The sequence below is a fragment of the Mucilaginibacter sp. 21P genome, assembly GCF_019331605.1.
GTDB lineage: Bacteria > Bacteroidota > Bacteroidia > Sphingobacteriales > Sphingobacteriaceae > Mucilaginibacter > Mucilaginibacter achroorhodeus.
The window spans coordinates 1,958,999-2,189,684 of the sequence record NZ_CP063061.1; the positions used below are offsets into that span (position 1 = coordinate 1,958,999).

Here is a 230,686-nt window from a genome sequence, read left to right on the forward strand (position 1 = left end):
CCTCGTTATAAGCCTCGCCATTTTTAAATGCCGTAGGCTGGTGTTCATAATCGGTTTCTATAAACTTCAGTACATCGCTAAAGGATAATGCACTTTGTTTGATATCGTTTAGCAAGGTTTTTATTTGTTCTTTCATGTTGCTCATGTTATCAAGTACGTTACCACAAATATTCACAAAGTTGGGCAACTTGCCTAAAGCAATTTTAACATGACCAGATTTAATAAGAATAAGAGCCTATTTATTTGGGAATTTCTTTCTTAACAAATTTCTTGTAAAGATATTCTGCATAGCCCACACTTACGTAATCAGGGAACTTCCAGGTAGGGTAATATTTTCTTTGGATGTATTTAACTATGGTGAAGAATATAACGCCTAAAGCAAGCAAAGCAGCGAGGCCGAAAACAATTAATCCAAATATTGAAATAAGGTTCATTTTGTGGGGTTGTAATATTAAACGAATATATGATTTATAGCTGATTCAATAAAGCCGTAAACTATTAAATATCGATCTACCAGAACTGAAAATTTGGCAGTTGAAACCTATGGAAATGCGGATCCGATTATATCACGTAAACCAAAATCAGTTCCGCGCGTTGTTGATTTAAATTAAACGTTATGAAAAATCCATTCAAAAAAGAAGACAATCACGGTATACTAATATCAGGTCTCCTTATAGGAGCAATGTTTGCAGGTGCTATTACTTACTTATACATCAAAAAGAAAAGTGAGTTGCAAGAAGCCGGCGAAGATATTAAAGAGCATGCAAAAGACTATCTAAAGAAAAAGGCTGGTAAATTAAAGAAACACAAAAGCGACATTAGCGATCTGGTATAGATGAATTATAGCTGCTTGGACAATGCGCTTGTTCAATAACTGAAACAAAAAAGCCTTTAATCTTTCGACTAAAGGCTTTTGCTTTTTTGGTGGTGCCAGCTGGAATCGAACCAGCGACACAAGGATTTTCAGTCCTTTGCTCTACCAACTGAGCTATGGCACCATCATCCCGTTTGGGGTCTGCAAATGTAGCGTTTTTTTCAGTTTTTAAAATTTTTTTTTCAAAATAGGGCAACTGCGGCATATCTGCTGTTGATTATCAGTGCATTAATTTAAAAAAGCTTTTTGTCAAGCTAAATCATCTGCATCTAAAACATTTCATACCTTGTAACATTAAAACAAATAACTATTTTCGTTATTAAAATACTATGCATGCATAATAAATTATGATCGGACAAGCTATCTTTTTTATCATATTGGCCGCTGCAGTTTACCTCTTCTGGAAAAATGCAGCTAAGATCCGTCGTAATATTTTATTGGGAAGGGATGCAGATTTTAGTGATCGTCCGGCTGAACGCTGGGCAACCATGGCGCGTGTAGCTCTCGGTCAAAGTAAAATGACCAAGCGCCCCGTAGCGGCCATCCTTCACTTGTTTGTGTATGTAGGCTTTGTGATCATCAATATAGAGGTATTGGAGATATTGATAGATGGCCTGTTTGGTTCGCACCGGGTATTTTCCAAACCGTTGGGAAGCTTTTATGGCTTGCTTATAGGCAGCTTTGAGGTATTGGCGTTATTGGTACTGGTAGCATGCTTAATTTTCCTGGTGAGGCGTAATGTATTAAAGTTAAAGCGTTTCACCGGGCAGGAAATGACCGCGTGGCCAAAATCTGATGCTAACTATATCCTGATTACGGAAGTATTGTTAATGGCGGCTTTCTTGACCATGAATGCTGCCGACTATAAGTTACAGGCGTTGCATTACGGCCATTATTTACAAGCCGGCAATTTCCCTGTAAGTGAGTTTATAGCGCCTTTGCTGCCATCGCAAGCAAGTGCCTTGGTTGTTGCAGAGCGTGTTTGCTGGTGGTTTCACATTGTAGGCATATTAGCTTTTTTAAATTACCTGCCTTACTCAAAGCATTTCCACATTTTGCTGGCTTTCCCAAATACGTATTATTCCAGGCTTAAGCCTAAAGGACAATTCACTAATATGGCTTCGGTAACCAACGAGGTAAAGGCCATGCTTGATCCGTCTTTTGTACCCGAGCCTGCTGATGTAAGCCGCTTTGGCGCCAAGGACGTGACCGACCTCACCTGGAAAAACCTGATGGATGCCTATACCTGTACTGAGTGCGGGCGTTGCACGTCGGTTTGCCCGGCAAATATCACTGGTAAAAAGCTATCTCCACGTAAGATCATGATGGATACCCGCGATAGGGTCACCGAAGTTGGTAACAACATAGACAAGCACGGAAAGGATTTTACCGACGAAAATACTTTGCTGGATAACTACATTACCAGAGAGGAATTATGGGCCTGTACAACCTGTAATGCCTGCGTAGAGGCTTGTCCGGTTAACATCAACCCATTGGAGATAATTACCGAAATGCGGAGGTATATAGTAATGGAAGAATCACAGGCGCCTGCAAGTTTAAACAACATGTTTGGCAATATGGAAAACAATGGTGCTCCTTGGAAGTACAGCCAGGCAGATAGATTGAATTGGGCGGAAAAAAGTTAGTTAATGATCCAGATTTGATGGATCATAAAAAGGAATTAATGGATCAAGAAACAGAGGCTTTTAAAGCCATATATAAAACATTTGTGGAAAAGGCCGCAGCCAACCGGTCGGTATGGGGATTGAAAGGTAAAGGCGGCTGGGCAAATGCAGAGGCAAGTGGCGATGCTGATGCAGTTATCCCGTTTTGGAATGACCGAGCCCAGGCTAAAGCTTGTGCACGTGATGACTGGAAAGGTTTTCTGCCGACTGAGATATTTTTAGCAGATTTTTTGGAGAATTGGTGCATTGAAATGGCAGAGAATGATACGCAGGCAGGGATCAATTGGAATGCACAAATGCAGGGAGTAGAAGTTGATGCTATTGACCTGGCGATGGATATCTTAAATCGGTTGAATGAAGTTAATTCGGGCATTACATTTTCCGGCTACAGCAGCATTAAAGAATTTATAAGCAGCATTAGCGAAGAATAAAAGCTTATGGAACAAAGGATAACTACAATGGCCGAAATGGCTGCCGAAGGCAAACAACCTGAGATACTGTTTTGGGTTGGCTGTGCCGGTAGTTTTGATGAACGTGCGCAACGCATAACCCGCGACATTTGTAAGATACTACAGCATGTAGGCATTAGTTTCGCGGTTTTAGGTACAGAAGAAGGCTGCACCGGCGACCCTGCCAAACGTGCCGGTAACGAGTTTTTGTTCCAGATGCAAGCCATGACCAACATACAGGTGCTGGATGGCTACAACATTAAAAAGATTGTTACCGGTTGCCCGCACTGTTTCAATACCATCCGCAATGAGTATCCTGCTCTAGGCGGCAATTATGAAGTGATACATCACTCGCAATTGATACAGCAACTCATAGACGATGGCAAGTTAAAAGCCGAAGGCGGCGAGAGCTTTAAAGGCCGTAAGATTACTTTTCATGATCCCTGTTACCTTGGTAGGGGCAATGATGTTTACGAAGCCCCCCGCCGTGCTTTGGAAATTTTAGATGCCGACCTTGTTGAAATGAAACGTTGCAAAAGCAACGGACTTTGCTGTGGAGCCGGTGGCGCACAAATGTTTAAAGAACCTGAGCCGGGTAAAAAGGACATCAACGATGAACGAATGAAGGATGTGTTAGAAGCAAAAGCCAACGTTATCGCATCAGGCTGCCCTTTCTGCATGACCATGCTTACCGATGGCGTAAAACACATGGAAAAGGAGCAGGAAATAAAAGTGCTCGATATCGCCGAGATCACGGTTAAGGCGAACGGCCTGTAAGCTATTTGATCCAAACGGTAACAATGCCGTTTTTGGCATTTGGGCCGTACAGTTCTTGCGGCACCGGATGTTTGCTATAATAAATGTCTGTTATATTTTCCGGTTTAACCGCTGATAACCTCGTAAAACAATCTGTTTGAAGAACTGGTTGCCCGTTGATTAAAAGTATCGGTTCTTTGGAGACAATTCCGTTTTTAGCGGCTTCAGGCTTTGTATATTTAGCTAATGCTGTTTTCAAAGTTGATTGTTTTATAAATTTGTTCTGCTCACCTTTTTTTAAAATCAATACCGTAATTTTTCCAGGGTTATTTGTAGAAGGCATTAGTTCTTCATTCCAAAAAGGATCGATAGTTAGCAGGTCAGTGCCTTTGATCAATGCCAGGTCGCTGTTTAATTTTATAGAGTCTTTAGGCTCATACATTATTTTATTAAATGCGTAGCCTGATATCTTTCCGGGCTTATAAGCAGTATCACATTTTAATAACCAGCTATCAATTTGTTGCTTGGTTATATTTTGTGCTTCAGTAACTGTTGCAAAACAAATGAGAAAGACAATCAAAATATATCTCATGGATTTTTTCCTTTAAGAAATGTCAACGCTTCTTTTAAACTGTCCAGCCTTTTTGGCGACAGTTTCTTCACGGGTATATCCCACTGGGTAACCATGGAGTCGAGGTCGCCGGCAGGGTCTTCAAAGGTTTGATAGATGATATCGTCTGTAACGGTTTTAAATTCGATAGTATCCGTATTGGCTGTTCCCGGCTTAAAGTTAAGGGCATCCATGCGGTTTATCCTGAATGAGAAATACTCCTGTTTACCCTGTTGATAAGTTTTTCGTAACCGGATAAAATGATCCGGTGTAAGGTTGATCTCAAACTTTTTAATATTGGGATCAACTGAGGGGTCATACGTCTCGTTGAGGAAGCGATTGCCCCATGCCGTCCATTCCTGGTCGTCCATTAAACCTTTAAAGCTGCATAATAACAGGCAAATAGCCAATAGCGCAATACCCGGGCGAATTTTCAAAACAGGTTTTACAATTGATGCTCGCATGACAACTTAAACTGTTCTTAAGTTAAAAAATCAAGTAAATTTGTTCCATGGAATTTTCTTCACATTCACGGGTTTGGATCTACCAATCGGACAGGGAATTAACAGCATTAGAGGCGCAGGAAGCGCAGGTTTTGTTAGACAACTTTACCCGCAGTTGGACAGCACACAATAACCAGTTATTAGCCAAGGCCGAAATTAGATACAACCGTTTTTTGATTTTGTTTGTGGATGAAAGCCAGGCAGGTGCAAGTGGTTGTTCAATAGATAAATCTGTTCATTTTATAAAGCAGTTGGAACAGCACTTCGGCATTAATTTATTTGATCGATTTAATTTGGCTTACCGTGATGGCGATGTCATCAGATCAGTTCCGAGGCAACAATTTGAGAACTTGATTAAAGAGGCAAAGATCAAGGGCGACACCATCGTATTTAATAATCTTGTGCAAACCCTTGCAGACCTGCGCACAAAATGGGAAGTTCCATTTAACGAAAGCTGGCATGTACAGCTATTTGGAAGCTTGTCGTAAATTTAACCATTGGTTTACGTTTTCATAAATGGCAAATAAAAGTTAATGATTAGATAATATCTATAGCAATTAATTAGTGTGTAGGATGTTATCTTTAATCAATTATTAACCTTTAATCTTTTTTATCATGAAAAAAGCCATTTTATTATGCAGTGTGATGTTTATGTTTTGCTTTGCGGTTAAAGCACAAACGAATTTCGCCAACGCTCAGGCAAAAGAATCTGTTGCTTCAAGCATCAATGCAAAACCAGACGTAAATGCTGTTAAACCAATTATGTACAATTTAACAGTGCAAAACAATACTGGCGGCGGCACCTTTCAATTTCAACTCGTTCCGCAATTCTCCGGCGGTACAAATGCCTCTTTTAATTTTACAACATCGCAAACCATCAGCGTAGTGGGTGGGGTTTATAGTGTGTACTTACGTGGGCCGGGCTCAACTTACAGGTTCGCTTATCAAATTTGTGCTACCTTTGGCAGCATTACAGGGCAATATGCTACATTCAATAATGTCAACATTTGCTCAGATAATGGTGTCATCTCTGTAAACTAATCCAATTTAGCGTCAAATAAAACAAAATGTCCCCGCGTGACCTTATGATCCGCGGGGATTTTTATTAAAGTAGTTTTTTGTATTAAGGCGTGGCCTTTGCGAACTTTCTTTATAATTCAGTGTTTAAAGATCATGTTTATTATTGATTTACATTATACTGCGCCGCTGGAGGAATTAGATAAGCATATGGCTGCGCACGTTAGTTACCTTGATAAATATTACAAGGCCGACGTATTTTTAATGAGCGGCAGGAAAGTGCCACGTACTGGTGGTGTAATTATAGCCCAGGCAGATTCAAAAGAAATTTTAGAAAAGATAATTGCTGAAGATCCGTTTCATAAACACAATCTTGCGGAATTTTCGATAACAGAATTTAACGCGTCTAAAAGCCATCCGGTCATAAACGGTATAATCAGGTAATGTTCTTTTAAAACTCCAGCGGTCCTAACCTTCGCATGTTTTTTAATATCAGGTACTGCCGGTGTTTTAGATAGCGGGTAGGGTTGGTGGCGCTCCAACGCAGCGGGCTTGGGAATATAACTGCAATAGCAGCTGCCTGCCGTTTGGTTAACTGTGATGCTGGCTTATGAAAGTAGGATTGAGATGCTGCATCCACACCATATATACCATCGCCCATTTCAATAACATTGAGATATACTTCCATAATCCGCTTCTTGCCCCAAAAAGCCTCTATCAACACGGTAAACCATGCCTCAAGTCCCTTGCGCACAAAAGAGCGCCCCGGCCAAAGGAAAACATTCTTGGCTGTTTGTTGCGTTATGGTGCTGCCACCAATCAGCTTTTTGCTTTTTGAGTTTTTCTCTATCGCCTTTTCTATCGCATGAAAATCAAAACCATGGTTCTCTAAAAACGTCTGATCTTCGGCAGCAACGGCAGCGCGTTTCATAGGGTCAGCAATTTGGTCAAAGTCCACCCATTTTTTGTCTATCTTCCACTCCAGGCCGCGGCCTTTGCGTTCAAAGCCCCGCTGTATCATTAACCAGGTAACCGGAGGATTCACAAAACGGTACAAAATCACGAAAAACAGGCTTGAGCCCACAAACAAAATAAAAACAAGTTTAACAACACGTAACACCAGTTTTAAGATGCCATTACGGTGAATGCCTGTGGTCTTGCTTTTTTTGCGGGGTTGCGCTTTTTTAGCCATTTAAGATGTAAATGTAAGGTAAATAAAAAAGGAGCAGGGCAAATGCCAAACTCCTTTTTTAAAATTCTAAATCCTAAGTTCTAAACTCTAAAAGAGCAGGAACCGGGATATTATAATTATTCAGCTACTACTTCAAAAGGTACCTGAACTTTTACTTCTTTATGCAGGTTTACGTTAGCAACGTACTCGCCCAATACTTTTGGCTCTTGGTCAAAAGTGATACGGCGACGATCGACGTCAAAACCTTCTTTTTTCAATGCATCAGCAACCTGTATGGTATTGATAGCACCAAAAATTTTACCGCTTTCGCCTGCTTTAGCGCCGATAGTAAGTTTTACACCTTCTAATTTAGCAGCAATAGCATCAGCATCTTTGCGGATCTTTTCTTGTTTAAACTGAGCTTGTTTGATGTTCTCAGCCAAAACTTTACGTGCACTTTCAGTAGCTAATATAGCGTAACCTTTAGGGATAAGAAAGTTGCGGCCGTAACCCGGCTTTACATTCACTACATCGTCTTTATCGCCGAGGTTTTTTACGTCTTGTTTTAAAATAACTTCCATTTGTTTACCTCCTTGATTATTTTAATGAGTCTGTAACATAAGGTAATAAACCGATGTGGCGCGCGCGTTTAACGGCCTGTGCCACTTTACGCTGAAACTTCAATGAAGTACCTGTTAAACGGCGAGGTAATACTTTACCCTGGTCGTTAACAAATTTTAAAAGGAAGTTAGCGTCTTTGTAATCGATGTATTTGATACCGTTCTTTTTAAAACGGCAGTATTTTTTACGGTTATCCTCCACTTTTGGAGCAGTAACGTATTTAATTTGGTCGTTTGCCATTAGTTGTTCTCCTCCGCTTTAGCTGCAGGTTTTTTGTTGAAAGCACCGCTGCGTTTTTTCTCGTTGTAAGCAATGGCATGTTTATCCAAAGCAATAGTTAAGAAACGCAGAACGCGCTCATCACGTCTGAATTCAACCTCCAATTTGTTAATTAAATCACCCGGAGCCTTGTATTCAGTTAAGTGATAGTACCCTGTAGTTTTCTTTTGAATTGGGTACGCTAATTTTCTCAAACCCCAATTGTCTTCTTGGACAATTTCGGCTCCGCCATCAGTTAAGATCTTTGTGAATTTGGCAATTGCCTCTTTCGCAACGTCTTCTGAAAGCAACGGGGTTAGAACGATCACGGTTTCGTACTGTTGCATTATAAATTGATTTTTAATTATTTACCCGGTATATCGGGGCTGCAAATGTACAAAGAATAAATTTATTTTCAAAGACATTTACTCGCTTAAATTACCGTAAACAACAGCATATTAAGGCATATAATATTTATCTGTATTATATATATGTTACATCCTTCGCATGGCATGTTATTTGTCGTTCTCAAATCAAATAACATCGCCATGAATTACTGCTATCAACCCCATGCGTTCAACGCTTTAGAATATGCAATTTTATTAATGCAAGCCCCAGGCGCCGATGACGACGGCGATGGTTCTGATAACCTTGCCGACGAATTAAATCTGAACACCCCCGACGAAAGCCTGCCAAAAGAGGGCTGTTGGGATGATGAGGAAGACGAGGATTTTGAAGACCAAACCGAGTGGCGTAACGACTTGAAGGAGATACGCGTTGGAGACGATGTGAATGAGCCTGACCCTGAAGATGCTGACCATTTACCGGATGACGACCTTCAATAAGCTTCACTTTGCCGGCCTTTAAATACTGATTTAGCCTTTCAGCTTAGCCATTTTCTTGCTACCTTAGTGCCTGTGGATAATTTTATTGTTTCGGCACGTAAATATCGCCCGGCAACGTTTGAAACCGTTGTTGGTCAGCAACATATAACCAATACGTTAAAAAACGCTATCAGGAATAATCAGCTGGCACAGGCATTTTTATTCTGCGGGCCACGTGGGGTGGGTAAAACAACATGCGCGCGTATCCTGGCAAAAACCATCAACTGTACCAATTTACAGCCAAATGGTGAAGCTTGTGGCGAGTGCGATAGCTGCCGTGCTTTCCAGAACGGCAATTCTTTTAACGTACACGAGCTTGATGCTGCATCAAATAACTCGGTTGACGATATCCGCAGCCTGATCGATCAGGTTCGTATACCGCCACAGGCAGCACGCTACAAGGTTTATATTATTGATGAGGTGCACATGCTGTCTCAGGCAGCGTTCAACGCTTTCCTGAAAACGCTTGAGGAACCACCTAATTATGCCATATTTATATTAGCTACAACCGAGAAGCATAAAATACTGCCAACCATACTTTCCCGATGCCAAATCTTTGATTTTAACCGCATCAGGGTAGAGGATATGTCGGGGCACCTTGCCAATATCGCCAACAAAGAAAACATCTCTTATGAGGATGACGGCTTACACATCATCGCCCAAAAAGCGGATGGCGGTTTAAGGGATGCGTTATCGATGTTCGATCAGATAGTTAGCTTCTCCGGTGCCAATGTTACTTATAAAGCCGTAATAGATAATCTTAACATCCTCGATTACGATTACTACTTTAATATAACCGATAGATTATTACAAGAAGACAGCGCTCAAACGCTATTGTTATTTGATGAGATATTATCAAAGGGCTTTGACGGAGCGCATTTCATTTCAGGTCTGTCAGAACACCTTCGGAATTTGTTAGTGGGTAAAGATACCTCTACTATTAAATTGCTCGAGGTAAGCGAAACCATCAAGGCGCGTTATCTGCAGCAATCTCAGGCGGCGTCGGCATCGTTCCTGTTATCGGCCATGAATATTGCCAACCAATGCGAGATAGGTTATAAGCAGAGTAAGAACCAGCGGCTACAGGTTGAGCTGGCGTTGCTGAAAATGAGCAACCTGCAATCCGTGTTTAACCTGGCAAGTATGCCGGCCGGTAATGCAGCTGCTCCCAACGGAGAGTTAAAAAAAAAACCTGATACCTCATTAAATCAGTCACCGCCGCAATCCAAAATAAATGACGATGTTGCTATAGTTCGCGATACTCCTGTAAGTTACAATACAGGTAAAATATCGCAGTCGGCGCCTGTCACTTCTGCTCCGGTAAGCGCTACACCGTCGTTAAGCGCCAAACCTGTTGCAGTCAAAGAACCTGCTGCAGAGAAAGTAAACAGCTTTGTGCCAAACATAAATATTCCGACTTCTTCCATTAAGATACCTAAGTTTAATGAATTGGGTAAAATAGTAGAAGAGGAAGCTAAGGAAGAAGAAGATCCGTATCTAAAGGGTGAGGACAAAGAAGCCTTTACGCAAGATCAGTTTCTGCAAAGCTGGAGTAATTACGCGGCCAAGATAAAAGCCGATGGTAAAGCCATGAGCCTTGTTACCATATTTACTGCCAACGCTCCAAAACATATCAACAAGGAAATTTACGAGATCGTTGTATCAAACAAAGTACAGGAGGCAGCCTTTAAAGAAGAGCGCCCATATTTGCTCAATTACCTGCGTACCACCCTTAGAAATTTTGATATTGAAGTAAATGTAAGGGTGGAGGAAACTACTGCTGTGCGTAAACCTTATACCTCGTTAGAGAAATTTCAGTACCTGGCTGCAAAGAACCCCCAATTGTTAGAATTAAGGAGCAGGTTTAACCTTGATTTCGATTGATCAAGTGTAGATTGAGTAAACAAGTATAGACTAAATAAAAAGGACGGCTTATCGGGCCGTCCTTTTTACCTGGTATTGATTATTTCTCTGGTGTATCATTTTTAGGATAGCCTTCCTCGTCCAGGTCATCCCTGTCATCTTCGGGCGTGTGAGCTAATGCTTCGTCGCGCGGGTTTAGCTCAACTATCTTACCACTGTCAATATGCATTCCTAATGATTCTGCATCCGTTTCTAACGAACGGTCGGCATCGTATTCACCTTTGGTATCATACGGGTTAGCTTCGTCATATGTAGAATCGATATCCTCACCATTATTGGCGGTAGTATCGTACGGGTCCGGGTGATCGTAATCTTCGTTATCGCCCTTTATATCGTATTCATAACTGTTAGATTGTTCATCGTAGTTAAGGTTCTCATCATCTACAATGTCATCATTTTCACCTTCAAGGGGTGTGTTCCTATCTTCAGGGTCGGTTACAAAATCGTCATTTGGCTCGGTGGTATTCATAGGTTTAAATGTTTATAAAACAGTAACCAAAATCCTGCCAAAAACGGTTCTTATAAAGTTTTACGATATGAGGTTACGCCGCCAAGCGCAAATTTTAGGTTGATACTGATCTGCGACCACACATCCTTGCTTTTGCCAGCTGTGAAGCCATCCAAATTATCGGTAAGGTCAAAATTTAGTTGATAACCAACATCTATCTTAAATGAAGGCTGGCTGTATTGGTTAAAGAATTTAAACTCGTAACCTATGCGGGCGGGTATGTATAGCTCGTTGCTTTTATTGAGACCGCCAGAATAAAACGGGTCGCCGTTGGGATATTGAAGTTTCTGCGAAACGCGATTGATGTCTTTCATATTGTTAAGCACGTAACCCACACCAGTAGAAAGGTAAAGGTTTTTCAATCCCGCCATAATGCCGCCGCCACTGTAATCTATAATTTCGCCGGCTTGCAGCTGCCCTCTAAAAACCAAAGCTGTGTAAGAGTTTTTAAAATATCTGCCCGTGGTAGACAGTTTATCACCACCTTCTAAAGTACCTGCCTGAACTTCAAAAATGTAATTGGCATAAGGTGTTTGATTAAAATTGAAACTAACGGCAGCAGAAGGAGTGCCTTTGGTTGTTTGTGCATCGCCGTAAACAGTGTTGTAAGCCCCACCCAAGCCTAAATCATACTGGGCATAATCATAACCTATCTGGGCTTTAGCAGCCAAAGAGATAACCGCAAATGCCAGTGTTAAAAAAGTACCTTTAATGAACAATTTGGTCATAATGAACAATAAACTGCATTAGGGAGCACAGATTGAATGTAAAGGTAACAGCCTCATTTTAAAAAACAACTTTTTGTAATTAGTTGAGGGTATAAATCTTTGCAAATAAAAAAATATGTATGTTTGAAACCGTTAAAATAAAATCATAACAAGCGATGTCGAAAATTAAAGTAGCAAATCCGGTTGTTGAACTGGACGGTGATGAAATGACCCGCATCATCTGGAAGTTTATAAAAGACAAATTAATAATACCATACCTTGACGTTGATATTAAGTACTATGACCTTGGTATCGAGTATCGCGACGAAACAGATGACCAGGTAACCGTAGATGCTGCTAACGCTATACTGCAATATGGTGTAGGTATCAAATGTGCTACCATTACGCCTGATGAGCAACGCGTACAAGAGTTTGGCTTAAAACAAATGTGGAAGTCACCTAATGGTACTATCCGTAATATATTGGACGGTACTGTTTTCCGTGAGCCTATTGTAATGAGCAATGTACCACGTTTGGTTCCAAACTGGACAGCGCCTATCTGCATTGGCCGCCACGCTTTTGGCGACCAGTATCGTGCTACCGATTTCTTGACTAAAGGAAAAGGCAAACTTACCGTAACCTTTACACCAGAGGATGGCGGCGAACCGCAATCTTTTGAGGTATTTAACTTTAAGGGAGATGGCGTTGCTTTAACTATGTACAACACCGACGAATCTATCAAAGGTTTTGCGCACGCATGTTTTAACCAGGCTTTAATGAAAGGCTGGCCTTTATACTTGTCTACCAAAAACACCATCCTTAAAAAATACGATGGCCGTTTTAAAGACATTTTTGAAGAGATCTACCAAAACGATTACAAAGCTAAATTTGACGCTGCCGGCATTACTTACGAGCACCGCTTAATTGATGACATGGTTGCATCGGCCCTTAAATGGAACGGTAACTTTGTTTGGGCTTGTAAAAACTACGATGGCGACGTACAGTCTGACACCGTAGCCCAAGGCTTTGGTTCATTAGGTTTAATGACCTCTACTTTGGTTACACCAAACGGCGAAGTTATGGAAGCAGAAGCAGCACACGGTACAGTTACCCGTCACTACCGCGAGCACCAGGCAGGCCGCCCAACTTCAACCAACCCAATTGCATCTATATTTGCTTGGACACGTGGTTTAGAGTTCCGTGGTAAACTGGATGGTAACCAGGAGCTGATAGATTTTTGCCACGCTTTAGAGCAGGTTTGTATTGAAACTGTTGAGAGCGGTAAAATGACGAAAGACCTTGCTATTACCATTAAACCAAAGGTTGAGCATGGAACAGATTACCTGTATACCGAGGAGTTTTTAGAAGCTATCGACGAAAACCTGAAAAAGAAATTGGGTAAGTAATTATCTGATGCTTTCTTAAATACAAAGCCCGGTTTGTACTGCAAACCGGGCTTTTTTATTGTTATTATGGTAAGTTAACTTATACTTCACCATCATCATCCGAAGGCACTTCCGGTGCTGTTAATCTTGCTACGAACATCGTGTCTGCCTTTCGATCGTACCCTTTCAACACCTGCTGTTCTTCCAGTTGCAGGCCAAGCTCTTTGATCAAGTATTTAACAGCGTCCTCATTCTCGGCTTTTAGGGCCGAACAGGTGATATATATCAATGGTTTGCCGGGTTTAAGATGTTTGGCAACGTTTTTAGCAATACCCTGCTGCAATCGTTTAAAAAAATCTGCCTTGTGCAACTCAAACTGGCTGATCATTTCCGGCGTACGGCCCCACGTGCCCGAACCGCTGCAAGGGGCATCGAGGATGATACCGTCAAAAGCGTAATTGTACAATAGCTGTTCGTTGTTTTGCATTAGGTCCATTACCTTTTTCTGGTATTTCATCAATCCCGCTTGCTGGAAACGTTCGTCGAGATTGGAAAGGATAGATTCCCTGATATCAGATACTACCAGCTTTATATCTGGCTGCAGGCTGTGGAGTAAGAGCGATTTGCCGCCCGATGCCGCACAGGCATCCCACCAGCTATCCCATTTGTTAGGCTTAAAGAAATGCGCCGTTTGTTGCGATGACAAGTCCTGTATCTCAAACCAATGCTGCTTAGGAAATATCACATCCAGGCGTGTACCGTTTGGCAACGATAGGCAATTGTCGCCTTCATCCTTAAACTTCACGTTGGCTTTGGTCAGCTCAGCCTTTACCTGTTGCTCAAAGCCTTTGGTTAAACGGATAAAAAGATCCGGCTGTACAAAAAAAGACTTCAGAAAGGCTTGTTTGTCAATCCCATCTGATAGTTCTTTACTCCACGGGAAAACATCTTCCAGCTTAAAATCAGGGTACGTAGTTTTAACCAGTGCTATCTTTTCGTCTATATTAAATGCTATACACGCTGCCCAATCGGGTTTAAAATGCTGCAGAAAAGAGTTGGTTTGTGTGTTGCACAAAAACTCGGCAACCATCAGTCTGTCTTCAGGCGGCAGTTTTGGCAACGCGCGGCCCAGCCTGAAATGATTATAGACCAACCGGCCTGCAACCTTGCGGTCAGTAGAGCCCATTTGCTTGTTCTGGCGATAGAAACCCGGTAAAAACTTACTTAAAGGCGTATCTGCCGGATACTCACTCATTATCCGCTGAAACGTCTTTAGTTGATTTACCGCTTTCATTTAACCTTTTTCAGATAAAAATTTTCGTATCGTAGTATATCGACATGCGTATTTACCCAACCCTGGCCCGGAATATTTTTAAAGTGGAAGCTGTTGTGCAATCCGGTGAAATCTTCAAGATCTGGTTTGCGCATATCTTCTCCTTCTGCCAGCATGCGTGCAAAATACAAACCCTCATCAAACCCTTTTATGGCAAAGTCTGTGGGCTCTGCATGGTAAGCATGGCGATAGCTACGTAGAAAAGCGCTTGTTTCGCCACTTTTATAATCAACCTTGTCTGATGATGTAATGTGCGTATGCAAGCGCTGCAAAAGTGCTGGTTTTAAAAATGCAAATTTTTCCCAGTTGGGATGACCGATAACTGTAACAGGAAACTTTTTCGAAAGTGTATCTAATGAGCGCAGCGTTACCATCAAAAAAGCCTGTTTGGTAGATGGTACTAAAAAGATGTTTTGCTCGGCTGCCGAAAGGTTTTTAACTATCTTCGTTAAGTTGCCCCTGCTAATGGTTGTAGTTATAACTTGTATCTTGCGCTTGCTTAAGCTATCGATGGTGCGTTTAAAAGGCGAACTATAAGCCTTTTCATCACTGAAACCCGAAGTTAAAATAAATACCTTTTTTGGCTTTAGCTGCTTTGCTACATACTCCGCAGCACCTTTTGCATGGTACTCAAGCGGCGGCGTCATAGTAACCAGATTTTGATTTCTGAACGTTTCCGGTGCAGCAGGCGAAAGTGGAGATACAATTGCTTTACCCGGTGCCGTTAACGATGAACTGAAAGCTTTGATATCCTCCGGAAAAACGGGGCCTACTATCAGGTCGCTTGCTTTAACCTGCGGGTTTAAGCCCAGGCTGTGTGCCTGTGCCATATCGTCCTTAGTATCAAATACCTGGAGTTTGAAATTTGCACCTTCAGAGGCTGCAGAATCGAGGGCCAGCTTAAAGCCCTGGTAGTATTCTACAGACATGTTGGCCGACCGCAATTTAACCGCTGTGTAGCTTTGCCCTGCGGCTGCATAATTAAGCCCTAAAGGCAATATGAGCGAAATAACGGAAGCTTTTGCCGCAGGCGGTTTGGCCTGCGGCTGCTCCGGAGCTTTTTCGGTTTTATCCTGGGGTTGTTCAGTTCCTGTTTTGGCGGGTTTAGATACAGGGTTCACCTTGGGCGAACATGCACCAATTACCACAGCTAAAACAAATAATAACCACTTATTCCCACTCAATAGTGGCCGGTGGTTTCGAACTGATGTCATATACTACCCGGTTTATTCCTTTTACGTTGTTGATAATCTCGTTTGAGATCTTGGCCAGCAGGTCATAAGGCAAATGGCACCAATCGGCCGTCATACCATCTAATGATTCTACTGCGCGCAGGCATATCACGTTCTCGTAGGTACGTTCATCACCCATAACGCCTACCGATTGTACCGGTAAGTAAATGGCGCCTGCTTGCCAAACTTTATCATAAACACCCGCCGATCGTAAATTGTTGATGTAAATCGCATCAGCTTGCTGCAAAATGTCAACCTTCTCCGGCGTAATGTCGCCCAATATCCTGATAGCCAAGCCGGGGCCAGGGAAAGGATGGCGGCCTAATATATTCTGATCGATACCTAAAGCGGCACCTACCTTGCGTACTTCGTCTTTAAACAGGGTATTAAGCGGTTCAACTACCTTCAGCTTCATAAAATCAGGCAGGCCGCCTACATTATGGTGCGATTTGATGGTAGCCGATGGGCCTTTAACAGAAACAGACTCGATAACATCAGGATAAATGGTACCCTGGCCAAGCCAGCTTACGCCTTGTATCTCTTGCGCAGCATCGTCGAATACTTCGATAAATACTCGGCCAATGGCTTTACGTTTCTTTTCAGGATCGGTTAAACCGGCCAGCGCATCGTAAAAACGTTGCTTGGCATCAATACCCTTAACGTTAAGGCCCATGTGCTGGTAAGAGTCTAATACGGATTGAAACTCATCTTTACGCAGCAAGCCGTTATCAACAAATATACAATGCAGGTTAGCGCCAATTGCCTGGTGCAGTAACACTGCAGCAACAGATGAATCTACACCGCCTGACAGGCCTAATACTACTTTATCATCGCCCAGTTTTGCTTTCAGTTCGGCAATGGTGGTTTCTATAAAAGAATCTGGCGTCCAATCCTGTGCGCAACCGCAAATATCAACCAAAAAGTTTTGGAGAATTTGTTTGCCATCAGTGCTGTGGGTAACCTCGGGGTGAAACTGGATACCGTAAGTTTTGGTATCGGTAATATGGTAAGCCGCAACCTTCACATTATCGGTGCTGGCAATAATTTCAAAATCAGTTGCAATGCGCGCAATGGTATCCCCATGCGACATCCAAACCTGTGAGCCTTGTGGTACATCTTTAAACAGGATAGTATCCGGCTTGATGTAATCCAGGTTGGCTCTGCCGTATTCGCGGGTGCTTGATGCTAACACTTCGCCGCCGTTGAAATGGGCAACGTACTGTGCACCATAGCAAACGCCTAAAATAGGAAGGTTTTTGTGATGCTTAGCAAACTCAAAATGAGGCGCATCGTCCTGGCGAACAGAATAAGGGCTGCCCGAAAGGATGATACCTTTTACGCTGCCGTCTACTTCAGGAAATTTATTGAAAGGGTGGATCTCACAGTAAATATTGAGCTCCCTGACACGGCGCGCGATGAGTTGGGTAAATTGCGAGCCAAAGTCAAGAATAAGGATTTTTTCTTGCATGGGCAAAGATACCCTTGCAAAGTCAAAATTCAAAAGTAAAAAGTCAAAAGGTTTTCAGTGGCTTATATCGTCATGAAACCTATAGCAAATATTAGCCAGGTTAGCTATTTGAAGGTCTTACACCCGCATACTCGCATATTTTTTTTTTTATCTCGTCGGGGTTAAGCACATAATCAGGATGGTCATTGGCTATCAGTGTTTTCGGTAAGGATGGAAATTCCGCGGTTATCGGGTCTTGAACGATCACCAAACCTTTCTGGTCTTCAATAGCTTTAGCACCCTGCAGGCCGTCGGTACCGGTGCCTGATAGGATAACTCCAACACTTTTATCAGCAACTACTTTGGCCAGGCTAAAGAAAAGTGTATCGATGGTGTGATTGATCTTGTCGCTAACGTTTCGATCCTCAACCTGCAAAAAGCGGCCATCTAATTTATATTGCATGCCGCTTGCCATTACGTAGAGGTTGCCCGGCTCAATGTATTCAATGGTTTCAACTACAACAACCTTCATTTTGGTATTGCGCTCAACCAGTTTGCCAAGGTTGCTTGGCGTACCCGCAGGTAAATGCTGGTTTAGGATGACTGCCGCGTTGGTACCTGCCGGTATGCTGCTTACAACTTTCACTAATGGGTCAAGCCCACCTGCCGAAGCACCAATGCCGATCACATAAAAGTCGTAGTAGTTCATAAAATGGGCGTTTTATGATAATAACCAAAGCGCTGGAAAATTGTTAAGAAATTAAAAATTCAACCCCACCCTCAACCCGTTCTTCACATTACCTTCGCCGGTATTGAATGATGTGCCGTACATCACCCTTAACCCAAAATTGGTTTGGAAGCCGAAGCCCAGTTCGGTGTAGTTTTTAAGCGCAGGGGTGGTTAAGTAGTTTACATCTACAATCTCCTGTAATTTGAGTTTGCGCAACAGCGGAATTTTATTGATAAAAAGGCCTGTGAAGTTTTGTTCCACGTGTGCTTCCAGGTATTTGTCGCTTGTGCTGTAACCATAATAGTTTAGCAGCATAAATTTATCTATACCAACCCTATAAGCAGTTATTTGGCTTCCGGAGAATTGGCGCGCATCCATATAATAAATGTTTTTTGTATCAAAGAATTTACCGGCACCTACCCAAAACGAGAATTTACCATAGTAACCAACAGGGATATCGCTTTTCGTAACATCTGCGGAAATAAGGCTGTAATCGGCATCAGAACCTATAACGTTTTTAATTGCTTTAGTGAAGCTCACGCCAATGGTTGGATACTTTGATGGCAGGTAACGCCTCCCGGTGGGGTAGGTCTCGTAATGATTGCTAAAATCATAGGTGCTACGCAAGGTAACCTTAAACGACTGATTGTTCTCGAACAACGGAACATCGGCATCCGGGACAAACGGATTGTTCGATGTAAAATCGTTGCCCTTTGGATGAAATAAACTGTAATCCGCCGTATTGTTTAACCACTTGCGGTTTGCCCACTCTGCCGATGCACTGGCTTGCCAGCCACCATAGATCCGGGTGCTAAGCGTTGCCGATGCAAACTGTTTCTGGTAAAGTTTCTTATAGTTTTGACGATACAGAAGAGTATGTATCGTATTCACAAAAGCCGACATAGGCTCGCGGTCGTTGAGGTCGGCTATGGTAGAGCCTCCTGATAAATTTAAAGTAACCCGGCCAACAGGAACCACCAAACCGCCATACGCATTAAATAACTTGTTTGAAAAACCATAGCGCACGTTACCATACACTGCAAAACGGCGATTATTAAGACTGTCTATCAACTTGCTGAATGTAATGCCGTAATTAAGTGATAAACCTTCTACCGTATTATACTGAACCGCGCTCAACAAAGAGTTGGTAGTGAAGTACTCGTGTTTAAAACGGTTGCGGTGAAAGTAGCCCCGCAGCACCAGCCGCGTAATGTTAACCTTGTTGTTTTCTTTGTCTATCGAATCCAGGTATTCCTTTGATTCGCGTTTGGCGGCAAGCACCTCCTTCTTTTTGTAATCAGTCCGCTCCTCGTCGGTTAGCGGGATAGGGCGTTGTTGCTGCCAGTATGTTGAATCGAGCTTGTTAACGCCTTTGCTGATGCGCAATACCTCTTTAAACTGGCTTTTATCTAACTGCGGGTTTACTTCGTAGTCCTTGTATAACGATACAAAGTAACCCGCAAATTTAAAGCCCATAAAACCACCGTTAAACTCAAATTTCATGGACGCCGGCATCCAAACTTTATTGCTTACAGGCACGTATTGCTCATCCACCCGCAGGGTATCAACAAAGTTGATGTTGGCTTTTTTGGTAATGTAAAGCGATAAACTTTGCAGGCGCCAGCTGTCTTCCAAAATGTAAATGTATCCGCTAAAGCACGGGTTGTTAAGGTTACGCGGCATCACCTGTATTTTGTTAACGGTCTCGCCGTTTTCTATCGTAGCACCAATCAGTTTGTATTTATAATAACTCAGTGCGTTATCTGCAATGGGCGAGATCACGGGGCGGTTACTAAGGCCTTCCCAGTTTTGCAGGTTCTCATAAAAATTCACCCTTATATCGCCGGCGCGGTTAAAACTAAATGCCTGGTTACGGCCTGATACTTTTGATGAGATCATTTCCTCGTGCACCTTATCAGGCTTCATAAAGCTTAATTTTGACTGCGACTCTGATAGGTAAATGATACCCCTTCGGTTGGAGTCGAGGCCGTTTTGGAGGGCAAACTTTTGTACATCAAACCCAAGGAATTTTTTCGGGGCATCCAGCAAACGCTGCAAACCTTTTATGTATACCTCGCAGGTGTAGGCGTTCACTTCGTTAAGATAGGTCTTGCGTTTTTTGATCGCCTTACGGATGATGTCGTAAGCAGGGTCTTCACCACCTGCTTTTATCGATACCTCATTTAGTTGATACTGCTCTGTTTTTAAACTGACATCGATCTTCGCGTCTGCCAGCAGGTTAACGTTGCGGCTTACCTGTTTGTAACCTACAGCTTTAAATAATACTTCGTATTGGCCTTTAGTTAAGTTCATGGTATATCCTCCGTCACTATTGGCAGAGGTGCCTTTTGTTGTATTGCGAACATAAACCGATGCGAAGGGGATAGGTTTCCCGGCATCATCCGTTACTTTGCCACTAAGCACAAGCGTTTGTGCTAAACCCGGAAGTGTAAGTAGCGATAATATGAAGATCAGGTATTTTCTCATGAAAGAGTTTAAGCAGCGCTAATATGGGCTTTATTGTTTGTAACGTTTAGACGCCGGCTGTTAATATTTGTTAAAAATTAAGGCGTACTTTTTAGTACGCCTTAATGTCTCAATACGTTATTGCCATTTGTCAATAACCATCGGGTCTTCCCGCAAGAACTCGTCTGTTAGAACAAGTTAATTAAGAATCTTTTCTATTCGTTCCAATTCCTCTCCCGAGAAATTAATATTATCCAGGGCTTTCAGCGAATCGGCTAACTGCTCGGGTTTGCTGGCGCCGATAAGTACCGATGTTACGCGCTCATCCTTAAGCAGCCAGGCCAGGGCCATTTGGGCAAGGGTTTGTCCGCGTTCGGTTGCTAAAGTATTCAGCTGTTTTACTTTGGCAACTACTTCCTCTGTGACTTGTCCTTCCTGTAAAAAGCCGGTTGACTTTGCTGCCCGCGAATCTTCAGGAATGCCGTGCAGGTATTTATTGGTCAGTAAACCTTGCGCCAATGGTGAGAATGGTATACAGCCAACACCATTTTCGCCTAAAACATTAAGCAAAACTTCTTCAGGCTCACGAACAAACATGGAGTATTTAGGCTGATGAATTAAACAAGGTGTCCCCATATCCTTCAGCATCGCAATGGCTTTTGCAGCTTCTGCAGCAGGATAGTTAGATATACCTGCGTAAAGTGCCTTACCCTGCCTAACCATCAGATCAAGCGCCGCCATGGTTTCTTCCAGTGGGGTTTCAGGATCAGGTCGGTGGTGGTAAAAGATGTCTACATAATCCAGACCCATACGCTTAAGACTTTGGTCCAGACTGGCAACAAGGTATTTCTTTGAACCCCAATCGCCGTAAGGACCATCCCACATCGTATAGCCTGCTTTGCTACTGATGATCATCTCATCCCGGTAGCCGCGAAAATCATCTTTCAATATCTTGCCGAAATTCTCCTCTGCGCTGCCCGGCGGCGGACCGTAATTGTTAGCCAAGTCAAAGTGCGTTATGCCGCTATCAAAAGCGAGATGCAATATCTTGCGGAAGTTTTCCTTCACATCCACATGGCCGAAGTTGTGCCACAGGCCTAATGAGATTTCGGGTAGTTTAACACCGCTTTTGCCGCAACGGCGGTAACGCATTTTGTTATATCGTTCTGATGATGGTTGGTAGGTCATGAGCTTTGGTTTTGGGCTAAAGTAAGATTTTGAAATGGGATACAAAAGCTGTCAGTCTGAGCTTGTCGAAGACCTGTAAAAGCGATGAGTGGTTCGACAGGCTCACCATGACAGCTCCTTTTTGTCATGCTGAAGAACGAAGCATCTTTCAGCTCTTATAACTATTGAAAGATTCTTCGCTGTCCATCAGAATGACAAATTAGAAGAATTCAGACAACCTCCGCCACCACAAAAGTACTGCCGCCAACAAACACCAGGTCATGATCTCCGGCGGCTTGTTGCGCTGCCCGGAAAGCTGATTTTACAGAGGGGTGGATTTCTCCACGAAGATCAAATGCTGCGGTTTGTTCTTGCAAAATTTCAGCATCCAGTCCGCGTGGGATATCTGGTTTGCAAAAATAGTAGGTAGCATCTTTTGGAAGCATGCTGAGTACTTTGCTGCTGTCCTTATCGTTTACCATGCCTATTACAAAATGCAGGTGATTGTATTGTACAGCTGCTATATTTTTCATCACCTCCTGTATGCCATCGGGGTTGTGCCCGGTGTCGCAAATGGTGAGTGGACGGGTGCTTAGCGTTTCCCAACGGCCATGCAGGCCGGTAAGCGTTTTCACTTGTTTTAGCGCTGTTGCAATATGCTCATCAGTGATGTTAAACCCTTGCTTGCGAAGTTCATCAACAGCGGTTAAAACCGTTTTAACGTTTTTAAGCTGGTAGGTGCCGGTAAGATCAAGCTGGAAGTTGAAAGGCTGAAGTTCCGGGTCGGACGTTTCCAAAGACACTTCAAGCAGGGCACTATCTTCTGACTTTTTACTTTTTACTTTTGGCTTAGCCTCGGATGCGAAAGAGATCTTGCTTCCTTCTTTACGAGCTTTGTCGATGAACACGTCTGCAACCTCAGACTGATGTTCGCCAATAATCACGGGTATCCCTGGTTTGATAATCCCTGCTTTTTCCCCTGCGATCAATTCAAGGGTATTACCCAGCATATTCATATGGTCCCAGCCTATATTCGTTATCACCGACAGGAGGGGAGTAATGATGTTGGTAGAGTCTAACCTGCCGCCCAGTCCAACTTCCACAACTGCTATATCAACCTTCTCTTTCGCGAAAACATCAAAGGCCAAAGCAACGGTCATCTCAAAAAAGGAAGGCTGTATCTGCTTAAATGCTGCCTGATTGGCCGCAACAAAATCAATAACGGTTTGCTCGCTTATCATTTGCCCGTTTACACGGATGCGTTCCCTAAAGTCGCGCAGGTGAGGTGAGGTGTAAAGACCTGTTTTATAACCTGCAACCTGCAGAATTGCGGCGAGCATGTGGGATGTTGAGCCCTTGCCGTTTGTGCCGCCAATATGAACGCTTTTAAATTTGTGCTGAGGGTTATCGAGCAGTTCGCAAAGTGCTATAGTGTTCGTCAGGTCCTTTTTAAAAGCAGATGCACCGTCGCGCGTAAACATCGGCAACTGGGTGTACAGGTAATCGAGTGTCTCGGTGTAGTTCATGGTCGATGATCCATAGCTATGGATGACAATGCAAACTTAAGATAAAATCAGGATGATTACTGGCGTTTAAATACGAAGGTTTGGCGATAAGTTTGCGTTTCACTTACGTTGGCCGATGGACTAACTTTGGCGTTCTTAACCGCTTGGATACACTTGTCAACAACGTCGCCATCTATAATGGTTGAGCCACGGCCAACGCCTGCATATACAACATTTCCATCTCCGTCTATCCTGAACTCGATAACAACTTTACCTTCGGTATTGGTTACATTGGGTTTGGCGGGCGGGCGTAAAAAGTTTCGTGCCGTTAATGAGTTACCGCCGTTACCGGAGCCCGTTCCGTTGTAGTTATCAGTAAGTGTGGTACCGGTTGTTTTTCCCTGGTTCCCCGGCGTGCTTCCTGTACCATCACCTTCGCCTGTACCGTTGTTGGTTTTACCCTTGTACAAAGCATTTTGGTTAACGGCAGGTTTGGCTTCGGTTTTAGTGGGTGTTGTGGCAATCGTTTTACTTGGCGCCTTCGAGTTGGCGGTTACTTCGGGTGCATCTTCGTTATTTTGAGTAACAACGTTCTTATCACTTTGGTCTGCCTCAACCTTTTGTTCGGTAGGTGGGGCAGGAGTAACTTTATCAGGTTGGCTTTTGTTAGCTTTTTCAGCTACAGATGGTTCTTCTGTACTGGTATAGTCACTGCCCATTCCTTCATCAACAGTACCGTAGTTTACAAGGATGCCACCCGTGCCATCTTCTTCCTTAACCGGCATCTGGAAAACAATGAAATAGCATAATGCCATTACAATGCCCAGTATTATGCCTGTTGCAGCAAATGCTTTCGGATAATTATTTTCTTCCCTGTATTGCATTGGTTTTAGTAGTTGGTATTTAGTATCAAGTATAAAGACCAAATTGTGTCTAAATACTCGATACTAAATACTTGGCTCTTATTACGCTTTAGGCTCGGTGGCCAGTACCATTTTAATATTTAACTTTTGAGCTATATCCATCACAGCTACCACATCTTGTATAGCCACAGTGCGGTCAACGTACAATACAATTGTCAGCTCTGATGCCAGGCTCTTGTATGATTGCAAGGTAGGCTGCAACTGATCTACCGGCACCTGTTTTTTATCAATGGTATAAACCAGATTTTTATCGATAGATACGTTGATGGTTTTTTTAGATACCGATTGCCCGCTCGATGATTTCGGCAGCATCAGTTTCACTACGTTAGGATTAGTAACGGTTGATGCAATAAGGAAAAACAACAGCAGGAAGAACATAATATCGTTCATGGCCGAGGTGTGTACCTCTGCTGATGCGCCCCTGTTTCTTTTTCTTAAATTCATTTGCTTGGCTCTTCTAACAGATCAATAAACTCAATGGCATCGGTCTCCAGTTTCAATATCACCTTATCAACCATCATGTTAAGGATATGATAGCATACATAAGCGATGATACCAACAAAAAGGCCGGCTGCGGATGTCACCATCTTTACATATAAACCACCTGATATAACGCCCATGGAGATGTTGTCTGTTTTGGATATATCGTAAAAGATCTTGATTACACCGGCAATGGTACCCAGGAACCCGAACATGGGCGCTATACCGGCAACAATACCGATGATACCAATGTTCTTTTCCAGTTTTGATACCTCAAGCTTGCCAACGTTTTCAATTGCGCCTTCAATATCCTTAATCGGGCGACCGATACGCAGTAAACCTTTCTCCAGCATGCGGCCAAGCGGCGAGTTGCTGTTACGGCAAATAGCGATAGCTGATTGTAAATTGCCAGACAATACGCTGCTGCGCACCTGCTGCATCACATGCGATTCGTCTTTTGATGCCTTGCGGATGGTAAAGTAACGTTCAAAAAATATTACAAGGCCCAAAACAGCCAGGATACCAATTGGTATCATTACCCAACCCCCTTTTATCAGCAGGTCGCCAAATCGTAATTCTTCATCAGGTATTTTAGCTACTTGCTGTGCTGCAGCCTGGTGTGCGGTATCAATCAATTTAGAGGCAGTATCCGTAACCTGCATTAATAACGTCATAGTTTTGGTTTAATTTCTAAAGTGTAAATGTCTTTATTAACCTTCTTGTTAGCTATCATCGACTTACGGACCTCTTCGGCCTCTTTACGTGTTTTGTAAGTCCCGAGGCTAACTTTTTTGCGTTTGCCCGGTGCGTCGCTAACAATGTGGGCTTCTATTCCCAATCTTTTGTAATTGGCAATTGCCGTATTGGCTTCTTTGTCATCTTTAAACGAGCCACCCATTATCTCATAACGTGGTCCTGTTGTAGATTCTTTTGTTTCAGTTGCGTTATTTTCGGCAGGTTCTTCTTTATTTACAACCGTGCTATCAGCTTTTTTCGGTAGCCCTGTTTCTATATCAGGTTGCACGGCGCGCTTCATGGTATCGGCAGATGATTCGGAAGTAGTATCTTCCGGGCTAACCGCCACAACTTTAGCATTAATAACTGTGTCCTTGGTTTTTGATTTGACTGCTGTTTTTACCGATGCAAAGTTGAAGACGTTTGGATTGAACCGGTAAACGAGGAATACGGCCAGCGCAAAAAATAGTAATATGCTAATGATAAATATCCAATTTCCTCTTCGCTTGCGGCTGCGTTCCTCACGTGACATCTGGGCTTCGTACTCTTCGTCGCTTTGATATTGTAGCTCTTCAGCATTATCAGGGTAACCTTCAGGTGCTACCGCAAAGGTCTCGGGTTCAGTGTAAGCAAAAGGAGCGGCGGTTTCTACAGGTGTTGCTGTTGGCGCAAAAACATTTTCGTGTTTTGGTGCGCTGCCTATCCTGTTTAAAGCAACGGGCTCATAACCAAAAAAATTTGGATCGGTACCTTGCTCGTTGTTGGCACTAAAAAACAAACGGCCCTGCTCTATGTAAAACCAACCCAAATCGGCCAATGCAGCTTCTTCTGTTTGAGCTTGCAGTTTAAGGCCGTTGATGTATTTTTCAGTAAAATATTTAGCAGAAGCTACCGATATCTTCTTTTTATCGGCAATATGCTGCGCCAGCGAATCATCATCAATAATCTGAGGATCAAACTGTACGCTGTAAGTAGGCGGGTAAAATTTACCATCAGCCTCATTATAATAACCGTTAACCCGGGTATGCGCAAAATATCCCAAACCTGGTACGCTTACCTCGCCTTTTTGCGCCAGCAGTTCGCTTATATAATTGCCTACATCCATTCGCTAAAAGTACGTATAATTATAAAACCTCAAAACGACTAAAATGCATAGCCTACACCACCAAATATGTTAAATCCGTAAGCAGGATAGTACACCCATGTTTTGTTACCTGCATTTAAGATATTGTTGGCTTGTACAAATACCGATAGTTGCTTGTTTACTTTATAAGTTGCGCCGCCACTCAGATCAGTAAAGGATGGTATTTGTGTGTAAAGCGGATTAGTTGCTGTGCTTCCTGTTAACTGCAACGGATCTTGCGTGCTACCACGGAACATCAACGAGCCATTGATATCAACTTTATCATTTATATGGATAGTTGTACCTGCAGTTAGTACAAACTTAGGCAGGTTCCATGGTTGCGCTTCGCTGGCCATTTTGTAATCTTTAACCTCAATACGCCCATACAGGTTAAAATCGTCGCTTGCTTTGTAATCCAGTTCGCCGTTAAAGCCGCTAACGCGTGCATCTCCATTATCATATATCACCTGGAACTTGTTTCCCTCTGCAGCAAAGTTGTTAACAAACAGTGGCAGGTTCTTGATACTGTTACGGAAAATTGCTGCTTTAAACGCAAGGCCCGGCGCAAGAGTACCTTTTAAGCCCAGTGTAATATCAAGCTTATCAACAGAGTTAACGAGATTAATATTTTGGCCCAGGAACGGGTTGATGTTGGTGTAATCAAGCAAAGATGCTTTGTTGACGTCACCTTTAGCCTCTGCAAACAAACGCACGTATTTTGGTACTACCTGTACTTCTAACTTTGCTGCCGGGAAGATGTAAAAACGAGATGAAAAACCAAACTCCTTGGCAAGGTTAACACCGGCTTCTATCTTGTAATTATCTCCCTGGAACTTAATATAAGGGTTTGCCCTTAAGATGCTGTTGTTGTTAGAGTACAAGCTATCTTTTTGAGTACCTACATCTATTGATGCTGCCAGGCCTGCATAAAACTGTTTAACCGTTTTGTTAAGGAAACCGCTTAATACAATATTGTTTTCACGCGCGTTAAAGGCGTTGCTAAATACGTAACCTTTAATTTTTGCTGCATAGGTAAGCGGGTTTTCCTCATCCTTAAAGTTTTTTGAGATCTCGCCCTCGCCACCAAATGTGTTGAAAGTCTGTTTTTGAGGATCAAAATCAGGGCGAGGATTATTATCATCAAACCCGTAAAAATAAGTAGCGTGGCGCTTGTAGTTAAGCCTGCCGCTAAGCGTTATGTCTTCCGTAACGCTTTTGCCAAATACGCCGACTTCCTGGCGCGCATCGCTTTGTTTCTCTATGCTGCCCGATTGTGCAAAGTGTTTTACAAAACCACCTACCTGCAAAGCTTCATCGCGGCCATTGCTAAAGTAACCTTCGGCAATACTGGTTTTCATGCTTCCCAAACCTGCTTTAACATAATTGTTCAGCAGCATAGAATCCTGCTCCGCAGGTCTTTTCATAGCATCCAGTTGGCGAATATTGTTGTCCTGAGATAGTTTCCTATCTATTGGGGCATAAGCAAGCGGTGCCTTGTAGGGCTGCTTGTCTTCCAGGTCCGGGTTACGACGGATCTTTACGGCCTCGGCCAATACTGGCTTGTAAGATGTTGTTACTACAATTTCCTCTGCAAGGCTGGCCTCGTTGTTAGGGTTATCGGTGTTACTTGCTTTTTTAGTGGTGTCGGCACTAATTTTTGATGCAGCATCGCCCAGGTTTTTTGCATTGGCTTTTTGTTGTGCCGCTGTTTTGGTTGATGCCTTTGGTGTGGCTGCTCTTTTTACCGGCTGTTTAACCACCGTTTTTTTAGTGGTGGTCTTGGTGGTTTTTTTCTCCGTCTTTTTCTTTGTTTGCGCGTTGGCAGAGGCAAAGAAAAATACCGTTAATAAGGTAAGCAGTGTAATTTTATATCCTGATCTCATTGCTTGTCTCTCCGTTTATTGTTCTTTGGTCTCTTGTTGTTTTTGTTCAGTAGCTGGCTCTGTTGACGGTTTTTCCTCGGCAGGTTTGGCTTCTGCAGGTTTTTCCTCAGCAGGGGCGCCTTGTTGGGTGGTATCCGGCTGCGTTTCTATCTGCTGCCCGCCCTTGCCCGGTGCCAGTTTGTTTAATTTGGCCTTGGCTGTTGGCAGTACATCATCATTGCCCTTATAGTTGTCTATGATGCTCTGTAAGGTTGCCTTTGCCTGGTAGTTGTCTTTCAAAGCCACATAATCATCAGCTAATAAGATGTAGGTTTTAGCTACCCAATAATCATAGTTTGATAACTCTTTAACCAATTCAAACGCTGTTTTTTGTGATGCCTTGTATTTGCCTTGCAAGTACTCGATGTTAGCGATGTTGTACTTAGCTTCGGCAGCGGCAACGGTTTTGGTATTGCTAATGGTATAGTTAAACTCTTTTATGGCTGCGGCAGTATCTGCAAGTTGTAGTTGTGCCCTACCTGCATATAAACCTGTACGGAATTTATCCTCCTGTGCAGACTTCTCGTAACCACGCACCAACTGCACATACTTTAATACATCGTTTGGCTGATTGATCTGCGCGTAACAAACCAATAGGTTGTTTATGGCAAAGCTGTAGTCGGCTTTGTATTCTGAATTGGTTTCCAGTCTCTTCAGGAACACGATAGCATCGTTATACTTCTTCTGATTCATGTACAACTTAGCCATGCTGATAAGCGATTTTTCGCTGTAAGCACTTGTCCAGTCGTTAAGGATCACATTGTAGTCGGTAACGGCTTCATCGGTTTTGCCTAAGTTGGCTAAGCCCTGCGCACGTATAAAGCGCGCCTGTTTCTCGTAGATCTGTTTTTTAGGGAACTTATCAAAATATGCATTAACCGCATTAACGGTTCCTTGCCAGTCGCCCTTCATGTAAAGATTGTTGGCAGCAGTTATCATAATGCTCTCCTGCTCGGCACTGGTGTAATTACCGATAGAGGTTGAATTAGCATAGTTAAGGAAAGAAGAAGCGTCGCCTTTATCGGTGTATATCTTCTCAACCTGTTTTAATGATTGTTTTGCCTCGTCTGATGATGAGTAATCTGATACCACTTTCTTAAACGCATCAATAGCTGCATCATCATGGTTTGCATTATACTCTATCAAACCAATGGTGGTATAAGCACGCGGAACATAGCTGCTGTGCGGATACTTTTGTATCATCGCATTCAGATCGGCTTTGGCACGTTCACCATCATTTTTAAGGAAGTAGGCGTAAGCGATCTCAAAGGCTGCATCATCTGCATAGTCAGAATTAGGGAACTGCGTTAAGAGGCTGTTAAGCGTACTGATACGTGCGTCATAATTGCCTTGCAAACCCTGAATGATACCGCGCTGAAACAAGGCATATTCCTGGCCCTGACTGTGGCGTGCGATGATCTTATCATAATACGTAAGCGCCTGCCCATAGCTCTTCATACCGAAATAGCTGTCACCTAAACGGCTTATCGCATCGTTCTCGGTGTTTTGATCGGTAGGGCCGCCATCTAAAAATTTCTCAAAATAAGTGGCTGCCTTGCGGTATTGCTCATCATAAAAGGCAGAGTAGGCAAGGGCATAGTAAGCATAATTGGTCAAGCCCGTTTCTTTGGATTCAGGCATGCTTAGGAATTGCTCAAAATTCTCAACCGATTCTGTGTACTTCCGCACCTCAAACATCGATTCGGCCATCCAGTAATGCGTAAGTGCTTCTATTTTGGTATCAATAGGATTTTTTAGCGAACGCAAGAAAACACCGATAGCATTTTCAAAGGCACGTTCGTTATAAAACTCCAAACCGCGATAGTAGGTAACCTTTTGGTAGGCTATCAGCGCGCTTTCAGATTTATTAGGAATAGGCTCCAGAATATCAATAGCCTCTTTGTAATTCTTAGAATTTAATAATGCTTCGCCTAATAATACCTTTACCTCATCGCGGCGTACCGAGCGCGGGTAGTTTTTTAAGTACTGGCGGGTTGCCACCAATGCATCGTTATTAAAATCCAACTCGTAAGACAGCTTGGCATATTGGTACAACGCATCTTCCTGCAACTGACCATCAAAGTTTAACCTCGATGCTGTGAAGAACGCATTGCGGGCGCCTTGCTTGTTATTCATTTTCAGGTAAACATCTCCTAAAGTATAGCTTCCGCTTTGGCTGTAGTTATCGTTTTGCGCAACCAGGTTGGTTAGTACCGATGCTGCTTTGCCGTAATTGCCCACTTTATAATAAGCATAACCTATCTGGTAGCTGTCCTGCGTGTTTTGGGTTTGGCCTTTGTCCTGCTCCTCAAAACGGCTGTAGTATTCAACTGCTTTATCATAGTTACCCTTAGCAAAATACGATGCACCGATGATGCGAAGCATCTCCGTTTCATGCTGTTGCTTGGTGCTGTTAATGATTGGGATGGCGTAGTTGAGCACATCGTCATAGCGTTTATCTAAAAAGTAAACGGCTGTGATGTAATATGGATAGCTGGCCTCATATTTCTTAGAGTTTTTTAAACGCTCAAAATTAGCCAGTGCCAGGTGATAATCTTTGTTAAGATATGCGATGTAGGCAAAGTAATAAACGGCGTCGTCTGTGTAGGCTGATCTTTTATTCTTTACCTCGCTAAACAGCAATTGCGCGTTCTTATAATCATTGATAACAAAGTAAGCGTAACCCTTACGGAATTTATACTCTGTATTTTGAGAACCGGTAAGGTCGCCGGCATCTACTTTATTAAACCATGTTAACGCTTCGGTGTACTTGCCTTGCTTAAAGTATGATTTACCCACCTGGAAATATGCTGCCTTAGCCAGCGGGTTCTCCGGGTGCTCTTTTATAAAGCGGGCAAACATGCTTTGGGCGTCATCATTATCCAGTTCAAGTGCACAAAGCGCCTCGTAATATTGGGCGTTCTCTTTTAGCAGCGATATCTCCGATTCGAATTTTGACTGTGATGTAGTAGTTATCTTGGTTTGCTCAACAAGGCGGTATTGCTCTGCCGCAGAAGCATACTTGCCCATGGCCATCAAATTGTTCGCGGTTTGATAAGTGCGATTAATATGAAAAGAAGGACTTTGCTGTGCGAGCGCTGGCAGGGCTAAAAATACCGGGGCAATGAAGGCGACGTATTTAAGTTTTATCATAGAGCGCAATTATAGTGGTGCTAAATTAGCGTAATCGCAAAAATGCAATCCACATAAGTAATTAACAAGTGTGGAAAAGCACTTTTTTTAAACGATGCTTGTTGTACTAATGGTATGCCTGTTGAAAACTTTAATGTAAATGCCTGTAGATAAGGGTTTAGAGGCTAAGATCGGCTTATGTCATTATCACGTAATAGCAAAATTTAGGCAGTAATAATGACCAAATATATAACGTTTAGTTAAGCCATGATAAAAAAGTTATCAATATTTATTGGCTTTACAATAATTTCTATGCCCGTATTGAGCTGTTTTGCACAGCAACAAAACACAGCATTGATCGATCTGAAAACCAATCCTTCAATCGTAAAACCAAATCAATTTTACATTAAGGAGGTTATAGACAGCCGAAAAAACAAATCTGCTTTAGGGAAAATGCAACCCTATAAGGGTGGAACAACTACGCTTCCCTACAATACCAATTTAAAAGGCGGTAGTGCTGCACTTTCTGCTTTTGTTGCCAACAGCGTTTATGCCGATAAAGAGCAAAGATCAATCATCCTTACCATCAATGAGCTATCGGTAAATGAAGAACCATTAACTATCGGAGCCGTAAAGGGAAATATAAAGATATCATTGTCTTTTGCGTTGCAGGGTACATATTCGGACATTGATCTTACCAGTTATACCTCATCTACAACATTTCAACGGCCTGCCGGATCGCCGCAGCAAATTGAGCCGATCTTAAGCAAAACGATCACCAACGGACTGATCTTCTTTGATAACTGGATGAACAATAACGCAGGTGATAATATCAAATTGGCAACGGCCGTAAAACTGTCTTTTGCTAACTATCAGGACAAAACAGAGGGAGATACGATCTATTACAGACCTGATAGACCTTTAACGTGGGATGATTTTACAGGCCAGCCATCCAAAAGTTTAAAGCATGCCGCAGAGGTTTTCTCTTACATTGGCTATGACCAGGATATTGATCTGAAAAATGGAGTAGTGTATGTGAAGATAAGTCTTAAACCCTGGGTGGCTAAAAGCGCATCGTGGGTGAAGCCCGGGCAACAAAATAATTATGCGCTAAACCACGAGCAAAGGCATTTTGATATAACCCGTTTGGTAGCTGAGCATTTTAAAAAAAGATTATCTGATTTAAAACTGGCGCCTGACACTTTTGAGGGTGAAATAAATATGGCTTATTTAGACGCCTTGAGGGAACTGAATACTCTACAAAAACAATACGATACTGAAACGGTACATGCAAGAGATTCAGGTGAACAACAGCGTTGGAATGACCGTATAGATAAAGAATTGATATCAGCAGGGATAAAATCGTAATTTGTTAAGCAGCTCTTAAACTAAGCTGTTTTTCTATTGTTCCAAGCAGATCATTAATGTCAAATGGTTTAGCCACAAACTCGTCAGGTCCATCTTCTCCGTTTATGGTGTTACCGGAATTGTGACTGGCAGATATCATCACAACAGGTATGTTATGGGTTTGCTCAAGCTTCTTTAATTGCTTACAAAGGTCACGGCCATCGCAATTACCTAACATTACATCAAGTAAAATTAAATCCGGATTATTTTCATTTACGGCATCCATAAATTTATTACCGTCTGATAAAGTGTCTACTTTATAGCCCGAATCTTCCAGAATAAACTGCAAAATGTCTAAAATATCGTTATCATCATCAACGGCCAAAATACGCCACATAACTGTGCTAATTAAATATCTGATAGTATCTTACTAATACATAACAACTATGTCAATAGTTGTACCAAATAATTTAATTTAGATTAGTCTTTACGTTTAACAATATAGCGTGCCTTTTTGCAATTGGCGCAAAAATACTTTTTCACCGGAAGAAAAAACAGCAGATTTTTAACGATCCAGCTTCTGTGAAGCTGATGATGGAACAGGTTGCCGCACTTTGGGCAATAGGTACTGGGGGATTTAGCAGTATGGCTCAAGTTCTAAAAATAAATAAATAAACGGTCACCGCAACTTACGGTGTTGATCAGCAAATAGTTTTTAGTAACAAATTTTAACAGTTGAATGTATCACAATAATTGGTTTGCTAAAGGAATAAATTCAAAGGTTCAAAGTTACATTTTGTTAATAATTAGTAAATGTAAAGATGTTGTTATAAAGTAAAAGCAGGGCAATTTGTACTTTGCCGCTGCTTTTAACTTATTAGTAACCAATTAGTAACCAATTAGTAACCAAATATTTGTTTTATATCTGGCTTATTTAGCTCTCCGTATTTCTTCAGGTCGTCATCAGATATGCGTTTGTCTGAAGCTACCACGCAGTAAGTGTAAGGCTTGCCTTTTAATTCGGCATCATGGAAGGCATTTAGCTCCGCGAAGCCTAATTTACCGGCTGTTTCAAAAGTGGTTTTGCGAATATCATAGTCAAGGCCTTTGCGTTGTGCGGCAAGGTATGAGAACAAGATTCCTTCCTGAGTGATACGTTCTGTTTCAATAGACTTCACGATGTTCTCGCGGGCCGCTTTAAACGCCTCCCCAGACTCCGGCATGGTGTTCAAAAGCTCGTTCATTGCTGCGATGGCTTCGTTCATTTTATCTGCTTGTGTGCCTACATAGCCTACAAAAATGTCGTTATCTTCTTTTTTTTGTGCTTGTGCATAGTTGGCGTAAGTAGAGTAAGCTAACGCTTTTGACTCGCGGATATTCTGGAATACAATGGAACTTATGCCTCCACCAAAATAACCGTTAAACAACTCGATAGTTGGGGTTTTAGCAGGTGAGTATGTTGCCTCGTTACGCACCCACTGTATCTCGGCCTGCACCATATCAAAATTGGCAAACAGTACCATATTCTTACTTTGGTTTACACGGGTAAACTGTTTTTTCAACGGATAAGCAGTGAACGATGCAGGCGTCTTATGCAATTGCGATAAAGTAGTGCCTGCCTGCGTAGCGGTTTGCGGTCCGTAGTAAAGAATTGTGTGCTTATAACCAGTAAGGCTATGCAATATATTTACAAGCTGATCGGCCGTAACCGCATCTATTTCCTCATCTGATAACGTGTAATTGAAGGGATTGTCAGCGCCGTATTGTGCGTAACTGACAAGGCCCTGCATTATGGCGCTTTTGTTTAGCTTAAAGTTTTCGCGTGATTTTTTCATCCTCGCCTTTAAGCTGGCTAATGCTGCCTCGTTAGGCTTGCAATTGGCCAGTACGTTCTCAACCAAAGTTACAGACGGACTAAAGTTTTCCTGCAAACCGCTAATGATAACATGCGACAGATCTGTGCTGGTGTTTACGCTGAATGACGTAGCCAGTTTATAGAAAGACTTGCTTACTTCCTCGGCACTCATTTTATCGGTACCCAAAAACTGCAGGTATTGTGCAGCCATTGGTAGCAACTTATTGTTCCAGCTGCCCATATCAAAGCGGTAATAAAGGCGGAAAATACTGTTGTCTTTATTTTGTACGGCTAACACATCAACGTTTCCGGATCTGGCGCGTTGTATATCGCGGTCAAAATTTAACCAAACAGGTTTTACCGGGTTTGCAGGCATGGCGTTTATCATCTGCACGTAAGGCGATTGTTTGCCGGCATTAACCTCAACCGGGGTAATAGGCGGTTTATCAACTTTGATCACGTTTTTATCTGCACCCTGGCGTTTGTAAACTACTACGTAGTTGTTATCATGCAAATATTTGTTGGCAAAAGCCATAATATCAGCTTTGGTGATCTTTGATAATTCGGCAATGGTTGCAACGTCTGTTCTCCAATCAACACCTGATGTAAAATCGTCCATTAAGTTGCTGGCACGTTGTACATAGCTTTCATCCTGCTCAATTTTGCTTTTCTTGTAATTGTTGGTGATGGATGGGATAAGATCATCAGAGAAATCGCCTTTTTTCAGCTTATCAATTTCGCCCAGCATCAATGTTTTTACGTCATCTAATGACTGGCCTTTGGCAGGTGTAGCGCGTAAGGTAAGTAAGCTGTAATCTTTCAGGATATCGGCAGAAGCAGAGCCGCTTAACAGTTTTTGTTTTTTAGTAAGATCAAGATCTATTAAGCCAGCCTTCCCATTAGCTAATATGCTGCCCACCAGGTTAAGAATGCGTGCATCACGTGTGCTGGCACCAGGGAAACGGAAAGCAATGGTAAGGTTCTCCGGATTTGGGCCGTAAACCTCGCGGGTAATAGGGCTGGTGATAGGCGCCTCTGGTGCAAATTTATATGGCGGTACCGGTTTGTTCTTCATGTAAGCGAAGTTTTTAGCCACTTTGGCTATCATCACATCCGGGTTAAAATCTCCTGAAAGAATAACGCCCATGTTGTTTGGTACATAGTAATCGTAATAATATTTACGAATGGCTTTTAGCGATGGGTTTTTTAAATGCTCTATGGTGCCGATGGTAGTTTGCTTACCGTAATTATTGTTGGGGAACATAGCAGCAAACAAAGCTTCCTGCACTTTGCGTGGATCACTGTCAAGCCCGCGGTTTTTCTCTTCGTAAACTGCCTCTAACTCGGTATGAAAGATGCGCAGCACCGGTGCGCGGAAACGCTCGGCCTGCATGGTTAAAAACTTATCAATTGATGAACTTGGAATATCTTCGGTATATACAGTTTGTTCAAATGAGGTAAAAGCGTTACTGTTTTGTCCGCCCATACCGGTCATCATTTTATCGTACTCATTGGCGATAGCAAATTTTGCCGCCTCGCCTGATGTTTTGTCTATCTGTTTGTAGATCTCTTTGCGTTTAGCTTCATCCTTTGTAGAGTTGTATTGCTCGTACAGGTCGTCGATCTTATTTAACAAAGGCTTTTCTTTAGTCCAGTCCAGCGTTCCGTATTTATCGGTACCCTTAAACATCATGTGTTCCAGGTAGTGGGCAAGGCCTGTATGGTCTGCAGGGTCGGTCTTGCTGCCCGCCTTAACTGCAATATAGGCTTGTACACGTGGTTGTTTTTCTGTTGGACTTAAGATAACTGTAAGGCCATTTTTTAAGGTGTAAAAACGAGAGTGGGTTGGGTCGCCGGTTACGTATTTATAGGTGTATGCGCCGGATTTGCCGGTTTTCCAAACGTACGGGCCCTGCGCTTTTAACGTACCTGCCGAAAGGCCAGTTAAAAGCAGCATGATTGAAAGTTTAATTTTCATTTTAAGAGTTTAGGTAATAAATATAGGAAAGCAATAACTGTAAATGCAAAGTATATAAAAACAAAAGAGCCTTGCAGTAATGCAAGGCTCTTCTATAAATTATTCCCTAATGATTTAGCTCCAAAGGTTAGCAGGGTAAGTACCGTTCTCAACCAGTTCAGAGATACTGGCCTGCACAATAGGCTTATCTTCTTTATAAGTTACGCCAAACCATTTATTTGAAGTGGGTATCACTTTGAAAGATGCGACACCGTTTTTGATCAAATCATCTGCAACAAGCGGAATAAAGAATTCTGCTTTAGGATTGCTCTTGTTAGCTTCAACAAATTTTCTGAATAACTCTTCGCTTTGTTTGAAAACAGCAGGAGTAAAGCCCCAGAAATTCATTGACACGCGAGTATCGTTACTTAGCGGATGCTCGCCGGTAGCGTCTTTATAAGCAACAGAACCATCTTCCTTAAAGTATACTTCGGTACGTTCATTAACTTCGGTCATATTGCCGTTTTCGTCAACGGCACACACGCCGCGAGATACGGTACCATAGTCAGATAGCGTTTTATCAATTTGATAACCCATCAGAGAGTATTTGTCATCAGCTACCTCAGTGGTAAGGAACTTAGCCATTTTTTCAAATGCTTCGTAACCATAAAAATCGTCGGCATTGATTACGCAAAACGGCTCATGTACTTGTTTATGGGCTGCTAACACCGCATGTGCAGTACCCCATGGTTTAGCGCGCTCAATTTGTTCGGTAATGCCAAATGGTGTTAGGTCGAAGTTTTGAAACACGTAGTCGATCTCCACACGGCCTTTCAGTTTAGGCTCAAATATGGCTTTGAATGAATCGGCAAATTCTTCGCGAATAATGAAGCTCACCTTACCGAAACCAGCTTTAATGGCATCGTATATTGAATAATCGATGATGGTTTCGCCATTAGGGCCAAAGCCGTCAACTTGTTTCATGCTGCCGTAACGGCTGGCCATACCTGCGGCCAAAATTAATAATGTTGGTTTCATTGTAAAATGTAGGGTATAAGTGTTTTGCAAATACACAAAGTTGATTTGTGTACAAATGTTTTTAATTATTTGATATACCTGAAATCCTGTCCGTTCTGTATGTTAAGCAGTGATTCGTAAATAAGGCGGATCACATTATCTACGTCATCTTTATGGATCATTTCGACAGTAGTATGCATGTAGCGCAGTGGTAACGATATCAATGCCGATGGCACACCATCGTTTGAGTAAGCAAATGCATCGGTATCGGTACCTGTTGAACGTGATGAAGCCTGGCGCTGGAAAGGTATGTTAGCTTTTTGCGCCGACTCGATCAGTAATTTATTTAAGTTATTCTGCACAGCAGGTGCGTAAGAGATCACAGGGCCCTTACCACAACTAAGGTCGCCCTGAACGATCTTGTTGATCATCGGGGTGCCGGTATCATGGGTAACATCCGTTACGATGGCCACATTAGGTTTAATACGGTGAGCGATCATTTCGGCACCACGCAAACCAATCTCCTCCTGTACGGCGTTTACAATGTATAAGCCGAAAGGTAGTTTAACGTTGTTCTCTTTCAGCAAACGCGCAACCTCGGCTATCATAAAACCACCTGCTCGGTTATCCAGTGCGCGGCCAACATAATAGCGGTTGTTCAACACCATAAACTCATCCTCGTAAGTAATTACACAACCTACATGGATGCCTAAGGCTTCTACTTCTTCTTTGCTGGTGCAGCCGCAATCAAGGAAAATATTTTTAAGAGTTGGCGCTTCTTCCTTTTCGCCGCCCAAACGGGTATGGATAGCCGGCCAGCCAAATACTGCTTTTACAATGCCGTTATCAGTGTGGATGTCAACTCTTTTTGATGGTGCTATTTGGTGATCTGAACCACCATTGCGAATAACGTAAATTAAACCATCACTGGTAATGTAGTTTACGAACCAGGATATCTCATCGGCGTGTGCCTCAATCACTACCTTGTATTCAGCCTCGGGATTGATGATACCAACGGCTGTACCGTAGTTATCAACGTAATGGTCGTCTATGTAAGGTTTCAGGTAATCTAACCAGATCTCCTGACCTTTCCACTCAAAGCCGGTAGGTGAGGGGTTGTTTATGTATTTCTCAAAAAATGCTAATGATGCTTCGTTTACAACAACGGGTTTTTGTTGTTCAACTTCAGTTTTCTTTTTTGCCATGGGCTGGAAAATTCTATAATTAAAAGCTATCGGGGGAATAGCGTGGGGCAAATATATAACAATGCAAATGATATGCAAGAAATGTTATTTTGACAGTTTTAAAGTTTATCTTTTATTTAACATACACTTCATATTGATACATCACCTTTGCAGCGTTAATTTTAAGATAATTAGTTAGTCAGTTTAGTATTAAAAGGTCAGTTTGCGCAAGGCAGGCTGACTTTTTGTTTTTAATCAACTTTGCAGCAATTTTTCCATTACGACATAGTCGACACCCTTTTTGCTAAATTGTGCACCCGTTTGCGTGAAATTATATTTTTCGTAAAAGCCAATGGCCGAGGTACGTGCATTGCACCAAAGGCGTTCGGCATGCTCTTCAGTAGCAAAGCCCGTAATGTAATTTAATAAGTCTTTACCAATGCCTTTACCCTGATAAGCCTCATCAACCGCCAGCTTGCGGAATTGCCAGTCGTTGAGGTTTTTGAACAGCGATACCACACCTACCAGTTTATTATCTGTAAACGCCCCAAAGTGATAACCTTGTTCATCCTCGGGCATTTCCATATTGAATTTATACTCGCCGGGGTAGAGCACATCGCGGCGCAGCTGCCAGGTTAGGTGCGGGGTTATTTGTTCGATAGAGATCATTCTTTAGAGGTAAAAGCTGAAAAGATAAAGGTAAAAGTTTTTCCCAATTCCCTCCCTCGGGAGGGGTGTGTAGGGCATAGCGCAAAGGCAGGGAGGGGTTTATTAAAGCGACTACTCGCAAAAACCCCTCCCTGCACCCTCCCAAGGGAGGGAATCGCACAGGCCTTACGTCTTTAACCTTTCAACCTCACAAGGGTATATTCCCATGCTTTTTCCTCGGGTTATTCACTACCTTATTTTCCAGCATTTTAAAGGCCTGGATAAGTTTACTACGCGTTTCTGATGGTTCAATTACCTCATCAATAAAACCACGTTCGGCAGCGCGGTAGGGGTTGGCGAAGATGTTGGCATATTGCTCTTCCTTTTCGCGCCATTTGGCTTCGGGGTCTTCGGCAGAAGTTATTTCGCGTTTAAAAATAATCTCGGCAGCACCCTTGGCACCCATTACGGCTATCTCGGCAGTAGGCCAGGCGAAGTTCATGTCCGCGCCAATGTGTTTTGAGTTCATTACATCATAAGCGCCGCCGTATGCCTTGCGAGTGATCACCGTAATGCGTGGTACTGTTGCCTCGCAGAAGGCGTAAAGCAGTTTGGCTCCGTTGGTAATAATGGCGTTCCATTCCTGGTCGGTGCCCGGTAAAAATCCCGGCACATCCTCAAATACAAGTAATGGGATATTGAAGCTATCACAGAAGCGCACAAAACGTGCGCCCTTCGTTGATGAGTTGATATCCAGCACGCCCGCCAGAAACATAGGCTGATTAGCCACAATGCCAATGCTCCGACCAGCCAATCGCGCAAAACCCACCACAATGTTCTCGGCAAAGTCTTTATGCACCTCCAAAAAAGTCCCTGCATCTATCACCTGCTCTATCACTTCACGTATATCATAAGGCTGCGAAGCATTTTCAGGCAGTGCATTATTTAATGAAGTACGGGTTTCATCCTTAGCATCATAAGGCAGGGATGGTGCGCGGTCTTCGCAGTTCTGCGGCATGTAGCTTAGCAGTTGTTTGATATGTTGTATGGCGGCTATTTCGTTGGCGCAGGCAAAATGCGTTACGCCACTTTTGGTAGCGTGGGTATGTGCTCCGCCCAATTCTTCAGAGGTTACCTGCTCATGTGTTACGGTCTTAACAACGTTAGGGCCGGTAACAAACATATAAGAAGTGTTCTCTACCATTAAAATAAAATCGGTAATAGCAGGAGAGTACACCGCGCCGCCCGCACAAGGGCCCATAATAGCCGATATCTGCGGCACTACGCCGCTTGCCATGGTATTAAGGTAAAATATATCGGCATAACCCCCTAAGGATACCACGCCTTCCTGGATGCGTGCACCGCCGGAATCATTAAGGCCAATAACCGGCGCACCGTTTTTCATGGCCAGGTCCATTATCTTGCAGATCTTTTCGGCATGTGTTTCAGAAAGCGACCCTCCAAAAACGGTAAAATCCTGCGAGAAAACATAAACTAACCGGCCGTTTATGTTACCATAGCCGGTTACCACGCCATCGCCCGGATACTTTTCTTTTTCCATCCCAAAATCAGTAGAACGGTGCGATACAAACATGCCTATCTCCTGGAAACTGCCTTCATCCAGTAAAAAATGAAGCCGTTCGCGGGCGGTAAGTTTGCCCTTTTTGTGCTGTGCTTCAATGCGGGTTGCGCCGCCGCCTTGCAGTGCCTGTTTGCGTTTTTGTTGTAATGTATCCAGCTTTTTGTTCACGATGATGTAATTGGTGATGGCTAAAATTAGGTATTTAAATATAAAATAAGGTTGATTGGCATTGTATGTTTTGGCATTGCCAAATTATGTTATATTTGTGAAGCATGAAACGCAGGACATATAAACACGCAGTTGCGGCATTGTTCCTTGGCATCTTTGTAGTAAAGATGTTCATATCCATTGCGCCTGTGTATTTATCTCTTGATAATAAGCATGTAAGGGCGGTTATTATGCAATTAGAGCATGAGACCAAAAATGAGAAAGAAGACCCCGAAAAGGATGCCTTTAAAGAAAAGAAGGCCTTTGACGAGAACTTTGTATATCTCAATATCTACCGCCCGATTGTTTTAGAGAACAATATCCTGCATAGCCAGGAGCGGTCTCTTTACCAGCAGGTTTATCATCCTGTTGTGCCAACGCCACCACCCAACGCTTAATCTTTTTTAGCCGGATAACAAGTATCCGGTGATTGGCCGCATAAGCTTTTTTGCTTTTGTTGCCGCGCTCTTTTGCTGTATTTCTGCAGCCGGTATTAATCATTACAGTTGAACTTTTTATTTGATCTATTATGCAAACTAAGCAAGGTGGCACCCCTGTGGGCGATCTTAATTTTAGAAAATATTTTTTGGCTAAAAACCTTAAAAAAGATATGCCTGCCGGGATAGTAGTGTTTTTGGTTGCGCTGCCTTTGTGTTTGGGTATAGCACTCGCATCCGGTGCACCATTGTTCTCAGGGCTTTTAGCCGGCATAATAGGCGGTATAGTGGTAGGTACTTTAAGCGGTTCTCAGTTAAGCGTTGCAGGCCCGGCCGCGGGTTTAACGGTTATCGTTTTAAACTCCATAGCAAAATTAGGTTCGTTTGAAGCCTTTTTGCTGGCCATTATGTTGGCCGGTGCTATGCAGATCATATTAGGATTGGTAAAAGCCGGAACCATAGGTAACTATTTTCCATCGTCGGTGATAGAGGGAATGTTGGCAGCCATCGGGATTATTCTGATCATGAAGCAGTTTCCGCATGCTGTTGGTTATGATAAAGATTTTGAAGGAGATGAAGGTTTTAGCCAGGTGGATAGAGAGAATACCTTTTCGGGGATCCTGTTCGCCTTAAGGAAAATAAATTATGGGGCGGTTGTTATCGCTGCGGTATCGTTGGCGATAATGATTTACTGGCCCCGCATAAAGAAATTTGCTGTTATTCCTGCACCGCTGCTGGTCGTAGTTGTGGGTACTACGCTGGCGGCGGCTTTTGCAGGGACCGGTTTTGCGCTTTTAGATAAGCAATATGTACAGATACCGGTAGTGGGCAGCACTACTGAATTTTTCGGCCTGTTTAAGTCGCCGAATTTTGATGGAATAAGGGACAAGGAAGTTTGGATTGTAGCGGCAACCATTGCCATTGTAGCCAGCCTGGAAACATTGCTCAGTTTGGAGGCCGTGGATAAGATAGACCCTATTAAAAGAGTATCGCCTACAAACCGCGAACTGATTGCCCAGGGTGCCGGCAACTTAGTGAGCGGTTTTTTGGGCGGTTTACCCATGACAGCCGTTATTGTACGCTCGTCTGCTAACGTAGGTGCCGGTGCGCGCACCAAAATGAGCGCCATTTTCCACGGCTTTTTGTTGCTGGTATGCCTGCTTGCTATTCCATCGTTACTTAATAAAATACCTTTATCATGCCTTGCGGCGATATTGCTTACTGTTGGCTACAAGCTTGCGCGTGTAAGCCTGTTTAAACATATCTGGCATAAGGGTTTGGATCAGTTTATACCGTTTGTGGTAACAATTGTAGCCGTAATTCTTACCGACCTGCTTAAAGGCGTAGGTATAGGCATGCTGGTAGGGGTGTTCTACATATTGCGCACCAATATGCGTAACCCCTATTTCTATACAATTGGGCGCAACGGCGGAAAAGAGGCCATCACCATAAAACTCGCTGAAGAGGTGTCGTTCCTTAACAAAGCTGCTATACAGGTAACCCTAACCAATTTACCTACCGGCACTGATGTGATCATAGACGGATCGAACTCAAGATATATTGACCCTGATGTACTGGAGATAATCCATAATTACCGCCATAACGCTTATACAAAGGGCATTGTAGTCCAACTTAGAGATATTAAAGAGCGTTACGATGTGCCGCCTTTAAAAGACCTGGTTTACAAACCGGAACCAATTGCGCAAACAGTAAACTAACATATCCTGCATCTATCAAAAAAGGCCGACCCGGAAACGGATTGGCCTTTTGTTTTTTGTGTCAATTTGGGCTTTTCGAACTTTTGCACGCGAGCAGAGTGGTTCGACAGGCTCACCACGACAGGTGGAAACAAAAGAGCCGATCCTTATGGATCGGCTCTTTATCCTGATTCTTGTCTTCCTGGATCTCTTCAGATCACTTAGCTAAGAACGGATACCTGTAATCTTTTGGTGGATCAAATGTTTCTTTGATGGTACGCGGAGATACCCAACGTAACAGGTTGATCATTGAACCGGCTTTATCATTTGTACCGGAGCCTCTTGCACCACCAAATGGCTGCTGACCAACAACGGCACCTGTAGGCTTATCGTTGATGTAAAAGTTACCTGCAGCGTTGCGTAAGCGTTGTGTTGCCTGTGCAATGGCGTAACGGTCTTGCGAGATGATTGAACCGGTAAGCGCGTATATAGATGTTGTATCTATCACATCCATTATCTGCTCAAACTGGTCGTCCTCATAAACATAAACCGTAAGTACCGGGCCAAAAAGCTCCTCGCACATGGTTACGTATTTAGGGTCATCAACTCTTAAAAGAGTTGGTTGTACAAACCAGCCTTTGCTTTTATCATAATTACCACCGGCAACTACTTCAACACCTGCATCTGTTTTAGCGGCATCGATGTATTTAGCCAGTTTATCAAACGATACTTCGCTGATAACGGCATTTACGAAATTCTCAAAATCTTCGGTAGGGCCCATTTTAAAAGTAGCCATTTCGCGTACCATGTGCTCTTTTACAGCAGGCCATAAGCTTGCAGGCACGTATGCACGTGATGCGGCAGAACATTTTTGTCCCTGGTATTCATAAGCACCACGGAGCATCGCAACGGCAACTACATCAGCATCGGCACTTGGATGTGCAAGTACAAAATCTTTACCCCCCGTTTCGCCAACAATGCGCGGGTAGGTTTTGTATTTGTGGATGTTTGCACCTATCTCGCCCCAGATGTGTTGGAACACTTTGGTAGAGCCGGTGAAGTGAATACCAGCAAAGTCAGGGTGGCTGAATACTACATCACCAACTTCCGGGCCATCAGCATAGATCAGGTTGATCACACCGGCAGGCAAACCTGCTTCTTTAAATATCTGCATGATCACATTAGCAGCGTAAACTTGCGTATCTGCAGGTTTCCAAACCACTACGTTACCCATCATGGCAGCAGATGCCGGTAAGTTGCCTGCAATTGCTGTAAAGTTGAAAGGTGTAAGCGCAAAAACGAAACCTTCGAGCGGGCGTTGCTCAAGGCGGTTCCAGATACCTTTACCGGAGATAGGTGGCTGTTGCTCGTATATCTCGGTCATGTACTGCACGTTAAAGCGCAGGAAATCGATCAGCTCGCACGCAGAGTCGATCTCGGCCTGGTAAGCATTTTTGCTTTGGCCAAGCATGGTAGCTGCATTAATAATGTAGCGGTAAGGGCCTGCAATTAATTCGGCTGCTTTTAAGAAAATTGCCGCACGTTGTTCCCATGGCAGGTTCTCCCAATCGGCTTTGGCAGCTAACGCAGCATCAATGGCGGCAGTAACATGGCTTTTATCACCATAATGGAAAGTACCTAAAAGGTGCTGATGATCATGTGGCGGGCGAAGCTCCTTTAAATTACCGGTGCGTACTTCCTGGTCACCAATATACATAGGTATATCAACTTGTTGGGCGCGAGCTTTTTCAAGCGCAGCTTTTAGCGCGGCACGTTCGGGGCTGTTTGGGCCATAGTTTAAAACAGGCTCGTTAACAGGTGCAGGAACGTTAAAAAATCCTTTTAACATAGACGAATTATTTGAGACCGCAAAGATAGGGCTTTTGAAGGGGAAGTGGTAATTAGCTGTTACGCAAATTAAGATTGTGACGGCAGAGTGATGTGGCTAACATAGAATAGCAATGATGAAGGATTACTTAATTAAGCTTGTTATAAAAATCGAATATTTTTTTTACATCTTGCTCATTATTATATTCAAGCTGCTCATTATCGGCGTAAGCGCTAATTTCGGCATGCTTATCTGCCAATGCAGCAAGTATGGCTGTTTTATCCAGTTTTATTTTAGATATCTTCTGATCCTTAAAAAGATAGTAGTGTTTAACCGAAGTGTACTCTCCGCTCGTTGAGGCCCTATCTTCTTGCACTACTTTTAGGTATTGACGGTGATGTTCAAGCAACATTGTTTTACCGCCTGCTATTACCTCATAATAAGTTTTTTGATTGGAGCCATCAAATTTTGGAAACCCGTTTGCAAAAACACGTTCTCTTCCTGCATTTACCATAAAAACCTTCACATTATCTTTAAATTTCTGTGGTTCATCAGTTCTATTGTAAGAAAAAGTGAGCAGATTGTTTTTTAGGTCGAACTTAAGGAAAAGATTTTTGTAGGTTTCGCCATTATCAAAGGTAACCTGCCCCGGCATCCAATCGTCGTAAATCTCAGTTGTTCCTTTAATTTTGGTAATATCGTTATTGCTTATAGGCCTTCCCAACGGATCAATAACAGGGGTAGCCGAATTTGATCCGTAACGAGCGGTGTTGGACCAAGCCTGCGCCGATACAAGTTTGCAGATGACTAATAAAGCTAAAGTGATGACCGATTTTTTCATGACAGATATATCTTCATACTAAGTTAATAAATGTTTATTTAATTATATGTTAAAGTGATAATTAAGGCAACTAACCAATACCATGAGCTAAAAGTGCAGTAATTGATTGTCCATGGAGTTTTTTAGTATTCAGTCGAACTGACAAAATCCTGTCAGCGTTCACGGTGTTCACGAGCGTTCATGGCGTGAACGTGAACACTTGCACACCCAATTGCCAAAAATGTTTATACTTGCAGCATGTCTGATGATGCTGTTGTAAAACGACTGAAGGTTATTGTTAAAGAACATGGCGGGCAACTTGCCCTTGCCAACGCTATCGGCGTGGATCAGGGTTTCATCAGCAAAGTGATCAACAGAAAGCAGGACGTGAGTTATTACCTCATCCGCAAGCTGTGCTTCCAGTTAAAATACTCGCCCGAGTGGCTGATACTGGGTACCGGCGATAAAATGATCCACAAGCAAGACTCGGCCAAACTCATTACCGAGATACAGATGCTGCGTACCGAGGTAGACATTCTGCATGCCCGTATGCGCGCTTACGAGCTTGAATTAGAAGAAATAAAGGGTGCAACACCTAATTCGCAGCAACAGGCTGGCTAACAAAAACTTTCGCTTTAGTATTAACATAGACTTAATATTAAGTGCCTTTTTTGGTAACAAACCAGTAACATTCAACTAACATCGCGGTAATAGTTTTGCGGTATTAAATTAATACACGTGAAAAAAATAATTTACGCTATTAGCACGCTAATGGTTGTTGCATTATTGTTTGGTGACGCCTATGCCCAAACAACCGGTAAGATCACCGGCAAGGTGATCGATCAGAAAACGAGCGAGACCCTTATCGGTGCTACCGTTAGTATTGAAGGCACTACAACCGGTGCCGCAACTGATGTGGATGGTAAATACACCATCGCCGGCCTTAAACCGGGCAAGTACACTATCCTGGTACGTTACATTGGTTACCAAACCAAATCAATCTCTGATGTTGAGGTAAAAGCAGGCGATGTAACCAATCTTGACATTGCCGCCGCGGCATCTCAATCAACTGCATTAAAAGAGGTAGTTGTAAAAGCAACTTACAGGCAAGCCTCCGTAGCATCATTGTATGCAGTACAAAAGAACAGCATATCTATTTCAGATGGTATCTCATCAGAGATCATTAAACGTTCACCAGACCGTAACACTGCCGATGTTTTAAAACGCGTAAGTGGTGCTACCGTACAGGATAACAAATTTGTGGTTATCCGTGGTTTAAGTGACCGTTATAATTCTGCTCTTTTAGACGGTGCTCCACTGCCAAGCACAGAGAATAACCGTAAGGCTTTCTCATTTGACATTGTGCCATCAAACCTGGTTGAGAACCTTACCATCACCAAAACGGCTACGCCTGATAATCCGGGTGATTTTGCAGGTGGTTTGATCCATATCCAAACCAAAGATCTGCCGGATCAGAACTTTATCACGTTTGGCATCGCAGGAGGCTACAACACAGCTTCAACCGGTAAAGACTTTATCAGTGGCCCGCGTAATGCTTCTGATTACTTTGGTTTTGATAACGGTAAACGCCAGTTACCAAACGGCTTTGCTTCAACTGAGCAAATATCTAACGGTTTATCAGACCAGGTTAATAACGCCAACCTGCGCGCGTTACCTAACGACTGGAACCGCTATGTGAATACAGCATTGCCAACACAGAATTATCAATTCTCTATCGGCCGCGTGCATGATGGTAAAGAAAGCGGTAACCGTTTCGGTGCTATCCTTGCACTCACCTATCGTAACCAGCAAAACATTTACAGCGATATCAAACGCGAATTTTACGGCTACGACTATACTGATAATAACTACAAATTCAGCACAAATATTGGTGCGTTGTTAAACCTTGGTTATACTTTCGGTAAGAATAAGATCACTTTTAAGAACGTTTACAACAGGATCTACGACGATCAGTACCTTGGCCGCACCGGTCATAACAACTCTGGTTTTGATGTAAACTACTACGCTTTTGACCTTCAGCAAAAAGCTTTACTAAAATCGAGTCTTGAAGGTAACCATCCGATAGGTGAAAAGGGTGCGAAGATAAACTGGGAATTGAGCTATGGTAATATCCTTAATGACCAGCCGGGTCAGCGCAAAGCACTTTATACCAGGGCAGAGGGTACAAACGATCCTTTCCTGGCGCAGCTAACCTCACTTACCAAGGAAAACTCAACGCTTTTTGGTAAGCTAAAAGAGGACTCTTACTCAGCTGCTGTAAACTACAGCATGCCGGTTAAGTTATTCAACCAGTCTACATTTAAGGCAGGTGCATTAACGCTTTACCGTACCAGGACTTACGATGTTCGCTTTGTTGGTCCGCTGTTTAGCCAGGCTGTTCAAAGTGACCCGGATAGGTTGAACGAGATCGCAAGCCGCCCGCTTAGCACTTTGTTCTCAACTGACCTGATCAACCAGGGTGTATATAGATTAAATGAGGTTGCATTGATCCCTTCGGATTCATACTCTGCCAATGCGCGTACTAACGCTGGTTATTTGATGCTTGACAACAAGCTTACAGCCAAATTGCGCTTTGTGTGGGGTGCACGTGTTGAGCAGTTTAATACCAATGTAACGCCAAACAGCTACCAAAACCCGGGCGACAACGTTCACCAGGACTACACAGATGTGTTACCATCAGCAAATCTTACTTACAACCTTACCGAAAAGATCAATTTGCGTGCATCATACTCACGAACATTGGCAAGGCCGGAGTTTAGGGAGTTGGCAACATCATCCTATTTCGATTATGAGTTGTTGGCATTCCAGCAGGGTACTCCCACGCTTAAACGTACCAAGATCGATAACTTTGATGTTCGTTTTGAGTTGTTTCCATCTGCCGGTCAAATATTATCGGTATCAGGTTTCTACAAAAAGTTCCATAATGCAATTGAGGCATTTAATAATGATGCAACATCAACCCGTATCATCACTTACTTTAATAGTGATAAAGCAAACGTTTATGGTGTAGAGTTAGAAGCACGCAAGTCGCTTGATTTTATTTCCCCAACTAACGCTCTAAAAAATACCACGGTTTACGCTAACGTATCTATCGCCAAATCAACTGCGAAGAACCCGGTAAACTCGGGCTTAAATCTCAAGTTTGATGAGCGCCCGCTAATAGGCCAGGCTCCCTACGTAATTAATGCTGGCTTAACACACACATTCCTTAATAACAAGATGACGTTTAATGCATTGTACAACCGCGTAGGCCCAAGACTCAACTTGGCAGCAGGCGGTCAGTATGCAAACGTATATGATGTTCCGCGTAACGTGATTGATGCTCAATTAGGTTTAAAAGTACTTAAAGGTAAAGGCGAAGTGAAGATAAACGCAGGTGATATCCTTAACCAGCGCTATACTTTCTTCTTCGATCAAAACAACAACAAAAAGTATGACGCGGGCGATTACACGCAAAGCAGCTACCGCGTAGGTGCTACGTATACCGCATCATTTACCTACACCTTGTAATGTTAATACAGGGTTAATAAACACCGATGTTATTTAACACAGGTTTAAACAGCAGGTAATCTTCAGTTCAAACCATTGGGGTTACTTTGGATATTAAATTAAATTAAATCGAGCATGAAAAAAGTTTTATTACTTGCCATACTTAGCGCGAGTATCTTTGTAACCAGCTGTTCTAAAAATACAGTTGATACCACCGGCGGCGGTGGTGGCGGTACAACCCAACCAACTGACGGTGTTGTTACTGTTTCTGGCGATATCACTGCAAACACTACCTGGACAAAAGACAAAATTTACCTTCTAAAAGGTAACGTGTTTGTAACCAACAACTCAACTTTAAAAATTGAAGCCGGTACTATCATTAAAGGTGATAAATCTACCAAAGGTGCTTTGATCATCACCCGTGGTGCAAAGATAGATGCGCAAGGTACTGCTGATGCACCTATCGTATTCACCTCAAATGCCGCTGCCGGTGGCCGTTCACAAGGCGACTGGGGTGGTGTTATCCTTTTAGGTAAAGCGCCTAACAACCTGGGTACTTCAATCGCTATTGAAGGTATTTCTGATGCTACCGATAAAGGTAAACACGGCGGTACAGATGCTGCTGACAACTCTGGTACAATGAAATATGTACGTATCGAGTATGCCGGTATCCCATTGAGCCCGGATAACGAGATCAACGGTTTAACCTTTGGCAGCGTTGGTTCTGGTACTACTATCGACTACATTGAAGTTTACCGTTCTGGTGACGATGCTTACGAATGGTTTGGTGGTACGGTAAACGCTAAACACCTTTTAGCTATCGATACCTGGGATGATGATTTTGATACAGACAATGGTTTCTCTGGTAAAGTACAATTCGGTTTAGCTCAGCGTTTAGCTGCCACTGCAGATGTATCTGGTTCAAATGGTTTTGAGTCTGATAACAACAGCACCGGTACTAACGATGCCCCACAAACAAATGCTATATTCTCTAACATGACCATCTTAGGTCCAAAAGAGACTTCTTCTTTCAGCTCTATTAATGCTAATTTCCAGCATGGTGCTCAGATCCGCCGTAACTCAGCGATAAGCATCTTCAATTCTGTAATTGTTGGTTACACAGAGGGTGTATTCTATGATGATGCTTTACCTTCTGGTGGTACAGCTAATTCATCTGCTAACTTAGCTGCGGGTCGTTCAGTATTTGCTTACAACATTGTTGCCGGTAGCAACAGCAAAGGCAATCAGATCAAAGCTACTGGTAGCGCTTTAGCCGCAGTTACCGCGTTATTAAACCCTGCTCAAGGATCATTAAATACGTTTGATGCTAATCTTTACGGTGCAGGTATCTATGCTGATCCTTACAAGTTTTCATCGGATCTTGCTCCTTCTGCAAGAGCCGGCGTACCTAACTTTACACAAATCGCTAATTCCCCAGCTTTAACTGGCGCTAACTTCGCTAATGCTAAACTTTCGGGTTTTGAACAAGTAAGTTACAAAGGTGCATTTGGTACTACAGATTGGACATCTGGTTGGGCAAGCTACAACCCACAAGTGTTACCTTACACTACACCAGGTGCTGTTAAATAATTAACAACGAGGTTTACAATTTGATATAAAATCGCCCTTGCATTGCAAGGGCGATTTTGCTTTAAAGCAATTTGACTACCTGTTATAAGGGTATTCGTTTATCCAGTTAAAGCCCCTGTTGATAAGCCTGAATTTCTTAAGGTCTATCTTTTTCAGCCTTATCTCTAACGAATCTGAGCGCTTAAGTCCTTTAAGCAAAAGTTCGTCTTTCTTAGGTATGCTGTAGGTGAATATGCCTTTGTTTAAACTATCTGTGTAAGGAGCCATGAGAACGGTATGCTTGACGGTATCCAGTTTCCAATCATAACGCCTGATGGTATCATCCATAAATGTTACTCTTGCCCCGCCACTGTAAGATAGGATTAACTTATTCCATCTCGTGGTGTCAGTTGCAAGCGGCGGTACGGTATCATGGTTGCGTATAAAGGTCTCTACCTGGTAAATGCCGTACAATGGTGGTTTGGGAGCACTATCTCCGTATTGGCTCATCGCCTGTATGTCGCTTACCAAGTTACCTGCAAGTACGTAAACTATCAGCAAATATTTTATTACAGTGGTGGAAATGTTAACCCAGCGTTTCTTAAAGGTATGAGGTGTAAGATTAGCAGGTGCGGCGGGTTTATTGAGGATAAAGAAGTTGATGAGCCTTACTGCATCCTTAAACAGCAGGAATAAACACATCAGCGTTAACATCGTTGAAAGCAGCTTTACGGGTACGTCAAAGGCATAATTGATAGCCATAATATTGGCGGCAACAACCAGCCCAAGTAAAGCACCAAGAGTTGAGGTACGCCTGAAAAATAAAAGCAAACCACAAGTGATTTCCCCAAGCCCTGTAAAAATATTGAAGCCGTAGGAGTAGCCCATATAGGTCCAGGCTAATCCCATTGGCGACATATCGCCAACAGGTTCCAGTAAACGGTTAAGATCTGGCGATGGAAATTGTAATTTGATAACTTTTACAAACCCGTAAGTGAGCATGGTGATGGCCACGTAATAACGTACAACCACAGTGAGCCAGTAAAAAAGCTTGTTGTAGTTTCGCACCTTGCGATCGGCTACGCTCCAAATAATGGTGGCAACCAAGGCCAATACAAAAATGAGCAGCATGATCACATAATCATAGGTAGTATCTCCGCTGCCATTGGTAAAAACTGTAATTGGCTTCGCGAGGTGAAGGATGTTATTTCCTATCCAAACCACCAGGCTATGAAATGGTGTAATATATTGCTCAAACAATACATTGATGTAAGGCAATACACCGTTTGGGTTAAAAAAAATATACAAAAGAAAGAACACCAGGAAAAAGCGCAGGGCAATTTTACGGGCAGCCGACCAGTAAACAGGTTCGTCAGTGGTTGTCATAAATAGTGGGTTTGGTTATTCTAAAATAGTATTTATCCATTTAAAAGGAAATCGATTTGTATTGCATTTGAAATGGATTATTCAAATTAATAAGTAATGACAGATTGTTTTCCCAGTCTTGATAATGGAAGTAATCCTCAAGATCATCCTATAGCCTCTTGAGCAAGTAAGAATTTTGCATTTTTTGGCAAATGCTTAACTTACGTTCACCAATTTAAAGCTATGGCGAACGTTAATTTCAACAAACTATCTGATAATACCTTTGATGCCATTGTAATTGGCTCTGGTATAAGCGGTGGCTGGGCTGCTAAAGAGCTGTGCGAACATGGCCTTAAAACGCTTGTTTTGGAGCGCGGTAAGGATGTAGTACATTTAAAGGACTACCCAACGGCCACTAAAAACCCATGGGACTTTCCGCACCGCGGGCGTTTGCCATTGGAAGTTAAAAAAGAAAATCCGGTTGTAGACCGTTGCTATGCTTTTAGTGAAGCCACCGAGCATTTCTTTGTGAAAGATAAGGAGCACCCCTACGTGCAAGATAAGCCATTTGATTGGATCCGCGGTTACCAGGTTGGCGGTAAATCATTGTTGTGGGCCAGGCAAACGCAACGCTGGAGCAAATTTGATTTTGAAGGGCCTGCCCGCGATGGTTTTGCTGTTGACTGGCCGATAAGGTATGATGACCTTGCCCCTTGGTATAGCCACGTTGAACGTTTTGCCGGTATCAGCGGTAATCTCGACGGCCTGGAAACCCTGCCTGATGGGGAGTTTTTACCTGCCTGGACAATGAATGTTGTTGAGAAGGAGATACAGAAACGTATTATGGCCAACTACAAAGACCGTAATGTAATCATTGGCCGGTGTGCGCATCTAACCCAGCCTAAAGAGATACATCTGCAGCAGGGCAGAGGCCAATGCCAGGCGCGCAGTTTATGCGAGCGTGGATGTCCGTTTGGTGGGTATTTTAGCTCCAATTCATCTACCATTCCCTGGGCGGCTAAAACCGGTAATTTAACCTTACGGCCTGATTCTGTTGTGCATTCTATCATTTATGATGAACAGAAGCAAAAGGCAATAGGCGTGCGTGTGGTAGATGCTCACACGGGCAAGGCTATAGAATATTTCGCGCGCATCATATTTGTTAACGGTGCAACCTTAAACAGTAACCTTATTTTGCTTAATTCTACCTCAACCCGTTTCGCTAACGGCTTGGGTAATGATCACGATCAGCTGGGTAAATACATCGCGTTTCATAATTACCGCGGCTCGTTAACTGCTGATTTTGACGGGCCGATGGACAGCTACTATTACGGCCGAAGGCCAACTGCGGTAATGATGCCTAACTTCAGAAACGTTCACAAACAGGAGACCGATTTTTTACGGGGATATATGGTTTTCTATACCGCTACGCGCGCAGGTTGGGGCCACCAAACGGACGGCGCTCAAATAGGTGCAGACTTTAAGCAAAATATCAGCGAGGCTGGTCCGTGGGGGATTTATATGATGATGCAGGGCGAGACCATCCCTAAGGCCAGCAACTTTGTGCAACTAAGCAAAACGCTAAAGGATAAATGGGGCGTGCCGCAACTACAGATATCGGTTGATTATGATGATAACGACATTAAGTCGCTCAAAGACTTTTTACAGCAAGGAGCGGAAATGCTGGACAAAGCCGGCTGCAAGGATATCGCCACCAACGATAGCAAACAAGCACCCGGATTGGACATCCATGAAGTGGGCGGCGTCCGCATGGGGCATGATCCTAAAACATCTATGCTCAACAAATGGAACCAGCTACATGCATGCAAAAATGTGTTTGTAACCGATGGCGCCTGCATGACCTCGACCGGCACTCAAAACCCGTCGCTTACCTTCATGGCGCTTACTGCCCGTGCTTCAGATTATGCGGTTAAAGCGTTGAAGAAAGGCGAAGTATAAGCACGTAGATTAGCCCTTCGACAAGCTCAGGGTGACAATAATTGTTCAGCTCCCTCCTTGGGGAGCGGTGCGATAGACAGTACGCAAAGGCGGGGAGAGGCTTATGTAAGCTTGGTTACTTCCAGTCATTTACCGCTTCACCCAGGTCATAAACCGGCACTTCTGATGTAACAGCGCTGATAATACCCACCGCCGCCGCAGAACGGTAACCCGCTGCGCAGTGAACTAATATCGGCTTATCGGCAGGTATCTCGTTCACGCGTTCCCTAAGTTCCGGTAGTGGAATGGTCAAAGCATTGGCAAATAGCTTTCCTGATTTTATCTCGGCCCAGTTGCGAACGTCAATAATGGTGTAGGCATTAGGATTAGCCTTAAATTCTTCCAGATTAAGTATGGCGGATTTTTCTGTAGCAGTTGGAGGTGTTAACACAGCGGCTTTAATATTATGCTCGTAACCAATTTTTGCTGCCTTAGCAATAGCGGTATCTAAAGCGGCATCATCACTTCCTATCAGATAAAATTGTTCTTCCGGGCCCACAATAGAACCCAGCCAGGTTTCAAACTTTTCTGCATCCTGCAAATTATATGAGCCTTTAACATGGCCATTGCGATAAGCCTCGCGGTTGCGTGTATCTATGATAATAGCATCACTTATATCGGCAGGTTGTTGTCTGTTTACTTTAGCAACACTTTCTGCGTAGGCCGCGGCGCCGATCTTATTCAGTTCAACATCATAGCCAAAGTATTTTGGCATAAATGGCTGGTCGGCCATTAAGGTTTGCACAAATGCGAGTTCGTCCATCAACTGCAGTGCATAATTCTCGCGCAATTCTTTCCCTATGGTACTGTGCAGATCGGGGCTCATGCTTTTACCGCAAAGTGAGCCCGGGCCATGAGCGGGATAAACCTTTACATCGGCAGGCAGGGTCATTAATTTTTCGCGGGTACTGTGATACATCTGGCGGGCCAGTTCTTCTTTCTTGGCGGTGATGTTGCCAACTGATTCGCGCAGATCGGGTCTGCCAACATCGCCTGCAAAAAGCGTATCGCCTGTAAATATGGCGCATTCTTTACCATTCTCGTTCTCAACCAAAATACAAATAGAATCTGGTGAGTGTCCCGGTGTGTTTATTGCTTTAAGATTGATGTCTTCCAGTTTTATTTCGTCGCCCTCGTCAAAAGTTTGATGTGGGTAACCTGCACCGGCAAGTTTGCTCACGTAAATATCAGCACCAGTTGTGTGGTGTATCTCCAGATGTGAGCTCACAAAATCAGCGTGTGGATGCGTCTCGATAACACCAACTATTTCTGACTCATGCAGGTTAGCGAAATCATAATATGGTTGTGGATTACGAGCAGGATCAATAACGATCATTTTTCCGCTGCGAACAATGGCGTACGAGGCATGTGCCAGGCCTTTATCGTAAAACTGGTGAATTATCATAATGAAATCAGTGCCGCAAAGATAGGGTTTTACTAATAAGTGAAACTGCCCAATTGTTGTGAAGCGGTAAGATTATTGACGCGTAAATTTTAATTTAGCCAAATATTGTTAAGTATTGCGAACGTACCATTTGTTAGAGGGAAAATTATTTGGTGGTATACCATTCCGCAGATATTGTTAATGCTCTTGTTGCTTTTGGGCTTCTCCCAATTTGCGGCAGACGGATTTGAATTTATATACGCTTTTATAGCTTATTGGGCGATACTTTATTTAATGAGATGGCTTATTGCTACTGAACATCGAAAGGGCATCGCAGCACTTAAGAAAAATAAATACGAGAGGGCCTTGGATCACTTTAATAAAAGCGTTGCCTATTTTGAGCATAATGCCTGGATAGATAAGTACCGGTATATTACGATGTTCAGCTCGTCAAGAATGGGTTATCGTGAAATGGGGCTTTGCAACATTGCTTTCACGCTTAGTCAAATAGGCCGCGGGGCAGAGGCAAAGGAACTGTACAGAAAGATTCTTTCAGAATATCCGGACAATGGCATTGCCATTGCGTCCCTAAAAATGATGGCAGCAATTTAAAAGAGCAAACCGTGGTATTTGTGCCGGATGAGTGTTGAGGTTTTTGTTAACAAAGTCTTCAAAGTTTTATATCACCAGGGTAGCGTTATCCAAATATTTATTATTGTTACAATTTAAAACGAATGTAAGCTAAAGCTATATATCCGAACTGTATTCTATATTCTTGACTGATAAACCTGCAATATCAATTTTTGCTGTACTGCGTTTACTTGTGTTCTCAATTTTATCAGTGTAGAATATATATGCATAAATGGTGAATCTATTTTTGCCTGATCCTGACATAGTGGTGAAGCCTGTATTGAAATATTTGAAGTCTCCGTGGCTGAATAACCCTGGACATTTATAATTCACATAAATGCAGCCCTTTGATTCCAATAGTGGTTTGATATAACATTTTATTGCCTTATTGATTAATAAATGAATCAACAGGATATTTCCTGCAACGACAAAGGCAAACATAAGCAAGACCATGATGACAAAAGTTATAATATTATCAGGAGGCATGATTCTGAAATTCTCTTAATCAGACTGAAATTTGGAAAATATTTTTAAAAAAGCAAAGCCCGGCGTATGCCGGGCTTTGCAAGACTAAGCTCTAATCTCTAATCTCTAAAATTACCACACCTTTATCCTGTCTTCAGGCTTCTTAAACATTTTATCGCCGGGTTTAACATCAAAGGCAGCATACCATGCATCCATATTGGTAATAGGCGCATTGGTACGGAACTGCTCCGGTGAGTGCGGGTCTGTCAAAATACGTTGTGCAGCAGCCTCTGGGCGTTGTGAACCTCTCCAAACCTGTGCCCATGATAAGAAGAAGCGCTGGTCAGGCGTAAAGCCATCTATTTTGTTGTTCGACTGGCCTTGCTTTGTTTTCTTAAATGCTTCGTAAGCGATGTTTAAACCGCCAAGGTCGGCAAGGTTTTCACCAAGGGTAAGTTTACCGTTCACGTGCATGGTATCTAATACCGTAAAGGCATTGTATTGGTTCTCAACCTGTGTAGCGCGTACTTTAAATTTATCGGCATCCTCTTTCGTCCACCAATCGCGAAGCGTACCGTCGGCATCATACTGGCGTCCCTGGTCGTCAAAACCGTGGGTCATTTCGTGGCCGATAACTGCACCGATACCCCCGTAGTTAACCGCGTCATCCGCCTTAAAATCAAAAAACGGGAACTGCAGTATACCTGCCGGGAATGCGATCTCATTTGTGGTTGGGTTGTAATATGCATTAACCGTAGGTGGTGTCATACCCCAACGGGTTTTATCAACCGGTTTGCCCAGGCGGGTTACGTTAAAATTATAGCGCCACATAGAAAGGCGTTTAAGGTTGCCCGCATAATCATTACGGTTGATCACTACGCCATTGTAAGTTTCCCATTTATCAGGGTAACCTATTTTAACGGTGAAAGCATTAAGTTTGGTTAACGCTTTGGCTTTAGTAGCATCACTCATCCAGTCGAGGCGTTTAATGCGGTCGCCAAGGGTTATCTTCAAATTATTTACCAGGTCAAGCATGTACTTCTTGGCAGCAGGTGTAAAGTATTTCTCTACGTAAAGCTGGCCAAGCAATTCGCCCAGGCTACCATCAACAAGGCCGCTCATGCGCTCGTTGCGAGGGGTTTCTACTTTTTGGCCGCTTAGCGCGCTACTGTAAGCAAAGCTTGCTTTTACAAAGGGCGAGCTTAATGATGAAGCCGCACCTTTAAGTACATTCCATTTTAAATAGGTTTTCCAGTCTTCAACAGAAGTTGAAGCCAGCATGCCATCAATATCTTTAAAGAATGCGGGTTGACCAACCAGTATGGTATCCTGCCCGGTCACCTTCATCATTGGTAATAATTTAACCCAATTAAGGTGCGGGGTTGTTTTGCTGAAATCGGCAACCGAAAATTTGTTGTAGGTAACGTTAGGGTCGCGCATGGCAACACGGCTCAACTGAGATGCAGCCAGTTTTTTCTCGATATCAAAAACTGTTGCAGCATTTTTGGCCGCCGTTTCCTGCGGAGTACCGGTTAAGGCAAATAAGGTAGTTATGTAAGTTTTTAGCGCGTCCTGGATCTTTTTTGAACGTGCATCGTCCTTTAAGTAATTATCCCTATCCGGTAGGCTGGTGCCGCCCTGGCGTAATTGGGTAATGTAATTATCTACATGTTTGGAGTCCTGGCCAACGCCAAAACCAAACAACGGACTGCCCACACCATTCACACGCTCGTAAACTAATTCATTGATAACGCCATTTAAATCGCTGATCTTATCTATTCTTTGCAGATCGGCTTTTATTGGCGAGTATCCTTTTTTCTCAATAGCCAGGCTATCCATGCCACTGGCATAAAGGTCTCCAACACGTTGTTTTAAGCTGCCTTTAGGCTGCTTAGGGTTCTTACTCACTTCGGAAAGTAAGCTTAGCAGTCGGTCGGTATTGTCTTGTCTTAAGATATTAAAACTTCCCCAGCGGGTTTCCTTTGCAGGTATTGCATTCTGTTTTAGCCATCCGCCGTTGGCGTACTCAAAAAAATCGTCGCCCGGCTTAACAGACGGGTCCATGTTGGCAGGATCAATAAATTTCTTAGGCGGTTCGGCTGTTGTTTTGCCTTTTACAGGCTTATCGCCGTTTGATGCGTATACGCTGGCCGAAATGCATAGCGCGCCTGCCAGCATCAATTTTGAAAACTTTAACTTCATAATTAAATCAGTAAAAAGCTAAAGTTAAAAATTTAATGCGCGCAAAGGCAACTACAAAGCGGACGGGGGGCTTTATCGATTAAACCAGTTGATTACCACTGATAATCGTGACATCTTGATAATAGCTGCCAGAAAGCGGTTTACAGGCAAAGTTCTCATTTTTTGATGTGCTTATAAGGCTATAAACGCCGGTATGTAAAATTATTGTTGCGAAAATTTATTTATGACGCTTCTAAGATAGTGAGTGGAAACTGCGAATGATGAGTAGTGTTTATCTCAACTTTTAGAATTGGGTGGAATGATGTTTTCAAATAAAATTATTCCCGTTGGCGGCTGCCAACGGATTTGTTATTTTTGCGGGCTATGAGTATTGCAAAGACCTATTCACCTGCAGAAGCCGAAGAAAAATGGTACCAGTATTGGTTAGATAAAAAATTCTTCCGTTCTGTGCCAGACGAGCGCGAGCCGTACACCATTGTTATACCGCCGCCAAACGTTACCGGCGTGCTTCACATGGGTCACATGCTTAACAATACCATACAGGACGTGCTGATACGCCGTGCCCGCATGAAAGGTAAGAATGCCTGCTGGGTACCGGGTACAGACCATGCCAGCATCGCTACTGAAGCAAAAGTAGTAGCCATGCTTAAGGAACAGGGAATCAGCAAAAAAGACCTTACCCGCGAGCAGTTCCTTGCCCATGCCTATGATTGGAAGAACAAGTACGGCGGTATCATATTGGAGCAACTTAAGAAGTTAGGCGCCTCATGCGATTGGGACCGCACCAAATTTACTATGGATGAGGACATGAGCGAAGCCGTTATCGACTACTTTGTTCACCTCCACAAGCAAGGCCTTATTTACCGTGGTGTACGCATGATCAACTGGGATCCGCAAGGCAAAACAGCCGTAAGCGATGAGGAGGTTTTGCGTAAAGAGGTAAATCAGAAGCTTTATTATATCAAGTATCAAGTAGCAAGTATCGAGAATCAAGACGAAAATCAGTCTAACGACTCGATACTTGATACTAAATACTTAACCATTGCCACCACTCGCCCTGAAACTATAATGGCTGATGCTGCAATATGTATCAATCCTAATGATGAGCGTTATACCCATCTTCATGGCAAAACGGTTTTCATCCCGCTTATTAACCGCGAGATAACAGTCATATTAGATGAATATGTGACTATGGATTTTGGTACCGGTTGTTTGAAAGTTACACCGGCACATGACTTAAATGACTACGAGCTTGGCCAGCGCCATAATCTGCCTGTTATCGATATTTTAAATGACGATGGTACGCTTAACGAGAGAGCACAGATATTGGTCGGCGAAGATCGCTTTGCTGCCCGCAAGAAAATTGCTGTAATGCTTGAGGAAGCCGGCGCACTGGTAAAAACCGAAGACAATATTTCGCAGATCGGCGTATCAGAACGTACCTCGGCAGTTATTGAGCCAAAGCTTTCTATGCAGTGGTTCTGTAAAATGAAAGAGTTGGCACAGCCTGCTTTGGCGTACGTTTTAAACGGCGATGTAAAACTTATCCCGGAGAAATTCATCAACACCTACCGCCACTGGATGGAGAACGTGCGCGACTGGAATATCAGTCGCCAGTTGTGGTGGGGGCAACAGATACCGGCTTACTACCTGCCAACCGGTGAGTATGTGGTAGCTAAAACCAAAGAATTGGCTTTGGCAGAGGCGCAAAAACTGAATGCTTCATATACCATAGATGACCTTACCCAGGACGAGGATGTATTGGATACGTGGTTCTCATCGGGCTTGTGGCCAATCTCGGTTTTTGATGGTGTACGTAACCCTGATAACCCCGAGATAAACTATTACTACCCAACAAACGACCTGGTTACAGCACCGGAGATATTGTTCTTTTGGGTGGCACGTATGATCATGGCAGGCCATGAGCTACGCCAGCAAAAGCCGTTCAATAACGTTTATCTGACAGGTATCGTTCGCGATAAGCTGGGCCGCAAAATGTCAAAATCATTGGGGAACTCTCCTGATCCGCTTGATCTGATGGCTAAGTACAGTGCCGATGGTGTGCGTGTTGGCATGCTGCTTTGCTCGCCCGCAGGTAACGATCTGATGTTTGACGAGAAATATTGTGAACAGGGTAGTGCCTTCGGCAACAAAATATGGAATGCTTTTAAACTGGTAAAAGGATGGGAAGCTGATGATAGCATCCAGGCGGATAATTCGGTAGCTATCGAATGGTTCCAGAGCCGCTTTAATCAGGCGTTGGTAGAGATCGAGGAGAACTTTAGCCAGTACCGCTTATCAGAAGCTTTAATGGCTTCTTACAAATTGGTTTGGGACGACTTCTGCTCATCGTACCTGGAGATGGTTAAACCCCCATACCAAACGGATGTTGAAAGGCAGAAAATTGACACAGCATCGTACAACGCAACTGTTAGTTTTTTTGAAAATATCCTTAAGGTGCTTCACCCATACATGCCGTTCCTTACCGAGGAATTATGGCACGATGAGATCTTTGGTGAGCGTGATGAGCTTGAGTGTTGCATTGTTGCCCAACTTCCATTAATCGGGGAGATTAATACCCAACTGGTAGGGGAGATGGACGTGGTGCAGCAGGTAATTGCGCAGGTTAGGAATATTCGTAATAGCAAAGGTTTATCACCAAAAGAAACATTGCCGCTTGCTGTTAAGGTAAATTCGGCCATTGATTATCAGCAATATAGCGCCATTATTAAACACATAGCCAATATAACTGAGCTTGGTTTTGTGAACGAGGCTATTGCCGGAGCTGCAAATTTTGTAGCTGGCACCGATGAGTTCTTTGTTACGTTGAATATTGAGATAGACGTAGAGGCCGAAAAAGAGCGATTGGAGAAGGAGAGAGAGTATTTAACAGGTTTCTTAAGATCGGTAGATGCCAAGCTGGCTAATGAGCGCTTTGTGTCAAATGCAAAGCCGGAAGTAGTTGAAAATGAGCGTAAGAAGAAAGCTGATGCTGAGGCTAAGCTTAAGATTGTTGAAGAAAACTTAAAAGGATTGGCAAATTAATTGTAATGTTTAGCCGCACAGGTAACCTATAGCAGCTTATTGCGTATTAGGCTTTATTTGTTATATTAGTTTTCTTAACCGCGGCCAGGCCTTGAATTTTTTTAATCTTTCAATAAATAAGATCATAACGGACGAGATGTCGTTTCTCGACAAGGCTCGCATCCGTATGCTATACTACGGGTTTTTATTATCCATAGTAGGTCTTGGTGCACTCTTCCTTAGCGTTTATCTGCAGAACCTTAAGGTGATGACAGCTACTTGTGGCGGTGTGCTCATTGCAGTTGTAGCCTTATTTAAATATTTAACTTTCAAGCCTCACTGGCGTATTATATCCCATTTAACATTAATTATTGGTACGCTGATAAACTTGTCCAGCGTTTTTGTTATCCTCCAGGATGTAAACGTTATCACCATCCAGATCATCATTCTCATTATAGTATTCAGCTTTTACATGCTCGGGCAAAACTGGGGGATGTTTTACTCGCTGCTTAACCTGCTGCCGGTGTTGCTGTTTATGGTGATGAAGTATGACCACAATTACTACATAGCCTGGAAACCCGAACGTGCCGATGAAGCCACGGATATTATAGCAGCCTGCGTAAACTTCATTCTTATCATCTTTATCAATAGCCACTTTTACAATACTTTTATAGCCAATATTAAGCAGCTAAAGGATACCGGCGAACAGCAGGCCGCTTTAAACGTGAAATTTGAAAAGGCGATAGAAAAGGCAGAAAAATCATCACAGGCGCAGTCGGAGTTTTTGTCTACCATGTCACATGAGATACGTACGCCGTTGAATGCGGTGATAGGTATGAGCAACTTGCTGTTGATGAATAATCCCCGTGCAGATCAAAGTGAAAACCTGGAGATATTAAAGTTCTCGGCCAATAACCTGCTCGCCATTGTGAATGACGTGCTTGATTTTAATAAGATAGAATCGGGTAAGATCGTGTTTGAACAGATCAAATTTAACTTGGTTGATCTGATGCAAAACATCTGTGGCGGGCAAAGCATTAAGGCGCAGGAGAAGGGATTGCTTTTTAAACTTGATGTTGATAGTACATTGCGCCGCAAGCTTGTTTTTGGCGACCCTACGCGCTTAACGCAGATAATCTTTAACCTGGTTAGCAACGCCATAAAATTTACGGCACAAGGCAATATTTGGGTGAGGGTAACCTGTGTTGAAGACAGGCACAACAATATCACAGTAAGGTTTTCTGTAAAGGACACCGGTATTGGTATTAAGCCTGATAATTTAGAGAACATATTTGAACCCTTCACTCAGGAATCGGTAACTACTACCCGCCAATACGGGGGTACCGGTTTAGGTTTAGCGATAGTAAAGCGCCTGTTAGAGTTGCAGAACCTGCAGATGAGCGTAAACAGCGTATTTGGGCAGGGATCTGAATTTTCATTCAATATGGAATTCCCCGTATCTACAGAAGCCTATAATCCACCGAGGGAGGCGGCGCCGAGTGCCAGAACGACTGAGGTTTTTGCAGAAAGGCAATCACATAGTGAACAGCCATCTGTTTCGGAACCTGTCTCATTACCATCGGAGCCTACAGGTTTACGTGTTTTAGTTGCCGAAGACAATCCGGTTAACGTAATGCTAATGAAAAAGCTTTTCTCAAAGTGGAATATTATACCAACCATTGCTGAAAATGGCGAACGTGCGGTAGAGATAGTTCAATACGGTAATTTTGATGTGATCTTGATGGACTTGCAAATGCCGATTATGAACGGATTTGATGCTTCAAGGGAGATCCGTAAGATGACCGATCCTGCTAAGTCAGGCATTCCTATTATTGCCCTTACTGCATCGGCTTTGTTTGATATAAGAGAACAGGTTACCGCCGCCGGCATGAACGATTATGTGGCCAAGCCGTTCAAACCGGATGACCTGATGGAGAAGATCCAAAACCTGGTGGCTATCACGGTTAAATAGTATTGTATACCGGTAATTCTGCTAAAAATCTATAACTGTCTGTCTCGTGCTCAATTTTGCAGTAATAGTGCTGCAAACCATTACTTACAGCCATTAAAGCAACCTTGTGCACCATGTTGTAACGGGCAGCTTGGTTAAACGTAGCTTGTGTAATGTTTACCGATGGGGCTTTGCATTCTACAAGCAGTACCCTTTCTCCGGCAGAGTTGAAAACTACGATGTCCGTACGTTTGGATAGGCCGTTGAGTTTTAAGCCGCCTTCCAGTTTTATTAAGCTTTTTGGATAACCTTTTTCTTTAATAAGGTACTGTACAAAGTGCTGCCTCACCCATTCTTCGGGTGTAAGAATGATCTGTTTTTTACGCAACTCATCAAAAATGCTCAGCTTGCCATTGTCATCGGTTAGCTTAAAAGGGTATGGCGGAAGGTTGAGCGGAATTAACATCGAGTCAAAAGTAAAAAGTTAAAAGTCAAAAGTTCCCGGCTTTTATCCACAATGTAATGCCTTTTTACTATTTACTTTTTACTTTTGACATACCCATGGCTACAGCGCAGGATATCATCAAAGATCTTAAGAACAGTAAATTTAAGCCGCTATACCTGCTGCATGGCGAAGAACCGTATTATATAGACCTGATAGGTAACTATATTGAACGGAATGTACTTTCTGATGCCGAAAAAGGGTTTAATCAAACCATTTTGTACGGCAAAGATACCGACGTGATGACGGCCATAAATGCCGCCAAGCGTTACCCCATGATGAGCGATTACCAGGTGGTGATTGTTAAAGAGGCCCAGGATATGAAATGGGGCCGCGATGATGACGACAAGAAAAGCATCAACCCATTATTGGCATATCTTGAGGCGCCACTACCCAGCACCATTTTGGTTTTTTGCTACAAATACGGAAAGTTTGATAAACGGAAGAAAACGTTTAAGGCAATAGAAAAGAATGGGTTGGTATTTGAATCAGCTGGTTTGTATGACAATAAGATCCCCGGTTGGATTGAGGAATACTCGAACGATAAAAAATACAAAATTGCCCCGCAGGCAAGTGCTATACTGGCGGAGTATTTAGGTAATGACCTTTCTAAGATCGCTAACGAGCTCGACAAACTGATGCTTAATATCCCCCAGGGGCAAGAGATCTCGTTAAAAGATGTCCAGGATAACATTGGCATCAGCAAAGAATACAATGTATTTGAACTACAGTCAGCTCTGATCAGGAAAGATGCTTACAAGGCTAACCAGATCGTAAATTATTTTGAGGCCAACCCTAAAGCCAACCCAATAGTGTTGGTGTTGGGTAACCTCAATAACTTTTTCAGTAAGGTATTGGCCTACCACTACGTGAGAGATAAAGCTAATGCGGCTAAAGAATTAGGGGTAAGTCCGTACTTTTTAAAAGATTACGAGCAGGCCGCCAGGGGTTACAACCTCGCCAAAACCTTCCAGGTGATCAGCTGCCTCCGCGAGTACGACCTCAAAAGCAAAGGCCTCGATTCAAACACAGACCACGGCGGCTTAATGAAAGAGCTGGTTTACAAAATAATGCACTAAAGTACTATCCTCAGTACGGATGCACAGGTAGTGTAAAGTAAAAGCGGCTACCTTCATTGATCTTGCTTTTTACCCTTATCTCGCCATTTTGGGCAGTAATGAAATCCTTAGCTATTGCAAGCCCCAACCCGGTACCTGATATCCTTGAATCTTCGCCCGGAACTTTGAAATAGCGCTCAAATAAGCGGGATAAGTAATTTTCTTTAATACCCTCTCCATGGTCTCTTACAGAAAATTCAAGCACGTACTCAGCAGTTTTTGCAACGGCTAATTCTATCGTACTTTTGTTTGGACTATACTTTATGGCGTTGGTTAACAGGTTAATAAGCACCCACGCCGTTTTGTCCGGATCAGCCCATATCTGTGGTAGATCTTGCGGACAGTCTATCTTCAAGGCAATGTCCTTTTGCTCTGCCAACAACCTTACGCTTTTTTGAGCATAGTTAACAATACTGATAGGGTCTGTAGCAGTAAAGTTCAGCAACAACTTGCCGGTTTGCACCTGCCCCATGTCCAGCAGTTCAGAAGTTATTTTAAGCAGCCTGTCACTATCCTCCTCAATGTTATCTATTAATTCTTTCTGAAATTCGGTAATTGCCCCATACCTGTCGTTCTGCAGTAGCGCAGTACTCATTTTAATAGAGCCTATCGGGGTTTTCAATTCGTGGGATATGGTTGCTATGAAATTGGTCTTCGCTTCATCCAGGTGATAAAAACGTGTGATATTTTTAAGCAGTACAAAGTGGCCTATTTTGCTTTGTCCGTTCTTATTAGCCGGCAGGTGTATCTCAAAAAATTCGCGCGTAAAGTAGGTTTGCTCTCCGTCCAGTTCAAGCTTAAGGTCATAAATAGCATTTTCTGAGTGAATGAGTTTAGATATAACCTCGTTCCATTGTGCTATCTCTTTTAATTGCTTTCCTTTTATTTCTTCTTCCGTGACCGCTAAAAGTTTAATTGCCATAGGGTTGGCAAATATTATCCGTTCTTGCTCATCAAATCCTATGATCGCGTCGGTAACATTTTGCACAAGGGTTTCCACGCGTAGTTGTTCAAATTTTATGCTTTGCAGGTTGCCATCCTCGTAATCGCGCAGTTTGGTGACCATTTCATTGAATGACCGGCCCAGGCTTTGGAACTCGCTATTATCAGGGAAATGAACGTTCACCTCATAGTTTTTTCGGGAGATCTCACTAAATGCATTTATAAACCTGTTGATTGGCTGGCTGATATAGTTGGGAAACCTGAAAAGGAATAGAATCGTGATCAGCAAACTTACTGCTCCCAGTATACTCATGTTAAGCATCGCATTGTTGGCATCGATATTGGCTTTAGCGTTACGCTGGTATATAGCTTTCAAATTTACCGTGGAAATATGATAGACGGCCGCTTTCATCCTCGCCCTGTAAACAGCTTTTTTTAAGGGATCGTAGCTATACTTTTTAAACCCAATAAAGTTTGCAAACAGCGAGTCGGCGTATTCCTGTTCGTGCGGTTCTGTTATATTATTGTTCTCGTTGATGATGTTTTGCTGAATTATTTCCTGTTGTACATCATTTGGTATATCTGGCAGATCAAGGGCTTCATTGATATTCTTTACGAAAATGAGCGACTCGTAATTATCGCGTAGTATCGCTTTATCATCCTCAGCAATTTTTTTCAAATTCAGTACTGAAAGTATCGAGATAAGGGCAGTAAGTGTAAAGATCACCCCAAACCCTATGCGAAGTAGATTTTTAATTGTCATTTACCCGGAACTTGTGATAGGCGGGCTTTACAATGCCAGTGCCAGAGCTTTCGCGTTAGGCTCACAGACCGGATTACGGCCTGCGAATGCAGAATAAGAAATTTTTTACTGTTTTGGCCGAGTTGCTTAGTGCAGCATCTTTTTCATTTTGACAAAGTATTTTCCCAAAATGATAAGGTGACGCTGTTGGCCAACTTTGCTAAAAAGGTTAAATCATACGCTAACAGCCTGTTTATGCCGGCTTACAAAACAAGGCATATTTTTAGCTGCGCGCGAGGGCGATGGCAGATAATATCTTAATAATAGAAGATGAGGGCAAGTTTAGAGACCTGCTTGCGCGTATCATAGAAAATGAAGGGTTTAATGTTTATAAAGCGCCAAATGCTGCGGCTGGTTTAAAGCTGCTTAGCGAAAATGAGGTATCGGTGGTAATAAGTGACGTGAAACTACCTGATGCAAGCGGAGTTGAACTGGTAAAAAAAATAAAAGATCGGTTTGAAAGGGTGGAAGTTGTTGTGCTAACTGCCTTTGGTTCTATAAAGGACTGCGTTAAGGCGGTTAAAAACGGCGCTTTCGATTACATCATGAAAGGAGATGATAACGCTCGTATAGTTCCCATTGTTAAAAGTGCAGCAGAAAAATCAAGGCTGGTTATGCAGGCTAAGCCCCTGAAAAAGCAGATATCACAAGAGTATACCTTCGATTACATTATTGGCAACTCTCCTGCAACAAAACAAGCCGTAGCCATGGCCCAACAGGTTGCGGCAACCACCACTACTGTATTACTTTTGGGCGAGACAGGCACCGGCAAAGAGGTATTTGCCCAAGCCCTGCATAAAGCCAGCCCGCGGCATGATAAACCTTTTGTGGCAGTCAATTGCAGCTCGTTTTCCGGCGACCTGTTAAAGAGCGAACTCTTTGGCCATGTGGCTGGCTCTTTCACCGGCGCATTAAAAGACAAGAAAGGGCTTTTTGAGGAGGCTGATGGAGGCATACTTTTCCTGGATGAAATAGGGGAAATGAATCTGGAACTGCAAGCTCAATTGCTGCGTGTATTGGAGAATGGAGTTTTTAATCGTGTTGGCGAGGCGCGTACCACCAAAGTTAACACCCGTATTATTGCGGCTACTAACAGGAAACTTAAGAATGAGGCCATCAACGGTAAGTTCCGGCTCGACCTGTATTACCGGCTTGCGGTTTACACTATACAGCTGCCGCCACTACGCCAACGGGGTGAAGACATTAAAGCCCTTACTGAATATTTTGCGAACCAATTTGCCGTATTGTTTAATAAGCCTGTTCCGCAGATCAGCTCTAATTTGTTGAAATGTTTAAGTGAACATCTATGGCCGGGTAACATACGCGAGCTAAGAAATCTGATGGAACGTTTAATGATCATCAACAGCGGCGAGGAATTAACAACCGCATCATTACCGTCAGATTTTTTTGAGGAAACTTTAGCAGAGCAGCGTGATTCGTTTGATTTAAACGACCTTGAGACACGGTACATTCGTAAGGCCCTTTATCAAACCAATGGTAATAAAAAAGAGGCTGCTCAATTGCTTGGTATAAGCCTTTCTACCCTCTATCGCAAAATGGAAGAATACCACATCTAAGATTCTCAATCTGATAAATATTTTCTCATTCTAAAAAATTTAAGGCGATAAATTAGAATTTTATAATTATTATTTAACTGAAAATCAGTGTAATAACACATCTCTTAAAGTTTGGCATCTGCGTAGCATAGCCCGCATCAGATAGTTGATCTATCGCTACTAACAGATTTAAAATTTAAGCGATTAAACATGAAAAAATTTTTTACCGCACTTACAATTGCGCTTACCTGTGCTTCTATTAACACAATGGCTCAAACGGCCAGTGAAACAAAACCAGAGCAAAAAGACTCGACGAAAAAGAAACTTGAGATCCCTGCAGATGCTGAACCTTTAAACTATGCCGATTTCTCCTGGATCAACGGCCAAAACCGCCAGAAATCAAAGTTGCTGGATAATAAATATTTCACGGGCGACTTTACCTTCGACATGAACTATACCCGCTCTAACCATAACCCTATTGATAATACGGTTACCGGTTCTACAGCACTTGCCAGGAATGGTGAAGCAGAAGTATCGTTCGTAGGCATAGGTGGTGATTTTCATTACGACAATGTACGCGGCCGTATCATGACGCAGTTTGGTACCCGTTCAACCGTTGTACCACGTAACGACTATAGTGGCTACCGCGGTCAGTATGACCTGCCTGATGCTTACAGATACTTAAGCGAGGCTTATGGTGGTTACCACTTTAATGCATGGCATGGTATTAACGTAGATATGGGTATCTTCATGTCGTACATTGGTATGTACTCCTACAATAACTTTGAAAACTGGAGTTATCAGCCTTCTTACACGTCAGACAACACACCATGGTTTTTTAACGGTATAAGGGTTCAGGCTTTCCCATCGGTAACTACCAAGGTTGAGTTATGGATCATCAACGGATGGCAATCTTATGGCATGTTTAATAAAATGCCCGGCATTGGCTTCTCGGTTAATACAAGGCCAAGCCCTACTTTCTCGTTCGTGAGCAACAACTACTTTGGTACGGATGTGGCAGGTGCACCCGGTGTTAAACGTTATCACACAGATAACTCTATTCAGCATTTATATTTTGATGCAGCAAATAAAAGTACATCAGGTATAAAACGCGCAGCATTTACCCTCACAGCCGATTTTGGTTTCCAGAATGGTACAGCTCCGGGCGGCGTAGTTTACTCTGCTTTTGGTAAAAATGCCTCAAACTTTATCAGCGCTATGGCATACAACCGCTTATGGTTTGGTAAGGATATGAAATGGGGATGGACACTTGGCGGCGGCTTTATGAGTAACCCAAGCCGCTACCTGGCGTTAGTGCCTCCGGGCCAGGCTACAGATTCTTTCCTGGCGGCATCAACCCCGGGTGCTAAAATGGCCGGCTGGGATGCATCATCTTGTATAGATTATAACCCCAACCAGTTCCTTACCGTGCGTTTCGAACTTGTACACAGGTTCATGAATGTTCCTTATTTTAATGGCCATGGTGGTGTTACCAGTCCTTCTGGCTACCAAACCAATCCGGCCACATCGTTCAACCCAAACTCTTACATCCCCGCCGATGCGTCTTTTACACCAGACCTTGTTAAATCAGAGAACAGGTTTATCATCGCATTAATGACACGTTTTTAATCACAATTTTTAAAGATCATGAAAAATTTACAGAATGTATTTTGCAGCATGATGCTCATAGTTGCATGCACGCTGATGTCTACAAAGGTCAAAGCCCAGTCAACATCCGGCATTTACCTGTCGGCAGATGATTTCGTTAACCATAAATTGAGCTATACTACGGAAGCAGAGACGCATCACATCAGGTTCAACGGATTATTTGACTGGTCAACCATCAAGATAGACGAAAACGGGAAGCCTGTGCACCTCCGTAAAACCGAAATTTTTGGTTACAGGCTAAACGGCACCGATTACCGATTTTTCAAGAACACCGCCTACAAAATAATTGCCGATAAGGGTATTTATCTATATGCCGCTTATCAACTGGAGCCGGGCACACGTGGAATGAAAAGAGTTGAAGATTTTTACTTTAGCCAAAAACCGGACACCACTATAAGGCCGTTGACCCTGACTAATTTGGAGACAAGCTTCCAAAATGATACGCAGTTTTTGTACGCGCTTGAGGGCTTCTTCAGATCGGATAAACAACTCGCCGATTACGACAACAAGCTGCACGAGTATAAATTAGAGTATATATACGGGCAAACTGTTAAGTAAAAAGCTGTAACATGTTACGTTAAGAGCTGATCTGTTTAAACGCATCAGCTCTTTTAAGTTAAAGACCGTTTTAACTGTTTCATGATATTGCTTATTTTGCCCCCGCATTCATAGCATGCCATGAATGTATTTATTTGAAGATATACATGAATCATTGGTTAGTAAAATCGGAACCGTTTAAATATAGCTGGGAGAAATTTAACCAGGAAGGCCGTACTTTTTGGGATGGCGTACGCAATTACCAGGCGCGTAACAACCTGCGCGGCATGAAGGTGGGCGATTTAGTTTTTTGGTACCATAGCAACGAGGGTAAAGAAATTGTTGGTATTGCCCGCGTGGTAAAAGAAGCGTACCAGGACCCCACAACTGATGATACCAACTGGGTGGTTGTTGATCTTGAACCTGTACAGAGCCTTAAAAAGCCGGTTACGCTTGAACAAATTAAAGCCGACGAACAGCTTAAAGATATTGGCCTGGTAAGGCAGGGACGCCTTTCGGTAATGGCTGTAACCCGCGAGGAATTTGACAGGATATTGGAATTGGCAGGGGAATAAATAAAAGGGCATATCGGTAGATATGCCTTAGTGTTTTATAAAAGCCTCTTCAAAATCCTCTTTATCAAACCTGGCCCCTCATAAATAAAACCGGTATATAACTGTACCAATGATGCACCTGCGTTAAGTTTCTCTAATGCATCTTCGGCAGAATGGATTCCACCTACGCCAATAATTGGGAAAGCTCCATTTGATGCTTTGTGTAAATAGCTGATAACCTCTGTAGAACGCTTGGTAACAGGTTTGCCGCTTAGTCCGCCGGTTTCATCTTTATGCGCAGAAACTAAACTATCTCGACTGATGGTAGTATTGGTCGCAATAATGCCAGCAATACCTGTTTGCTTTACAATGTCTGCGATATCATCTAATTGCGAATTGGTAAGGTCAGGGGCTATCTTCAATAGTATGGGCCTGCTGATGCCATTTTTGCTGTTACGTTGCTGCAGTGTGTTCAGGATGTTCATCAGCGGTTCTTTCTCCTGCAATTCGCGTAGTCCGGGGGTGTTTGGCGAGCTTACATTCACTACAAAATAGTCAACCACATCAAAAAGCCTGTCGAAGCACTTAATGTAGTCGTTAACGGCTTCCTCATTAGGCGTTACTTTGTTTTTGCCGATGTTGCCACCGATGACCAACGCTTGCTCGCCCTTTTTTAAACTGTTACGGTATGTGGCAATGCGTTGCGCTGCTACATCGACGCCAAGGTTATTAAAGCCCATTCGATTGATAAGCGCGCTATCCGCCGGCAGGCGAAACATACGTGGTTTTGGATTGCCGGGCTGGGGTAGGGGTGTAACGGTACCAACCTCACTAAAGCCGAAACCAAGGTTTCCCATTTCGGCTATCATTTCGGCATTTTTATCAAAACCGGCTGCCAAACCCACAGGGTTTTTAAACTTTAAACCGAACACTTCGCGTTCCAGGCGCTTGTCATCAATCGTCCACATGGCTTTGCTAAGCGCTTTGCCTCCGGGGAATTTATTAAAGCGTTTAAGGTTACGGGTAACAAAGTAGTGGATGTTCTCAGGGTCGAACTTAAATAACAGCGGTTTGATCAATTGATACATGCCGCGAAGTTAGTTATTTAGGTTTTAGGGTTAAAGGCAAAAGGTTAAGGGTTTTAAATGAATGCTTTATATCAAGGCCTTCCGCATTTTACTTTTAAGCTTTCGCCTTTGGCCATTTACCTTTATCCTTTCACCTCTCCCCCCAAAACCGTATCTTTGCGCCCGAAATGATAGCTATAAATAACCTTACGTTTGAGATTGGTGCGCGCGCCCTTTATGATGAAGCTAACTGGCATATAAAACCAGGCGAAAAGATCGGGTTGATAGGTGCAAACGGTACCGGTAAAACCACCCTACTAAAGATCATAGTAGGCGATTACAAGCCAACATCGGGCACTATATCAATGGCCAAGGACCTTACCATGGGTTACCTTAACCAGGACCTGCTATCATACTCGTCTGATAAAAATATTGTGCATGTTGCCATGGAAGCCTTCGAGCGCCAAAACCAACTGCATGATGAAATAGAGAACCTGCTTAAAAAGTTGGAGACCGATTACAGCGAGGATCTGTTAAACAAACTGAGCGACAAGCAACACGAGTTTGAACTGCTTGATGGTTATAATATTGAATACAAGGCGCACGAGATATTGGCGGGTTTAGGTTTTAGCGAGGCAGATTGCCAGCGTAAGCTAAGTACTTTTTCGGGCGGATGGCGTATGCGGGTGATGTTAGCAAAGATACTTTTACAGGCACCTGATATCCTGCTGCTGGATGAGCCTACCAACCACCTTGACTTACCTTCGATTCAATGGCTGGAAGATTACCTGAAATCTTTTGAAGGTGCCATCGTTATCGTATCGCACGATAGATGGTTCTTGGATAAGGTGATCAACCGCACGGTTGAATCGCGCAAAGGTAAGCTTACGGTCTATGCCGGTAATTATAGCTTCTACCTGGAAGAAAAGGAAATGCGCTCGGAAATACAGCGCGGCGAGTTTAAGAACCAGCAAGCGAAAATACGCCAGGAAGAACGTTTGATAGAACGTTTCCGCGCCAAGGCTTCCAAAGCAAAAATGGCGCAGTCGCGTATTAAAATGCTCGATAAAATGGAGCGTGTTGAGGATGTGGATGATGATAATCCTGAGGTAAACTTTAGCTTTAAATTCAGCAAGCAATCTGGAAGACACGTGGTAACTTTAGAACATATCACAAAAAAATATCCGGGTATTGATATTCTTGACGATGCTGAGGCAATTATAGAAAAAGGCGACAAAATTGCTTTGATCGGTGCTAACGGTAAAGGTAAATCTACCTTATTGCGCATAGTAGCAGGTGCCGATCAGGATTTTACCGGTACAGCACAAACCGGCCATAACGTTACCCAGACTTTCTTTGCGCAGCACCAGTTAGAGAGCTTGCACCTGGAGAACCAGATATTGCAGGAGCTGCAATCTTTTGCACCAAAACATACGGATACCGAGCTTCGTTCAATATTGGGTTCGTTCCTGTTTACAGGCGATGATGTTTTCAAGAAGATCAAAGTACTATCGGGAGGAGAGAAATCGCGTGTGGCGCTTGCAAAGGCGCTTACTGCCGATGCTAACTTCCTAGTATTGGATGAGCCTACCAACCACTTGGATATGGCATCGGTTAACATACTTATACAAGCCCTGCAGCAATATGAAGGTACAGTGATCGTGGTATCGCACGATAGGTATTTCCTGGATAATGTTGCCAACAAGATTTGGTTTATTGAAGATCAAAAGATAAAACAATATCCGGGCACTTACCAGGAATATGATGAGTGGAACGCAAAGCGCAAACTGGAGCCAAAAGCAGCACCTTTACCTCAACCTAAAAAAGAAGAAAAAAAGCCTGAACCGGTTAAGCAACCAACCGACAATAAAGCTCAGCAACTAAAAAAAATGAATCAGGACCTGTCTAAATTGGAAGAGCAGGTTAGTGCATTGGAGAAAGAAGTGAAAAGCCTGGAAACGCAATTAGCAAACAACGACGTGTACAATCAGGTAGATAAACTTCAGCAACTTACTGATAAGTATCAGCTGAAGAAGCTGGAGATGCGAGAGCAGCAGGCCCGTTGGGAGGCACTTGCCGAGCAGATAATGGAACTGGAAGGCTAATCAAAAATATGACGAAGGGCGGTTGCATAGCAACTGCCTTTTGTTTTTAGTAGTATGAAGATACACATCATGGGCGCATCGTGTGCCGGCTCAACTACTCTGGGAAAAGCTTTAGCCAGCCGTTTAGCATATCCTTACTTTGATACAGACAATTACTTTTGGCTGCCTTCTGATATTCCTTACACTCAAAAGCGTGAACCGGCAGAAAGAAAGGCCATGCTGCTTGCAGATTTTGAGGAAAACGAAAATGCCATAGTTGGCGGCTCGTTGGTAAGTTGGGATGATAGCTGGCTAACAAAGTTTGATCTGGTGGTTTTTCTCCGCATTCCACACGGTGTACGTATGCAGCGACTGGATGCGAGAGAAGTGGAACGTTACGGCGATCAAATTTACACCAACCCGGTGCGGGTGCAACTTTATAAAGACTTTAGGGAATGGGCTAAAGGTTATGACGATAACACCACCAATGGCCGCAACTTAAATGTGCACCTGCAATGGCTTGATCGTTTTCAATGCCCGATATTAAAGATAGAGGGTGATACGACAGTGGAGGAGCGGATTGATAGGGTTTTAAAGGCGATTAAACAGTTGCGATAAATTATTTAGACGTGTCAGTCTCAGCTTGTAGAAGACTTTACAAGCGATCAATCGTTCGGTAAGTTTACAATGACTATATTACTACAGTAGCGCTCGTCCAAATTAATTCCGCTCCACGGCGTTTTGTTCCTATCTTGCAATAATGAAAAGTTTGTTAAGCGGTATTCTCGTCTTTTTTTGTTTGGCGGCTAATGCCCAAACTCCTCCATTCGAGAACAACGTTTACCGGCACGAGATAAAAAGTGTGGAGTTTTATAATTCAAAAAAAGCTTCATCATTTCCTATTATAACGTTAGGCAGCGATGAAACGGTAACCTTAGGATTCGATGACCTTAGCGGCGGAACGCGCACATTTAACTATACCCTGCAGCATTGCGACGCTAACTGGCAGCCATCAAAAATTACAAGCGCAGAATACCTGGAAAGCTACACGGATGACCGGATCATCGATTACATCTATTCGTCTGCCACCTACCAAAAATACACGCACTATCAACTTAAATTACCCAATCAGAACATTATCCCTAAAGTATCGGGCAACTATATCCTAAAGGTTTACGAGGATGGCGATCAGCAAAAGATGATACTAACCCGCAGGCTATATGTAGTTGCGCAAAAGGTTGCTGTTGCTGCCACGGTTCAATCATCGAACAAAGTCTTGCTTAGGCGTACCAACCAAAAGGTGAATTTTACAGTTGATTGCTCGGGCTTGCAGGTGCAAAACCCGCGTACAGAAGTAAGGGTACTGTTGATGCAAAATGCACGGCCGGGAACGGCGTTGTTGAACAACACACCTACTTACATCCGCGGTACGCAATTGGTTTACAACGATGTTGACATCAACGATTTTGCCGGCCGTAACGAGTTCAGGCATTTTGATACCCGCACGCTTAAGCTTAACTCAGAACGGATATCAAAGATTTACAAGGACACTGCAAACACGGTTATGCTTTTAGGCGACCCTAATCGCAACTTGCCGGATTATACACTGCTTTACGATAACGATGGCAAGTTCTTTATCCTGAACCAGGATGGTACCGACCCTCGCCGTGACGCTGATTACGCCTACATGTATTTCAGCTTGGCTGCGAACAAAACCCCCACCGATGGAACGGCTTACATAGTAGGCCAGTTTAACGATTATCAACTTGATGATAGGAGCAGATTGCAATATGACGATAGCGGCCGTTGGTACACACACCTGCAATTAAAACAGGGCGTGTACGATTATGAGTATGTTTGGGTTGATAACGCTACTCAAAAACCGGATGATACAACGCTTGAGGGTAACTACTTTGAAACAGAGAACGAATACCAGATGCTGGTGTATTACCGCCAGGTTGGGTCGCGATATGAGCAGTTAGTTGGGTACGGTCAACTAAACAGCGCTAAACAGTAGTTGCTATGTTAGCATAGTTTTTTGCTGGTTAAAGCCTATCTTTGCGGCATGAAAGGAAAATCGCCGAAAGATTCGCATACCATTATGAATGAGCTGGTATTGCCCAATGATACCAATACGCTTAATAATTTAATGGGTGGGCGCTTGCTACATTTCATGGATATTGCAGCCGCCATTTCTGCGCAAAAACACTGCAACCGTATTGTGGTAACCGCATCGGTTGATAATGTATCCTTTCATCATCCCATCAAATTAGGTGATGTAATTACTATCGAAGCCCGTGTTTCGCGCGCTTTTACTACGTCTGTAGAGGTTAGGCTTGATGTGTATGCCGAGAACATCCCATCAGGCACCAAAGTTAAAAGCAATGATGCCTACTATACTTTTGTAGCCTTGGATCAAAATGGCCGCGCTATACCGGTGCCTGCGCTGATACCCGAAAGTCCTGAAGAAACGGAGCTTTTTGAAGGTGCATTGCGCCGCCGCCAGTTGCGTTTGGTTTTGGCCGGTAAAATGAAAGCTGACGATGCCACAGAACTTAAGGCACTATTCTTTGCTACAGAACAGAAATAGACCTCAAACATCCCCGTCTTTTATACGATTATATTTTTATGGATAAGCGCATTAAAGTACAACAGGGTGATATTACTAAATTAAAGGTTGATGTCATTGTAAATGCCGCCAATACCAGCTTGCTGGGCGGTGGCGGTGTGGATGGCGCTATTCACCGTGCGGGTGGCAAACAAATACTTGATGAGTGTATAGCCATCAGGAATAAGCAGGGTGGCTGCCCAACCGGCGAAGCTGTGATAACTACCGGCGGTAAACTGCCTGCTAAATATGTGATACACACGGTTGGCCCGGTTTGGAACGGCGGCAATCGTAATGAGCGGCAATTACTGGCTAATTGTTATTTAAACAGTTTAGCTATTGCTGTAGGTAAGAATATTAAAACCATTGCCTTCCCCAATATCAGTACGGGTATCTATCATTTTCCTAAACCAGAGGCTGCGGAGATAGCCGTTAAAACGGTTAATGATTTCCTGCAGGCTAACCAAAGCATTGAAGAAATAATATTCATCTGCTTTGATGACGAGAATTACCGGTTATATGAAAATTTGCTGGCATAAAAAAAAGCGTACTGATGTTTCAGCACGCTTTAAGCTTTTCTTTGAGAAAGAAGGTTAGTTTGCAGCAGCAGCTTTAGCTAAAACCTCATTGTTTTTATCAATTTGGTTGCCTTTTTTCTGTGCAGAACGGCTGCCTAACTCAATGTTAGTAGCCAGTTTTAAGAACTGAACTTCTAAACGAGAAGTAGTTTTGTTTCTTCTATCTTTTCTTTTTAAACGAGTAACGCCCATGACTTTAATTTTAAATATTTTGTAAACCTTGAGGTCGGAAGCGGATTCGAACCGCTGTACGAGGTTTTGCAGACCTCTGCCTAGCCACTCGGCCATCCGACCATTTTTCAGGACTGCAAAAATAGTAATTATTTACTTCTAATCAATTTTATTTAAAGGTTTTTGCAGCAAGTTGTGAACAACATATCGCTGCAGCTATGGCAACATTCAAAGATTCGGCCTGGCCAATGCGTGGAATCGTAATGGCTTTTGTGATTAGCGCCTGTATATCAGGCCTTATGCCGTTGCCTTCATTCCCTAACAATACCAAACCTTCGCCACCAAATTGCGTGGTATAAATGTTATCGCCGTTTAATAATGTTCCAAAAACCGGCAGATCTGCGTACGTTATAAACTTTTTCAGATCAGTATAAGTAACATTAACGCGGGCCAGCGAACCCATAGTAGCCTGTACCACCTTAGGGTTGTAAACATCAACGGTATCTTCCGAACAAATAATATCAGTAATACCAAACCAGTCTGCCGTGCGTATAATGGTGCCCATATTACCGGGGTCCTGCACACCGTCCAGTACAAGGCTAAATTTGCTTTTTAATGCGGATGCATCAACAACATCATTAACCGGCATTTTTACAGTGGCCAGCGCATCTGCAGGCGTTTTTAAAGCACTTATTTTCCCGAGTTCTGTCAAAGAAATCTCATGAGAGTTTATTTTTCGGGATAAATTGAGCAATTTTGAAGCTACATCAGCCGTATGATAAATGGTTTGGATCTGGTAGCCGGATTGTGCAAATTCTACAATGGATTTGTAGCCTTCTACAATGAACAAACCATGTTCTCGACGAAACTTTTTTTGTTGTAACGAGTTTAGTAAACTGATTTGAGATTTTGAAAGCATATACCCCTGTAACTTTACGTTTTGCAATATTAAATATTTTAGTGCTGATAATTGCGTCGGGATGCAGCGTTACGCGCGGTATTCGCCAGGATCAGGCTATCGTACGCAAAGTTGTTATTAAGGGTGTTGATAAGGAGTTCAAAGATCTTGCCTTTAACTATGTTGATAAAGAGCAGCAGCCTAATAACTGGTTAAACCTGCAGATCTATTACACCTTCAGTAAAAAAGGCAAGCGCAACATTGGTGAAGCACCAGCCATTTTAGATTCTAATCTTGTAGAGTTTTCGCGGGACCAGATCCAGAAGTTCCTGGTGAACAAAGGCTATCTGAAAGCCAAGGTTGTTGACTCTATTGCCATCAAAAAACGCAAGGCCACGCTTTATTTTACTGCCCAGGAAGGCCCTTTGTTTCACGTCCGCAATTATCGTGACAGCATTTTTGATCCTAAAGTACAGCAGATATACCGCGATACCCGGAAAAATTACACGCACGTAAAGCCCGGCAGTCGTTATGATACGGATAGTCTGGCTTATGACCGCGACCAGTTTTTCCAGGTGATGAAACAGCACGGTTATTATGATTTCTATCGGCAGTACATTACCTACCTACCCGATACCAGTTGGGGTAAAAGCGTTGCTGATGTGGTGATCATGATAGATAACCCGCCCGGTAAAAAAGAACATCCTATCTACACGATGAACAACACGCTAATAACGATTGCCAGGAGCAATGGGCGTACCAACGGTAAAGCCGATACGATCCAGGTTGATTCGCAGTTCAGGTTTGTTGACTTCTCGGGCAGGTTTAAGCCTCGCACGGTAACGGATTATGTTTTCCAAAAAAAGGGGGATAAGTACAGCCTGGAGACACAGATGCTTACTACATCGAGGCTATCAGAATTAAACGTTTTCCGTAACGTACCCAACCCAACATACGAGAAGCTGCCAGATAGCACCAACAGGCTTAACAGTAAAATAGATATTGTACCGCTAAAGCGAATGACCGACCGACTGGAGGCGGAGTTTTTGTTTAACGGTGGCCGATATGGTTATAACCTGGGCAATACCTTCACCAACCGGAATATATTTAAGCAGGCGGCAGCTTTGCAGCTGAAACTGAACTGGAGTATATTGTTCGACAATGGATCCGGCACTAAAGGTATCCAAAATCAGGATTTTAGGGTAGGTGCAAGCGTTATCTATCCGCGGTTATTGCTGCCATTCAGCTTCCCTAACCTGGCTAAGTTTGGGGTGCCGCATACTACGTTCTCGTCAAACTTCCAGTTATTCTACCAGAAAGATCTGGTGGAGCGCCGCAGTTTTATCAACTCGGTTACTTACGACTTTTTTGAGACCTTCCGTAAGCAGCACTCTATTACGCCTATCAGCATCGAGTTCTCTAACGGAACTATAGATCCGCTTGCCCGCAACCTGCTGCTGAGCCAAAACAGGTATTCATACGTTTATTTGATTGGCCGTACAACATTTACATCTGCAACACAATACACTTTCCAGTACAACGCCATTGAGCTTAACTCGTTCAAGAATTTCATCTACTTTAGAGGCAACCTGGATATTGGTGGTAACTTTTTATCACTGCTAAGTAACCTTGCAGGTACCAAGCGCGATAGTTTGGGCCAGCGTACCATATTTGGATATACATTCTCCCAATATGCCAAAACAGAGGTAGATCTGCGTATTTACCGTAGTCTGGGTGGGGAAAAGCAGTTCATCTTCCGCATTAACCCAGGAGTAGGGGTGCCCTATGGCAACAGCAATCAGCTAATATTTGAGAAGAACTTTTATGCTGGTGGTGCCAACGATATGCGGGCGTGGTTGCCACGAAATCTTGGTCCGGGCCAGTTTAACCGTGCAAGCTATGGCACAGGCGCCGTGGCAGATACCACACGTGCCAGATTGAAGTTCCTTGATCAGTTTGGTGAAGTTAAAATAGTTGCCAATGCCGAATACCGCTATAAACTGGCCGACAACTTCTTTGGCTCCAAACTTAAAGGCGCGTTTTTTATGGATGCCGGTAACGTTTGGCGCTTACACAAAGAAGCAGATAATCCTAACGGAGAATTCAGGTTTAACAATATATGGCAGGGTACGGCAATAGGCATAGGTACAGGCCTTCGTTTCGACCTTGGTTTCTTTATCTTCAGGCTGGATGCCGCGTTTAAATTTAAAGATCCACAATTCCAGGGCTCAGATCAATGGGTATTTATTAAGCACTTTGATGAGGTATTTGGGAACGGGCCATTTAAGCAAAAATACCTGCTGGACAATAAAACCGGCGTAGACCCGAGCAGCGGGAAGATCATTGGCGATGGCTATTCATTTATGCAACTCAACTTCGGTATCGGGTTACCATTCTAAGTTAATTAGATAAGGACGTAATGAGTGAATGAGTGATTTCGAATTATCGATTCATTTGTTAAATGGGTGAAGCAACAATAATATTAATGTGTTTTTGACCACTGACCACTGACCACTGACCACTGACCACTCACGAAAACATTCCCTTTAATCCATCTAAAATGCTCTGGAAAAATGTTGGGACACTTAGGCCACTGCTGTGATTGAAATAAAGGAATACGCAGAATACTACAATTGCGATAATGATAAGGCGCTTAAACATATAGCCAATAAGTACCAGGGCCAGCGGTATGGCAAGTAATACTATCCAGCTTATTTTTACAAGTGATAGTTTACCATCGTGCCGGTAAACGTAATAAAGCGTTGAGTGGGTGCCATCATCATTTTGATGGCGAGAGTAAACAAAGCTCGATTTCTCTATCTTATGGCGATAAAAAGCAGTGCCTTTATCAAACTTAAGCTCCTCTGTAAAACCGTTGATAGTAAAAGTAAAGATGCCGTTCACGTTTTCCTGGATAACGCCTGCAGTGTCTACTGCAACAAAAGCGATCTCATCTGTAGCAAAAGGATTTTCTTTCACCACAAAATTATCAATGGCAATTTTATCGGCGTAGCAAAAGCCGGTGACACATAATAGCAAACAGATAAGCAGCAGTTTTTTCATTGCACAACAAAATTATCGTCGGCAATAAATGTAACTCGTTTTTCTATTTGTTAAAAATATAAATACTGAGGTTAAGCAAAGTAGCAAAGCTTACCCAAAGGAAGTAAGGTATAAGTAAGTATGCGGCAGGCTTACTGAAGCGGTTAAACCAGCTTATGTTTAGAATGATAATGACCAACAGTGCTATTATAACAAGGAGGCCTCCCAATATTTGATGAAACTCAAAGAATACTATAGACCATGAGAAATTAAAGAGCAGTTGCAGAGTATAGATAACTGTGGCTGTTTTGTAAGTAACAGATCTATCGCGCTTTTTCCATACCAGGTAAGCAGCTATCGCTATCAGGATATATAACAACGTCCACGCTATCGGGAAAACGAAATTGGGTGGTGTAAATGTGGGTTTTTTTAAAGTTTGGTACCATCCCTCTATCTCCGGGCGGGTAAAAAATGAAGCTGTAAAGCCTATAGCAAGCGTAATGATCAGGCTGATCAAAAGCGGAATAAATTGAAATTTGCCTGATGGTTTTTCTTCAACCATGTTTTTAGTGGGGGTATTACGTTAAGCTAAGTTAGCAGCTTAACTTATTTGTGCAAAATGGTATAACGCAAAAAGCCGGATGTTGTGTCCGGCTTTTTACGTTATTTGCTATTTTTATAGGTTACCCCTTGCTTCCTGTTCACGTTCAATGGCTTCAAACAGTGCTTTAAAGTTCCCGGCTCCGAATGATTTTGCACCTTTGCGCTGTATGATCTCAAAGAAAAGCGTTGGCCGGTCTTCAACAGGTTTGGTGAATATCTGTAGCAGATAACCTTCATCATCACGGTCAACCAGGATGCCCAGTTGTTTCAACGGTCCGAGGTCTTCGTCAATATGCCCTACGCGGTCTATAAGGTCATCGTAATAAGTGGTTGGTACGGTCAGGAATTCTATACCGCGACTTTGCAGATCGGTAACGGTTTTAACAATATCCTGCGTAGCCAACGCCAGGTGCTGTACACCCTCACCCTCGTAAAACTCAAGATATTCTTCTATCTGGCTTTTCTTTTTACCCTCAGCCGGTTCATTTATCGGGAATTTAACGTAACCGTTTCCGTTACTCATTACCTTGCTCATCAATGCAGAATATTCGGTGGAGATCATCTTATCATCGAAAGTAAGAATGTTGCGGAAGCCCATTACATCTTCATAAAAGTCTACCCATTGGTTCATTTTATGCCAGCCAACGTTGCCTACACAATGGTCCACATAAAGTAAACCGGTTTCGGTAGGATGGTAGTTGGTTTTAAGTTCCACATAGCCGGGTAAAAATGCACCTTTGTAATTCTTGCGTTCCACAAAAAGGTGAACAGTATCGCCATATAATTTGATGCCGCTGGTGCGCACTTCGCCAAATTCATCTTTAATGACCTGTGGCTGCAGGTAGGCTTCTGCACCACGACTTGTAGTTTGCTCAAAAGCATCAAAAGCATCATCCACCCAAAGTGCAAGGGCCTTTACGCCATCGCCGTGTTTTTTGATGTGCTCGCTGATAGGATGGTCTGAATGCAGGGGAGTAGTTAACATTAGACGGATCTTACCTTGTTGCAGAACATAAGAGGCACGGTCGCGCATGCCTGTCTCGGGGCCGGCATACGCCAGGTCCTGAAAGCCAAATGCGGTTTTATAAAAGTGAGCAGCCTGTTTGGCATTACCCACGTAAAACTCAACATAGTCGGTACCGTTAAGCGGCAAAAAATCTGTTGAGGTAGTTTTTTTATCTATTGTTAGTGTTTCCATTGTTTTTAATGAGTGAATTAGTGAAGGATCGAATGAGTGAATGTTTGATTCCTGACTCTTCTAAGAAATCCAGCTTTTATAATAATCTCCGTCTTCAATATTTACGGCATCGTCCGTTAGCATCAACGGGCGAAAGGGGTCTATCATTACGGCCAGTTCTTCTGTTGATTCTTTGCCGATAGATTTCTCAACCGAGCCTGGTGCCGGCCCGTGCGGGATGCCACCTGGGTGCAGGGTTATCTGACCTTTAACTACATGCTTGCGGCTCATAAAATCGCCGTCAACGTAGTAGAGTACCTCGTCGCTGTCTACATTGCTGTGATTGTATGGGGCAGGGATTGATAACGGGTGATAATCAAACTTGCGCGGCACAAATGAGCAGATCACAAAGTTGTGTCCCTCAAAGGTCTGATGCACGGGCGGTGGTTGATGCACACGGCCGGTTATCGGTTCAAAATCATGTATTGAGAACGCCCACGGGTAGTGAAAGCCGTCCCATCCCACAAAATCAAAAGGATGCGTGCCGTAAATGTAAGGGTAAATAAGGCCTTGCTTTTTTATAAGGATTTTAAAGTCGCCTTTTTCATCGTGCGTTTCAAGGTCGGTAGGGCGTTTAATATCGCGCTCGCAGTAGGGGGCATGCTCCATTAGCTGGCCGTACTGGTTGCGGTAACGTTTAGGCGTGCGGATAGGGCTGAAGCTCTCCACAATAAACAAGCGGTTCTGCTCGCCATCAAACTCCATCTGGTAAATAGTGCCGCGCGGTATCACCAGGTAGTCACCATATTCAAATTTAAGCTTACCGAAACCTGTTTTTAGCGTGCCGGTACCCTCATGTATAAAGATCACCTCATCAGCCTGGCTGTTCTTGTAGAAATAATCTGTCATACTTTTGCGCGGGGCAGCGAGAGATATATGCAAGTCGTTGTTTACCAGCACAGGTTTGCGGCTTTGCAGGTAATCATCTTCCGGCTTAATGTTAAAACCTATCAGGCTGGTATGCTTCAGGTGCTTCTCGCGGGCAATCTTCGGCTCAACAGAGTAGGGCTCGCCCAATTCTTTCACAATTGTAGGCGGGTAGGCATGGTAAACCAGCGAGTACAAGCTCGAAAAGCCTTCCGTTGAAACCAGTTCTTCGGCATATAAAGTACCGTCGGGTTTACGGAATTGGGTATGCCGCTTATGCGGGATGTTCCCTAATGTATGGTAAATTGGCATTATAAATTGGTTTAAATGTTGGAATGTTGAAGGTTATAAAGTTGTAAAGCTTTACCCTAACAAATTAGTAATCAAACATTTGAAATTAGAGATGGTTTTTGACAGACAGCCGGAATAACATTCCAACCTTTCAACGTTAAAACCTTACAACAGCGGCGTTAGAATTGCGCCAAAACAATTTTCGCAAGCACAGCATCCCTAAACATGGCAGACCTGCTCATTGAGGTGAGGCCAAGGGAAAAATAGAATTGTTTGCTGATGCTCATCATAAGATAAACGAAATTAAGCCGAATATATTTAATATGCAAGCATAGTTTTTTATCCAACAAAAACAAAAATCATTAGTTTTGGCGCATACCAATTAGCCACCTTATGAAATTAGTATCCTATAAAACCGAAGACAGAGAACATCTTGGTGTTTATGTAAACGGACATATTTATAACCTTAACTCGTGCGACAAGCTTATTCCTGACAACATGAACGAGTTTTTATGGGGTGGCGAGGAATTAATGGAACATGCTAAACGTGTTAACGAGGATATCAAAAGTGGCAAGTTAGAAGCCAAAGAAGAGCTTTTTTACGAGCTGCAGGCACCTGTGCCCCACCCAACATCATGCCGCGACGGGTACGCCTTTAGGCAGCACGTAGCCGCCGCACGCCGCAACCGTAAGGTGGAGATGATAGCTGAGTTTGACCAGTACCCCATCTTTTATTTCACCAACCACAATGCTGTACAAGGCCCAGGCGAAATAGAATGTATGCCAGATCATTTCGAGAAGCTTGATTTTGAACTGGAAGTTGCCGTTGTGCTGAACAAAAAAGGCCGCAACATTACCGCTGCAGAGGCAGATAGCTACATAGCAGGTTACATGATCATGAATGATATGAGCGCCCGCACCTTGCAAATGGAAGAAATGCTGTTGAACCTCGGCCCGGCTAAGGGTAAGGATTTTTCTACCGTGATTGGCCCCTGGTTAGTAACGCCTGATGAATTAGAGCGATACAAAGTACCAGCAAAAGAAGGCCATACCGGCGCCAGCTATGACCTGGAGATGAAATGCCATGTAAACGGCGAGCAGGTAAGCCTCGGTAACATGAAAGATATGGACTGGACGTTTGCCGAGATCATAGAACGCTGCGCCTACGGCTGCGACGTTTTGCCCGGCGATGTTATCGGCTCGGGTACGGTAGGTACCGGCTGTTTTCTGGAACTGAACGGCACCGGCCTGTTAAACGATGCCAATTATCAAACGCAATGGCTGCAACCTAACGACTTGGTTGAAATGGAAATTACCGGATTGGGAGTGCTGGGGAATATTATTAAACAGGCTGATAGTGAGTTTTCGATTTTAAAGTTGAAGAAGTAATTAGGATAATATAAACCCATGTCATTGCGAGCGATAGCGCGGCAATCTCATCGCGTTTGTATGAACGCGATGAGATTGCCACGTCGCTACGCTTCTCGCAATGACATGACTTGAATATAAGTGCTGTCCATGCTAACCCTCGAAACAAAAGATCTCACCCCGCTCCAGATCCAAAGCTACCTTAACCATGCGGTGGCGCCACGGCCCATTTGCCTGGCATCAACCGTGGATAAGGATGGCAATGTGAATTTGAGTCCGTTTAGCTTTTTTAATCTGTTTAGCGTGAACCCGCCGGTGTGCGTGTTCTCAGCATCGCGAAGGGTGAGGGATAACACCACCAAACACACGCTGGAAAATATAAAAGAAGTGCCTGAGTGCGTGATCAATATCGTTAGTTACGATATGGTACAGCAAGTGTCGCTTTCAAGTGTGGAATATCCTGCCGGGGTAAATGAGTTTACCAAAGCAGGATTAACAGAACAACCTTCGCAATTGGTAAAGCCGCCACGCGTGGCCGAATCTCCGGTACAATTGGAGTGTGTAATTAAAGATGTTATCGCCTTAGGTGATGGCCCAGGCGCGGGCAATCTTATTATTGCCGAAGTGAAAATGATCCACATTAAAGAGGAGATATTGAACGAGGCCGGTACCACTATCGACCAAACCAAAACTGACCTGGTAGCCCGCCTTGGTGCCGACTGGTATTGCCGCGTTAACGCTGCTAACCTTTTTGAAGTGGCCAAACCTGTGCGTACTATCGGGATAGGGGTAGATAACATCCCATCGTCTATCAGAAATTCGAGAATACTTACAGGTAACAACCTTGGTCAGCTGGGTAATGTGGAAGCTTTCCCTGTTGCTGATGCCATTGATGAATACGCCCAACGCGACGAGATCAAAGAAATATTTGATGCGACTATTGGCGATAATCACACCCGCGAGCTTCAACTGCACCTGCATGCCAAACGACTGCTTGAAAATGGTAAGGTTAATGAAGCCTGGATGGTATTGCTGGCTGAGTAAGGTAAGATCGATTATGACATTGCTGAAGATCCATTCTTACACTTGTGATTCGACGGTCTTACTATCACAAAACAAAAAATCCTGTCATTCTGAGCGGTAGCGAAGAATCTATTATACACCGTGAAAAGTTGCCCGTTAGATGCTTCCCTACGTTCAGCATGACAAAGGAGATAAGTGCCGGAAAATTATATCCCCAACACTTGTTTCAATTTTACATAACCGGTTTTACTGACCGGAATCTTAGCGCCTGATTTTAGAATAGCCAGGTGACTATCTTTTTCGTACGGATCTAAACGGGTTATCTGCGAAATAGCTACAATGTAGGAGCGGTGGACGCGCACAAATTGCCTTGGGTCGAGGGTTTTCTCGAAGAAGGCCATTGTTTTGTTTTTGAGGAAAGCGCCCTCGGGGGTTATCACACTTACGTAGTCGTCATCAGCTTGCAAGTATTCAACATCCTGTACGGCAATGATCTTAACCTTGGTTCCGGTTTTAACCACGATACGCTCGTTTTGTGCCGGCGATTGCGCGGCTGCTTCTAACAAGGTCTCCGTATTTTTAGCAATGTTATTATTTGCTGGTGTTATGGCTAAAAACTTCTCTATCGCTTTATTGAAACGCTCTTTGCTGAATGGTTTTAATAAGTAATCTACTGCATGTGCTTCAAAGGCTTTAATAGCGTACTCATCAAAAGCGGTAGCGAAAATTACCGCAGGCGGGTTATCAACCAGTTCCAGCATCTCAAAGCCGTTTATCTTGGGCATTTGTACATCCAGGAACACCAGATCCGGTTGCAGTTGTTGTATGGCTTTTAGGCCTTCAAAACCATCACCGCACTCTTGTAGTACCTCAATCTGGCCTTTAAATTCCTGCAAATATTCTAATACAACCATCCGTGCCAATGGCTCGTCGTCAATAATTAAAGCGCGTGTCATAACTGCGGTACTTTTATAATGGTTGTAAATATATTATCATTTGCGTGAGTTTCCATCAGATCGTTACGTGCAAATATCAAATAAAGCCTGCGCTGTACCCCGCTTAACCCAAAACCGGTACCCTTCCGCGGTCGTGAAGTTTTTGGATCATAAGGGTTTTGTATCATAATAATGAGGTATTGTTCCTCAACCTCTGCACGTACGCTAATAGTAACCGCATCAGTAGTATCGTATAAACCGAATTTGATGGCATTCTCTACCAAAGGCTGTAAAAGTAACGATGGTAATTTGGCTTCGCCACAAGCCTTATCGCAGCTTATCTCCGTTTGCAAACGGTGACCAAAACGTACTTTCTCAATCTCCAGGTACAAATTTAAGTGAGAGAGCTCGTCGCTAAGCGGAACAAGTAACTGATCGTCTTTTTTTAGCGTACCACGTAAAAAGTCTGATAACTGGTGTATCATAGTGCGCGCCAGTTCGGGCTTAAAACCGATAAGTGCGCTGATAGAGTTTAAGCTGTTAAATAAAAAATGCGGCTGTAATTGCTGGCGAAGGTTGTAAAGCTCGGCATCGCGGGCAAGTTTTTCGGCCTCGGTTTTACGTAGCTCGGTGCGTTTGTTATCTAACTGGGTATAGAATAATGCGCTTATCATGGCCATCCAGCCCAGAGCCAAAAACGTAGTGAAGAAGCGGATAACCAGCGATTGCTGCAGGAAGTTGAAATAAACCTGCCCCATATCAAACAGAGGCAAAATATAGCGGCAACCTGCAACACAGGCAATTGAAAGGGCGGCACACCATATGAACAGGTAAAAGTAGCTTTCTTTGTCCGGCTGATAGTAACGCAGGTTATTATTGATAAGCCAGCAGGCTATGGCAAGCAGTACCGCGCTTAGCAAGGCATCTACTGCCGATGGCATCCATAAAAAACCGAAACTGTGGATGATGTAACCTTGCAAAGCAGCCCAAACCACCCCGCATATAGCAAAGGCAATTACTAATTTTGATTGTGATATTGGTGATGTAGCCAAAACCTTGATTTTAAAAGTTTAGTTGCGTACGCCTAATAAAGCGCTTTTATGATGTGCCCATTTAATGTACAGATCAGGATCGGGCGTTTCATGTATATTGTAATATAATTCTGCTCCGTCTGTTGGGCTGCCTATTGCGTTAAGTTCGGCCACATCAATGAATTGCCACTTAACAGTTTGCTTTTGCATGTTCAAAAAACTGTCCTGATTGGCATGACCTATACTACTGGCTTTCTCAAAGGCCTGCAGTTCATTATCGGCATTTATCAGCCTTAGCTGTTCATCAAACTGCGCGCTGTGATCGCCGCCGCCACTTATTACCCTGAAGATCAGTTTTGCTACGTACCAGTTCATGTTGATTGTATTTTAATTTTTGTTAAGCCCCCTCTAAATCTCCCCCGGAAGAGAGACTTTTAATAAAAGCCCCTCTCCCTCGAAGAGGGTTGGGGAGAGGCCTTTTACTTAGTAACTCCTGATGTCAATACCGGCGAATAGCGATACGCCTTTTAGTATCAATACTTTATCCATATTTGGTTGGCCGGTTTTAACGCGTTTGTCGTCAACGCCTGCAAAAACGGCTGCCAAGTCTGGAATCACATGCCAATTAGCCGGCACGATCAGTTTTGTGCCACCGAAAACCTGGGTAATATCAACCACTACCCGGCCATTGATGTCGGCCTGGGTAAAATCTATCTCTGTGCCCCCAAAAATGTTGGTTATATCGCCACCTCTGAAATTTTTCGACAGTACAGTTTTGTTTACACCGCCAAAAATTGAGGTAGAATCCAGGTAGTCGTCATGTGATGGCGGGGGCATTGTGCCTACAGGATCAACCGGCGGTACGTTTGTATCAGCACTGGTAAATTGTGCGTCGGTAAAATCAGCAAGCGGTTTTTCAGCGGTGGCTTCTACTGGCACATCAGTACGATATTTTTTGTCCCAGTAGTCGGTATCATACTTAGAAGTATTCTTGCTACTTTTCTTAGACATTATCCAGAAACCTAAACCTATTATAGCTAAAGGCCATACAAAGCCATCGGCATTGTGGATATTCTCGGTGACGAGAAATATAACACCGAGACCCATTAAAATTACGCCAGATGATTTTTGGAAGTTGTTGCGTGCACCAATTACCAGCCCCCAAAATATTAACCACAGCGGCCACAGGTCGATATAGTCGGGGATGAAAAAAATACCTAATTGCCTTAGCAAAAGGTATGCACCTACGATTAGCAGGATGGCTCCAAGCATCACTTTGCTTTTAGAGCGGTCGGGTGAATTATTTATATTGTTGAACATGGCTGTCTTTCTTTTAAATCTTAACCAAATCTAAACTAACCTTACAGATTAGCAAACCCAATATTGGCAACATCATTAAAGATGTCGGTAAAAGCGGATGAATTGTCGGTGAAAAATTTGTGGAAATATTAGAGCATAAAAAAGGGGAACGTTTATCATTCCCCATAGCTCTATTTTGACAATGTTAAATGCTTGGCTCCTGCTGACTTAAACAATGAAAACTCCCCAAACCCCAGATAATATCTGTTGAATCGATACCGACTACTTTCCTGTTGGAGAAGCAGCTTTGGATGATATCGAGTGCCTTGTCATCGTTCTTTGAGCGGAACGTTGGTACCACTACAGATTTATTGGCGATGTAAAAGTTAGCATAAGATGCCGGCAAACGCTGGTCTTCGTAAATAACGGGATCCGGCATTGGCAGCTCAACAATGTTTAATTGTTTGCCGTTTAGCAAACGCATGGTTTTAAGGGTTTGTAGGTTCTCCTGCAGTATGTGGTAGTTCTCGTCGTTCTTGTTTTCTTCGATAACGGTAACTACGGTATCGGTATTTACAAAACGGGTAATATCATCAATGTGGCCGTCGGTATCGTCGCCGATAATGCCATCGCCCAGCCAAAGTACCTGTTCAACACCGTAGTATTTTTGCAGATAACCTTCAATTTGCTGCTGGTTAAGATGCGGGTTACGGTTCTTATTCAGCAAACATGCAGTAGTAGTTAAAACCGTGCCTGCACCGTTAAATTCAACCGAGCCGCCTTCCATCACAATACCCGGATGGTAAACCGGTAAGCCAAAGTGTTGCGAAATTTTGGTAGGGATAACATCATCCAGATCATAGGGAGGATATTTATCGCCCCAGGCATTGTAACCCCAGTCCACGATCACTTTTTTCTTCTCCTCGTAGTTCACTAAAAACGCCGGACCGTGGTCGCGGCACCAGGCATCATTGGTAGGGAAGTGGTAAAACTCAACCTTGCTCAAATCGGCACCAACTTCTTGCAGTTGCGCTTTGGCGAAAGCTTCCATCTGTGCATCGGCTACGTTGATGCGAACAAGCTGACCTTCTGCCACTACTTTAATAAACTCGCAGTATTTAGGGTATATCAAGTCAATTTTGCCCGGCCACGAAGCCTCTTTATGCGGCCAGCTAAGCCACATGGCGGTTTGCGGTGCCCATTCGGCAGGGAAGTGGAAGTTACGTAAGTCCGTAAAGTTCATGGTTGATAGTTCATTGTTCATGGCAGGGCAATATAAAAATATGTCATTGCGAGAAGCGTAGCGACGTGGCAATCTCGTCGTGTTCAATATGCAAGCGACGAGATTGCCACGCTATCGCTCGCAATGACATGATAAACAAATTAGTCGTTATCCAAAAGTCTCTTCGTAATAGGCTGATAAGAATCTATACGACGGTCACGCAAAAACGGCCAATGGCTGCGGTAGTAGTCTGACTTATTCAAGTCAAGCTCTTTCACGATAACTTCTTCCTCATCGACTGTGGTTTGGTGCATGATCTCGCCGAACGGATCGGCAAAGAAAGAACCGCCCCAGAATTTAACGCCGGCTTCTTCGCCCACACGGTTAACGCTTACCACGTGCACGCCATTGGCAACTGCGTGGCTGCGCTGTATGGTTTGCCATGCGTTGTACTGTTTGGTGTTGGTAGCTTCATCCTGCGTTGTAGCCCAACCAATTGCGGTAGGGTAAAATAAGATCTCGGCACCCATCAATGCGGTGATGCGGGCCGCTTCCGGGTACCACTGATCCCAGCAGATCAATACCCCTATTGTAGCAAATTTGGTTTTGAAAACTTTGTAACCCAGGTCGCCCGGCGTAAAGTAAAATTTCTCGTAAAAACCCGGATCATCAGGAATGTGCATTTTACGGTACTTGCCAAGGTAGGCACCATCTGCATCTAAAACAGCGGTAGTGTTATGGTAAACACCCTGCGCGCGTTTCTCAAACAATGAGGCAATGATCACCACACCTAATTCGGCTGCTACCGCCGACAAAGCATCTGTTGACGGGCCGGGAATAGCCTCGGCCAGCGCAAAGTTGTCGTAATCCTCAACATCGCAAAAATAAAGCGACGTAAACAGTTCCTGTAAACAAACTATCTGGGCACCTTTGGCAGCAGCCTCGCGTACTTTAACAATAGCTTTATCAAGGTTTTCCTGTTTGTTTGCGGTGCAGCTCATCTGCACAATACCTACTTGTACCTTACCCATAGCGTTTATGAAATTTGGCGCAAAAATACGTATTTCTTTAGGGATTTCACCGATTATGTACGATGATTACACCGACTTTAAATAATGATTACATTGGGTTGATTTTCCAATTTATAGGGCTTTACTCACGTTGTAACCCCGTTAAAATCTGTGAAATCATTTTAAAGCAATCGGTGTAATCAGCAAAAAAACATAGCTTTGCATCCGCATGAAAGACTTAGCACAAGCCGAGGAAGAAGAAGCACAGGAACTGGTTGCCCCCAAAACGTGGAAGCAGCGTTTGTGGAGCATCACCAAAGTGTTGCTCAAATTCATTGTAACAGGCGTTCTGTTGTACTTTGTGTTTAGAAAGGTACCATTAGAGAAGGTCAAATATCGCTTGCTGCATGCCAATTATTGGTGGATGCTGGCGGCATTGGTAAGCTTTTTCGCATCGATGGTTATTTCTTCATGGCGGTTATCAAGCTTCTTTAAATCCATCAAATTGAAGCTCGACCCAAGGTTTAACTTTCGCTTATATCTTTTAGGCTTGTTCTACAACTTCTTGCTGCCGGGTGGTATTGGCGGCGATGGTTATAAGATATATCTGCTTCATAAAAACTATAAACTACCGGCCAAAAAGGTATTCTGGGCCATTATGTTTGATAGGCTCAGCGGATTGTGGGCGATCGGTTTGATCATTATCGCGCTAATATTTTTGATCCCGCAGATCGATATCCATATCGGTATCCCACTAAGCATCTTTGTTGTAGCATCAGCCATATATTATTTTATTGCCTACAAATTCTTTAAAGAATACACCCGGTACTTTTGGCAGGCGCACTTAAAGGCTATTGGTGTACAAAGTTTGCAGGTAATTGCCATCGTATTTGTGATGATAGGGCAGGATTTCACCGGCAAATATTCTCCGTATTTGCTTTCTTTCCTCATATCGGCTTTGGCCACCATTATCCCTATCAGTATAGGCGGCGCAGGCATCCGCGAAACGGTTTTCCTGCAATTGACCAAGGTTTTCCCAATGGACGAGAGCCTTGCTACTTTTCTGCCGGGCACGTTTTACATCATTTCGTTGCTTGTAGCACTATTGGGTGTATATTATGTTATCCGCCCAAGCCGTTTAGAAGAAGGTTTGCCAAAAATGGAAGAACCGGTAGATAGCGAAACTGAAAATTCAAAATAAAATTCCTTAAATAGATTCTGAAATAGAATGATAATCGGTTTGTTGGCTCTTGGCCAACCTATTGCTTAGTTTTACGTTTTGTTAGTAACCAGCAAAACCAAAATGAGCCGATTTAATGATTTTAACAATCCGCAGGTTGCTGCGCTGCCTGCCCATTTAAAGCAGTTTATAGTAGATCAGCATTACGAGCACTATACACCGGTAGACCATGCCGTATGGCGCTACGTAATGCGCCAGAACTACAGCTACCTAAAGGACGTGGCTTACTACCCATACATACCCGGTTTGCAAAAAGCAGGATTAACCATTGAGAAGATACCAAGCCTGCAGGAAATGAATGATGCTTTGGGTAAAATTGGCTGGGGCGCTGTTACGGTGGATGGCTTTATTCCGCCGGCGGCATTTATGGAATACCAGGCTTACCGTGTGCTGGTTATTGCGGCAGACATACGCCAGCTAAATCACATAGAATATACCCCAGCTCCGGATATCATACACGAATCCGCAGGGCATGCGCCGATAATTGCCGATAAAGATTACCATAACTATTTAAGCTACTTTGGTTCAATAGGGGCTAAGGCGATGTTCAGCGCGCAGGATTTTGAATTGTATGAGGCTATCCGCGCATTATCTATTCTTAAAGAAATGCCCAATGCCGATGCCGAAGCCATTAAAAAAGCGGAGGAACGTGTAGACTGGCAACAAGCCAACATGGGCGAGCCTTCTGAGATGGCACTGCTTAGTCGCCTGCACTGGTGGACGGTTGAGTATGGTTTAATAGGCTCTTTGGATGATCCCAAAATCTACGGTGCCGGTTTGTTATCTTCTATTGGCGAAAGTGCCAGTTGCATGAAAGATAATGTGACCAAACTACATTATACCATCGATGCGGTTAAATATCCTTACGATATAACTAAAACGCAGCCGCAACTTTTTGTAACGCCAACCTTCCAAAACCTGATAGATGTGCTGGAGCAATTTGCCGATAGCATGTCTTTCCGTAGGGGCGGTATTTATGGCATGCAAAAAGCTATCGATAGTAAAAATACCTGTACGGCTGTTTATAGTTCTGGCTTGCAGGTATCGGGTACCTTTACCGATGTGATGATCGAAAACGGTTCGCCGGCTTTCATCAAAACAACCGGCCCATCTGCGTTGGCTTTTAATAATAAACAATTAAAAGGCCACGGCAGGGATTATCATAAAGATGGTTTCAGTTCGCCGGTTGGTTTGCTTAAAGGGTATGATAAACCTTTAGAAGATTTTTCTACCGATGAACTTACAACTGCAGGTATAGGAAAAGGCAGAGAAGCGAAGCTGGAGTATAAAAGCGGCATTGCCGTGTCCGGGAAGATCAAGAATATTCATACTGATGGTGGCAAAACCCAGCTCATCACTTTTACTAACTGTACAGTGATTGATGAGAAGGGCGCAATACTTTTTGACCCTGCATGGGGCGATTATGATATGGCGGTGGGCGAGCGCATTGTTTCTGTATTCTGCGGTGCGGCAGACAAGGATGCCTTTTTAGAGGTGGCGCTTAAATCGCAAACCAATACGCACCATACCGAATATGATTCCCGCACTCGTGAATTGCATAAGCTTTACCAGCAGGTGCGCAATCGTCGGCAAACGGGGGGCGATCTGGGATTTTTAGGAAACGTGTGGATGATGCTTCAAAAATATCACCATGACGACTGGCTGTGTGCGCTGGAAATATTGGAATTACTGGAACACGAGAACGCCGAACCGGCACTTGCTGCGGAGATTCGGCAATTTTTAATTGCAAAGGCAGCCAGCCAACCCGAGTACAGAAAATTGATTGACGACGGCCTGTATCTGATAGCCAACCCGATAGAAGAGAAGTTGGTGGTTTAGGATATTTGTGCTAATTTAGAGTTATGACAACGCTGATTGTGAAAGTAGATGATGAACGTACCGAGTCTCTCAAAAAAATATTGAGTGAAATACCGTATGTGCATGAGGTTGAAGAAGAGCGAAGCCAAGACCAGTTTCAAGAACCATCTGAACAATATCAGCGTGTAAAAGCAATTTTAGACAAGGCGAAAGGCAAAAACCTTTTCAACGACATAAAAGATCCGTCCGAATGGCAGCGTGAAATCAGAAAGGAATGGGATCGTGATTTTTGATACGAATATTCTTATTTATTTATCGAATTACACTTTATCCCCCGAAAAACTCTTTCTTAAACACGCATCAATTTCTGTTATCACCAAAATAGAAGCTTTGGGCTTTGCCTTCAAAAATGCGGAAGAGCATGACTTAATTGTAAAACTTTGCAACGAGCTTTCAATTATCCACTTGAACGATGCCATTGTAGAGGCCACCATTAATATCCGCCGCGCTAATCGAATCAAGTTACCAGATGCAGTCATCTACGCTACTGCATTGGTTCAACAGCAACCTTTGTTAACACACAATGTTGCCGATTTTAAATCTATAGATAATAAAGTTGAATTAATTGATCCTTTTGCTCTATGAACATATTAATTACCGGAGCCAGCAGTGGTGTTGGGTTTGAAGCCGTTATTGAATTGATTACATCCGGCAAGCATAAGGTTATCGCCTTAGCTCGTTCTCAGGATAAGCTCACCCGGTTAATGGAGATCTCCCAAAGCATTAACCCCGACTGCCAGCTGTTTGCCATAGCTTTTGATATTGTACACGATGAATATGCCGGGCTGCAGCAGTTTATCAACCAAAATTTTGATGGTAAAATAGATGCACTTATCAATAACGCCGGTGTTTTGATTAACAAGCCATTTATGGAGTTGCAGGAAACGGACTTTGTAGAGATGCTGCAAAGCAATTACTTAGGCCATGTTCGTGTGATACAAAACCTGCTGCAGTTTATGGGGCAAGGCTCGCACATTCTAAACATCGGCAGCATGGGCGGTTTCCAGGGAAGTTCAAAGTTCAATGGGTTATCGGCTTACTCAGCATCTAAATCGGCCCTGCATACCCTTACCGAATGCCTGGCGCAGGAGTTTGCAGATAAAGGCATCAAAGTAAACTGTCTTGCCTTAGGCTCGGCTCAAACGGAAATGTTAGAGCAGGCTTTTCCGGGGTACGAGTCGCCGGTGATGGCTTTTGAAATGGGTAAGTACATTGCTGATTTCGCTATTGGCGGGCATAAATTCTTCAACGGCAAGATATTGCCTGTAGCCTTAACCACGCCTTAAACGGGCACTCCGTTAAAGAGTAGTCCTGTGAAAACAAGCCCCGTTGTTCATTTGTAAGTAAATATGCCTTTGCGTTACGGTTTATGACAAACCACTGAACGCGGGGCGTGTTATGTTGACCATATTTGGCAAAAAACAAAAGAACAATGGCTAATCTATTTTCGCCCCTCAAAATAAAAAATATCGAGTTAAAGAACCGCGTAGTGGTATCGCCTATGTGCCAGTACAGTAGTACTGATGGTTTTGCCAATAACTGGCACCTGGTGCATTTAGGCAGTTTTGCTACCGGAGGCGCAAGTTTGATCATTACAGAGGCTACCGCTGTATCTCCGGAAGGGCGCATCTCCTTTGCCGACTTAGGTATCTGGAAGGATGAACACATCGATAAGCTTAAAGAGATCACTTCTTTTATTGAAGAACACGGTGCATTTGCAGGAGTACAATTGGCACATGCAGGTCGTAAAGCCAGTCATGAACAGCCATGGAACGGTGACAAACAAATTTTACCTGACCATGCAAATGGTTGGGAAACTGTTGCGCCGAGTGCTATTCCCTTTAAAACTGAAGAAGTTGCGCCGAAGGAACTGGATAAAGCAGGGATCGAAAAAGTGATCGCTGATTTTAAATCGGCTGCTGAACGGTCACTGAAAGCTGGTTTCAAGGTAATAGAGATCCATGCCGCCCATGGTTATCTCATCAACCAATTTTTATCCCCTTTAAGTAATCAACGTACTGATGAATACGGTGGTTCCCTGGAAAACCGTTCAAGGCTTTTGCTGCAGGTAGTTGATGCTATTAACGAAGTTTGGCCTGCCGATCTGCCTCTATTTGTTCGCATATCCGCATCTGAATGGGTTGACGGCGGGTGGACAATCGACGATTCTATTGCTTTGGCAAAACTCCTGAAGCCTAAAAATGTTGATTTGATAGACTGCTCAAGCGGTGGTAATACAGCCGGTGCGCGCATAGCCGTTAAACCTGGTTACCAGGTTGAATTTGCTGAAGAGGTAAAAGAAAACGCTGATATATTGACCGGTGCGGTTGGTTTAATAACCGAACCTAAACAGGCAGACGAGATCATCAAGAACGGTCAGGCTGATGTGGTGTTATTAGCGCGTGAAATGCTGCGCGACCCGCATTTTGCTTTAAGGGCAGCACATCAATTGGGCTATGAAGTGAAATGGCCGGTGCAGTATGAAAGAGCCAAATGGTAACATCGTAAAGGTGACTCACCCGGTCATTGCTTCGCTTGACCACCCTCTCTTCGCTGCGCGAAAAGAGGACTTTTCTAAACCCTCTTTGCGAAGCAGAGAGGGTCGACCAGCGCAGAAAAGTCGAGGTGAGTAAAACGGTAACAGTTTATTTATTTTGAATATCAATACAACACATTATTTTAGTATAAACTCATAAAAAACAAATCAAATGAAACGTACAGCAAATGCACACTGGAATGGCAATTTAAAAAGCGGTAAAGGTGAAATAACAACTCAAAGCACAACTTTAAACAATACTCAATATTCCTTTAAAACACGCTTTGAAGAAGGCGTTGGTACCAACCCGGAAGAGCTGATAGCGGCTGCCCATGCAGGCTGTTTTACCATGGCGGTAAGTGCAGCGCTTACGCAAAAAGGTATTGAAGCCGGCGACCTGGCAACGGAAGCCACACTTGATCTGGATATGCAAGCACTTGAGATAAAAGGTATTCACCTGGAGCTTAAAGCATCAAAAATTGAAGGTGTTGATGAAGCGCAGTTTAAAGAAGTCGCAGAAGGTGCTAAAGCCGGCTGTATCGTTTCTAAAGCGCTTAGCGTGCCAATCACTTTAAACGTTACTTACGCGTAATTAAAGCGTATTAATATTTTAGACAGCGATGGCCAAAACCATCGCTGTCTTGTTTTGAAAGTATTTGTAAATAGATTTCTATGTTTAACTCATCCCGCTCGCGGTTTTCGCTTACTTTGTTTTTTGCGCTGGTAATAACCGGATTTTTGATCTTCCTGTTCTTTTATATCAAGCATGAATTTAACACAACGCGAACCGAGATCACTGAAGATGCCATGGTATCTAAAATAGTAAATATGGGCAAGCTTGAGCTGGTTAAATACGCCATGAAGGATGTTGTTGAAAAAAAAGAACTGCATATGATACTGCCCGATTCGCGGGTGCTGTTTGTAGCGGTAGGTGACGTAACCGCTTGTATCGACCTGACCAAGGTGCGCAAGGATGATATCATACAAACCAAAGACACCGTTACGGTAAGCCTGCCACAACCGGAGATCTGCTATGTGAAACTGGATCACCAGAAATCACGAGTATATGATGTATCGGGAGTTTGGTTTGCCGATAAAAGCAAAACTATGGTTGAGGACGTGTATAAAATTGCCGAAAAGAAAATGCTGGCCACCGCAACCGAGATGAACCTTTTAGGTAAGGCACGCGAGAACGCAGGTACTATTTTTAAGCCGTTCCTGGAAAATGTATCAGGCAAAGCGGTTTTGATCAGGTTTAAATAGTATTCGTTTAACTAAAAATTTAATTTAAGGGTTAATTGTAATAAATTAGGGGCATCAACATCTAAATGTTATCATTTAAATTTTTATGACCTCTAAAATTACTAAACTATTAACCCTTGCTGCTGCGGGCTTATTCGGCTCGTTTTGCGCAGTTGCCCAGCCAAGGCTTTCCGAAGGTTACTTCTGGAAAAAGCTACCCAACGGACTGGAAGTTGTTGTGATAGAAAACAGCAAAGTGCCGCTTACAACCATTGAAATGGCTGTTAAGAACGGTGCATACACAGAAGGCCCCGAGTACAGTGGCCTTTCGCACCTCTTTGAGCACATGTTCTTCAAAGCCAACAAAGATTATCCTACACAGGAAAAATTTTTGAAACGCACACAGGAACTCGGTGCAATCTGGAATGGCACCACCAGTGTTGAGCGTGTGAATTATTATTTCACCGTCGGTAAGGACAGCCTCAACGCCGGCCTAAAACTGATGAACGCCTCTATCCGTTTCCCAATCTATCGTGAAGAAGATATGCAGAAAGAACGCCCTGTGGTTGATGGCGAGTTTCAACGTAACGAAAGCAGCCCGGGCTTCCAGTTATATTACGATGTAAATAAAAATCTTTGGGGCGATCTCATCACCCGCAAAATGCCTATTGGTATACACGAGGTTATCAACTCTGCTACGCCGGAGAAAATGATGATCATCAAAAATAAATACTACTTCCCTAACAATAGCTTACTTACTATTTGTGGTGATGTAAAGCACGAAGACGCCTTTAAAAAAGCAGAGCAGATCTTTGGCGACTGGCAAAGCAGCGGTTTCGATCCGCATGTAAAATATCCTATTCCGCCGTTTAAGCCGCTGGATAAGAGCGTAGCGTTTGTTAAGGAAATGTCTATTGCCCGCACGCCAATGATCATGATTGATTGGCAAGGCCCGGCGTACATGACTGATTCAGCATCAACCGTTGCTGCCGATGTGTTTTCAACCATTACCGGTTTAAACTCATCAAAATTGCAACAAGCTTTGGTTGATAAAGGATTGGCATCGTCAGTAAGCTTTAGCTACAATACGTCTCACTACACCGGCCCTATCTCTTTATTTGTGGTGCCAAACCCAAACAAGCTTAACGAATGTTACGAGGAGATCAAGAATCAGATGAGTATTTGGGGCAGGCCGGATTATTACACAGATGAACAATTGGCTGATGCAAAAGCTATTTTGCTACGCGATCATAGTCGCGCTATGGAAAAACCATCATCAATTCCATCTCAACTAAGCTACCAGTGGTGCAGCACGTCGTTAAATTACTATACCGATCTAACAGATAACTACCAGAAAATTACCCGTGCTGACATCGCCAAATACATGAACACTTATGTAGTTGGTAAGCCTATGGTTGCTGGTATCATTTTAACGCCTGAAGCCAGCAAGGCTGCCAATGTGCAATCATTTTTTGTGGTTAAATAATCTAAACTGAACATCAAGATGAAAAAATATATATACCTGTTATTGCTTGCCGCTGCCACTACCGGCGCAAGCCCTGCCTTTGCCCAGCAAAAGGCTTACGAAATGACGGTTGACGGCGTAAAGGTTATGGTACAGCCCAGCGGTAACGATATTGTAGAGATACAAACCGTTATTAAAGGTGGCGTACAAAACTACCCTGCCGATAAGGCCGGTATTGAGGCTATGGCTATGAATGCCCTTAGCGAGTGCGGTACACTTAAGCGTGATAAAAACGATTTTAAGAACCAACTGGATAAAATCAGCGCTGCCGTGTATGGTATGGCAGTTAAAAATTATTCGGTGATAAAGGTAAACTGCATCAAGAGCGACCTTCCTAAAGCATGGCCGCTTTATGTAGAGGCTATTACAATGCCTAAGTTTGATGTTAAAGAATTTGAACGCATCAAACAAGACCAGATCAACAATCTTAAATCGCAGGATTCTGACCCGGATTATGCTATCGATCAATACGCTGATAAAGTAGCTTTCGCCGGCAGGGACTATGCAAAAAATCCTAACGGTACGCCTGAAACTATAAAGGCACTTACCGCTGAGGAAACTAAGAAATATTATCAGTCAATTTTAACCAGGTCTCGCATGGTTATCGTGGTGGTGGCTGATCTTGACCGTGCCGACATAGAAGCAAAAATTAAAGGATTGCTTAGCTCCATTAAACAGGGAGCACCTTACGAGATGAAAAAATCATTCTTCAGGGTGTATAAAAACACATTTTCGGCCGAGAACCGCGAGCTGGCAACTAATTATGTTGAAGGTGTAACCAGCGGCCCGGCACCGGGTACGCCTGATTTTGATGCCTTTAACGTGGCCATGCGCATTTTTGCTGATAAACACTTCCTGGATGTGCGCACCAACAACGGCTTATCGTACGCCCCATCTGCTTGGTTCAGTGTGGGTTCTACTTCGGTAGCTAAATTCTCGGTATCAACCACGCAGCCCGATAAATACATAGCTGTGTTTGACAAACTGGTCGACCGTATCAAAAACAATGGCTTTGATGCTGCTGACGTAGCCAACATGAAAGTTACCTACCTTACCGGTTTTTACTATAAAAACGAGACCAATACCGCACAGGCAGGTTCATTGGTAGCTAACGAGGTATTGCACAACAACTGGAGGCGCTCATTAACGCTTGCCGATGACGTTAAGAAATTAACGCCAACACAAGTAAGCGATGCTTTCCGAAAGTACATTGGTAACATCATCTGGGTTTACCAGGGCGATACCAAAAAGGTGAACCCGATACTTTTTACCAATGGAACGCTTAAAAAAGCGGACAACCCGGTTAATCATTAAAGTTCTGATAAAAGATATTGGACGAAAGAAAAATGACTCGACAAAGCAAAGGCCTCAACTTAATGTTGAGGCCTTTGCTTTGTTACTATAATTTGAAATCTCTTTATCCTTTGTCTTTCACCTCTGATATTATTGCAGCTTTTCTCCTGCTTCGCCATATCTCTACCACTTGTTTGGTTGGCACATTATCGCCAAGCAATTTACCCCAGGGCTTAAGAGGTTCTATACGATCAAATACAATTTTTAATACGGCAACAAAAGGGATGGATAGGAACATCCCTGAAATGCCCCATAATTGATTACCCAACAGCACCACCACTATAGACATTAATGCGTTTATCTGCACTTTTGAAGATACAATACGCGGCACCAGGATATTATTATCGATAAACTGTATAACGATGTATGCGATAACTACTCCTAATTGGGTAGAGTATCCATCTTTGGTAACTGTAGCCATTAATACAGGTAGCGCTATGGCAATAATGCCACCTAAATAGGGGATAAGGTTAAGGATAGCCCCTATACAACCGATAAGGATACCATACTTAACGCCAAGCAGCATTAAGGCAGCAGAATTCATGGCCGCTACAATGATCATCTCTATTAACAGGCCTACGATATAGCTTTGTATAGCGGTTTTAGTTTCGGTAAGTACTTCGCTTACTTTTTTAGAGTTTTCTTCGGCAAAAACCTCGTACAGAAAGTTGAGGATGAGTGTTTTGTAAAAAAGCATCAAAAATATATAAACCGGCAACAGGAAAACTACAGATAGTATGCCCAGTACGCTATTGAGCGTTTTGCCTACCATGGCCTGGCTGCTGTTCAAAGCATCCTTGATCATTTGTTCCTGCTTAGCAAGCGTAACGCCAAATGAGCTCTGTATCCAGTTTTTAAGATCAGCGGTAATACTCTCAAACTTTTTTTGAAGCATAGGCAGAGAATCACCAAATTGTACGATCTGGGTAGACAGGAAATAAAATACCAGCAACACTGATAAGATCATGATAAGCATGGCTATGACAATGGAAAGCACCTTAGGTACTTTCAACTGCTGCAATTTGTTGCAAAGCGGATTAAGCAGTATAGAGAGGAAAACAGCAAAAGCAAGCGGCACCAGTATCTCGCCCAAGATATTCAGTGCATAAACCACCAATATTAAACCGAATAATACGGCAGTGGCCTGGATGTAAAAAGGTTGATCTTTAATTTTTATGGACATGTAGAGGTAGATATACCCAGAAAAGAAGTTAAAGACCTTAAATGTTTGATATATAATCAACTTTTAAATAACCGCCAATTTGTAACTTTACCGTTTTAATACATATCCCTTATAAAAAGTGCTTAGCATCCTTAAGAAAGAAATTACAACTTACCTCAGTTCGTTAGTAGCGTATATTACCATTGGCGTGTTCTTACTGGTGCTTGGCTTGTTCCTTTGGGTATTTCCGGACACCAGCATTCTGGCCTATGGCTACGCCGGTTTAGATAGTTTGTTCAGCACTGCGCCTTACCTTTTTATGTTCCTGGTGCCGGCCATAACCATGCGCTCGTTAGCAGAAGAACGTAAGGAGGGTACTTTTGAACTGCTGCTTACCCGCCCGCTCACCAATTTCCAGATCGTGTTAGGTAAGTACCTGGCAGGGGTGGTCATCGTTCTGTTCGCATTGGTACCTACATTGGTTTATTATTTCAGTGTGTCAACATTGGGCACGCCGCAGGGGAATATTGATACTGGTGCGGTTATAGGCTCTTACATAGGTTTGTTTTTATTAGGCGCTGTTTTCACGGCGATAGGCGTTTTTGCCTCATCGGTAAGTAAAACGCAGGTAATAGCCTTTACCATTGCTGTTTTCCTATGCTTCTTCTTTTATAGCGGCTTCGATTCGTTAAGTACCATCCTTTCATTGCAAAACCTCGGCCTGCAAAATTTAGGCATTACCGAGCATTATAATTCTATAAGTCGGGGTGTGTTAGATACGCGCGATCTGATGTATTTCCTGGTACTGATAGCCCTTTTCATCTGGCTTACACTTTACGTACTGCACCGCCAGCTAAAAAGGAAATTTGTGAATACGGCATTTCTAACTGTATTTGGAGGAGTGCTTGCACTTACCTTATTATCTACAAAGTATTTTAGCCGGTTTGATTTCACTAAGGAGAAACGTTTCACTATATCGCCTATCAGCCGCAACATCATGCAAAAATTGCCCGGCACGGTTAAGGTAACAGTGTTTTTGCAAGGTGATAACTTTCCTGGTGGGATGAAGCGTCTTCAAACTTCGGTAAAAGATATGCTGAGCGACCTGCAAGCGTATAGCAATAATAACGATCTGCAATTTGAATTTATCGAACCGTTAAGCGGCCTTAACCAGGAGCAGCAAAACCAAAAACTTGATGAGTTGCAGCGAAAAGGTATAGAGCCCCAAAACCTGAGCGTTAAAACAGATGATGGCGTATCTCAAAAACTGATCATACCATTTGCGTTGGTGAGCTATAGCAACAAAAGCGTACCCGTTAAGCTGTTGGAAACGCAAAGCAATGTAAATCTGAGCCCGGATGAGGTGCTGAACAATTCTATTCAAAATTTGGAGTACGCATTTACATCGGCTATAAAAAAAGTAACCAATGGCGGCATGCAACGCATTGGTTTTACCGAGGGCCACAACGAATTGAAAGACCGTGAGCTAAACGGTGCCATGCAAAGCTTGAGTGACGGCTATTTGGTAGGCCGTGTAAACCTGGCAACTATACCTTTTGATAGTTTAACCAAGATAAGTTTGCTGGTTATCCCCAAACCCGACAAAGCATTTACCGAAGCAGAAAAATTTAAGCTCGATCAGTTTATTATGCGCGGCGGTCGCGTGCTATGGGCAATTGACCAGGTGAGCGCCGAATTGGATAGCCTGCGCAATAAAGGCGAAGACCAATTGGCATTTAACAAGCAACTGAATTTAGACGATCAGCTTTTTAATTATGGCGTGCGCATCAATTATGACCTGCTGGCCGATATGAATTGCTCGCAGATACCCGTGACCACCGGCAACGCAGGTGGGCAGCCGCAGATACAAATGCTGCCATGGTTGTTTAACCCGGTTTTTTTGCCATTTGCAAAGCATCCTATCGTAAAAAACCTGGATGGCATCAGCAGCCAGTTTGCAAGCACCATTGATGTGGTGGGTGCTAAAAATATAAAGGCGACGGTGCTATTGACCTCTTCGCCTTATAATAAAAAATTGAACGCACCTCACATGTTGTCGCTACGGTCTTTAGAGCAGGAGCCTGATCCTAAAGAGTTTCAAAGTCAGCCGAAAATAACGGGCGTTTTACTTGAAGGTGAGTTTATTTCTGATTTCAGGAACCGCCCGGTGCCGGAGGGGATCACCGATAAGGTACAACCATTGCAGCAAAGTAAACCCACCAAAATGATCGTTCTAAGCGACGGCGATATCCTGCGTAATCAGGTAAGTGCCGATGGCTCGCCATTTCCGCTGGGTTATGACCGTTACACCCACCAAACTTATGGTAATAAAAACCTGCTGCTTAACATAGCCGATTACATGACGGACGACTCCGGCCTTATCACTTTAAGGTCTAAAGAGATACAGATGCGGCTTCTGAACCGTGCCCGCATTCGCCAGGAAAAGTTGTTCTGGCAGTTGGTTAATAACATAGTGCCGATAGCCTTAGTGTTGATATTTGCTATTTTTCAACATTATCTGCGCAGGCGAAAGTATGCTCATTAAATTTTTTACTTTTGGTAGCACCTTACACCTCAAGTCACCCTGTCAAATTAAGGGTTGATGACAGGCACGAGAGGCCAAGATACTTTAGAAAGAATAAGATAAACGTTATATCATATGAGATTTATTGTTTCCACATCAACACTACTCAAACAGTTACAGTCGGTAAGTGGCGCGCTGAGCAACAGTACCGTATTGCCTATACTGGAGAACTTTTTGTTTGAGATCAAAGACGGGAACTTGACTATTTCTGCTACCGACCTGCAAACCAGCATGACCACCTCGCTTGCGGTAGAAGCGAAAGAGAACGGCCGTATTGCAATTCCATCACGCATACTGTTAGATACGCTTAAATCTTTACCGGAGCAGCCTGTAGCTTTTTCGGTTGATGACAGCACTTTTGCTATCGAGATAAGCGCTGGTGACGGTAAATATAAACTCAGCGGAGAAAACGGCGAAGATTTCCCGAAGATCCCGGTTGTTGAAAATGCCTCATCGGTAAACCTGCCGGCTTCTGTTTTAGGCGAGGCTATTAACAAAACCATATTTGCGGTAAGTAACGATGAACTGCGCCCAGCCATGACGGGTGTATTTTGCCAGTTAACCACATCATCACTAACATTTGTGGCTACCGATGCGCACAAACTGGTGCGCTACCGCCGTAAAGATGCCAAAGCAGAAAGCACAACATCTTTTATCCTGCCTAAAAAGGCTTTAACATTGTTAAAATCAGCTTTACCGGCCGATGATGTTAACGTTTCAGTAGAATATAACAATACCAGTGCCTTCTTCAAATTTGGTAATATCAACCTGGTTTGTCGTTTAATTGATGAGCGTTACCCTGATTATGAGGCGGTTATTCCTAAGGAAAACCCAAATAAGTTGGCTATAGATCGGTTGGCTTTCCTGGGCTCGTTGAGCCGTGTGGCTATCTACGCCAACAAAACCACCCACCAGGTGCGTTTAAAGATAAGTGGCAGTGAGTTGAATATTTCATCAGAAGATATCGATTTCGCTAACGAAGCCCATGAGCGTTTGTCTTGCCAATATGAAGGCGACGACCTGGAAATCGGCTTTAACGCGCGTTTCCTGATAGAGATGCTTAAGAACTTAAATTGTGAGGAAGTATCGCTTGAAATGTCGACCCCTAACCGGGCCGGTTTATTACTGCCACAAGGCGGCGACGAGAATGAAGATATATTAATGCTGGTGATGCCGGTTATGCTGAATAGCTATGCGTAGTTAGTTAATTGGTTAATCAGAGATTAGTGATTAGGTATTTGATTCGACAAGAAAATTGATCTCTAATCACTAAAAAAAGTCCGGCTCCAACCGGACTTTTTTGTAACCACCATATAACATTTGTTGCTATTATTGAGTTATATAGCATCTGCTTTTGATGATGAAATTAAACCGGACACTTATTGCTGTAATTGTTGCCATAAGCGCTTTTATTACTGCCTGTAAAAAGGGGGATGATAGCACAGGTATAAGACAAACAACAACCGTTAACCTGGTAAATGCTACGGTGGACACGGTAAATGTTTACGTGAACGGCAGCAGGGTTAATACCACAAACTTTTTGTATCCATTAGGTTCTTCCGGGCCTATCAATACATTGGTTGGCCTGCAAAATTACCAGGCACGCAAGGCTGGCCGGCCCGATGTGCTTTTTAATGTACCCTTAGCTTTAGATAGTGGCAAACGCTATTCTTTTTATATAGCCGGTAATTCGGCCGAACAGGCTTTTGCATTTGTAGATACATTAAGCAGTGCTGCAAAAGACACCTTATTGGTACGCGTTGCGCATACCTCTCCAAGTGTGGGGAATGTAGACGTTACTGTGGGTGATACCCTGGCTTTCACAAATATCAGCTTTAAATCTATTTCCCCTTATTTCGCAACAGGATCGGGCAGTCGCAGGCATATACGAATTTATAAAGCAGGTATCGCGCATAGCGCGGCTTCGTTGATAAGTGACGACATTTGGCTTTTAACGCCAAGGCGGGCATATACAATATTCCTGAGAAGTAATTTAACTACCAGCCCAACAACTAACGCAACTGGGCTTACCCTTAACGATAACTAACAGGCATGGCAAATAAAAACAAAAGCAGTTTAATGGTTTACCTGCTCCTATGTGTGGTAGGTGTTATGGTGCTTCCGTTGCTAAGCTCGTGCGGTAAAGAAAACGGTGTTTCAAGTTCAAATAACAATGCACGGTTTATCATTGCTAACCTAAGTCCGGATGTACAACCGATAAAATTATATACACGGTTTACTCCACAAAGTAGCGCCGTTTACAGTTATCCAAGCATTTCAAGTTATAGCTTAATAAATGTGGCTGATACGCCACTTCAAATACGTAATGTACAATCTGCTACCAACCTTAATCCCACCAACCTGCTTACTTTAAACCGTAGTTTAGTAAGAGGCGTCCCATTTACCCTGTTTATAATGGGTTTAAAGGTTGATAGTTCACTAACGTATGTTCTAACTGCTGACACTACCTCAGAGCCGGCAAATGGCAGGGGGAAAATAAGGTTTGTTAATGGCATCTTCAATATACCATCAGGACTTAACCTCACACTGAATGATACGGCTGCATTTAAACAGATCCCATTTAAGGGCACAACTAAGTTTGTTGAGGTAACGGCCGGCAGTTACAACATCAATATCGTGGCAAGTAACAATCCCACACAAGCTATCAGGACGCTTACAAATTTTACCATCCTTGATGGTAAGTCGTATACTATTTTTAGCTACGGCCGCTCAAGCAGCACGTCTGATACCGCTTCCTACGGTATCAATACCATTTTAAACACGTTGCCGGTAAATACAACTTATTAATTGGCTTACAGCTTTATCTTTATATTTTTGCACCAAAATTTTAAGCTTTGGAAGTAATACACAGCATCATCGATTTTATTCTGCATATTGATAAACATCTCTCGCAGATCATCAGCCAATACCAAAGCTGGACCTACCTCATCCTCTTTGTAATTATATTTGCGGAGACCGGTTTTGTGGTAACCCCATTTCTTCCCGGCGATTCGTTACTGTTTGCTGCAGGTGCTTTAATAGCTGGTGGCGCAACAGGCATGGATGTAAATTTGCTTTGCGTTATTTTGATAATTGCCGCAGTTTTAGGCAATACTGTTAATTATTTGTTAGGTAAATATCTGGGTGCCCGTGTATTTAAAGAAGAAAACAAAATACTTAAGCTAAGCTACTATTTAAAAACCAAGGCCTTCTTTGATAAGCATGGTGGTAAGGCCGTTATTTTTAGTCGTTTTGTGCCGATCATACGCACCATTGCACCGTTTGTTGCAGGGGTAGGGCATATGCCATTTGGCCGTTACACCGTTTACAATATTGCGGGAGGCGTTTCTTGGGTAATCATCTTCTTGTATGGTGGTTACCTGTTTGGTAATGTAGAGATCATTAAAAAGAACTTCTCGCTGGTGGCTATCATCATCATCCTGGTATCATTGCTTCCGCCGATATTTGCTTACATCAAAAGCAGGGTTAGCAAACCGGAGAAAGTGAATGCAAAATAAGCACTAAGGTTTGATGGCCACCTTACCTGCTTTATACAAAGCTTCCTCATTGTCAATTTTCAGCCTTTCATCTTTGCTTAGGGGCTTTTGAATTAACTTATTCAAGTCTGGTTGGCCTGCATCAACCCAGGCTGAAAACCAAAAGCTGCCAACGCTGAGTATGGATGCCCTCATCTGCCGCTGCACCATTCCGCGTAACAATTTGTGATAGGCCCTGCTGTAAGCAACCGAGTAAACTTTTACTTTTCTGTTGCCGCGCTGCTCTATTACATACTTCTGCAACGGCAGGAAGGTTTTATTCAGCATGCGCTCCACGCGCAGTACCGTATCAACTTTTTTGTACGAATTGATGCAGATCCTAAAGGCTTCTGCCAGTGGGTTACTGATGTATTTGGCCTTGCCAACATTGTAATGGTATCCATTGGCAAAAAGTTCGGGCAAGCGGCTTTCCCATAACCCGTGAATGCCTTGCTGATTAGTTAGCTGCCCATCGTAGTTTTCCGTTAAATGTAAGGGCGTATGCGCGTCTGAAAGGTAATGTGCCAGGTTAGCCGAGGTTATCAATATGCCGGTGGTATCATGTGCCTTAAAAGCTTTTACCAGCCAGTAATAATTACTGGTGATGGTCCAGGGAACGGTGCCATATTTATTCAGCGTATCTGATGAGTATTTGGCTGCGGCATCTATCCAATGCTGTGGCATTACTTTGAAAGGTTGCTTACCATAATGGTCGGCATCGAAGAAATGGTGGGGTATCTCTGACGAATCCACATAGCGCTTTTTGTCGGCGCTAACAGCATGCTCGGTTATAAATTCGATGTTCGCTTTATAGAAGCCAGCCATTCCCTTTGGTAGCGTAAAAACAGCCAGTCGGTTGATACGAAAATGAGCAAAAAATCCCCATGAGCAGCAGGTAGTAATAATTAAGATGCAGGAGATGAAGGTTAAAAGCAGGCGCTTCATGGTTGGGTGAAGATAGGGGATTAAATTTAATGAGAGAAGTAAGCGGTTGAGATTAGTTAAATGGCGCAGTAATCATTGCGACGGCCTATGCTAAGGCGCTTTTAAATCCGGTCAATTCGCCAATTCTTTAAATTCCAGTTCAGGCATTTGCTTAATGCTAACATGCACTAATTCTTAATTCAATGTTAAAAACTATCCAATAAAATCCATAAAAACTATTGCATATAAAAAAATCTGTGAGTATATTTGCAGCCTTAAAAAGAATAACAAGCTACAATGGCAAATCATAAATCATCAATTAAAAGAATCAGGGCAAATGCTGCGAAGCGTCTGCGTAACAGGTATCAGGCAAAAACAACCAGAAACGCTGTTAAGAAATTAAGAAGTGCAACTACTAAAGCAGATGCAACTCCGCTTTTGTCTAAAGTAATTTCTATGCTTGACCGTTTGGCTAAAAAGAACGTTATTCACAAAAACAAAGCTTCAAACAATAAATCGAAGCTTACTAAATTTGTTAACGGCTTAAGCTAATAGCTTAATCAACAATATCTTAAAAGGGATGCTGCCACAGGTGCTATCCCTTTTTTGTTTAAAAAAATTGACAAGCTTAATTTAGCTATTTGTCAACATAAGCTTGTCCCCCACATTTAACAGGAAAAATCATAGACCCTTTTTTCCATTTTACAGTTGTTTTATATTCTCTTCTTTTTTTAATGATGGTATCTCCGGGTTTAAAGTTCGTGTAGATTTCGCTCATCCACCCACTGCCTTCATATCTCTGTACAAATTCCCCGGTTTTTAAATCAGTTCCATACATATATATGAGTGGGCCATTTCTTGTAGCAGATTTATATACAATGTTAAATTCTGTGTTGTTCTTGTAGCCTTCAGCCCAACTATCACAATTAAATTTGTCTGGGGTACATTCGTATAGAAAAAGCGTAAATATTAAAAATATTTGCGTAGAACTTTTTTTCATTTATTCAATACTTGTACCTAATATAGTTATTTTAGACAATCCTAACCCCTAAACCAAATTGGAAGACTACAACAATAAAATAAGCATAAAATCCTGGGCCGAAGAAGACCGCCCGCGCGAGAAGCTAAGCGGACAAGGTCGCCGTGCACTTACTGATGCCGAGCTCATCGCCATCCTGATTGGTAGCGGCAATCGTACTGAAACGGCTGTAGAGCTAAGCAAACGCATTCTCCTCCACTACAATAACGATCTTAATAAACTCGGTAAAGCATCCATCAGCGAACTGTGTAAATTTAAAGGTATAGGCGAAGCCAAAGCTATATCTATTATTGCTGCCCTTGAATTGGGTCGCCGTAGGGACAGTTCTGAAACACCGGTGCCTGATGAGGTAACCTGCAGCCGCGACGGTTACAACATTATGCGCCGACACTTGCGCGATCTTAACCATGAAGAGTTTTGGCTGATGCTTATTGGGCGTTCCTCAAAAGTAATTGCCAAAGAACTGGTGAGCAGAGGCGGCTTAAGTGGCACCGTTGCCGACCCAAAGATCATCTTCCATATGGCATTGCAGCACCAGGCCAGCGCCATCGTCATGGTCCATAATCATCCCTCCGGGAATCTAAAACCAAGTCAGGAAGATCTAAAACTAACGAAGAAGATAGTGGATGCAGGCCGATTGTTAGATATCAATGTGCTGGATCATTTGATCTTAACAGATAATGGCTATTTCAGTTTTGGGGACGAGGGGTTGATCTAAAAGTCTTTTCACTGTTTGTGTCATTTCGGACGAGCGGGAGCGAGGAGAAATCTTCTGCAAGCGATACTTACAGTGTAGAAGATTTCTCCTCGTACCTGGTTCGAAATGACAGCGTAATTTGGCGTGTACTTCAAACATTGCGCCTTCCACTACGTTCTATCTACATACTTAAAACAAACTACCATGACAACTCAACCGGAAGAACAAGACGATATGCTGCAACAGGATGATCAGTTAAGCCAAACCGAGAACGAAGAGCAAATGAGCCAGCAGGATATTCATAGCAATGGCTTTGATGATACAAACGAAGATATTGGCGAAATAGATGAAACCGATCAGGCTAACCAGGCCTACGATGCTTCGGAGCCATCTTACACGTTGAACTTAGGTGATGACGAGGAATAGGCTTTAAGTTACCTCGAATAGAATAATTCACGCGTCATTGCGATTTTGCAATGACGCGTTTTGTTTAATTATGTAGTTATAATCATTTAGCCCATCTAATCCCAGTTCAATACAAAGTTCTATCTTTGCCCTTGCAATGAAAATTTCATACAACTGGCTTAAAGAGTTTATTGATACTGAAAAATCTCCTGAGGAGATATCAAAAATATTAACGGGTACCGGTCTTGAGGTTGAAAGTCTTGAGAAGGTGCAGGCCATAGCAGGAGGCTTAGAGGGCCTGGTTATAGGCTACGTTAAGGAAACTACCCAACACCCCAATGCCGATAGGCTAAAGGTTACCAAAGTTGATGTTGGTACAGGCGAAGACCTGCAAATTGTTTGCGGAGCAAGCAATGTTGCTGCAGGCCAAAAGGTGGTTGTAGCAACTGTAGGTACCATGGTACACCCAACAACCGGCGAACCTTTTAAGATCAACAAATCAAAAATACGTGGCGAGGTGTCCGAGGGCATGATATGTGCCGAGGATGAGATAGGCCTTGGTCACAGTCACGAGGGCATTATGGTGCTTGATGCCGATGTACCTGTTGGTAAACTGGCTAAAGAGCATTTTAATGTGCAGGATGATTACATGTACGAGATAGGCCTAACGCCTAACCGTGCAGATGCAGCATCGCACCTTGGTACTGCGCGCGATATTGCTGCCTTTCTTAAAATTGCCGTTATAAAGCCGGATGTTTCTGCTTTTAAAGTTGACAATAACGATCTGAAAATAGAGGTAATTGTAGAGAACGAGCAGGCAAGCCCACGTTACTCCGGCCTTACCATTTCTGGTCTGGAAGTTAAAGAATCACCGGATTGGTTGAAGCAGCGTTTAGCTGTTATTGGCGTGCGTTCCATCAACAACGTGGTGGATGTTACCAACTATGTACTGCTTGAGTTAGGCCAGCCCCTGCACGCATTTGATGCCGCTGCAATTAAAGGTGGCAAAGTGGCAGTGAAAAATGTTGCTGAAGGTACCATCTTCAAAACACTGGATGATGTTGACAGAAAGCTATCTGCCGATGACCTGATGATCTGTAACGCTGATGAACCGATGTGTATTGCCGGTGTTTTCGGTGGTGCAAAGTCTGGAGTTACCGAGGGCACAAAAGCTATTTTCCTGGAGAGTGCTTATTTCAATTCGGTATCTGTACGTAAAACGGCTAAGCGCCACGGTTTAAAAACCGATGCTTCGTTTCGTTATGAGCGTGGTACCGACCCGGATATGACAGTGTTTGCTTTAAAACGCGCTGCATTGCTGATACAGCAGGTAGCAGGCGGGCAGGTATCGTCAGAGATATTTGATCATTACCCATCGCCTGTTGCACCGTTTGATGTAGATGTGACCTTCAAGAATATCGACAGGCTTATTGGTAAGGCTATCGGTAACGAAACCATCAAAAGTATTTTGACCTCGCTTGATATCAAGATCGTTAACGAAACAGCGGAGGGCTTATCGTTACAAGTGCCGCCTTACCGCGTGGATGTTACCCGCGAGGTAGATGTGATAGAGGAGATATTACGCCTTTACGGTTACAACAACGTTGAGATCCCTACGCAAATACGTGCTTCGTTGAATAACTCGCAACGCCCGGAGAAAGATACTGTACAGAACGCTATCTCCGACCTGCTGAGCGCTAACGGCTTTAACGAGATGCTGGCCAACTCGCTTACCAAACTTGCTTATTCTGATAAACCGGAGAGTGCCGTTAAAATAGTGAACCCGCTAAGCAGCGATCTGGATGCTATGCGCCAAACACTGCTGTATTCGGGTTTGGAAGCTATCGCCTACAACCAGAACCGCAAAAGCCCTGACCTTAAATTTTATGAATTCGGTAAGGTCTACGCTACCAAAGAGGATAAGTATATAGAAACGCAGCGTTTTTCGGTATTTATTACCGGTAACGATGCTGCCGAGCAATGGAACCAAAAGCAAACGCAGGTATCGTTCTATAACCTTAAGGCTATTGTTGATGGTATTTTGCAACGCCTAAAGATCACCGATTACGCGGTTGAAGATGCTACCTACAGCAAGCTGGCTTATGGCCTCCAATACATTCTTAACGGCAAACAACTGGTTAAATTTGGTACGGTTGCAAAAGATGCGCTGAAAAAAGTTGACCTGGATAAAGAGGTTTTCTACGCCGATTTCAACTTCGATGTTGTATTGAATGCGGTGCGCAAGAACGTTATAGTTTACCAGGAAGTATCTAAATTTCCTGCCGTGCGCCGCGATCTAAGCATGTTGGTTGATACAGCAGTAACGTTTGGTCAGTTAAAACAGATCGCCCAACGTGCGGATAAAAAGCTCCTGAAAGAGATCGGTGTGTTCGACGTTTACCAGGGCGACAAGTTACCGGCCGGTAAAAAATCTTATGCGTTAAGCTTTATTCTGCAAGACACTGAAAAAACTTTGACTGACAAAGCTATCGACGCCATCATGCAGAAAATTATTTATAATTTAGGCAAAGAAGCAGGAGCGGAGATAAGGAAATAGAGGTTAGAGATTGGTGATTAGAGATTAGTTAATTTAATTGTTAATAGCTATGAAGTCATTCACCGACCTTGAAGTCTGGAAAAAATCGAGAATGTTAAGGAATAACGTTTCAGTATTAACCAAGTCTTTTCCCTCGGAAGAAAAATATAGATTGACTGATCAGATTGTTAGATCTTCGAGGTCGATAGGTAATAATATCGCTGAGGGCCATGGTAGGTATCATTTTGCAGATTCATCTAAATTTTTGCTTAACGCCCGTGGCTCAGCGATAGAAACCATAGACCATTTAGTGATAGCGCTCGATGAAAATTATATTAAGGAAGAAACGTTTAATAAGTACAAAGAAGATTGTGAGGAGTGCATAAAGATGATAAATGGTTATATCAAATATTTGAGAAATCAATCATTATTATCAAAAGCAAATTAACCAGGCAACTAATCTCTAATTTTTGATCTCTAATCTTTAATGAACATAGCTGACCAACTTAGTAACGTAGTAGAAAAAACCGAAAGGCTGATAGAGCTTTGCTCGGCTTTGCAGGAGGAAAATGACCTGCTTAAGCTGGAGAGCGAAGCGTTAAATGTTGCCCTTAAGGCCAGTACCAACAAGACTAAAGAACTGGAGGAGAAGCTTCGTGTATTGAAGTTGGCAAAGTCGTTTTCAGAAACAAATGAAAAAAGTGTTGACATTAAGCAAAAAATTAACGACTTTGTGCAGGAAATAGATAAGTGTATTGTGTTGCTTAAAAAGTAATACAGAAAGTGAAAAGCTCAAATGGGAGAAATCTCAATAAAAATAAATATTGCTGACAGAGTTTACCCGCTAAAGGTAAACATGGAAGAGGAAGAGATTATTAGAAGGGCAGCAAAGCTGATTAACGACCGTATAAAAGAATACCAGGAAAATTATGCGGTAAGGGATAAACAGGATCTTTTATCAATGTGTGTGCTGCATTACGCAACATCATCGTTAAAAGCAGATAAAAAGGTAAGCACGGAAGATACCGAGGTTGCCGAAAAGGTTTATCAGTTAGATCATTTGCTAAACAACTTTTTTTCTAAACAATAACGTTCTTTTTTTAAGTTAAGAGTATAGAGTTTAAAGTCAAAAGTCCTACAGGTTTTGAATTTTTACTTTTGATCTTTGACTTAGCATACGAGCATTTTAAGATTTAACCGCAGTTAAATTTTAAGTTTTCACTATTAAAAACTTAACGCTTCAATATCTCCGGATCAAAAAGGAGGCATGCGTTGATCGTGTATTTTAACGGTAACCCGTGATCCGATACATCCGACAAGAAGTTTTAACAATACATGAACACTTAGAAGTTTAGTTGCGGTTTTTTTATTTTATAACCTAAAAAAGAATGAACAGTGTATTATATGTAATTATAGGGGTGCTGTGCGGTGTCCCCACAGGGATCGTCATAGGGCGTTTCCTGCTGCGTAAATTGTTTAAAGACCAGGAAGTAGCAGCTCAAAATAAGGTAAAGAAGATATTAAAGGATGCTGAGAACAATGCGGAGATACTGAAAAAGAACCGTTTGTTAGAAGCAAAAGAAAAGTTTCTGCAGCTAAAAGCCGAGCACGAACAGGAAGTGAATGCCAAAAACAATACGCTTAACCAGCGCGAGAATGGCATCAAACAAAAAGAACAATCGTACAACCAAAAACTGGAAAACCTTAACCGCAAGGAGACTGAGCTGGATAACGTACGCAAAAAGCTGGAAACACAAACAGAAATTGTTGTAAAAAAGCAGGAAGAGGTTGAACATCTTAAGAATCAGCACGTAGCTCAGTTGGAAACCATTGCAGGTTTAAGCGCGGAAGATGCCAAAAACCAATTGGTTGATAACCTACGCGAGGAAGCGCGCAGTAAAGCAATGGCGCAGATTAAAGATATTGTTGACGAAGCTAAACTTACTGCTAATAAAGAAGCTAAAAAGATAGTCATTCAAACCATCCAGCGTACGGCTACGGAGGCCGCCATCGAGAATACGGTATCTATCTTCAACATCGAGAATGATGAGATAAAAGGCCGTATCATAGGTCGCGAGGGTAGAAACATTCGTGCGCTTGAGGCTGCTACCGGTATTGAGATCATTGTTGACGATACACCTGAGGCGATCATTCTTTCAGGCTTTGATCCGGTTCGTCGCGAGATTGCCCGTTTAGCTATGCACCGTTTGGTGACGGACGGACGTATCCACCCGGCACGTATTGAGGAGGTGGTTGCCAAAACTAAAAAGCAGATAGAAGAGGAAATTGTAGAGATCGGTGAGCGTACCGTAATAGATCTTGGTATTAACGGCCTTCACCCCGAACTGATCCGTATGGTTGGCCGTATGCGTTACCGTTCATCATACGGGCAAAACCTGTTGCAGCACTCGCGCGAGGTGGCTAACTTCTGTGCTACCATGGCTGCAGAATTAGGCCTTAACGTGAAACTGGCAAAACGCGCTGGTTTGTTACACGATATTGGTAAAGTGCCGGATGACAATCCTGAGCTGCCTCACGCAATTTTGGGTATGCAGTTGGCCGAAAAATATAAAGAACACCCTGAAGTTTGCAACGCCATCGGTGCTCACCACGATGAGGTAGAGATGACGTCTATGTTATCACCTATCATCCAGGTTTGTGACGCCATTTCAGGCGCAAGGCCGGGTGCACGCCGCGAGGTGGTAGAAAGTTACATCAAGCGCTTAAAAGAGCTTGAGGACTTAGCTTTATCATACCCTGGTGTAGAAAAAACATTTGCTATACAGGCAGGCCGCGAGCTGCGCGTTGTGGTAGAGAGCGAGAAGATATCAGATGCACAGTCAGAGGTATTGGCAGCAGATATTTCAAACCGCATCCAAACCGAAATGACCTACCCTGGCCAAATAAAGGTTACCGTTATCCGCGAGACCCGTTCAGTGGCATTCGCGAAATAATTTTGCCCCACCCAAACCCTCCCCTAAAAGGGAGGGCTTTTTTGTTTTTAGAGATGGGTAAACAACACCACAAATACTCCACCCCCGCCAAACCAAAGCAGGAAGACCTGCGCCCCGTTGAACTCGTTTTTGCCCGATTGGATGCCAGTCATCAAAACCCTACCAATCTGCTGCTGCATTACATTTGCGTTCCGCTGATGGTGCTGGGGATATTGGGTATGGCATGGGCAATGCCTTTTCCTGAGATCGGCTTTTTAAAGGCGTACCAGGGTTACTTTAATTGGGCGTCTTTTGTTATTGCCGTTGCGGTTTATTACTACCTTAAGCAGTCGCCAATGCTATCGTACCTGATGCTGTTCCTGATGTTTGGATTTAGCTATCTCGTTATTCAGTTTGAGACATGGGAAAAAGCCGGTGGGCCTGCACTGGGTATTGTAAGCGTTGGCATTTTGATGCTGTCGCTGTTAGGCCAGTATATTGGCGGCAAAATAGAAGGCAAAGAGCAATCGTTTAACGACGATAGCAAGCTGTTTTTTGTTACACCGCTGTGGGTGATGTATAGGTTGGCAAGGAAGATCAAGTTGAAGTATTAGGAGGTAGGGTGAAAAAGCAGAAGCCTGTGCGATTCCCTCCCTTGGGAGGGTGTAGGGATGGTTTCTACGAGATGTACGAGCCCTCCCTGCCTTTACGCAAGCTCCAGCCGCACGCCTCCCAGGGGAGGGAGTTAAGAATTTCTTAAAACCTAAACTTTTGCTTCATCCCCAGTAAACCCCAAACACCACCGGTGTGGACAGCCAATATTTTGCTGCCCGGGGAAAAGTAGTCTTTAGATGCCAGATCATATAAAGCGTAAAGCATTTTGCCTGTGTAAACAGGGTCTATAAGGATGCCGGTCTCCGCAATAAATTTTTTGATGAATTCAATCAGTTCGGGCGTGGTTTTGCCATAGCCACCAAAGTGATAATCGGTGTGGAGCTTGTACTCAACAGGAAAAGTGAGCATCTTGTCGATATCTTCCCGCAGAAAATCGCCGCCTTTTAAGGCCGGTACGCCATTGAAAATGGTTGGCAACGCATGAGTGGTTAAGCCATTTATAATACCTGCTGCGGTTGTTCCTGAACCGCAGGCGCAAAAGATATGGTGGTAGGTTTCAGGTAACTCGTCTATTAGTTCGGCAACGCCCAAGGCACCTTCTGTTGAGGATCCACCTTCATTTATGAAGAAAGCATCAAGATCATCCATAAAATGTTTACCAAACAAAGCCTGCTTATCGCGGTAGCTGTCTCTATCAGTAAAAATGAGTTCCATGCCGTGCAGGCGGCACATAAAAAGAGTATCGTTACTCACTTCTTCACCTCTTACAAAGCCTGTGGCTTTAAAGCCAAACTTAGCGGCGGCGGCTGCCGTAGCCATTAAATGGTTCGAATAAGCCCCGCCAAATGTGACCAGATGGCGTTTACACTGCCTGTTCGCCTCTTGTAGGGTGTATTTAAGCTTGCGCCACTTATTGCCGGATATGATTGGGTGTATCAAATCATCCCGTTTGATATAAACCTGCAATCCCTTATCCGCAAAAAGCTGGTTATGCAATGGCTGCACGGGGCTATATATATCCAGGCTGATATCCATACTGCAAACTTATAAAGTTATCCTGATTTACCTTACTTTTGCCGCATGACGGACGATAACCTGATTATTGATAGTGAGGAGCAGGACCTGTATGAACATCTGCGTATTGTGGTTGATAAAGGGCAATCGTTACTGCGTATTGATAAATTTTTGATGCACCGTGTTGAAAATGCATCGCGCAACCGTATACAAACCGCTATTGAGGCTGATAACGTGTTGGTTAATGATAAACCAATCAAAGCCAGCTATAAGGTAAAACCCGGCGATATAATTTCCGTGGTATTACCACATCCGCCCCGCGATACGGAAGTTTATCCGGAGAATATTCCTTTAGATATTATTTACGAGGATGACGATGTACTGGTTGTAAATAAACCTGCCGGGTTAGTGGTGCATCCTGGGTATAACAACTACACCGGTACGTTGGTAAACGGTTTGGTCTACCACTTTCAGCAACTGCCTACTTTACCGGGTAATGATGGCCGCCCCGGGCTGGTACACCGCATTGATAAAGATACCAGCGGCTTGCTGCTCATCAGCAAGAACGAGCGCAGTATGAACTACCTGGCCAAGCAGTTTTTTGACCATACCATCAACCGCCGCTACCTGGCGCTGGTATGGGGCGACATTGCCGAAGACGGCACAGTAACCGGTTATATTGGCCGCAGCATTAACGATAGGCGCGTAATGTCTATCTATGATGATCCTGAGAAAGGTAAATGGGCAGTAACGCATTACAAGGTTTTAGAGCGTATGGGGTATGTTACGCTGATAGAATGCAAACTGGAAACCGGCCGCACCCACCAGATCCGTGCGCATATGAAACACATTGGCCACCCGCTGTTTAGTGATGCCATGTATGGCGGCGACAAAATACTGAAAGGAACAGTGTTTAATAAATACCGCCAGTTTGTAGACAACTGTTTTGAGGTAATGCCGAGGCAGGCATTGCACGCGCAGTCGCTTGGGTTTGTGCATCCGTCGAAAAAAACGAACATCTATTTTGAAGCACCCCTACCTGCCGATTTTGAGGGTGTGCTGGAGAAATGGCGCAAATATGCAGGTGCTGAAAAAGAAGTTTAACACGGTGCGAACAAAAGATAAAATCAGCCGTTTCTGAAAGCAAATATTCCCACGAGAAGTAATTTTTTCTGTTAAAAAGTGTTCATATAAATAAAGTTGTCAAACAGTTCTAATTCCGCAACCCGAGTACCTATGCCGGTTTTGATAAATTTTAACGGAGAATTGATACCCGAGGACAGTAAGTTGTTTACAGTTGCTAACCGCTCTTTTAGATACGGCGACGGTCTTTTCGAAAGTATGCGTGTCATGAAGGGTAAGCTCAACTTCCCTGAGCTGCATGCAGATCGTTTACAAAAGGGCATGAAGGCCCTAAAAATAGATGGCTATTCGCAAGCGGACACCTGGTTCTTGAAAGAGAAAGTAGAGGAGCTCGCGCGCCGTAATAAGATAAAACATGGTCGTGCACGTTTAACAGTTTTCCGTGATGCTGAAGGCTTGTATACGCCATCGCAAAACAAAATGGCCTATTGCCTGGAGATCCAACCTCTGGATGAGCCACGCTATTACTTAAACGATAAAGGCCTGATAATGGATGTTTACAGCGAGTTGAAGAAGCCTTTTAACTACTTGTCTAACATCAAAACATGTAATTCGCTGATCTACGTAATGGCCGGGCTGTTTAAACAACAGAACCGTTTGGATGATATTTTTCTGCTGAACGATAGCAGTAATTTATGCGAAGCTGGCAGCTCAAACATATTTGTATGGTACCAAAGTCATTTATACACACCGGCTTTAAGCGAAGGCTGCGTTGAGGGCGTAATGCGCCGGGTGGTGATACAACTTGCGCGGGACAATAACATCCCGGTAATGGAAGCACAGATCAATGCAGAGATATTGAACGAGGCTGACGAAGTTTTCCTAACCAATGCAACCAAAGGGATACAATGGGTAATGGGCTACGGCGTTAAACGCTATTTTAACCGCATTAGTAAAGCGCTGATTGATGAATTGAATAAGTTGTAAGAAAGAAGGGGCGGAAATCGTCATGCCGAATTTATTTCGGCATCTCACACGCTAAGATTGTGCTGTAAATTAATGTCAGTCTGCTCATCGCCGCAGGGGCTACTTCTTTTGTCTTGATACAAAAGAAGCAAAAGATCAAGTCAGCAAAGATGCTTCTTTGCGCTCACAGCCTCTCCCGCGCAAATCGGGCAGAACCACGGGCTGCAAAATCTTCCCGCCACTTCGTTCGCACATAGCCATAGCTTCAGGCAAGTATTGCTATGCCCTTACCGCGCACAGGCCACCATCTTTCTGCCCGATTTCGCCCGAAGCTTTTTTGCTGACGTAGTGGAGAAAAGAAATAGGGTTAAGATTATTCTTTTAGTTTAGATAGTTTCCACAACACTTGCCTTTATCCCTTCCAGTATGCCATCCCAAAGGTTAATGCGGGCTTGCAGGGCCTGCTCAACAGCAATGGTTGCTTCCTGCCATTTGGTGTCGTCGGTACCGCAAAGTTCGGCGGTCATTTCATAGGCAAGGTTAGAGTGATGATCGCCGTCAACCTCGATGTGGCGCTCCAGGTAATACACAAAAATATCAAGCTTGCCTGCGGTTTCGCTATTCAGCTTTTTTACAATGCTGGTGAATATACCAGGGATCAGGTCTTCCCTGCCGAAAGTAAATACGGCAGCCTGTACATGGCTTTTGGCATTGTTTACCACGTCAAAGGTATGTTCAACAAACATTCGGGCAGCTTGCGGCATATCAGCACTTTTCAACGCTTTTTTTATATCGGCCTGCATGCTTAATTCTTTAAACAACGATACGATGCCAGCTGCATTTGAGCCGGCTTGTTGCATGGCATTTAAATATAATTCAAAATGGCTGGTACGGTTGCCGTGCTGGTCAACATCGCTTTCTTCCCCGGTAACAATTTCGTTGATGAGGTAACGTGTATTGGCGTTACCAACCGGCATCCACGGCAGGGTGGTGCAGGTAAGGTTACGTTGCAGAACTTTTAACAACGACATAAAATCCCAAACCGCAAAAACATGATGCTGCATAAAAAGATGCAATTCATCAAGCGTGTTAATGTGGTCATACAACGGGTGATTGATCAATTGCTGGCGTAGCGGCGCTATCTGTTGCTTTAATGCTGAAATGCGTTGATTTTGTTCTGTCATTGCCTTATTACTGGAATGTAAAAGTACGGTTATTAATAATTTGCCGCCGAACAGTTTGTACTTTATGACGTTAAATTGATAACCATAATAGTTGTAAAATGCCCATGCAAATACACCCGCCGGATGGAGGATTGATATATACCGAGACCGATCTCCATCACTTTTTCCCGGAACCCTTTAACATGGTATCGTCAGCCCTGTTTTTAATACCGGGTATTTATTGGTTGATAAAATTGAAAGGATTTGATAGGCGATATGCTTTTTTAAGTGTGGCTACCTGGTTACTTCTTATTGGCTGCATTGGAAGTACAACCTACCATGGCTTGCGGCGCTGGCCGGTTTTCATCATGATGGATTGGCTACCGATCGCCATACTGTGTCTTATCTCAAGCGTATATTTTTGGATAAAATTTAGCGGGAAAAATTATATAGGCATAATAGCACTTGTGGTTTTTCTCGGGCTAACCTTCGGTATCAGGCGGTTTTTACCGAAATACGATATTCAGTTAATGATCAGCCTAAACTACACCATTATGGTGCTGATGATAGTTTTACCGCTGATGTTGTTGCTTTGGAAAACGCGCTGGCAAAACAGTTGGCTGGTTTTTGCCGCGCTTATATCATTTGGTGTCGCAATAGGTTTCAGAGTGTATGATAAATACACCTCGTTAAGCATTGGTACCCACTTTTTGTGGCATACGTTTGGGGCAATAGCCACCTCGCTGATGTTTGTGTTTATTTACAGGGTGAGTAGGTTGCTCGTTAAGCCATAGCGGCTGTTGGATAGTCCCTACGGGACAAAAAAACTTGGTTGCTTGTAGCTACAAAGCGGTTGTCCCTATGGGACAGTGACTGTCTTTTTCAAATCAATATAGAATTTGCCTCGTTATTGATTATCCTTTGTAGAAAATTACAAAGCGGTTGTTCCTAAGGGACAGTAACTTTTATCTTCAAATAAATGTAGAATTTCAGGGTTGTCTCGTTATTGATTACCCTTTTGTAGAAAATTGCAAAGCGGTGGTTCCTATGGGACGGTAACTTTTATATTCAGATCAATATAGCGTTTCGTGAATGCCTCGTTAGAGGCTACCGCTTTGTAGAGAAATACCGGAGTGAATTTTTGCTCCATAGGAGCTACCCCTAAAGAGTTAAATAGGCTCCTTAAAGATATATCGCTCATCGTAAGATACACCAAAGTTGTCAAGCAGCTTAATGTATTCCTCTAAGAAAGTAACCTTTTTATGATGTTCCTGCTGATTGATAATGTATTTAACAACATTGTCTATTTGTGATTTGCTATAACTAAACGCCCCATAACCTTCCTGCCATTGAAATTTAAAAGATGTCAATCTTTCTTTGTTGATCCATTCGGACGAATCACCTTTTACCAATCGCATCAAATCAGAAATCGATTGCGCCGGATTAAGACCGATAAGCATGTGAACATGATCTGGCATTGATTAATTCAAAGCATTTTATGCCGGTTATTCTGTACTGTTGCAGTAATGTACAATCTCAAACGTTCTGCCCATGCATCGCTTAATAGAGCATGTCGATTTTTAACGGCAAATACGATATGGATGTAAAGCTGTGAGTAAGTATTACTTATAACCTACAACCTCACACCACGTAAAAACTCCTCAATGCTCATTCGCTTTTTGCCCTCGAGTTGTACATCGGTTACGCTGATGAAACCATCTTTGGTGGCAAATTTTAAGTTGTTTTTATGATTGGTGACAAAGCCGCCTGCCGATATACCCGGCTCACCTTGTTCATAGCTGGCATTGTAGATCTTTAAAACTTTATCGTTTAACATGGTATATGCTACCGGCGATGGACTTAAGCCACGGATAAGATTATACACCTGCTCTGCCGACTGATTAAAATCTATCCGGCAATCATCTTTGAAAATCTTAGGGGCATGTTTCAGATCAATACCGGCCGCCAATTGCTCTTGTGGATGCTCGTTGTACTTGTTACTTTCAACCGCTTTAACAGTTTTTACCAATAAGCCTGCGCCTTTATTCATAAGGCGGTCATGCAGTTCGCCTGCTGTTTCAGAGCCGGTAAGCGTTACCTTTTCGGTAAATAGCACATCACCGGTATCTATTTCATGTTTCAGGAAAAATGTAGTTACCCCGGTTTCTTTTTCGCCGTTGATGATTGCCCAGTTAATAGGCGCAGCGCCACGATATTGCGGTAGTAATGAAGCGTGTAAATTAATAGTTCCTTTTGGCGGCATATTCCAAACCACCTCGGGCAGCATCCTAAAGGCAACAACCACTTGTAAATCAGCTTTTAGCGCTTTTAAGTCTGCAATAAATTCAGGGCTTTTCAGTTTTTCTGGCTGCAACACTTTTAAGCCGTTGGCCACTGCATATTGTTTCACAGCAGATTCGCTTACCTTCTGTCCGCGACCGGCAGGTTTATCTGGTGCGGTTACAACACCAACAACATCACATCCAGCGGTAGTTAAGGCATCTAAAGAAGCAACGGCGAAGGCAGGGGTGCCCATAAAAACAATTCTCATATCGGTAGTATATGGCTTAGTTGTATAACAAGTATTTACTGCGTGTAGCTTTAAATTTAATTAAACCCGGTTCCCAGGTCCGGCGTATCTCCGCTTCGGTTTTCCCATCGGTTATCTGCTTCCTCAGCTCGGCATTGCCGGCCAGTTTATTAAAGTAGGCCGTGAAGAAATGCTCCTTATCCGGGTAGATCTTGTACATCTCAATTATCCATGCCAAATTAAGTTTTCCGCTTTTGCGGATGGTTTGCATATTGTAATTTTTAAGATCGAGGCCATAGCAAACAGTATCTTTCAATGGCGGGTTATCGCTCATGCCGGGTATGCTCACAGGCTTAAACGAAAAATGATATTTATCCTTTAGTTTCGGGCTTCCTATTACCTGGAACGGGAACAACGTGCCACGGCCAAGGCTTAGCTTTGTACCCTCAAAAAAGCAAATATGCGGATAAAGTAAAATGGATTGCTGTGTGTTTAAATTAGGCGACGGATTTACAGGTAATGTGTAATCCATGTTGCGGTTATAGTTGCCTGCCTTAACTATTTTTAGCTTGCACTGTACTTTGTTTTTCAACCAGCCCTCGCCATTTATCATCTGGGCATATTCGGCAATCGTCATTCCATGGAGAATGGGGATCGGGTGCATGCCTACAAATGATCTGAATTTTGCTGTGTCTAATATCGGGCCGTCAACGTAAACTCCGTTTGGATTTGGGCGGTCTAAAACCATCAATTCGATATTATTTTCGGCGCAGGCCTCCATAACGTAATGCAGGGTAGAAATGTAAGTGTAAAAGCGTGTACCAACGTCCTGCACATCAAATATCATCAGGTCTATGCCGGCAAGGTCTTCCTTGGTTGGTTTAAAGTGTTTGCCATACAGCGATATGGCAGGCAGGCCAGTAACCGGGTCTTTTGTAGAACTAACCGTAGCGCCATCGCTTGCGTTACCCCTAAAGCCATGTTCGGGACCGTAGATCTTTTTTACATCTACACCTAATTTGATCAGGCTGTCTATCAGCGGTTTTTTATTGCTGCCGATGATAGATGTCTGGTTGATAAGCATACCTACCTTACGGCCTTTCAAATAGGGCAGGTAAAGCTCGGTACGGTCAGCCGCGGGTAGTATGGGGTTGGTAACCTTTTTAACGCTTGTTGCTTCGCTTTTGCCCGGGGCATTTTTTACCTGTGCAAAATCGTCGCAACTGCAGGTGAGCATGGTAGCAGTTAATAGGAGCGCGTATATTTTTATGCCTTTCATAGCTGATTTTTAAAGCAAATTTAATGGCAGTATGTTACGTGTAAAAACGCATCTTTGCGAAGGTACAAAAACATTCTACATTGAATTTCGCCGCATTTATATCAAACCGCATAACTTTTAAAAGTAAACGCACATTCTCAAAGCTCATTGTGCGTATTGCCATTATCGGCATTATGCTGGGCCTTGGTGTAATGATACTTTCTATTGCGATCATCCGTGGTTTTAAACAAGAAATACGGGAAAAGGTTAGGGGTTTTGCAGGCGATATGCAAGTGGTTAAAACTGACAACAATGTATCATATGAGCGGTCGGCATTTGTTGATAGCGCTGTATATGTAAAGGGCATCAAGTCGGTTGATCTGGTTAGCGATGTGCACCCCTATGCAACCAAACCCGGCATCATCAAAGCAAATAACGAGATAGAAGGCGTTATCTTGAAAGGGGTAGACAGCACCTACAACTGGAATTTTTTGAAAAGTAACCTGTTGGCCGGCAAGGTGATGAACTTTGCAGACTCTGCCGAAGCGATGAAGCAGATCATGATATCGCAAACTACTGCCAATCGCCTCAAACTTAAAGCAGGCGACGACCTGTGGATGTATTTTGTGCAGGAGCCGGTGCGCAAACGTAAACTGAAGATTGTGGGCGTATTTGATGTAGGGGTGGAGGAAGTAGATAAAACCTTCGTGATAGGCGATCTTAACCTGGTGCGCCGCCTTAATAACTGGACAAAAGGGGAGATTGGCGGTTATGAAGTTCGACTTAAGGATTTTGGCGACATCGCCGTTGCTGCAGAAGCTGTTGACAGTCGCATACCTATCACGCTTAAATCTTACACTGTTTTAGATAACTATCCAACTATATTTGAGTGGCTGAACATGCTTGACGTTAATACTGTGGTGATGCTGGTATTGATGACCATTGTAGCCGTGATCAATATGATATCTGCCTTACTCATCATGATATTGGAGCGAACATCAATGATTGGTATGTTTAAGGCCTTGGGTGCGTCAAACTGGCTTATTCAAAAAGTGTTTTTGTATAATGCTGCCTGGCTTATAGGGTCGGGGTTGCTCCTGGGCAATGCCTTTGGAGTCGGTTTGGCGCTTTTCCAGGAGAGTACCCACTTCTTAAAGCTCGACCAATCGTCTTACTACATGACATTTATCCCGATACAATTGCGGTGGATGGATGTAATTCTGCTTAATGCAGGCACATTGGTTATTTGCCTGCTGGTTTTGATCATCCCATCAACGCTGGTTACGCGCATTACACCGGTTAAGGCAATACGATTTAAGTAAACTTTGCCCTATTACGTATTTATCTCCTGCCGCCTTTAAAGCTGAATTTTAGGTTAACACCGCCCGATCCAAATCGAATATCCTGCGCACCTAAACCGCCGAGCGGATATTTTACAAACGGCTCAACTATCAGCCTGTTGGTGCCTACCGGGTAACCTACACCGAATGATAGGTTGAGCAGCCTACCAAAATAGAAATTACTGTTGCCGCGTACCGACTGGCTTTGGTCTTGCCCGGCATCTGCTGCATTAGATACAGTACCATTACTGTAAGTATAGCGATAAGTATAATTCTCATTAAAGAACGTTCCTGAGCTTAAACCTGCAGAGATAAATGCGTCTGTTTTATCCGGATTAAATTCATATTTCAAGTTTATAGGTACATCAATACCCAGCATACTCACATTGTAATTGCGGAATACCGGCAAAGCTGCAGACATGGCAAAGAAACCTTCTTGCCTTAATACAGGGGCTTTAGCAGCCACAGCAAATGCTGCCTGCGGCGCAGTATTGGCAGAGCCGTAGTTAAGTGAGTTTTGCGCCAATGCTACACCTGTTGATAGCTTAAGCTTTTTGGTCAGCCTGAAATCAGACGCAAAGCCTGCGCCTGCATTAACCTGGTTGGTACTGCCTTCGGCATAATTAAAATAGGTGGTAGCAAATACGCTGAAAGTAACTTTTTTATCTCCCTTATCTGTTGGTTGCCTTTGTGCGGTTTGCGTGCGTTTTTCACGCTCAAACATATCCATGATGGTGCCTGATCGCTTGGTATCTTTATTGGCCGCGATAGTGGTTTGCTGCGGTTGTTGGTTTACACTCTCCGTCGGTTTGGTTGTTTGTGCAAGCTGCGGCTGCTGTACCTGTTGCGCCTTAACCGTATCGATTGGAGTAGTTGCATATGCAATACCGTTATCCTTTACAGGCGTATTGGTAGCCTGGTTATTTTCGGGTTCAGTAGCTTTAACAGGCTGTTCTGCATTAAATAACGGTGAAGCTTCCTTGTAAGGCCTAACCTGGTAGGCCATAACCGGTGCAGCAGCTAAGGAATGCACGTACGGACTTTGATATGGCTTTTTATTAGATTTTTTCGTCGGTGTTTCCGCGCTGGCCACCGCAGGGATTTGTATAGGCTGAACAGCATTTGTTGACGAATCTTTTGCAAGTGGTTTAGCAGCCGGTTTTAAAACGATGTTATTTTGCTGTGTTTTATCCTGCGTTTTAAACCAAAGGCCAACGCCAAGCATCAGCAAAATTATAGCTGCAGCACTGCTCCACCAAAGCATAGCTACTTTGCGGTCTTTACCCTCAGCAGGGTATTTTTTCCTGAATTGTTCCCAACCATGATCTGCAGACGGGTGCTCGTAATTATCGAACACTTCCCGTATGCGGTTGGTTAGTCTGTTGTCGTCAAACTGCTCATCCATGGTTACGTGATTCGATTGTTAAAAGATGCCTGAGCTTTTCCTTCGCCCTGCTCAGGTACACCCGTGACGAGCTTGCCGGCAAATTTAATATCTGCCCTATCTCATCATGGTTATATCCATCTATTTCGTACATGTTAAAAATTGTAAGCTGTATCTGCGGCAATTGCTTCATCAGCTTTAATATATCCTGTGCATTTAAGCTTTCAACAGCGGTGGCATTATGGCCAACCTCGTAAGCATCTTCAATATCTGTATTGGCCTGGTGCTTTAGCTCCTTACGCCGCCTGTCAATTGCTGTGTTTACCACAATGGTGCGCAGCCAGGCCCTAAAAGGTTTATCAGTATTATAGGTTTTTATGTTATTAAATATCTTTATAAAAGCATCGTTCACTACCTCTAATGCATCGTCTTCGTTTAGGCTATATCGCATACTTACACCCATAGCGTAGCCATAGAACTGCTTGTATAAGAGCTCCTGGTGTTTAATACTGCCAGATTTACATTTACTGACGATCTCTTCCTCAGTAATGCGGTGAAGTAAATGCATTTAATTGTAACACTGCTTAGTTGCCAATATACAGTACGCCTCCAATTCCCAAACGTTACAGCCGCCTCAAAAAATAGTGCAATAGCAGTTATGTATGCTACGTATAGCTTAGTTTATCTTTTTAAGATCGTATTCAAATGCCAGCGAATCGCCAATAATGGTTTTCATCTGCAAAACGCTGCCGTTATAAACAAATAAATAAGTGCCATGTAAATGTGCCTTGCCGTTAATGATGGGCGCATTGGTAGTAGCTAAATTTGCAGGTACCGATTTATCGGCAAAGCCGATGCCTTGTCCGTTTATGCCATATAAACCTTTGCTGGCTGCATGAATCTTCGAAGTGTCGCCGCCAACCGAGTAAGATGCCGTTGCTTGTGTTAACGACAATGAGATGTTGCATTTAGCGGTATCAATTTTTGTTTGTCCCGGCTTCCTGCTTATCAGCCTGAACTCGCCGCTGAAAGCACCTTCAGGGTTAGGAGTAACAGGTTGATCATTACCCTTTAAACAGCTTGATGTTAAGGCCACACCCAGTAAAACTGGTATCAAGTATCTTAATCTTTTCATATGAACTGATTTACAAATTGGATTACGTTATTGAAATTGAAAACGCTACAACAAAAAACAAACGTTTAAACTTTTTTTGCCTCTTCCCAAAAAACGTCCATTTCGGCAAGATTCATATCGTGCAGGTTCTTGCCATGCTCGCGGGCTTTTTCTTCGAGATATTGAAAGCGTTTAATGAATTTACGGTTGGTTTTTTCAAGGGCATCTTCAGGGTTGATATTGATGAAGCGTGCGTAATTGATGAGTGAGAACAGCAGGTCGCCAAACTCACCTTCTGCCTTTTCTTTATCTATAAGGCTTTCGTCGTTAACGTTAAATTCGTCTTTAAATTCCTGCAGTTCTTCTTCAACCTTATCCCAAACCTGGTCTTTATTTTCCCAGTCGAAGCCTACGCCACGCGCTTTTTCCTGTATGCGCGATGCCTTTACCAGCGCAGGTAACGATGCCGGTACACCACCCAAAACCGATTTATTGCCTTCCTTTAGCTTTATCTGTTCCCAGTTGCGTTTAACGTCTGCCTCATCGTTCACATGCGTATCGCTGTAAATATGCGGATGGCGGTTTATCAGTTTATCGCAAATGCTGTTCAACACATCGGTAATATCAAAGTCTTTGGTTTCAGACGCGATCCTTGCATAGAAAACCATGTGCAGCATAATATCGCCAAGCTCTTTTTTTATCTCCGTCATGTCGGCGGCCAGGATGGCGTCTGATAGTTCGTAAGTCTCCTCTATGGTGAGGTGGCGCAGGCTCTCCAGGGTTTGTTTCTTGTCCCAGGGGCAATTGGTGCGCAGGTCGTCCATGATGGTAAGCAGGCGCTCAAATGCGCCGCTTGCGTTATGTGATGCAACTGGTGCTGTTAAAGCCATAATATTTTGTGTTTACACAAAGATACTTATTCAGTTGGCAGTTATCAGTGAGTAGTTTGCAGATAGTGACTGGTAATAAAGTATAACGAAGTGGAGTTACAGCTCACTAATAGTTAGTTGCGGAGAAGGACGTGTGTAGCGTACCCTCCACAGCTAACCAAACAAAGCTGAAAACTGCTCACTGGCTACTGCACACTCGCGACAGCGCGGAGCATCTCGCGTTTGCCGGGTGCGCCGGGCGCTTTCTCCACCTTTAATCCTAATGCTTTGATGCTTCGCTTTAAATTGCCGGTTATGGCATAGGTAACAAACACGCCGCCCGGCTTTAAAAATTTAAAAGTATGCGCTATAGCCTCATCCGTCCACATTTCGGGCTGGTGGATAGCAGCAAAGGCGTCAAAGTAGATCACATCAAAAGTTTTACCTGATGAAAAATTCGTCAATTGTGTTACTGCTATCTCCAGTTCAATGTTTTCCAAAAGTTGACTTGGGGCGGCCAAAGCTGCCGGATAATCGCTTATGAAATTTTCCCAGGTAGCCGGTGCCACAAAATTTTCATAGCCCGTTTCGGCTATCATGTCAGGCGTAAGCGGATAGGCCTCTATGCCGGTATAACGGAGCTTGATATTTTGTTCTGAACAGTAATCGGCAGTGAGCAGGAAATTTAACCCCGTGCCGAAACCAACTTCTAATACAGATACCTCGCCCGAAGGATTTTTATCCAGGAAATGTTGCAATCCCGATTTAAGGAATACATGCCGGCTTTCCTGTAATGCGCCATGCTTAGAATGGTAGTTTTCACCAACTATCGCGTTGTGAATGGTTTTTGAACCATCGGCCGTAGTTACTATGGTGAGGTGAGTATTTTCTTTGTTCATCTATGCAAACAAACAAAGAAAAGAAATAGGAATTATAAATTTTCTCTAACACCATGTCATTGTTGTAAGGGTTAGGTAATTCGGTAACAGAATTAGGTATTATTTTTTGTTGTTTAGGGTAGCCATATCAATAGGTTTCTTTCCACCGATACCCTGATGAGGTCTTTCCCAGTTATAGTACACGAGGTATTTAAGCAGTTCATCTTCCAGCTCCTGGAGGCTATCGAAGTCTGTATCTTCGATCAGGTCCTCTTTGAGCGTCCGCCAGAAGCGTTCAACCTTGCCGTTAGTTTGCGGCCGGTAGGGTTTCATATATCTTCTTTTGATACCTGTTTCGACCAGCATACGCTCAAAAGGGTGGTTCATTTTGTTTTGACTTACAGCCGTTCCGAACTCCGGGCCGTTGTCTGCAATGATCTCCTCCATCTGGATGCCGAACTCCCGTTTGAGCGCCTGCATGCAATGCATTGCGGTGAACATCGTAGTGAGTGCTGTGATATCTGTCATCACCTGTGCCCATGCCAGGCGGCTGTAGTCATCCAGTACGCAAAGCAGGTACAGCTTTCTGTTTTGTCCGCGTATAACGCTTTTACTTAAATGATGGCAATCGATATGTCCTAACTGGCCCATGCGCTCCTTGACGATCTTTTGTTTGATTTCCCTGTCAACCGGTTTTAAACGGTTACGCCCATTGCGCTTCAGAATATTGTAAATACCTGATGGCGATGGTGTAAAGGTATTGGATTTCTGCCTGAGCTGGCTGTTGATCTCGAACTTATTGCAGCCTTTATCCCGCAATTCGAGCACTTGCTGTTCCTCAACCGGAGAAGGCCTGCGACTGCCGTACTTCGGCCCGCGCTTCTGCGGGAGCAGATCAAGCTCATTGCCTGATTGTTTGAACAGATTGTAGTATTTCAAAAACGCTCGGGCATCGGTATCATGGGCCAAATAGAAATCCCTGGCAAAGCGATAAACAGGATGTTCCCTGCGTTTGACCTGCTCGTATTCGCTGATCAGAAAACGGTATTTGCTCAGATAATTCCGCTTTAACGTAAGGTCATTATTAATGTTCCGCATAACAATATTGCTTTATTCTTTAAAGCTAACTCTGTTACCGAATTAATTGACCTTTACAATTGCGAGCGATAGCGCGGCAATCTCATAGGTAGTTCTCCGTAAAGAATGTAAGTGAAGTAAGTTATCATCAGTGGATGTTACTTTCTTTTCTCTCAAAGATAGTAACCAGAGAAAAGTCGCGGCTGCCGCAAAATGGTTTTAAGTCTCTCCTACAGCAGTGCATATGCTTGCCGCCTTTAACGAAGGCCGATTTTTTGGTGTCGTTAAGTTCCGCTATTCTTTCAAGATCTCTAAAACCTGATCTCTGATCACAAATCTCTAACGCTAACTTACGCCGTCATGGCGATAAGGTGGTTCAAACTATGGCAGTAATCAGGTAAAGAGATAAGGCCTTTATCGTAATCTGCAACAAGCTTATCCAACTGTTTCTCAACCTGGCTGTGGTCAAACCGGCGATCATTCACGGCTGCCTTTAACGCGCGCATTTTATGTTCTGCAGCTTTTTTCATCAGCATAGGCTGGGTGCCTTGCGCCTCTACCAAAATCTTACTTAACTTTTGCCTGTTCTTTTTATCAAACAATAGTATAAAATAAACCAATGTTGAGCCTGCCACTAAGAAGTAGAAAAAAATCGCTGTCGGTGATGTAAAATAGTCGTTCATAAAATACCCTTTCAAATCAATTTCAGTGACAGGTTGCTTAGTTTTATTTATTACGGAAGCGTTTAACCCGGGGTTGCAATTGTTTATAAAAAAATTAACTATTGCGCATTTTCACTATTACCAATTTCACAAATAACCACTTGTTTTAGTTTAATCCGTATACCTTTGCGGCATGTTAAACAGGCACTTAACAACAACCTTCGCTTTTATTGCATTTTTATTAATCGTAAATGATCAGTATGTCGCTGCTCAAGGCAAAAGCAAAAAAACTGCCGAAACTGCGCACTCCACTTATAAATTTAAAACTATTGTAATTGACCCCGGCCATGGCGGCAAAGACCCTGGTTCGCATGGTACTTTTTCAAAAGAAAAAACTGTGGCGCTTGAAATAGGGAAGAGGCTTAAAAATATGCTTAATGATGAGATGCCGGCCGTTGATGTGATCATGACCCGCAGTACCGATAAGTTTATTGAACTACATAAACGTGCAGATATCGCAAACGATAACCATGCAAATTTGTTCATATCTATACACTGTAACTCATCGCCGGAGAAAAAAGGTACCCACCGCGGCGTTTTATTACTGGTTTATGGTTACCATCGTAAACAGGAGCAAATGGAGGCACTGCGTGAGAATGCCTCTATATTTATTGAGAAGGATTACAAAAAGAAGTATAACGGTTATAGCGAGGATGCTGCAGTGAATGCCATTATCATGAGTGCTTTTCAACAGCGCTACAGGAAACAGAGTATCCACTTTGGTAATCTTTTAAATACGCAGATCAAAGAGAAAGATGGCCGCCGCAGTTTGGGAGTTAAAGAACAGGGAGTACTGGTTTTACAACAAAGCGGGATGCCGGGCTTGCTTTTAGAAACAGGCTTTATTAACAACCCGGCAGATGAAAAATACCTCAATTCCGCCGAAGGACAGAATGCCATTGCTCGCTCGATTGTAAACGCGGTAAAGCAATACAAAAAAGGGTTTGATTAAACGATAAACATTAAAACAAAAGCATTATGAAACCAGGAGTAAACACATCAAGAAGAGATTTTATACGTAATGGTTCCATAATGGCGGGGGCGCTGGCTATCAGTCCGGCGTTGTTAGCTGCTGCCGGTGCATCACCGGTTAAAAAACTGGGCATCGCTTTGGTGGGCTTGGGTGGGTACGGAGGCGGACAACTGGCCCCGGCACTTCAGCAAACGCAAAATTGCTACCTGGCAGGCATTGTTACCGGTACACCTTCAAAGGCCGAAGAATGGTCGAAAAAATACAACATCCCGCAAAAGAACATTTACAACTATCAAAATTTTGATGAGATAGCCAAAAATCCGGACATCGATATTGTTTACGTTGTGCTGCCGGTATCTATGCATAAAGAGTACACCATACGCGCCGCCAAGGCGGGCAAGCATGTAATATGCGAGAAACCGATGGCGCTAAATGCTGCAGATTGCCGTGAAATGATCGCCGCTTGCAAAAAAACCAACCGGTTGCTTTCAATTGGCTACCGTTTGCATTTTGAACCGCATAACATGGAAGCCATGCGCCTTGGCCAAAAGAATGTGTTAGGAAAGGTAACCGTAATTGACACGGGCAACGGTTTTGTTTACACCGGCGACCCTAACGCATGGCGCTTAAAAAAAGCCCTGGCCGGTGGCGGAGGTTTAATGGACATGGGTATTTATGCCATACAAGCCGCCAGATACACTTTGGGCCAGGAGCCCATAGCCGTTAAAGCCACTCAGGAAAAAACAAAACCTGAGTTGTTTAAAGAGGTAGATGAAACCATTTTTTGGGAACTAAAATTTCCGGGCGGGCAAAAGGTGACCGGCAAATCAAGCTATAATAATAACTGGGGCTATTTAAGAGTAACAACCGAGAAAGGCAAGTTTGATGTAGAACCCGCATACGGTTATGATGGTATCGACGGCCATATTAACGGCAAACCTATGAACTTGCCCAACATAAACCAGCAGGCTGCCCAGATGGACGACTTTGCCACCTGCGTGCGCCTCAATAAAACCAGCCGTGTACCCGGCGAAGAAGGCGAAAAGGATATGAAGGTAATAGATGCCATTTACCGCAGCCTTGATAGCGGAAAGTGGGAGAAAATAGGGTAACAATGTTTTTATAAATTTTTCCTGACAAAATAATGTCAGCGTTCACAAGCGTTCACGGTGTTCATTGTTGTAAACGTAAACACTCATAAGGGCTTTTTGCAAATAAGGAATATCATTATCTTTCACAAAAAATGTCATGCGCCTTAAACGTTTGTTACTGATGGGCATTATCCCGCAATTATTAGCTGTATTGGGCTACGGCCAAAAAATACCTTATGGGAGCAATCCCGCCGCCGGTAAGTATTACCAGGTTAATGGCATCAAACTTTACGTAGAAGAATACGGCCAGGGCAAACCACTACTAATGACCCATGGCAATGGCGGCGACATGAGTGCCTTTAGCGAGAATGTAGCCTATTTTGCTAAGAAGTATAGGGTTATATTGGTTGATAGTCGTTCGCAAGGCAAATCCATTGATCCAAACCCAAAGATCAGCTTTGAGCAAATGGCTGATGATTTTACCGTCCTGCTCGATCAGATGCATATTCAAAAAGCCTATGTTTTAGGATGGAGTGATGGTGGTATAAATGCCATCATGATGGCTATACATCACCCCAGTAAAGTTATAGCATTCGCTGCAACCGGTGCCAACGTTACCCCTGATGCCAGCTCATTTGCCGACCCAAAGGGCTGGGCGAGCGGTAAAAAATATTACGAGGAAAACAAGAACCGGGTATGGAAAACCACAGCAGATAAAAATCGCTGGAAAATGTTCCTGCTTGATTGGGAGCAACCTAACCTAACCGCAGCAGATCTGCACAAAATAACCTGTCCGGCTTTTATCATTGCCGGCGACCATGACGCGATAAGTGATAGCCACACCCGCTACATCCAGAAAAACATCAAAGGCTCAAAGCTTTGGATAGTGAAAAACTCGGGCCATGGTACCTTGGTAGAACATGCTGCAGCGTTTAACAAGCGGGTTGATGAGTTTTTCTCTCAGCATTGAATTGTCATACACATTTAAAAAAAAGGATGTTTAAACATCTTTTATAAAAACCTTTTATACATTTGTCTCAATTAAACTCAGAAAAAACAAAATGAAAAAGATCTTCACCCTAATCACTGTTGCTTTTTTAGCAACGGCAGCATCTGCGCAAAGCACCTGGACGGTTGACAAGGCGCACTCACAAGTAAAATTCTCTATCACTCACTTAGCAGTGTCTGATGTTGATGGCAAATTCAAAGATTTTGATGCAACTATCGTTGCCGCAAAACCTGATTTCAGCGATGCGAAATATACTTTCTCTGCAAAAACTGCTACAGTTGATACAGACAACGAAAGGCGTGATGGCCACCTTAAAGGTGCTGAGTTTTTTGATGTTGAAAAATTCCCAACGTTAAACTTCGTTAGCACTTCAGTTAAGCCAAACGGTACTAACAAATACAAAGTTACCGGTAACTTAACCTTACATGGCGTAACCAAACCGGTAACTTTAGATGTAGTTTACCGCGGTACCATTACTAACCCAATGACCAAAGGCCCTGATGCAGGTTTCAAGATCACCGGTACTATCAAACGTTCTGATTTTGGCTTTGGCAGCAAATACGGCTCACCAATGCTTAGCGACGAAGTTGAACTTGTTGCTAATGGCGAGTTCATGAAACAATAAGTTTTTGATTGATTTATATAATGACGGCGCTTTTTTAAAAAAGGCGCCGTTTTTTTATACCCTTTTAAAGGTGAGCGTTTTGCCAATAAATTTGAAGTGCCAATAGCCTTTAACCTTCAACTCGCCTTTGCTGTTGATGTAAGCACATGAGTTCCAGAGGCGGCCATGTTTGGCATCATAAATAACACCGTTTTCCCACGTATTAGTGTTAGGAGCGTATTGAAGTTTTTCCAAAACCTCCATCCCAACGATCTTACGGTTACGTAGTGTTGGGTCTGGGTTCAGCCTGTCAAAGTGGTCATCAAGCTGCATACTTTCGTCACGGTCATCAAACCAAACTATTTTTGCATGATATTCAAGGTTATCTTTCGAGACTTGAATTATCAGATCTTTGTCCTCTGAAATCCATTTACCACAAATTACCTCATCGCTGTGCACATTGCCTGCGGTACAAGTTAACCCAGTAAGCAGTACTGTGATTAACGAAATTTGGAAGGTCTTCAACATAATTATCTGATGACATTGGTGTGACATAAATATATGAAACAAGAATGTTACAATCCAAACTTTAAAGAAAAAAATTTCTTGATCTATTGACTATACTCTCTTAAAAGTCAGAGTTTTACCGATAAATTTAACATGCCAGTAACCTTTAACTTTAAGAAAGCCATCCTTTGTCAAATAAGCTGAGGAGTTCCAATGGCGGCCGTGTTTGGCATCGTATATAATGCCGTCTTCCCAAGTGTTTGTTGTTGGGTTGTAAGTAAGCTTTTCTACCACGTTCATGCCCAAAATTTTGCGGCTGCGCAGAGCGGGATTAGGATTAAGGTCATCTGTCCAGTATTCCATCGGTTTGGTATCATCGTGGTCATCAAATGAGATGATCTTCGCCCTAAATTCAGAACCCTCCCGATAGACCTGCACTGTAAGCGCGTCGTCAACCAGTTGCCATTTCCCGCACACCATATCTTCTACTGCTTTGTTGTTTGGTGTACTATAATTTGTACTGCTGTACAACATTATGATGCAAAAAATCGATAAAAAGCGTTTTGTCATGGTATTGTCTTTAGTACGTACTATAAAGGCAATACCAATGCCAATTAAGGTTAAGCTTAAATTCTATGAAAGGTCATGGTTTTTCCGAGTAGTTTAACTTTCCAATACCCTTTAACTTTCAAAGTGTTATCGCCATCTAAAGTAGCCGCAGCGCTCCAGTATTTACCGCTTTGCACTTCGTAAATGCGGCCGCCTTCCCATGATTTTGTTTTAGAGTTGTAAGTAAGCCCTTCAACTACATCAAGACCTAAAACTTTGCGGTTGCGTAATGCCGGATCAGAGTTTTTTTTATCGGTTATGCTTTCCATAGGTTTGTCTTTAGTAACGCCGCCGGTAAAGCGTATCATTTTAGCCCTAAAGGTGTTTTTGTAAGGGTATACCTCAACAACCAGGTCTTTTCCGCTCGATTCCCATTTGCCACAGATGCGGTTGGCATCGCTCACCTCATCAACAAGGACAGATCTGAAAGAACATAACACAATAAGGATTAAAACGGAAAGTAAACGCATAGTAATTGCAATTATAGAGATTTAAGCAATAACAGTTTAGGCGGGGATTGTTTGAATGCACTAATAAATTTTACTTTACCGTTTATCCTTTAAATTAGCAACTATGATCCGCACCGAATGGACACCTGCTGCCTACAAAGAAAATGATTCCCCCATCATCCGTAAAGCTGCGTTTGCGGACAAACCCGTCTTGTTGCGATTTGAGCAGGGGGTAGTGGAAGCTGAGCGTACTTTTACGCCGGAGATGAAACCTGGCCCGCAACAATATTATGATCTGGATTGGCTGCTCACCTCATCGGATGCATACCTGGTTGTAGCAGAATCAAACGGAGAGGTTATCGCCAGCGGTTATGCCCGCATCAACGAATCGAAACCGTATCTACGTCACCCGCACGAAGCCTACCTGGGTTTTATGTATGTGCTGCCCGAGTACAGGGGTAAAGGAATCAATAGATTGATAATTGATGCGTTGAAAAATTGGGCCAAATCTCACAATGTATCTGAACTGCGACTGGAGGTATACAGCGAGAATGCCCCGGCAATAAAGGCGTACGAAAAGTTTGGCTTTAAGCCTTACCTGCTGCAAATGCGTATGGATGCAGGCAATTAGCATAATGCGAATATATGCCTCAGCCAGCTATCAAATCGAACGTTAAAGGTTGCAAGACAGATGGGTTTATTTCCAATCAGAAATTATAGCTTAAGTGGGCTACCGCAAAAAACTTAGTGCCGGCCGTAAAGGCTATGTTATTTATCGGCATCTGGCCTTTTAAGCGGGTTTCTGTCTCAAACTGGGTCTCTTTCCATTTTACATTGAACAGGTTGTTTATCGTAATCCCGATCTCATACCTGCGTTTAGTGTAATTGAGAACGAGATCGTTAACAAAGTAGCCTTCAGCCTTTAAGCTATAATCCTCATTGGCCGCCCTGTTGCCCAGCCACCGGTAACGCAAACTACCGTTAAAGCCATCTTTAAATATGTAGGTAACACCACCTGTGCTGCTCCACACCGGGGCCAACGGAATATAGTTTTGCCCGGCAGGGTCATCGATAGCACGGCCATGGGCGTAGTTAACATCTGCATCAAGATAAACAAATGATAGAGGTTGATAACGACCGGACAAATCAATACCCACACGCCGGGTTCTTCCGCTAAATTCAACTGAACCGCCGTCGCCGGCATAGACGAATTCTTTTTGCAGGTAACTATACCATATTGCGGCATTAAAAAGCAGATTTTTGGTTGGCTTTATAATGCTTCCTAAATCAGCTCCGTAAGCAGCAGGCAGGGTTTGCAGTCCCTTTTCGGCTACTACAACCCGTGTGTCATTTGAATGGAATCCTTTGCCTAAAAACAGGTAAAATTGCGCTTTATCAATAGCCTGATAATAGAAGTTTAGTTTAGGGCTGATTATGTTATTGGTGGCTTTATAAATACCCGCCCCATTAAGTGTACTATCACTTGGTAACTTGTTGTTGTAACGGTAAAAGAATTGATCGAACCGCAATCCGGCGTTTAAACTGAATTTTGATGTGAATTGAAATGTTTCGCTTAGATACGCGCCTGCGCTTGTTTCAGTAATGTCGCCCAGCTTTAGGGTATCAAGCAGCGTAAAGTTATTTACCGTATGAGAAAGTTCTGAACCTTTTGTAGCATCCAAACGTGCGTTAATTCCAAATTCTGAGGTAAGCTTGGTGCCACCAATATAGCTTTCGTGCAGATAACTCCCGTTATAGCCAAATAAGTTACGCGCCTCTCGTTGACGTATCTCATCACCATTAACGGTATCAACAAGATAAAAAGTAAAGTTGGTATGCAGATCAAATTTATAACGGGAGTAATAAAGTTGATTTTTTAGCAGATCATTGTTTCCCAGTGTGGTAAGTAATTGGGCGTTTACGTTGGTGCGCGAGGTTACGCCGCCTTCATTTGGATCTATCGCACCGTAAAAACCGATGATGCCCTCATCTACCGCGCTCTCCGGTATTTGGCCGGATGCCTTCCATTTACTGTACATGGTTGAAGCGCTAAGCGTAAGGATACTATTCGCATTTAAGCGGCCATGATATTTGGTAAAAAAATTAAAGCGGTTAAAATGCTGTGGATTGTCAAAATAACTGTTGCTGTAACGATATTCTGAAGCGGCGTACCAGGATTGTCCTTTCGATTTAGCATTATCGTTTAATAAATTAACCATGCCTAATAATCGATATGTATCAAATTGCCCGGCTTCTGCTTTAATGGTATTGCCGCTAATTGCATTTGCTGTATTGAAATTTACCCAACCTGTTACAGCAAGATCACCTTTATCGGCATCATACATGCCTTTTTTATAGGTAGTGCTTTCTATTGTTTCGGGGATAATGAAGTGGCTATCTGCATACCCTTGCCCGTGTGCCTGTGACACCATATTAATAGGCATACCATCAACACTCATGTTGATGTCTGTGCCGTGGTCGTTATCAAAACCCCGCAAAAATATTTGTTCGGCTTTTCCTCCTCCCTGGTGCTGCCCGATAAATAAGCCGGGTACTATCCTTAATACTTCCTGAGAGTTAGACACGCCGCGTAGTTTAATATCCATCTCACTGATTGCCTTGTAAGGGTTAAAAGTATGTGTAGTGATCGTGACGTCCTGCAATTGAGTTTGCTGAGGCGCCATCAGTATAGTAACATTATTCCTCAACGCTGATAGATCGAGTACCTGTGTCCGATATCCAACTGCACTAACAACCAGTTTTTTACCGGTAACGATCTTAAAGAAAAACCTGCCTGCATCATCTGTAACATCGGCCTGGCCGTTGTCAAGCTTAACCACTACATTGCTGATCGGGATACGTGTTGCACTGTCAATGACAAGGCCGGATATTTTTCCCTGCGCCAATAGGTGCGTAATAGATAATGAGAAGATCAAAAGCAGTAAAACTTTCCTCATGAAGATCCAGTAAAGCGACGAAGATAAAGAAATGTCCCTTTAATGTGGAAATGCCAAAACTTGTTGTCAAATTAGACATCTTCCATCACTATAAAGCCACCTACCAAGGGTGACTTTTGGTTTTTTGCATAATTTAAAAAGTTTTATCACTTATTGCTGTGTTCTGAAAAAATGCTAATTTTAAACAGCGGTTTCCGGTGAAACTATTTAAAGTATCCAAATTACTCCATGGAAATTAAGAGCACAGGTGTTAAAAGTAGCTGGTTAAAAAATATGATCATTAAGCGATTGTATTTTGATAAAGCGATGTCCTGCGCCGGTTTAAGCCAGCTTTTTGATAAAAGTATCCCATCAATAGCCAAGGCTATAAACGAGCTGATAAAAGAAGGCTTTGTGGTTGAACAGGGTTATGCGCCATCAAGCGGTGGCCGCCGCCCGTTGATGTACGCCATTAACGCGAATGCTATGTTCATATTAGCCGTAGCTATGGACCAGCTATCCGCCCGGATACAAATGCTTGATCTCAACAACAGCCCAATTGCCGATATGGCAACGGTGGAGTTAAAACTTCATAATAACGATGAAGCTCTTTCGCAGCTGATAAACCAGCTTAATAAATACATAGCGGAAACCGGTGTAGCTAAAGATAAAATTGCGGGGATAGGCATAGGTATGCCGGGCTTTATCAACGCAATAGAGGGTATAAACTATACCTATCTTGATGCAGGCGGCGAAAGCCTGAGCAAATACATAGAACGCGCTACGGGTATTACCACATACATAGACAACGATTCCAGTTTGATTGCACTGGCCGAACAAAAATTTGGTATTGCCCGCTCACAGCAGGAAGTGATGGTGATAAACCTGGGCTGGGGTATTGGTTTGGGTATGATCATCGATGGTAAGATATTCAGGGGATACAATGGCTTTGCGGGCGAGTTAAGTCACATCCCGTTGTCAGACGATGGTGAGCTTTGCGTGTGCGGCAAGCGGGGGTGCCTGGAAGCGGAAGCATCAATGTTGGTTGTGGCCAAAAAGGCTGAGGAGGGGATAAAAAAAGGACGCGTTACCAGTTTACAGATGCAGGATGGACAATCGAAACTGATAGGGGATGCATTAATGGAAGCTGCCAATCAGGGCGACCAGTTTGCCATTGAGTTACTTACCGAAGCCGGTTACAAAATTGGCAAGGCGTTGGCTATCCTCATTCATATTATGAACCCTGCTAACATTGTGCTGAGCGGTAGGGGAGCAAAGGTTGGTAAGATATTGATGGCACCAATACAACAGGCCTTGCACAAATATTGTATCCCGCGACTATCATCAGGTACGGAATTACTGATATCCTCATTGGGCTTCGACGCCGAGTTGATAGGCGCGGCGGTATTGGTAATGGAGAATTTTGATAAAGAGGATAAGGTTATTTAGTGATTGGAGATTAGTTAACCAGAGATTAGTAAAAGTGCTTAGAATATGTCAAACGCTTATGCAATCGCCTATCTCAATCACCGGGTGAAACTCAATACCTGATTTTTCAAAATGTTTCCTGTAGTTTTCGTAGCGCTGTTTCAAAAAGAATTCTTTAGCGTAGCCATCATGTACAGGCAGTATCCTTTTAGGCCTCACGCGGTCTGCAAAGCCTGCTATACGTAGTTCGTTGGCAAAGGGGGCCATTGTAACCATGATAAGTACGTCAATATCTCTGAATTCGGTAAGTTTAGTCTCCATAGAATCAACCGGGTGCAAAACTTTATCGTTGATGATAAAGCCGGTCATTTGAGGGATCGGGTTATCCAGCAATGGTTCGTGCTGCACGGGGAAGGCTTGTAATTTAAACGGCCCCAGGTCAAATGTGCCTTCTTTGATGATGTTGAAGGGTATATCTTCTTCCGCCAATGCTTCGCCCACTTCATCATTGGTGTAAACGGGGGCTTGGCTGCTCGCAACTATCTTTTTAAGGTTATCTACGTCAAGATGATCGGGGTGAATATGGGTGATGATGATCGCGTTAACATCAGCAAAGCTATCCGGTTTAATTAGTCCTTCTGCAAAAGTAAATTTACCGGGATCGAATAAGATCTTATACCCCTTATCTTCAAATACCAGGCATGAATGCAAAAACTTTGAAATATTCATTTTTAGCAACAGTAGTTTAAATTTTAAACCCTACTTATTGCCTAAAAGTTTGATTATAATATTTCTTTTAGTTCCTCAAATTTGTTGATAGTTGCAACCATACCTGTTTCAACGGCCCCAAAACCATAGGCCGCAAAAATGAAGGGAACGCCGGCTTTTGCAGCAGCGTCATAATCGCCCATAGTATCACCTATATAAACAGGTGCTTGCAGGTTATGATCATTCACAATGTCTTTTATGTTATCTGCCTTAGGGTTTCCTTTGGTGCCAAAACATTGATGGGCAAGAAAATGCGGGTGCATGTTATGCAGATCTAAAAACAATTCGATATAGCCGCTCTGGCAGTTACTTACAATATAAAGCTTGTAGAATTGGCCTAAGTAAGTTAACGTATCCGCAAGGTTTGGATAAAGCTCGCCGCCTTGTTTGTGCAGGATATCCAACTCGGCAACTGAGCAAAGTTGTTGTACCTGGCTGCGTTGTTCAACGCTAAGCGATGGAAATAATTTCTGGAAAATGGCGTCATAGGTCATCCCGGTGATAGATTTTACCCGCTCACGGCTCATCACCTCGCCTGCCATAAAAGGAGCCTGGTCCAAAGCTGTTTGCCATGCACGACTAATGGTTTCTGTACTGTCCCAAAGTGTGCCATCCAGATCAAATATAATGCTGTCGAATTTTCCTTTTAAGTTTTCCATATCGGGTTTGTGCCGCAAAAATAGAATTATTTTGAGTGCACCCGATTAATAAATAGGAAACTGACCAAATATGTACAATAACGACATGACAGGTACAGCCAACAGCAAGAACATTCTTGCCTGCTCTACTTTGTTTGAATCGCCCTTTACAAATACGTTGTTTATATCGGTAAGTATAGTGTTAATTGCTTTTTTCATGGTAACAGGTTGTTATTTCTGTTTATGTGACCATGAGTAGCGCCTATGGTTTAAAGGCGGTGGCAGCTAATTGGAGAATTAGCTGTTAATCACCGTATAAAGATGAGTTGTGAAAATTCCAATCATCTATATCGATGATACCCGGCTTAGTCTGGTAATGAGAATTATCGGCAGGGCATTTCACAACATACCTTATGGTATCAACCCATGCAATTATGGGTCTTGCGCCACATTGCTTGCAGTTTTTGCAACAAAAAGTTACAGGTATGTTGATAAAGCCCTTCATCTGGCATAATTTCATCCACGAGACGCACAAATTCGTTATATCATAACACGTCTGTTAAAATATAATAATAAGGCTTCCCAGCGAAATTGTTGCCTGATGAAACTGTTAGAATTATAAGCAGTTATGGCTATTTAGCGTCGTTTATCTCGATCCAGTAACCGTCCGGATCCTGGATGTAAAGCTGAGACACGCCATCAACACGATGTTCTATCTGGCCCGGCACTTGTTTCCAGTTGCAATAGGAAATGTTTTTTGCTTTCAGCATCTCAGCAAATTTGGGTACCGATGATACGCTGAAACAAATATGATCTGCTATAACCTTAGTAGTTGCGCAATTGCTTTGTATTACGTGCATGGCAATATTGGGTGCAATGCTATACCAGGTATGCACGGTATCCTTAAATGGATTCGGGATAATTTTGAGATTTAAAACGGTGGTATAAAACTCGTTGCTCTTCTTCAGATCTTTTGAGCAAAGGGCTATGTGGTTGAATGTTGCCTGCGCCTTAACAGCAGGGCAAACAAACATGAACATACAAACGGCTATACCGGCCAGTAATTTGGGTAGAGAAATACGCATGGTTATTGGTTTGTGTAAAGATACGTTTGTGAATCTATAGCGCACAAGCTATCAGGAAAATTATATGTTAAAATTGTCGTTACAATCATTTTGACGCAATTGTGGTTAATGCTTTATGTTTAGTCAGATAAGTTCAGGTGCCCGCGCATTTTGCGCTATTATATCGTTGTTGTGCGTTGCAGCTATTGTACTTCAGTTAAGCATGTCCTTACCCGGCTATGCAGACAGAGGGCGTACATTGGGTGGCTTCCTGTTAGAGTACTTTAGTTATTTTACCATACAAAGCAATTTATTGGTTGCATTGTGCACCGGCTTTGTTGCGTTGTCAGGCTTTAATGGTAAATGGTTTACCCGTCCGGGAGTGCTGAGTGCCGTTGCGGTTTATATCACAATTGTATCGCTTGTGTACAATGTTGTTTTGCGATCTACCTTTCATCCTGTTGGATGGGCGCGTGTGGCTGATGAACTACTGCATGTGGTAAACCCGATTTTGTATCTCATCTTTTGGGCTGCTATATCTCCTAAAACAGGTATCACTTATAAAGGCACGTTCAGCTGGCTTATTTATCCGCTTTTTTACATCATCTATATTCTTGTCCGTGGTGCTTTAACAACCAAATATCCGTACTTCTTTTTGGACGCCGGTAAATTTGGGTACCCGCAGGTTGCGCTCAATATTGCCGTTTTGGTTGTTGTTTTTTGGTTGTTTTGTATGCTGTACGCCTTTATAGCACAGCGAATTACAGGGCGAAAAAGACAATCCTGATCATGGGCATATCTTCATTTTGATTGTAACAAGTTAGTTATACAAGCCCTGCGACATTAAACTTGGAAAGCTTTGCGCAGTTTAATATTTAAACAATGCGCTATTAAAAAGCAAAGTGAAGGAGATATTAAAAATGAAAAAAAGCATCATAAAAATAATGGCCGTACTGGTGTTAGGTACTGCATTATTCTCAAGTTGTACAGTAGACAATTACAATAACCGTCGTTACGGCAGGTATCATTATGACAGGTATCACGACCGTTATTACCGCGACCACGGCTACTATCGTAACTATTAATTCTAACAAGTACATTCTATCAACCCTAAATACGAAACAATTATGAAATACTTAAAGATGATCGCCGTTGCGGCAATAGCACTATTTAGTTTTAGTACTGCGGATGCACAGGTGTCAATTTCGGCACAAATAGGTACGCCGGCGCCTGTGGTTTATGAGCAGCCGGTTTATGTTAACCGCCCTGTATATCACCGCCCGCCACGCCGTGTGGTAGTTGTAGAGCGCCATTACCATAGCCGTTATTACCGCCCGGTTTTTGCACCGAGGCGATCGTATTACCATCATCATTACCGCGCCCGTGGCCCGGTACATGTAAGGCGATATTAATAATAAGAGCTCCCGCTGCGAAATGCAACGGGAGCTTTTGTTTTAAGCCGGTTATCAAACATTGCCTCTTTCTTAAGGTTATTGTTAACGCAAAACGTAACAGGTGTTTTTACAAATCAATTACCTATCCTTTTATATCTTGCAATCTTAAGCTATCTAATTTTATGCACAGAGGCGGTTTATTCAATTTTTTCCTTATCACATCGGCTATAGCGTTCTTAATGGATTGGTACGTTTTTAATGGCCTGCGTACCTTAACTGCCGACTGGCAATCGCGCTTTGCCAGGCAAGCGTTACCATGGGGCTTTTTGCTTATATCGGTAACCGTCACCGTTGTGTTTCTGGTTGGCATCAACAGCTTTAATTCTGCAAAGGGAATGACGCCGTTTCACGAGTGGATGTTAAGCCTTTTCCTAACATTCTTTGTTACCAAACTGGTGTTTTGTATAGTACTGTCACTTGGCGATCTCGGTCGGTTCGTTGCCGGATTAGTTGGGCAGCATAAGCCCGGCGAGCCCTATTTTCCGCAACGGCGAAAGTTTATCAGTGAAATAGCCATATTGCTGGCAGCATTACCATTCACATCCTTTTTTTATGCCATGTTCCGCGGCAAATATGATTACAAGGTGCATAAGCATACGATATATTATGATGAATTGCCCGATGCTTTTGATGGCTTTACCATTACCCAACTCTCCGATATCCATTCGGGGAGTTTTGATAATGTGGAGGCAATGCAAAAGGGCATAGACCTGGCTAATGCCCAAAAATCTGACCTGTTTGTATTTACCGGCGACCTGGTGAACAACGCAGCATGGGAAATTGAGCAATACATTGACAATTTTAGCCAGTTAAGAGCACCGTTCGGCCAATTCTCTATATTAGGTAATCATGATTATGGTGATTACATTCAATGGGATAGTGAACAAGCCAAACGAGATAACCTGGAGAAGTTAAAACGCCATCATAAGGAGTTAGGATTTCGTCTTTTATTAGACGAGAATGTTGAGTTAGAAAAAAACGGCCAGAAGATATCGCTCATCGGCGTACAAAACTGGGGGCGCGGCTTTATTCAAATAGGTAATCTTGATAAAGCGTTGCAAGGCGTGGATGACAAGGCCTTTAAAGTACTCCTCTCTCATGATCCAACACATTGGGAAGAGAAAGTGCGCTATCATAAAACGGATGTTCACCTAACACTGTCGGGGCATACGCACGGCGCGCAATTTGGGGTAGAAACCGCAGGTTTCCGCTGGAGCCCGGTGCAATATCGTTACCTGGATTGGGCAGGTCTCATCAAACAAAACAACAGGCATTTGTACGTGAACCGCGGTTTTGGCTTCCTGGCCTTCTCGGGCAGGTTGGGTATATGGCCTGAGATAACAGTGATCACCCTTAAAAAGAAAAGAGCTTAACCGGCTATGGATAACGACATTTTCAGGCATTTTGCAGACATTACTACGAGAGAAATAGCTCCCGGCTTTTTCTCTAAACTGATACATACCGATAGCAATACCATCAACTTTATAGAGGTTGCGTCGGGCTGTGTGTTGGGTACACATAACCACGTACACGAGCAACTATCTTTCGTTATTGAAGGAAAATTTCAGCTAACGGTGAACGGTTCCGCGCAAATACTTGACCCGGGTATGTTTGCTGTTATCCCATCAAATGCACAGCACAGCGGCTTGGCCATTACAGATTGTAAGCTAATAGATGTTTTTACCCCTGTACGCGAGGATTATAAAAACCTGTAAGCGCAGCACTTTAACATTTGTGAGCTATTCGATACATTTGCTGTATGGCTATAACTCCTGCAAAATCTTCTGATATTCCTGAACTGGTTGATCTGATAAACTCTGCTTATCGTGGCGAAGGCGCCAAACGAGGCTGGACAACTGAGGCAGACCTGATTGATGGAACCCGCACAGACATTGGCAGCTTTACCGAGGAGCTAAATGACCCGGCCGTTACCATGTTAAAAAACACCGATGAGGATAATAAAATAACCGGTTGCGTATTTCTACAAAAGCGTGGCGAAAAGCTTTATCTCGGTATGCTTACCGTATCACCAACTTTGCAGGCTAAGGGTTTAGGTAAACAATTGCTGCAAGCCGCAGAAGATTTTGGCCGGGAACATGGCTTAAAGTGTATGACTATGACCGTTATAACCAAACGCGAGGAATTGATTGCCTTTTATGAAAGGCGTGGCTACGCCAAAACAGGCGAAGTGATCTCCTTTACCATACCCGAACATAACGGCATAGCTAAAGAACCTTTAGAGATGTACAAGCTGGAAAAGCCTTTATAGACTACTTCTATTTTAATAAGGCGTTTGCAGGCAATTACGATGATTTATTATCTTTAAATGCAACGCCGGGAAAATATCGGTGTCCTTTATATCAGAACTATTAAGGCATTGTATGGACCATCTATCCCCTCAATTAAAGGATTTTATTGTTGACTATTGTCGTCGGTATAAGGTTGTGCCGGTTGATACTTCAATGATAAAAGCCGATACCAGCCTGGATCTCGATCTCGACATTTACGACATCGAGATAGATCTTTTTCTTTCGGAGTTTGCAGAACATTTCAAGGTAGATAAGTCAAAGTTCAGCTGGTATAAATACGGGTACCCAAAAGGTTCAACAAGGGTGCGTATGATAAAAGCCATGTTTGGCTACAAGCATAAATGGGTTAAAAAGGTAACCGGCTATTGTTACAAGCCAAAGTTTAAAGTAGCGGTTTTGCAGCAGGCTATAGATAATGGAAAGCTTGTTTAACATAAAGATAAACTGTCGTGCCACCTGCGGCCAAAAGGTGGTATCACACACAAAATACGGGCTCTGACAGGTTTAGTTTTTTTACGGTGTGGGTCCCGGCTTGGTAGCTAACAAACCGGGATGACAGTATTTTTTTCTTACGGCATCCGCTCGCCTTTTTCGCTGTACATTATAAGCTTTTCTAATCTACTCATTTGTGTTTTTTCTTGCTTAGCGCTCATCACCCTGTGCAGAGCAACCTTTCGGTACCATGGTGCCTGGGCGTCAAAAAATTTCCACGCGGCCTTATTGGCTTTAAAGAGCTTTTCGTAGGCAGGTAGTAATTTTTTCTCCTCGTTTTCAAATGCGTACACGGCAGAACGGTCTTCCCTGCGGTTTTCAAAAGCTGCTACTCCTGCCGGTTTCATTAATCCCCTCTCTGTAAGTTCCTTGATCTTTTTAATGTTCACAGCGCTCCATATACTGCCGGGCTTACGCGGCGTAAACCGTATGGAATAGCTTTCATCATCTATGGATCTTCGCACGCCATCTATCCAGCCGAAACACAAGGCTTCATCAACAGATTGCGGCCAGGTTATGCTGGGCAAGCCGGAGCCTGTTTTGTAGAAACCTACCAACAGTTCTTTCTCAGTATGTGCGTGCTGCTCAAGCCATTCCCTGAATTTGGTAGGGGTTTCGAAAAATACAGGTTGCATACCGCTAATATACAGTAATGGGGGCTATGCTTTTTTAGACGTTGCTACTATAACAATTCCACCAACCAGTAAAATACCGCCTAAGTAGGGTGGCCAGTTCACCGTTTTCTCTCTATCCGCCGATACCTGTATCGGCCCGGCGTCAATGATCTTTTCCTTTTTTGTATAGGTAAAGCCGGTCCATATCAGCATAACTGCGCCAACCACTATCAAAATAATTCCTAAAGTCCTGTTCATGATCGTTTGGTTTTAAAGGTTCAATTTGTGAATGATTTTTTAAGGGAATTTGTTTTATTCAACTATAAATAACCAATGATTAATGTCGATTTTCAGTTGCTATCGATTTCGAGTCTTTAGGTGTAATCCAGCCTCATTAAATCTATTTTTTTTGGCAGACACCGATTTATACATTAGGTTTGATACGATAATCCCTCGTCGCAAGTCGTATATAATGAAAGATGAATTGATACTGGAGACCATTACGGTGACCAAAAATTTTTTTGGCGATAAATCTTCAGGCGTAAATAATGTTACTGTTTTTATACCCAAAGGCAAGATCACAGGTATAGTAGGTGAGAGTGGCAGCGGTAAAACATCGCTCCTTAAATTGCTATCCGGCCACATGAAGTCGGATTCGGGCGATGTATTTTTTCATGGTCAGCCATTGCCTGTAAGGACTACTAATCTACAGCCCGAGCACGCCAAAATAACCATGGTAAGCCAGGACAATGCCGATATGGATACAGCCGCAACGGTGTGGGATAATCTGGGCAGGTCACTACCCGCAGAAGATGTTAATTACAAGATACAAAAGATAACACAAGCATTAAACCTGTTAGGTATTGACGATCTGCGTGACCAACCATTCGGCAAGCTGAGCGGCGGGGAAAAGCAACGGGTAACCATTGCAAGAGCGCTGATAAACCGCCCGGAAGTATTAATGCTTGATGAGCCCTTTAATCAGGTTGACGCCAATTACCGCGAAGGCTTGCAGCACGATATACGCCAGATTGTAAAGGAGTGGGGAGTGACGGTGGTACTGGTATCACATGACCCTGCAGAGCTGCTTTCCATGGCGGATGAACTCATTGTTATAAAAGAGGGTGAGATTGTTGAGCATGGTCCGCCAGAAAAGCTCTATGAAACGCCTAAACTTTTATACACAGCCAGGATATTGGCAAGCTGTAGCGAGATGACGGCTAACCAGGCTAAAACCTGTGGCATAAAATCAAAAAGGGGTACGGTAGTGATATATGCCGAACATGTACAGATAGCATCTTCCATATCAATGGGTTCAAAGTGGCTGGTTAAGCAAGTGCTCTACCGTGGCTTTTACGAGGAACTTATTGTAGAACGAAATGAAGTAATTCTCCGCGTTTATAACTATAACCTGCGTAAGCATCCGGTAGGTAGTAAGATAGGAATCAAGATCACTAAGTTTTATGAGTTTGGTAGATGGTTGGGGTAAAGTGACCAACAACATCCTTATTAAAGCGTCGTTGCGAGATGCGAAGCAATCTCCCAACTTGCAAAGCGCCTCTGTATAGCAAATAGATTGCTTCGTACCTCGCCATGACGCTAATTGATAACTTTACTTATACAGCTTCTGGCACACCTCGCAATAAAAACTTGTGCGGTGCGATTTGCCGGTGTCTTTGCGGATAATTGGCACGTGGTTACGCGGGCATTCTTTCTTATGGTAAGCCTTCCAGTTTTTCTTTAATGTTCCTGCCTGTTTCTGCTCCAGAAATTGGAAGCTGTATTTCACCGCTTCGTTGATCATTTCGCTTAGCTTTTTTGGTGGCAGGGCACTTACCAAACTCTCCGGATGAATGCGGGCGTTAAATAGCGCTTCGTTTTTAATGATGTTGCCAACGCCCGAGAATATGTGCTGGTCCATCAGCGCATCGCAGACAAGCAGATCAGGGTCAGCTTTCATCTTTTTGATGGCTTTACGGCTGCTCCAGTGGTCGCTCATGATGTCGGCTTGCCAGTCGTACACCTTGTCCAACGGTTCCATGATCAATTGCAGCTGGCAGGCATAAAAGTTAAGCTCTGTATCATCAGTAAAACGCACACCTAACCGAGGTGGTTTAGCAGTGTGTGCATTGATGCGGTAGGTGCCAAACATCATCATGTGTATGCGCACCGTAAACTTAGGGAAGCATATCAAAAAGTGTTTGCCCCAGCTTTTAAAGTCTATGATGCATTTATCTACCAGCAGTGAAGCGTCTAAAGATTTATTATTACAGGTAGCTTCGGCAACGGTTTTATGTTTAAATTGCTGTACCAGTTCTTTTAAGATCAATATGCTTGGGCCTTCGGGCATGTAATTGGTTTTAGCCCCCCAACCCCCTGAAGGGGAGCTTTTTTAAAACAATTCAAAGAGCAATTGTTTTAAATTCCTAATTAAGGCCGCAACGCGAAAGAATCTCCTACTCCCCCTTTAGGAGGCCTTGGGGGGCTTAATGCCCGCTCTTCTTCTTCAGTAAACCACCGGTGGTATCGTCAACACTGGTTTGGACAATAAAGGCAGCAGGATCTATCTTTAAGATCTCACGTTTCAGAAGCGGCACCTCCAGGCGGGTAGCCACGGTGAAGATGATCTCGCGAGGAGAATTAATATGGCCATCTTTGCCATAACCGCTTTTACCCTGGTATACAGTAACCCCACGGCCCAGGCTTTGGGTAATGGCAACGCGTATTTCTTCGCCTTTGGTTGATACCACCGTCATGCCTGTGTATTGCTCCAAACCATTAAGGATAAAGTCGATCATTTTAGAAGCGGACAAATACGTAAGGATGGAATACAAACCCGATTCAACACCGAGGGTAAATACGGCGACAACAAATATCACAACGTTAAGGATAAGGATTACATCGCTCACGCGGACTATCTGTGCACGTTTACTTACCAGTAGGGCAGCTATCTCCGTGCCATCTAAAACGGCACCACCACGTATAGCCATACCTATACCTGCACCAATAAATACCCCGCCGAATACTGCAGTAAGCAATTTATCATGCGTAACATCAGGGAAATGAACAAATGCTAAGCATAGCGATAGACCTGCAATTGCAGCCGCGCTTTTAACAGCAAACTTTAAACCCAGTTTGCGGTAGCCAAGTATTAAAAAAGGTATGTTGATGATAAAGATAAGTACTGATAGCGGTGTTTTGGTAATATCGGCCATCAACATTGATATACCGGTAACCCCGCCATCAATAAAGTGACTTGACAGAAGGAATCCTTTTAGGCCAAAGCCGGCAGAGAATATTGCACAAACGAGTAAGACGGTGTCAACCAGTACATTTTTAATTTTCATAGTAGAATTAGGTTAGCAAACGGGCTTAAGATAGCCAAAAAAGCCCGGATGACCTAATTTACCAGCCTCCCTGCAGGCCCTCTTTAAGCGCTGCGCGATAGTTTTCGAGGTTAAAAGAGTATAGGTAAGGGGCTTTATGAGCGCCGCCTTTTCGTGTCTCTTCCAGTTTATCCAGAATGCCAAAACCAAGTATCCGGCGCTGAAAATTACGGCGGTCGAGCTTTTTGTCCAGTATGGTCTCGTAGAGTTTTTGCAGTTCGGGCATGGTGAACTGCTGCGGCATCAGGCTATAGCCTATGGGCTGGTAGTTAAGCTGCAGCCTTAGGGTATCTAAAGCGGTTCGGAATATGTTTTCATGGTCTAACTGGAAAGCCGGGAGATCATCAAGGTCGCGCCAGGTGCATAGTTCAGAAAAAGCATCGGGCATTGGGGTAACGTCAACAAAGTCGACCAGGGCATAGTAACCTATGGAAATGAAACGTTGGTTAAAGAAGCTGTTATCCTTATAGATCTCATTATGAAACTTTGACCTGTCCGGATCGCCAAATACATGAAACTGGCGAAGAAAAACCTCATCAATGCCGGTGCGCTCCTTTAATATTCGGTTTGCTGCTTCTTCAATAGGTTCTTCTTTAAGTACAAAACCGCCCGGCAGGTACCAGGCTTCTTCATTATTGCTTTTAAGCATCAAAACTTTGAGCTGGCCTTCATGAAAACCAAACACAACGCAGTCAATAGATATATGATTTAAGTATATCTTTTCCCAATGATCGTCTAACTGCTCCTTTGTTAACATTTAAGGGGTATTATATAAAAAACTTTGATTGTTTGATTTTAATATCTACAATTGTGTACTATTTACACCTTTCCGGGCGTAAATTCTATAGCCAATTATAGTAATAAGTTTTACAGTTATTTTATAAAGATAGGTTAACATTTGAATAATGTTGGCTTTTACCGTATTTAAGCTGTTTATAGATGAAAAAAAAATTTACCCGTAACAGTGCAGCATTTATAGGTGCTGCTTTATTAATGAGCGTTTGCAGTATAAATGTAAATGCACAAACTGCTGCAGAAACTGCAAAGATGAACGCCTATGTAACCGGCCTGATGAAGAAAATGACGGTCGATGAAAAAATAGGTCAGCTTAACCTGGTTACCGGCGGTATGGCTATCACGGGCTCGGTTACCAATAACGGTATCGGCGATGGCGTTAAAAACGGCACCATTGGCGGCATCTTCGGTTTATACGGTGTTGCAGAAGTTCGTAAAATGCAGGAGGCAGCCGTTAAAGGGTCTCGCCTGCATATACCGTTAATATTTGGTTTGGATGTTATCCACGGTCACCGTACCATATTCCCCATACCACTGGGCATGTCTGCTACGTGGGATCTTGATCTCATCAAACAATCTGCACGTATTGCCGCGAAAGAGGCAACTGCCGAAGGTTTGAACTGGGTGTTTTCTCCAATGGTTGATATTGCTCGTGATGCACGCTGGGGCCGTATTTCGGAAGGTAGCGGCGAAGACCCATACCTGGGCGGTCGCATTGCTGCAGCTATGGTGCATGGCTACCAGGGCACCAGCCTTAAAAATGCAGATGCTGTTATGGCTTGCGTAAAACACTTTGCGCTTTATGGTGCTGCCGAGGCGGGCCGCGAATACAACACGGTTGACATGAGCCGCCTGGCAATGTATAATTATTACCTGCCGCCTTACAAAGCGGCCGTTGACGCCGGTGTTGGCAGTATCATGAGTTCATTTAACGTGGTGGATGGTGTGCCCTCAACCGTTAATAAATGGCTGCTTACAGATCTGCTTCGCAAGCAATGGGGCTTTAAAGGTTTCGTGGTTTCAGATTATACCTCACTTAACGAGGTTACCAACCACGGCCTCGGCGACCTTAAAACGGTATCATCCCGTGCTATTAATGCCGGTTTAGATATGGACATGGTGGGCGAAGGTTACTTAAAAACACTTAAGAAATCATTACAAGAGAAAAAAGTAAGCATGGCAGATATCGATAGGGCATGCCGCCTGATACTGGAAGCCAAATATAAATTAGGCTTGTTTGATAACCCTTACAAATCGCTTGATGCCGCGAGAGAGAAAAGTGATATCATGACTGTTGCTAACCGTGTTGCGGCCCGTTCGGCTGCGGAGCATTCTTTTGTACTGCTTAAAAATGACGACCAGATATTGCCGCTAAAGAAAACCGGTGGCAGCATAGCTTTGGTTGGCCCCTTGGCAAATAACAAACGCGATATGCTGGGCACCTGGGTTATCGGTGGCGAATGGGAAAAATCGGTAAGCGTGATGGAGGGCATTGAGCGTGTGGTTGGCGATAAGGTAAAGATCAATTACGCCAAAGGCAGCAACATTACTGATGATACAACTTTTATCAAACGTTTAAACTTTGGCCCGGGCATGGTTTCCTTAGATAAGGAGTCGCCTGAGGATATGATCGAGGATGCTGTTAAAGCGGCAAAGAGGTCGGATATCATTGTGGCTGTAGTAGGAGAGTCGCAAAGTATGAGCGGTGAGTCATCAAGCCGGTCTGATATCAGCATACCCGAAAGTCAACAAAAAATGCTTAGGGAACTTAAAAAACTTCATAAACCTATGGTGCTGGTGTTATTTAACGGTCGCCCGCTTACTTTACAATGGGAAAACGATAACGCAACTGCAATATTAGATGTATGGGCCCCGGGCACCGAAGCCGGTAATGCTATTGCTAACGTATTATTCGGCAACTACAATCCGTCAGGAAAGTTAACTACAACTTTCCCACGCAGCGTTGGGCAGATACCTTTATATTATAATCACTTAAATACCGGGCGCCCTTATACAACCGGCCCAACTAAATTTAAATCTAATTACCTGGATATTGATAATTCACCACTTTATCCGTTTGGCTATGGCTTAAGCTACACTAAATTCCAGTACAGTAATCTAAAGCTTAGCAAAACTAACCTCAAAGGTAACGAAACACTTACTGCAACTATAACAGTTGCCAATACCGGCAATTATACTGGTGAGGAAACAGTTCAATTATATATCGGCGATCCGGAGGCCAGTATCAGCAGGCCGGTAAAGGAGCTTAAAGACTTCAAGAAGATCACCCTTCAGGTTGGCCAAAAGAAAGATGTAAGCTTTACCATTACCCCTGATAAACTGAAATTTTTTAATAGTAACCTGAAGTATGATTGGGAGCCGGGCAAGTTTATTATTGAAGTAGGTACCAATTCCGAGATTACCGAATCTGCTACTGTAAATTGGATGAAATAGCTTATAAATAAATTAAATAAACTGTCATTAAAACAGCTTTTGCACAATGCAAAAGCTGTTTTGTTTATACAAAACCTTTACAGTGTAGTAAAAATCGACTTCGTGTATTTTGTACAAGTAAATGTCGTTTAGACATTATTAACCACTTTAAAATTTAATAATTCGTTAACATCTTATACATCCGGCGGGTCAGACTTCTTAAAAAAAAATCGCGAAGTTTTTAAATGCAGCGTTTTGCTGGGCCGGGAAATCTATTATATCCCTTAAAGTGTTGGTAATTGTGGATAATTAGCACTTTTAACTCTGTAAATGAGCTTATTATTTAGATACAAAAATTGCCTTTTTTTTAATAAAAATATAAGCGGCAGGAGATATGCTGATATTTTATTAATTAATTGATTGCATTTATGAATAATTTATAATTCTGATATAAATCTTGTGTAGCGTATACACCTTAGTTATATTAGATAAATGCCAATATAAACCGGGTTCTTTTTAAATAAGCCCAAAAACAAATTAACCAGATATTAAAGTGAGGCAACATCAGCCGCTTCCATATCCTGGTTTTAGTAGGAACATTTTAATAGGATAGTGTAAATACATGATTAAACTTTTACATTTTCTTTTTTCATATCTCAAAATCGAAAGCTTACGCTTTTACCCTGAAAAAAGAACTTCTGTAAGCTTATTGTATGCTACCACCGCACGACGGCGAACGTGCAGGTACGGCCATGTTCCTATATCTCACCAAGAATAAGGTCTTAAATCAAATATATTAATCAACTAAATCTCAATCTCATGTTTAAAAGTTTACTCCGCAAAGGGAGAGCATTGTGCTTGCTACTGGCATGCATGGTATCTTCGCTGGTAGTTACAGCTCAAACAAAGCACACAGGTAAGGTTATTGGCAGCGACGACAAGTTGCCGGTAGTTGGCGCCTCTGTATTGTTAAAGGGTACTACCACAGGTACACAAACAGATGTAAACGGTAATTACAGTATATCTGTAAAGCCGGGCGATGTGCTTGTGTTTACTTACCTGGGTTACACCACTCAGGAAGTAACAGTAGGCCAAAGCGACGTTGTTAACGTTACTTTAAGGTCTGCTAACAATACTTTAAACGAGGTTGTAGTAACAGGTTATACCGCTCAGCGTAAAAAGGACATCTCTGGTTCTGTTACAACGGTTAACGTTACTGCAGCTAAATCGGTACCAACTGTAAGTGCCGAAACTATGTTACAGGGCCAGGCGGCCGGTGTTAACGTGATTACACAAGGTGCCCCTGGTGCGGGTGCACAGGTAAGTATCCGTGGTATAAGTAACTTCGGTAACTCTTCACCGCTTTATGTTGTTGACGGTTTGCAAACCGGAAGCATCTCTAACATCAATCCTAGTGATATAGAGTCTATCTCTGTATTGAAGGATGCTGGTGCAGCTGCTATCTACGGTGTGAGCGGTGGTAACGGTGTTGTAGTGGTTACAACTAAAAAAGGTAAACAAGGCAAAGCGTCAATTTCTTACGATGCTTTCTACGGTACTACCCAGCCTTTAAGTGGCAATGTTTTCAACTTGCTTAATGCAGACCAGTACGAGCAATTAGTTGCAAAAGTTGACCCTGACAACGACCTGATGAAAGGCAACAATGGTAAATTTTACGATTACGGTTATCAATCAGGCGCGGGTTCTAAGGGTGTATTTAACCAGGCACAAGCAGGTAACTTTTTACCAAACTATCACTTAGATAATGACCCGGCTAAAGATTACCTGATCCAGAAATTTGTTAGAGGAGCAGGTACAGATTGGTTCCACGAGATCTTTAAAGCTGCTCCAATCCAACAGCACTCATTAAGTGCAAGCGCGGCAAGCGATAAAAGCTCATATTTCTTATCATTTGGTTACACTAACCAACAAGGTACACTTATTAATACATACTTTAAACGTTACCAGGCCCGTGTTAACACAACCTTTAACGTAAAAGATCACATCCGTTTAGGAGAGAACCTAAGTTTCTATTATGCTACTTCACCTAATGGTGGCGGTGGTTTAGGTAACGGTGGTAACCAAAACGAAGGTAACCCAATTTCTGAAACGTACCGTACGCTTCCAATTATCCCTGTATATGATATTGCAGGTAACCTTGGTGGTACTTACGCTGGTCCGGCTGCTTTAGGTAACGCTTTAAACCCTGTGGGTATTCAACAGCGCCAAACTACAACTCATACTAATGAGTACGGTATTCAAGGTACCGTTTTTGCTGAGGCTGATTTCTTGAAGCACTTTACAGCGCGTACAGCTTACAGTGCAGACATTTATAACCGTTATTATTACAACATTGGCTATCGCCAGTATGATAGTGGTGAAGCGCATGGCGGTAACAATAGCTATAATGAAGGTGCTTTATATGCAACTAACTTTAACTGGAGTAACACCATTGCATACAAGGAAGTATTTGGCAAACACAATATCAGTTTATTGGGTGGTTTTGAGCAAAGAGGTTTTACCGGTCGTAACATTAACGCAACTGCAAAAAACCTGTTCTCACTTGATCCATTCTACGCAAACATCACCAATGGTCAGTCTGGACAAACCACAGCAAACAGCTCGTTTGGCGCAAACAATACACCTCTTAACAGGATCATGTCATTCTTCGGTCGTTTAGATTATACCTATGACGATAAATATATTTTAGGTGCAACTATCCGTCGTGATGGTAGCTCACTATTTGCTTCAGGCCAAAAATGGGGTACATTCCCTGCGGTTTCATTAGCATGGAGAGCATCGCAAGAGGAATTCCTTAAAGGTAATGCATGGTTAAATGACTTGAAGATCCGTGGTAGCTACGGTACTCTTGGTTACAACGCAAACGTTGGTCAAAATAGTGCTTATGCTGCGTTTGGCGGTAGTGCAGGTGGTTCTTCATACCCTATTACCGGTTCATCAAGTTCAGTAGTTCCCGGTTATTTCTCAAACTCATTGGGTAACCCTAACACAACTTGGGAAACCGATAAAATATTCAACGTAGGTTTCGATATGTCTATCCTTAACCATTTCGATTTTACAGTTGAGTATTACAGAAAAACCATTAGCAATCTTTTGGTAAATGTACCTCTTCCTGCAACTGTAGGTGGTTTGGATGCTGCTATCCCTGCTGTTAACTTCGGTACAGTAGTTAACAAAGGTTTTGATATCAGCGCTAACTACCACGGTGCTTCAGGTGGGTTTACCTATTCAATTGGCGCTAACATCACAACGCTTAACAATAAGATCACCGAACTTGGTGCACCATTCTACACTACCGGTATACGTAATGGTAACGTAGTTTACAACCAGGTAGGTGGCAGCATCGGCGACTTCTACGGTTATAAAGTGATTGGTTACTGGAATAACCAGGCTCAAATTGATGCGCTTAACGCTCAGCAAAAACCGGATCTTTTCGGATCAACTCCTGTTTATCAAACAGATGCAGCTCCTGGCCGTTTCCGTTACCAGGATACCAATGGTGATGGCCGCATCACTGATGCTGACCGTACAAAGATCGGTAGCCCACTGCCGGATTTCACTTATGGTGTAAACTTAAATCTTAGCTACAAAAAGTTTGATTTAGGTGCAGTGTTCTATGGTTCGCATGGTGCTGATATATACAACACCATCAAATACTGGACTAACTTCTACGGTTCACAAACCGGTAACAAAAGTTTAGACCTGTTAAACAACTCTTGGACACCAACCAACACCAATCCTAAAGCTCCAATTTTAGAAAAAACCACAAGCTTCAGTACCTCTGATGCGATCAGCTCATACTATGTTGAAAGCGGTTCATTCCTTAAATTGAGGTCAGTTCAAGTAGGTTACACTTTTGAGCCTTCTATAATCAAGAAAATTGGCCTTGAAAAATTGCGTGCGTATGTACAGGGTACTAACCTGTTCACTGCTACTAAATATAGTGGCCTTGATCCGGAGTTGCAGTCTGTTGACCGTAACAGCCCTGGTATTGATTTGGGTAACTATCCAAATAACGAGCGCAGGTTTATTTTTGGTGTAAACGTAACTTTCTAATAATAACTAACAGAAGATATAAGATAATAGTTATGAAAACAAGCTTTAAACTAAAGGTAATTATCCCGGGCACGCTTCTGCTGGTCGGTTTAACTTACTCTTGTAAAAAATATCTGGATCAGGCGCCGATAGGCTCGCTGATTCCGGAAGTGATCGCAACCCGTACAGGTGTTGACGGTGTACTTATTGGTGCATACTCTGTAGTAGATGGCGTGTTTGACGGCCAGGCAGGTAGCCCATGGGAAACCGGTACCGATAACTGGGTGTATGGTAGCGTTGTTGCGGGTGATGCATTTAAAGGTTCAAACCCCGGTGACCAGCCGGCTGCTGCTAACCTTGAAGCATTTAGCGCTACAGGCGCAAACGATTACCTGAACGATAAATGGCGCGTATGCTATGCTGGTGTACAGCGCGCAAACGACGTGTTAAGGTTATTACCGCAGGTAAAGGATGGTTCAATTTCTGATGATCAGAAAAAGCAATACATTGCTGAAGCACGTTTTCTGCGTGGATTCTTTCACCTGGAGGCTGCCAAACTTTGGAAAAACATCCCATATGTTGATGAGACCATCACTTACGCGGCTAACAACTACAACGTGCCAAACAGTGGCCCAATTTGGGATAAAATAGAGGCAGATTTTGTAGCAGCCGCAGCAGATCTCCCTGCCACACAATCACAAATAGGCCGTGCTAACAAATGGGCGGCGCTTGCATTTGAAGCTAAAACCCTGATGTTTGATCATAAATATTCTGCTGCGTACACCATATTAAAAGATGTAATTGCTAACGGCGTTACCTCTTCTGGTGCAAAATATGCTTTAGGCGCTTATGCAAACAACTTTAACCCGTCAACCAAAAACGGCCCTGAGGGTGTGTTTGTGGTGCAAACGTCTGTAAATGATGGTGCAAACGGTTTAAATGGTAACGCTGGTAGCGTATTAAACTTCCCATCAGGCGGCCCTGCCGGTTGCTGCGGTTTCTTCCAGCCTACATTTGATTTTGTAAACTCGTTTAAAGTAGATGCAAACGGTTTACCGTTGATCGATACTTACCAAAACGGTTATATCAAAAACGACCAGGCTGTTCCTGCTGGTACAGTATTTACTCCTGGCGATGAATTGTTAGATGCAAGGTTAGACTGGTCAGTTGGCCGTCGTGGTATACCATACTTAGACTGGGGTATTTGCCCGGGTGCTGCATGGGCTCGCGACCAGCCAAACGGTGGTCCGTACCTGCCAATTAAAAACGTTTACTACAAAGCTGCACAAGCAACAACTTCTGACAGCTACGGCGGTTGGGCTGCTAACCAGGCAACATCAAACAGCTACAATGCTATCAGGTACGCTGACGTGCTTTTATGGGCTGCAGAATGTGCGGTAGAAGCTAACGAACTTGCAAATGCGCAAACTTATGTGAACCTTGTTCGTGCTCGTGCTGCTGATCAAAGCGGTTGGGTTAAAGGTAAGTTAACCGGTTATACCAACGGTGATGCTACCAAACCAATTGTTGATAACAGCCAGTTTGCTGCTAACTACAAAGTTGGTTTATATACTAATCAATTTGTAACAAACGGGCAGGCTTATGCTCGTAAAGCAGTATACTTTGAGCGTAAACTTGAGTTGGGTATGGAAGGACATCGTTTCTTTGACCTTTCTCGTTGGGATGCTGTTAACGGCGGCCCTGCAACAGGCTTTATGTCATCAGAAATTGAGAAGTTCCTAAAAAATACCCGCGACTTTGGTGATTCATTCACTTCAGCGGTTATGAAGGTTGCGAAGTTCACTGCTAACAAGAATGAACTTTACCCGATCCCACAAACTCAGATCGACTTATCTAAAGGTACTCTGAAACAAAACCCAGGCTACTAATAGCTCACAAATAGTTTAAAAAGAGGGGAAGATGTATCGTCTTTCCCTCTTTTTTTTGAATATATTTGTTCATAACCCGTTATGACTTCCCTAAGATACTTACTTGTAATAGCTATTGCTTTATCGGTTACCGCGTGTAAAAAGGCAACACTTTTTGAACGTATATCATCCTCTCAATCCGGTATAAAATTCAACAATCTTATTGTAGAGAACGACAGTATAAATCCGTTAGATAAATTAAATATTTATAATGGCGGCGGTGTTGGTTTAGGCGATTTCAACAATGATGGCTTACAGGATATTTATTTTATTGGTAATGCAGTACCAAACAAGCTGTACATCAATAAAGGTGATTTTAAATTTGATGATGTAACAGATAAGGCAGGCGTTGGAGGCAAAGGCGGCTGGGGCAGGGGTGTTGCCGTTGTTGATATCAACAATGATGGCTTAAAAGACATTTATGTATGTAACACACTGCTAAACGATGCAAATAAACGCACAAACTTACTATACATTAACCAGGGCCCTGATAAAGATGGTGTCCCTCACTTTAAAGAATCAGCGGCGGAATACGGCTTAAAGATCAACGTACACTCCACAATGGCTTCGTTTTTTGATTATGATAATGACGGTGACCTGGATATGTACCTCACCGTTAATGAAGCGCAATCTACAGACAATACCAGCCAGTTTAGGCCATTGATCAAGGATGGATCGGCCCGCAGCACGGGTAAACTTTTCAGGAACGATTATGATCCTGTACTAAAGCATCCGGTTTACAAGGATGTTTCAAAAGAAGCCGGTATCCTGATCGAGGGATATGGGCATGCAACTTCAACAGTAGATATTAACAGGGATGGTTGGAAAGACATTTATGTAACCAACGATTTCCTACCTAATAACATCCTGTACATCAACAATCACGACGGTACTTTTACCGATCGCTCACAGGAGTATTTTAAACATACCGCTACCAGCGCTATGGGCCAGGATATACAGGACATTAATAACGATGGCCTTGCCGACGTATTTGAACTGGACATGGACCCCGAGGATAACTATCGAAAAAAGATGTTTATGCCCGGCACAACTTACCAGTTATACCAAAATTTTGACTTTTACGGCTATCAATATCAGTATAATCACAATACCCTTCAGCTAAACCAGGGCCCGCGTTTGGGCCAAAATGATTCGGTAGGTGCTCCTGCATTTAGCGAGATTGCATTCATGAGCGGTGTAGCGCAAACAGACTGGAGCTGGGGGCCTATGATAACCGATTTCGATAACGATGGCTTCAGGGACATTGTAGTTACCAACGGCTACCCAAGAGATGTTACCGATCATGATTTTATTGCTTTCAGGAACGAGTCATTTGCACTGGCATCAAAAAAGCAGGTTTTAACTCAGATACCGATTGTGAAGATCCCTAATTACGCTTTTCGTAACGACGGTAAATTGCAGTTTGAAGATGTTACCAAAACCTGGGGCATGGACATAGCATCGTTTTCTAATGGCTGTGCTTATGCCGACCTGGATAATGATGGCGCAATGGATTTGATCATCAATAATATTGATGATGAGGCATTTGTGTATCGTAATACATCGCGCGATAAGGATAAAGACAATAATCATTACCTACACGTAAAATTTGAAGGCTCTGCTCAAAACAGGGATGGCATAGGTGCCTGGGCAGATATTTATTACAACAACGGTAAACACCAGGTTTACGAGAATACGCCATTCAGAGGCTATTTGTCAACCATTCAAAACATAGCCCATTTTGGTTTGGGCAAAGTAGCTAAGGTTGACTCGGTAGTTATTAAATGGCAGAACGGCTTGCAACAAACGCTGGCCAACGTTAAAGCCGACCAAACGCTTACTGTGAACATTAAGAATGCTAAAAGCCCTTATAGCTTTAAAATTGGCGGCGTAAACGATCGATCTCTTTTTGCTGAAGTAACCAAAGCCGTAGGCATCAATTATAAACATCAAGATGATGATTACATTGACTTTAATGTTCAGAAGTTGCTTCCGCACAAATTTAGTGAGTATACGCCTGCTATTGCCGTAGGCGACATTGACGGCAATGGCTTTGATGATATGGTTGTTGGTGGTACCTCAAAATATCCGGCACAGGTATTTTTGCAGCAAGCCAATGGCACCTTTAAACAACGTGCTTTGGAGCCTGCTTCTACCGATGTACAATTTAAAGATGAGGGCATGCTTTTGTTTGATGCCGACGGCGATGGAGACCTTGATCTGTATATAGCAAGCGGCGGCTACGAGAAGGAGCCAAATTCAAAGGCTTACCAGGATAGGATCTATGCTAATGACGGTAAAGGAAACTTTGCCTTACAGCCCAACGCCCTGCCTGCCAATTTTACCAGCAAGCTATGTGTAAAGGCAGTCGACTTTGACAAAAACGGATCGCTTGATCTGTTCGTATCCGGCAGGGTTGAGCCGTGGGCCTATCCTAAACCGGTATCGAGCCTTGTGTTGAAGAACGAGAGCACAAAAGGGCAGATCAAATTTGTTGATGCTACGCCAACAGTAGCCAAAAGTTTAAATAAATTGGGTTTGGTTTGTGACGCGTCGTTTACGGATTATGACAACGACGGATGGCCCGATCTGATCATAACCGGTGAATGGATGCCGCTTACCTTTCTTAAAAATGATCATGGGGTGTTTAAGAATATGACCGCTACTACCGGGGTTGAGAATAACCTGGGATGGTGGAACACCATAGCTGGTGGTGATTTTGACCATGATGGCGACATTGATTACATCGTAGGTAATACGGGCCTTAATACGTTCTACTGCGCAACGGATCAGTACCCGATGTACATAACTGCAAAGGATTTTGATAATAATGATAGTTATGACGCTTTTCCATCACTGTTTTTAAAGGACAAAGAAGGCAAGCTACAGGAGTTCCCGGCGCATACGCGTGATGACATTGTTAAGCAGATGATCAGCATGCGGGTTAAGTTCCAAAACTATAAAAGCTTTGCGGTAGCAACCATGGATAGTGTTATTACGCCGGAGATGCGTAAAGGCGCAATCCGTTTAAAGGCTAACGATCTAAGATCTGGTTATTTGCGTAACGATGGGCATGGTAAGTTCACATTAATGGCATTGCCAATTGAGGCCCAGATGTCGCAACTTGCAGGTATGGTGATCGACGATTTCGATCATGATGGCAACTTAGATGTGATATTTAACGGTAACGATTACGGATCTGACATTAGCAACGGCCGCTACGATGCCTTTAACGGCTTAATGCTTAAGGGCGATGGTAAAGGTGGGTTTAAACCGTTAAGCATTATGCAAAGCGGCATTTATATACCGGGTGATGGTAAGGGTTTGGTTAAGCTACGCGGTGCCAACGGCAATTACTTGTTAGCCGCCAGCCAGCACAAAGGCCCTTTAAAAGTATTTCAACTTAAAAAATCTCCTAAGGCCGTAGCGCTACAACCTATGGATATGTATGCTACAATCAAATATAAAAACGGAAAATTAGCTAAGCAGGAGTTTTATAATGGTGGGTCGTTCTTGTCACAATCGGGCAGATTTTTTAATATTGACGATACAATGGCCGCTGTTACGGTAACCAATAATAAGGGCCAAACGAGAACTATACCCTTAAATTAATTTACAACGCATAATGATGAGGAGCCTGAAGGTTTTAGCCGCTGCTTTTACGATAAGTTTAATTATTGCCGGCTGTAACCACAAACAAAAGATAAAGCTGAAAAGCGATACCGATGTTTTACACGAGAATGTTGACCAGCTAACCCAGGTTATCATATATGATGCTTTTAGCCCGCCGGTTGCCAGCCGCATTTATGGATACACAACGCTGGCAGCTTACGAGGCCATGAGGTTCCAAAATCCAAAATACAATTCTATAGCCAACCAGCTCAAGGGATTTAAAACTATGCCTGTCCCGCAAAAAGGGCTAAAGTATAACTACGCTCTTGCTGCTACCAGGGCGCTTTTCACCGTTGCCCATAAGGTTACTTTCTCGGTTGATACATTGAAGCGATACGAAGACAAGGTTTTTGCCATGTATAAGGATAATCTTGATGAGGAGACCTTTAATCGCTCGTTAGCATTTGGGGATACCATTGGTAAGGCTGTTTTAGCAAGGGCAAAATTTGACAATTACGCCAAAACAAGAGGCAAACCACGCTTTTTAGGGAGCCGTGATAACGGCAAATGGCGCCCAACCGCTCCCGATTATCTTGATGGGGTAGAGTTTTGCTGGGGAACCATGGAAACTTTCGTAGTAAAATCGTCTTCTGATTTTCCTTTGCCGCCGCCACCTCCTTACAGCGAGGATAAAAACAGCACGTACTTTAAGCAAAACCTTAATGTTTACGAACAAAGCAAAAAGCTAACTAAAGAACAGGTAGAGATCGCTAAGTTTTGGGATGATAACCCATTTGTGATACAGCACAACGGGCACATGATGTTCGTAAATAAAAAGATAACCCCAGGCGGCCACTGGATAGGCATTACCGCCATAGCCTGCAAAAAATCAAAGGCTGATGCTGCCAAAACCGCCCAGGCTTATGCCATGACAGCCATTGCGCTTTACGATGCTTTTATATGCGGCTGGCAGGTTAAATACACCACGGAATACATAAGGCCGGTTACGGTGATAAACGATAAAATAGACCCTAAATGGCTGCCGCTGCTGCAAACGCCACCGTTTCCTGAATATCCAAGTGGGCATAGCGATATTAGTGCAGCATCAGCAGTGGTTTTAACTCATCTGTTCGGTGATAATTTTGAATATCAGGATACCAGCGATCTGCGATACATAGGTATGCAAAGGCACTTTAAATCATTTTACCAGGCTTGTGATGAAACGTCTATAAGCAGGTATTATGGCGGTATACACTATAAATTTAGTGTTGATGCGGCGGCTAAGCAGGGTAGGGAAATTGGAAATTATATTTGGAATACGCTTAAGTTAGAGAATTAATCAGGGGAGGTATATGAGTTTAAAACGTAATTCTTTTATCGTAAGTGCGTTGGTAACAGGTTCGGTGCTGCTATCAATAAGTGCGGGGATCGAAGGCTGTAAGCCAAAAACTGCCGCCAGTTATAAGCTTACCGGCGATGTTGTTGCAGATGGTAAGTACCTTACCCAGCAGTACTGTACAAATTGCCATGCCCTGGTGCCAGCTAACGCGCTTACTAAAGATGTATGGCGAATGCATGCCCTGCCTGTAATGGCTGATTACCTTAAGATATCTACCTACGGCAGCGATTTTTTTAAAAAGCCGACAGATACAGGTGGAATCTCTTTAGTACACTGGCAGGCGATAGTTGATTACTATAACAAAATTGCTCCTGCAGAATTAAAACCTGCTCAGGCGCCGGTTGCATTAAGTAGCGATTGGGCAGGCTTTACTTTACGTAAGCCAAATGAGGTTGCAGATGTATCCTTTACAACCACCATTAAAGGTGATCCTGCTACGGGGAAGATCTACACCAGTGACCTGGTGGCTTCTAATTTAACCGAGTGGGATACCGAGCTTAAACCCAAAGTACTAACTACGCTTTCATCGGGTGCTACGGATATACAACTGCAAAAGAATGGTACAGCCGTTATATCTGCGGTTGGTCGCATAGATCATGTAGATTACCCAAATGGCCGTATACAGGGTTTAAAATTAAATGGCGGCAACAAGACTTTTGACATTGCCGGTGACATGCCGAGACCAGTACAGACCATCAGTGCTGATTTTGATAAGGATGGCAAAGATGAGATTGTGGTATGTGGGGAAGGTTTCAAAAAAGGAGGTGTTTACCTGCTCAAGGTTGATGCAAACGATAAACCACTAAAGCAGACAACTATTGCTGATAGGGCAGGTGCGGTACAAGCCATAGCACAGGATTTTAACAAGGATGGCTGGCCCGATCTGATGGTGCTTTACGGCATTGGTAACGAAGGATTAGCTTTGTACCTGAATGATCAAAAGGGCGGATTTACGACAAAGGAGCTACTCCGGTTCCCACCGGTGAATGGATCTACCAGTTTTCAGCTGGCCGACCTTGACCATGATGGCAACCTTGATCTGATATATACCTGCGGCTACAATTTCCATGATTCCCGCATTTTAAAACCCTATCACGGCCTATACATTTACAAAAACAAAGGCGACTTCAAATTTGAGCAACAATGGTTTTACCCGATAAATGGTGCAACTAAAGCTATAGCAACCGATTTTGACGGTGATGGCGATATTGACATTGCCACTATCGCGTTCTTTGCCGATATGAAAGAAAAGCCTGCAGAGGAGTTTATCTATTTTGAGCAACAAAAACCAATGCAGTTTAAGCCTCACAGCGTACCCGTAAGCCAATATGGCCGTTGGATGAGCATGGATATAACGGATATTAATAAAGATGGCAAACCGGATATATTATTAGGCAATTACGCCAGCGGATTTATGTTCCAGCCTAATTTTGCACCAACCTGGAATGAACATTTACCCTTTATTGTGTTGCAGAATAATTTTAAAAAATAGTCTTTAGACCATCCAATATCAAATAAGCGCCGGGTAACCGGCGCTTATTTTTTTGCCTTTAAATATTGCAATATCTTGCTTGTTTCATCAGGATATACGCCGATGTGATGGGTGCGTATCATCACAGATTGCTGCTCGTTCACTATCGCTTTTGAGGGCAATAGTGGCATGTGGCAATCTATACATTTAGAGCGCAGTACAGCGGCATCGATTTTACCTGTCATTTTGCAAAGCTTATGATTGGCGTTGCTGTGGCAGGTTTCGCATTTTGCAGCAAAGTACAAAGCCTCGTCGTGCTGTTTTTTATGCGCATCGTGGCAGCTTGAGCAATTCATTTTGGATGCGCTAAAGCATTTACTAGTTTTAAGCATTTCAAGCTGATCGCCGTGTACATCCAGGTGCTTTAAATCCGGCGGCCCTGCAGAGGCGGCCCTTTTCTTAAAGTCGGCAAGTTTATCACCCGGTTTAAATTCAAATATCGAACGGCTATTATCAGTTTGCGTGCCCGAGTGACAGGTGCCGCAAAGGTCTGTTTGCTGCGTTTGTGAAAGCGATTGAATACGGGTGATATACTTCGCTGTTTTTATGTCCGGATTACTAAACTGATATTCGGCATGCTGCCTGCCGGGGCCATGGCATCTTTCGCAATCTATCTTTAGCACTACAGAGCTTTTATCAAAACCAACGGATTCGCCCGAAAAGCTGGCAACTTTGCCCGGCCCTGTTTTGGCGTAAGATGCGTGGCATTCCATGCATCTAAGATTAACCATCCTATCAAAACTGGCTATGGTTGTATCAAACCCGGGGCTTACTATCCATTTGCTTTTTGTTTTATCGTAAGAGACCGGTAGCTCAAATAATTCGTTTTCTTTCCAGTATAGATAGGTCTCACCTTTTACGCCGCCTGTTACCAGGTCAATTCGTTCGCGGTTTACCTGCTGTCCGTTTATAAAACTTGCCTCGTATATCCCGCTGTCTGTTTTCTGCATCATGATGTGTGCATGATCATTATAGTACACAGAATCATTTCCCTTAAAAAAACTGCCATGAACACTACTATCAGACGGGAGGGAAGAAGCGAGATAATGCGCCGTATGTATGTAGGACTGATCAATATTTTTATGGCAGCTAATACATGTTTTAGCTCCCGTATAATCTTCACCTCGCGGATCTGTAGCGGCGATCCCCTTGTTGCTTAAGCATTGCGTAAGAATTGCAGCTACAGGTAAGAAAAACAGGGCGAACAGCACTAATCGCTTCCGGGGCATAATTTAAGCCAATTGGTTAAGTATATAATAATAACCATAATTATATGTGGCAATAAGTAAGGAACTGTAATGTTTCTGTTACATATTGATGGCAACGCCCAAAACGATACGAAACTTTATTTACTTAAATTTAAGTAACTGTGAATCAATAAATTGTGATTTAAAATAGTACTATGTATTGCATAATACCATGTAATGTTTAATTTTGTGTAAATACTTATTACAATGAACAGGCAAGTAAGATTTTTAATTATAGCCATAGGCGCATTAGCTTCAATGGCTGGATGCAACAGAGGTAGGACAACCCGTATCATCAACACAAGCGAAGATCATAAACAGGAGATCAAATTTTCGGGAAGTGTCGTTTTCAGTCGCGATTCAACAAGTGTGGCGCATATCTCAGACAAGGGATATCTCTTCTTTGATGAGGATGGCAAGAAGTTAAGGGCTGAAAATGATGATAAAAACCATGTGGTGTACAGCTTTGATGGCGACGGTTTTGTGAACTTGTTGTCGGCAGAGCAGAAAACCTTTTTGGCTCACGCTGTAAAAGTTATCATCCGCGAGCGCGCCAAACTGAACAGGTAGTTCAGTAAAGAATTTTGAGTTTCAATTTGAGTGTGTGAATGCCTGCCGCCGCGAGGGTAGCAGGCATTTCTATGTTAAAGCGTGTCCAACTCTACTACTGTGATCTTGTCGAGGCCACTCACAACCTTCTCTGCCTTAGTTAGCACCTCAGGTGAGCCGATACCTACCGTTTTCATGCCACCATTTACGGCAGCTTCAATACCCGCAACGGCATCTTCAAATACCACACAATCAGCTGGCGATACACCTAAGGCTTCAGCGCCTTTTAAAAATACCTCAGGGTCTGGTTTTGGGGCGCTTACGCTGTTGCCATCAATCACAGCATTAAATAAAGATTGCAAGTCTAATTTTTGCAATATAGTAGGGGTGTTCTTACTGGCCGAGCCTATAGCCGTTTTAAGCCCTGCATTGCGGCATGCAATAACAAAATCTCTGGCGCCGGGCAATATTTCAGAAGGTGTCATTGCGCCTATCATCTCGGTGTACCAGGTATTTTTGCGGTCGGCGAGTTCTATTTTTTGCTCGTTAGACATACCTTTAATTCCACCCCAGCCCAGTATCAGGTCGAGGGAGGCCATACGACTTACACCTTTTAGTTGCTCGTTCTGGTGCTCGGTAAAGTCGAACCCTAATTCGTTCGCGAGGCGTTTCCACGCTTTGTAATGGTAAACAGCGGTATCAACAAGTACACCATCGAGGTCAAAAATGCAAGCCTTTATTTTCATTTTGTAAATGTAGCAGGCTTGTTAATAATCATTATAAATAATTATTAACATTATTTGGATTAATTATAAATAAATGTGACTTTTGTTGTCAGAAATGGTTACAACGCTTACAGAAACACAAACAGGGATTTGGGAAGATGTGTTCAGCACCAAAGCAGGCACAGTTTACCAATGCGACGCCGAAACTTGCTGGTACATCAATTTCGCCGGCAAGGTGGCCAAATTTGATTACCGTTGTCTGCAAAAGCTAAAGAAAGCCGTTTACCACATTGATATTGAAGCTAAACTCCTCGATTCATCAAAAGATCCGGATGTTGAGATCATTTTCATTTGTGCCTGCGACCATACGTATATCCTCACACTCCTGCAGATCATCGAGCTCAAAGAATTGTTACAAGGCACATTTGTAATGTTACAGTTGAACAATATTCTTCACGATAAGCTGTACCGCACTGCTGTTTAATAATTTAGACTGAATTCATATTGCTTTTATTTTGAACGGATGGCTCAAATGAGCCGTATTATTGTTTAAATGCTTAAGTCGGCACGCTTGTTGACCATAAAGTTTAACAATAATCTAAATACACAATATGAAAGATCTGATCCGCGTAAAAAGCCTTCTTTCTACAGAAGTAGAAGAGCTTTTAAACCAGCAAGTAAGGAAAGAAGCATTGTCTTCATCTATATATTTAGCCATGGCTTCATGGTGTAACCGTAACGGTTTTGATTATTCTTCAGAATACTTTTTTAAGCAGGCAGAAGAAGAGCGCCATCACCAGCTAAAGTTTTACAAATATATCCTGGATATGGGCGGTAATGCCGTATCACCGGAGGTTACAGGTATTAAGCAAGAGTATAACTCATTCCGCGAGGTATTTGAGGATGCGCTTGACCAGGAGATAAGCGTTACGCAATCTATCAAGAAGATCTACGCACGCTGCTTAAACGAGCAGGATTATGTAACCAATGAGTTTTTAAACTGGTTCCTGAAAGAGCAACGCGAGGAAGAATACAAAGCCCGCCGTGCGCTTGAGCTGTTTGAGGTTATTGGTGTTGAAGGTACCGGTGCGTGGGAAATTGACCGCCACGTTGGTAAAATCAAATACGACAGCGAAGCAGCCGATTAATTAATCGGTCATCAGTTTTAAAACATCCTTCTCCGAATACTCTTTTAGCCAGATATTGCCGGGAGATATAGTACAGACCGGTGCCCAATCGCACCGGTCTGTACATTCTATACGTATCACTTCTATATCCTGTCCGCTGTATTTAGCAAACCTCTTTGCAGCTTTATAAGTATCTTTTCCGCCACGTTTAGCGCATTTGCCGCCGGTACATATAAACAACGTTTTATCAGGAACGGGGAACTTGCCCATATTAATTTCACTTTAGTAATTCAACTTACAAATATCGTGTTTGTTTTTGAAAGTGGGTTATTTTGGTGGGGTCGACTCACCCCGACTGCGCTTCGCTGGTCAACCCTCTCTGCTGCGCAAAGAGGGTAGGAGTTACACTGGTTAAAGCTTATAGCTTCGACCTTGAACGAAGCAAGCATTCTGCTTGCGTAAGCCGAAAGCTTATACCATCCTCGGTCGAATTGACGCTGTCGCTAAACTTCGACCAGTTAGGGACTATGGGAATGCAAAAAAATAAATCATGTCATTGCGAGCGATAGCGTGGCAATCTCATCGCGTTAAGACCAATGCGATGAGATTGCCACGTCTCCCGATATTCATCGGGATCCTCGCAATGACATAAATTTTAAATAGCAAAAAATGCCATCCTTGTAGATGGCCTTTACAATATTTTAAACAAAGCTTATTCAGCTTTAGCAGGTTCTTCTTCTTTAATTCCGTAAGGTGCAAGCATCTTAAGGAATGATGCCAATTTCTCTTTCATCTCCCTGCGGTCAACGATGAAATCAAGGAAACCGTGCTCTAATACAAATTCTGCTGTTTGAAAACCTTTGGGCAGATCTTTCTTAATAGTTTCTTTAATAACGCGCGGGCCGGCAAAACCTATCAATGCGCCGGGTTCAGCAATGTTGATATCGCCAAGCATTGCATACGATGCGGTAACACCACCTGTTGTAGGGTCGGTTAATAAAGATATGTACGGAACTTTAGCTTGTGCCAGCAACGCCAGTTTTGCTGATGTTTTAGCCATCTGCATCAGCGAGAAAGCAGCCTCCATCATACGTGCACCGCCAGATTTTGAGATCATCAGGAAGGGCACTTTGTGCTCAATGCTGTAATCGATAGAACGGGCAATCTTTTCGCCCACAACAGAACCCATTGAGCCGCCTATAAAGTTAAAATCCATACAGGCAATAACAATGTCCTGTCCGTTCATTTTGCCAACGGCAGCACGGATAGCATCGGTAAGGCCGGTTTTACTTTGAGTTTCTTTAAGCCTGTCGCTGTATTTTTTGCTGTCGGTAAAATTTAAGGGGTCGCCGGAACGAAGTTCTGCAAATAGTTCGGTAAACTGGTTCTCATCAAACAGTACCGAAAAGTATTCTTTGGAGCCTATACGTAAGTGAAAACCGCAATAGTGGCAAACGTACTGGTTTTCAACTTGTTCAGAGTAGTGAAGCGGTTTTTTACAATTTGGGCACTTGTTCCATATACCGTCTGGTGCTTCCTTCTTCTCCTCTGTAGTGGTAATAATGCCTTTAATTTCGCGCTTAAACCAAGCCATATCTTAAAAGTGGTTAAAAGTAACTGCAAAGAAACAAAAAAAGCTTGTAAATGATTGCAGAAATTTAACCGGCACACTATGCTGCGGTTTATAAAGCATTTAGTGTTGTATTTCAGGCAGTAACCCACCGGGCTTGTTGTATATATTACACTATTAACTTTCTATGAATGCCTATTAAAAAGGTAGAATTATTTTGATTGCAGCTAATTCGCTTATATTTCAGCTTATTAAATCAAAAATAGATGATAATAATTAGGCAAAACATTAAATTTTTATAACTTCGAAGCCCAAACAAATGCTCATGGATTTAAAAAATTATAAAGGCGTTCTGCACGGCGATCAAGTGCAGGAACTATTTGAAGCAGCTAAAAAACATCAGTTTGCATTACCTGCGGTAAACGTAATTGGTACAAACTCTGTTAACGCTGTAATGGAAACTGCCAAGGCAGTTAATTCTCCTGTAATTATTCAGTTATCAAACGGTGGTGCACAGTTTTACGCAGGCAAATCATTAGATAACTCAAAACTGCAAGCCTGCATTTTGGGCGCTGTATCTGCAGCTAAACACGTGCATTTATTAGCCGAGCACTACGGTGTTGCGGTTATTTTACATACAGACCATGCCGCAAAAAAATTATTGCCATGGATAGATGGTTTATTAGAGCACGGCGAAAAGTTCTTTGCCGAAACCGGCAAACCATTGTTCTCATCACACATGCTCGACCTTTCTGAGGAGCCGATTGAAGAGAACATCGAGATCTCGGCTAAATATTTACAACGCATGGCTAAAATGGACATGACTGTTGAGATAGAGCTTGGTGTAACCGGTGGTGAAGAAGATGGTGTTGACAACTCTGATGTTGACAGCTCACGCCTTTACACCCAGCCCGAAGAAGTTGCTTACGCTTATGAAGAATTATCAAAAGTTAGCCACCGTTTTACTGTTGCGGCTGCCTTTGGTAACGTACACGGTGTATACAAACCGGGTAATGTTAAATTGATGCCGGTTATCCTGCACAATTCACAGGAATTCTTAAAAGAAAAACATAACCTTACTACTGAGAAACCTATCAACTTTGTTTTCCATGGTGGTTCTGGTTCAAGCCAGGAAGAGATCCGCGAAGCTATCTCTTATGGTGCAATCAAAATGAATATCGATACTGATATGCAATGGGCTTTCTGGGAAGGTATTAAAGATTACTATCAATCAAAGGAAGCTTACCTGCAATCGCAAATCGGAAGTCCTGATGGCGACGATTCTCCGAACAAAAAATATTACGATCCACGCGTATGGTTACGTAAAGGCGAAGAAACTTTTGTTAAACGCTTAACAGAGGCTTTTGCCGACCTTAACTGCCTTGATGTGAATAGCAAATTGTAACAATATAGCTAAAAGGAGTTTAAAGCGCCGATGTTGAAAAACATTGGCGCTTTTTTTTAGTTGTGGCTAAATACCCTACAAATCATGGCCATACAAAAACACCGCAACAAAAACTTTTTTGAAAGATTTGCTAACTGGGCAACCATTGCTACAGGTAGCTCTGCTGCTTTTATCGCTGCAACAGCCGTCATTATTATTTGGATCATAACCGGGCCGGTATTCAAATATTCTGATACATGGCAATTGGTTATCAATACAGGCACAACAATCGTTACCTTTTTAATGGTATTCCTGATCCAGAAATCGCAGAATAAGGATTCAAAAGCGGTACACTTGAAGCTAAACGAGTTGCTGGCATCTCACCAGGGAGCAAGTAACCGTATGGTAAACATTGAGGATCTTACCGAAACTGAACTTGACCAGTTAGCCAAATTTTATGTGAAATTGGCTAAATTGGCGGGACAAGATGACGATATCACGTGCACGCACTCGATAGACGCTGCGGAGGAAAACCACAACGAAAAGATAACCAGCCTGAAAACCAAAAAGCATTATCAAAATGCCGTTAGAAACAGAAGCAAAACGCATAAGTGACCCAATTGATCTTGAAAAAGCATTTGCCATAAGGCGCGAAGTTTTTGTTGACGGACAAAATTGCCCACCCGATCTGGAGAGCGAGTTTAATGATGCAGCTACGCACTTCCTTGCGACTGTTGAAGGCCAACCTGCCGGTGCCGCCCGTTATCGGAAAACCGATAAAGGGTACAAATTAGAACGTTTTGCGGTACTGGACAAATACCGTGGCTGCGGTATAGGGCAAGCTTTGATAAAAGCTGTTTTAGCAGATCTGCCTGCCCATGCTAACTATGTTTATCTCCACGCGCAAGTGCAGGCGGTAGGCTTGTACGAAAAATTTGGCTTCAAGCCTTCGGGCCCGCAGTTTGAAGAAGCGGGTATTCAGCATTACAAAATGGTGAAAGAGTATTGAGATATTATAAGGAATAATATTTTGTTTAAATTTTAAAAATAAAATATTATTTTGCGATAATGTTTTATCGCCATGAATAACTTAGACTTTAAAATTGCCTTCCGCACTTTTTTAAAAGCGAAATGGTATAACTTATTAAACATTACAGGCCTTGCTTTAGGATTGGCCGCATTTATATTTGTAACGCTGTACGTAGATCATGAAACCAGCTACGATAAGTGGAACAAAAATTATAAGCGCGTTTATTTAGTAGAGCGCGAGTTGCCCAATGGCCCATCGCCTTACACACCGGCACCATTAGCAGCTACCTTAAAAGCCCAATGCCCGGAGATAGAGGAAGTCGGCAGGACAAACACGGCGCTATTTCAGATACCTTTTTATACATCCGACGGTAGATTTTTGATCAAGAAATGGGCCGGTGCAGATTATTCTATCGCAAAAATATTAGGTATAAAGCCTAAAGGTTTTAACCTAAAGCCCGACAATCAGTTACCTACCACTTTACTCTCAAAGGAAACGGCGGAGGTGCTGTTCCCGAAACACGAAACCATCATCAACAAAACGGTGAATATGATGTCGAAGTCGGGTATGCCTTTTACCGTGGCAGGTGTGGTTGATGATATACCCGGTAATACCAATTTCAAATTTGATTGCATTGGTTTTTCAAACGATATTGCTTCAGGCAAGGATCAGAGCTATGGCAGCCGTGTTTTCCAAACGTATATCCTGGTAAAACCTAATGCAAACATTGCGCAATTATCAAAGAAAATAGACGCTATTTACAAAAAAGCAGCCCTCGCCGATACCAGCAGGGCAGCGCGTGAATCCATTAGTCCGGGCGCACCGGCCATATATCTGGATGCTTTGCAGAACCTGCATCTTAAACCGCATTATGGTTCGCCGGTCGGCGATCATATTGTAAAGGGACTAATGGCGCTGGCCATCATCATACTTTTGGTTACCGGCGTAAACTTTACCAATCTTTACATCACGCAAGCCAGCAGGCGAGCCAAAGAGGTTGGCATAAAGAAAGTGAATGGCATAAAAAGGGGCAAGATAGCGCTGCAATTCATATTAGAGATTTTTATCCAGTGCATTATAGGTTTAGCTATTGCGTTTGTGCTGGTTGTTGCGGGCCTTCCTTATTTCAATCAATTATTGCGTGTCGATCTGCTCATTTCAGGCATTGGACTAAATATAGTCATTCAGTTAATTGCAATGCTGATAGCGTTGACACTGCTTGCAGGCGTTTATCCTGCTTTGCTAATGGCGGGCTTTAATCCGGCTGTGGTGCTTCGCGGCGATCAGTTTACGGCAGGAGGGCGGTTATCATGGCTTAAAACAGGCATCACCGTGCTGCAGTTTACTTTTGCTATTTTTTTTGTGATAACATTGGTGGTAATAAACCAGCAAATAAGATACATGCGCACACAAGATGCAGGGTTTACCGCAAGGCAAGTAGTGTATGTGGATAACCTGGCGATCTTTAACACTCCGGATAAATTTACTCCTGTCCGCGACCGAATTAAAGCCATCCTCGGCGTTAAGCATGTAACGGTAAGTACGAACGTGCCGGGTGGAATTAAGCCCATATCTAACGAGTACACTGTTAACAACAAAGCCGTTACCATGAACACCATCGGGGTAGATTATGAATACTTTGAGACACTAAGTATCGGCATAAAAGGAGGTCGGGTATTTAACTCATCCTACTCCGGCGATTCTGCGGCTGTGGTGATCAACCAGGCAGCTGCAAAGGCTATGGATCTGCCCAACCCTTTGGGCGAAACCATTAATGGTTGCGGCGGCAGGTACAAAGTTATAGGCGTTACTAATGATGTAAAAGCGTATGGCTTTGAGGAGAATATACAGCCAACGGTTTATGTCATGAACAACCATTGCAACCTCACCAAAACGCAGATCATGATCAGCGCGGAGGGCAAGGCAATCCCTGCGATGCTGAGTACATTAGGAAAGCAATGGAAAGATATAAACAAGCTTGATGGAGATACCTTTAGCTATCACTTTTTAGATGAGCTGTATGGGCGGCTGTTTATTAAACAAGAACAACTGCAAACGGTACTTTATTTCTTTTCGGCATTGGCGTTGTTTATTGCTTCGTTGGGGATCTTCTCATCGGCGGCGAATGCTATACGGATAAGGATGAAGGAGATTGCCATTCGCAAAGTATTTGGTGCCATGGGGCAGCAGTTGATGGTAACGCTTACCAAGCCGTTTTTCTACACGGTTATTATAGCTAATATAATTGCCTGGCCGGCATCATACCTGATAGCTGATAAATGGTTACAGACGTTTGCTTACCGCGTGCACTTATCTTTTGCGCCTTTTTTGATAGCACTGGCTATATCGTTGGCTATTGTGGCGCTAACGGTTTGCCTGCAGGTGGTACGTGCTGTTAGGTTTAACCCTGCCGTAAAGCTGAAGGTGTAGATCAACCAAATACTTTAGCCGAATAATCCATAGCCTCGGCAAGTTTGTCCAGGTCAAGGTCTAATGGCACATTTTGGTGCAGCAGGAAGGCCACCAAGTTCTCAGTAGCAATGTTACCCGTGAGGTCATCTTTTGCCATCGGGCAACCGCCGTAACCTTTAAGCGCTACATCAAATTTATTGCAGCCTGCTTCGTAGGCAGCGGCTATCTTTTCCTGCCAGGTATCGGGTGTAGAATGCAGGTGAACACCAAACTCGGTTATGTCTGATAATTTCTTCAAGGAAGGGTACAAACTACTTATCTGTTCCGGTTTGGCAATGCCAATGGTATCAGAAAGGGCAATGTAACCAATGCCTTCATTTATCATTTTCTGCGCCCAGTTTAAAACGATGTCGTTGCTCCACTCATCTCCATAAGGATTGCCAAAACCCATAGACAAGTAGATAAGCAATGCCTTATTATTGGCAGCGCACAGATCGTTAATACATTTAACATCGTCAAAAGCCTTATCGATTGTCGTGTTTGCATTCCGCATCTGGAAGGTCTCTGAAATGGAGAAGGGATAACCCAGATAAGAGATCTCCTCATGTTTTACTGCATCTTCAGCGCCACGGTAATTGGCTATAATGGCTAATAATTTAGAGCGGGTTGTACTCAGGTCGAGTTTGCTTAAAACCTCAGCGGTATCCCGCATTTGCGGTATCGATTTAGGCGAAACAAAGCTGCCGAAGTCAATGGTTTCAAAGCCTACTTGTAATAGTAGGTTTATATAAGCTACCTTAACGTCAGTAGGTACAAAATCGTGCAGACCCTGCATGGCATCACGCGGGCATTCGGTAATCTTAATATGATCGGTCATTTAATCAGGTTGTGATACTTGCTGATGTTTATCTACAAGTTCTTCTCGTTTAAAGTTACGGATTATTAAACGGCTGCCGCCATTGTAGGTTACGTAGCTGGCCACCCAATTGATAAACACGATCACCTTGTTACGCCCACCCATCAATGAAATGAGGTGCACAAACATCCATATTAACCAGGCAAAAAATCCCTGGAACTTCAATTTACCAAGATCCGCAATAGCTTTGTTACGGCCAATAGTAGCTAATGACCCTTTATCGTTGTATTTGAATGCCTCGGTAGGCTCGCCGTTTATTAAGCGGATAATATTTTTGCCGGTAGTTTCGCCCATCTGTATAGCAACCTGTGCTACACCCGGGTGTCCTTTAGGCGTTTCTGGTGTTATCATAGCAGCCACGTCACCAATAGCGAAGATATTCTGGCTGCCCACCACGCGGCAAATGTTATCGATCTTAATACGGTTACCGCGTTCAATGGCATCTTTTTCAATACCATCGGGCACAACACCCATAACACCGGCACTCCAGATCACATTTTTAGTTGCAATACTTTTGCCGCCCTCAAATTTTATCTCTTCACCGTTATAGCTTTCTACCTTAACGCCCAGCAGGAGTTCAACGCCCATCTTCTTTAAAAACTCCTCTGCAGCTTTTGAGCCTTCATCGGAGAAAGGGCCCAATACCTTCGGCAGAAAATCTACGAGGTAAACCTTCATCTCATCTTTAGCCAGTTCGGGGTAGTCTTTATCCAATACGTGATTGCGTAATTCTGCCAAAGCCCCTGCAAGCTCTACACCGGTAGGGCCGGCGCCAACCAATACGAAGGATAGGTACGGCGCTCTTTCTTCACGAGAGGGCTTTAAAATAGCTTCCTCGAGATTTTGCAGCACCATGTATCTCAGGTTCATAGCCTCCGGTATCGATTTCATCGGCATGGCGAAATGCTCTATCTCTTTATTACCAAAGAAATTGGTGGTAGAGCCGGTGGCGATAACCAGGTAATCGTATTTGATCGGGCCAATATCTGTATGAACCGTATTCAATACCTTATCGATGCCTAACACCTCAGTATGCCTGAAACGCAGGTTCTTTTGATTGTCGAAGTTCTTTCTAAGCGAGAAAGCAATAGATTCGGCCTCTAAGCTGCCGGTCGCCACCTGGTAAAGCAGCGGCTGAAAAGTATGGTAATTATGTTTATCGATGAGGATAACCTCAACCGGTTTATCTTTCAATTGCTTGGCCACCTGAATCCCGCCGAAACCGCCGCCTATGATAACTACCGTTGGGAATTTTGATGTATTTATTGCATCCATGCCGTTTATTTTGTTTGTTTTAGAAAGCCCTTCAAACCTGTCTACAAGGAAGATTTAAAACACATTATACACTGTTGGGCTAATAGTTGTAAAACAAAAAAGACTCCAAAAGTTCTTTGAAGTCTTTTAAAATAAATTTTATGACACTTTAAATAGTAATTGATCTCGCTTGATCAAGTACTATTCAGTTTTATTATTTCAGCTTCTTATCACCGAAGTCAACAATTACCGGTGAGGCAACGCAAATTGATGAATAAGTACCAAACAGTACACCTATCAATAATGCGAATGAGAAACCACGGATAACGTCACCACCAAATGCGAACAACACAACCAATATCAACACCACGGTTAATGCGGTGATGATGGTACGGCTTAAAGTATTGTTAATGGCGTGGTTAATAACTTCGCCCTGATCCGGGTTTTTCTCATTATGTAAAAACTCGCGGATACGGTCAAACACAACAACTGTATCATTAATAGAGTAACCTATAACGGTAAGCAAAGCTGCTATAAAGGCCTGGTCGATATCTAAAGAGAACGGAAGAACATCTTTAAACAAAGAGAAGAACGATAACACCAGCAATGAATCGTGCGCAGTTGCAACCATCGCACCCAAGCTAAACTGCCATCTGCGGAAACGGATAAGGATATACGCAGAGATAACAATAATAGCGATGATGATGGTCCACTTGGCAGATGATTTTACTTCGTTGGCAACGGTAGCTTCTACTTTTTGATGGCTTAATATGTTATCAGCCGTGATCTTGGTAGCAGGGTTAGCCGATAAAGCTTTGATCAAAGCAGCTTCAACTTTAGCATCAGCGCTTTCTGCGTTATCATTGATCAGGTAGTTAGTAGTAATGCTGATCTTATCAGAACCGTAAGTTTTAACTTCGGTACCTCGGCCAAGCGTAGCATCTACAGCATCATGTACCTGCTCTGTAGTTACCGATGGGGCAAACTTAACAACGTAGGTACGGCCACCGCCAAAATCCACACCGTAGTTAAAACCACGGGTAAACATTGATATCAAACCGGCAGCAATGAACAAACCAGAGAATGCGTAGAACTTGTAGCGGTTTTTAACAAACTTGTAGTTTGCGTTTTTGAAAGTATGTGAGCTCCAAGGGCGAGAGAATTTAATATCCCAGCCTTTTTCAAGCATATATTCAAATATCAACCTTGAGATCAGTAATGAACAGAACAAAGTGGTTATAATACCGATCATCAACGTGGTAGCAAAACCCTGGATAGGGCCCGAGCCGAATACGAATAATATAACACCTGTTAAGAATGTACTGATGTTGGCATCCAAGATTGATGGCAATGCGTGTTTAAAACCATCAGCAATGGCAATGCGTAATGATTTGCCTGCATTAAGTTCTTCACGAACGCGCTCGTAAACCAATACGTTGGCATCCACCGCCACACCCAATATCAAAATGATACCGGCAATACCAGGCAGCGTTAATACCGCACGGATGCTTACCAATACACCCATCAGGAAGAATACGTTAACCAATACCGCAACAACGGCTACAGTACCTGCACGGTTGTAATAAGCGATCATGAATATCAGGATCACAACCAAACCAAGTATACAAGATAGCAAACCTGCGCTGATAGCTTCCTGGCCCAATGACGGACCTACTACTGCCTCACCAATGATGCGGGCGGGAGCTAATAAACGGCCTGCTTTTAACACGTTGGCTAAGTCTTTGGTATCTTCCTGGGTAAAGTTACCGCCAGAGATAGATGAGACACCGCCTGTGATTTCGTTCTGCACGTTAGGAGCAGAGTATACATTATCATCAAGAACAATCGCAATGGCTTTTTTACCACCGCCTGCAGAAGCTTCTGCGGTAACGTTTTTCCATTTTTGTGCGCCCTGAGAGTTCATATACATGGTAACTTCAAAGCCGCCTTTCAATTGGTCAACATCGCTGCGTGCATCAGTGATCACATCACCGTTTAGCACCGCACCATTTTCAGCACCTGATAACTTGATAGCAAACAGGGTAAATCTTTTTGTGCCTTTTTCAGGTTTTACGCTCCAAAGCAGTTTCAGATTTTGTGGTAACACCGCTTTAACATCAGCACTGCGCAGGTATGCATCTACTTTAGCAGTATCTTTTTGCTCGGCAGAACCAACCATTGGGCCGGGAGCCAACTGAGGCGAACCATCTTGCCCCTGGTAAACCATTGGGGTTAAAACAGCAAACAATGGGTTTTGTGCAGCCAGCTGCGATTTGTTATTTACACCGGCTGAATCTTTAGCAGCACCCGTTTTGATCTTGCTTAACAATGAAGAAGCAGAATCTTTTTTATTAGCATTAGCTGCAACTTTAGCAGTATCTGCCTTGGCAGCCTTTGTAGTATCTTCTTTTGGAGCTGTTTTGTTTTTAGCGTTTGCTGCAAGAATACCGTTAACGTTATTAAGCAAACCGTAGATCTCGCTGTTATCAAAAGTTTGGTAGAACTCCAGTTTCGCAGTTCCTGATAACAATTTACGAACACGCTCTGGTTCTTTAACACCAGGTAGCTCAATAAGGATACGGTTAGTGCTTTTTTGTAACTGAATGTTTGGTTGTGTTACACCAAACTGGTCAATACGTTTTTGCAATACGGTGTATGATTGTTGAACTGCAGTATTGGCCTGGTCTTTCAGGTAAGCTTCAACTTCGCTGTTTGATGAGTTGAATTTTAATTTATCCTGGTTGTTGTTGTTGGCAAAAATAGTAGCCAGTTTACCATTCGGATTAAGCTTCTGGTACTCGTCAACAAAAAGGGTAATGTAATCCTTTTGTTCGGTTACCGTTCTTGCCTGCGCGTTAGCTAACGCCTGGTTAAAAACAACATCTTTGTTTTTGTTTGAAAGCTCGGTCACCAACTCGCGCAAAGATATTTGCATGGTAACATTCATACCGCCTTTTAAGTCCAAACCTAAAGCAAGTGCGTTATCAACACAGTACTGGTAAGTATGCCCAAAAACCGGGTAAACCGGTTGCGTAGAAATAGAATCAAGATATGCCCTTTCTTTTTCGGCATTGCCTTTGGCGTACGCTTTAGCATCGCTCTCAACTTTGTGCGTCACCCATGTAAATGATAGCTGGTATAAACATACCACAGCCAGCACAATGGCGAAAAATTTAATAACCCCTTTACCTTGCATTGCGAATTAAATATGTAATGAATTAGTTTATAAGCTTTTTAAATAAGACGGCAAATCTAATAAAATTTCACAAGCATGAAATTTTTAATTGAAACAAAATCTCCGCTGTTTTTGTTAGCGCCGTTCAAGTGTGATGTAAGAATACGGATAAGGATTTTTCTCGTCCGCTTCATGGCGCTCGCGGCTCACTTCGGCCCACAACGAGTGATCTATCTCTGGGAAAAAAGTGTCTGCATCAAACTGATGATGAACAACTGTTAAATAGATCCTGTCGGTTTTGTCCATGGCTTGCCTGTAGATCTCGGCACCGCCACCAATAAAAACTTCGTCTTCGCCTTTGCAGAGATCCAAAGCCTCGTCTATTGATTTAACCACTTCGCAGCCGGGGATCTCAATATCCTGCCTGGTCACCACAATATTGCGGCGTTTAGGCAACGGCTTACCAACCGAATCAAATGTCTTGCGACCCATGATGATGGTGCGGCCCGATGTTATGTCCTTAAAATGTTTAAGATCATTTGGCATGTGCCAAAGTAACTGGTTGTTTTTGCCGATAGCATTGTTCTCTGCTGTGGCTACTATAATTGAAATGGTCATTGGGTCAGGAAAGTTTTGATTGTATCCAATCTTTAATTTCTTCAAAATGAATGTTACCCATACTGGCTAATATTGCCATGTCGTACTTTTCGTCTTGAGTAGCATTGATATCGACATCTTCGTCGAGTAAGGTTAATCGAAGTAAGACATACGCGGTCCGCTTATTGCCATCAATAAAAGGATGATTGATTATAAGGCTTTCGAATATAGCAGCAGCCTTGTCAATCGCTGTTGGATCAAAGTCTTGCCCATCAAACGTCATATACGGGCGTGCCAATGCGGCTTCAAGGCCGGCTTGGTCTCTTATTCCTTTAGAGCCGCCATGAGCGTCGATAACTACGTTATGAAATTCTAATACTTCTTGAAGAGTTATCATTTAGCAAGTCTTTCAAGAACGTCTTTATCCTCTTCGAGAATTCTTTCGAAATTTCTGGCGCGCTTTAATTTTTTTTCTGAGTTTGATTGTAGTGATTTTAAAAATGCCAAAGCTTCATTTAAAGAAGTTTCAGGCACGTTGTCTATGGCCTTGTGCAATTCTTCCTTAATTTCTGTTGTTGTCATAATCTCAAATTTACAAAACTAACGCCTATACCGCAACTACACCCTTGATATGCGGATGCGGATCATAATTTTCTAAAGTAAAGTCTTCGTACTTGAAACTGAAAATATCTTTCACATCAGGATTGATATTCATGGTTGGCAGCGGGCGTGGGTCGCGGCTTAGTTGCAGTTGTGCCTGCTCCAGGTGATTGTTGTAAATATGGGCGTCTCCAAAGGTGTGGATGAAGTCGCCGTAGTCAAGGTCGCAAACCTGTGCCATCATCATGGTAAGCAAAGCGTAAGATGCAATGTTGAATGGTACGCCTAAAAATATATCTGCACTGCGTTGGTATAACTGGCAAGATAGTTTTCCTTTGGTCTCACCTTTTGATGCATTAGCCGGCTCAACGTAAAATTGGAACAAGCTATGGCAAGGTGGGAGCGCCATCTGGTTCACATCCGCAACGTTCCAGGCCGACACCATGATGCGGCGCGAGTCGGGATTGTTTTTGATGGTGTTCACTACCTGGGTAATCTGATCAATATTGCCGCCGTCAGGTTTAGGCCAGCTGCGCCACTGGTAGCCGTACACCGGGCCAAGGTTGCCGTTCTCATCGGCCCACTCGTCCCAAATGCGCACGCCGTTATCTTTTAGATACTTGATATTGGTATCGCCGCTTAAAAACCAGATGAGCTCGTGAATGATGGATTTAAGGTGAAGCTTCTTGGTAGTCACCATCGGGAAGCCATCTTTCAAATTAAACCGCATTTGGTAACCAAAAACGCTGAGGGTGCCCGTCCCGGTGCGGTCATGCTTTTGCGCTCCGTTTTCCATCACATGTCGCATCAAGTCGAGGTACTGTTTCATTTTTACTTTGCTGGGTGGTTAGTTGTCATTGAGTCATTAGGTCATTGAGTCATTGTTTTTAATAATGACTCAATGATAGCAAGGTCAATGACTCAATGACTCAATGACAGCGCAGCGAATTATGGCGAAGCCAGTTCTTCGGTACAAAGAAAAATAATCTAATTTTGGTATCCTACTGATGTGCAAAAATACATCCGTTGTTAATCAATCGCTGATGATCGTATTCCCGAACGCAAAAATAAATATCGGATTAAATATCACTGCCCGCCGGCCCGACGGATACCACGACCTTGAAACGGTTTTTTACCCTGTGAAAATTTATGACGTGCTGGAAGTGATAAAGGCTGATGAGCTAAGCTTCCAATCATCAGGACTTGACATACCTGGCAGGCCAGAGGATAACCTTTGCATCCAAGGATACCACCTGCTCAAAAAAGATTTTCCAAAACTACCGCCGGTAAAAATTCACCTGCACAAAAATGTGCCGATAGGTGCAGGGTTGGGAGGGGGATCTGCTAACGCTGCGTTCTTCATCAAATTGATGAATGAAAAATTTGAGCTCGGCATGGATGAAGACGCCATGATGGACTATGCGCGGTTGCTTGGCGCCGACTGTGCTTTCTTTATCAACAACCGCCCGGTCTTCGCTTTTGAAAAGGGCGATGAGTTTGAGCCGGTAAAACTCGACCTATCAAACTACCATATTGCGCTGGTAATGCCTGATGCCCAAGTCTCCACTGCAGAGGCTTACAGAGGCGTAAAACCAACTCCTGTTAAGGAAACTGTATACGACCTGGTAAATATGCCCCTAACGGCATGGAAAAAGCACATTCGAAATGATTTTGAAGCACACATCTTCAACAATCATCCTGTTATCCGTGGCGTAAAAGCACGCTTGTATGAGCGTGGTGCCTTATACGCCAGTATGAGCGGTTCTGGCGCATCGGTGTTTGGTATTTTTGAAAGCAAGCCCGACTTAAAAGATCTGGAAGAAACTTGCCGGGTTTTTTACAACGTTTGATAATAACCACCGCAAAGCAGATAACAACTAACATATAACCGGGTGCAAACTAACCCCCGACCAGGTACCAACTAAGCCAAAGTAAATATACTTGAAGTGCTATGATCACCCATTAAACCTCGCTAACTACTAACTTATATAATCCCTGTCTTCGTCACTTAGTGTATTGGGGTCTTCTTTACCATGGATATCGTTATAGTGTTCGCTGATGTTGTACTTCTTGTTTTTAGGGCGTGCAACCAACACGCCTAAAATGAAAGCCAGGATGGCAACCGGCAAAAGCATTTTCACTTTTGATGTATACACTGTGCTGAATAAAATATGGAAATACACGCCATCTGTATTTTGCATAATGATCACCGTAAGCAATACGACTATAACAAGCGCAACGATATTTTTGATGCTCATAATTTCCTGAGATAAGCTTTTCTCTAATCTACATTTTTTTAGTTGCTATTTAAAAATAGTATAGGTCTTAGGCGGGATTTATAAAAGACCGACTGCTGCCGTTTTTTTGAATTGCAGACGGGCTGAATCTTCGCTCAGATCTTTATCAAATACTTTCCAGTTGAGGTTGCAATTCCGACCCTATTAAGATATCGCTTTTGCAATATGATGGAGTGGTTTGGAGCCAAAAATCTCTCCGCTCGGCGGGATCATTAGTTTGATACATGTGTCGAAAATTCCTCGAAATTTTCACCAGGGATTCCAAAATGTATACGCTTGGCAGTACTACCAGCTTTTTATTCAATTTTATATTTTGGCTATTCGTTACACTTAGTATTCCGGATATAGCTTAAGGATATGCTTCAAATTTATTGATTATTTAATCAATATAATTACACTGATAACCATTACGTTAAGTCGATTTAAATCCTCTTTTAATTTGCTATGCTAATTTTATTAGTAATTGAGTTTAATTTAATTGTTATTTATATAAATTAAAATTTCATTTAAATTATATAAATAAGTGATTTACATAATTATATATAATTTATATATTATTTATAATTAACTATAATAATTAAAATTTTAAGTTAGAAGTGACATGAAAGTCATCTCTGCTCATTACTTGATACTAATACACTAACTTGATTTTCAAATTTGGCTCTAAAGTGTCTGAATTTTTTTTGCGTGGAAATATGCGCCTAAAAATGAAAGTGCCTTAGAAGGGCTAAAAATGCGTTTGACTGATAGGGTTACTTTGCCCCTACCCCTGATAGAAAACCCTGAGGAACGACAGAAAAAAGACAAGGAAAAATTATCTGTTGCGATGTTTGGTCACCTGTTTTTGGGCGACAGGAAACAGGAAGATGGTAGACAATACAATTGCGGCACCAGCCCAAAAACCGGCACTCATGGTGCTGGTATTGTTAAAAAAAAGAAACGCCATAATGATGCCGTACACCGGCTCAAGGTTGGTGATCAACGCCACGCGAAAGGCAGAGAGCTCGCGCATTACTGATACACCCGCAACGTAAGCGAGGGATGTGCAAACGGTACCAAGTAGTAGGAGGTAGCCAATATCAGATAGTTTTGGAATCACCAAACCACTGAGTCCAATGGTTCCCAGAAGGTATAATGTGATCCATAAAAAGGCGCCGGAAAGTTCATAAAATGCAATTACAGGCGCCTCTATTTTTTGCACATGGCGACCATTAATGATAGAGAATAAGCTCGCAAGCACAGCACTTACAAGGCCGGCGATGATACCCTTAGTGTATTGCGTTTCAAACTTAAAAATTAACGTAATGCCAATTACAATAAAAACTCCTGCAATCACCTCCAATTTTGAAGTTTGCTTTTTGTTGATGATCGGCTCAAAAATTGCCGTAAAAAGGGTGATAGATGAGAGGCAAACTAAGGTCACCGGAACGGTTGAAAGTTTGATTGAAGCAAAGAAAAGTATCCAATGCCCGCCTACTAAAGCACCGGTAAGAGCCAGTTTTAGCGCCGTTTTTCGGCTTAATTTGAAGGCCGTTTTGTTGAATTTGAAGTACAAAAACAACGAAAAACTGGCGATCATAACCCTGTACCACACCAAATTTACCGCGGAAATTGAGATCAATTGACCTAAAATTCCGGTAAATCCCCAGATAAAAACAGTGAAATGAAGGATCAAAAGGTTCTTGTTCAGACCCTGATTTTGTACGTTTGAAGGCATTTATTTAGGCGCTTTTACGATCAGTATATAGCCTAATATACCAAAAATTGCGTTGGGAATGCACACTGAAATGAGTGGATCGAAGCCTCCTTTTACCGAAAAAACGAGGGCAAATTTGTTCACCACGATGTATGTAAAGCATATAAAAATGCCTATACCAAGTGGCAAACCTACTCCTCCGCGTACCTTTCTGGATGATATTGCAACGCCGATACATGTGAGTACAAAGGTGGATAGTGGCTCTATAAACCGTCGATATTTTTCAAATTCCATATCAATAACTGCCCCTGTGCTGCGGATTTTTTCCTTGGCAATTGCCGCATTCAAAGTCTTCAAAGGCATGGCGCCGTAGATATTACTTACCACATTATCGTGCGCCTGGAAGTCAATGGGGCGCATGTCAAGCACGGTATCTATGTTGTTGTAGCTGCTGAAAAGAGTGTCCTTTAAGCCCTTAATAATGCGCCTGGATGGGCCGCTTATTATCCAGTGATTTTTAAGAGAATCGTACTTTATACTGGTTGCCGTGAGGCGTTCTTTCATGGTATCACCATCAAATTTTTCCAGCATAAACTGATAGCCGGTTTGCATTGCAGGGTCAAAAGATTGCATGTAAACGTAAGTGTGTTTATCTAATTGGATATGCACATCAGCCTTTGATTGGTCGTCGTTAGCGAAGAAATTTCGACTTTCAAAATCAACTTTTAGCTTGTTGGTATGCGGAATCACATACAAATTAAGCAGGAGGGAAATAACAAAAATTAGGATTGAGGATAGTGCGTAGGGCCTTAAAAAGCGATTAAAACTGGCCCTGCTGGTAAGTATCGGAACGATCTCCGTCTGGTTGGCCATCTTAGCCGTAAAGTATATCACCGCCAGGAAGTTAATGAGTGGTGACAATAACATCAGGTAAAATGGAATAAAACCTGCGTAATATTCGAATATAATATCGTGCAGGCTGGAATTCTTGCCCAGAAAATTATCAAGGTGCTCAGAGATATCAAAAATAACCGATATTACAAGGAAGATACCAAGGGTAAATACAAACGTGCCCAGGTATTTACCCATAATAAACCTGTCAATAACGGTTAAATATCTGCCAAGTAGTTTCTTCATCTACAATCTTGTGCCTAAGCGGGTTACCATTTTGTTCTTCCAGTCGTAAAACTCTCCCGAGATGATTTTATTGCGTGCTTCGCCCACAAGCCATAGATAAAAATGCAAGTTGTGAAGGGTTGCTACTTGTGCGCCAAGCATTTCGCCGCTATGTATAAGGTGGCGCAAGTATGCTTTGGTGTAAACCTTATCGGCAAAAAGGTCACTGTCTGCCTCGATAGGAGAAAAGTCGTTTTTCCACTTTTCGTTTTTGATATTGATAATACCATCTTTAGTGAACAACATACCATTACGTGCGTTGCGGGTTGGCATTACGCAATCAAACATATCAATGCCTAAAGCTATGTTCTCCAGTATGTTAACAGGGGTTCCAACACCCATTAGGTAACGTGGCTTTTCCTTTGGTAATATATCGCAAACTACCTCCGTCATGGCATACATTTCTTCGGCAGGTTCGCCTACGCTAAGTCCGCCAATGGCATTTCCTTCGCGCTCAAAAGAAGCAATAACTTCTGCCGATCTCACCCTCAGATCTTTATACACAGACCCTTGAACAATAGGGAATAGGGTTTGGCTATAGCCATATTTTGGCTCGGTGCTGTCAAACCTGTCGCAGCATCGTTTAAGCCATCGATGGGTCATTTCTATAGACCTTTTCGCGTAATTGTACTCGCAGGGGTAAGGCGTGCATTCATCAAATGCCATAATGATATCGGCACCAATAATGCGCTGTATATCCATCACATTCTCGGGTGTAAACAGGTGTTTTGAGCCATCAACATGCGAGCGAAAGGTTACGCCTTCCTCCTTTATCTTACGCACTTCGGTAAGCGAATAAACCTGGTAACCGCCGCTATCGGTCAAAATTGGGCCGTCCCAGCCGTTAAATTTATGTAATCCGCCGGCTTGTTCAAGCGTGTTTAGTCCGGGCCTTAAGTATAAATGATAGGTATTTCCTAAGATGATCTGCGCCTTTATGTCCTCTTTAAGTTCGCGCTGATGTACCGCTTTTACGGTACCGGCAGTGCCAACGGGCATAAAAATTGGCGTTTGGATAACCCCGTGATCGGTAACCAATTCGCCCGCCCGGGCCTTTGATAGTGGGTCTTGTGCTTGTAAAGTAAATTTCATTGTATCCCGGCAAAATTAACAAAAGCTACCTTATTACTGTAAGTTTTAGAGGCTTCAAAGTTTTAATGTTTGTTGTTGATAGCTAAATGTTTTGCCCGATATGGAAAACTAAGGTCGATTATGTGAAATATGTTAACATTTCAACCTCAAAACGTTACAACATTACAACGTTTTTTAACAACTTTGCTCTTTATTTTAAAGGCGCATTGGAAGCTTATATACAACAGGCATTATTCATTTTATTTCAGCTTTGTTTTATTGTTCAACTATATTACCTCATCAGTAACCATAGTAAACTTTCGGGCTACAAACCACGGCAAGAGCTTCCGCAACCAACAGTACCTGTTTCGGTGATCATCAGTGCACGTAACGAGGCTAAAAACCTGATCGTTTACTTGCCTTATATTCTGCAGCAAAATTATCCTGACTATGAAGTTGTGGTGGTAAATGACCGTTCAACAGATGATACGGCTGATGTGTTGCGCGAGATACAACAGGAGTTTGCGCATTTAAAAATAGTAACCGTGACCGAAAGCGAGAAGCATAGAACTGGGAAAAAGTTTGCGCTTACCATGGGTATAAAGGCTGCGAAATATGAGCATTTTTTGTTTACAGATGCCGACTGCAAGCCCGCCACGCTCGACTGGATAACCCGAATGGCCGCAAACTTTAACGCCTCAACATATATCGTTTTAGGGTATTCGCCGTATATTAAAACCCGCAATTTTTTAAATCCTTTTATCCGTTTTGAAACGCTTAAAACGGCTATCAATTACCTTTCTTCAGCCTTAAAAGGCGACCCTTACATGGGTATAGGCCGTAACTTGGCTTATACGCGCAGCCTGTTTTTTGGTGCCAAGGGCTTTGCATCGCACATGCACGTAATGAGTGGGGATGATGACCTTTTTGTGAATCAAAATGGTACATCTGTAAATACAACTATCGAAATTCACCCCGATACATTTACTTACAGTGATGCAAAAAGCACTTTAAAAAGCTGGTTTATTCAAAAGAAAAGGCACATGGGTGTAGGTAAATTATACAAGAACAGCCATCGACGTATGCTTAGCCTTGATGCTGTAAGCGGCTTTTTGTACTATGTGCTGCTTATTGCATTCATCATACTAAAGTTTGAACCATTATTAATAGCGGGTGTTGTATTATTTAGGTTGATACTGCAATTTGCTATTTATCGCAAAATATTTAAAAAACTGGACTGTGCCGATCTGCTGTGGTGGCTGCCATTTTTTGATATGATATACTATATCTATTTAAATGTATTTGGATTGATTGGTACCTTTATTAAAACCACACGATGGAAGTAAACAAAAATTTCACCGAGAACGCCAGGAACGATTTCCAGCTGGTGCTGAAAGCCCGCGAGGGAAACCAAAAGGCCTATGCTGATCTGATGCAGCGTTATAAAGATTCCATTTACTTTATGGTGCTTAAGATGGTGAACAATAAGGAAGATGCCATGGACCTTACCGTTGAAACCTTTGCCAAGGCCTTTGAAAAGCTGGATAAATATCAGCCCGAGTTTGCCTTTAGTACCTGGTTATTTCGTGTGGCTACCAATAACTGTATAGATTTTATCAGGAAAAAGAAGCTTAGCACTCAATCCATCCACGGTATGATGGATGATGATGGCGATGAAAAGCCGTTGCAAATAAAAGCTGATACCCTTAATCCTGAAGAATCATCGATAAAAAAACAACAAACGGCCGAGTTAAAATTATTGATAGAAAGTTTGCCTCCGCGTTACCGTAACCTGATAACCCTGCGCTATTTTGATGAACTGTCATACGAAGAGATCTCCCAGCAGTTAGACTTGCCGTTGGGAACCGTTAAAGCACAATTATTTAGAGGGCGTTACCTGTTGGGCAACATCATAAACCGATACAAAAAGGATGGAATCTGATATCCTCTTAAAATACTTCCCCGATATTACCAAGGAGCAGCAGGAACAGTTTGCACAGCTGCAGGAACTTTATACATTTTGGAATAACCAGATCAATGTGATATCCCGTAAGGACATCGACCTGTTGTATGAGCGCCACGTTTTGCATTCGTTAGGTATAGCTAAAGTGATGGGCTTCTTGCCAGGTGAGAACGTTTTGGATGTGGGTACCGGTGGTGGTTTTCCGGGCGTTCCGTTGGCTATTATGTTTCCGGATACACAGTTTCATTTGGTAGATAGTATTGGTAAAAAGATAAAGGTAGTGAGCGAGGTTTCATCTGCTATTGGCTTAAAAAACCTGCGTGCAACACATGCACGTGCAGAAGAAATTAAGGAGAAATTTGATTTTGTAGTATCGCGTGCGGTTACGCAATTGAAAGACTTTTATCCCTGGGTAAAGGATAAATTTAACAAGCAGTCTAAAAATAAATTGCCTAACGGCATACTCTATTTAAAGGGAGGGGATCTAACTCAAGAAATTGCCGACGCGGGTTTAGCCGTGCAGCAATTCTACCTCAAAGATTATTTTGATGAGGATTTCTTCGAAACCAAACAGGTTATTTACGTTAAGATTTAATTTTACTGCCAGTTACAACAACTTCTGTAAGTACCGTGCTTTTGCCATCTTTTGGTATCTGCCTGGCAATTTCTACTTTATTATCTATTGTTGGATTAGGATTATCTTCATCAACAAGATTAAAAGATACAGGGATATAATAGTTGCCGGCCGGAATATCCAAATGCTTATCATACATCCCTAATACCCTTGCTACTTCATTATCGGCGATCGGAAGTATCCCTTTATACAATTTGATGTTGTTTAGTTTTCCATCTTTTACATCAAAATTCATGATCACTATGCCGCTTTTGTCTTCATTTCGCAACCTGGCAGGGAATCTTACATATTTGGCTATAAAACTATAAAAAGCATTTAATCCTTCGATTTGGTCCCGGCTTTTCCACTTGGTTGAAGTTATAGTGGGTGGCGGTGGCGGAGGTGGAACGCTCGTAGCTTTTTTTCTTGATTCTACGGGTGGCGGCGGTGGTGGATTATTCACATAACCAGTGGCTACAACTACGCCGGCAAAATTTGGTTTAGACCTGTAATTATATAATGATTGATACCTTTTAGTATAACCTTGCAGTGCAAAAACCGTTGCCAAATAGTATTGCCCCGGCGCTTTATCAACAATGCCATTAAAAGAACGGATTGCGTTCAAAGCTGCTTCGTCACAACCATTGCCAATGCCTTTTTCTACTTTTATGTCGGTTATTTTACGATCGGAATTCAAACGGTAAGATAATATTACATTACCATCAGTTTTACTTTCACGGGCAGATTGTGGATAACGTAAAGTTTTAGCCATATGTTTATACAATGGTATATATGCCGTTTCATAAGGTGGCGGTGGGACCAAAGCTTTAGTAGGCAATTGAGGCGCAATTACGAGCGCGCTTCCTCTTTTATCTTTATTGTATATTGATACCGGTCTTGAAGGCGGCGGCGGTGATTTTTGAGTTTGCTCATACGCTGATCTGGCCGAATCACGCAAAACTTTTTCTATCCTAAAGTGATCGCCGTTGGAAATGGTAATCTCTTTAGGTTTATCAGGAAAGGTTTTAACTGAATAAAAGGTGGCTTTGTCGGCAGTCGAATCGCGCAGTTCCATGTCATCCGCAATGGCTATGATGCCGGTTGTTAGATCAGTTAGTCTAAGCGTGTAGTTACCGCTATCAATCTGCACTGTACGGCTGGTTTGCTTTTGCGGCGTAAAGTCTATCATCCCGTAATCTTTACTAAATAGTAACGTGGATGTACACAACATCCCCGCGCAAAGCGGTGCTGCTGCCAGGTATTTTAGCCTTGCTAACTTGCCTGATCGTTTTTGGTTTAACATGATTATTCTCCTTTTTAATAGGTTATTGTTGAAGAAGGAATGCGTAACCGATGCGCCTGCCAATCCGTAAGCGTTATTAAGCAGGAAGGATGAATAGGAAAGGGCATCATTTTCGAGGGCCGCAGTTTGCTCGTCGGCTATATATTCGTGCAGGGTTTTTAAGCTTTGTTGTACCAGGTAAACTACCGGGCTAAACCAATTAACTATCTTAAGCAATTCCAGGAAAAGCACATCGAGTGTATGTTTCTGGCGAATATGCACCAATTCGTGGGCGATAATGGTCTCAGACTGTTTAAGTCCGGTACCGATATACAGGTAATTAAAAAATGAAAAAGCGGTTTGACTTTCCGGTAGATCAACCCGTTGATAGTCGCCATAGCTGTATGATCGTCCGGCTTTGGTTATCTTAAATAAACGCCATAACCTAACAACAAGAACTACTGCAGCAATCATTGTCCCGGCTATGTACAGGTAAGGAAGCGTATTATTTACAGTAAACTCGTAGCCCTGCTTTTGAACGGGGATGTTAAGATTTGACGGCAAGATATAAGAGGCCTGCGTAAAGGTTTGCGTTTCTTCAAGCTGCGGTTTTAGTGCACTTACCAGCGTCAGCGGAATAATAAAGGCGATAATACAAGATGCTATCAAATACACTCGGCTTAGCGTATAGTGTGTATTATCAGCTAAGAGCAAACGGTAGCACAGATAAAATACCAGCATGTAAATATTGGCTTCGATGAGATAATGTATCCAGCTCATTTTTTCTCAGATTTAAGTTTTTCAATCAATGCGCTTAATTCGTCAAGTTCTTTAACGCCCAGCTTATTTTCATCGGCAATAAACGATACCAGGCTTTTGTAAGAGTTATCGAAGTAGTTGGTCATTAACTTATCTACGCTGAATTTTTTGTAATCAGCTTCGCTGATGACAGGGAAGTATACATGCGAGTTGCCATAAGCTTTATGATCAATAAATCCCTTACCTTCCAATACGCGCACTACAGTTGATACCGTATTGTAGGCTGGTTTGGGATCAGGCATTTGCTCCAGTATATCTTTAACAATCCCTTCTTGCAACTGCCACAATATCTGCATTATCTGCTCTTCGGCTTTTGTGAGTTCTTTTAGTTTCATAGCAAACTATTTTTATAGTTAAGTAAAGGTATAAACTATTTATATAGTTTGCAAACTATTTTTATAGTTTTTTTCAGAGGCGGCATATTTCTAATGCTATCGCTATATTGTAGCACTTATAACTATGTCATTACTTCACCAAGTTGCGCTTACGTTTTTAAAAGAGATAGGTCACGTTAGGGCCAAAACGCTTGTTGCCCACTTAGGCAGTGCAGAAGCAATTTTTAAGGCGAGCCCCGCGCAGTTATCAAAAATTCCGGGGATAGGGGAGATCACTATCAAGAAACTGGAATTCACGGAGCCGCTGCAACGCGCTGAAAAGGAGTTGAAATTTATTGAAGATAATAATATTGACGTGTTGTTTTACACCGATGCGCGTTACCCCAAACGCTTAAAAAATTGTGTAGATGCGCCTGTGTTGCTTTATGCGAAGGGCCAATATAATTTAAATGCGCTTAAGGTTGTGAGTGTTGTTGGTACCCGTAATGCTACCGATTATGGTAAGCAGCTTTGCCGCCAGTTGATTGAGGAACTGGCAGAGTATAACGTTCTGGTGGTTAGCGGACTTGCGCACGGTATTGATGTTGCCGCACATAAAGAGTGCTTAAAAGCTAATGTGCAAACGGTTGGGGTGTTAGGGCATGGGTTGGATAGATTATATCCCGGCCAGAACCGCAGTACGGCAGATAGGATGCTGCAAAACGGCGGACTTTTAACCGAGTATCCATCGGGTACCAATGCCGACAGGCAGAACTTTCCCGAGCGTAACCGTATAGTTGCAGGCATGGCTGATGCTACTATTGTTGTTGAAGCAGGTTTAAAGGGTGGTGCGTTGATAACTTCAGAGATCGCTAACAGCTATCACCGTGACGTATTTGCTTTCCCAGGAAGATTGGGTGATGAATATTCAGAAGGCTGTAACTTCCTGATTCGTAATAATAAAGCTGCACTGTTAACCTGCATGGCCGATCTGGCTTACAGCATGGGATGGGAAAAAAGTACAGAAGTTAAAGGCGGCCCAGAGCAGTTGATCCTGCCGATTGACTTATCTGCCGATGAACGTGCTGTTTATGAAGTAATACAGACTAATAAAGCGCCGTTGGCCATCGATGAGCTTGCCATAAAGGTAAATATGCCTACCAGCCAACTGGCCATGACGTTGTTAGATATGGAGTTGCAAGGTTTCATCCGTTCATTACCGGGTAAAACCTACGCGCTTAATTAATCCTCCTTTGGGCTATCAAGCCAGGTGAGTTTTCCTGAACCTTCGTGCAGTTCCATCCAATTGTCAGCCTCAAATTCCAGAAGCGCAACGGCGCAGGTAGACATATCTTTGTATTCTCCTGATAGCAATGTAAGCACCTGGCTTATAGCGGGGTTGTGCCCTACCAATGCAACGAAATCCTTGTCAGGTAAGTTATAGATCACTTTGAGTAGCGTATTTTCACTCGCCTCATAGATATCATGATCTGTGATGGCAGTAACAAGACCGAGTTCCTCTGTAAAAACATTTGCTGTAGATAGGGTACGCAAAGCTGGGCTCGCTACTACAATATCCGGCTTTATATGGTTTTTAAGCAGCCTCGCCGTCATGATTTCACATTGCGTAAAGCCTTTATCAGTAAGGGGGCGTTCAAAATCCTGGTAACCACTTTCATGCGTGGCTTTAGCGTGTCGGATAAATAGTAGTTTTTTCATGTTATATTAAACAACAAAAGCGAAGCCAAAGCTCCGCTTTTGTAATAGTGTAATGGATTTATTTAGAATTTAAAACCAACAGAGATACCAAATACACGGTTTTTGGTTGAAACTTCTGCTGTGCCGTCATTACCAATATCTGTTAATCCCAGATCATAGTTAATACCCAACAGGAAGCCGTTTTTAAATTCGAAACCTGCTATGCCATTAAAACCTGCATCAACTCTTTTAAAGTCACCATCGCTGCCGAAGGTTACATCCATGCTTTCAAAATTTGTTCCATCTGATGCTTTTACCTTACCGTTTAATCCGAAGGCAACATACGGGCCTACGCCAAAGTAAACGCCGCCAAACGTAGCAGGTACGTGGTAAACCACATTAACGGGTACTTGCAGATAATAGGTTTTAAAATCTGCTTCAACACCACCTGATTTGTAATTTCCGCCTTTTCCTGCATAGTAAATACCAGGTTGGATGCTGACGTTTGTGCTGGTTTTAACATCAGCAAAAAGGCCGACTGCAAATGTTGTTGTTGAACCTGAACCTACAGATAAATTGCCGCTTGATGATGAAAGGCTTGCGAAACCTATACCACCGCGTACACCATAAGTTGTTTGAGAAAATGCTGAGGTTACTGCGAATGCGCAGCAAATAGAAAGTAAAAATTTCTTCATTGTGCTTAGATTTAGTGAGCGCAAATGTAAGAAAATATGAGAAAATCCCTTAGCTGTTCACAAATTCGGTGATAGCGTCCTCGGGGATATCCCACATGCATTTAAAATGACCTAATGGACATTTCTCCAGGCCGAATTTTGAACAGGGGCGACAATCCAGATCAATGCCGGCCAACAAAGACTTTTTTACCATGTAAGGCTGCACACCCAGCAGATCGGGCACGGTACCACCCCAAATAGAAACAATTGGCCGGTCAAAAGCTTCGGCAATATGGGTAAGCCCGGTATCAAAACCTATAACGGTTTTTGCTTTAGAAACCAGGAAAACAGATTCATCAAGCGAGGTTCTGCCGCAGGCGTTATTGACTTTTTCACCGATTGCAGAGGCAATTTCATCTCCGTTGATCTTTACATCATTGCCGCCGAGCAATAAAACGGGGCCCTCAATTTCTTTGCAAATGCTGATTATCTTTTTGTTAGGCATGCGCTTTGTAAAATGCGTGGCCCCAATTACAAAGGCCGTATATCCATTAAGGTAACTTGCAGGCAGCAGATCTGCTAACTGATACGCCTTATTGATGTAATAATCTATAGGCTCTCCGTCATTGGTAACGCCTAAAAATTTTACTGTTTTAAGGTATCTATCAACCAGGTGCACGGGGGATACCAGATTTTTATGAAGCTTTAGGCTAAGCCATTTAAGTATGGTTTGCTTATTATAAGTAGATGAGTGTATACGTGTACGTAGTTTAATAATAGCCGTACGCAGGTTGTTGTGCAGATCGATGATGTGATCGTAGCCTTCTGCGTTGATATCAGCAATCGTTTCTGATAGGCTGGGTTTAAGCAGTAGCAGCTTATCCAGGTATGGATTATTATCGTAAATATATTTGAATGCCGGTTTGGTTATAAAATGTACTTCGGCGTTGGGTAATTGTTTTTTTAAGCATCGCACCACCGGTGTGGTGTAAATAATATCACCCATTGAACTGAAGCGAATAACCAAGACCTTCATCAGGAAATTTGCGCTTTTATCCTGTTAATAATAGATGTTGATGAGTAGCCATCAACCAGTGTAATTGTTTTTACTTCACCGCCGTTTGCCAGCACTTCTTTTGAACCGGCTATCTGGTCTACTGTGTAATCAGCACCTTTTACCAATACATCAGGCAATAACTGCGCAATCAGATCACGAGGTGTGTCGTCCTCAAACATCACAACTGCATCCACAAAAAATAGGGAAGCCAATAAGGCCGCCCGGTTGTTTTGGTCATTTATTGGCCTGCTTTCACCCTTGAGTCGTTTAACAGATGCATCGGTATTAAGGCCGATTATAAGTTTATCGCCAAGGTCGGCGGCCTTTGCCAGGTAGGTGACATGGCCCAGGTGCAGCAGGTCAAAGACGCCATTAGTGAATACAACCTTTTTGCCGGCAACCTTCCATGCAGTGATAGTTTCCTGCATTTGAGGTAGGGTTTGTATCTTATTCAAAAGTGTATTTTCCAGCTCTTGACGCATTTTGTAAAGCTACGCAATTTAAAAAAGGTCGTCTACAGCTTTGCACAAAATGTGGCCAATGAGGATGTGCATTTCCTGTATGCGTGCGGTAACATTTGCAGGCACTACAATATTAAGGTCACAAATGCTATTCATTTTTCCACCATCCCTGCCGCTCAATCCCAGTGTTTTACACCCAGCGTTTGTTGCGGCACTAAAAGCATTTAAAATGCCCTGACTGTTGCCGCTTGTTGAAATGCCTATAAATAGATCATCCGGTCGCGCCAATGCCTCAACCTGGCGGGAGAAAACGTGATCGTAACCGTAATCGTTAGCTATAGCGGTAAGGGCAGATGTATCTACCGTTAAAGCGATTCCCGGCAAAGCACGGCGTTCTTTTACAAAACGGCCGCTTAGTTCTGCCGCAATATGCTGGGCATCGGCAGCACTGCCACCATTACCCGCAATTAAAACTTTGTTACCAGCTTTTATACAATCAGCGATCATTTTGCAGGCAAACTCAATGTCGCCGGTAAGAGTTTCTATTACCTTTTGTAGGGTTTGCTGGTGTTCGTATAGTTCCTCTATAACCATTTCTTTAAATCATTGTAATTAAGTAAGTCATTTATTACCGGCTACTTGTCACTTTTTACCTGTTTTCAATATCCTGTAGTATTTCATCCACCGTAGTCACAGCACTACCTGTTTGCCTTATCACGATGGCCGCAGCATGGTTAGCCAATTCACAGGCCTCTTCAACAGAAAGCCCCTGAGCTATAAAGTAAGCCATAGTTGCAATTACCGTATCACCCGCGCCCGTTACATCAAATACCGATGTTGCCTTAACGGGTGACAGCTTGTAAGCCAGTTCGCTGATAATGGCCATTCCCTGCTCTGACAAGGTTACTACGATGTATTCGGCCTCCGTTTGCTGTAATATTACGCGGGCAGCTTGTTGTAATTCTTCTAAATTAGTTATACTTTCAACTTTTGCAGCTTCGGCAAGTTCTTTACGATTGGGCTTAATAATGTAAGCACTTTTATACTTTGCGTAGTTAAGACCTTTCGGGTCTACGATCACTTTTTTGCCGGCTGCATTTGCAGCTTCAATCAACTCCTGTGTAAGCTCCGGAGAGAATAAACCTTTGTTGTAATCAGATAGAATGATTATATCTGCCGCGTCGATAGCTGTTTTTATATTGGCAACAAACTGGTGCTGTAGTTCTGGTAAAAGCGGGATGGTGGTTTCCCTATCTACACGTACTAATTGGTGACTGCCTGCCATAACGCGGGTTTTTACCGTTGTAGGCCTGTTTTTATCGCTAAAGATGGCACTTGCATTAACGCCTTCGCGCTCAAGTATTTCGGTAAGCTTGCCTGCATCGGCATCATTACCAGTTACGCCACCTAAAGTGATAGCAGCCCCTAACGAGAGCAGGTTTTGCGCAACGTTGGCAGCACCGCCGGGAGTAATAAACTCTTTCGTAACGTTAACAACAGGCACCGGTGCCTCAGGCGAGAGCCTGTTGGCATCACCTATAATATAGTGATCGATCATCAAGTCGCCAACAACCAAAATATTTGGTTTGGTTCCAGATTGCTGTAAGCTGCGTACTTTTTGTGATAACATACCTTGTGGCAATACTTAAGCGCTTACAGCGCTTTTTTTCTTAGCAAACACTTCTTTAATTTCTGTTAATGATAAAGCGTTAAGGCAATTCTGTTTTGCCACACCGCCTTTACGTGCCACAATGGTGCCGTATTTCATATCATTAAAACCACTGTTGCGGTGCGCATCCGGATTAATTGATAGCATTACGCCTTTTTCAATAGCGTATTGATGCCAGCGCCAATCAAGGTCTAAACGCAATGGGTTGGCATTTATTTCTATAACAATATTATTGGCGGCACAAGCTTCAATTACTTTTTTATGGTCAATATCATATCCTTTCCTGCTTAGCAGTAGTCTGCCGGTAGGGTGGCCCAGTATTGTGGTGAAAGGGTTTTCGATGGCTTTTATCAAACGCGCAGTCGCCTTATCCTCGGTCATTTTTAAGTTGGCGTGGATAGATGCCACTATAAAATCAAACCGGGCTAAGATCTCGTCGGGGTAATCCAGCGAGCCATCGTTCAATATGTCTGATTCAATCCCCTTGAAGATATGGAAGCCATCGATTTTTTTATTTAAATGATCAATCTCTTCATGTTGTTGCAACACCCGCTCAATGCTTAAACCTTTTGCATAGAAGGCACTTTTGCTGTGGTCTGATATACCCAAATATTCAAGTTTGAGTTCGTCACGGCAGTAAAAGGCCATTTCTTCAAGTGTATTTACCCCATCGCTCCAGGTACTGTGGTTGTGTAATGATCCCTTGAGATCATTTAAGGTTATCAACGTAGGCAACTGGTTATGAATAGCTGCCTCTATAAAGTTTTTCCCATCGCGCAGCTCAGGCGGCATCCATTGCAGATTTGCCTTTTCGTAAATAATTTCTTCGCTATCCGGGAAATCAAGCGAAGGGCTTATCCTGTTCAAAACTGCTTCCACGTGCCCATCGTTGCCTGTATTGATAAAGAGTTCTTTATAATACTCCGACCTTTGTACGCAGATGATATCGACTAACAAGCCGTTCTTTAACTCACCTGATACATGATGCCCATTTATGGTTACATTACTTAGCAGCGCCGAATTGGCCAAAGCATTAAACGCAATTTGCTGATCAATACTGCCGATGATAATAACCAATTCGCTGATGACCTCATTTAAACGGCGAAACTCTCCGGCAAAATGTTTTAAAGCATCGGGGAAGATGCCTCTTATTTCATCCATCAACTCCTGAGCCTCTTTTTCTACCTGCGCAAAAAGGAATTTACCGTTACCGGCCATGCGGAATTCGATCACTTTTTTGATCTCTTCCTGCGTCTTAAGGCCGAAACCTTTAGCCTCTATCAGTCGGTTCTCGTTACAAGCATAATAAAGTTCACCAATATTTTCAATGCCCAGCTCCTTCCAGATAATAGCGATCTTCTTTGGGCCGATACCTTTAATACCCATCATTTCCACAATGCCTTTCGGCGTTTGGGCAATCATGTCTTCCAGCTCGGCAATTGTGCCGGTTTGCAGTAGCTCGATGATCTTGGCAGCAGTACTTTTACCGATACCATCAATTTTTTCCAATTCTTCCTGCGTTTTGTCTGAAGCCTGGAAGGGTAATTTATCTATCTTAAATGCAGCGTTCGCTATTGATTTTGTTTTGAATGAGTTAACCTCATGCAACTCCATCAATTGCGATAAAAGGCGAAAAGTGCGGGCTATCTGTTTATTCTCCATAAATTAGACGAACGGTAAAAGTACGAAAGCTTCTCTTATCGGTCATTTTTATTATTATATTATAAAATGAGTTAAGTAGGGTATTGTTTTAACACTTTACGTTCAAGTTTAGGAGACGGCCACATCTCTATTCTATAAAAATCGTCACCTTCATCCCCATCTACCGAAGATAGGTTGGATGAATAAACCCGCACTCTATAAATTCCATTTTCAACAGGAATTTCGAGTTCGACAGTCGATGTTGGACAGTCGATTACTTTGATACCTCCTGAATCGATCCTGATATTGCCTTCTACAATATGATCATAGTCAGCAGCGATAAAACTCTTATTCTCCCGTTCTAAAATTTCCAATTCTCCTTTTATTGGGCCGTAACATTCAGTCCCTACACCTATTATTCCTTCCTCCATTGCTAATCTATCGCTAAAAGCATCATCGGTCCAAAATTTATCAGAACTGGTATCGCCAAGCGTATCTTTATCAGAAACGTAGAATTGACTGTATTGGGTATAAAAATCAAGCGGATGTACCATTCTATAAATTTAAAAAAGCCGCCTTTTTAAGGCGGCTTTCCATCAAAATATCAAGATAATTATTTTATCACTATATCATAAGGCATGCGCATTTGCGGGGTACGCATCATGCTGGTAACGCCTTTTATCTGCTCGTAGATGCGGTAATTTTCGCCAAGTTCGGCTTTTACAAAATGAGCTTTAACTTCGGCGCTTAAGCCGGCACCAAATTTATCCAGCGTGCTTTTCTGCTCCGGGTAGCTTACCAATTTATAATTTTTGAGGTTAGCTTTTTTCGCTGCCGATGCAATGGCATCGTTGATATTACCAAGGCGATCAACCAGTCCGATTTTTACTGCCTGCGCACCCGTCCATACGCGGCCTTGGCCGATGCTATTTACATAAGCCTGCGTTTTGCCGCGACCCGCTGCAACGGCTTTGGTAAAATCATCATACCCGTGGTTTACGTTGTTCTGTAAAATAGCGCGCTCCTCTGCTGTAAGCGGGCGACTGATATCACCAAGGTCAGCAAATTTACCGGTTTTTACACCGTCAAACGTAACGCCTAACTTATCATTAAATAGCTTTTGCATATTAGGCAGTACCGCGAAAATACCTATTGAACCGGTAATGGTATTAGGTTCCGCTATAATAGAATCTGCCGCGCATGAGATATAATAACCTCCGGATGCTGCCACATCGCCCATTGAAACAATTACGGGCTTTACTTTTTTTGTAAGCATTACCTCGCGCCATATCACATCTGAAGCTAATGAACTGCCACCCGGCGAGTTAACACGTAAAACCAGCGCTTTAACCTTGTTATCAGTGCGCACTTTTCTTATTGCTTTAGAGATGGTCTCAGATCCGATCGAATTGTCGTCACCGTCGCCGCCGTTGATCTCGCCTGATGCATAGACCACAGCGATGCGATTATTGGAGCTTACCTCTTTAGGATCGGTAGAATTTTCGTTCCCGCTTTTCAGGTATTCATCTAACCCGACACTGGCAATATCTTCTTTGTCTTTTTTACCCGTGCGCTGTTTTAATTCAGCCAATATCTCGTCCTTGTATTTTAAACCATCTATCAATTTATATTTCAGGGCATCTTCCGGCAATTGAATGCGACCGCTGTTGGCGTAATTAAACAAAGTGTCTTTGTTGATGTTGCGCGCCTTGCCGATATTGGTGAGGAAGTGATCGTACATTGAACCCAGGTAAGAGGTAACCTGCATGCGGTTAGCATCGCTCATTTTGGTTAACACCAACGGTTCTACCGCGCTTTTGTATGTACCCACCTTAATGATCTGCGCTTCGATACCTAATTTATCCAAAGCACCTTTAAGGAAGGTGATCTCAGAGCTAAAGCCCTTAAACTCCATAATGCCTTTAGGGTTCAAATACACCTTATCGGCAACAGATGCCAGGTAGTAGAAACCCTGTGTGTAGATCTCTGAGTAAGCGATAATAAATTTGCCCGATTTTTTGAAATCTATCAGTGCGTTACGTATCTCTTCGGTAGTTGCCTGGCCATTCATCATATAGCTTTCGTCCAGGAAGATACCTTTGATCTTATCGTCGGTTTTAGCTTTTTTAATGCTGGCTAAAATATCGTTAAGGCCTAACTCACGTTTTTTATCAAGGCCGAGGAAGGGTAAGTTACTAAGCGGATTATTGGGCGTGCGCTCATTAATGGCATAATCGAATTTAACGTGCAGAACCGAATTTGCATCTACTGTAGCAGCACTATCGCCACTGGCCGCCACCCCAATTATTCCCAACAAGATCACAAAGCCAACAACAAAAACAATGGTGATACCTACTATAGTAGCTAATACAAATTTGAAGAATTGTTTCATTAAGAGTGATAAATCATTTAACTATGCAAACTTAGCGATTGCATATCGATTAAGAGTTGCAAGCTTGATATTTGTTACAACAATGATTGATGTTTTTTTGCTCTTAGGCAGTAACCTCGGCAACCGTAAATTGTTTTTAGACAAGGCGATTGAACATATATCAGCAGAGATAGCGTCGGTAGAGAAGGCTTCGTCAATTTATGAGACACAATCATGGGGTAAAACAGATGAGCCGGATTATTTGAACCAGGTGATATTGATAAAAACGAATAAGCCGGCAAGAGTGATATTACAAAAAGTATTGAATATAGAACAAGAGCTTGGACGCGTGCGCGAAGCCAAATGGGGCTCAAGGGTGATAGATATCGATATCTTATTTTATGGTGACGCAGTTATTGATGAACCAGACTTGAAAGTGCCTCACCCGCAATTACATAACAGAAGATTTACTTTAGAGCCATTAAATGAGTTAGCGCCAAAACTGTTTCACCCTGTTTTACGTAAGAATATAAACCAGTTAAAAACCGAGCTTACCGATAGCTTAATTGTAAAAAAAATCTAAATTTGATCTTATAAATTTACATAATGTCTGATTTTCACCCTAACCAAGACCTTGACCTGTCTTTCCTGTACGAGATTGCAGATGGCAGTGACGAATTTATTGCTGACTCTATAGGGTTATTTCTTGAACAAACACCGCAACTGCTTAGTACCATCAGTAATGCTATTTATGCACAGGATTGGGCTACGGCAGCATCCGCATCACATAAACTGAAACCTAACCTGGGGTTTTTTGGTATGCCGATAAGCCAGGCAACCATTCAAGAGGTTGAGTTGGCCTGCAAAGCAGGAGGGGAAAATCCGACAGAAATAATTGAAAAATTTACGCAGGTTAAAAACACTGTAGAAGCCAACCTGATTGAGCTGCAAAAGATCAAAACTGAGAAAGAAGCAAATTTATAGGGATTAGAAAGACCGCAGTCGGTAAGTCCGAAAGACTGAAAATGAAAATATGAAGCAAAAGAAAAGCAAGCCATCGGCTTGCTTTTTACATTGTATTTGTGTTTTCTTGAAATAAAGCAACTTTCGGACTTGCCGACTAGTGACTTCAGACTTGATACTACTTCTCAGTAAGCGTAAAAGTATAGCTTTCCATGATCAGGTTAGCTAACAGGTTTTTGCAAGCCTCGTCAACTTTTGCATTCGCGGTGGCCTCGCTGTCGGCTTCAATTTCTAACGAAATGTGTTTACCGATACGCACGTTCTGTATCTCAGACAAGCCAAGGTTTTTCATGCTGCCGGTTACAGCTTTACCTTGTGGGTCAAGAATTTCTTTTTTGGGCATTACATCGATCTCGGCCAGAAATGTTTTCATGTTTTGAAGTTAACGAGATGATACTGAATAACCGATTACTTTTTTGAACCGCTTATTGCAGTATTGTCTGCAAATTTTAATTGAATTAACGATAAGGTGATATACATTACAATAACCACCGGAACCGCGGCAAATTTAAAAAATAGTATGAGTATTGCCGAAAACAGGAGCAATAAATAGCGGTAAAAGTTTTTATTAAAGTCGCGATCCTTAAACTTTAACGACATAAGGGGCAACTCGGCTACCAGCAGGGTACACATCACAACAATGAATACCGAAAGCACGTACGGGTTGTGCACATAATGCGCAATGTTGGTATACTGTGGCAAAATTAAAGGGATGGATGCGATAAGGATGGCGTTTGCCGGTGTAGGCAAACCAATAAAACTTTCGGCCTGGCGTGTATCGTTATTAAATTTAGCCAGCCTTAGTGCCGAGAATACCGGAATAAGAAATGCAATAAAGTTTAACCACTCACTTACATGGTCAATCTGTTTGGTTTGCAGCATCAACATGTACATAATAGCTGATGGCAGCACGCCGAAACTCACCATATCAGCAAGTGAATCAAGATCTTTACCGATGCCTGAAAAGGACTGAAGAACCCTGGAAGCGAAGCCATCAAAGAAGTCGAAAATGGCTGCCAGGAAAATGGCGTAAGCCGCAAATATCAGGTTATCCTGAAAGGTAAAAACAATACCAATACAACCACTGAACAGGTTTGCACACGTAATTGCATTCGGTAGATGTTTTTTTACCCGTAGCCGCATAATGTTATGAAGGTATCACAATTTTTACTAAAACGCAAAGGAGTTACAATTAACGTTGTGTTATTTATAACTCCTTTAAGCGTAAAAATATTATGAATTCATTGATATTAAGAACTCTTCGTTAGTTTTTGTACCACGTATTTGTGCCTGTAAAAACTCCATCGATTCCTGCGAGTTCATATCAGCCAGGTGGTTACGTAATATCCAAATGCGCTGCAATGTATCGCGGTCAAGCAACAGGTCGTCGCGGCGGGTACTTGACGCGGTAATATCAATTGCCGGGAATATACGTTTGTTAGATAATTTACGATCCAACTGAAGCTCCATGTTACCGGTACCTTTAAATTCTTCAAAGATAACCTCGTCCATTTTAGAGCCGGTTTCGGTAAGCGCAGTTGCTATAATGGTTAAAGAACCGCCATCTTCGATGTTACGGGCCGCGCCAAAGAAACGTTTTGGTTTATGCAATGCATTAGCATCAACACCACCCGATAATATTTTACCAGATGCAGGGGCAACAGTATTATAAGCACGTGCCAAACGGGTGATAGAGTCAAGCAAGATAACCACATCATGGCCACACTCAACCATACGTTTTGCTTTTTCTAACACGATATTAGCGATTTTAACGTGGCGCTCGGCAGGTTCATCAAATGTTGATGATACCACTTCTGCACGTACGCTGCGGGCCATATCGGTAACCTCCTCAGGGCGCTCGTCAATTAGCAGGATGATCAAATAAACCTCCGGGTGATTTTTTGCTATCGCGTTAGCCACATCTTTTAACAACATGGTTTTACCTGTTTTAGGCTGCGCAACTATCAAACCACGCTGACCTTTACCAATAGGTGAGAAAAGGTCCATTATACGGGTTGAATAGTTGTTAGGATCGGTAAACAGGCTCAGCTTTTCTGACGGGAACAGCGGCGTTAAGTGATCAAAAGGAACACGGTCGCGCACCTCTGCAGGGATACGGCCATTAATAGCCTCAACACGCACCAACGGAAAATATTTTTCACCTTCTTTTGGCGGGCGAATACTACCGCGAACGGTATCGCCGGTTTTTAAACCAAATAATTTGATCTGCGACTGTGATACATAAATATCATCAGGAGAGGTTAAATAGTTATAGTCTGACGAGCGTAGAAAACCATAACCATCAGGCATAATTTCAAGCACACCTTCGTTAACAATTACGTTATCGAAATCCATGTTAATGGCAGGTTCCTGTGCTTTTTGCTGTTGTTGATTATTTCTGCGGTCAAATTTCTGCGGGCGTGGGTTTTCATTAACAGGCGCTGCATCAGGCTGGCCCACTTGTGGCGTTTCCTCAGTGCTTTCAGCAGCGGGCTGGTCAGTAACTGGTGCTACTTCTGATTCAACTTCCGGCTGAGCTTCTTCCTCCTGCTGATCAAAAAGGTTAGTATCATCTAAACGTACTTCAACGCGTGGTTGCTCTTTGCCTTTTACGGTACGCGTACGTTTACGTGGTTTATCTTCAAACTCTGCGGCGGGGGCTGCAGTTGCAGTTTTTTCAGTGTAATTGTTGTTTGTTGTATCTTGTTGTTCCCGGGCTACAGCTATTAATTGTTGTTGCTCGTTTATAGCAGTTATTAACTGCGCTTTACGCAGGTCATCAGCTTCGGCAATACCTAAACTTTTAGCAATTTCGCGCAACTCAGAAACGAGTTTGTCGTTCAATTCAGTTGTCTCAGACATGTTATGAAATATAATTCAAAAGGATTTTTATGAAAGTTGTTTGGAAGTCCTGATATACAATGTTAATCCAGGCAAATTATTAGATAGATAATAAATAACGTGGAAGCTAAAATTGTTTCTTTGGTGCAAGAAATAATCCAGGAAAACAGTGCAATGTTAATGAAATAATGTTACAATGCAAATTTATTAAAAAAAATAAGGGTTGGCTATAATTAATGTAGTTTTGCCACAACAAAATTTAAGTACCCGCCAATGATATCCCGCGCGCAGCTTATTGACCAGATCAAACTTAAGAAATCGTTTTTATGTGTTGGCTTAGACACTAATATTGAGAAGATACCCGGTTTTTTAAAAGAATATCCAGATCCTGTTTTCGAGTTCAATAAGCGCATAATTGATGCTACTAAAGACCTTTGTATAGCTTATAAGCCCAACGCCGCTTTTTATGAAGCACGTGGTGTAAAAGGTTTGCTTAGCCTGATAGCTACAGAACAATACATTCCTAAAGACTGCCTAAGCATAATAGACGCCAAGCGTGGTGATATTGGCAATACATCTGATAACTATGCCCGGGCGTTTTTTGATAAAGAAGCTTCGGGGATGGATTTTGATGCCATTACGGTAACGCCCTATATGGGTAATGATAGTGTTACTCCGTATCTTAAATACGATGGTAAATGGGTGATCATATTGGCTTTAACTTCATCGGTAGGTAGCAAAGATTTCCAGTACCTCAATACAGGTGATGGCTACCTTTATGAAACTGTTATAAAAAAGGCTAACAGTTGGGCGGGCACCGATAGAATAATGTATGTAGTTGGCGCTACCAAAAGCACTGAGTTTACGGATATTCGCAAACATGCGCCTGATAATTTTCTTTTAGTACCAGGTGTTGGTGCACAGGGCGGAAGCCTGCAAGATGTTTGCCAATACGGCATGACCAAAGATTGCGGACTGATTGTAAACTCATCTCGAGGCATCATTTACGCCAGCAGCGGTAAGGACTTTGCTGAAGCCGCTCGCGCAGAAGCGTTCAAACTGCAGCAGCAAATGCAGCAGGAACTGGAGAAAGCGGGCGTTGTTTAGTGATCAGAGATTAGTCAAATAGAGATTAGGACGTTTCCCAATTTCTTTTCCTGATCTCTGATCACAGACATCTAATCTCTAAGCTTCAAGCTTCCCTTCGATAGAATCATCAAGGGTTTTGCCTAAAGCTGCGCCTACCAATTGTTTAACAAAGGCAATGGCGTTGCCGTGTTTATTATCCCAGTAATAACCTTGTGTTGGCGATACTTTTATAACAGTGATACGCGAGTCATCTTCGCCTTCGGTAAACCATGTTTTTAAAATGGGTTGCCACAATTCTTTAATCTTTTCTTTGTCTTTGCTTATCTCTGCAGTGCCATAAATATTCAGGAAATCAGAATGTGCTGAACCTTGAAAAAGCAATTGTACAAAAGGGTCTTTACTTATCTCTTCGTTTTTATGGCTATCGTCTGCGCTTAGAAACCATAGATCACCGTTGTCGTCAATTTTTTGAGGTGACATGGGGCGGGTAGAAAATGGCAAACCTGTTTTGATGTTGCTGCAGAAAAAGCAACTTGAAGCCGCTTCTGCTAATTCCTTCATTTTTTTCCAGGCTTCATTACCTTCCAGGTTTTCAAAATTATCTTCGGGTTGTTGTTGATTGATGCTATCCATCTTTATCGTTTTTAATAGTTAAATGATAATATATTAACTTTTAGGATAGTGATTTGTTTGTATTGAAAATTGATTAACATGACTCAAAAGGCAATTTTTAATGTTTACTTAACGCTTTTTTCGGTAGACGTGAATAGCCTCGTACTTAGTCGTTTTTGCACCCGATGATCCTGAAAGCCTTAGTCTACTTTTGGTACATAATTATTAACAATAACTAAAATGAGAAAATTGAAATTGCAGGTACACATGACCGTAGATGGTTTTGGAGCAAGAAAAAATGGACAAAATGATTGGGTTTTCTTTTCAGGGCCGGACGAAACAGGTTTTCAAACATTAATAAATCTTGCAAAAACATGCGATACCGTTTTGATTGGCCATAATATGGCACCTACCTTTTTAGGGCATTGGCAAAGCATGGCAGATAGTGAGCAGCCTACCCAGCAAAAACTTTTGGACAGGTAATATCTAACATGCGAAAAATTGTTTTTAGCAGAAACCAAAAGACGAGTGACGTGCCTAACGTAGAAATCGAAAACGGAGATTTGCGTAAAGCTATTGAAGCGCTGAAAAACGAAGAGGGTAAAGATATGGTAGTCTACGGCTGTGGTGAATTTGTGCTTGCCCTTATCAAGCAAAATCTGATTGATGAATACTATATTATTGTAAACCCGGTGGTTATCGGTGACGGTATAAGTGTTTTTAAAAAAGAAAAAGTATTGAAATTAGAAAGCTCAGACGCTTTTAAAAACGGAAAGGTTTTAAACAAGTATCTGCCGGTATAATCCTGTAAATTCAGACAATTCTTTAATTCGAATTCTAACTGCTATGCAAACACAAGTTTTCGTTGCGGAAAACGGTCGGCATAGCCGGTTACAATGTTGCGGATGTAATCGTTACCAGGATAGGGGGTAAGGTAATTTTTAAGCGATTGAAGATTATCTGCATTATAGTAGTGAGAGATGTAGCCCATTCCATAAAAACGGCCTTCTTCAATAAGTATACAGCTATGCTCATCGTCTGTTCGCCCCTCATCGCGTATGGCAAAAGTAGGCAAAGCTTTTTTCAACTCATGAAGGGCTGCATCAATACGTTTATTATAATTTTCAGGCGACTCATGGCCTTCACATGCACAGTTACCAATGTTATTACCGCTGCAGGGCTGGTCATTTTTTTGAATGAAGCATAGCTTAGGGCAAAGTCCGAAGGTTTCTATGAGGTTGTTTAGCAAATTATAGCCCTCCAGCAGCGAATTGCAAGCATAAACGGCAGGCATGTGCTTGCGGTGTTTATCAACAGCCATACGCAGGTATCCACGCTGATCTTCGTACATGTAAATGCCGAATGTATTTTCAAAGCGTTTAAGCGATCTGTTGTATTTCGGCCAAAGGCGTTTTATTTCAACAGCTTCCAGTACAAAAGCAATCAATTCTGTACCGCAGTTTTGGAAACTGATGCGGTGAATGTTCTTTAAAAATTCTTGCCTTTGCAGGTTGGGATTGTTCCCGGTAAAATGGCTGCATACCCGTTTGCGCAAGTTTTTGGCTTTGCCCACGTAGATCACCTTTCCTTTTTGATCATGGAAATAATAAACACCGGGGTTTTGAGGTAAAGCATCAATATCGGCCTTAGGTAAATTGGCGGGTAGTGTTTGCTCCTTGCTATTTTGTTTTAAGGCTTTGCTGATGTGGTTATCATTATCCTTACCAAGCAAGATAGAGAATAGTTGAGCAGTGGCTTCAGCATCTCCCATGGCCCGATGGCGGGCATTATTCTGAATGCCCAGGTGGCTGCAGAACTTACCTAAACTGTATGACATCAGCCCCGGCATAATTTTACGCCCCAGCCGCACGGTACAAAGCTTGTTCAGGTTTATCTCGTAGCCGGCAGCGTTAAGGTGATAACGCAGAAAAGAGTAATCGAAGTTGACGTTATGCGCTACAAAGATCTGTCCTTTAAGCAGGTGGAATATCTCCGCAGCAACATCTTCAAATAAGGGTGCGTGCTGCACCATATCGTTGGTTATACCGGTAAGAGCACTTATGTAAACCGGTATATCTCGTTGAGGGTTTACTAAAGTCTCAAACCGCCGAACCACTTTTTTACCATCGTGTATACAAATAGCTACTTCGGTAATACCGTTAGCACTGGCATGCCCACCCGTGGTCTCTATATCTACAATTGCATACATGGTAATAACAAATGTAAATATTATTGCTAAAATTATTAGTCTTAATTAGAAAAAAGTCCGAAAGTCGGTAAAGTCCGCAAGTTTGAGAAGGCAAGAAGCATGAGTAATCGATGTTAAAGATAAAAGCCCCGTAACATCAGTTACGAGGCTTTAAATACAATCTTTGGACTTTACTGACTTGCGGACTTTCCAACTTATTTCTTTTTAGTTTGCACCTGTTGTTGCTGGCGCATCATTTCTTCCATTTTGGCAGCGAAACCTGATTTTTTCTTTTTAGGATCTTCGGGTTTCTTTTTATTTTCCTGTATCTGTGCATGGATCTTCTTATCATCAACCATGAATTTGATCAGGTATTGTTGTAAGAAAGTGAACATGTTAGCCAGGAAGTAATAGTAATTCAAACCGGCAGGGTAGCTGTTCAGCGTAGCAAAGAAGATGAATGGAGTAATGTAACCAATGTATTTCATTTGGCCTGTAGCACCCGAGATCTGATTGTTGAAATAGGTATAGATCAACGTAGATATCGTCATCAGCAAACACATTGCGCTGATGTGATTACCTATAATGGGGATGTTAGTTGAAAATTTGATCACATCATCATAGGTAGACAGGTCATGCATCCACAAAAAGTTTTGTCCGCGCAACTCAAACAAGCTTGGGAAAAAACGGAAGAATGCAATTACGATAGGCATTTGTAGCAGCAACGGCAAACAACCACCTAAGGGATTAACGCCTGCTTTTTTGTAAAGCTTAAGGTATTCCTGTTGTAACAGGGTAGGGTTATCCTCTCCAACTTTAGCTTTTATCTCGTCCATCTCCGGCTTAATTACACGCATCTTAGCCATTGACAGGTATGATTTGTAAGTAAGCGGTGATAACACCAGTTTCAACAATATCGTAAGCGCCAGGATGATCAACCCATAATTCCAGTTAAACTGTTTCAGGAAGTTGAATACTGGTAATACTGCAAACTGATTGATGTATTTTAATGGTCCCCAGCCCAGGTTGATGATCTTTTGCAGATCGTAACCTTGTTCTTTAAGGGTATTGAACTGATTGGGGCCAAAGTAAAACTCTAAAGGCACAGCGCCGCTTGCATCGCGGGTTAGCTGTAAACCTGCCTTCATTTCCTTAACCAGTGCTGTATCTGCAACGTTGGTAACCACGCCAAAGTCAGATTTGGCAATGCCATCTTTAGCGATCAAAACGCTTGAGAAAAAGTGCTGCTTAAAGGCAACCCATTGCATTTTTTTATCGCCAATGCTTTTCTGGTCGTCTTTGGCTTCAGACAGATAATCCACATCGCCATCCATGTTACGATAGTATACCGTTGAGTATTGGCGCTCTTGTTTGATATCTTTTTCAAGTTTGTTTAAGCTGGCGTTCCAGTTTAGGCTATATACATTACTGTTGGCCAAAACCTGATCCATCCCCGTTGGGCGTATGGTTAAACCCAATTTAAAGCCCGTGCCTTTTAAGTTGTATATATAATCAATATACTGCGTAGGGCTGTAGCTTAAACGCATAGTAACTGTTGAAGAATCTTTACCAGCAACCGTTAAAGAGGTGTTGCTTGGCTTAAAGTAAAGATCATTGGTGTTATAGTTTTTACCTGATGCAGTTAACGCCAGGCCAAAGGTGTTTTTATCACCATCAAATAAAACCAATGGTTTTTTACCATAAGTAAGGTACTTTTTAAGTTCAGCAGAATAGATACGGCCGCCTTTTGTGCTTAATTTAATACGAACGTCTGCATTTTCTAAAGTAACAAATTGCTCGGTACCGTTAATTGCACCACCAAACGGGCCCTTCATTGCAGCAGAATCTACCGCTACAGTTTTTGCTAAGGTATCTGCCTTGGCAGGGGTTTTTATCAGGCCTTTTTTTATCGAGTCCTGGTGAACTGTTAGCTTTTCTTTTTTGATCTCTGCCTCGTTTGGTTTCATTAAAAAGACACCAACACCAAGGATGATCATGATCAGGAATAAACCTGTGAATGTATTCTTATCCATTTATCTGTTTCTCGTACTGTAACTTAGTTCTTGCGGGCGTAAGCCAGCGAAGCGGCGACAAAGTTAATAAAAAGTGGATGCGGATTAGCAACAGTTGATTTTAATTCCGGATGGAACTGTGCTCCCACAAAATAAGGGTGATTTTTTAGTTCAACAATTTCCACCAAACCATTTTCAGGGTTGATACCTGATGGCACTAAACCCGCAGCCTCATATTCTTTTAAATACTTGTTGTTAAATTCATAACGGTGGCGATGGCGCTCACTGATGCGCGTTTTGCCGTAAGCTGCTGCCGCCTTTGTGCCCTTTTTAATATCACACGGCGAGGCACCTAAACGCATAGTACCTCCTTTGTGCACAATAGTTTTTTGTTCCTCCATCATGTCAATTACCGGGTTAGGTGTTTCCGGGTTCATCTCGGTGCTGCTGGCGTCAGCATAGCCTAATACATGGCGGCCAAATTCAACAACGGCACATTGCATGCCCAGGCATATGCCAAAGAACGGAATGTTATTTTCGCGCACATAGCGTATAGCTTCGATCTTACCTTCAAAGCCTCGTTCGCCAAAGCCGGGTGCAACTAACACACCATGCAGGCCACGTAATTTTTCAATGGCGTTTTCTACTGTTAAACTTGCCGATGGAATATATTCTACCCGTACTTTACACTCATTTTTTGCACCGGCATGCACGAATGCTTCAATAATTGATTTGTATGCATCGGGCAATTCCACGTATTTACCTACCAAACCTATTCTAACATCAGCAGTAGGGTTTTTTAAGCGGCCCAGGAAATCCTTCCAGCTTTCCAGATCCGGCTCGTTCTTATGTGCCAGTTTAAGTTTTGATAATACGGTTTGATCGAGTTTTTCTTTCAACATCAGCAAAGGCACATCATAAATTGTTTGTGCATCCATTGATTCGATTACCGCATTGATGTTTACGTTACAAAAAAGTGCAATTTTTTTTCTGATGTCTGCATTTATGTGGTACTCGGTACGGCAAACAAGTATATCCGGCTGGATACCGTACTCCAGAAGCATTTTTACCGAGTGCTGGGTAGGCTTGGTTTTTAACTCACCTGCGGCAGCAAGGAAGGGGATAAGCGTTAGGTGGATAACCAGTGCATTATTGGGCCCTGCTTCCCATTTAAACTGCCTTACAGCCTCTACAAACGGCAGGGATTCAATGTCACCTACTGTACCCCCAATTTCGGTGATCACAATATCGTAGTCGCCGCTTTCGCCCAATATGCGGAAGTTGCGTTTTATCTCATCAGTGATGTGAGGCACAACCTGTACGGTTTTACCCAGAAAAGCACCTTCGCGTTCACGATTAATTACATTTTGATAGATACGGCCGGTGGTAATGTTATTAGCCTGAGAGGTAGGAACGTTTAAAAAACGCTCATAGTGACCAAGGTCAAGATCTGTTTCGGCACCATCCTCGGTAACGTAGCACTCGCCATGCTCATAGGGATTTAACGTACCCGGATCGATGTTAATATACGGATCGAATTTTTGGATGGTAACGCGATAACCGCGCGCCTGAAGTAACTTAGCTAATGAGGCCGAAATAATGCCTTTTCCTAACGATGAGGTAACTCCACCCGTAACAAAAATGTATTTAGTCATGATTTTTTTTGAAATCAAAGGCAGTTTTAAAGGGGGCTGCCAATTGTTTGTGTACGGGATACAAAAGTAAGAAATTTTGCGGGATTTGCCCGTTCATTTTGCAATTGTGGAAAAGCCTCGATAAACCGATAAGGATCCGCTTGATTAGCAATACAATAACAATTCATAAATTTGATCGGCAGATTAGCAACCAAAGGATATATGCATTAGTTTAGCGAAGCCATTCTTTCTTTTAATGCCGCTGCTTAAAATGATACCCCAAGTAAAATCTTGTAGAAAACTGCCTGCACTGGCAAATGCGCTTATTTGTCTGCTAATCATCATAGCTACTTCATCTTGTTCGGTGAAGAAAAAAGCAGGTGCCACGCTTGTGATGCAAGAAAATTACTGCGAACCGCCCAAATATTTCATAAGGTCGGCAATTCCGGATACGTTAAAGTCGGAAGAAATTTTGGCGGAAAATCACTCGTTAAAAAAGTTTTTTACCGACCAGGATATTTTGATCATCAACTCATTAGGGATTGCAGGAGACATGAAAAAACTGATGAGTTTGAAAAAAGATACTACTATAAATGGCAGATTGAGAAAATTGGAGATCGGGAACAAAACAGCTAAGGTATTGCTGCTTGCTATCTCTGATATTAATTCGGCTGCTGCGGAATTAGATTGTGAGGGTGAGCGTGTGGACCAGGTAGGCAGCTATGTAGATAATATCAACTCATCAAGAAATAACCGCTACACTGCTGCCTCAATTGTGTTAGGCGCTTTAACATCAATAAGTGGCGTTTTTATAAAAGCAGAAGGACTGAATAATGTTGTTACCGTAGCGGGAGGGGGGTTAACAGGTGCGCTCGGATTCTTAACACTTAACCCGGGCGGTAAAAAGGTGCAATTTAACCATCGGCGTAATTTGCTCAAAGACATTTGGCTGCAACAAAACACAGACAACCATTTTTCGGGTTGGATATGGTATATGTTGAGCGAAAAAAGCTTTAGCAATAAAGCTGAATCATCCCTGATGTTTAATCTAAAAAAAAGATGGATAAAATATCAGTTTGATAACGACGAGAAACAAGCCAACAGATCTGTGATTTTTACCGAGGGTGGGATTTACAAGGCGGATGACCTGCACGACCGGGCATCTATGATCAATCAATTGCAGGCAGTTATCCGTTCGATAAATCAAAATTTGAATAACCTGATGATCGAGATGGAAAAGGCGGAAACTACTCCTTAAAATAACCCGTTTATTTCCCTTTCAATCTGATTAATGATAGTTCCCATATCTTCAGGGTTGTTGGAGAAATCAAGGTTGTCTTTATCCAGCACCAGCAGTTTGCCCAACTTATAGTTCTTTATCCATTTATCGTACTTCTCGTTAAGTTTGGACAGGTAATCTATACGGATACCAATTTCATACTCGCGGCCGCGGCGTTGGATGTTATTCACCAGGGTTGGTACCGAAGCCTTGAGATAAACCAACAGATCTGGTGGTTTTATAAATTCGGTGATGTTGTCAAAAATGCTTTGATAGTTCTCGTAATCGCGGGTGGTCATCAGGCCCATATCGTGCAGGTTCTCTGCAAATATGTAGGCATCCTCATAAATGGTTCGGTCCTGGATAATGTTACGGCCGCTTTTCTGGATATCGATGATCTGGCGGTAACGGCTATTGAGGAAATAGATCTGCAGGTTGAAGCTCCAGCGTTTCATATCACTGTAGAAATCCTCCAAGTAAGGATTATTATCAACTGCTTCAAAAAGGGGATCCCAACCATAGTTTTTGGCGAGCATTTCTGTAAGCGTGGTTTTTCCCGCGCCGATGTTTCCTACGATAGCGATGTGCATATATTGTCTGAATCAGAATTTTCCGAATTTACAGAATTAAGAGAATTTATTTGGGTGTCTGAACATGAATTCTGAGAATTTTAAAATTCTGTAAATTCTGATTCCGACAGTTTAAAACTTCCTGAACCCGATGATCTCTCTTACTTCCCTGATGGTTTTAGATGCACTTTCGCGGGCTTTATCGGCACCAAGGTTGGCAACTTTGCGCAGGTAATCAGCATCGCCGGCAATATCGTTAATGCGGTCGCGAATAGGTGCAGTAGCAATGATCATATCTTCAGCCAGTTGCTTCTTTAGATCGCCGTAGCGGATAGCCATAGTATTGTATAGGTTGTCAAAGTGCGCGATGGTATCTGCCGATGAAACTACTTTCATCAGGTCGAACAGGTTTTGTATCTCCTGTGGTTTAGTTTGGTTCTCTTCTGTTGGGCCGCTATCGGTTTTGGCGCGCATCACTTTTTTGCGGATAGCCTCGGGGCTGTCACCTAAAAATATAGCATTACCTTCTCCTTCGCTTTTGCCCATTTTGCCGGCGCCGTCAAGTCCCGGGATTTTCACCAGGTTGGTACCGTATGAAAATGCATAGGGCTCAGGAAAATATTCGTGGTTATAAAGGCGATTAAAGCGGTTGCCGAATGTACGGGCCATCTCCAGATGCTGTTCCTGGTCCTTACCTACAGGTACCTTGGTAGCTTTGTGAATGATGATGTCTGCCGCCATTAAAACAGGGTAGGTAAGCAGGCCGGCGTTAACATTATCAGGATTGGCACGTACTTTATCTTTAAAAGATGTGGCGCGTTCCAGCTCGCCCATGTAGGCGTTCATATTTAAATATAAGTAAAGCTCCGTTACTTCCGGTACGTCGCTTTGCACGTATATGGTTGCCTTTTCAGGGTCAATACCTGCTGCAAGGTATTCTACTAAAACCTGTTTAACATTGGCGTGCAAATTGGCAGGCGTGGGGTGCGTGGTCAATGAATGCAGATCGGCTATAAAAAAATAACAATTATACTCGTTCTGCATTTTTACGAAGTTTTGGATTGCTCCGTAATAGTTTCCTAAATGCAAGTTTCCGGTTGATCTTATGCCGCTAACAACAGTTTCCATATAGGTGGCGAAAGTAAGGATTTTTTAGCCTAAGCCCAAACCGGTCTCCAAGGGAGAGAGGCTTTTAAGAAAAAAGTATAAGCGTGTGACAAGCTAAGTTTTGATCCGCTCGTAACGTAACTTACCCCGACATCACTACGCTCGTCGACCCTCGTTTCGCGTAGCGAAACGAGGGTAAGGAAATCTCTGTTCCTTTACCCTCTTTGCTGCTTGCAGCAGAGAGGGTGTCCAGCGTAGCGTAGACCGCGTGAGTCAACTATGACGCATGAAATAGTATAGTTACGTTATAAGCGGCTATTTTTTATATTTTTGGAACGGATGAAAATGATATTGAGAAAAGCGCACCTATACCTTTACCAGGGCAGTGTGGCGTTTTTTTACTTTGTGCTTTGGCCGTTTTTATACTATAACTCGCGCAAATATGAGCGTTACGGTAGCATGAATGCTTTTAGGCGCGTATGGGGGCGCTTAAGTTCAGGCACTGTGGGAATCCGTTATCGTTATCATTACGAGAAACCTATTGACTGGAGCCGCACTTACATTATCACACCTAACCATACATCAAACCTTGATATTACCGCTATGAGCCTGCTAGTGAAAAATAATTTTTGTTTCATGGGCAAGCAGGAACTGGTTGATGGTTTGGTTACTGGCCTTTTCTTCCGTACGGTTGATATTCCCGTGAATCGCGAAAGCAAAATAGCGTCTTTTAAAGCTTTTAAACAGGTGATGGAACGTTTGCAGCAAGGTATGTCGGCCGTTATATTCCCTGAGGGCACTATCCCTGATGAGTACCCACCGGTGCTTCATCAGTTCAAGAACGGCCCTTTCAGAATGGCTATTGAACTGAAGATCCCAATTATTCCCGTAACATCTGTAAACACATGGAAGGTGATGTGGGACGACGGGAAAAAAATGGGCAGTGAACCGGGCGTATGTGATATATTTGTACACGAGCCAATTGAAACGGCCCATTTAACTGTTGATGATGCTGACGATTTACGCGATAAAGTTTTCAGCATCATGACCAATAAATTAAATTAAGCATGAACATTGACGAGCAAACCGTTGATAAGATAGCCCACCTGGCAAGATTAGAACTGGCTGCCGACGAAAAACAGGCCATGATAACCGACATGAACAAAATATTAGGTTTTATGGATAAACTAAATGAGGTAGACACTACAGGTGTTGAGCCCCTTGTTTACATGACGGCAGAGGTAAACAACCTGCGCGATGATGTGGTAAAACAGGATATCACTACCGAAGAAGCGCTTAAGAATGCTCCACTGCATGATGATAGCCATTTCCTGGTAGCGAAGGTTATTTCTAAATAGATAAATAGTCGAAGGACAAAGGACAGGAAATTCTTCTCTCCTTTATCCTTGTTTCTTTTGTCAAAAAAAATGTAACATTTCCTGCCGACTTATTGTCAAAGCAGCAAAAAAACGGATGAAGCAGACACTTACCAAAGATGAACCGCTTATTACTATCAAGGATATCGGCCGTAAATACGTAATCGGGTCTGAGATTATACACGCTATAAAATCCGTTACGCTTACTATTCAAAAAGGCGAATTTGTGGCTTTAATGGGGCCGTCCGGTTCAGGAAAATCTACCTTAATGAATATTCTTGGCTGTTTAGATACACCTACCAAAGGGCAATATGTACTAAACGGTATCGACGTAAGCCACATGACCGATAACGATCTTGCAGAAGTGCGCAATTCGGAAATCGGGTTTGTGTTCCAAACATTCAACCTTTTGCCGCGCAACAGTGCCTTAGATAACGTGGCTTTACCTTTGGTATACGCCGGCATCAGTAAAGAAAAACGTAACGAGCGCGCAAAACAGGCTTTAGAGAACGTAGGCCTTGGTCATCGTGTAGATCATCGCCCTAACGAGCTTTCGGGCGGACAGCGCCAGCGTGTTGCAGTGGCCCGTGCTTTAATAAATAACCCATCCATCATCCTTGCAGATGAACCTACAGGTAACCTGGATACCAAAACTTCTATTGAGATCATGGGGCTTTTGGAAGATATCCACTCAAAAGGTAACACCATTATATTGGTAACACACGAAGAGGACATTGCTTTGCATGCCCACCGCATTGTACGCATGCGCGATGGCCTGGTGGAGAATGATTATCTTAACGATAACATTCAAACCGTTAGCAAACGCGAGCCTGAGGCTGAAAGCGGCATCAATTTGACTAAATAAGTGAAAACGCTAAAAACAGGTGAATTTTACGGGCAAACCAACCAAACCCTGCACCTGGATTTTGCAACCATAACCGATACCGAATATACCCACGATAGTGTTGACTGGCATTACCACGAGAATGCTTATTTTACTTTTATACTGCAAGGCAACGTAATTGAGGGTAACAAGAAAGAAGTCTATACCTGCACGCCCGGCAGCTTGCTTTTCCATAACTGGCAGGATCCGCACTATAACATTAAGCCCAAGGGATATACCCGCGGCTTCCAGATAGAGATCAATAACCACTGGTTATCTCAAGCCGATATAGACATACAGAACTTACAGGGGAGTTTTTCCATTGATAACCCGCAGGTGAAATTGCTTTTTTACCAGTTATTTAAAGAATCTAAGGCCAATGATGATGCATCGATACCCGCAACTGAGGCATTGCTGCTACAGGTTTTAGCCGGCATGGAAAGTAACGCCGCAACCGGAAGCCGGAACAGACCAGATTGGGTAAAGCAGGTAAAGGAAGCTATCGCCGATGATATTTCGCGTAAGTTTACCTTAAAAGAGATGGCTGTTGTAGCCAATGTGCATCCCGCGCACTTGTCTCGCGATTTTTCAAAATATTTTAACACTAACCTCGGCGAGTATATTCGAATGATGAGGATAGAGAAGGCCTTATCGCTGATGCATAGCAGGAAGCTCAGCTTAACCTAAATTGCCATGCAATGCGGCTTCGCCGACCAAAGCCATTTTTTGCGCTGCTTTAAAGTGCTAAATGCGGATAAGCCTAAGTTTTACAGGGCGGTGTTGGCGAGGGGTTGAACAAATAACACACCCCTTTCCCCTCTCGAGAGGGGAAAGTATGATGGTGAATAGATGCTTTCATCCCCCTCTTGAGCGGGGCGACCGGGATTGACAAAAAGCAGAAACATTCATGGGGTGTCTCAATCTCGTACTGTAAAGAATAATGCACAACGTTAATTCTGTTCTATTTTAGCAAATACTATCCGGCCATCTTTGGGGAAATAAAATTAATTGATGAAACTACTTAAAACGCTGCTTTTTCTTATTTCAATCCTTGTTTTAAGAAATGCCTCTGCGCAGGATATAGTAAAAGCCGACCCGATAGAATCGCCATTACATAAAACGAATGTAGGCCGCATCATATTCATGACTGATACCGTTCCCCTGGATAAAACCACTGATAAAGATTTCTTAAGTGAGGTTACATTAACTCCCAATGCTAACTTAAGCATGCGTGCTTTTATGCCCAACTCGCTTACTAATCTACAGCATCAAATGGCCCCACAGCAAACTGTCGACCAGCTAAATCAGGGCAATTACCAGTTCACATATTATGTAGATGGCAAACAGATCTACCAGGAAAATCTGCATAAAGGTGCTGGTTATGCGCGCAACAAAAATGGCCGCACAATACTCACTGTTAAATTATTAAGTACACTGCATGAAGATATGTGGTCGAGGCATATGTTTAGCCGATTTATGATGCGCGGGGGCGAGGATGCCTTAACAACCGGACATCACATGCTTAAAATAGAACTGCGTCCATATATAGTTGAGCCCGATATTAAAGTAGGTGACCTGATAGCGAAGGGTGAAATAAAAATTATTGTCCCGAGTATTGATGTAAAAAATAAAGCCATTCAGGCGATAAAACCGAACAGCGGCTGGCCGGTATCTGCCGAGCGCTACAATAATCAACTGATCATTGGCCTTAATGAGAAGATCTTGCAGAACAAGTTTAAGAACATTAATGGTATTGTAGTGATCAAGAATGGCAAACTGTTGATAGAAGAATACTTTAACGGCGATGGGCGTGATACACTGCATGACCCGCGTTCGGTAGGGAAAACCTTTGCATCAGCTATTACGGGCATAGCTATCAGTGAGGGTCACATCAAATCTGAACAGCAAACGCTAAAAGATTTTTATGATCTTAATACTTATCAAAACTACTCGCCCCGCAAGGATAGCGTCACTATTAAAAGTTTGCTCACCATGAGCTCCATCTTTGATGCCAATGATAATGACGATAACTCGCCTGGCAATGAGAACAACATGTACCCAACAGATAACTGGGTAAAATTTGCGCTGGATTTGAAGGTAGATAGCCTAAAAACGATATATAAACAATGGAACTATTTCACTACTGGGATAGTAGTTTTAGGGGATATTTTGAACAAAAAAGTGCCGGGCGGACTTGAACGTTATGCCGATACGAAATTATTTGAACCACTTGGCATACGCGAGTACAAATGGCAATACACACCGCAAAATGTGCCAAGTACCGCTGGTGGTATACGGTTACGAGCATTGGACTTCGCAAAATTTGGACAATTATATAAAAACAAAGGCCAATGGCAGGGCAAACAGATCATCCCGAAAGCATGGGTTCAAAAATCATTCACCAAACAAATAGCTTTGCCTGCCGATGTGGTTGGCCCTGGTTATTACGGTTATTTGTTTTGGAATAAAATCTATCAGGTCAATGGAAAAACGTACGAAACGTGGTATTGTACTGGCAACGGCGGCAACAAGATATTTGTGTTTAAAGATCAGCCTCTTGTAATTGTTATCACAGCAAGCGCCTACAATGAAAGTTATGCCCACATCCAGGTAGATAAAATGATGGAGGACTATATCATACCGGCCGTAACGCCCTAAATTAACATTTCAACTCTGCCAGTTTAGCTACAAATTCTGCCAGGTAAAGTGTGTTTTCGGGGGTAACTGGCTTGTGGTTGCCGATGATAAGGGTATGCTCATAGATCTCGATCACAAAGTCTGACTTTTTGATAGACATAACGGCATCCCTGAATTGTTGGTTCATTGCGGCTTCTGTTTTGTGGCGGTCGTCTGTTAAAACATAAAAGCGGTCGCTGAAGGATTTGTCCTCGCGGAAATCAAGCTCGATAGGGAAAACGATCTCCCGTATCTTATCGATAATTGTTTCGGTACGGATCACTACGCGCCCGAAATCTTTTTTAAGGTAGGCCAGCGCCCAGGGCTGGAAGGTATCGCGGTGCTGTATCTTGTTTTTTTGATTGATCCGGGTTGTTTCGGCATCGGTGTCGAGTAGTAAAACATAGCTGTCCCCACAATGATTTTTAATGGCAAAAGTGTTGCGGATGTGAACAGACCGGTGATGATTTAACGTTTCAAATTGCTCTAACTGGAAATCGATATCACCCGGAATGTCTATCCTGAAACGGTTTCTTAACCTTTGGCAAGTCGTCTCGTAAGGGTGTTTTCCAATATCGGGCAAGCCGGTAGCATCAACGGATAAGGAGTTCATTTAGCTAAGATAGCACAATGCGGTATTTGTTACAACCACATTGTTTAACTACTTGATAAGGCCAAACTGCTTAAAATGATGTTTAAAGTGCTTGTTGTGCCATTTTATCCACTCGTTATAGGTCATCATACCGAAGCCGCCGTGTAGTATTTCAATACCGGGGTTAACGTTGTGATGTTGATGAAAATTTTCTATTTCAACAAGTAACTGCCATTTTGCAGTTTCCAGATTCGGGTAAAACATTTCTCCGGCAGTTGACCAAGTACTACATTCCGAGGGATGGGTTCATCTGTGTAAACCCAACGTTTTTTCTGTTCCTTAAAATCTGGCGGTAGGCCAGTATCTATAGGCGTTTTTACGCCGTTTGTGTACTGCACCTCGTTTATCATGTGCTCAACCATTTGTTGTGCAGTCATGTTGCCCCAAAGTGGTAGCGAAACGGGTGTTAGTTTCTTAAGCCGTTGTTGAACACCATCAATATCGGTTACATCAACAGCCAACATATCAATACTTATAAGGCTCCATTTTACCACAGCTACAAGCACAATTAGGGTCGGTAACGCCTAATTTTTTAAGAAAGAACTGGTAAAAGCCTATACGGTCTTTCATACTGTAATTATCTTCGCCCTTGTTACATTCCAATTCGCCGTTTACGATAAGGATGGTCATGCCGAAGCCCGGTGTTCGGCCTTTGGCTCTATCAGTGGCGCTTGGTTGCCATTTACCTATCATCACATCATGTGCTGATGGTTTGTGAGTTTCGGGCGTCATCCAGAAATAAATAGCAGTTTTAAACGATACAACAGGATCAGTTTCAACCAGGCCCGGATTGTTCAGTAATACTTTCTTATCGCCAAAAATACAGTCAGATGCATAACCGTAGTTGCCATTATAACTTATTTGCATAGGCCCGCGACCATAGTATTTTTGGCCTTTAACTGGTGGGTACTCATCGCTATCGCTTATGTATTGCAAAGATGTATTTTCTTCGTGCAGCAGCATAAGGCCGTCGGTATAACTCTCATTTTGACCGTGGCGAGTTTCATGGGCTATTTGCGCAAAAAAAGCTGATAATTCGCGCTTGTTAGTAGTTGCATCACCGGCAGTACAAAACGCGCCATAATCAACAGTGTAACTGCTATCAGGCTTTTGCTTGGCCCAAGGCTCGTTCCAATCACCATCCTGCCTTACGGTTGAAGATTTACCTGTACTTTTATCGGTGCGGATAAATTGGTAAACCGACACCGCTCTGCGTGTAACCTGTACCTTTATCTGTGCCAATTCATCAACTGCTTTTATAAAGGCAGCATAGGTATAAAACTTATCCCGCTCAGGGAAAAGCTCGTTGAACTGCTTCTCTGATATAAACTTACTGAAAGAAGGGGCGGCAGCAGGTTCGGCTTTAACGGTGGCTGTGCTGTCGGTTGTTTTTTTTGCATTACTGTTACCGCAGCTAAAGCTTAACAATGCGGTTGCTAATAAAGTTACAGTAGCCAGCCTGGCAGTAGAAGTGATGATCTTCATGGTAGCGGTACATATTTTATTTGTACAAAACACAAACACGTAGTTTAAGTTTAAACTTTGTAAATATGCATATTAAAACGCCATCACGATTAAATAATTGTTTATGAAGATCTATACCAAAACCGGCGATAAGGGCTTAACCTCGTTAATAGGCGGTACCCGGGTACCCAAGCATCATTTACGTATTGAAGCCTATGGCACGGTTGACGAATTAAACTCCTACATCGGGCTGATCCGAGACCAAAACATTGAACAACACGATAAAGATATCCTCAAAGAAATTCAAGACAGGCTATTTACGGTTGGGTCGTTATTGGCCTCAGATCCCGAAAAATCTAAAATGACAATACCCGATCTTTACGATAATGACGTTGAACTGCTGGAGAAGGAAATGGACAAGATGAATGAGGTTTTACCGGCGCTAAAACATTTTATATTGCCCGGCGGGGCTACAACGGCTTCCTATTGCCACATAGCCCGTTGTGTTTGCCGCAGGGCCGAACGTCTCTGCGTACACCTGGCTGAAGAAAGTAAGGTAGAGGAGAAAGTGATCATTTACCTGAACAGATTGAGCGATTACCTGTTCACGTTAGCGCGTATGGTTGTATATCAGCTTAATGTTGCTGAAAATCAATGGATTCCGAGAGTTTGAAAATTTTACAAAAAAATATTGATTATCAATTTAAAAATATTATACTTTTGCGAAAACATACAAACAGAAAATATTTACCATTTAATATAAAAACATGTATTGGACACTTGAATTAGCATCACATTTAGAAGATGCTCCCTGGCCTGCCACAAAAGATGAATTAATAGATTACGCTATCCGTTCTGGTGCTCCTGTTGAGGTAATTGACAACCTGCAGGCTCTTGAAGACGATGGCGAACCATATGAGAATATTGAAGAAATATGGCCTGATTACCCTACAAAAGACGATTTCTTCT

Annotated in this window: 222 protein-coding genes, 2 tRNA genes and 1 pseudogene (2 of these 225 cut by a window edge); 106 read left to right on the top strand and 119 right to left on the bottom strand. The window is 42.9% G+C overall.

The features are described from left to right. Window positions 1–136: the beginning of a HopJ type III effector protein gene (locus INP83_RS08915; RefSeq protein WP_219127130.1), read on the bottom strand. The gene continues 206 nt to the left of window position 1, outside the view; 136 of the gene's 342 nt are visible here — the first part of the coding sequence; its start codon is at window positions 134–136; its stop codon lies beyond the left edge, outside the window. Between the two features lie 103 nt (window positions 137–239). After that, a complete protein-coding gene (locus tag INP83_RS08920) occupies window positions 240–434 on the bottom strand; it encodes a hypothetical protein (protein WP_146268664.1) in 195 nt (64 codons plus the stop codon). Between the two features lie 182 nt (window positions 435–616). Here INP83_RS08920 and INP83_RS08925 point away from each other — a divergent pair, with 182 nt between their 5' ends. Further along, window positions 617–835 (top strand): hypothetical protein, encoded by a 219-nt coding sequence (locus INP83_RS08925; protein ID WP_146268663.1) that lies wholly within the window; start codon window positions 617–619, stop codon window positions 833–835. An 87-nt stretch (window positions 836–922) separates the two neighbouring features. On the opposite strand, the gene INP83_RS08930 is transcribed toward INP83_RS08925, so the two are convergent. Beyond that, window positions 923–998 (bottom strand) — tRNA-Phe (locus INP83_RS08930). A 223-nt stretch (window positions 999–1,221) separates the two neighbouring features. Between INP83_RS08930 and INP83_RS08935 the strand changes: the two genes are divergently transcribed. The 3 genes from INP83_RS08935 to INP83_RS08945 are packed head-to-tail and all read left to right on the top strand — an operon-like array spanning window position 1,222 to window position 3,785. Next, window positions 1,222–2,520: a (Fe-S)-binding protein gene (locus tag INP83_RS08935; protein WP_219127131.1), complete on the top strand. Its 1,299-nt coding sequence runs from the start codon at window positions 1,222–1,224 to the stop codon at window positions 2,518–2,520. 38 nt (window positions 2,521–2,558) lie between these two features. Then, entirely contained in the window at window positions 2,559–2,990 is a 432-nt protein-coding gene (locus tag INP83_RS08940) for a DUF2750 domain-containing protein (protein ID WP_219127132.1), read from the top strand. A 6-nt stretch (window positions 2,991–2,996) separates the two neighbouring features. Further along, window positions 2,997–3,785: a (Fe-S)-binding protein gene (locus tag INP83_RS08945; protein WP_219127133.1), complete on the top strand. Its 789-nt coding sequence runs from the start codon at window positions 2,997–2,999 to the stop codon at window positions 3,783–3,785. A gap of 1 nt (window position 3,786) precedes the next feature. On the opposite strand, the gene INP83_RS08950 is transcribed toward INP83_RS08945, so the two are convergent. Further along, complete coding sequence (locus INP83_RS08950) at window positions 3,787–4,356, bottom strand: hypothetical protein (protein WP_219127134.1); 570 nt, start codon at window positions 4,354–4,356, stop codon at window positions 3,787–3,789. Next, window positions 4,353–4,838: a hypothetical protein gene (locus INP83_RS08955; RefSeq protein ID WP_219127135.1), complete on the bottom strand. Its 486-nt coding sequence runs from the start codon at window positions 4,836–4,838 to the stop codon at window positions 4,353–4,355. Before INP83_RS08955 ends, INP83_RS08950 begins: the two co-directional genes overlap by 4 nt. 47 nt (window positions 4,839–4,885) lie before the next feature. Here INP83_RS08955 and INP83_RS08960 point away from each other — a divergent pair, with 47 nt between their 5' ends. The 3 genes from INP83_RS08960 to INP83_RS08970 all read left to right on the top strand — a co-directional run bounded on the left by INP83_RS08960 (window position 4,886) and on the right by INP83_RS08970 (window position 6,338). Then, window positions 4,886–5,365: an ABC transporter ATPase gene (locus tag INP83_RS08960; RefSeq protein ID WP_219127136.1), complete on the top strand. Its 480-nt coding sequence runs from the start codon at window positions 4,886–4,888 to the stop codon at window positions 5,363–5,365. 127 nt (window positions 5,366–5,492) lie between these two features. Next, window positions 5,493–5,918: a hypothetical protein gene (locus tag INP83_RS08965; protein ID WP_219127137.1), complete on the top strand. Its 426-nt coding sequence runs from the start codon at window positions 5,493–5,495 to the stop codon at window positions 5,916–5,918. Between the two features lie 132 nt (window positions 5,919–6,050). Next, window positions 6,051–6,338 carry a YciI family protein gene (locus INP83_RS08970; protein WP_219127138.1) on the top strand — a complete coding sequence of 96 codons (288 nt, stop codon included), beginning with the start codon at window positions 6,051–6,053 and terminating at the stop codon, window positions 6,336–6,338. Window positions 6,339–6,345: 7 nt separating this feature from the next. Here the strand turns inward: INP83_RS08970 and mtgA are convergent, their stop codons facing one another. The 4 genes from mtgA to rpsF all read right to left on the bottom strand — a co-directional run bounded on the left by mtgA (window position 6,346) and on the right by rpsF (window position 8,291). Further along, the gene (gene mtgA / locus INP83_RS08975; RefSeq protein WP_219127139.1) at window positions 6,346–7,086 is read right to left on the bottom strand and encodes a monofunctional biosynthetic peptidoglycan transglycosylase; all 741 of its coding nucleotides are present in this window, start codon (window positions 7,084–7,086) and stop codon (window positions 6,346–6,348) included. Between the two features lie 116 nt (window positions 7,087–7,202). Beyond that, entirely contained in the window at window positions 7,203–7,646 is a 444-nt protein-coding gene (gene rplI, locus INP83_RS08980) for a 50S ribosomal protein L9 (protein ID WP_146268653.1), read from the bottom strand. Between the two features lie 16 nt (window positions 7,647–7,662). After that, the gene (gene rpsR, locus INP83_RS08985; protein WP_095705209.1) at window positions 7,663–7,926 is read right to left on the bottom strand and encodes a 30S ribosomal protein S18; all 264 of its coding nucleotides are present in this window, start codon (window positions 7,924–7,926) and stop codon (window positions 7,663–7,665) included. Next, window positions 7,926–8,291 carry a 30S ribosomal protein S6 gene (rpsF, locus tag INP83_RS08990; protein ID WP_117393838.1) on the bottom strand — a complete coding sequence of 122 codons (366 nt, stop codon included), beginning with the start codon at window positions 8,289–8,291 and terminating at the stop codon, window positions 7,926–7,928. The genes rpsR and rpsF overlap by 1 nt, the downstream gene beginning before the upstream one ends. Before the next feature lie 201 nt (window positions 8,292–8,492). On the opposite strand from rpsF, the gene INP83_RS08995 reads away from it, so the two are divergent. Both INP83_RS08995 and INP83_RS09000 read left to right on the top strand, forming a co-directional pair. Continuing rightward, complete coding sequence (locus INP83_RS08995) at window positions 8,493–8,789, top strand: hypothetical protein (RefSeq protein WP_219127140.1); 297 nt, start codon at window positions 8,493–8,495, stop codon at window positions 8,787–8,789. A 72-nt stretch (window positions 8,790–8,861) separates the two neighbouring features. Continuing rightward, complete coding sequence (locus tag INP83_RS09000; RefSeq protein WP_219127141.1) at window positions 8,862–10,712, top strand: DNA polymerase III subunit gamma/tau; 1,851 nt, start codon at window positions 8,862–8,864, stop codon at window positions 10,710–10,712. Between the two features lie 79 nt (window positions 10,713–10,791). Here INP83_RS09000 and INP83_RS09005 read toward each other — a convergent pair whose 3' ends face one another. Then, window positions 10,792–11,220, bottom strand: coding sequence for a hypothetical protein (locus tag INP83_RS09005; protein ID WP_255563282.1), 429 nt, complete (start codon window positions 11,218–11,220; stop codon window positions 10,792–10,794). Between the two features lie 50 nt (window positions 11,221–11,270). Continuing rightward, complete coding sequence (locus tag INP83_RS09010; RefSeq protein ID WP_146268649.1) at window positions 11,271–11,987, bottom strand: hypothetical protein; 717 nt, start codon at window positions 11,985–11,987, stop codon at window positions 11,271–11,273. Window positions 11,988–12,142: 155 nt separating this feature from the next. On the opposite strand from INP83_RS09010, the gene INP83_RS09015 reads away from it, so the two are divergent. Beyond that, entirely contained in the window at window positions 12,143–13,372 is a 1,230-nt protein-coding gene (locus INP83_RS09015) for an NADP-dependent isocitrate dehydrogenase (RefSeq protein ID WP_146268648.1), read from the top strand. Between the two features lie 79 nt (window positions 13,373–13,451). Here the strand turns inward: INP83_RS09015 and INP83_RS09020 are convergent, their stop codons facing one another. From INP83_RS09020 to INP83_RS09080, 13 genes are all read right to left on the bottom strand, one after another. Then, window positions 13,452–14,645, bottom strand: a complete 1,194-nt coding sequence (locus INP83_RS09020; protein ID WP_219127142.1) for an RsmB/NOP family class I SAM-dependent RNA methyltransferase — start codon at window positions 14,643–14,645, stop codon at window positions 13,452–13,454. Next, window positions 14,642–15,898 carry an ABC transporter substrate-binding protein gene (locus tag INP83_RS09025; RefSeq protein WP_219127143.1) on the bottom strand — a complete coding sequence of 419 codons (1,257 nt, stop codon included), beginning with the start codon at window positions 15,896–15,898 and terminating at the stop codon, window positions 14,642–14,644. The genes INP83_RS09020 and INP83_RS09025 overlap by 4 nt, the downstream gene beginning before the upstream one ends. Next, window positions 15,855–17,384: a glutamine-hydrolyzing GMP synthase gene (gene guaA / locus INP83_RS09030; RefSeq protein ID WP_219127144.1), complete on the bottom strand. Its 1,530-nt coding sequence runs from the start codon at window positions 17,382–17,384 to the stop codon at window positions 15,855–15,857. The genes INP83_RS09025 and guaA overlap by 44 nt, the downstream gene beginning before the upstream one ends. Window positions 17,385–17,484: 100 nt before the next feature. Further along, the gene (locus tag INP83_RS09035; RefSeq protein ID WP_219127145.1) at window positions 17,485–18,072 is read right to left on the bottom strand and encodes a chemotaxis protein CheB; all 588 of its coding nucleotides are present in this window, start codon (window positions 18,070–18,072) and stop codon (window positions 17,485–17,487) included. Between the two features lie 51 nt (window positions 18,073–18,123). Beyond that, a complete protein-coding gene (locus INP83_RS09040) occupies window positions 18,124–20,580 on the bottom strand; it encodes a DUF5686 and carboxypeptidase regulatory-like domain-containing protein (RefSeq protein ID WP_219127146.1) in 2,457 nt (818 codons plus the stop codon). A gap of 177 nt (window positions 20,581–20,757) precedes the next feature. Next, complete coding sequence (gene mgrA / locus INP83_RS09045; protein ID WP_219127147.1) at window positions 20,758–21,747, bottom strand: L-glyceraldehyde 3-phosphate reductase; 990 nt, start codon at window positions 21,745–21,747, stop codon at window positions 20,758–20,760. A gap of 209 nt (window positions 21,748–21,956) precedes the next feature. Next, the gene (locus INP83_RS09050; protein WP_219127148.1) at window positions 21,957–23,252 is read right to left on the bottom strand and encodes a folylpolyglutamate synthase/dihydrofolate synthase family protein; all 1,296 of its coding nucleotides are present in this window, start codon (window positions 23,250–23,252) and stop codon (window positions 21,957–21,959) included. A gap of 56 nt (window positions 23,253–23,308) precedes the next feature. Continuing rightward, complete coding sequence (locus tag INP83_RS09055) at window positions 23,309–24,115, bottom strand: energy transducer TonB (RefSeq protein WP_219127149.1); 807 nt, start codon at window positions 24,113–24,115, stop codon at window positions 23,309–23,311. 81 nt (window positions 24,116–24,196) lie between these two features. Further along, window positions 24,197–24,598 (bottom strand): biopolymer transporter ExbD, encoded by a 402-nt coding sequence (locus INP83_RS09060; protein ID WP_146268639.1) that lies wholly within the window; start codon window positions 24,596–24,598, stop codon window positions 24,197–24,199. Next, entirely contained in the window at window positions 24,595–25,308 is a 714-nt protein-coding gene (locus INP83_RS09065) for a MotA/TolQ/ExbB proton channel family protein (protein ID WP_219127150.1), read from the bottom strand. The genes INP83_RS09060 and INP83_RS09065 overlap by 4 nt, the downstream gene beginning before the upstream one ends. Continuing rightward, window positions 25,305–26,474 carry an SPOR domain-containing protein gene (locus INP83_RS09070; RefSeq protein ID WP_219127151.1) on the bottom strand — a complete coding sequence of 390 codons (1,170 nt, stop codon included), beginning with the start codon at window positions 26,472–26,474 and terminating at the stop codon, window positions 25,305–25,307. Before INP83_RS09070 ends, INP83_RS09065 begins: the two co-directional genes overlap by 4 nt. A gap of 38 nt (window positions 26,475–26,512) precedes the next feature. Continuing rightward, entirely contained in the window at window positions 26,513–28,375 is a 1,863-nt protein-coding gene (locus INP83_RS09075; RefSeq protein ID WP_219127152.1) for a TonB-dependent receptor, read from the bottom strand. Window positions 28,376–28,390: 15 nt separating this feature from the next. Then, on the bottom strand, window positions 28,391–31,567 hold the full coding sequence (locus INP83_RS09080; protein WP_219127153.1) for a tetratricopeptide repeat protein: 3,177 nt from the start codon (window positions 31,565–31,567) through the stop codon (window positions 28,391–28,393). Between the two features lie 246 nt (window positions 31,568–31,813). On the opposite strand from INP83_RS09080, the gene INP83_RS09085 reads away from it, so the two are divergent. Next, on the top strand, window positions 31,814–32,914 hold the full coding sequence (locus INP83_RS09085; RefSeq protein ID WP_219127154.1) for a hypothetical protein: 1,101 nt from the start codon (window positions 31,814–31,816) through the stop codon (window positions 32,912–32,914). 4 nt (window positions 32,915–32,918) lie between these two features. Here INP83_RS09085 and INP83_RS09090 read toward each other — a convergent pair whose 3' ends face one another. The 6 genes from INP83_RS09090 to INP83_RS09115 form a co-directional block, all read right to left on the bottom strand. Then, window positions 32,919–33,290 carry a PleD family two-component system response regulator gene (locus INP83_RS09090; RefSeq protein WP_146268633.1) on the bottom strand — a complete coding sequence of 124 codons (372 nt, stop codon included), beginning with the start codon at window positions 33,288–33,290 and terminating at the stop codon, window positions 32,919–32,921. Between the two features lie 502 nt (window positions 33,291–33,792). Continuing rightward, window positions 33,793–36,726 carry a pitrilysin family protein gene (locus INP83_RS09095; RefSeq protein ID WP_219127155.1) on the bottom strand — a complete coding sequence of 978 codons (2,934 nt, stop codon included), beginning with the start codon at window positions 36,724–36,726 and terminating at the stop codon, window positions 33,793–33,795. Between the two features lie 114 nt (window positions 36,727–36,840). After that, the gene (locus INP83_RS09100) at window positions 36,841–37,743 is read right to left on the bottom strand and encodes a sugar phosphate nucleotidyltransferase (protein ID WP_146268631.1); all 903 of its coding nucleotides are present in this window, start codon (window positions 37,741–37,743) and stop codon (window positions 36,841–36,843) included. Window positions 37,744–37,808: 65 nt separating this feature from the next. Beyond that, complete coding sequence (locus INP83_RS09105; RefSeq protein WP_219127156.1) at window positions 37,809–38,927, bottom strand: M42 family metallopeptidase; 1,119 nt, start codon at window positions 38,925–38,927, stop codon at window positions 37,809–37,811. A 234-nt stretch (window positions 38,928–39,161) separates the two neighbouring features. After that, window positions 39,162–39,575 (bottom strand): GNAT family N-acetyltransferase, encoded by a 414-nt coding sequence (locus INP83_RS09110; RefSeq protein ID WP_219127157.1) that lies wholly within the window; start codon window positions 39,573–39,575, stop codon window positions 39,162–39,164. A 187-nt stretch (window positions 39,576–39,762) separates the two neighbouring features. Next, complete coding sequence (locus INP83_RS09115) at window positions 39,763–41,304, bottom strand: acyl-CoA carboxylase subunit beta (RefSeq protein WP_219127158.1); 1,542 nt, start codon at window positions 41,302–41,304, stop codon at window positions 39,763–39,765. Between the two features lie 104 nt (window positions 41,305–41,408). Between INP83_RS09115 and INP83_RS09120 the strand changes: the two genes are divergently transcribed. Together INP83_RS09120 and INP83_RS09125 are read left to right on the top strand one after the other, a co-directional pair. After that, complete coding sequence (locus INP83_RS09120) at window positions 41,409–41,741, top strand: hypothetical protein (RefSeq protein WP_219127159.1); 333 nt, start codon at window positions 41,409–41,411, stop codon at window positions 41,739–41,741. Between the two features lie 131 nt (window positions 41,742–41,872). Next, window positions 41,873–43,498, top strand: a complete 1,626-nt coding sequence (locus tag INP83_RS09125; RefSeq protein ID WP_219127160.1) for a SulP family inorganic anion transporter — start codon at window positions 41,873–41,875, stop codon at window positions 43,496–43,498. A gap of 196 nt (window positions 43,499–43,694) precedes the next feature. Here INP83_RS09125 and pruA read toward each other — a convergent pair whose 3' ends face one another. After that, window positions 43,695–45,326: an L-glutamate gamma-semialdehyde dehydrogenase gene (gene pruA, locus INP83_RS09130; RefSeq protein ID WP_219127161.1), complete on the bottom strand. Its 1,632-nt coding sequence runs from the start codon at window positions 45,324–45,326 to the stop codon at window positions 43,695–43,697. Window positions 45,327–45,453: 127 nt separating this feature from the next. After that, window positions 45,454–46,146, bottom strand: a complete 693-nt coding sequence (locus INP83_RS09135; protein ID WP_219127162.1) for a hypothetical protein — start codon at window positions 46,144–46,146, stop codon at window positions 45,454–45,456. Between the two features lie 237 nt (window positions 46,147–46,383). Here INP83_RS09135 and INP83_RS09140 point away from each other — a divergent pair, with 237 nt between their 5' ends. From INP83_RS09140 to INP83_RS09150, 3 genes are all read left to right on the top strand, one after another. After that, window positions 46,384–46,746, top strand: a complete 363-nt coding sequence (locus tag INP83_RS09140; RefSeq protein WP_219127163.1) for a helix-turn-helix domain-containing protein — start codon at window positions 46,384–46,386, stop codon at window positions 46,744–46,746. Between the two features lie 117 nt (window positions 46,747–46,863). After that, a complete protein-coding gene (locus tag INP83_RS09145) occupies window positions 46,864–49,656 on the top strand; it encodes a TonB-dependent receptor (RefSeq protein WP_255563283.1) in 2,793 nt (930 codons plus the stop codon). Between the two features lie 114 nt (window positions 49,657–49,770). Next, window positions 49,771–51,225 (top strand): hypothetical protein, encoded by a 1,455-nt coding sequence (locus INP83_RS09150; protein ID WP_219127164.1) that lies wholly within the window; start codon window positions 49,771–49,773, stop codon window positions 51,223–51,225. A gap of 75 nt (window positions 51,226–51,300) precedes the next feature. On the opposite strand, the gene INP83_RS09155 is transcribed toward INP83_RS09150, so the two are convergent. Next, window positions 51,301–52,590 (bottom strand): hypothetical protein, encoded by a 1,290-nt coding sequence (locus INP83_RS09155; RefSeq protein ID WP_219127165.1) that lies wholly within the window; start codon window positions 52,588–52,590, stop codon window positions 51,301–51,303. Between the two features lie 222 nt (window positions 52,591–52,812). On the opposite strand from INP83_RS09155, the gene INP83_RS09160 reads away from it, so the two are divergent. Beyond that, on the top strand, window positions 52,813–54,528 hold the full coding sequence (locus INP83_RS09160) for a GMC oxidoreductase (RefSeq protein WP_219127166.1): 1,716 nt from the start codon (window positions 52,813–52,815) through the stop codon (window positions 54,526–54,528). A gap of 115 nt (window positions 54,529–54,643) precedes the next feature. On the opposite strand, the gene INP83_RS09165 is transcribed toward INP83_RS09160, so the two are convergent. Next, window positions 54,644–55,972, bottom strand: coding sequence for an MBL fold metallo-hydrolase (locus INP83_RS09165; protein WP_219127167.1), 1,329 nt, complete (start codon window positions 55,970–55,972; stop codon window positions 54,644–54,646). A 273-nt stretch (window positions 55,973–56,245) separates the two neighbouring features. Between INP83_RS09165 and INP83_RS09170 the strand changes: the two genes are divergently transcribed. After that, window positions 56,246–56,563, top strand: a complete 318-nt coding sequence (locus INP83_RS09170) for a tol-pal system YbgF family protein (protein WP_219127168.1) — start codon at window positions 56,246–56,248, stop codon at window positions 56,561–56,563. A 615-nt stretch (window positions 56,564–57,178) separates the two neighbouring features. Here INP83_RS09170 and INP83_RS09175 read toward each other — a convergent pair. Beyond that, complete coding sequence (locus INP83_RS09175; protein WP_219127169.1) at window positions 57,179–59,248, bottom strand: M13 family metallopeptidase; 2,070 nt, start codon at window positions 59,246–59,248, stop codon at window positions 57,179–57,181. A gap of 363 nt (window positions 59,249–59,611) precedes the next feature. Here INP83_RS09175 and INP83_RS09180 point away from each other — a divergent pair, with 363 nt between their 5' ends. Continuing rightward, window positions 59,612–62,293, top strand: a complete 2,682-nt coding sequence (locus INP83_RS09180; RefSeq protein WP_219127170.1) for a valine--tRNA ligase — start codon at window positions 59,612–59,614, stop codon at window positions 62,291–62,293. A 91-nt stretch (window positions 62,294–62,384) separates the two neighbouring features. After that, complete coding sequence (locus INP83_RS09185; protein WP_219127171.1) at window positions 62,385–64,244, top strand: ATP-binding protein; 1,860 nt, start codon at window positions 62,385–62,387, stop codon at window positions 64,242–64,244. Here the strand turns inward: INP83_RS09185 and INP83_RS09190 are convergent. Beyond that, complete coding sequence (locus INP83_RS09190) at window positions 64,237–64,689, bottom strand: type I restriction enzyme HsdR N-terminal domain-containing protein (protein WP_219127172.1); 453 nt, start codon at window positions 64,687–64,689, stop codon at window positions 64,237–64,239. The genes INP83_RS09185 and INP83_RS09190 overlap by 8 nt on opposite strands. Before the next feature lie 56 nt (window positions 64,690–64,745). On the opposite strand from INP83_RS09190, the gene holA reads away from it, so the two are divergent. Continuing rightward, window positions 64,746–65,804, top strand: coding sequence for a DNA polymerase III subunit delta (gene holA, locus INP83_RS09195; protein ID WP_255563284.1), 1,059 nt, complete (start codon window positions 64,746–64,748; stop codon window positions 65,802–65,804). Window positions 65,805–65,814: 10 nt separating this feature from the next. On the opposite strand, the gene INP83_RS09200 is transcribed toward holA, so the two are convergent. Continuing rightward, on the bottom strand, window positions 65,815–67,548 hold the full coding sequence (locus tag INP83_RS09200; protein WP_219127173.1) for an ATP-binding protein: 1,734 nt from the start codon (window positions 67,546–67,548) through the stop codon (window positions 65,815–65,817). Between the two features lie 281 nt (window positions 67,549–67,829). Between INP83_RS09200 and INP83_RS09205 the strand changes: the two genes are divergently transcribed. The 4 genes from INP83_RS09205 (at window position 67,830) to INP83_RS09220 (ending at window position 71,923) form a co-directional block, all read left to right on the top strand. After that, on the top strand, window positions 67,830–69,164 hold the full coding sequence (locus INP83_RS09205; protein ID WP_219127174.1) for a sigma-54 dependent transcriptional regulator: 1,335 nt from the start codon (window positions 67,830–67,832) through the stop codon (window positions 69,162–69,164). A 189-nt stretch (window positions 69,165–69,353) separates the two neighbouring features. Further along, on the top strand, window positions 69,354–70,772 hold the full coding sequence (locus tag INP83_RS09210) for an outer membrane beta-barrel protein (protein WP_219127175.1): 1,419 nt from the start codon (window positions 69,354–69,356) through the stop codon (window positions 70,770–70,772). An 18-nt stretch (window positions 70,773–70,790) separates the two neighbouring features. Next, on the top strand, window positions 70,791–71,369 hold the full coding sequence (locus tag INP83_RS09215; protein WP_219127176.1) for a hypothetical protein: 579 nt from the start codon (window positions 70,791–70,793) through the stop codon (window positions 71,367–71,369). 146 nt (window positions 71,370–71,515) lie between these two features. Continuing rightward, window positions 71,516–71,923 carry an EVE domain-containing protein gene (locus INP83_RS09220; RefSeq protein WP_219127177.1) on the top strand — a complete coding sequence of 136 codons (408 nt, stop codon included), beginning with the start codon at window positions 71,516–71,518 and terminating at the stop codon, window positions 71,921–71,923. A 35-nt stretch (window positions 71,924–71,958) separates the two neighbouring features. On the opposite strand, the gene INP83_RS09225 is transcribed toward INP83_RS09220, so the two are convergent. Next, complete coding sequence (locus INP83_RS09225) at window positions 71,959–72,990, bottom strand: quinone-dependent dihydroorotate dehydrogenase (protein ID WP_219127178.1); 1,032 nt, start codon at window positions 72,988–72,990, stop codon at window positions 71,959–71,961. Window positions 72,991–73,157: 167 nt separating this feature from the next. Here INP83_RS09225 and INP83_RS09230 point away from each other — a divergent pair, with 167 nt between their 5' ends. The 5 genes from INP83_RS09230 (at window position 73,158) to INP83_RS09250 (ending at window position 78,200) form a co-directional block, all read left to right on the top strand. Next, window positions 73,158–75,074, top strand: coding sequence for an ABC-F family ATP-binding cassette domain-containing protein (locus tag INP83_RS09230; protein ID WP_219127179.1), 1,917 nt, complete (start codon window positions 73,158–73,160; stop codon window positions 75,072–75,074). 54 nt (window positions 75,075–75,128) lie between these two features. Then, entirely contained in the window at window positions 75,129–75,671 is a 543-nt protein-coding gene (locus tag INP83_RS09235) for an AAA family ATPase (RefSeq protein WP_219127180.1), read from the top strand. A gap of 142 nt (window positions 75,672–75,813) precedes the next feature. Next, a complete protein-coding gene (locus INP83_RS09240; protein ID WP_219127181.1) occupies window positions 75,814–77,070 on the top strand; it encodes a type IX secretion system plug protein domain-containing protein in 1,257 nt (418 codons plus the stop codon). Window positions 77,071–77,118: 48 nt separating this feature from the next. Then, window positions 77,119–77,643: an acyl-CoA thioesterase gene (locus INP83_RS09245; RefSeq protein ID WP_219127182.1), complete on the top strand. Its 525-nt coding sequence runs from the start codon at window positions 77,119–77,121 to the stop codon at window positions 77,641–77,643. Between the two features lie 38 nt (window positions 77,644–77,681). Next, window positions 77,682–78,200, top strand: a complete 519-nt coding sequence (locus tag INP83_RS09250; protein ID WP_219127183.1) for an O-acetyl-ADP-ribose deacetylase — start codon at window positions 77,682–77,684, stop codon at window positions 78,198–78,200. Between the two features lie 54 nt (window positions 78,201–78,254). Here INP83_RS09250 and INP83_RS09255 read toward each other — a convergent pair whose 3' ends face one another. The 3 genes from INP83_RS09255 to INP83_RS09265 all read right to left on the bottom strand — a co-directional run bounded on the left by INP83_RS09255 (window position 78,255) and on the right by INP83_RS09265 (window position 79,260). Next, window positions 78,255–78,431, bottom strand: coding sequence for a spore protein (locus tag INP83_RS09255; RefSeq protein ID WP_146268603.1), 177 nt, complete (start codon window positions 78,429–78,431; stop codon window positions 78,255–78,257). A gap of 31 nt (window positions 78,432–78,462) precedes the next feature. Next, window positions 78,463–78,533 (bottom strand) — tRNA-Cys (locus INP83_RS09260). Between the two features lie 46 nt (window positions 78,534–78,579). After that, the gene (locus INP83_RS09265; protein WP_370630600.1) at window positions 78,580–79,260 is read right to left on the bottom strand and encodes an RNA methyltransferase; all 681 of its coding nucleotides are present in this window, start codon (window positions 79,258–79,260) and stop codon (window positions 78,580–78,582) included. A gap of 59 nt (window positions 79,261–79,319) precedes the next feature. On the opposite strand from INP83_RS09265, the gene INP83_RS09270 reads away from it, so the two are divergent. Continuing rightward, the gene (locus tag INP83_RS09270) at window positions 79,320–81,707 is read left to right on the top strand and encodes a BamA/TamA family outer membrane protein (RefSeq protein ID WP_219127184.1); all 2,388 of its coding nucleotides are present in this window, start codon (window positions 79,320–79,322) and stop codon (window positions 81,705–81,707) included. Window positions 81,708–81,837: 130 nt separating this feature from the next. On the opposite strand, the gene INP83_RS09275 is transcribed toward INP83_RS09270, so the two are convergent. The 4 genes from INP83_RS09275 to INP83_RS09290 form a co-directional block, all read right to left on the bottom strand. After that, a complete protein-coding gene (locus INP83_RS09275; RefSeq protein ID WP_219127185.1) occupies window positions 81,838–82,371 on the bottom strand; it encodes a hypothetical protein in 534 nt (177 codons plus the stop codon). A 43-nt stretch (window positions 82,372–82,414) separates the two neighbouring features. Beyond that, window positions 82,415–82,912 carry a TspO/MBR family protein gene (locus INP83_RS09280; RefSeq protein WP_219127186.1) on the bottom strand — a complete coding sequence of 166 codons (498 nt, stop codon included), beginning with the start codon at window positions 82,910–82,912 and terminating at the stop codon, window positions 82,415–82,417. 114 nt (window positions 82,913–83,026) lie between these two features. Then, window positions 83,027–84,151, bottom strand: coding sequence for a 4-hydroxyphenylpyruvate dioxygenase (gene hppD, locus INP83_RS09285; RefSeq protein ID WP_219127187.1), 1,125 nt, complete (start codon window positions 84,149–84,151; stop codon window positions 83,027–83,029). Between the two features lie 60 nt (window positions 84,152–84,211). Next, on the bottom strand, window positions 84,212–85,369 hold the full coding sequence (locus INP83_RS09290; protein ID WP_219127188.1) for a homogentisate 1,2-dioxygenase: 1,158 nt from the start codon (window positions 85,367–85,369) through the stop codon (window positions 84,212–84,214). A gap of 372 nt (window positions 85,370–85,741) precedes the next feature. Between INP83_RS09290 and INP83_RS09295 the strand changes: the two genes are divergently transcribed. Together INP83_RS09295 and INP83_RS09300 are read left to right on the top strand one after the other, a co-directional pair. Then, window positions 85,742–86,737 (top strand): fumarylacetoacetate hydrolase family protein, encoded by a 996-nt coding sequence (locus INP83_RS09295; RefSeq protein ID WP_219127189.1) that lies wholly within the window; start codon window positions 85,742–85,744, stop codon window positions 86,735–86,737. A 129-nt stretch (window positions 86,738–86,866) separates the two neighbouring features. Then, complete coding sequence (locus INP83_RS09300) at window positions 86,867–87,760, top strand: flavin reductase family protein (protein ID WP_219127190.1); 894 nt, start codon at window positions 86,867–86,869, stop codon at window positions 87,758–87,760. A 185-nt stretch (window positions 87,761–87,945) separates the two neighbouring features. On the opposite strand, the gene INP83_RS09305 is transcribed toward INP83_RS09300, so the two are convergent. From INP83_RS09305 to INP83_RS09330, 6 genes are all read right to left on the bottom strand, one after another. Further along, window positions 87,946–88,695 (bottom strand): LytTR family DNA-binding domain-containing protein, encoded by a 750-nt coding sequence (locus tag INP83_RS09305; protein WP_146268593.1) that lies wholly within the window; start codon window positions 88,693–88,695, stop codon window positions 87,946–87,948. Then, window positions 88,692–89,726 carry a sensor histidine kinase gene (locus INP83_RS09310; protein ID WP_255563285.1) on the bottom strand — a complete coding sequence of 345 codons (1,035 nt, stop codon included), beginning with the start codon at window positions 89,724–89,726 and terminating at the stop codon, window positions 88,692–88,694. Before INP83_RS09310 ends, INP83_RS09305 begins: the two co-directional genes overlap by 4 nt. An 18-nt stretch (window positions 89,727–89,744) precedes the next feature. After that, window positions 89,745–90,080 (bottom strand): DUF4288 domain-containing protein, encoded by a 336-nt coding sequence (locus INP83_RS09315; RefSeq protein WP_146268592.1) that lies wholly within the window; start codon window positions 90,078–90,080, stop codon window positions 89,745–89,747. 108 nt (window positions 90,081–90,188) lie between these two features. Further along, on the bottom strand, window positions 90,189–91,025 hold the full coding sequence (locus INP83_RS09320; RefSeq protein ID WP_219127191.1) for a LiaI-LiaF-like domain-containing protein: 837 nt from the start codon (window positions 91,023–91,025) through the stop codon (window positions 90,189–90,191). Between the two features lie 184 nt (window positions 91,026–91,209). After that, a complete protein-coding gene (locus tag INP83_RS09325; protein WP_219127192.1) occupies window positions 91,210–92,268 on the bottom strand; it encodes an agmatine/peptidylarginine deiminase in 1,059 nt (352 codons plus the stop codon). A gap of 119 nt (window positions 92,269–92,387) precedes the next feature. Further along, window positions 92,388–93,257 carry a carbon-nitrogen hydrolase gene (locus tag INP83_RS09330; protein ID WP_219127193.1) on the bottom strand — a complete coding sequence of 290 codons (870 nt, stop codon included), beginning with the start codon at window positions 93,255–93,257 and terminating at the stop codon, window positions 92,388–92,390. A 208-nt stretch (window positions 93,258–93,465) separates the two neighbouring features. Here INP83_RS09330 and INP83_RS09335 point away from each other — a divergent pair, with 208 nt between their 5' ends. From INP83_RS09335 to INP83_RS09380, 10 genes are all read left to right on the top strand, one after another. After that, the gene (locus INP83_RS09335) at window positions 93,466–94,437 is read left to right on the top strand and encodes a lysylphosphatidylglycerol synthase transmembrane domain-containing protein (RefSeq protein ID WP_219127194.1); all 972 of its coding nucleotides are present in this window, start codon (window positions 93,466–93,468) and stop codon (window positions 94,435–94,437) included. A 102-nt stretch (window positions 94,438–94,539) separates the two neighbouring features. Then, complete coding sequence (locus INP83_RS09340) at window positions 94,540–96,315, top strand: aromatic amino acid hydroxylase (RefSeq protein ID WP_219127195.1); 1,776 nt, start codon at window positions 94,540–94,542, stop codon at window positions 96,313–96,315. A 23-nt stretch (window positions 96,316–96,338) separates the two neighbouring features. Next, window positions 96,339–96,587, top strand: a complete 249-nt coding sequence (locus INP83_RS09345; protein ID WP_146268585.1) for a hypothetical protein — start codon at window positions 96,339–96,341, stop codon at window positions 96,585–96,587. Further along, window positions 96,553–96,939 carry a type II toxin-antitoxin system VapC family toxin gene (locus tag INP83_RS09350; protein ID WP_219127196.1) on the top strand — a complete coding sequence of 129 codons (387 nt, stop codon included), beginning with the start codon at window positions 96,553–96,555 and terminating at the stop codon, window positions 96,937–96,939. Before INP83_RS09345 ends, INP83_RS09350 begins: the two co-directional genes overlap by 35 nt. Next, the gene (locus tag INP83_RS09355; RefSeq protein ID WP_219127197.1) at window positions 96,936–97,640 is read left to right on the top strand and encodes an SDR family oxidoreductase; all 705 of its coding nucleotides are present in this window, start codon (window positions 96,936–96,938) and stop codon (window positions 97,638–97,640) included. The genes INP83_RS09350 and INP83_RS09355 overlap by 4 nt, the downstream gene beginning before the upstream one ends. A 146-nt stretch (window positions 97,641–97,786) precedes the next feature. Beyond that, window positions 97,787–98,854, top strand: a complete 1,068-nt coding sequence (gene namA, locus INP83_RS09360; protein ID WP_219127198.1) for an NADPH dehydrogenase NamA — start codon at window positions 97,787–97,789, stop codon at window positions 98,852–98,854. A 208-nt stretch (window positions 98,855–99,062) separates the two neighbouring features. After that, window positions 99,063–99,482: an OsmC family protein gene (locus INP83_RS09365; protein WP_146268581.1), complete on the top strand. Its 420-nt coding sequence runs from the start codon at window positions 99,063–99,065 to the stop codon at window positions 99,480–99,482. An 80-nt stretch (window positions 99,483–99,562) separates the two neighbouring features. Further along, entirely contained in the window at window positions 99,563–100,153 is a 591-nt protein-coding gene (locus INP83_RS09370; RefSeq protein WP_219127199.1) for a DUF4230 domain-containing protein, read from the top strand. Between the two features lie 85 nt (window positions 100,154–100,238). Next, window positions 100,239–101,618 carry a pitrilysin family protein gene (locus tag INP83_RS09375; protein ID WP_219127200.1) on the top strand — a complete coding sequence of 460 codons (1,380 nt, stop codon included), beginning with the start codon at window positions 100,239–100,241 and terminating at the stop codon, window positions 101,616–101,618. A gap of 18 nt (window positions 101,619–101,636) precedes the next feature. Continuing rightward, on the top strand, window positions 101,637–102,971 hold the full coding sequence (locus INP83_RS09380; RefSeq protein WP_219127201.1) for a pitrilysin family protein: 1,335 nt from the start codon (window positions 101,637–101,639) through the stop codon (window positions 102,969–102,971). A 103-nt stretch (window positions 102,972–103,074) separates the two neighbouring features. Here INP83_RS09380 and INP83_RS09385 read toward each other — a convergent pair whose 3' ends face one another. After that, window positions 103,075–104,193, bottom strand: a complete 1,119-nt coding sequence (locus INP83_RS09385) for an AI-2E family transporter (protein WP_255563286.1) — start codon at window positions 104,191–104,193, stop codon at window positions 103,075–103,077. Window positions 104,194–104,311: 118 nt separating this feature from the next. Between INP83_RS09385 and gldG the strand changes: the two genes are divergently transcribed. The 5 genes from gldG (at window position 104,312) to INP83_RS09410 (ending at window position 110,274) form a co-directional block, all read left to right on the top strand. After that, the gene (gene gldG, locus INP83_RS09390; RefSeq protein WP_219127202.1) at window positions 104,312–106,717 is read left to right on the top strand and encodes a gliding motility-associated ABC transporter substrate-binding protein GldG; all 2,406 of its coding nucleotides are present in this window, start codon (window positions 104,312–104,314) and stop codon (window positions 106,715–106,717) included. 114 nt (window positions 106,718–106,831) lie between these two features. Continuing rightward, on the top strand, window positions 106,832–107,956 hold the full coding sequence (gene dnaN / locus INP83_RS09395) for a DNA polymerase III subunit beta (protein WP_146268575.1): 1,125 nt from the start codon (window positions 106,832–106,834) through the stop codon (window positions 107,954–107,956). Window positions 107,957–108,113: 157 nt separating this feature from the next. After that, window positions 108,114–108,803, top strand: coding sequence for a DUF4397 domain-containing protein (locus tag INP83_RS09400; protein WP_146268574.1), 690 nt, complete (start codon window positions 108,114–108,116; stop codon window positions 108,801–108,803). A gap of 5 nt (window positions 108,804–108,808) precedes the next feature. Further along, a complete protein-coding gene (locus INP83_RS09405; RefSeq protein WP_146268573.1) occupies window positions 108,809–109,564 on the top strand; it encodes a DUF4397 domain-containing protein in 756 nt (251 codons plus the stop codon). 47 nt (window positions 109,565–109,611) lie between these two features. Next, a complete protein-coding gene (locus INP83_RS09410) occupies window positions 109,612–110,274 on the top strand; it encodes a DedA family protein (RefSeq protein WP_219127203.1) in 663 nt (220 codons plus the stop codon). Window positions 110,275–110,277: 3 nt separating this feature from the next. Here INP83_RS09410 and INP83_RS09415 read toward each other — a convergent pair whose 3' ends face one another. Then, window positions 110,278–111,237: a zinc dependent phospholipase C family protein gene (locus INP83_RS09415; protein ID WP_219127204.1), complete on the bottom strand. Its 960-nt coding sequence runs from the start codon at window positions 111,235–111,237 to the stop codon at window positions 110,278–110,280. 276 nt (window positions 111,238–111,513) lie between these two features. Here INP83_RS09415 and rpsT point away from each other — a divergent pair, with 276 nt between their 5' ends. Further along, window positions 111,514–111,768, top strand: coding sequence for a 30S ribosomal protein S20 (rpsT, locus tag INP83_RS09420; RefSeq protein ID WP_146268570.1), 255 nt, complete (start codon window positions 111,514–111,516; stop codon window positions 111,766–111,768). Between the two features lie 85 nt (window positions 111,769–111,853). Here rpsT and INP83_RS09425 read toward each other — a convergent pair whose 3' ends face one another. Continuing rightward, the gene (locus tag INP83_RS09425; RefSeq protein WP_219127205.1) at window positions 111,854–112,216 is read right to left on the bottom strand and encodes a hypothetical protein; all 363 of its coding nucleotides are present in this window, start codon (window positions 112,214–112,216) and stop codon (window positions 111,854–111,856) included. A 58-nt stretch (window positions 112,217–112,274) separates the two neighbouring features. Here INP83_RS09425 and radC point away from each other — a divergent pair, with 58 nt between their 5' ends. From radC to INP83_RS09465, 8 genes are all read left to right on the top strand, one after another. Next, window positions 112,275–112,973 (top strand): DNA repair protein RadC, encoded by a 699-nt coding sequence (gene radC / locus INP83_RS09430; protein WP_219127206.1) that lies wholly within the window; start codon window positions 112,275–112,277, stop codon window positions 112,971–112,973. Window positions 112,974–113,156: 183 nt separating this feature from the next. Then, window positions 113,157–113,378 (top strand): hypothetical protein, encoded by a 222-nt coding sequence (locus tag INP83_RS09435; protein ID WP_219127207.1) that lies wholly within the window; start codon window positions 113,157–113,159, stop codon window positions 113,376–113,378. 136 nt (window positions 113,379–113,514) lie between these two features. Beyond that, window positions 113,515–115,914 carry a phenylalanine--tRNA ligase subunit beta gene (gene pheT, locus INP83_RS09440; RefSeq protein ID WP_219127208.1) on the top strand — a complete coding sequence of 800 codons (2,400 nt, stop codon included), beginning with the start codon at window positions 113,515–113,517 and terminating at the stop codon, window positions 115,912–115,914. A 49-nt stretch (window positions 115,915–115,963) separates the two neighbouring features. Then, complete coding sequence (locus tag INP83_RS09445; RefSeq protein WP_146268565.1) at window positions 115,964–116,341, top strand: four helix bundle protein; 378 nt, start codon at window positions 115,964–115,966, stop codon at window positions 116,339–116,341. Between the two features lie 39 nt (window positions 116,342–116,380). Further along, window positions 116,381–116,668, top strand: a complete 288-nt coding sequence (locus INP83_RS09450) for a hypothetical protein (RefSeq protein ID WP_219127209.1) — start codon at window positions 116,381–116,383, stop codon at window positions 116,666–116,668. A gap of 21 nt (window positions 116,669–116,689) precedes the next feature. Further along, complete coding sequence (locus tag INP83_RS09455; protein WP_146268563.1) at window positions 116,690–116,983, top strand: cell division protein ZapA; 294 nt, start codon at window positions 116,690–116,692, stop codon at window positions 116,981–116,983. A 298-nt stretch (window positions 116,984–117,281) separates the two neighbouring features. Further along, complete coding sequence (gene rny / locus INP83_RS09460) at window positions 117,282–118,847, top strand: ribonuclease Y (RefSeq protein WP_219127210.1); 1,566 nt, start codon at window positions 117,282–117,284, stop codon at window positions 118,845–118,847. A gap of 53 nt (window positions 118,848–118,900) precedes the next feature. Further along, entirely contained in the window at window positions 118,901–119,440 is a 540-nt protein-coding gene (locus INP83_RS09465; RefSeq protein ID WP_219127211.1) for a DUF962 domain-containing protein, read from the top strand. Window positions 119,441–119,582: 142 nt separating this feature from the next. Here INP83_RS09465 and INP83_RS09470 read toward each other — a convergent pair whose 3' ends face one another. Further along, complete coding sequence (locus INP83_RS09470; RefSeq protein WP_219127212.1) at window positions 119,583–120,476, bottom strand: 1-aminocyclopropane-1-carboxylate deaminase/D-cysteine desulfhydrase; 894 nt, start codon at window positions 120,474–120,476, stop codon at window positions 119,583–119,585. Between the two features lie 45 nt (window positions 120,477–120,521). Here INP83_RS09470 and INP83_RS09475 point away from each other — a divergent pair, with 45 nt between their 5' ends. Beyond that, entirely contained in the window at window positions 120,522–121,559 is a 1,038-nt protein-coding gene (locus INP83_RS09475; protein WP_146268559.1) for an RluA family pseudouridine synthase, read from the top strand. 132 nt (window positions 121,560–121,691) lie between these two features. After that, entirely contained in the window at window positions 121,692–122,525 is an 834-nt protein-coding gene (locus INP83_RS09480) for an aminotransferase class IV (protein ID WP_219127213.1), read from the top strand. Between the two features lie 365 nt (window positions 122,526–122,890). On the opposite strand, the gene INP83_RS09485 is transcribed toward INP83_RS09480, so the two are convergent. Continuing rightward, on the bottom strand, window positions 122,891–123,688 hold the full coding sequence (locus INP83_RS09485; protein WP_219127214.1) for a DUF3050 domain-containing protein: 798 nt from the start codon (window positions 123,686–123,688) through the stop codon (window positions 122,891–122,893). A 98-nt stretch (window positions 123,689–123,786) separates the two neighbouring features. Between INP83_RS09485 and INP83_RS09490 the strand changes: the two genes are divergently transcribed. Then, complete coding sequence (locus tag INP83_RS09490; RefSeq protein WP_219127215.1) at window positions 123,787–124,461, top strand: hypothetical protein; 675 nt, start codon at window positions 123,787–123,789, stop codon at window positions 124,459–124,461. A gap of 375 nt (window positions 124,462–124,836) precedes the next feature. Here the strand turns inward: INP83_RS09490 and INP83_RS09495 are convergent, their stop codons facing one another. The 4 genes from INP83_RS09495 to INP83_RS09505 are packed head-to-tail and all read right to left on the bottom strand — an operon-like array spanning window position 124,837 to window position 127,476. Continuing rightward, window positions 124,837–125,145, bottom strand: a complete 309-nt coding sequence (locus tag INP83_RS09495) for a transposase (RefSeq protein ID WP_255563287.1) — start codon at window positions 125,143–125,145, stop codon at window positions 124,837–124,839. A gap of 8 nt (window positions 125,146–125,153) precedes the next feature. Further along, window positions 125,154–125,297: a transposase gene (locus INP83_RS21345; protein ID WP_370630615.1), complete on the bottom strand. Its 144-nt coding sequence runs from the start codon at window positions 125,295–125,297 to the stop codon at window positions 125,154–125,156. A 3-nt stretch (window positions 125,298–125,300) separates the two neighbouring features. Beyond that, entirely contained in the window at window positions 125,301–126,218 is a 918-nt protein-coding gene (gene fmt / locus INP83_RS09500) for a methionyl-tRNA formyltransferase (RefSeq protein ID WP_219127216.1), read from the bottom strand. A 16-nt stretch (window positions 126,219–126,234) separates the two neighbouring features. Next, window positions 126,235–127,476, bottom strand: coding sequence for an exo-beta-N-acetylmuramidase NamZ domain-containing protein (locus INP83_RS09505; protein WP_255563288.1), 1,242 nt, complete (start codon window positions 127,474–127,476; stop codon window positions 126,235–126,237). A gap of 80 nt (window positions 127,477–127,556) precedes the next feature. On the opposite strand from INP83_RS09505, the gene INP83_RS09510 reads away from it, so the two are divergent. Further along, window positions 127,557–128,777: an FtsX-like permease family protein gene (locus INP83_RS09510; RefSeq protein ID WP_219127217.1), complete on the top strand. Its 1,221-nt coding sequence runs from the start codon at window positions 127,557–127,559 to the stop codon at window positions 128,775–128,777. Between the two features lie 19 nt (window positions 128,778–128,796). Here INP83_RS09510 and INP83_RS09515 read toward each other — a convergent pair whose 3' ends face one another. From INP83_RS09515 to INP83_RS09545, 7 genes are all read right to left on the bottom strand, one after another. Further along, complete coding sequence (locus tag INP83_RS09515; RefSeq protein WP_219127218.1) at window positions 128,797–130,200, bottom strand: hypothetical protein; 1,404 nt, start codon at window positions 130,198–130,200, stop codon at window positions 128,797–128,799. Continuing rightward, entirely contained in the window at window positions 130,193–130,747 is a 555-nt protein-coding gene (locus INP83_RS09520) for an RNA polymerase sigma factor (RefSeq protein WP_219127219.1), read from the bottom strand. Before INP83_RS09520 ends, INP83_RS09515 begins: the two co-directional genes overlap by 8 nt. A 108-nt stretch (window positions 130,748–130,855) precedes the next feature. Then, the gene (locus tag INP83_RS09525; protein ID WP_219127220.1) at window positions 130,856–131,314 is read right to left on the bottom strand and encodes a hypothetical protein; all 459 of its coding nucleotides are present in this window, start codon (window positions 131,312–131,314) and stop codon (window positions 130,856–130,858) included. A gap of 65 nt (window positions 131,315–131,379) precedes the next feature. After that, window positions 131,380–132,183, bottom strand: coding sequence for a nucleoside triphosphate pyrophosphohydrolase (gene mazG / locus INP83_RS09530; protein WP_219127221.1), 804 nt, complete (start codon window positions 132,181–132,183; stop codon window positions 131,380–131,382). Window positions 132,184–132,368: 185 nt separating this feature from the next. Further along, entirely contained in the window at window positions 132,369–133,061 is a 693-nt protein-coding gene (mnmD, locus tag INP83_RS09535) for a tRNA (5-methylaminomethyl-2-thiouridine)(34)-methyltransferase MnmD (RefSeq protein ID WP_219127222.1), read from the bottom strand. A gap of 99 nt (window positions 133,062–133,160) precedes the next feature. Next, window positions 133,161–134,138 carry an integrase core domain-containing protein gene (locus INP83_RS09540; protein WP_219127024.1) on the bottom strand — a complete coding sequence of 326 codons (978 nt, stop codon included), beginning with the start codon at window positions 134,136–134,138 and terminating at the stop codon, window positions 133,161–133,163. A 329-nt stretch (window positions 134,139–134,467) separates the two neighbouring features. Next, on the bottom strand, window positions 134,468–134,800 hold the full coding sequence (locus INP83_RS09545; RefSeq protein WP_146268545.1) for a hypothetical protein: 333 nt from the start codon (window positions 134,798–134,800) through the stop codon (window positions 134,468–134,470). A 172-nt stretch (window positions 134,801–134,972) separates the two neighbouring features. Between INP83_RS09545 and INP83_RS09550 the strand changes: the two genes are divergently transcribed. The 4 genes from INP83_RS09550 (at window position 134,973) to INP83_RS09565 (ending at window position 138,537) form a co-directional block, all read left to right on the top strand. Further along, window positions 134,973–135,791 (top strand): N-acetylmuramoyl-L-alanine amidase, encoded by an 819-nt coding sequence (locus INP83_RS09550; RefSeq protein ID WP_146268544.1) that lies wholly within the window; start codon window positions 134,973–134,975, stop codon window positions 135,789–135,791. Window positions 135,792–135,817: 26 nt separating this feature from the next. Further along, window positions 135,818–136,924: a Gfo/Idh/MocA family protein gene (locus tag INP83_RS09555; protein ID WP_219127223.1), complete on the top strand. Its 1,107-nt coding sequence runs from the start codon at window positions 135,818–135,820 to the stop codon at window positions 136,922–136,924. Between the two features lie 136 nt (window positions 136,925–137,060). Continuing rightward, a complete protein-coding gene (locus INP83_RS09560; RefSeq protein WP_219127224.1) occupies window positions 137,061–137,873 on the top strand; it encodes an alpha/beta fold hydrolase in 813 nt (270 codons plus the stop codon). Between the two features lie 91 nt (window positions 137,874–137,964). Then, window positions 137,965–138,537 carry a YceI family protein gene (locus INP83_RS09565; RefSeq protein WP_219127225.1) on the top strand — a complete coding sequence of 191 codons (573 nt, stop codon included), beginning with the start codon at window positions 137,965–137,967 and terminating at the stop codon, window positions 138,535–138,537. A 54-nt stretch (window positions 138,538–138,591) separates the two neighbouring features. Here the strand turns inward: INP83_RS09565 and INP83_RS09570 are convergent, their stop codons facing one another. The 3 genes from INP83_RS09570 to INP83_RS09580 form a co-directional block, all read right to left on the bottom strand. Continuing rightward, window positions 138,592–139,044 (bottom strand): DUF2147 domain-containing protein, encoded by a 453-nt coding sequence (locus tag INP83_RS09570; protein WP_255563289.1) that lies wholly within the window; start codon window positions 139,042–139,044, stop codon window positions 138,592–138,594. 90 nt (window positions 139,045–139,134) lie between these two features. Then, a complete protein-coding gene (locus INP83_RS09575) occupies window positions 139,135–139,557 on the bottom strand; it encodes a DUF2147 domain-containing protein (RefSeq protein ID WP_255563290.1) in 423 nt (140 codons plus the stop codon). Between the two features lie 92 nt (window positions 139,558–139,649). Continuing rightward, on the bottom strand, window positions 139,650–140,102 hold the full coding sequence (locus INP83_RS09580; protein WP_219127227.1) for a DUF2147 domain-containing protein: 453 nt from the start codon (window positions 140,100–140,102) through the stop codon (window positions 139,650–139,652). A 103-nt stretch (window positions 140,103–140,205) separates the two neighbouring features. On the opposite strand from INP83_RS09580, the gene INP83_RS09585 reads away from it, so the two are divergent. Further along, a complete protein-coding gene (locus tag INP83_RS09585) occupies window positions 140,206–140,712 on the top strand; it encodes a GNAT family N-acetyltransferase (RefSeq protein ID WP_219127228.1) in 507 nt (168 codons plus the stop codon). A gap of 76 nt (window positions 140,713–140,788) precedes the next feature. On the opposite strand, the gene INP83_RS09590 is transcribed toward INP83_RS09585, so the two are convergent. Both INP83_RS09590 and INP83_RS21350 read right to left on the bottom strand, forming a co-directional pair. Beyond that, a complete protein-coding gene (locus INP83_RS09590) occupies window positions 140,789–142,765 on the bottom strand; it encodes a TonB-dependent receptor (protein WP_370630617.1) in 1,977 nt (658 codons plus the stop codon). Beyond that, a pseudogene (locus INP83_RS21350) lies at window positions 142,739–143,038 on the bottom strand (carboxypeptidase-like regulatory domain-containing protein); the annotation flags it as partial. The gene INP83_RS09590 and the pseudogene INP83_RS21350, both read right to left, overlap by 27 nt. Before the next feature lie 228 nt (window positions 143,039–143,266). Here INP83_RS21350 and INP83_RS09595 point away from each other — a divergent pair. After that, on the top strand, window positions 143,267–144,466 hold the full coding sequence (locus INP83_RS09595; protein ID WP_219127230.1) for an ROK family protein: 1,200 nt from the start codon (window positions 143,267–143,269) through the stop codon (window positions 144,464–144,466). Window positions 144,467–144,514: 48 nt separating this feature from the next. Here the strand turns inward: INP83_RS09595 and INP83_RS09600 are convergent, their stop codons facing one another. From INP83_RS09600 to INP83_RS09615, 4 genes are all read right to left on the bottom strand, one after another. Further along, a complete protein-coding gene (locus tag INP83_RS09600; protein ID WP_219127231.1) occupies window positions 144,515–145,174 on the bottom strand; it encodes an MBL fold metallo-hydrolase in 660 nt (219 codons plus the stop codon). A gap of 53 nt (window positions 145,175–145,227) precedes the next feature. Beyond that, window positions 145,228–145,872 carry an HAD family hydrolase gene (locus INP83_RS09605; RefSeq protein ID WP_219127232.1) on the bottom strand — a complete coding sequence of 215 codons (645 nt, stop codon included), beginning with the start codon at window positions 145,870–145,872 and terminating at the stop codon, window positions 145,228–145,230. A gap of 45 nt (window positions 145,873–145,917) precedes the next feature. Then, window positions 145,918–146,070, bottom strand: a complete 153-nt coding sequence (locus INP83_RS09610; RefSeq protein WP_219127233.1) for a hypothetical protein — start codon at window positions 146,068–146,070, stop codon at window positions 145,918–145,920. 413 nt (window positions 146,071–146,483) lie between these two features. After that, entirely contained in the window at window positions 146,484–146,936 is a 453-nt protein-coding gene (locus INP83_RS09615; protein WP_219127234.1) for a VOC family protein, read from the bottom strand. Between the two features lie 115 nt (window positions 146,937–147,051). Here INP83_RS09615 and INP83_RS09620 point away from each other — a divergent pair, with 115 nt between their 5' ends. From INP83_RS09620 to INP83_RS09650, 7 genes are all read left to right on the top strand, one after another. Continuing rightward, the gene (locus tag INP83_RS09620) at window positions 147,052–147,702 is read left to right on the top strand and encodes a Pr6Pr family membrane protein (RefSeq protein WP_219127235.1); all 651 of its coding nucleotides are present in this window, start codon (window positions 147,052–147,054) and stop codon (window positions 147,700–147,702) included. Window positions 147,703–147,835: 133 nt separating this feature from the next. Further along, entirely contained in the window at window positions 147,836–148,000 is a 165-nt protein-coding gene (locus tag INP83_RS09625) for a hypothetical protein (protein ID WP_186458658.1), read from the top strand. Window positions 148,001–148,042: 42 nt separating this feature from the next. Beyond that, complete coding sequence (locus tag INP83_RS09630; RefSeq protein WP_219127236.1) at window positions 148,043–148,327, top strand: hypothetical protein; 285 nt, start codon at window positions 148,043–148,045, stop codon at window positions 148,325–148,327. A gap of 221 nt (window positions 148,328–148,548) precedes the next feature. Then, complete coding sequence (locus tag INP83_RS09635) at window positions 148,549–149,742, top strand: metallophosphoesterase (protein ID WP_219127237.1); 1,194 nt, start codon at window positions 148,549–148,551, stop codon at window positions 149,740–149,742. A 6-nt stretch (window positions 149,743–149,748) separates the two neighbouring features. Then, the gene (locus INP83_RS09640; protein ID WP_219127238.1) at window positions 149,749–150,084 is read left to right on the top strand and encodes a cupin domain-containing protein; all 336 of its coding nucleotides are present in this window, start codon (window positions 149,749–149,751) and stop codon (window positions 150,082–150,084) included. 44 nt (window positions 150,085–150,128) lie between these two features. Next, on the top strand, window positions 150,129–150,638 hold the full coding sequence (locus INP83_RS09645; RefSeq protein ID WP_219127239.1) for a GNAT family N-acetyltransferase: 510 nt from the start codon (window positions 150,129–150,131) through the stop codon (window positions 150,636–150,638). A gap of 112 nt (window positions 150,639–150,750) precedes the next feature. Then, window positions 150,751–151,110: a DUF1493 family protein gene (locus INP83_RS09650; RefSeq protein ID WP_219127240.1), complete on the top strand. Its 360-nt coding sequence runs from the start codon at window positions 150,751–150,753 to the stop codon at window positions 151,108–151,110. Window positions 151,111–151,247: 137 nt separating this feature from the next. Here INP83_RS09650 and INP83_RS09655 read toward each other — a convergent pair whose 3' ends face one another. Then, on the bottom strand, window positions 151,248–151,805 hold the full coding sequence (locus INP83_RS09655) for a YdeI family protein (RefSeq protein WP_219127241.1): 558 nt from the start codon (window positions 151,803–151,805) through the stop codon (window positions 151,248–151,250). Window positions 151,806–151,829: 24 nt separating this feature from the next. After that, on the bottom strand, window positions 151,830–152,042 hold the full coding sequence (locus tag INP83_RS09660; protein WP_146268525.1) for a hypothetical protein: 213 nt from the start codon (window positions 152,040–152,042) through the stop codon (window positions 151,830–151,832). 214 nt (window positions 152,043–152,256) lie between these two features. Here INP83_RS09660 and INP83_RS09665 point away from each other — a divergent pair, with 214 nt between their 5' ends. Next, complete coding sequence (locus INP83_RS09665) at window positions 152,257–153,273, top strand: ABC transporter ATP-binding protein (RefSeq protein ID WP_219127242.1); 1,017 nt, start codon at window positions 152,257–152,259, stop codon at window positions 153,271–153,273. A 123-nt stretch (window positions 153,274–153,396) separates the two neighbouring features. Here the strand turns inward: INP83_RS09665 and INP83_RS09670 are convergent, their stop codons facing one another. The 3 genes from INP83_RS09670 to INP83_RS09680 form a co-directional block, all read right to left on the bottom strand. Beyond that, a complete protein-coding gene (locus tag INP83_RS09670; RefSeq protein ID WP_219127243.1) occupies window positions 153,397–154,134 on the bottom strand; it encodes a DNA-formamidopyrimidine glycosylase family protein in 738 nt (245 codons plus the stop codon). A gap of 136 nt (window positions 154,135–154,270) precedes the next feature. Then, the gene (locus tag INP83_RS09675; protein WP_146268522.1) at window positions 154,271–155,131 is read right to left on the bottom strand and encodes a YitT family protein; all 861 of its coding nucleotides are present in this window, start codon (window positions 155,129–155,131) and stop codon (window positions 154,271–154,273) included. Window positions 155,132–155,189: 58 nt separating this feature from the next. After that, the gene (locus INP83_RS09680; RefSeq protein ID WP_219127244.1) at window positions 155,190–155,927 is read right to left on the bottom strand and encodes an NUDIX domain-containing protein; all 738 of its coding nucleotides are present in this window, start codon (window positions 155,925–155,927) and stop codon (window positions 155,190–155,192) included. Between the two features lie 182 nt (window positions 155,928–156,109). Here INP83_RS09680 and bglX point away from each other — a divergent pair, with 182 nt between their 5' ends. The 6 genes from bglX (at window position 156,110) to INP83_RS09710 (ending at window position 170,885) form a co-directional block, all read left to right on the top strand. Then, window positions 156,110–158,419, top strand: coding sequence for a beta-glucosidase BglX (gene bglX / locus INP83_RS09685; RefSeq protein WP_219127245.1), 2,310 nt, complete (start codon window positions 156,110–156,112; stop codon window positions 158,417–158,419). Window positions 158,420–159,217: 798 nt separating this feature from the next. After that, window positions 159,218–162,475 carry a TonB-dependent receptor gene (locus INP83_RS09690; RefSeq protein ID WP_146268519.1) on the top strand — a complete coding sequence of 1,086 codons (3,258 nt, stop codon included), beginning with the start codon at window positions 159,218–159,220 and terminating at the stop codon, window positions 162,473–162,475. 32 nt (window positions 162,476–162,507) lie between these two features. Further along, entirely contained in the window at window positions 162,508–164,343 is a 1,836-nt protein-coding gene (locus INP83_RS09695) for a RagB/SusD family nutrient uptake outer membrane protein (protein ID WP_219127246.1), read from the top strand. 81 nt (window positions 164,344–164,424) lie between these two features. Next, entirely contained in the window at window positions 164,425–167,994 is a 3,570-nt protein-coding gene (locus INP83_RS09700) for a VCBS repeat-containing protein (protein ID WP_219127248.1), read from the top strand. 13 nt (window positions 167,995–168,007) lie between these two features. Next, the gene (locus INP83_RS09705) at window positions 168,008–169,333 is read left to right on the top strand and encodes a vanadium-dependent haloperoxidase (RefSeq protein WP_219127250.1); all 1,326 of its coding nucleotides are present in this window, start codon (window positions 168,008–168,010) and stop codon (window positions 169,331–169,333) included. Window positions 169,334–169,346: 13 nt separating this feature from the next. Further along, on the top strand, window positions 169,347–170,885 hold the full coding sequence (locus tag INP83_RS09710) for a VCBS repeat-containing protein (protein WP_219127251.1): 1,539 nt from the start codon (window positions 169,347–169,349) through the stop codon (window positions 170,883–170,885). Window positions 170,886–170,929: 44 nt separating this feature from the next. Here the strand turns inward: INP83_RS09710 and INP83_RS09715 are convergent, their stop codons facing one another. Beyond that, window positions 170,930–171,877, bottom strand: coding sequence for a multiheme c-type cytochrome (locus INP83_RS09715; protein WP_219127252.1), 948 nt, complete (start codon window positions 171,875–171,877; stop codon window positions 170,930–170,932). A 501-nt stretch (window positions 171,878–172,378) separates the two neighbouring features. On the opposite strand from INP83_RS09715, the gene INP83_RS09720 reads away from it, so the two are divergent. Beyond that, window positions 172,379–172,741, top strand: a complete 363-nt coding sequence (locus INP83_RS09720) for a hypothetical protein (protein ID WP_219127253.1) — start codon at window positions 172,379–172,381, stop codon at window positions 172,739–172,741. A 74-nt stretch (window positions 172,742–172,815) separates the two neighbouring features. Here the strand turns inward: INP83_RS09720 and pgmB are convergent, their stop codons facing one another. After that, window positions 172,816–173,466 carry a beta-phosphoglucomutase gene (gene pgmB, locus INP83_RS09725; protein ID WP_219127255.1) on the bottom strand — a complete coding sequence of 217 codons (651 nt, stop codon included), beginning with the start codon at window positions 173,464–173,466 and terminating at the stop codon, window positions 172,816–172,818. 94 nt (window positions 173,467–173,560) lie between these two features. Between pgmB and INP83_RS09730 the strand changes: the two genes are divergently transcribed. Together INP83_RS09730 and INP83_RS09735 are read left to right on the top strand one after the other, a co-directional pair. Continuing rightward, complete coding sequence (locus INP83_RS09730) at window positions 173,561–173,929, top strand: hypothetical protein (RefSeq protein ID WP_219127257.1); 369 nt, start codon at window positions 173,561–173,563, stop codon at window positions 173,927–173,929. 127 nt (window positions 173,930–174,056) lie between these two features. After that, window positions 174,057–174,593, top strand: a complete 537-nt coding sequence (locus INP83_RS09735; protein WP_219127259.1) for a ferritin — start codon at window positions 174,057–174,059, stop codon at window positions 174,591–174,593. On the opposite strand, the gene INP83_RS09740 is transcribed toward INP83_RS09735, so the two are convergent. Beyond that, window positions 174,594–174,842, bottom strand: coding sequence for a (2Fe-2S) ferredoxin domain-containing protein (locus INP83_RS09740; RefSeq protein ID WP_219127260.1), 249 nt, complete (start codon window positions 174,840–174,842; stop codon window positions 174,594–174,596). 442 nt (window positions 174,843–175,284) lie between these two features. Next, window positions 175,285–176,166 carry an acetyl-CoA carboxylase, carboxyltransferase subunit beta gene (gene accD / locus INP83_RS09745; protein ID WP_219127261.1) on the bottom strand — a complete coding sequence of 294 codons (882 nt, stop codon included), beginning with the start codon at window positions 176,164–176,166 and terminating at the stop codon, window positions 175,285–175,287. A 301-nt stretch (window positions 176,167–176,467) separates the two neighbouring features. Between accD and fbaA the strand changes: the two genes are divergently transcribed. From fbaA to INP83_RS09765, 4 genes are all read left to right on the top strand, one after another. After that, a complete protein-coding gene (gene fbaA, locus INP83_RS09750) occupies window positions 176,468–177,547 on the top strand; it encodes a class II fructose-bisphosphate aldolase (protein WP_219127262.1) in 1,080 nt (359 codons plus the stop codon). A gap of 84 nt (window positions 177,548–177,631) precedes the next feature. Further along, window positions 177,632–178,141, top strand: a complete 510-nt coding sequence (locus INP83_RS09755) for a low affinity iron permease family protein (protein WP_219127263.1) — start codon at window positions 177,632–177,634, stop codon at window positions 178,139–178,141. After that, window positions 178,107–178,535, top strand: a complete 429-nt coding sequence (locus INP83_RS09760; protein ID WP_219127265.1) for a GNAT family N-acetyltransferase — start codon at window positions 178,107–178,109, stop codon at window positions 178,533–178,535. Before INP83_RS09755 ends, INP83_RS09760 begins: the two co-directional genes overlap by 35 nt. Before the next feature lie 72 nt (window positions 178,536–178,607). Continuing rightward, window positions 178,608–180,986 carry an ABC transporter permease gene (locus tag INP83_RS09765; protein ID WP_219127266.1) on the top strand — a complete coding sequence of 793 codons (2,379 nt, stop codon included), beginning with the start codon at window positions 178,608–178,610 and terminating at the stop codon, window positions 180,984–180,986. A gap of 1 nt (window position 180,987) precedes the next feature. On the opposite strand, the gene INP83_RS09770 is transcribed toward INP83_RS09765, so the two are convergent. From INP83_RS09770 to INP83_RS09800, 7 genes are all read right to left on the bottom strand, one after another. Then, window positions 180,988–181,845 (bottom strand): hydroxymethylglutaryl-CoA lyase, encoded by an 858-nt coding sequence (locus tag INP83_RS09770; protein WP_219127267.1) that lies wholly within the window; start codon window positions 181,843–181,845, stop codon window positions 180,988–180,990. Beyond that, window positions 181,846–183,159, bottom strand: a complete 1,314-nt coding sequence (locus INP83_RS09775) for an NAD(P)/FAD-dependent oxidoreductase (protein WP_219127268.1) — start codon at window positions 183,157–183,159, stop codon at window positions 181,846–181,848. 193 nt (window positions 183,160–183,352) lie between these two features. Then, window positions 183,353–186,334, bottom strand: coding sequence for a protein translocase subunit SecDF (gene secDF, locus INP83_RS09780; protein ID WP_219127269.1), 2,982 nt, complete (start codon window positions 186,332–186,334; stop codon window positions 183,353–183,355). Window positions 186,335–186,448: 114 nt separating this feature from the next. Further along, entirely contained in the window at window positions 186,449–186,931 is a 483-nt protein-coding gene (locus tag INP83_RS09785; protein WP_219127271.1) for a dihydrofolate reductase, read from the bottom strand. Window positions 186,932–186,935: 4 nt separating this feature from the next. Continuing rightward, window positions 186,936–187,307 (bottom strand): type II toxin-antitoxin system death-on-curing family toxin, encoded by a 372-nt coding sequence (locus INP83_RS09790; RefSeq protein WP_219127272.1) that lies wholly within the window; start codon window positions 187,305–187,307, stop codon window positions 186,936–186,938. Then, the gene (locus INP83_RS09795) at window positions 187,304–187,492 is read right to left on the bottom strand and encodes a hypothetical protein (RefSeq protein ID WP_219127273.1); all 189 of its coding nucleotides are present in this window, start codon (window positions 187,490–187,492) and stop codon (window positions 187,304–187,306) included. The genes INP83_RS09790 and INP83_RS09795 overlap by 4 nt, the downstream gene beginning before the upstream one ends. 25 nt (window positions 187,493–187,517) lie before the next feature. Continuing rightward, window positions 187,518–188,339, bottom strand: a complete 822-nt coding sequence (locus INP83_RS09800) for a thymidylate synthase (protein WP_219127274.1) — start codon at window positions 188,337–188,339, stop codon at window positions 187,518–187,520. 178 nt (window positions 188,340–188,517) lie between these two features. Between INP83_RS09800 and ispE the strand changes: the two genes are divergently transcribed. Further along, window positions 188,518–189,360 carry a 4-(cytidine 5'-diphospho)-2-C-methyl-D-erythritol kinase gene (gene ispE, locus INP83_RS09805; RefSeq protein ID WP_370630602.1) on the top strand — a complete coding sequence of 281 codons (843 nt, stop codon included), beginning with the start codon at window positions 188,518–188,520 and terminating at the stop codon, window positions 189,358–189,360. A gap of 129 nt (window positions 189,361–189,489) precedes the next feature. On the opposite strand, the gene INP83_RS09810 is transcribed toward ispE, so the two are convergent. From INP83_RS09810 to tgt, 4 genes are all read right to left on the bottom strand, one after another. Continuing rightward, entirely contained in the window at window positions 189,490–189,768 is a 279-nt protein-coding gene (locus INP83_RS09810; RefSeq protein WP_219127276.1) for a hypothetical protein, read from the bottom strand. Between the two features lie 853 nt (window positions 189,769–190,621). Continuing rightward, the gene (locus tag INP83_RS09815) at window positions 190,622–191,524 is read right to left on the bottom strand and encodes a DMT family transporter (RefSeq protein WP_219127277.1); all 903 of its coding nucleotides are present in this window, start codon (window positions 191,522–191,524) and stop codon (window positions 190,622–190,624) included. Beyond that, window positions 191,525–192,640: an LptF/LptG family permease gene (locus INP83_RS09820; protein ID WP_146268494.1), complete on the bottom strand. Its 1,116-nt coding sequence runs from the start codon at window positions 192,638–192,640 to the stop codon at window positions 191,525–191,527. Then, window positions 192,641–193,771 carry a tRNA guanosine(34) transglycosylase Tgt gene (gene tgt / locus INP83_RS09825; protein WP_219127278.1) on the bottom strand — a complete coding sequence of 377 codons (1,131 nt, stop codon included), beginning with the start codon at window positions 193,769–193,771 and terminating at the stop codon, window positions 192,641–192,643. Between the two features lie 86 nt (window positions 193,772–193,857). Here tgt and INP83_RS09830 point away from each other — a divergent pair, with 86 nt between their 5' ends. From INP83_RS09830 to rsmG, 3 genes are read left to right on the top strand one after another with little or no spacing between them, the layout of a single operon-like run. Continuing rightward, window positions 193,858–195,096, top strand: a complete 1,239-nt coding sequence (locus tag INP83_RS09830) for a glycosyltransferase (protein ID WP_219127280.1) — start codon at window positions 193,858–193,860, stop codon at window positions 195,094–195,096. Then, entirely contained in the window at window positions 195,087–195,692 is a 606-nt protein-coding gene (locus INP83_RS09835; RefSeq protein ID WP_146268492.1) for an RNA polymerase sigma factor, read from the top strand. The genes INP83_RS09830 and INP83_RS09835 overlap by 10 nt, the downstream gene beginning before the upstream one ends. Then, window positions 195,682–196,308, top strand: a complete 627-nt coding sequence (gene rsmG, locus INP83_RS09840) for a 16S rRNA (guanine(527)-N(7))-methyltransferase RsmG (protein ID WP_146268491.1) — start codon at window positions 195,682–195,684, stop codon at window positions 196,306–196,308. The genes INP83_RS09835 and rsmG overlap by 11 nt, the downstream gene beginning before the upstream one ends. On the opposite strand, the gene INP83_RS09845 is transcribed toward rsmG, so the two are convergent. After that, window positions 196,298–198,388 (bottom strand): M56 family metallopeptidase, encoded by a 2,091-nt coding sequence (locus tag INP83_RS09845; protein ID WP_219127281.1) that lies wholly within the window; start codon window positions 198,386–198,388, stop codon window positions 196,298–196,300. The two genes, rsmG and INP83_RS09845, sit on opposite strands and share 11 nt — an antisense overlap. Then, window positions 198,385–198,762, bottom strand: a complete 378-nt coding sequence (locus tag INP83_RS09850) for a BlaI/MecI/CopY family transcriptional regulator (RefSeq protein ID WP_219127282.1) — start codon at window positions 198,760–198,762, stop codon at window positions 198,385–198,387. Before INP83_RS09850 ends, INP83_RS09845 begins: the two co-directional genes overlap by 4 nt. Before the next feature lie 124 nt (window positions 198,763–198,886). On the opposite strand from INP83_RS09850, the gene dprA reads away from it, so the two are divergent. Then, on the top strand, window positions 198,887–199,987 hold the full coding sequence (gene dprA / locus INP83_RS09855) for a DNA-processing protein DprA (RefSeq protein WP_219127283.1): 1,101 nt from the start codon (window positions 198,887–198,889) through the stop codon (window positions 199,985–199,987). On the opposite strand, the gene INP83_RS09860 is transcribed toward dprA, so the two are convergent. The 9 genes from INP83_RS09860 to sppA form a co-directional block, all read right to left on the bottom strand. Then, window positions 199,984–200,460: a histidine phosphatase family protein gene (locus INP83_RS09860; RefSeq protein ID WP_219127284.1), complete on the bottom strand. Its 477-nt coding sequence runs from the start codon at window positions 200,458–200,460 to the stop codon at window positions 199,984–199,986. The two genes, dprA and INP83_RS09860, sit on opposite strands and share 4 nt — an antisense overlap. A 62-nt stretch (window positions 200,461–200,522) precedes the next feature. Beyond that, window positions 200,523–201,134: a porin family protein gene (locus INP83_RS09865; protein WP_219127285.1), complete on the bottom strand. Its 612-nt coding sequence runs from the start codon at window positions 201,132–201,134 to the stop codon at window positions 200,523–200,525. A gap of 49 nt (window positions 201,135–201,183) precedes the next feature. Next, window positions 201,184–202,149 carry a glycosyltransferase family 9 protein gene (locus INP83_RS09870; protein WP_219127286.1) on the bottom strand — a complete coding sequence of 322 codons (966 nt, stop codon included), beginning with the start codon at window positions 202,147–202,149 and terminating at the stop codon, window positions 201,184–201,186. After that, on the bottom strand, window positions 202,149–202,652 hold the full coding sequence (gene rfaE2 / locus INP83_RS09875; RefSeq protein ID WP_219127287.1) for a D-glycero-beta-D-manno-heptose 1-phosphate adenylyltransferase: 504 nt from the start codon (window positions 202,650–202,652) through the stop codon (window positions 202,149–202,151). Before rfaE2 ends, INP83_RS09870 begins: the two co-directional genes overlap by 1 nt. Window positions 202,653–202,670: 18 nt before the next feature. Continuing rightward, window positions 202,671–203,225: a D-sedoheptulose 7-phosphate isomerase gene (gene gmhA, locus INP83_RS09880; RefSeq protein ID WP_146268483.1), complete on the bottom strand. Its 555-nt coding sequence runs from the start codon at window positions 203,223–203,225 to the stop codon at window positions 202,671–202,673. Between the two features lie 55 nt (window positions 203,226–203,280). After that, window positions 203,281–204,261, bottom strand: coding sequence for a D-glycero-beta-D-manno-heptose-7-phosphate kinase (gene rfaE1, locus INP83_RS09885; RefSeq protein WP_219127289.1), 981 nt, complete (start codon window positions 204,259–204,261; stop codon window positions 203,281–203,283). Window positions 204,262–204,276: 15 nt separating this feature from the next. Beyond that, entirely contained in the window at window positions 204,277–205,962 is a 1,686-nt protein-coding gene (locus tag INP83_RS09890; protein WP_219127290.1) for a DNA polymerase/3'-5' exonuclease PolX, read from the bottom strand. 71 nt (window positions 205,963–206,033) lie between these two features. Beyond that, on the bottom strand, window positions 206,034–206,495 hold the full coding sequence (locus INP83_RS09895) for a hypothetical protein (protein ID WP_219127291.1): 462 nt from the start codon (window positions 206,493–206,495) through the stop codon (window positions 206,034–206,036). A 59-nt stretch (window positions 206,496–206,554) separates the two neighbouring features. Then, on the bottom strand, window positions 206,555–208,333 hold the full coding sequence (sppA, locus tag INP83_RS09900) for a signal peptide peptidase SppA (RefSeq protein WP_219127292.1): 1,779 nt from the start codon (window positions 208,331–208,333) through the stop codon (window positions 206,555–206,557). An 82-nt stretch (window positions 208,334–208,415) separates the two neighbouring features. On the opposite strand from sppA, the gene folK reads away from it, so the two are divergent. Then, complete coding sequence (folK, locus tag INP83_RS09905; RefSeq protein ID WP_219127293.1) at window positions 208,416–208,895, top strand: 2-amino-4-hydroxy-6-hydroxymethyldihydropteridine diphosphokinase; 480 nt, start codon at window positions 208,416–208,418, stop codon at window positions 208,893–208,895. A 23-nt stretch (window positions 208,896–208,918) separates the two neighbouring features. After that, a complete protein-coding gene (locus INP83_RS09910; RefSeq protein WP_219127295.1) occupies window positions 208,919–209,296 on the top strand; it encodes an Hpt domain-containing protein in 378 nt (125 codons plus the stop codon). 157 nt (window positions 209,297–209,453) lie between these two features. Here the strand turns inward: INP83_RS09910 and purS are convergent, their stop codons facing one another. From purS to rho, 3 genes are all read right to left on the bottom strand, one after another. Next, entirely contained in the window at window positions 209,454–209,708 is a 255-nt protein-coding gene (gene purS / locus INP83_RS09915; RefSeq protein ID WP_146268477.1) for a phosphoribosylformylglycinamidine synthase subunit PurS, read from the bottom strand. 35 nt (window positions 209,709–209,743) lie between these two features. After that, window positions 209,744–210,478, bottom strand: coding sequence for a CDP-diacylglycerol--serine O-phosphatidyltransferase (gene pssA, locus INP83_RS09920; protein ID WP_146268476.1), 735 nt, complete (start codon window positions 210,476–210,478; stop codon window positions 209,744–209,746). A gap of 90 nt (window positions 210,479–210,568) precedes the next feature. Continuing rightward, window positions 210,569–212,197, bottom strand: a complete 1,629-nt coding sequence (gene rho / locus INP83_RS09925) for a transcription termination factor Rho (protein ID WP_219127296.1) — start codon at window positions 212,195–212,197, stop codon at window positions 210,569–210,571. Between the two features lie 255 nt (window positions 212,198–212,452). On the opposite strand from rho, the gene pyrF reads away from it, so the two are divergent. After that, window positions 212,453–213,283, top strand: coding sequence for an orotidine-5'-phosphate decarboxylase (pyrF, locus tag INP83_RS09930; RefSeq protein WP_219127623.1), 831 nt, complete (start codon window positions 212,453–212,455; stop codon window positions 213,281–213,283). 78 nt (window positions 213,284–213,361) lie between these two features. On the opposite strand, the gene INP83_RS09935 is transcribed toward pyrF, so the two are convergent. After that, entirely contained in the window at window positions 213,362–213,898 is a 537-nt protein-coding gene (locus INP83_RS09935; RefSeq protein WP_219127298.1) for a pyridoxamine 5'-phosphate oxidase family protein, read from the bottom strand. Between the two features lie 219 nt (window positions 213,899–214,117). On the opposite strand from INP83_RS09935, the gene INP83_RS09940 reads away from it, so the two are divergent. Together INP83_RS09940 and INP83_RS09945 are read left to right on the top strand one after the other, a co-directional pair. Then, window positions 214,118–214,360, top strand: coding sequence for a hypothetical protein (locus INP83_RS09940; protein WP_219127299.1), 243 nt, complete (start codon window positions 214,118–214,120; stop codon window positions 214,358–214,360). An 8-nt stretch (window positions 214,361–214,368) separates the two neighbouring features. Next, a complete protein-coding gene (locus INP83_RS09945; protein ID WP_219127301.1) occupies window positions 214,369–214,680 on the top strand; it encodes a dihydrofolate reductase family protein in 312 nt (103 codons plus the stop codon). A gap of 41 nt (window positions 214,681–214,721) precedes the next feature. Here the strand turns inward: INP83_RS09945 and INP83_RS09950 are convergent, their stop codons facing one another. The 3 genes from INP83_RS09950 to INP83_RS09960 form a co-directional block, all read right to left on the bottom strand. Then, window positions 214,722–216,086, bottom strand: a complete 1,365-nt coding sequence (locus INP83_RS09950) for an exonuclease domain-containing protein (RefSeq protein ID WP_219127303.1) — start codon at window positions 216,084–216,086, stop codon at window positions 214,722–214,724. A gap of 194 nt (window positions 216,087–216,280) precedes the next feature. Beyond that, complete coding sequence (gene yidC, locus INP83_RS09955) at window positions 216,281–218,098, bottom strand: membrane protein insertase YidC (protein ID WP_219127304.1); 1,818 nt, start codon at window positions 218,096–218,098, stop codon at window positions 216,281–216,283. 23 nt (window positions 218,099–218,121) lie between these two features. After that, on the bottom strand, window positions 218,122–219,732 hold the full coding sequence (locus INP83_RS09960; RefSeq protein ID WP_219127305.1) for a CTP synthase: 1,611 nt from the start codon (window positions 219,730–219,732) through the stop codon (window positions 218,122–218,124). Window positions 219,733–220,075: 343 nt separating this feature from the next. Between INP83_RS09960 and INP83_RS09965 the strand changes: the two genes are divergently transcribed. Then, on the top strand, window positions 220,076–220,969 hold the full coding sequence (locus INP83_RS09965) for a hypothetical protein (RefSeq protein ID WP_219127306.1): 894 nt from the start codon (window positions 220,076–220,078) through the stop codon (window positions 220,967–220,969). Here INP83_RS09965 and INP83_RS09970 read toward each other — a convergent pair. Next, entirely contained in the window at window positions 220,966–221,580 is a 615-nt protein-coding gene (locus INP83_RS09970; protein ID WP_219127307.1) for a deoxynucleoside kinase, read from the bottom strand. The genes INP83_RS09965 and INP83_RS09970 overlap by 4 nt on opposite strands. A 111-nt stretch (window positions 221,581–221,691) precedes the next feature. After that, window positions 221,692–222,687 carry a tryptophan--tRNA ligase gene (trpS, locus tag INP83_RS09975; RefSeq protein ID WP_219127308.1) on the bottom strand — a complete coding sequence of 332 codons (996 nt, stop codon included), beginning with the start codon at window positions 222,685–222,687 and terminating at the stop codon, window positions 221,692–221,694. 318 nt (window positions 222,688–223,005) lie between these two features. Here trpS and INP83_RS09980 point away from each other — a divergent pair, with 318 nt between their 5' ends. The 5 genes from INP83_RS09980 (at window position 223,006) to INP83_RS10000 (ending at window position 227,583) form a co-directional block, all read left to right on the top strand. After that, complete coding sequence (locus INP83_RS09980) at window positions 223,006–223,731, top strand: 1-acyl-sn-glycerol-3-phosphate acyltransferase (RefSeq protein ID WP_219127309.1); 726 nt, start codon at window positions 223,006–223,008, stop codon at window positions 223,729–223,731. A 2-nt stretch (window positions 223,732–223,733) separates the two neighbouring features. Beyond that, window positions 223,734–224,024 (top strand): Asp-tRNA(Asn)/Glu-tRNA(Gln) amidotransferase subunit GatC, encoded by a 291-nt coding sequence (gene gatC / locus INP83_RS09985; protein ID WP_146268465.1) that lies wholly within the window; start codon window positions 223,734–223,736, stop codon window positions 224,022–224,024. Between the two features lie 115 nt (window positions 224,025–224,139). Beyond that, window positions 224,140–224,907: an ABC transporter ATP-binding protein gene (locus INP83_RS09990; RefSeq protein ID WP_146268464.1), complete on the top strand. Its 768-nt coding sequence runs from the start codon at window positions 224,140–224,142 to the stop codon at window positions 224,905–224,907. Beyond that, the gene (locus tag INP83_RS09995; RefSeq protein ID WP_219127311.1) at window positions 224,908–225,612 is read left to right on the top strand and encodes an AraC family transcriptional regulator; all 705 of its coding nucleotides are present in this window, start codon (window positions 224,908–224,910) and stop codon (window positions 225,610–225,612) included. It abuts the gene before it with no gap. A 324-nt stretch (window positions 225,613–225,936) separates the two neighbouring features. Beyond that, window positions 225,937–227,583, top strand: coding sequence for a serine hydrolase (locus INP83_RS10000; RefSeq protein WP_219127312.1), 1,647 nt, complete (start codon window positions 225,937–225,939; stop codon window positions 227,581–227,583). A gap of 1 nt (window position 227,584) precedes the next feature. On the opposite strand, the gene INP83_RS10005 is transcribed toward INP83_RS10000, so the two are convergent. The 3 genes from INP83_RS10005 to INP83_RS10015 form a co-directional block, all read right to left on the bottom strand. Next, complete coding sequence (locus INP83_RS10005) at window positions 227,585–228,214, bottom strand: hypothetical protein (RefSeq protein WP_219127313.1); 630 nt, start codon at window positions 228,212–228,214, stop codon at window positions 227,585–227,587. Window positions 228,215–228,405: 191 nt separating this feature from the next. Continuing rightward, window positions 228,406–228,717, bottom strand: a complete 312-nt coding sequence (locus tag INP83_RS10010; protein ID WP_219127314.1) for a hypothetical protein — start codon at window positions 228,715–228,717, stop codon at window positions 228,406–228,408. A gap of 1 nt (window position 228,718) precedes the next feature. Next, window positions 228,719–229,738: a chitinase gene (locus INP83_RS10015; protein WP_219127315.1), complete on the bottom strand. Its 1,020-nt coding sequence runs from the start codon at window positions 229,736–229,738 to the stop codon at window positions 228,719–228,721. Window positions 229,739–229,841: 103 nt separating this feature from the next. Here INP83_RS10015 and INP83_RS10020 point away from each other — a divergent pair, with 103 nt between their 5' ends. Both INP83_RS10020 and INP83_RS10025 read left to right on the top strand, forming a co-directional pair. Beyond that, window positions 229,842–230,390: a cob(I)yrinic acid a,c-diamide adenosyltransferase gene (locus INP83_RS10020; RefSeq protein WP_219127316.1), complete on the top strand. Its 549-nt coding sequence runs from the start codon at window positions 229,842–229,844 to the stop codon at window positions 230,388–230,390. Between the two features lie 94 nt (window positions 230,391–230,484). After that, on the top strand, window positions 230,485–230,686 hold the 5' portion of the coding sequence (locus INP83_RS10025; protein ID WP_219127317.1) for a DUF2795 domain-containing protein. Its footprint extends 20 nt past the window's final position; the window shows 202 of its 222 coding nt (coding positions 1–202); its start codon is at window positions 230,485–230,487; its stop codon lies beyond the right edge, outside the window.

What these genes read in the sequence shown, in the direction of transcription:
- INP83_RS09615 (WP_219127234.1), bottom strand. Translation starts at nt 146,936, where the DNA reads ATGCGTATTTCTCTACCCAAATTACTGGCCGGTATAGCCGTTTGTATG.
- INP83_RS09155 (WP_219127165.1), bottom strand. Translation starts at nt 52,590, where the DNA reads ATGACAACCACTGACGAACCTGTTTACTGGTCGGCTGCCCGTAAAATT.
- INP83_RS10005 (WP_219127313.1), bottom strand. Translation starts at nt 228,214, where the DNA reads ATGAACTCCTTATCCGTTGATGCTACCGGCTTGCCCGATATTGGAAAA.
- INP83_RS09755 (WP_219127263.1), top strand. Translation starts at nt 177,632, where the DNA reads ATGGCCATACAAAAACACCGCAACAAAAACTTTTTTGAAAGATTTGCT.
- INP83_RS09010 (WP_146268649.1), bottom strand. Translation starts at nt 11,987, where the DNA reads ATGACCAAATTGTTCATTAAAGGTACTTTTTTAACACTGGCATTTGCG.
- rny (WP_219127210.1), top strand. Translation starts at nt 117,282, where the DNA reads ATGAACAGTGTATTATATGTAATTATAGGGGTGCTGTGCGGTGTCCCC.
- fmt (WP_219127216.1), bottom strand. Translation starts at nt 126,218, where the DNA reads ATGAGAATTGTTTTTATGGGCACCCCTGCCTTCGCCGTTGCTTCTTTA.
- INP83_RS09700 (WP_219127248.1), top strand. Translation starts at nt 164,425, where the DNA reads ATGACTTCCCTAAGATACTTACTTGTAATAGCTATTGCTTTATCGGTT.
- INP83_RS08945 (WP_219127133.1), top strand. Translation starts at nt 2,997, where the DNA reads ATGGAACAAAGGATAACTACAATGGCCGAAATGGCTGCCGAAGGCAAA.
- INP83_RS09490 (WP_219127215.1), top strand. Translation starts at nt 123,787, where the DNA reads ATGCCCATGCAAATACACCCGCCGGATGGAGGATTGATATATACCGAG.
- INP83_RS09845 (WP_219127281.1), bottom strand. Translation starts at nt 198,388, where the DNA reads ATGAGCTGGATACATTATCTCATCGAAGCCAATATTTACATGCTGGTA.
- INP83_RS09625 (WP_186458658.1), top strand. Translation starts at nt 147,836, where the DNA reads ATGAAAAAAAGCATCATAAAAATAATGGCCGTACTGGTGTTAGGTACT.
- INP83_RS09470 (WP_219127212.1), bottom strand. Translation starts at nt 120,476, where the DNA reads ATGGATATCAGCCTGGATATATATAGCCCCGTGCAGCCATTGCATAAC.
- INP83_RS09815 (WP_219127277.1), bottom strand. Translation starts at nt 191,524, where the DNA reads ATGCCTTCAAACGTACAAAATCAGGGTCTGAACAAGAACCTTTTGATC.
- pheT (WP_219127208.1), top strand. Translation starts at nt 113,515, where the DNA reads ATGAAAATTTCATACAACTGGCTTAAAGAGTTTATTGATACTGAAAAA.
- INP83_RS09355 (WP_219127197.1), top strand. Translation starts at nt 96,936, where the DNA reads ATGAACATATTAATTACCGGAGCCAGCAGTGGTGTTGGGTTTGAAGCC.
- rpsF (WP_117393838.1), bottom strand. Translation starts at nt 8,291, where the DNA reads ATGCAACAGTACGAAACCGTGATCGTTCTAACCCCGTTGCTTTCAGAA.
- rpsR (WP_095705209.1), bottom strand. Translation starts at nt 7,926, where the DNA reads ATGGCAAACGACCAAATTAAATACGTTACTGCTCCAAAAGTGGAGGAT.
- INP83_RS09640 (WP_219127238.1), top strand. Translation starts at nt 149,749, where the DNA reads ATGGATAACGACATTTTCAGGCATTTTGCAGACATTACTACGAGAGAA.
- INP83_RS09565 (WP_219127225.1), top strand. Translation starts at nt 137,965, where the DNA reads ATGAAAAAGATCTTCACCCTAATCACTGTTGCTTTTTTAGCAACGGCA.
- INP83_RS09950 (WP_219127303.1), bottom strand. Translation starts at nt 216,086, where the DNA reads ATGTATGCAATTGTAGATATAGAGACCACGGGTGGGCATGCCAGTGCT.
- INP83_RS09445 (WP_146268565.1), top strand. Translation starts at nt 115,964, where the DNA reads ATGAAGTCATTCACCGACCTTGAAGTCTGGAAAAAATCGAGAATGTTA.
- INP83_RS09190 (WP_219127172.1), bottom strand. Translation starts at nt 64,689, where the DNA reads ATGTTAATTCCGCTCAACCTTCCGCCATACCCTTTTAAGCTAACCGAT.
- INP83_RS09695 (WP_219127246.1), top strand. Translation starts at nt 162,508, where the DNA reads ATGAAAACAAGCTTTAAACTAAAGGTAATTATCCCGGGCACGCTTCTG.
- guaA (WP_219127144.1), bottom strand. Translation starts at nt 17,384, where the DNA reads ATGCAAGAAAAAATCCTTATTCTTGACTTTGGCTCGCAATTTACCCAA.
- INP83_RS09820 (WP_146268494.1), bottom strand. Translation starts at nt 192,640, where the DNA reads ATGAAGAAACTACTTGGCAGATATTTAACCGTTATTGACAGGTTTATT.
- fbaA (WP_219127262.1), top strand. Translation starts at nt 176,468, where the DNA reads ATGGATTTAAAAAATTATAAAGGCGTTCTGCACGGCGATCAAGTGCAG.
- INP83_RS08995 (WP_219127140.1), top strand. Translation starts at nt 8,493, where the DNA reads ATGAATTACTGCTATCAACCCCATGCGTTCAACGCTTTAGAATATGCA.
- INP83_RS09235 (WP_219127180.1), top strand. Translation starts at nt 75,129, where the DNA reads ATGAAGATACACATCATGGGCGCATCGTGTGCCGGCTCAACTACTCTG.
- secDF (WP_219127269.1), bottom strand. Translation starts at nt 186,334, where the DNA reads ATGCAAGGTAAAGGGGTTATTAAATTTTTCGCCATTGTGCTGGCTGTG.
- INP83_RS09375 (WP_219127200.1), top strand. Translation starts at nt 100,239, where the DNA reads ATGACCTCTAAAATTACTAAACTATTAACCCTTGCTGCTGCGGGCTTA.
- INP83_RS08965 (WP_219127137.1), top strand. Translation starts at nt 5,493, where the DNA reads ATGAAAAAAGCCATTTTATTATGCAGTGTGATGTTTATGTTTTGCTTT.
- INP83_RS09765 (WP_219127266.1), top strand. Translation starts at nt 178,608, where the DNA reads ATGAATAACTTAGACTTTAAAATTGCCTTCCGCACTTTTTTAAAAGCG.
- INP83_RS09890 (WP_219127290.1), bottom strand. Translation starts at nt 205,962, where the DNA reads ATGGAGAATAAACAGATAGCCCGCACTTTTCGCCTTTTATCGCAATTG.
- INP83_RS09635 (WP_219127237.1), top strand. Translation starts at nt 148,549, where the DNA reads ATGGATTGGTACGTTTTTAATGGCCTGCGTACCTTAACTGCCGACTGG.
- INP83_RS09710 (WP_219127251.1), top strand. Translation starts at nt 169,347, where the DNA reads ATGAGTTTAAAACGTAATTCTTTTATCGTAAGTGCGTTGGTAACAGGT.
- INP83_RS09120 (WP_219127159.1), top strand. Translation starts at nt 41,409, where the DNA reads ATGAAACGCAGGACATATAAACACGCAGTTGCGGCATTGTTCCTTGGC.
- INP83_RS09335 (WP_219127194.1), top strand. Translation starts at nt 93,466, where the DNA reads ATGAAAGACTTAGCACAAGCCGAGGAAGAAGAAGCACAGGAACTGGTT.
- INP83_RS09865 (WP_219127285.1), bottom strand. Translation starts at nt 201,134, where the DNA reads ATGAAGAAATTTTTACTTTCTATTTGCTGCGCATTCGCAGTAACCTCA.
- INP83_RS09970 (WP_219127307.1), bottom strand. Translation starts at nt 221,580, where the DNA reads ATGCACATCGCTATCGTAGGAAACATCGGCGCGGGAAAAACCACGCTT.
- INP83_RS10015 (WP_219127315.1), bottom strand. Translation starts at nt 229,738, where the DNA reads ATGAAGATCATCACTTCTACTGCCAGGCTGGCTACTGTAACTTTATTA.
- INP83_RS09895 (WP_219127291.1), bottom strand. Translation starts at nt 206,495, where the DNA reads ATGGTACATCCGCTTGATTTTTATACCCAATACAGTCAATTCTACGTT.
- INP83_RS09275 (WP_219127185.1), bottom strand. Translation starts at nt 82,371, where the DNA reads ATGAAAAAACTGCTGCTTATCTGTTTGCTATTATGTGTCACCGGCTTT.
- INP83_RS09320 (WP_219127191.1), bottom strand. Translation starts at nt 91,025, where the DNA reads ATGTTCAACAATATAAATAATTCACCCGACCGCTCTAAAAGCAAAGTG.
- INP83_RS09415 (WP_219127204.1), bottom strand. Translation starts at nt 111,237, where the DNA reads ATGAAGCGCCTGCTTTTAACCTTCATCTCCTGCATCTTAATTATTACT.
- INP83_RS09585 (WP_219127228.1), top strand. Translation starts at nt 140,206, where the DNA reads ATGATCCGCACCGAATGGACACCTGCTGCCTACAAAGAAAATGATTCC.
- INP83_RS09330 (WP_219127193.1), bottom strand. Translation starts at nt 93,257, where the DNA reads ATGGGTAAGGTACAAGTAGGTATTGTGCAGATGAGCTGCACCGCAAAC.
- INP83_RS09720 (WP_219127253.1), top strand. Translation starts at nt 172,379, where the DNA reads ATGAACAGGCAAGTAAGATTTTTAATTATAGCCATAGGCGCATTAGCT.
- INP83_RS09005 (WP_255563282.1), bottom strand. Translation starts at nt 11,220, where the DNA reads ATGAATACCACCGAGCCAAATGACGATTTTGTAACCGACCCTGAAGAT.
- INP83_RS09280 (WP_219127186.1), bottom strand. Translation starts at nt 82,912, where the DNA reads ATGGTTGAAGAAAAACCATCAGGCAAATTTCAATTTATTCCGCTTTTG.
- INP83_RS09105 (WP_219127156.1), bottom strand. Translation starts at nt 38,927, where the DNA reads ATGGCAAAAAAGAAAACTGAAGTTGAACAACAAAAACCCGTTGTTGTA.
- INP83_RS09550 (WP_146268544.1), top strand. Translation starts at nt 134,973, where the DNA reads ATGTTAAACAGGCACTTAACAACAACCTTCGCTTTTATTGCATTTTTA.
- INP83_RS08955 (WP_219127135.1), bottom strand. Translation starts at nt 4,838, where the DNA reads ATGCGAGCATCAATTGTAAAACCTGTTTTGAAAATTCGCCCGGGTATT.
- INP83_RS09100 (WP_146268631.1), bottom strand. Translation starts at nt 37,743, where the DNA reads ATGAAACCAACATTATTAATTTTGGCCGCAGGTATGGCCAGCCGTTAC.
- INP83_RS09775 (WP_219127268.1), bottom strand. Translation starts at nt 183,159, where the DNA reads ATGGATGCAATAAATACATCAAAATTCCCAACGGTAGTTATCATAGGC.
- INP83_RS10000 (WP_219127312.1), top strand. Translation starts at nt 225,937, where the DNA reads ATGAAACTACTTAAAACGCTGCTTTTTCTTATTTCAATCCTTGTTTTA.
- INP83_RS09465 (WP_219127211.1), top strand. Translation starts at nt 118,901, where the DNA reads ATGGGTAAACAACACCACAAATACTCCACCCCCGCCAAACCAAAGCAG.
- INP83_RS09070 (WP_219127151.1), bottom strand. Translation starts at nt 26,474, where the DNA reads ATGGATGTAGGCAATTATATAAGCGAACTGCTGGCGCAAAAAGGCGAG.
- pgmB (WP_219127255.1), bottom strand. Translation starts at nt 173,466, where the DNA reads ATGAAAATAAAGGCTTGCATTTTTGACCTCGATGGTGTACTTGTTGAT.
- INP83_RS09345 (WP_146268585.1), top strand. Translation starts at nt 96,339, where the DNA reads ATGACAACGCTGATTGTGAAAGTAGATGATGAACGTACCGAGTCTCTC.
- INP83_RS09705 (WP_219127250.1), top strand. Translation starts at nt 168,008, where the DNA reads ATGATGAGGAGCCTGAAGGTTTTAGCCGCTGCTTTTACGATAAGTTTA.
- sppA (WP_219127292.1), bottom strand. Translation starts at nt 208,333, where the DNA reads ATGAAACAATTCTTCAAATTTGTATTAGCTACTATAGTAGGTATCACC.
- INP83_RS09020 (WP_219127142.1), bottom strand. Translation starts at nt 14,645, where the DNA reads ATGAAAGCGGTAAATCAACTAAAGACGTTTCAGCGGATAATGAGTGAG.
- dnaN (WP_146268575.1), top strand. Translation starts at nt 106,832, where the DNA reads ATGAGATTTATTGTTTCCACATCAACACTACTCAAACAGTTACAGTCG.
- INP83_RS09450 (WP_219127209.1), top strand. Translation starts at nt 116,381, where the DNA reads ATGAACATAGCTGACCAACTTAGTAACGTAGTAGAAAAAACCGAAAGG.
- pssA (WP_146268476.1), bottom strand. Translation starts at nt 210,478, where the DNA reads ATGCGGCTACGGGTAAAAAAACATCTACCGAATGCAATTACGTGTGCA.
- INP83_RS09715 (WP_219127252.1), bottom strand. Translation starts at nt 171,877, where the DNA reads ATGATGCAGAAAACAGACAGCGGGATATACGAGGCAAGTTTTATAAAC.
- holA (WP_255563284.1), top strand. Translation starts at nt 64,746, where the DNA reads ATGCCTTTTTACTATTTACTTTTTACTTTTGACATACCCATGGCTACA.
- INP83_RS09435 (WP_219127207.1), top strand. Translation starts at nt 113,157, where the DNA reads ATGACAACTCAACCGGAAGAACAAGACGATATGCTGCAACAGGATGAT.
- INP83_RS09945 (WP_219127301.1), top strand. Translation starts at nt 214,369, where the DNA reads ATGCGAAAAATTGTTTTTAGCAGAAACCAAAAGACGAGTGACGTGCCT.
- INP83_RS09015 (WP_146268648.1), top strand. Translation starts at nt 12,143, where the DNA reads ATGTCGAAAATTAAAGTAGCAAATCCGGTTGTTGAACTGGACGGTGAT.
- folK (WP_219127293.1), top strand. Translation starts at nt 208,416, where the DNA reads ATGATTGATGTTTTTTTGCTCTTAGGCAGTAACCTCGGCAACCGTAAA.
- INP83_RS09660 (WP_146268525.1), bottom strand. Translation starts at nt 152,042, where the DNA reads ATGAACAGGACTTTAGGAATTATTTTGATAGTGGTTGGCGCAGTTATG.
- INP83_RS09870 (WP_219127286.1), bottom strand. Translation starts at nt 202,149, where the DNA reads ATGAAGGTCTTGGTTATTCGCTTCAGTTCAATGGGTGATATTATTTAC.
- INP83_RS09245 (WP_219127182.1), top strand. Translation starts at nt 77,119, where the DNA reads ATGAAAGGAAAATCGCCGAAAGATTCGCATACCATTATGAATGAGCTG.
- bglX (WP_219127245.1), top strand. Translation starts at nt 156,110, where the DNA reads ATGAAAAAAAAATTTACCCGTAACAGTGCAGCATTTATAGGTGCTGCT.
- INP83_RS09400 (WP_146268574.1), top strand. Translation starts at nt 108,114, where the DNA reads ATGATGAAATTAAACCGGACACTTATTGCTGTAATTGTTGCCATAAGC.
- hppD (WP_219127187.1), bottom strand. Translation starts at nt 84,151, where the DNA reads ATGGAAACACTAACAATAGATAAAAAAACTACCTCAACAGATTTTTTG.
- INP83_RS09785 (WP_219127271.1), bottom strand. Translation starts at nt 186,931, where the DNA reads ATGACCATTTCAATTATAGTAGCCACAGCAGAGAACAATGCTATCGGC.
- mgrA (WP_219127147.1), bottom strand. Translation starts at nt 21,747, where the DNA reads ATGACCTACCAACCATCATCAGAACGATATAACAAAATGCGTTACCGC.
- INP83_RS09795 (WP_219127273.1), bottom strand. Translation starts at nt 187,492, where the DNA reads ATGACAACAACAGAAATTAAGGAAGAATTGCACAAGGCCATAGACAAC.
- INP83_RS09620 (WP_219127235.1), top strand. Translation starts at nt 147,052, where the DNA reads ATGTTTAGTCAGATAAGTTCAGGTGCCCGCGCATTTTGCGCTATTATA.
- INP83_RS09060 (WP_146268639.1), bottom strand. Translation starts at nt 24,598, where the DNA reads ATGAATTTAAGAAAAAGAAACAGGGGCGCATCAGCAGAGGTACACACC.
- INP83_RS09405 (WP_146268573.1), top strand. Translation starts at nt 108,809, where the DNA reads ATGGCAAATAAAAACAAAAGCAGTTTAATGGTTTACCTGCTCCTATGT.
- accD (WP_219127261.1), bottom strand. Translation starts at nt 176,166, where the DNA reads ATGGCTTGGTTTAAGCGCGAAATTAAAGGCATTATTACCACTACAGAG.
- rfaE2 (WP_219127287.1), bottom strand. Translation starts at nt 202,652, where the DNA reads ATGCGTCAAGAGCTGGAAAATACACTTTTGAATAAGATACAAACCCTA.
- mazG (WP_219127221.1), bottom strand. Translation starts at nt 132,183, where the DNA reads ATGGCTTTAACAGCACCAGTTGCATCACATAACGCAAGCGGCGCATTT.
- INP83_RS09230 (WP_219127179.1), top strand. Translation starts at nt 73,158, where the DNA reads ATGATAGCTATAAATAACCTTACGTTTGAGATTGGTGCGCGCGCCCTT.
- INP83_RS09065 (WP_219127150.1), bottom strand. Translation starts at nt 25,308, where the DNA reads ATGACGTTATTAATGCAGGTTACGGATACTGCCTCTAAATTGATTGAT.
- INP83_RS09250 (WP_219127183.1), top strand. Translation starts at nt 77,682, where the DNA reads ATGGATAAGCGCATTAAAGTACAACAGGGTGATATTACTAAATTAAAG.
- INP83_RS09175 (WP_219127169.1), bottom strand. Translation starts at nt 59,248, where the DNA reads ATGAAGTTAAAGTTTTCAAAATTGATGCTGGCAGGCGCGCTATGCATT.
- INP83_RS09575 (WP_255563290.1), bottom strand. Translation starts at nt 139,557, where the DNA reads ATGTTGTACAGCAGTACAAATTATAGTACACCAAACAACAAAGCAGTA.
- INP83_RS08950 (WP_219127134.1), bottom strand. Translation starts at nt 4,356, where the DNA reads ATGAGATATATTTTGATTGTCTTTCTCATTTGTTTTGCAACAGTTACT.
- INP83_RS09290 (WP_219127188.1), bottom strand. Translation starts at nt 85,369, where the DNA reads ATGCCAATTTACCATACATTAGGGAACATCCCGCATAAGCGGCATACC.
- namA (WP_219127198.1), top strand. Translation starts at nt 97,787, where the DNA reads ATGGCTAATCTATTTTCGCCCCTCAAAATAAAAAATATCGAGTTAAAG.
- INP83_RS09505 (WP_255563288.1), bottom strand. Translation starts at nt 127,476, where the DNA reads ATGAAAGGCATAAAAATATACGCGCTCCTATTAACTGCTACCATGCTC.
- INP83_RS09365 (WP_146268581.1), top strand. Translation starts at nt 99,063, where the DNA reads ATGAAACGTACAGCAAATGCACACTGGAATGGCAATTTAAAAAGCGGT.
- INP83_RS09425 (WP_219127205.1), bottom strand. Translation starts at nt 112,216, where the DNA reads ATGAAAAAAAGTTCTACGCAAATATTTTTAATATTTACGCTTTTTCTA.
- INP83_RS09910 (WP_219127295.1), top strand. Translation starts at nt 208,919, where the DNA reads ATGTCTGATTTTCACCCTAACCAAGACCTTGACCTGTCTTTCCTGTAC.
- INP83_RS08940 (WP_219127132.1), top strand. Translation starts at nt 2,559, where the DNA reads ATGGATCAAGAAACAGAGGCTTTTAAAGCCATATATAAAACATTTGTG.
- INP83_RS08925 (WP_146268663.1), top strand. Translation starts at nt 617, where the DNA reads ATGAAAAATCCATTCAAAAAAGAAGACAATCACGGTATACTAATATCA.
- mnmD (WP_219127222.1), bottom strand. Translation starts at nt 133,061, where the DNA reads ATGAACAAAGAAAATACTCACCTCACCATAGTAACTACGGCCGATGGT.
- INP83_RS09205 (WP_219127174.1), top strand. Translation starts at nt 67,830, where the DNA reads ATGGCAGATAATATCTTAATAATAGAAGATGAGGGCAAGTTTAGAGAC.
- INP83_RS09340 (WP_219127195.1), top strand. Translation starts at nt 94,540, where the DNA reads ATGAGCCGATTTAATGATTTTAACAATCCGCAGGTTGCTGCGCTGCCT.
- INP83_RS09035 (WP_219127145.1), bottom strand. Translation starts at nt 18,072, where the DNA reads ATGAACTACTACGACTTTTATGTGATCGGCATTGGTGCTTCGGCAGGT.
- INP83_RS09610 (WP_219127233.1), bottom strand. Translation starts at nt 146,070, where the DNA reads ATGAAAAAAGCAATTAACACTATACTTACCGATATAAACAACGTATTT.
- INP83_RS09730 (WP_219127257.1), top strand. Translation starts at nt 173,561, where the DNA reads ATGGTTACAACGCTTACAGAAACACAAACAGGGATTTGGGAAGATGTG.
- INP83_RS09050 (WP_219127148.1), bottom strand. Translation starts at nt 23,252, where the DNA reads ATGAACTACACCGAGACACTCGATTACCTGTACACCCAGTTGCCGATG.
- INP83_RS09140 (WP_219127163.1), top strand. Translation starts at nt 46,384, where the DNA reads ATGTCTGATGATGCTGTTGTAAAACGACTGAAGGTTATTGTTAAAGAA.
- INP83_RS09300 (WP_219127190.1), top strand. Translation starts at nt 86,867, where the DNA reads ATGCTAACCCTCGAAACAAAAGATCTCACCCCGCTCCAGATCCAAAGC.
- INP83_RS09055 (WP_219127149.1), bottom strand. Translation starts at nt 24,115, where the DNA reads ATGCAATACAGGGAAGAAAATAATTATCCGAAAGCATTTGCTGCAACA.
- INP83_RS09125 (WP_219127160.1), top strand. Translation starts at nt 41,873, where the DNA reads ATGCAAACTAAGCAAGGTGGCACCCCTGTGGGCGATCTTAATTTTAGA.
- INP83_RS09630 (WP_219127236.1), top strand. Translation starts at nt 148,043, where the DNA reads ATGAAATACTTAAAGATGATCGCCGTTGCGGCAATAGCACTATTTAGT.
- INP83_RS09580 (WP_219127227.1), bottom strand. Translation starts at nt 140,102, where the DNA reads ATGCGTTTACTTTCCGTTTTAATCCTTATTGTGTTATGTTCTTTCAGA.
- INP83_RS09600 (WP_219127231.1), bottom strand. Translation starts at nt 145,174, where the DNA reads ATGAATATTTCAAAGTTTTTGCATTCATGCCTGGTATTTGAAGATAAG.
- mtgA (WP_219127139.1), bottom strand. Translation starts at nt 7,086, where the DNA reads ATGGCTAAAAAAGCGCAACCCCGCAAAAAAAGCAAGACCACAGGCATT.
- rfaE1 (WP_219127289.1), bottom strand. Translation starts at nt 204,261, where the DNA reads ATGTTATCACAAAAAGTACGCAGCTTACAGCAATCTGGAACCAAACCA.
- rsmG (WP_146268491.1), top strand. Translation starts at nt 195,682, where the DNA reads ATGGAATCTGATATCCTCTTAAAATACTTCCCCGATATTACCAAGGAG.
- INP83_RS09595 (WP_219127230.1), top strand. Translation starts at nt 143,267, where the DNA reads ATGGAAATTAAGAGCACAGGTGTTAAAAGTAGCTGGTTAAAAAATATG.
- INP83_RS09165 (WP_219127167.1), bottom strand. Translation starts at nt 55,972, where the DNA reads ATGATAATTCACCAGTTTTACGATAAAGGCCTGGCACATGCCTCGTAC.
- dprA (WP_219127283.1), top strand. Translation starts at nt 198,887, where the DNA reads ATGTCATTACTTCACCAAGTTGCGCTTACGTTTTTAAAAGAGATAGGT.
- INP83_RS09545 (WP_146268545.1), bottom strand. Translation starts at nt 134,800, where the DNA reads ATGAACGACTATTTTACATCACCGACAGCGATTTTTTTCTACTTCTTA.
- INP83_RS09110 (WP_219127157.1), bottom strand. Translation starts at nt 39,575, where the DNA reads ATGATCTCTATCGAACAAATAACCCCGCACCTAACCTGGCAGCTGCGC.
- yidC (WP_219127304.1), bottom strand. Translation starts at nt 218,098, where the DNA reads ATGGATAAGAATACATTCACAGGTTTATTCCTGATCATGATCATCCTT.
- ispE (WP_370630602.1), top strand. Translation starts at nt 188,518, where the DNA reads ATGTGCAAAAATACATCCGTTGTTAATCAATCGCTGATGATCGTATTC.
- INP83_RS09735 (WP_219127259.1), top strand. Translation starts at nt 174,057, where the DNA reads ATGAAAGATCTGATCCGCGTAAAAAGCCTTCTTTCTACAGAAGTAGAA.
- INP83_RS09135 (WP_219127162.1), bottom strand. Translation starts at nt 46,146, where the DNA reads ATGAAAAAATCGGTCATCACTTTAGCTTTATTAGTCATCTGCAAACTT.
- INP83_RS09385 (WP_255563286.1), bottom strand. Translation starts at nt 104,193, where the DNA reads ATGTCCATAAAAATTAAAGATCAACCTTTTTACATCCAGGCCACTGCC.
- INP83_RS09455 (WP_146268563.1), top strand. Translation starts at nt 116,690, where the DNA reads ATGGGAGAAATCTCAATAAAAATAAATATTGCTGACAGAGTTTACCCG.
- INP83_RS09645 (WP_219127239.1), top strand. Translation starts at nt 150,129, where the DNA reads ATGGCTATAACTCCTGCAAAATCTTCTGATATTCCTGAACTGGTTGAT.
- INP83_RS08960 (WP_219127136.1), top strand. Translation starts at nt 4,886, where the DNA reads ATGGAATTTTCTTCACATTCACGGGTTTGGATCTACCAATCGGACAGG.
- INP83_RS09760 (WP_219127265.1), top strand. Translation starts at nt 178,107, where the DNA reads ATGCCGTTAGAAACAGAAGCAAAACGCATAAGTGACCCAATTGATCTT.
- INP83_RS09590 (WP_370630617.1), bottom strand. Translation starts at nt 142,765, where the DNA reads ATGGCGCCTCAGCAAACTCAATTGCAGGACGTCACGATCACTACACAT.
- INP83_RS09150 (WP_219127164.1), top strand. Translation starts at nt 49,771, where the DNA reads ATGAAAAAAGTTTTATTACTTGCCATACTTAGCGCGAGTATCTTTGTA.
- INP83_RS09315 (WP_146268592.1), bottom strand. Translation starts at nt 90,080, where the DNA reads ATGAACTGGTACGTAGCAAAACTGATCTTCAGGGTAATAAGTGGCGGC.
- INP83_RS09515 (WP_219127218.1), bottom strand. Translation starts at nt 130,200, where the DNA reads ATGGATGAGCAGTTTGACGACAACAGACTAACCAACCGCATACGGGAA.
- INP83_RS09370 (WP_219127199.1), top strand. Translation starts at nt 99,563, where the DNA reads ATGTTTAACTCATCCCGCTCGCGGTTTTCGCTTACTTTGTTTTTTGCG.
- INP83_RS09160 (WP_219127166.1), top strand. Translation starts at nt 52,813, where the DNA reads ATGGCGAACGTTAATTTCAACAAACTATCTGATAATACCTTTGATGCC.
- INP83_RS09525 (WP_219127220.1), bottom strand. Translation starts at nt 131,314, where the DNA reads ATGAAAAGATTAAGATACTTGATACCAGTTTTACTGGGTGTGGCCTTA.
- INP83_RS09255 (WP_146268603.1), bottom strand. Translation starts at nt 78,431, where the DNA reads ATGGGCGTTACTCGTTTAAAAAGAAAAGATAGAAGAAACAAAACTACT.
- INP83_RS09670 (WP_219127243.1), bottom strand. Translation starts at nt 154,134, where the DNA reads ATGCCCGAAGGCCCAAGCATATTGATCTTAAAAGAACTGGTACAGCAA.
- INP83_RS08935 (WP_219127131.1), top strand. Translation starts at nt 1,222, where the DNA reads ATGATCGGACAAGCTATCTTTTTTATCATATTGGCCGCTGCAGTTTAC.
- INP83_RS09075 (WP_219127152.1), bottom strand. Translation starts at nt 28,375, where the DNA reads ATGAGATCAGGATATAAAATTACACTGCTTACCTTATTAACGGTATTT.
- INP83_RS09680 (WP_219127244.1), bottom strand. Translation starts at nt 155,927, where the DNA reads ATGTTAACAAAGGAGCAGTTAGACGATCATTGGGAAAAGATATACTTA.
- INP83_RS09960 (WP_219127305.1), bottom strand. Translation starts at nt 219,732, where the DNA reads ATGACTAAATACATTTTTGTTACGGGTGGAGTTACCTCATCGTTAGGA.
- INP83_RS09690 (WP_146268519.1), top strand. Translation starts at nt 159,218, where the DNA reads ATGTTTAAAAGTTTACTCCGCAAAGGGAGAGCATTGTGCTTGCTACTG.
- INP83_RS09835 (WP_146268492.1), top strand. Translation starts at nt 195,087, where the DNA reads ATGGAAGTAAACAAAAATTTCACCGAGAACGCCAGGAACGATTTCCAG.
- INP83_RS09810 (WP_219127276.1), bottom strand. Translation starts at nt 189,768, where the DNA reads ATGAGCATCAAAAATATCGTTGCGCTTGTTATAGTCGTATTGCTTACG.
- INP83_RS09180 (WP_219127170.1), top strand. Translation starts at nt 59,612, where the DNA reads ATGAGTATTGCAAAGACCTATTCACCTGCAGAAGCCGAAGAAAAATGG.
- purS (WP_146268477.1), bottom strand. Translation starts at nt 209,708, where the DNA reads ATGAAAACATTTCTGGCCGAGATCGATGTAATGCCCAAAAAAGAAATT.
- INP83_RS09305 (WP_146268593.1), bottom strand. Translation starts at nt 88,695, where the DNA reads ATGACACGCGCTTTAATTATTGACGACGAGCCATTGGCACGGATGGTT.
- INP83_RS09095 (WP_219127155.1), bottom strand. Translation starts at nt 36,726, where the DNA reads ATGAAAATTAAACTTTCAATCATGCTGCTTTTAACTGGCCTTTCGGCA.
- trpS (WP_219127308.1), bottom strand. Translation starts at nt 222,687, where the DNA reads ATGGAAACTGTTGTTAGCGGCATAAGATCAACCGGAAACTTGCATTTA.
- INP83_RS08920 (WP_146268664.1), bottom strand. Translation starts at nt 434, where the DNA reads ATGAACCTTATTTCAATATTTGGATTAATTGTTTTCGGCCTCGCTGCT.
- INP83_RS09210 (WP_219127175.1), top strand. Translation starts at nt 69,354, where the DNA reads ATGAAAAAATTTTTTACCGCACTTACAATTGCGCTTACCTGTGCTTCT.
- INP83_RS09675 (WP_146268522.1), bottom strand. Translation starts at nt 155,131, where the DNA reads ATGAAAATTAAAAATGTACTGGTTGACACCGTCTTACTCGTTTGTGCA.
- INP83_RS09850 (WP_219127282.1), bottom strand. Translation starts at nt 198,762, where the DNA reads ATGAAACTAAAAGAACTCACAAAAGCCGAAGAGCAGATAATGCAGATA.
- gmhA (WP_146268483.1), bottom strand. Translation starts at nt 203,225, where the DNA reads ATGGTTATAGAGGAACTATACGAACACCAGCAAACCCTACAAAAGGTA.
- INP83_RS09220 (WP_219127177.1), top strand. Translation starts at nt 71,516, where the DNA reads ATGAATCATTGGTTAGTAAAATCGGAACCGTTTAAATATAGCTGGGAG.
- INP83_RS09040 (WP_219127146.1), bottom strand. Translation starts at nt 20,580, where the DNA reads ATGAGAAAATACCTGATCTTCATATTATCGCTACTTACACTTCCGGGT.
- INP83_RS09650 (WP_219127240.1), top strand. Translation starts at nt 150,751, where the DNA reads ATGGACCATCTATCCCCTCAATTAAAGGATTTTATTGTTGACTATTGT.
- INP83_RS09085 (WP_219127154.1), top strand. Translation starts at nt 31,814, where the DNA reads ATGATAAAAAAGTTATCAATATTTATTGGCTTTACAATAATTTCTATG.
- INP83_RS08970 (WP_219127138.1), top strand. Translation starts at nt 6,051, where the DNA reads ATGTTTATTATTGATTTACATTATACTGCGCCGCTGGAGGAATTAGAT.
- INP83_RS09940 (WP_219127299.1), top strand. Translation starts at nt 214,118, where the DNA reads ATGAGAAAATTGAAATTGCAGGTACACATGACCGTAGATGGTTTTGGA.
- INP83_RS10020 (WP_219127316.1), top strand. Translation starts at nt 229,842, where the DNA reads ATGAAGATCTATACCAAAACCGGCGATAAGGGCTTAACCTCGTTAATA.
- INP83_RS09090 (WP_146268633.1), bottom strand. Translation starts at nt 33,290, where the DNA reads ATGTGGCGTATTTTGGCCGTTGATGATGATAACGATATTTTAGACATT.
- INP83_RS09520 (WP_219127219.1), bottom strand. Translation starts at nt 130,747, where the DNA reads ATGCATTTACTTCACCGCATTACTGAGGAAGAGATCGTCAGTAAATGT.
- INP83_RS09770 (WP_219127267.1), bottom strand. Translation starts at nt 181,845, where the DNA reads ATGACCGATCATATTAAGATTACCGAATGCCCGCGTGATGCCATGCAG.
- INP83_RS09830 (WP_219127280.1), top strand. Translation starts at nt 193,858, where the DNA reads ATGTTTTGCCCGATATGGAAAACTAAGGTCGATTATGTGAAATATGTT.
- INP83_RS09225 (WP_219127178.1), bottom strand. Translation starts at nt 72,990, where the DNA reads ATGTATCAATTGATCAAACCGCTGTTATTTAAGTTCGACCCTGAGAAC.
- INP83_RS09980 (WP_219127309.1), top strand. Translation starts at nt 223,006, where the DNA reads ATGAAAATGATATTGAGAAAAGCGCACCTATACCTTTACCAGGGCAGT.
- rho (WP_219127296.1), bottom strand. Translation starts at nt 212,197, where the DNA reads ATGTCTGAGACAACTGAATTGAACGACAAACTCGTTTCTGAGTTGCGC.
- INP83_RS09295 (WP_219127189.1), top strand. Translation starts at nt 85,742, where the DNA reads ATGAAATTAGTATCCTATAAAACCGAAGACAGAGAACATCTTGGTGTT.
- INP83_RS09200 (WP_219127173.1), bottom strand. Translation starts at nt 67,548, where the DNA reads ATGACAATTAAAAATCTACTTCGCATAGGGTTTGGGGTGATCTTTACA.
- INP83_RS09555 (WP_219127223.1), top strand. Translation starts at nt 135,818, where the DNA reads ATGAAACCAGGAGTAAACACATCAAGAAGAGATTTTATACGTAATGGT.
- INP83_RS09860 (WP_219127284.1), bottom strand. Translation starts at nt 200,460, where the DNA reads ATGAAAAAACTACTATTTATCCGACACGCTAAAGCCACGCATGAAAGT.
- INP83_RS09990 (WP_146268464.1), top strand. Translation starts at nt 224,140, where the DNA reads ATGAAGCAGACACTTACCAAAGATGAACCGCTTATTACTATCAAGGAT.
- rplI (WP_146268653.1), bottom strand. Translation starts at nt 7,646, where the DNA reads ATGGAAGTTATTTTAAAACAAGACGTAAAAAACCTCGGCGATAAAGAC.
- INP83_RS09475 (WP_146268559.1), top strand. Translation starts at nt 120,522, where the DNA reads ATGACGGACGATAACCTGATTATTGATAGTGAGGAGCAGGACCTGTAT.
- INP83_RS09605 (WP_219127232.1), bottom strand. Translation starts at nt 145,872, where the DNA reads ATGGAAAACTTAAAAGGAAAATTCGACAGCATTATATTTGATCTGGAT.
- INP83_RS09170 (WP_219127168.1), top strand. Translation starts at nt 56,246, where the DNA reads ATGAGATGGCTTATTGCTACTGAACATCGAAAGGGCATCGCAGCACTT.
- INP83_RS09025 (WP_219127143.1), bottom strand. Translation starts at nt 15,898, where the DNA reads ATGACATCAGTTCGAAACCACCGGCCACTATTGAGTGGGAATAAGTGG.
- INP83_RS09935 (WP_219127298.1), bottom strand. Translation starts at nt 213,898, where the DNA reads ATGGATAGCATCAATCAACAACAACCCGAAGATAATTTTGAAAACCTG.
- INP83_RS09665 (WP_219127242.1), top strand. Translation starts at nt 152,257, where the DNA reads ATGAAAGATGAATTGATACTGGAGACCATTACGGTGACCAAAAATTTT.
- tgt (WP_219127278.1), bottom strand. Translation starts at nt 193,771, where the DNA reads ATGAAATTTACTTTACAAGCACAAGACCCACTATCAAAGGCCCGGGCG.
- INP83_RS09800 (WP_219127274.1), bottom strand. Translation starts at nt 188,339, where the DNA reads ATGAAACAGTACCTCGACTTGATGCGACATGTGATGGAAAACGGAGCG.
- rpsT (WP_146268570.1), top strand. Translation starts at nt 111,514, where the DNA reads ATGGCAAATCATAAATCATCAATTAAAAGAATCAGGGCAAATGCTGCG.
- INP83_RS09495 (WP_255563287.1), bottom strand. Translation starts at nt 125,145, where the DNA reads ATGCCAGATCATGTTCACATGCTTATCGGTCTTAATCCGGCGCAATCG.
- INP83_RS09740 (WP_219127260.1), bottom strand. Translation starts at nt 174,842, where the DNA reads ATGGGCAAGTTCCCCGTTCCTGATAAAACGTTGTTTATATGTACCGGC.
- INP83_RS09215 (WP_219127176.1), top strand. Translation starts at nt 70,791, where the DNA reads ATGAAAAATTTACAGAATGTATTTTGCAGCATGATGCTCATAGTTGCA.
- INP83_RS09480 (WP_219127213.1), top strand. Translation starts at nt 121,692, where the DNA reads ATGCCGGTTTTGATAAATTTTAACGGAGAATTGATACCCGAGGACAGT.
- pruA (WP_219127161.1), bottom strand. Translation starts at nt 45,326, where the DNA reads ATGTTAAAAGGATTTTTTAACGTTCCTGCACCTGTTAACGAGCCTGTT.
- INP83_RS09380 (WP_219127201.1), top strand. Translation starts at nt 101,637, where the DNA reads ATGAAAAAATATATATACCTGTTATTGCTTGCCGCTGCCACTACCGGC.
- INP83_RS09325 (WP_219127192.1), bottom strand. Translation starts at nt 92,268, where the DNA reads ATGAACAATGAACTATCAACCATGAACTTTACGGACTTACGTAACTTC.
- INP83_RS09240 (WP_219127181.1), top strand. Translation starts at nt 75,814, where the DNA reads ATGAAAAGTTTGTTAAGCGGTATTCTCGTCTTTTTTTGTTTGGCGGCT.
- INP83_RS09570 (WP_255563289.1), bottom strand. Translation starts at nt 139,044, where the DNA reads ATGTTGAAGACCTTCCAAATTTCGTTAATCACAGTACTGCTTACTGGG.
- INP83_RS09485 (WP_219127214.1), bottom strand. Translation starts at nt 123,688, where the DNA reads ATGACAGAACAAAATCAACGCATTTCAGCATTAAAGCAACAGATAGCG.
- INP83_RS09540 (WP_219127024.1), bottom strand. Translation starts at nt 134,138, where the DNA reads ATGCGGAACATTAATAATGACCTTACGTTAAAGCGGAATTATCTGAGC.
- INP83_RS09790 (WP_219127272.1), bottom strand. Translation starts at nt 187,307, where the DNA reads ATGATAACTCTTCAAGAAGTATTAGAATTTCATAACGTAGTTATCGAC.
- gatC (WP_146268465.1), top strand. Translation starts at nt 223,734, where the DNA reads ATGAACATTGACGAGCAAACCGTTGATAAGATAGCCCACCTGGCAAGA.
- INP83_RS10010 (WP_219127314.1), bottom strand. Translation starts at nt 228,717, where the DNA reads ATGTTGGCTGTTGATGTAACCGATATTGATGGTGTTCAACAACGGCTT.
- INP83_RS09560 (WP_219127224.1), top strand. Translation starts at nt 137,061, where the DNA reads ATGCGCCTTAAACGTTTGTTACTGATGGGCATTATCCCGCAATTATTA.
- INP83_RS09655 (WP_219127241.1), bottom strand. Translation starts at nt 151,805, where the DNA reads ATGCAACCTGTATTTTTCGAAACCCCTACCAAATTCAGGGAATGGCTT.
- INP83_RS09080 (WP_219127153.1), bottom strand. Translation starts at nt 31,567, where the DNA reads ATGATAAAACTTAAATACGTCGCCTTCATTGCCCCGGTATTTTTAGCC.